The organism is Nocardioides humilatus (assembly GCF_008373755.1).
Classification (GTDB): Bacteria; Actinomycetota; Actinomycetes; order Propionibacteriales; family Nocardioidaceae; genus Nocardioides; species Nocardioides humilatus.
On record NZ_VUJV01000005.1, the window covers coordinates 1 to 181,147 of the forward strand.

176 protein-coding genes and 2 tRNA genes are annotated in these 181,147 nt (G+C 69.6%); 100 read left to right on the plus strand and 78 right to left on the minus strand.

Features of this window, described 5'->3' with window-relative positions; all coding sequences use genetic code 11:
* Window positions 1-122 precede the first annotated feature (122 nt).
* On the plus strand, window positions 123-470 hold the full coding sequence (locus tag F0U44_RS15370; RefSeq protein WP_149729245.1) for a Rieske (2Fe-2S) protein: 348 nt from the start codon (window positions 123-125) through the stop codon (window positions 468-470).
* Between the two features lie 41 nt (window positions 471-511).
* Here the strand turns inward: F0U44_RS15370 and F0U44_RS15375 are convergent, their stop codons facing one another.
* Window positions 512-1,012, minus strand: coding sequence for a hypothetical protein (locus tag F0U44_RS15375; protein WP_149729246.1), 501 nt, complete (start codon window positions 1,010-1,012; stop codon window positions 512-514).
* A gap of 62 nt (window positions 1,013-1,074) precedes the next feature.
* On the opposite strand from F0U44_RS15375, the gene nemA reads away from it, so the two are divergent.
* The 11 genes from nemA to F0U44_RS15430 all read left to right on the plus strand — a co-directional run bounded on the left by nemA (window position 1,075) and on the right by F0U44_RS15430 (window position 13,029).
* Window positions 1,075-2,169 carry an N-ethylmaleimide reductase gene (gene nemA / locus F0U44_RS15380; protein ID WP_149729247.1) on the plus strand — a complete coding sequence of 365 codons (1,095 nt, stop codon included), beginning with the start codon at window positions 1,075-1,077 and terminating at the stop codon, window positions 2,167-2,169.
* Window positions 2,170-2,230: 61 nt separating this feature from the next.
* Window positions 2,231-3,193 (plus strand): chymotrypsin family serine protease, encoded by a 963-nt coding sequence (locus tag F0U44_RS15385; RefSeq protein ID WP_149729248.1) that lies wholly within the window; start codon window positions 2,231-2,233, stop codon window positions 3,191-3,193.
* Between the two features lie 111 nt (window positions 3,194-3,304).
* Window positions 3,305-4,447, plus strand: a complete 1,143-nt coding sequence (locus F0U44_RS15390; RefSeq protein WP_188113507.1) for an FG-GAP repeat domain-containing protein — start codon at window positions 3,305-3,307, stop codon at window positions 4,445-4,447.
* 8 nt (window positions 4,448-4,455) lie between these two features.
* Window positions 4,456-5,115 carry a TetR/AcrR family transcriptional regulator gene (locus F0U44_RS15395; protein ID WP_149729250.1) on the plus strand — a complete coding sequence of 220 codons (660 nt, stop codon included), beginning with the start codon at window positions 4,456-4,458 and terminating at the stop codon, window positions 5,113-5,115.
* Window positions 5,112-6,356, plus strand: a complete 1,245-nt coding sequence (locus tag F0U44_RS15400) for a lipase family protein (RefSeq protein WP_246160519.1) — start codon at window positions 5,112-5,114, stop codon at window positions 6,354-6,356. Before F0U44_RS15395 ends, F0U44_RS15400 begins: the two co-directional genes overlap by 4 nt.
* A 1-nt stretch (window position 6,357) precedes the next feature.
* Window positions 6,358-8,049 (plus strand): right-handed parallel beta-helix repeat-containing protein, encoded by a 1,692-nt coding sequence (locus F0U44_RS15405; protein ID WP_149729251.1) that lies wholly within the window; start codon window positions 6,358-6,360, stop codon window positions 8,047-8,049.
* A 40-nt stretch (window positions 8,050-8,089) separates the two neighbouring features.
* Window positions 8,090-8,959: an SDR family NAD(P)-dependent oxidoreductase gene (locus F0U44_RS15410; protein WP_149729252.1), complete on the plus strand. Its 870-nt coding sequence runs from the start codon at window positions 8,090-8,092 to the stop codon at window positions 8,957-8,959.
* On the plus strand, window positions 8,956-10,224 hold the full coding sequence (locus tag F0U44_RS15415) for an NADH:flavin oxidoreductase/NADH oxidase family protein (protein WP_149729253.1): 1,269 nt from the start codon (window positions 8,956-8,958) through the stop codon (window positions 10,222-10,224). The genes F0U44_RS15410 and F0U44_RS15415 overlap by 4 nt, the downstream gene beginning before the upstream one ends.
* 16 nt (window positions 10,225-10,240) lie before the next feature.
* Entirely contained in the window at window positions 10,241-10,744 is a 504-nt protein-coding gene (locus F0U44_RS15420) for a nitroreductase/quinone reductase family protein (protein WP_149729254.1), read from the plus strand.
* A gap of 22 nt (window positions 10,745-10,766) precedes the next feature.
* Window positions 10,767-11,363 carry a TetR/AcrR family transcriptional regulator gene (locus F0U44_RS15425; protein ID WP_149729255.1) on the plus strand — a complete coding sequence of 199 codons (597 nt, stop codon included), beginning with the start codon at window positions 10,767-10,769 and terminating at the stop codon, window positions 11,361-11,363.
* Between the two features lie 97 nt (window positions 11,364-11,460).
* Entirely contained in the window at window positions 11,461-13,029 is a 1,569-nt protein-coding gene (locus F0U44_RS15430) for a GAF domain-containing sensor histidine kinase (protein WP_149729256.1), read from the plus strand.
* A gap of 16 nt (window positions 13,030-13,045) precedes the next feature.
* On the opposite strand, the gene F0U44_RS15435 is transcribed toward F0U44_RS15430, so the two are convergent.
* From F0U44_RS15435 to F0U44_RS15580, 30 genes are all read right to left on the minus strand, one after another.
* Window positions 13,046-13,423, minus strand: a complete 378-nt coding sequence (locus F0U44_RS15435; protein WP_149729257.1) for a hypothetical protein — start codon at window positions 13,421-13,423, stop codon at window positions 13,046-13,048.
* Window positions 13,420-15,471, minus strand: a complete 2,052-nt coding sequence (gene flhA / locus F0U44_RS15440; RefSeq protein ID WP_149729258.1) for a flagellar biosynthesis protein FlhA — start codon at window positions 15,469-15,471, stop codon at window positions 13,420-13,422. Before flhA ends, F0U44_RS15435 begins: the two co-directional genes overlap by 4 nt.
* 76 nt (window positions 15,472-15,547) lie before the next feature.
* Entirely contained in the window at window positions 15,548-16,726 is a 1,179-nt protein-coding gene (locus F0U44_RS15445; RefSeq protein WP_149729259.1) for an EscU/YscU/HrcU family type III secretion system export apparatus switch protein, read from the minus strand.
* Window positions 16,727-16,730: 4 nt separating this feature from the next.
* Complete coding sequence (locus F0U44_RS15450; RefSeq protein ID WP_149729260.1) at window positions 16,731-17,495, minus strand: flagellar biosynthetic protein FliR; 765 nt, start codon at window positions 17,493-17,495, stop codon at window positions 16,731-16,733.
* A 10-nt stretch (window positions 17,496-17,505) separates the two neighbouring features.
* On the minus strand, window positions 17,506-17,787 hold the full coding sequence (fliQ, locus tag F0U44_RS15455) for a flagellar biosynthesis protein FliQ (RefSeq protein WP_246160521.1): 282 nt from the start codon (window positions 17,785-17,787) through the stop codon (window positions 17,506-17,508).
* Between the two features lie 7 nt (window positions 17,788-17,794).
* Window positions 17,795-18,601: a flagellar type III secretion system pore protein FliP gene (fliP, locus tag F0U44_RS15460; protein ID WP_149729261.1), complete on the minus strand. Its 807-nt coding sequence runs from the start codon at window positions 18,599-18,601 to the stop codon at window positions 17,795-17,797.
* Window positions 18,598-19,107, minus strand: coding sequence for a flagellar biosynthetic protein FliO (locus tag F0U44_RS15465; protein ID WP_188113508.1), 510 nt, complete (start codon window positions 19,105-19,107; stop codon window positions 18,598-18,600). Before F0U44_RS15465 ends, fliP begins: the two co-directional genes overlap by 4 nt.
* A gap of 33 nt (window positions 19,108-19,140) precedes the next feature.
* A complete protein-coding gene (gene fliN, locus F0U44_RS15470; protein ID WP_149729263.1) occupies window positions 19,141-19,920 on the minus strand; it encodes a flagellar motor switch protein FliN in 780 nt (259 codons plus the stop codon).
* Window positions 19,917-20,861, minus strand: coding sequence for a flagellar motor switch protein FliM (locus F0U44_RS15475; RefSeq protein WP_149729264.1), 945 nt, complete (start codon window positions 20,859-20,861; stop codon window positions 19,917-19,919). Before F0U44_RS15475 ends, fliN begins: the two co-directional genes overlap by 4 nt.
* 138 nt (window positions 20,862-20,999) lie before the next feature.
* A complete protein-coding gene (locus F0U44_RS15480; RefSeq protein WP_149729265.1) occupies window positions 21,000-21,461 on the minus strand; it encodes a flagellar basal body-associated FliL family protein in 462 nt (153 codons plus the stop codon).
* Window positions 21,458-22,366 (minus strand): OmpA/MotB family protein, encoded by a 909-nt coding sequence (locus F0U44_RS15485; RefSeq protein ID WP_149729266.1) that lies wholly within the window; start codon window positions 22,364-22,366, stop codon window positions 21,458-21,460. The genes F0U44_RS15480 and F0U44_RS15485 overlap by 4 nt, the downstream gene beginning before the upstream one ends.
* Complete coding sequence (locus tag F0U44_RS15490; RefSeq protein ID WP_149729267.1) at window positions 22,366-23,142, minus strand: motility protein A; 777 nt, start codon at window positions 23,140-23,142, stop codon at window positions 22,366-22,368. The genes F0U44_RS15485 and F0U44_RS15490 overlap by 1 nt, the downstream gene beginning before the upstream one ends.
* On the minus strand, window positions 23,139-23,447 hold the full coding sequence (locus F0U44_RS15495) for a flagellar FlbD family protein (protein ID WP_149729268.1): 309 nt from the start codon (window positions 23,445-23,447) through the stop codon (window positions 23,139-23,141). The genes F0U44_RS15490 and F0U44_RS15495 overlap by 4 nt, the downstream gene beginning before the upstream one ends.
* Before the next feature lie 139 nt (window positions 23,448-23,586).
* A complete protein-coding gene (locus F0U44_RS15500) occupies window positions 23,587-24,441 on the minus strand; it encodes a flagellar hook-basal body complex protein (protein WP_149729269.1) in 855 nt (284 codons plus the stop codon).
* Between the two features lie 46 nt (window positions 24,442-24,487).
* On the minus strand, window positions 24,488-24,961 hold the full coding sequence (locus F0U44_RS15505) for a flagellar hook capping FlgD N-terminal domain-containing protein (protein WP_149729270.1): 474 nt from the start codon (window positions 24,959-24,961) through the stop codon (window positions 24,488-24,490).
* 10 nt (window positions 24,962-24,971) lie between these two features.
* Window positions 24,972-26,717 (minus strand): flagellar hook-length control protein FliK, encoded by a 1,746-nt coding sequence (locus F0U44_RS15510; protein WP_149729271.1) that lies wholly within the window; start codon window positions 26,715-26,717, stop codon window positions 24,972-24,974.
* Window positions 26,714-27,673 (minus strand): transglycosylase SLT domain-containing protein, encoded by a 960-nt coding sequence (locus tag F0U44_RS15515; protein WP_149729272.1) that lies wholly within the window; start codon window positions 27,671-27,673, stop codon window positions 26,714-26,716. Before F0U44_RS15515 ends, F0U44_RS15510 begins: the two co-directional genes overlap by 4 nt.
* The gene (locus F0U44_RS15520) at window positions 27,670-28,122 is read right to left on the minus strand and encodes a hypothetical protein (RefSeq protein WP_149729273.1); all 453 of its coding nucleotides are present in this window, start codon (window positions 28,120-28,122) and stop codon (window positions 27,670-27,672) included. Before F0U44_RS15520 ends, F0U44_RS15515 begins: the two co-directional genes overlap by 4 nt.
* A complete protein-coding gene (locus tag F0U44_RS15525) occupies window positions 28,119-29,423 on the minus strand; it encodes a FliI/YscN family ATPase (RefSeq protein ID WP_149729274.1) in 1,305 nt (434 codons plus the stop codon). The genes F0U44_RS15520 and F0U44_RS15525 overlap by 4 nt, the downstream gene beginning before the upstream one ends.
* Window positions 29,420-30,145 (minus strand): FliH/SctL family protein, encoded by a 726-nt coding sequence (locus tag F0U44_RS15530; RefSeq protein ID WP_149729275.1) that lies wholly within the window; start codon window positions 30,143-30,145, stop codon window positions 29,420-29,422. The genes F0U44_RS15525 and F0U44_RS15530 overlap by 4 nt, the downstream gene beginning before the upstream one ends.
* On the minus strand, window positions 30,126-31,154 hold the full coding sequence (fliG, locus tag F0U44_RS15535; RefSeq protein WP_149729276.1) for a flagellar motor switch protein FliG: 1,029 nt from the start codon (window positions 31,152-31,154) through the stop codon (window positions 30,126-30,128). The genes F0U44_RS15530 and fliG overlap by 20 nt, the downstream gene beginning before the upstream one ends.
* Window positions 31,151-32,743, minus strand: a complete 1,593-nt coding sequence (gene fliF, locus F0U44_RS15540) for a flagellar basal-body MS-ring/collar protein FliF (RefSeq protein ID WP_149729277.1) — start codon at window positions 32,741-32,743, stop codon at window positions 31,151-31,153. Before fliF ends, fliG begins: the two co-directional genes overlap by 4 nt.
* 14 nt (window positions 32,744-32,757) lie before the next feature.
* Window positions 32,758-33,108, minus strand: a complete 351-nt coding sequence (gene fliE, locus F0U44_RS15545) for a flagellar hook-basal body complex protein FliE (protein ID WP_149729278.1) — start codon at window positions 33,106-33,108, stop codon at window positions 32,758-32,760.
* On the minus strand, window positions 33,108-33,500 hold the full coding sequence (locus tag F0U44_RS15550; protein WP_149729279.1) for a flagellar basal body rod protein FlgC: 393 nt from the start codon (window positions 33,498-33,500) through the stop codon (window positions 33,108-33,110). The genes fliE and F0U44_RS15550 overlap by 1 nt, the downstream gene beginning before the upstream one ends.
* On the minus strand, window positions 33,497-33,853 hold the full coding sequence (gene flgB, locus F0U44_RS15555; RefSeq protein ID WP_246160523.1) for a flagellar basal body rod protein FlgB: 357 nt from the start codon (window positions 33,851-33,853) through the stop codon (window positions 33,497-33,499). The genes F0U44_RS15550 and flgB overlap by 4 nt, the downstream gene beginning before the upstream one ends.
* Before the next feature lie 189 nt (window positions 33,854-34,042).
* On the minus strand, window positions 34,043-34,522 hold the full coding sequence (locus tag F0U44_RS15560) for a hypothetical protein (RefSeq protein WP_149729280.1): 480 nt from the start codon (window positions 34,520-34,522) through the stop codon (window positions 34,043-34,045).
* A 12-nt stretch (window positions 34,523-34,534) separates the two neighbouring features.
* A complete protein-coding gene (locus tag F0U44_RS15565; protein ID WP_149729281.1) occupies window positions 34,535-34,894 on the minus strand; it encodes a response regulator in 360 nt (119 codons plus the stop codon).
* The gene (locus tag F0U44_RS15570) at window positions 34,891-35,361 is read right to left on the minus strand and encodes a chemotaxis protein CheX (protein WP_149729282.1); all 471 of its coding nucleotides are present in this window, start codon (window positions 35,359-35,361) and stop codon (window positions 34,891-34,893) included. Before F0U44_RS15570 ends, F0U44_RS15565 begins: the two co-directional genes overlap by 4 nt.
* Complete coding sequence (locus F0U44_RS15575) at window positions 35,358-35,741, minus strand: response regulator (protein ID WP_149729283.1); 384 nt, start codon at window positions 35,739-35,741, stop codon at window positions 35,358-35,360. The genes F0U44_RS15570 and F0U44_RS15575 overlap by 4 nt, the downstream gene beginning before the upstream one ends.
* Window positions 35,742-35,744: 3 nt before the next feature.
* Window positions 35,745-36,614, minus strand: coding sequence for a CheR family methyltransferase (locus tag F0U44_RS15580; protein ID WP_149729284.1), 870 nt, complete (start codon window positions 36,612-36,614; stop codon window positions 35,745-35,747).
* A 67-nt stretch (window positions 36,615-36,681) separates the two neighbouring features.
* On the opposite strand from F0U44_RS15580, the gene F0U44_RS15585 reads away from it, so the two are divergent.
* Entirely contained in the window at window positions 36,682-37,785 is a 1,104-nt protein-coding gene (locus F0U44_RS15585) for a protein-glutamate methylesterase/protein-glutamine glutaminase (protein ID WP_246160525.1), read from the plus strand.
* Here the strand turns inward: F0U44_RS15585 and F0U44_RS15590 are convergent.
* From F0U44_RS15590 to F0U44_RS15610, 5 genes are all read right to left on the minus strand, one after another.
* Window positions 37,775-38,080 (minus strand): hypothetical protein, encoded by a 306-nt coding sequence (locus F0U44_RS15590; protein WP_149729285.1) that lies wholly within the window; start codon window positions 38,078-38,080, stop codon window positions 37,775-37,777. The genes F0U44_RS15585 and F0U44_RS15590 overlap by 11 nt on opposite strands.
* A gap of 2 nt (window positions 38,081-38,082) precedes the next feature.
* Entirely contained in the window at window positions 38,083-38,463 is a 381-nt protein-coding gene (gene fliS, locus F0U44_RS15595; protein WP_188113509.1) for a flagellar export chaperone FliS, read from the minus strand.
* 11 nt (window positions 38,464-38,474) lie between these two features.
* Complete coding sequence (fliD, locus tag F0U44_RS15600) at window positions 38,475-39,821, minus strand: flagellar filament capping protein FliD (RefSeq protein ID WP_149729287.1); 1,347 nt, start codon at window positions 39,819-39,821, stop codon at window positions 38,475-38,477.
* Window positions 39,822-39,944: 123 nt separating this feature from the next.
* A complete protein-coding gene (locus tag F0U44_RS23755) occupies window positions 39,945-41,066 on the minus strand; it encodes a flagellin N-terminal helical domain-containing protein (protein ID WP_149729288.1) in 1,122 nt (373 codons plus the stop codon).
* A 146-nt stretch (window positions 41,067-41,212) separates the two neighbouring features.
* Window positions 41,213-42,070: a sigma-70 family RNA polymerase sigma factor gene (locus F0U44_RS15610; RefSeq protein ID WP_246160526.1), complete on the minus strand. Its 858-nt coding sequence runs from the start codon at window positions 42,068-42,070 to the stop codon at window positions 41,213-41,215.
* A 256-nt stretch (window positions 42,071-42,326) separates the two neighbouring features.
* Between F0U44_RS15610 and flgN the strand changes: the two genes are divergently transcribed.
* From flgN to F0U44_RS15650, 8 genes are all read left to right on the plus strand, one after another.
* Window positions 42,327-42,806, plus strand: coding sequence for a flagellar export chaperone FlgN (gene flgN / locus F0U44_RS15615; RefSeq protein WP_223163713.1), 480 nt, complete (start codon window positions 42,327-42,329; stop codon window positions 42,804-42,806).
* Complete coding sequence (gene flgK, locus F0U44_RS15620; protein ID WP_149729290.1) at window positions 42,806-44,197, plus strand: flagellar hook-associated protein FlgK; 1,392 nt, start codon at window positions 42,806-42,808, stop codon at window positions 44,195-44,197. The genes flgN and flgK overlap by 1 nt, the downstream gene beginning before the upstream one ends.
* An 8-nt stretch (window positions 44,198-44,205) precedes the next feature.
* Window positions 44,206-45,093, plus strand: coding sequence for a flagellar hook-associated protein FlgL (gene flgL / locus F0U44_RS15625; RefSeq protein ID WP_149729291.1), 888 nt, complete (start codon window positions 44,206-44,208; stop codon window positions 45,091-45,093).
* 8 nt (window positions 45,094-45,101) lie between these two features.
* Complete coding sequence (fliW, locus tag F0U44_RS15630; protein ID WP_149729292.1) at window positions 45,102-45,524, plus strand: flagellar assembly protein FliW; 423 nt, start codon at window positions 45,102-45,104, stop codon at window positions 45,522-45,524.
* A gap of 9 nt (window positions 45,525-45,533) precedes the next feature.
* A complete protein-coding gene (gene csrA, locus F0U44_RS15635) occupies window positions 45,534-45,767 on the plus strand; it encodes a carbon storage regulator CsrA (protein WP_149729293.1) in 234 nt (77 codons plus the stop codon).
* Window positions 45,768-45,872: 105 nt separating this feature from the next.
* On the plus strand, window positions 45,873-48,095 hold the full coding sequence (locus F0U44_RS15640; RefSeq protein WP_149729294.1) for a chemotaxis protein CheA: 2,223 nt from the start codon (window positions 45,873-45,875) through the stop codon (window positions 48,093-48,095).
* Window positions 48,092-48,562 carry a chemotaxis protein CheW gene (locus tag F0U44_RS15645; protein ID WP_149729295.1) on the plus strand — a complete coding sequence of 157 codons (471 nt, stop codon included), beginning with the start codon at window positions 48,092-48,094 and terminating at the stop codon, window positions 48,560-48,562. The genes F0U44_RS15640 and F0U44_RS15645 overlap by 4 nt, the downstream gene beginning before the upstream one ends.
* Window positions 48,559-51,000: a GAF domain-containing protein gene (locus F0U44_RS15650; protein ID WP_149729296.1), complete on the plus strand. Its 2,442-nt coding sequence runs from the start codon at window positions 48,559-48,561 to the stop codon at window positions 50,998-51,000. Before F0U44_RS15645 ends, F0U44_RS15650 begins: the two co-directional genes overlap by 4 nt.
* Before the next feature lie 126 nt (window positions 51,001-51,126).
* Here the strand turns inward: F0U44_RS15650 and F0U44_RS15655 are convergent, their stop codons facing one another.
* Both F0U44_RS15655 and F0U44_RS15660 read right to left on the minus strand, forming a co-directional pair.
* The gene (locus F0U44_RS15655; protein WP_246160528.1) at window positions 51,127-51,822 is read right to left on the minus strand and encodes a response regulator; all 696 of its coding nucleotides are present in this window, start codon (window positions 51,820-51,822) and stop codon (window positions 51,127-51,129) included.
* A 165-nt stretch (window positions 51,823-51,987) separates the two neighbouring features.
* The gene (locus F0U44_RS15660) at window positions 51,988-52,350 is read right to left on the minus strand and encodes a hypothetical protein (RefSeq protein WP_149729297.1); all 363 of its coding nucleotides are present in this window, start codon (window positions 52,348-52,350) and stop codon (window positions 51,988-51,990) included.
* 221 nt (window positions 52,351-52,571) lie between these two features.
* Between F0U44_RS15660 and F0U44_RS15665 the strand changes: the two genes are divergently transcribed.
* Both F0U44_RS15665 and F0U44_RS15670 read left to right on the plus strand, forming a co-directional pair.
* Entirely contained in the window at window positions 52,572-54,167 is a 1,596-nt protein-coding gene (locus F0U44_RS15665; RefSeq protein ID WP_149729298.1) for an AMP-binding protein, read from the plus strand.
* 62 nt (window positions 54,168-54,229) lie between these two features.
* Window positions 54,230-56,362, plus strand: a complete 2,133-nt coding sequence (locus F0U44_RS15670; RefSeq protein WP_149729299.1) for a PhoX family protein — start codon at window positions 54,230-54,232, stop codon at window positions 56,360-56,362.
* A gap of 12 nt (window positions 56,363-56,374) precedes the next feature.
* Here F0U44_RS15670 and F0U44_RS15675 read toward each other — a convergent pair whose 3' ends face one another.
* Window positions 56,375-56,794, minus strand: coding sequence for a pyridoxamine 5'-phosphate oxidase family protein (locus F0U44_RS15675; protein ID WP_149729300.1), 420 nt, complete (start codon window positions 56,792-56,794; stop codon window positions 56,375-56,377).
* Window positions 56,795-56,977: 183 nt separating this feature from the next.
* Here F0U44_RS15675 and leuS point away from each other — a divergent pair, with 183 nt between their 5' ends.
* The 3 genes from leuS to F0U44_RS15690 all read left to right on the plus strand — a co-directional run bounded on the left by leuS (window position 56,978) and on the right by F0U44_RS15690 (window position 61,263).
* Window positions 56,978-59,461 carry a leucine--tRNA ligase gene (gene leuS, locus F0U44_RS15680; RefSeq protein WP_149729301.1) on the plus strand — a complete coding sequence of 828 codons (2,484 nt, stop codon included), beginning with the start codon at window positions 56,978-56,980 and terminating at the stop codon, window positions 59,459-59,461.
* A 49-nt stretch (window positions 59,462-59,510) separates the two neighbouring features.
* The gene (locus F0U44_RS15685; protein WP_149729302.1) at window positions 59,511-60,374 is read left to right on the plus strand and encodes a DegV family protein; all 864 of its coding nucleotides are present in this window, start codon (window positions 59,511-59,513) and stop codon (window positions 60,372-60,374) included.
* 100 nt (window positions 60,375-60,474) lie between these two features.
* Entirely contained in the window at window positions 60,475-61,263 is a 789-nt protein-coding gene (locus F0U44_RS15690) for a ComEA family DNA-binding protein (protein WP_149729303.1), read from the plus strand.
* 5 nt (window positions 61,264-61,268) lie between these two features.
* Here F0U44_RS15690 and F0U44_RS15695 read toward each other — a convergent pair whose 3' ends face one another.
* Entirely contained in the window at window positions 61,269-62,312 is a 1,044-nt protein-coding gene (locus F0U44_RS15695) for an HPP family protein (RefSeq protein ID WP_149729304.1), read from the minus strand.
* A gap of 121 nt (window positions 62,313-62,433) precedes the next feature.
* On the opposite strand from F0U44_RS15695, the gene F0U44_RS15700 reads away from it, so the two are divergent.
* Both F0U44_RS15700 and holA read left to right on the plus strand, forming a co-directional pair.
* Window positions 62,434-64,785: a ComEC/Rec2 family competence protein gene (locus F0U44_RS15700; protein WP_246160531.1), complete on the plus strand. Its 2,352-nt coding sequence runs from the start codon at window positions 62,434-62,436 to the stop codon at window positions 64,783-64,785.
* A 10-nt stretch (window positions 64,786-64,795) separates the two neighbouring features.
* Window positions 64,796-65,743 (plus strand): DNA polymerase III subunit delta, encoded by a 948-nt coding sequence (holA, locus tag F0U44_RS15705; protein WP_246160532.1) that lies wholly within the window; start codon window positions 64,796-64,798, stop codon window positions 65,741-65,743.
* 76 nt (window positions 65,744-65,819) lie between these two features.
* Here holA and rpsT read toward each other — a convergent pair whose 3' ends face one another.
* Complete coding sequence (gene rpsT, locus F0U44_RS15710; RefSeq protein WP_149729306.1) at window positions 65,820-66,080, minus strand: 30S ribosomal protein S20; 261 nt, start codon at window positions 66,078-66,080, stop codon at window positions 65,820-65,822.
* Between the two features lie 168 nt (window positions 66,081-66,248).
* Here rpsT and F0U44_RS15715 point away from each other — a divergent pair, with 168 nt between their 5' ends.
* On the plus strand, window positions 66,249-66,704 hold the full coding sequence (locus tag F0U44_RS15715) for a hypothetical protein (RefSeq protein WP_149729307.1): 456 nt from the start codon (window positions 66,249-66,251) through the stop codon (window positions 66,702-66,704).
* On the opposite strand, the gene F0U44_RS15720 is transcribed toward F0U44_RS15715, so the two are convergent.
* Entirely contained in the window at window positions 66,694-67,641 is a 948-nt protein-coding gene (locus F0U44_RS15720) for a phosphotransferase family protein (protein ID WP_149729308.1), read from the minus strand. The two genes, F0U44_RS15715 and F0U44_RS15720, sit on opposite strands and share 11 nt — an antisense overlap.
* Window positions 67,642-67,722: 81 nt before the next feature.
* Between F0U44_RS15720 and lepA the strand changes: the two genes are divergently transcribed.
* Together lepA and F0U44_RS15730 are read left to right on the plus strand one after the other, a co-directional pair.
* The gene (gene lepA, locus F0U44_RS15725) at window positions 67,723-69,603 is read left to right on the plus strand and encodes a translation elongation factor 4 (RefSeq protein WP_149729309.1); all 1,881 of its coding nucleotides are present in this window, start codon (window positions 67,723-67,725) and stop codon (window positions 69,601-69,603) included.
* Window positions 69,600-70,709, plus strand: coding sequence for a PQQ-binding-like beta-propeller repeat protein (locus F0U44_RS15730; RefSeq protein ID WP_149729310.1), 1,110 nt, complete (start codon window positions 69,600-69,602; stop codon window positions 70,707-70,709). Before lepA ends, F0U44_RS15730 begins: the two co-directional genes overlap by 4 nt.
* 14 nt (window positions 70,710-70,723) lie before the next feature.
* Here the strand turns inward: F0U44_RS15730 and F0U44_RS15735 are convergent, their stop codons facing one another.
* Window positions 70,724-71,788, minus strand: a complete 1,065-nt coding sequence (locus F0U44_RS15735) for an NAD-dependent epimerase/dehydratase family protein (RefSeq protein WP_223163714.1) — start codon at window positions 71,786-71,788, stop codon at window positions 70,724-70,726.
* Between the two features lie 20 nt (window positions 71,789-71,808).
* Between F0U44_RS15735 and F0U44_RS15740 the strand changes: the two genes are divergently transcribed.
* The 7 genes from F0U44_RS15740 (at window position 71,809) to F0U44_RS23295 (ending at window position 79,206) form a co-directional block, all read left to right on the plus strand.
* A complete protein-coding gene (locus F0U44_RS15740; protein WP_223163715.1) occupies window positions 71,809-72,681 on the plus strand; it encodes an aminoglycoside phosphotransferase family protein in 873 nt (290 codons plus the stop codon).
* A gap of 34 nt (window positions 72,682-72,715) precedes the next feature.
* Window positions 72,716-73,735 carry a DUF695 domain-containing protein gene (locus tag F0U44_RS15745; RefSeq protein ID WP_149729312.1) on the plus strand — a complete coding sequence of 340 codons (1,020 nt, stop codon included), beginning with the start codon at window positions 72,716-72,718 and terminating at the stop codon, window positions 73,733-73,735.
* Between the two features lie 267 nt (window positions 73,736-74,002).
* Window positions 74,003-74,644, plus strand: coding sequence for an MOSC domain-containing protein (locus F0U44_RS15750; protein WP_149729313.1), 642 nt, complete (start codon window positions 74,003-74,005; stop codon window positions 74,642-74,644).
* 79 nt (window positions 74,645-74,723) lie between these two features.
* Window positions 74,724-76,544, plus strand: coding sequence for an AMP-dependent synthetase/ligase (locus tag F0U44_RS15755; RefSeq protein ID WP_149729314.1), 1,821 nt, complete (start codon window positions 74,724-74,726; stop codon window positions 76,542-76,544).
* Window positions 76,545-76,595: 51 nt separating this feature from the next.
* On the plus strand, window positions 76,596-77,486 hold the full coding sequence (locus F0U44_RS15760; RefSeq protein ID WP_149729315.1) for a dioxygenase family protein: 891 nt from the start codon (window positions 76,596-76,598) through the stop codon (window positions 77,484-77,486).
* A gap of 24 nt (window positions 77,487-77,510) precedes the next feature.
* Window positions 77,511-78,734 (plus strand): radical SAM family heme chaperone HemW, encoded by a 1,224-nt coding sequence (gene hemW / locus F0U44_RS15765; RefSeq protein ID WP_149729316.1) that lies wholly within the window; start codon window positions 77,511-77,513, stop codon window positions 78,732-78,734.
* Between the two features lie 19 nt (window positions 78,735-78,753).
* A complete protein-coding gene (locus F0U44_RS23295) occupies window positions 78,754-79,206 on the plus strand; it encodes a TM2 domain-containing protein (RefSeq protein ID WP_223163716.1) in 453 nt (150 codons plus the stop codon).
* Here F0U44_RS23295 and F0U44_RS15775 read toward each other — a convergent pair.
* Window positions 79,203-80,045 (minus strand): DUF3097 domain-containing protein, encoded by an 843-nt coding sequence (locus F0U44_RS15775; RefSeq protein ID WP_223163717.1) that lies wholly within the window; start codon window positions 80,043-80,045, stop codon window positions 79,203-79,205. The genes F0U44_RS23295 and F0U44_RS15775 overlap by 4 nt on opposite strands.
* A 53-nt stretch (window positions 80,046-80,098) precedes the next feature.
* Here F0U44_RS15775 and F0U44_RS15780 point away from each other — a divergent pair, with 53 nt between their 5' ends.
* A complete protein-coding gene (locus tag F0U44_RS15780; RefSeq protein ID WP_149729318.1) occupies window positions 80,099-81,649 on the plus strand; it encodes an adenylate/guanylate cyclase domain-containing protein in 1,551 nt (516 codons plus the stop codon).
* On the opposite strand, the gene F0U44_RS15785 is transcribed toward F0U44_RS15780, so the two are convergent.
* Complete coding sequence (locus F0U44_RS15785) at window positions 81,623-82,468, minus strand: MBL fold metallo-hydrolase (protein WP_149729319.1); 846 nt, start codon at window positions 82,466-82,468, stop codon at window positions 81,623-81,625. The genes F0U44_RS15780 and F0U44_RS15785 overlap by 27 nt on opposite strands.
* 79 nt (window positions 82,469-82,547) lie before the next feature.
* Between F0U44_RS15785 and hrcA the strand changes: the two genes are divergently transcribed.
* Genes hrcA through F0U44_RS15800 form a run of 3 tightly spaced genes read left to right on the plus strand, consistent with a single transcriptional unit; the run spans window position 82,548 to window position 85,568 of the window.
* Window positions 82,548-83,564: a heat-inducible transcriptional repressor HrcA gene (gene hrcA, locus F0U44_RS15790; RefSeq protein ID WP_149729320.1), complete on the plus strand. Its 1,017-nt coding sequence runs from the start codon at window positions 82,548-82,550 to the stop codon at window positions 83,562-83,564.
* Between the two features lie 58 nt (window positions 83,565-83,622).
* Window positions 83,623-84,792, plus strand: coding sequence for a molecular chaperone DnaJ (dnaJ, locus tag F0U44_RS15795; RefSeq protein WP_149729321.1), 1,170 nt, complete (start codon window positions 83,623-83,625; stop codon window positions 84,790-84,792).
* 32 nt (window positions 84,793-84,824) lie between these two features.
* Window positions 84,825-85,568, plus strand: a complete 744-nt coding sequence (locus tag F0U44_RS15800; RefSeq protein WP_149729322.1) for a 16S rRNA (uracil(1498)-N(3))-methyltransferase — start codon at window positions 84,825-84,827, stop codon at window positions 85,566-85,568.
* On the opposite strand, the gene F0U44_RS15805 is transcribed toward F0U44_RS15800, so the two are convergent.
* Window positions 85,551-86,606, minus strand: coding sequence for a winged helix DNA-binding domain-containing protein (locus tag F0U44_RS15805; protein ID WP_149729323.1), 1,056 nt, complete (start codon window positions 86,604-86,606; stop codon window positions 85,551-85,553). The genes F0U44_RS15800 and F0U44_RS15805 overlap by 18 nt on opposite strands.
* A 57-nt stretch (window positions 86,607-86,663) precedes the next feature.
* On the opposite strand from F0U44_RS15805, the gene F0U44_RS15810 reads away from it, so the two are divergent.
* From F0U44_RS15810 to F0U44_RS15830, 5 genes are all read left to right on the plus strand, one after another.
* Complete coding sequence (locus tag F0U44_RS15810; protein ID WP_149729324.1) at window positions 86,664-87,509, plus strand: 1-acyl-sn-glycerol-3-phosphate acyltransferase; 846 nt, start codon at window positions 86,664-86,666, stop codon at window positions 87,507-87,509.
* The gene (locus F0U44_RS15815; protein WP_149729325.1) at window positions 87,509-87,949 is read left to right on the plus strand and encodes a hypothetical protein; all 441 of its coding nucleotides are present in this window, start codon (window positions 87,509-87,511) and stop codon (window positions 87,947-87,949) included. Before F0U44_RS15810 ends, F0U44_RS15815 begins: the two co-directional genes overlap by 1 nt.
* 38 nt (window positions 87,950-87,987) lie before the next feature.
* Complete coding sequence (locus F0U44_RS15820; protein ID WP_149729326.1) at window positions 87,988-88,977, plus strand: SGNH/GDSL hydrolase family protein; 990 nt, start codon at window positions 87,988-87,990, stop codon at window positions 88,975-88,977.
* Between the two features lie 85 nt (window positions 88,978-89,062).
* Window positions 89,063-90,706 carry an MBG domain-containing protein gene (locus tag F0U44_RS15825; protein WP_149729327.1) on the plus strand — a complete coding sequence of 548 codons (1,644 nt, stop codon included), beginning with the start codon at window positions 89,063-89,065 and terminating at the stop codon, window positions 90,704-90,706.
* A 130-nt stretch (window positions 90,707-90,836) separates the two neighbouring features.
* A complete protein-coding gene (locus tag F0U44_RS15830; RefSeq protein WP_149729328.1) occupies window positions 90,837-93,467 on the plus strand; it encodes an MBG domain-containing protein in 2,631 nt (876 codons plus the stop codon).
* Window positions 93,468-93,484: 17 nt separating this feature from the next.
* On the opposite strand, the gene F0U44_RS15835 is transcribed toward F0U44_RS15830, so the two are convergent.
* From F0U44_RS15835 to F0U44_RS15845, 3 genes are read right to left on the minus strand one after another with little or no spacing between them, the layout of a single operon-like run.
* Window positions 93,485-94,429: a Gmad2 immunoglobulin-like domain-containing protein gene (locus F0U44_RS15835; RefSeq protein WP_149729329.1), complete on the minus strand. Its 945-nt coding sequence runs from the start codon at window positions 94,427-94,429 to the stop codon at window positions 93,485-93,487.
* A gap of 26 nt (window positions 94,430-94,455) precedes the next feature.
* The gene (locus tag F0U44_RS15840; RefSeq protein WP_149729330.1) at window positions 94,456-95,499 is read right to left on the minus strand and encodes a GerMN domain-containing protein; all 1,044 of its coding nucleotides are present in this window, start codon (window positions 95,497-95,499) and stop codon (window positions 94,456-94,458) included.
* The gene (locus tag F0U44_RS15845) at window positions 95,496-96,047 is read right to left on the minus strand and encodes a SigE family RNA polymerase sigma factor (protein WP_246160534.1); all 552 of its coding nucleotides are present in this window, start codon (window positions 96,045-96,047) and stop codon (window positions 95,496-95,498) included. Before F0U44_RS15845 ends, F0U44_RS15840 begins: the two co-directional genes overlap by 4 nt.
* A 124-nt stretch (window positions 96,048-96,171) precedes the next feature.
* Between F0U44_RS15845 and F0U44_RS15850 the strand changes: the two genes are divergently transcribed.
* Window positions 96,172-96,537, plus strand: a complete 366-nt coding sequence (locus F0U44_RS15850; protein WP_149729332.1) for a histidine triad nucleotide-binding protein — start codon at window positions 96,172-96,174, stop codon at window positions 96,535-96,537.
* A gap of 4 nt (window positions 96,538-96,541) precedes the next feature.
* On the opposite strand, the gene F0U44_RS15855 is transcribed toward F0U44_RS15850, so the two are convergent.
* Window positions 96,542-96,805 (minus strand): hypothetical protein, encoded by a 264-nt coding sequence (locus tag F0U44_RS15855; protein WP_149729333.1) that lies wholly within the window; start codon window positions 96,803-96,805, stop codon window positions 96,542-96,544.
* A 137-nt stretch (window positions 96,806-96,942) separates the two neighbouring features.
* Between F0U44_RS15855 and F0U44_RS15860 the strand changes: the two genes are divergently transcribed.
* The 11 genes from F0U44_RS15860 (at window position 96,943) to F0U44_RS15910 (ending at window position 109,463) form a co-directional block, all read left to right on the plus strand.
* Entirely contained in the window at window positions 96,943-97,968 is a 1,026-nt protein-coding gene (locus tag F0U44_RS15860; protein ID WP_149729334.1) for a PhoH family protein, read from the plus strand.
* A 7-nt stretch (window positions 97,969-97,975) separates the two neighbouring features.
* Window positions 97,976-98,434, plus strand: a complete 459-nt coding sequence (ybeY, locus tag F0U44_RS15865; RefSeq protein WP_149729335.1) for an rRNA maturation RNase YbeY — start codon at window positions 97,976-97,978, stop codon at window positions 98,432-98,434.
* Between the two features lie 2 nt (window positions 98,435-98,436).
* Window positions 98,437-99,735 carry a hemolysin family protein gene (locus tag F0U44_RS15870; protein ID WP_149729336.1) on the plus strand — a complete coding sequence of 433 codons (1,299 nt, stop codon included), beginning with the start codon at window positions 98,437-98,439 and terminating at the stop codon, window positions 99,733-99,735.
* A gap of 65 nt (window positions 99,736-99,800) precedes the next feature.
* Window positions 99,801-100,154 carry a cytidine deaminase-like protein gene (locus F0U44_RS15875; protein WP_149729337.1) on the plus strand — a complete coding sequence of 118 codons (354 nt, stop codon included), beginning with the start codon at window positions 99,801-99,803 and terminating at the stop codon, window positions 100,152-100,154.
* Between the two features lie 72 nt (window positions 100,155-100,226).
* Window positions 100,227-101,624 (plus strand): FAD-binding oxidoreductase, encoded by a 1,398-nt coding sequence (locus tag F0U44_RS15880; RefSeq protein WP_149729338.1) that lies wholly within the window; start codon window positions 100,227-100,229, stop codon window positions 101,622-101,624.
* The gene (locus F0U44_RS15885) at window positions 101,624-102,916 is read left to right on the plus strand and encodes an SAM-dependent methyltransferase (RefSeq protein ID WP_149729339.1); all 1,293 of its coding nucleotides are present in this window, start codon (window positions 101,624-101,626) and stop codon (window positions 102,914-102,916) included. Before F0U44_RS15880 ends, F0U44_RS15885 begins: the two co-directional genes overlap by 1 nt.
* A 190-nt stretch (window positions 102,917-103,106) precedes the next feature.
* Window positions 103,107-107,381: a beta strand repeat-containing protein gene (locus F0U44_RS15890; protein WP_149729340.1), complete on the plus strand. Its 4,275-nt coding sequence runs from the start codon at window positions 103,107-103,109 to the stop codon at window positions 107,379-107,381.
* 30 nt (window positions 107,382-107,411) lie between these two features.
* Window positions 107,412-107,915 carry a phage tail protein gene (locus tag F0U44_RS15895; protein ID WP_149729341.1) on the plus strand — a complete coding sequence of 168 codons (504 nt, stop codon included), beginning with the start codon at window positions 107,412-107,414 and terminating at the stop codon, window positions 107,913-107,915.
* A gap of 13 nt (window positions 107,916-107,928) precedes the next feature.
* Window positions 107,929-108,447: a phage tail protein gene (locus tag F0U44_RS15900; protein ID WP_149729342.1), complete on the plus strand. Its 519-nt coding sequence runs from the start codon at window positions 107,929-107,931 to the stop codon at window positions 108,445-108,447.
* A 12-nt stretch (window positions 108,448-108,459) separates the two neighbouring features.
* Window positions 108,460-108,981 (plus strand): phage tail protein, encoded by a 522-nt coding sequence (locus F0U44_RS15905; protein ID WP_149729343.1) that lies wholly within the window; start codon window positions 108,460-108,462, stop codon window positions 108,979-108,981.
* Between the two features lie 8 nt (window positions 108,982-108,989).
* A complete protein-coding gene (locus tag F0U44_RS15910) occupies window positions 108,990-109,463 on the plus strand; it encodes a GNAT family N-acetyltransferase (protein WP_188113512.1) in 474 nt (157 codons plus the stop codon).
* Between the two features lie 17 nt (window positions 109,464-109,480).
* Here the strand turns inward: F0U44_RS15910 and F0U44_RS15915 are convergent, their stop codons facing one another.
* Window positions 109,481-109,801 carry a DUF6916 family protein gene (locus F0U44_RS15915; RefSeq protein WP_149729345.1) on the minus strand — a complete coding sequence of 107 codons (321 nt, stop codon included), beginning with the start codon at window positions 109,799-109,801 and terminating at the stop codon, window positions 109,481-109,483.
* A gap of 35 nt (window positions 109,802-109,836) precedes the next feature.
* Between F0U44_RS15915 and F0U44_RS15920 the strand changes: the two genes are divergently transcribed.
* The 3 genes from F0U44_RS15920 to era are packed head-to-tail and all read left to right on the plus strand — an operon-like array spanning window position 109,837 to window position 112,126.
* On the plus strand, window positions 109,837-110,298 hold the full coding sequence (locus tag F0U44_RS15920) for a DUF6916 family protein (protein WP_149729346.1): 462 nt from the start codon (window positions 109,837-109,839) through the stop codon (window positions 110,296-110,298).
* Between the two features lie 17 nt (window positions 110,299-110,315).
* The gene (locus F0U44_RS15925) at window positions 110,316-111,113 is read left to right on the plus strand and encodes a siderophore-interacting protein (RefSeq protein ID WP_149729347.1); all 798 of its coding nucleotides are present in this window, start codon (window positions 110,316-110,318) and stop codon (window positions 111,111-111,113) included.
* Window positions 111,110-112,126, plus strand: coding sequence for a GTPase Era (gene era / locus F0U44_RS15930; RefSeq protein WP_223163718.1), 1,017 nt, complete (start codon window positions 111,110-111,112; stop codon window positions 112,124-112,126). The genes F0U44_RS15925 and era overlap by 4 nt, the downstream gene beginning before the upstream one ends.
* 6 nt (window positions 112,127-112,132) lie before the next feature.
* Here era and F0U44_RS15935 read toward each other — a convergent pair whose 3' ends face one another.
* Genes F0U44_RS15935 through F0U44_RS15945 form a run of 3 tightly spaced genes read right to left on the minus strand, consistent with a single transcriptional unit; the run spans window position 112,133 to window position 114,333 of the window.
* Window positions 112,133-112,987: a septum formation family protein gene (locus F0U44_RS15935; protein ID WP_246160536.1), complete on the minus strand. Its 855-nt coding sequence runs from the start codon at window positions 112,985-112,987 to the stop codon at window positions 112,133-112,135.
* Entirely contained in the window at window positions 112,980-113,783 is an 804-nt protein-coding gene (locus F0U44_RS15940) for a septum formation family protein (protein WP_149729348.1), read from the minus strand. Before F0U44_RS15940 ends, F0U44_RS15935 begins: the two co-directional genes overlap by 8 nt.
* A gap of 16 nt (window positions 113,784-113,799) precedes the next feature.
* Window positions 113,800-114,333, minus strand: a complete 534-nt coding sequence (locus F0U44_RS15945; RefSeq protein WP_246160538.1) for a flavodoxin family protein — start codon at window positions 114,331-114,333, stop codon at window positions 113,800-113,802.
* Window positions 114,334-114,440: 107 nt separating this feature from the next.
* Here F0U44_RS15945 and leuA point away from each other — a divergent pair, with 107 nt between their 5' ends.
* The 3 genes from leuA to recO are packed head-to-tail and all read left to right on the plus strand — an operon-like array spanning window position 114,441 to window position 117,831.
* Window positions 114,441-116,165 carry a 2-isopropylmalate synthase gene (leuA, locus tag F0U44_RS15950; protein WP_149729349.1) on the plus strand — a complete coding sequence of 575 codons (1,725 nt, stop codon included), beginning with the start codon at window positions 114,441-114,443 and terminating at the stop codon, window positions 116,163-116,165.
* A gap of 28 nt (window positions 116,166-116,193) precedes the next feature.
* Window positions 116,194-117,063 carry an alpha/beta fold hydrolase gene (locus tag F0U44_RS15955; protein WP_246160539.1) on the plus strand — a complete coding sequence of 290 codons (870 nt, stop codon included), beginning with the start codon at window positions 116,194-116,196 and terminating at the stop codon, window positions 117,061-117,063.
* Between the two features lie 30 nt (window positions 117,064-117,093).
* Window positions 117,094-117,831 (plus strand): DNA repair protein RecO, encoded by a 738-nt coding sequence (gene recO, locus F0U44_RS15960; RefSeq protein ID WP_149729350.1) that lies wholly within the window; start codon window positions 117,094-117,096, stop codon window positions 117,829-117,831.
* A 142-nt stretch (window positions 117,832-117,973) separates the two neighbouring features.
* Here recO and F0U44_RS15965 read toward each other — a convergent pair whose 3' ends face one another.
* Window positions 117,974-118,915, minus strand: a complete 942-nt coding sequence (locus F0U44_RS15965; RefSeq protein ID WP_149729351.1) for a type IV toxin-antitoxin system AbiEi family antitoxin domain-containing protein — start codon at window positions 118,913-118,915, stop codon at window positions 117,974-117,976.
* Window positions 118,916-119,155: 240 nt separating this feature from the next.
* Between F0U44_RS15965 and F0U44_RS15970 the strand changes: the two genes are divergently transcribed.
* Window positions 119,156-119,971 carry an isoprenyl transferase gene (locus F0U44_RS15970; RefSeq protein WP_149729352.1) on the plus strand — a complete coding sequence of 272 codons (816 nt, stop codon included), beginning with the start codon at window positions 119,156-119,158 and terminating at the stop codon, window positions 119,969-119,971.
* 51 nt (window positions 119,972-120,022) lie between these two features.
* Window positions 120,023-120,835 (plus strand): neutral zinc metallopeptidase, encoded by an 813-nt coding sequence (locus F0U44_RS15975; RefSeq protein WP_149729353.1) that lies wholly within the window; start codon window positions 120,023-120,025, stop codon window positions 120,833-120,835.
* 31 nt (window positions 120,836-120,866) lie between these two features.
* On the opposite strand, the gene F0U44_RS15980 is transcribed toward F0U44_RS15975, so the two are convergent.
* From F0U44_RS15980 to F0U44_RS15990, 3 genes are read right to left on the minus strand one after another with little or no spacing between them, the layout of a single operon-like run.
* The gene (locus F0U44_RS15980; protein WP_149729354.1) at window positions 120,867-121,133 is read right to left on the minus strand and encodes a hypothetical protein; all 267 of its coding nucleotides are present in this window, start codon (window positions 121,131-121,133) and stop codon (window positions 120,867-120,869) included.
* A gap of 37 nt (window positions 121,134-121,170) precedes the next feature.
* A complete protein-coding gene (locus tag F0U44_RS15985) occupies window positions 121,171-121,860 on the minus strand; it encodes an alpha/beta fold hydrolase (RefSeq protein WP_149729355.1) in 690 nt (229 codons plus the stop codon).
* Between the two features lie 9 nt (window positions 121,861-121,869).
* Window positions 121,870-124,131 (minus strand): molybdopterin-dependent oxidoreductase, encoded by a 2,262-nt coding sequence (locus tag F0U44_RS15990; protein WP_149729356.1) that lies wholly within the window; start codon window positions 124,129-124,131, stop codon window positions 121,870-121,872.
* Between the two features lie 52 nt (window positions 124,132-124,183).
* On the opposite strand from F0U44_RS15990, the gene F0U44_RS15995 reads away from it, so the two are divergent.
* Window positions 124,184-124,501, plus strand: coding sequence for an antibiotic biosynthesis monooxygenase family protein (locus F0U44_RS15995; protein ID WP_149729357.1), 318 nt, complete (start codon window positions 124,184-124,186; stop codon window positions 124,499-124,501).
* Here F0U44_RS15995 and F0U44_RS16000 read toward each other — a convergent pair.
* The 3 genes from F0U44_RS16000 to F0U44_RS23060 are packed head-to-tail and all read right to left on the minus strand — an operon-like array spanning window position 124,444 to window position 127,136.
* Window positions 124,444-125,814 carry an adenylate/guanylate cyclase domain-containing protein gene (locus F0U44_RS16000; protein ID WP_149729358.1) on the minus strand — a complete coding sequence of 457 codons (1,371 nt, stop codon included), beginning with the start codon at window positions 125,812-125,814 and terminating at the stop codon, window positions 124,444-124,446. The genes F0U44_RS15995 and F0U44_RS16000 overlap by 58 nt on opposite strands.
* Window positions 125,815-125,823: 9 nt before the next feature.
* Window positions 125,824-126,297 (minus strand): adenylate/guanylate cyclase domain-containing protein, encoded by a 474-nt coding sequence (locus F0U44_RS16005; RefSeq protein ID WP_188113513.1) that lies wholly within the window; start codon window positions 126,295-126,297, stop codon window positions 125,824-125,826.
* The gene (locus F0U44_RS23060) at window positions 126,201-127,136 is read right to left on the minus strand and encodes a hypothetical protein (protein ID WP_188113514.1); all 936 of its coding nucleotides are present in this window, start codon (window positions 127,134-127,136) and stop codon (window positions 126,201-126,203) included. Before F0U44_RS23060 ends, F0U44_RS16005 begins: the two co-directional genes overlap by 97 nt.
* 127 nt (window positions 127,137-127,263) lie before the next feature.
* On the opposite strand from F0U44_RS23060, the gene F0U44_RS16010 reads away from it, so the two are divergent.
* The 4 genes from F0U44_RS16010 (at window position 127,264) to F0U44_RS16025 (ending at window position 131,607) form a co-directional block, all read left to right on the plus strand.
* Window positions 127,264-128,664, plus strand: a complete 1,401-nt coding sequence (locus F0U44_RS16010; protein ID WP_246160542.1) for a glycine--tRNA ligase — start codon at window positions 127,264-127,266, stop codon at window positions 128,662-128,664.
* 42 nt (window positions 128,665-128,706) lie between these two features.
* Entirely contained in the window at window positions 128,707-129,450 is a 744-nt protein-coding gene (locus F0U44_RS16015; protein WP_149729361.1) for a hypothetical protein, read from the plus strand.
* Window positions 129,451-129,527: 77 nt separating this feature from the next.
* Window positions 129,528-130,598, plus strand: a complete 1,071-nt coding sequence (gene dusB, locus F0U44_RS16020) for a tRNA dihydrouridine synthase DusB (protein WP_149729417.1) — start codon at window positions 129,528-129,530, stop codon at window positions 130,596-130,598.
* 229 nt (window positions 130,599-130,827) lie between these two features.
* Window positions 130,828-131,607 carry a VldE C-terminal domain-containing protein gene (locus F0U44_RS16025; RefSeq protein WP_246160544.1) on the plus strand — a complete coding sequence of 260 codons (780 nt, stop codon included), beginning with the start codon at window positions 130,828-130,830 and terminating at the stop codon, window positions 131,605-131,607.
* A gap of 10 nt (window positions 131,608-131,617) precedes the next feature.
* Here the strand turns inward: F0U44_RS16025 and F0U44_RS16030 are convergent, their stop codons facing one another.
* Window positions 131,618-132,016, minus strand: coding sequence for a DUF5994 family protein (locus F0U44_RS16030; RefSeq protein WP_149729363.1), 399 nt, complete (start codon window positions 132,014-132,016; stop codon window positions 131,618-131,620).
* Between the two features lie 91 nt (window positions 132,017-132,107).
* Window positions 132,108-133,373 carry a deoxyguanosinetriphosphate triphosphohydrolase gene (locus tag F0U44_RS16035; protein ID WP_149729364.1) on the minus strand — a complete coding sequence of 422 codons (1,266 nt, stop codon included), beginning with the start codon at window positions 133,371-133,373 and terminating at the stop codon, window positions 132,108-132,110.
* A 54-nt stretch (window positions 133,374-133,427) separates the two neighbouring features.
* Between F0U44_RS16035 and dnaG the strand changes: the two genes are divergently transcribed.
* From dnaG to F0U44_RS16085, 10 genes are all read left to right on the plus strand, one after another.
* A complete protein-coding gene (dnaG, locus tag F0U44_RS16040; RefSeq protein WP_149729365.1) occupies window positions 133,428-135,308 on the plus strand; it encodes a DNA primase in 1,881 nt (626 codons plus the stop codon).
* Window positions 135,305-135,790 (plus strand): hypothetical protein, encoded by a 486-nt coding sequence (locus F0U44_RS16045; RefSeq protein ID WP_149729366.1) that lies wholly within the window; start codon window positions 135,305-135,307, stop codon window positions 135,788-135,790. The genes dnaG and F0U44_RS16045 overlap by 4 nt, the downstream gene beginning before the upstream one ends.
* Window positions 135,791-135,876: 86 nt before the next feature.
* Window positions 135,877-135,949: transfer RNA gene (locus F0U44_RS16050), tRNA-Asn, on the plus strand.
* A 215-nt stretch (window positions 135,950-136,164) separates the two neighbouring features.
* Window positions 136,165-139,875 carry a nitrate reductase subunit alpha gene (locus tag F0U44_RS16055; RefSeq protein ID WP_149729367.1) on the plus strand — a complete coding sequence of 1,237 codons (3,711 nt, stop codon included), beginning with the start codon at window positions 136,165-136,167 and terminating at the stop codon, window positions 139,873-139,875.
* Window position 139,876: 1 nt separating this feature from the next.
* Window positions 139,877-141,412 (plus strand): nitrate reductase subunit beta, encoded by a 1,536-nt coding sequence (gene narH / locus F0U44_RS16060; protein ID WP_149729368.1) that lies wholly within the window; start codon window positions 139,877-139,879, stop codon window positions 141,410-141,412.
* Complete coding sequence (gene narJ, locus F0U44_RS16065; RefSeq protein WP_149729369.1) at window positions 141,409-142,134, plus strand: nitrate reductase molybdenum cofactor assembly chaperone; 726 nt, start codon at window positions 141,409-141,411, stop codon at window positions 142,132-142,134. Before narH ends, narJ begins: the two co-directional genes overlap by 4 nt.
* Window positions 142,131-142,871, plus strand: a complete 741-nt coding sequence (narI, locus tag F0U44_RS16070) for a respiratory nitrate reductase subunit gamma (protein WP_149729370.1) — start codon at window positions 142,131-142,133, stop codon at window positions 142,869-142,871. Before narJ ends, narI begins: the two co-directional genes overlap by 4 nt.
* Window positions 142,872-143,073: 202 nt before the next feature.
* Window positions 143,074-144,423, plus strand: a complete 1,350-nt coding sequence (locus F0U44_RS16075) for an MFS transporter (RefSeq protein WP_246160546.1) — start codon at window positions 143,074-143,076, stop codon at window positions 144,421-144,423.
* A 140-nt stretch (window positions 144,424-144,563) separates the two neighbouring features.
* Window positions 144,564-145,847 (plus strand): MFS transporter, encoded by a 1,284-nt coding sequence (locus tag F0U44_RS16080; protein ID WP_246160554.1) that lies wholly within the window; start codon window positions 144,564-144,566, stop codon window positions 145,845-145,847.
* Window positions 145,848-145,939: 92 nt separating this feature from the next.
* Window positions 145,940-146,755 (plus strand): YwiC-like family protein, encoded by an 816-nt coding sequence (locus tag F0U44_RS16085; RefSeq protein ID WP_149729373.1) that lies wholly within the window; start codon window positions 145,940-145,942, stop codon window positions 146,753-146,755.
* Window positions 146,756-146,758: 3 nt separating this feature from the next.
* Here the strand turns inward: F0U44_RS16085 and F0U44_RS16090 are convergent, their stop codons facing one another.
* The 5 genes from F0U44_RS16090 to F0U44_RS16110 all read right to left on the minus strand — a co-directional run bounded on the left by F0U44_RS16090 (window position 146,759) and on the right by F0U44_RS16110 (window position 150,092).
* Window positions 146,759-147,205, minus strand: coding sequence for a pyridoxamine 5'-phosphate oxidase family protein (locus tag F0U44_RS16090; protein ID WP_149729374.1), 447 nt, complete (start codon window positions 147,203-147,205; stop codon window positions 146,759-146,761).
* Between the two features lie 251 nt (window positions 147,206-147,456).
* Window positions 147,457-148,041, minus strand: coding sequence for a hypothetical protein (locus F0U44_RS16095; RefSeq protein ID WP_188113515.1), 585 nt, complete (start codon window positions 148,039-148,041; stop codon window positions 147,457-147,459).
* Between the two features lie 58 nt (window positions 148,042-148,099).
* A complete protein-coding gene (locus F0U44_RS16100) occupies window positions 148,100-148,957 on the minus strand; it encodes a universal stress protein (RefSeq protein WP_188113516.1) in 858 nt (285 codons plus the stop codon).
* Window positions 148,958-149,028: 71 nt separating this feature from the next.
* Entirely contained in the window at window positions 149,029-149,889 is an 861-nt protein-coding gene (locus F0U44_RS16105; RefSeq protein ID WP_149729376.1) for a nitroreductase family protein, read from the minus strand.
* The gene (locus tag F0U44_RS16110; protein ID WP_149729377.1) at window positions 149,886-150,092 is read right to left on the minus strand and encodes a hypothetical protein; all 207 of its coding nucleotides are present in this window, start codon (window positions 150,090-150,092) and stop codon (window positions 149,886-149,888) included. The genes F0U44_RS16105 and F0U44_RS16110 overlap by 4 nt, the downstream gene beginning before the upstream one ends.
* Before the next feature lie 136 nt (window positions 150,093-150,228).
* Between F0U44_RS16110 and F0U44_RS16115 the strand changes: the two genes are divergently transcribed.
* Window positions 150,229-150,906: a response regulator gene (locus F0U44_RS16115; RefSeq protein ID WP_149729378.1), complete on the plus strand. Its 678-nt coding sequence runs from the start codon at window positions 150,229-150,231 to the stop codon at window positions 150,904-150,906.
* 10 nt (window positions 150,907-150,916) lie between these two features.
* Complete coding sequence (locus tag F0U44_RS16120; protein ID WP_149729379.1) at window positions 150,917-152,131, plus strand: GAF domain-containing sensor histidine kinase; 1,215 nt, start codon at window positions 150,917-150,919, stop codon at window positions 152,129-152,131.
* 7 nt (window positions 152,132-152,138) lie between these two features.
* Here F0U44_RS16120 and F0U44_RS16125 read toward each other — a convergent pair whose 3' ends face one another.
* A complete protein-coding gene (locus F0U44_RS16125) occupies window positions 152,139-152,549 on the minus strand; it encodes a pyridoxamine 5'-phosphate oxidase family protein (protein ID WP_149729380.1) in 411 nt (136 codons plus the stop codon).
* 123 nt (window positions 152,550-152,672) lie between these two features.
* Between F0U44_RS16125 and F0U44_RS16130 the strand changes: the two genes are divergently transcribed.
* The 3 genes from F0U44_RS16130 to F0U44_RS16140 all read left to right on the plus strand — a co-directional run bounded on the left by F0U44_RS16130 (window position 152,673) and on the right by F0U44_RS16140 (window position 156,169).
* On the plus strand, window positions 152,673-153,665 hold the full coding sequence (locus F0U44_RS16130) for an aminoglycoside phosphotransferase family protein (RefSeq protein ID WP_188113517.1): 993 nt from the start codon (window positions 152,673-152,675) through the stop codon (window positions 153,663-153,665).
* Window positions 153,666-153,737: 72 nt separating this feature from the next.
* A complete protein-coding gene (locus tag F0U44_RS16135) occupies window positions 153,738-155,405 on the plus strand; it encodes an LCP family glycopolymer transferase (protein ID WP_149729382.1) in 1,668 nt (555 codons plus the stop codon).
* A 47-nt stretch (window positions 155,406-155,452) separates the two neighbouring features.
* Window positions 155,453-156,169 (plus strand): lysophospholipid acyltransferase family protein, encoded by a 717-nt coding sequence (locus F0U44_RS16140; protein ID WP_188113518.1) that lies wholly within the window; start codon window positions 155,453-155,455, stop codon window positions 156,167-156,169.
* 79 nt (window positions 156,170-156,248) lie between these two features.
* Here F0U44_RS16140 and F0U44_RS16145 read toward each other — a convergent pair whose 3' ends face one another.
* Entirely contained in the window at window positions 156,249-157,157 is a 909-nt protein-coding gene (locus F0U44_RS16145; protein WP_149729384.1) for a hypothetical protein, read from the minus strand.
* A gap of 288 nt (window positions 157,158-157,445) precedes the next feature.
* Between F0U44_RS16145 and F0U44_RS16150 the strand changes: the two genes are divergently transcribed.
* A complete protein-coding gene (locus F0U44_RS16150) occupies window positions 157,446-161,015 on the plus strand; it encodes an IPT/TIG domain-containing protein (RefSeq protein ID WP_188113519.1) in 3,570 nt (1,189 codons plus the stop codon).
* A gap of 10 nt (window positions 161,016-161,025) precedes the next feature.
* Here F0U44_RS16150 and F0U44_RS16155 read toward each other — a convergent pair whose 3' ends face one another.
* Entirely contained in the window at window positions 161,026-161,784 is a 759-nt protein-coding gene (locus F0U44_RS16155; RefSeq protein ID WP_149729386.1) for a PIG-L deacetylase family protein, read from the minus strand.
* A 70-nt stretch (window positions 161,785-161,854) separates the two neighbouring features.
* Between F0U44_RS16155 and F0U44_RS16160 the strand changes: the two genes are divergently transcribed.
* From F0U44_RS16160 to F0U44_RS16185, 6 genes are all read left to right on the plus strand, one after another.
* Window positions 161,855-161,928, plus strand: a tRNA-Ile gene (locus F0U44_RS16160).
* Window positions 161,929-162,057: 129 nt separating this feature from the next.
* The gene (locus F0U44_RS16165; RefSeq protein WP_149729387.1) at window positions 162,058-163,092 is read left to right on the plus strand and encodes a hypothetical protein; all 1,035 of its coding nucleotides are present in this window, start codon (window positions 162,058-162,060) and stop codon (window positions 163,090-163,092) included.
* A 107-nt stretch (window positions 163,093-163,199) separates the two neighbouring features.
* A complete protein-coding gene (locus F0U44_RS16170) occupies window positions 163,200-163,922 on the plus strand; it encodes a hypothetical protein (protein WP_149729388.1) in 723 nt (240 codons plus the stop codon).
* A 235-nt stretch (window positions 163,923-164,157) separates the two neighbouring features.
* Window positions 164,158-165,207 carry a hypothetical protein gene (locus tag F0U44_RS16175; protein ID WP_149729389.1) on the plus strand — a complete coding sequence of 350 codons (1,050 nt, stop codon included), beginning with the start codon at window positions 164,158-164,160 and terminating at the stop codon, window positions 165,205-165,207.
* Between the two features lie 21 nt (window positions 165,208-165,228).
* Window positions 165,229-169,065: an adenylate/guanylate cyclase domain-containing protein gene (locus tag F0U44_RS16180; RefSeq protein WP_149729390.1), complete on the plus strand. Its 3,837-nt coding sequence runs from the start codon at window positions 165,229-165,231 to the stop codon at window positions 169,063-169,065.
* Window positions 169,066-169,160: 95 nt separating this feature from the next.
* On the plus strand, window positions 169,161-170,096 hold the full coding sequence (locus F0U44_RS16185; protein WP_188113520.1) for a choice-of-anchor D domain-containing protein: 936 nt from the start codon (window positions 169,161-169,163) through the stop codon (window positions 170,094-170,096).
* Between the two features lie 8 nt (window positions 170,097-170,104).
* Here F0U44_RS16185 and F0U44_RS16190 read toward each other — a convergent pair whose 3' ends face one another.
* The 3 genes from F0U44_RS16190 to F0U44_RS16195 are packed head-to-tail and all read right to left on the minus strand — an operon-like array spanning window position 170,105 to window position 171,123.
* On the minus strand, window positions 170,105-170,677 hold the full coding sequence (locus F0U44_RS16190; RefSeq protein ID WP_149729392.1) for a collagen-like protein: 573 nt from the start codon (window positions 170,675-170,677) through the stop codon (window positions 170,105-170,107).
* 49 nt (window positions 170,678-170,726) lie between these two features.
* The gene (locus F0U44_RS23760) at window positions 170,727-170,858 is read right to left on the minus strand and encodes a hypothetical protein (RefSeq protein ID WP_281292643.1); all 132 of its coding nucleotides are present in this window, start codon (window positions 170,856-170,858) and stop codon (window positions 170,727-170,729) included.
* The gene (locus tag F0U44_RS16195) at window positions 170,851-171,123 is read right to left on the minus strand and encodes a hypothetical protein (protein ID WP_149729393.1); all 273 of its coding nucleotides are present in this window, start codon (window positions 171,121-171,123) and stop codon (window positions 170,851-170,853) included. The genes F0U44_RS23760 and F0U44_RS16195 overlap by 8 nt, the downstream gene beginning before the upstream one ends.
* A 227-nt stretch (window positions 171,124-171,350) precedes the next feature.
* Between F0U44_RS16195 and F0U44_RS16200 the strand changes: the two genes are divergently transcribed.
* Window positions 171,351-172,223: a choice-of-anchor D domain-containing protein gene (locus F0U44_RS16200; protein WP_188113521.1), complete on the plus strand. Its 873-nt coding sequence runs from the start codon at window positions 171,351-171,353 to the stop codon at window positions 172,221-172,223.
* A gap of 65 nt (window positions 172,224-172,288) precedes the next feature.
* Here F0U44_RS16200 and F0U44_RS16205 read toward each other — a convergent pair whose 3' ends face one another.
* Window positions 172,289-172,600, minus strand: coding sequence for a response regulator transcription factor (locus F0U44_RS16205; protein WP_149729395.1), 312 nt, complete (start codon window positions 172,598-172,600; stop codon window positions 172,289-172,291).
* A gap of 88 nt (window positions 172,601-172,688) precedes the next feature.
* Here F0U44_RS16205 and F0U44_RS16210 point away from each other — a divergent pair, with 88 nt between their 5' ends.
* Together F0U44_RS16210 and F0U44_RS16215 are read left to right on the plus strand one after the other, a co-directional pair.
* Window positions 172,689-173,651, plus strand: coding sequence for an NAD-dependent epimerase/dehydratase family protein (locus tag F0U44_RS16210; RefSeq protein WP_149729396.1), 963 nt, complete (start codon window positions 172,689-172,691; stop codon window positions 173,649-173,651).
* Window positions 173,652-173,686: 35 nt separating this feature from the next.
* Window positions 173,687-174,760: a DNA adenine methylase gene (locus F0U44_RS16215; RefSeq protein WP_149729397.1), complete on the plus strand. Its 1,074-nt coding sequence runs from the start codon at window positions 173,687-173,689 to the stop codon at window positions 174,758-174,760.
* Window positions 174,761-174,811: 51 nt separating this feature from the next.
* Here F0U44_RS16215 and F0U44_RS16220 read toward each other — a convergent pair whose 3' ends face one another.
* Window positions 174,812-175,150, minus strand: a complete 339-nt coding sequence (locus F0U44_RS16220; RefSeq protein WP_149729398.1) for a PepSY domain-containing protein — start codon at window positions 175,148-175,150, stop codon at window positions 174,812-174,814.
* Between the two features lie 62 nt (window positions 175,151-175,212).
* Window positions 175,213-176,022, minus strand: a complete 810-nt coding sequence (locus F0U44_RS16225) for a hypothetical protein (protein WP_149729399.1) — start codon at window positions 176,020-176,022, stop codon at window positions 175,213-175,215.
* 81 nt (window positions 176,023-176,103) lie between these two features.
* On the opposite strand from F0U44_RS16225, the gene F0U44_RS16230 reads away from it, so the two are divergent.
* Both F0U44_RS16230 and F0U44_RS16235 read left to right on the plus strand, forming a co-directional pair.
* Window positions 176,104-176,787 carry a response regulator transcription factor gene (locus F0U44_RS16230; protein WP_149729400.1) on the plus strand — a complete coding sequence of 228 codons (684 nt, stop codon included), beginning with the start codon at window positions 176,104-176,106 and terminating at the stop codon, window positions 176,785-176,787.
* Window positions 176,780-178,129, plus strand: coding sequence for an ATP-binding protein (locus tag F0U44_RS16235; protein WP_149729401.1), 1,350 nt, complete (start codon window positions 176,780-176,782; stop codon window positions 178,127-178,129). Before F0U44_RS16230 ends, F0U44_RS16235 begins: the two co-directional genes overlap by 8 nt.
* Here the strand turns inward: F0U44_RS16235 and F0U44_RS16240 are convergent.
* Complete coding sequence (locus F0U44_RS16240) at window positions 178,116-179,486, minus strand: serine/threonine-protein kinase (RefSeq protein ID WP_149729402.1); 1,371 nt, start codon at window positions 179,484-179,486, stop codon at window positions 178,116-178,118. The genes F0U44_RS16235 and F0U44_RS16240 overlap by 14 nt on opposite strands.
* A gap of 99 nt (window positions 179,487-179,585) precedes the next feature.
* Here F0U44_RS16240 and tyrS point away from each other — a divergent pair, with 99 nt between their 5' ends.
* On the plus strand, window positions 179,586-180,857 hold the full coding sequence (gene tyrS / locus F0U44_RS16245; protein ID WP_149729403.1) for a tyrosine--tRNA ligase: 1,272 nt from the start codon (window positions 179,586-179,588) through the stop codon (window positions 180,855-180,857).
* Window positions 180,858-181,147: the final 290 nt, after the last annotated feature.

Here is a 181,147-nt window from a genome sequence, read left to right on the forward strand (position 1 = left end):
ATGTCGTGAACCCAGACACCCTCAGCTCCACTTTGTGATGAGTCGCGACACATGTGACAGTCAAAGAGCTCCCGGCCATCGGCCGGGAGCTCTTTGCGCGTTGCGCCAGTAGGGTCGACATCATGACCAGAATCGGACCCGCAAGCGAGCTCGGACCGGGGAGCCTGACCCGCTCCGGAAGGTACGCCGTCGGGAACAACGGCAACCACTTTGCCGTGACACGCAAGTGTCGGCACCTGGGAGGCGACCTCGACGAAGGAAGCATCGACGCCGACGGCTGCCTCGTCTGCCCCTGGCACGCGGCGAAGTACGACGTTCAGACCGGCCGGATGGTCCGCGGCCCCCAGGGCATCTTCGCGAAGATCCCCGGGCTCGGCGCACTGTTCAAGTCGATCACCCGGGTCGTCCCGCTCGGCCGAGCCACCGTCGAAGTCCGCGACGGAGACGTGCACCTCGTCGACGGCGAATAGGAGTTGCGTCCAACGCGATCAGGCCGAGCATGGCAATACCACTAGCCACTGCGGCTGAGTTCGCCGCGCTCCCGCCCATGATCGCGCCGAGCCCGAGCCCCCCCGGCACCGATACAGACCATGACGGTGCCGAGGACGTTGAACAGCGGGGTATGGAACGCCGAAGCGAACGGGAAGAAGTGCAGACCGACGGCGACGACGATGAGGGCCGGGCGGAGTTCAGTGGCACCGACGTGGTCGAGCACGGCAGTCCCGATGCGGATCAGGATGAGCATCCCCACGACGCTGCCCAGGTATCTCGCGGCTGCATGGGGCGCCGGTGACCCCGTGTTGTCGAAAGTGCGGCGCGCGACGAAGACGAACCAGACGTAGATGGCCAGAGCTCCCGCCCATACGAAGAACGCAAGGGTCGGCCAGGGATCGCGCAGCGCGCCACGGTTGGCCAGCACGAACGCGGTGCCACCGGCCGCGCCGACCGTGGTGCCCCAGACCAGCGGGTCCTGCAGGCGGCTGAACCCGCGAGCGCCGTGTTCACGAGTCACCTATCGAGAGTCCCACGGACGCGGGCGCAAGTGGTCTGATCAGGGCACGGCAGACTGGCCCGGTGCACGAGCTCCTCTTCCAGCCCCTGACGGTCGGTGCCCTCGAGGTTCCCCACCGGGTCTTTATGGCTCCGCTGACCCGGATGCGGGCCACGCAGCCGGGCGATGTGCCCAACGACTTGATGCTGGAGTACTACCGCCAGCGGGCGAGTGCCGGCCTCGTGATCGCCGAGGGCAGCCAGGTGTCGCCGCAGGGCAAGGGCTATATGGACACCCCCGGCATCTACTCCGAGGAGCAGGTCGCCGGCTGGCGCCGGATCACCGATGCGGTGCACGAGGCAGGCGGGCTGATCGCGCTCCAGCTCTGGCACGTCGGCCGGGTGTCGCACGAGTCCTTCCACGACGGACAGCTCCCCGTGTCGGCCTCCGCCCTGCCGTTCCGCAACCGCACCACGGTCCGGGGCGAGGACGGCGCCCCGACGCGGATCAACTGCCCGACCCCGCGCGCGCTCGAGCTCGAGGAGATCGCCCAGACGGTCGACGACTTCCGCCGGGCCACCCTCAACGCCCGTGAGGCCGGTTTCGACGCGGTCGAGATCCACGGCGCTCACGGCTACCTGATCCACCAGTTCCTCTCCGAGACGAGCAACGACCGGACCGACGACTACGGCGGCTCGATGGACAACCGGGCCCGCTTCGCGCTGGAGGTCGTCGACGCGGTCGTCGGCGCCTGGGACGCGGGGCACGTCGGCATCCGGATCTCGCCGTTGGGGACCGTCAACGGTCTCGACGACGCCGGCGGGGAGCAGATGGGGCTCCACCTCGCAGCGGCGTTCGCCGAGCGCCGGTTGGCGTTCCTCCACCTGTCCGAGCCGGACTGGGCAGGCGGACCCGAGCACCACGACGACTTCCGCCGCTCGCTCAGGGCGGCCTTCCCGGGCGTGATCGTCGGCGCCGGCGGCTACAGCGTCGAGAAGGCCGAGCGGCTGCTCGGCGCCGGATACATCGACGCCGCGGCTTTCGGGCGCCAGTTCATCTCCAATCCCGACCTGCCGGCGCGACTGGCCGCAGGCGCCGCGCTCAACGCGCCGGACTACGCCACCTTCTACGGCGGGGGAGCCGAGGGCTACACGGACTACCCGGCGCTGGACGACTGAGGAGCGCCGGCGACCGGCGTGGGGTCGACTGCGCACCCCGCGAGGGGGTAATGATCGACCTGTGAGCGCCGAGCGCGAAGGCGACCCGTGGGGGACCGTGCTGGTCCTCCTGACGATCCTGGCGATCGCCAACTGGTGGTTCGCCCCGTTCGAGCGCGACGACCCCGACGCGGAGTTCTCCAGCGCCGAGCGTGAGCCGATGGTCCGCAAGTCACGCGGCTGGACCCCGGCGCCACGCGCCCAGATCACCCCGGGCATCCAGACCATCACCGAGGGTGCCGGCCAGTGCACCACCAACTTCGTCTTCACCGACGCCCGCGACAACGTCTACCTCGGTCAGGCGGCTCACTGCGCGGAGGTCGCCGAGGGCACCAACGACTGCCGCACCCGCACCCGTCCCCTCGGCACGCGCGTGGTCTTCACGACGGGCGCGACGTCCTTCGACCTCGGCGACCCGATCGCCGAGGGTCGGCTCGCCTACAGCAGTTGGCGCACGATGCGCGAGCGCGGGGTGAAGAAGGGCGCGCTGTGCTCCTACAACGACTTCGCGCTGGTCCGGGTGCCCCGCAGCGCGCGCGACCTGGTCAACCCGAGCATCCCCTTCTGGGGCGGCCCGACCGGGCTCACGCGCACTGGCCTGTCGGCGGGGGAGCACGTCTACGGCTTCGGTCGGTCGTCGCTGCGCGAGGAGGGCAGCACATATTCGCGGCAGGCGGCGGTCGCCTTCTCCGACCGCGACACCAGCCGCGGCTGGTCCCACACGATCTCGTCGCGATCCCCGGGGCTGCCCGGTGACAGCGGGAGCGCCTACGTCGACGAGCAGGGCAACGCCGTCGGCACCTTGTCGACGCTGTCGTTCGGCGTCCTCTTCGTCTGGAACGGGCTGGGCGACCTCCCGCGCGAGCTCGCCTACGCCCGCAAGCACTCCGGCATCAAGGGCCTCCGGCTGGAGGTCGGGACGGTGCCCTTCCGGGAGGCGCGCGCCTACGCCTGGTCCTCGGGGAAGCGCGACGCCTCGTCCTGACCCACGTCCTGACCCACGTGCTGACGTGGAGCCGGATGGCCGAGGAATTTTGCTTGACCATCTGAAAAGGCACCTTGTCCAATGTGTGACGTGCTTCATAGCGTGCGGGACATGCGAAAAACCCCCCTTTCACTTTCCGTCCTCGTGGCCGGTGGCGCGCTCGTGGCTGCCGCCGTCCCCGCCCAAGCCGCCGGGGCGTGGTTCGCGCCGTACGTCGGCACGACCATCGACAACGGCATCGGGCCTGGCCCTGCGCCGCGCGGCAGCACCGTCGCCGACTTCAACTCCGACGGCCGGCCCGACATCGTGACGATCACCGACTTCACCCAGGGCGACATCCTGCTGGTCACCGGCGATGGCGACGGCACCTTCACCCCGGCCGGGGAGATCGCGGGCACCGCGGGCACCCAGGGCCTCGACGCCGGTGACATCAACGGGGACGGCAAGGCCGACGTCGTCGCGATGTCGACCAACACCCTCAAGGTCGCGTACGGCGATGGCGCCGGTCACTTCACGGCGGGACCGTCGTATCCGCTGACCCTCGGCGGCCAGGTGGAGCCGCGCCTGCTCGACCTCGACGGCGATGGCGACCTCGATGTGGCGTCGATGACGTTCACCGCGATCAACACGTTGATCAACAACGGCAGCGGCACCTTCGTCGCCGGGCCGACCACCCAGCTCAACGGCACCTGCGCGGTCTCCGCGATCTCGCCGGCCCGTCTCAACAACGACACCAAGGCCGACCTGTTCGCCGTCGACGGCTGCTCCGGCTCCGTCTTCGCGCTCAAGAGCACCGGCGGTGGCGCGTTCAGCGTGACCGGCACCCTCTACCTCAGCGGCTTGGTGCCCGAGGACATCGCGGCGATCGACCTCAACGGCGACGGCTACGACGACATGGCCACCATCGGGTCCTTCAGCTTCACCCTGACCACGGCCTTCACCAACGGCCAGGGCGCCTTCACCTCGACCGTCGGCACCACCCAGTTCGGCGGCGCCGGACCGACGAGCCTGACGGCGGCCGACTTCGACCAGGACGGTCGCAAGGACCTCGCGGTGTCGTGGCTCTTCTCGGGTGCGCCCGGTGTGACCGTGCTGGCCGGTGACGGCACCGTGAAGCTCAAGAAGGTCGCCGACTTCCCGGTCGGGTCCTTCCCGCAGAACCCGATGGTCGCCGACTACGACCTCGACGGGCAGCCGGACATCGTCACGGCCGGCCCCGGGTCCTTGTCCTTCCTCCGCAACACCACCCCGTAAGGAACCAGATGAGCACGTCCGCGCCCGCCCCAGGGAGTCGTCGCGTCTACGCCGGTCAGTCGGCGGAGGAGCGTGACGCCGCCCGGCGGGCGCGGCTGCTCGCGGTCATCCACGACGTGGTCGGCACCCACGGCTACTCGGCGCTCGCGGTCGAACGGGTCTGCACCGCTGCCAACGTGTCGACCCGCAACTTCTACCAGCTCTACGACGGCAAGGAGGCCGCGTTCGCGGACCTCTACGACGACCTGCTCCTCGGGCTGGGGGAGCAGGTCGCCGAGTCGCTCGTGGCGACCGACGGTCAGCCGTTGGCGCAGCGGATACCGGCCGCGCTGCTGGCGTTCTTGAAGCCCACCTTCGACGACCTGCGGACTGCCCGGATCATCTTCGTCGAGGTGGTCGGGCTGAGCGCTCGGATCGAGACCACCCGGCTGCGCAACCGCGAGAAGCTGATCGAGCTGATCGAGGCCGAGAGCCGCGCGGCCGTGGTCCGTGGTGAGGTGGTCGATCGCAACTGGCGGTTCGCCGCGCTCGCGCTGATCGGCGCAGCCACCGCCACCGCCCTCGACTGGATGCTCCAGAAGCACCGCCCGCCGATCGAGCAGCTCGAGCGCGAGCTCGGCGAGCTGGCCGTCACCCTCCTCACCCTCGACCCGAGAGACGCATCGTGAAGCGCACTGCCCTTGTCCTGTTCCTCCTGCTGTCGCTGATGGCGACGCTCTCGGGCGTCGTCGCGACGCCCTCGACCCAGGCTGCCGGCGCGGTTCCGGTGCCCGAGGAGGATCCGTTCTACGCGGTGCCCGCCAACGTCGCGGACTACGACAACGGCGAGGTCATCAGCTTCCGGCCGATCACGCCCAAGGCGTTCGAGATCCCGCTCCCGGCCCAGGGCTGGCAGGTGCTCTACCGCACCGAGGACCGCGTGGGTCGTCCGACCGCGACCGTCACGACGGTGCTGGTGCCGGACCGCGCCTGGAAGGGTGCCGGTCCGCGTCCGCTGTTGTCCTACCAGACCGCCGAGGACGGGGTCGCCGGCAAGTGCGCGCCGTCGTACGCCTTCTCCGCGGGGGTGCGCGGCGGCCTCACCAACGCCTACCCGGAGCTGGGCCTGGTCGCGATGGCGCTGCTGCGCGGCTGGGCCGTGTCGGTGCCGGACTACGAGGGTCCGCAGTCCCAGTTCCTCGTCGCAGGGGTGCAGGCCAAGGGCGTGCTCGACGGCATCCGCGCGGCGCGCAGCTTCGCGCCGGCCGCCATCGACCCGGCCGCGCCGATCGGCCTGTGGGGCTACTCGGGTGGCAGCCTGGCCAGCCTGACCGCGGCGCAGTTCCAGCCGACGTATGCGCCGGAGCTGCGGCTCTCCGCCCTCGCGCTCGGTGGCCTGGTGGCCAACGTCCGCGCCACGATCGACGCCTTCGACGGCTCGGTCTTCGGCGGGGCGATCCCGATGGGCATCAACGGCTTCCTCCGCGGCTACCCGGAGCTCGGTATCGGCGACTACCTCAACGAGTCGGGCCGGGCGCTGGTCGCCAAGGCGGCCGGTGACTGCATCAACGATGCCGTCGCGCGGCGTCCGTTCCTCACGATCGCGCAGATGGAGGCAGTGCCGCACGCGCTCGACCAGGCACCGATCGCGGCGATGCTGCGCGAGAACAGCCCGCTCTTCATGCCCGGCGTGCCCGAAGTGCCGATCTACCACTACCACGCCAAGCTCGACGAGCTCGCTCCGATCGGCCCGGCGCGAGCGGTGCTGCGGCGCTTCTGCGCGGCCGGCGTGGACGTGGAGAGCCACGAGACGGCGCTGGGGGAGCACCTCACCGAGGTGGGCCGCGGCGCTGCCGGTGCGATGCAGTTCCTCGCCCGCCGGTTCGGTGGCAAGGCGCCACGCAACACCTGCGCGAAGATCCCGGGCTGACGTGCGCTTGCTCAGCGCGGCTGTTCTCGCGCTCGCCCTGGGGGCGAGCGGACTGGCTGCCCCGGTCGCTGCGGCAGGGGCTGCCGCGACCGGGGTCTGGTACGTCGATGCCGCCGCCCCCGTGGGCGGCATCGGCTCCCAGGCTCGTCCCTTCGACACGCTCGAGGACGTCGAGGCGGTGGCTGCGCCGGGCGACACGATCAAGGTGCTGCCGTCGGGCCGTCCGCTCGACGGCGGCATCCTCCTCAAGCCGGGCCAGACGCTGGTGGGAGTCGGCCCCGACGTCACGGAGCTCGCGGAGGCGGATCCGGCGCCGACGCTCACCAATACCGGCAGCGGCAACGACGGCGACGCCGTACGGCTCGCGGACGGTGTGACCGTCCGCAACCTGCGGATCCGGGACTCGCAGCGAGGCGGCATCTACGGGGAGGACGTCACCAGCGTCCGGGTGATCGGCAACGACGTGGCGGGTCACAACACCTCCTGCGTGCGGGGATTCCTGATCCCGCCGTTCAACGCTCCGACGAACGTGCCCGGCGTGGGCCTCCCGATCTCGGGCGGGCTCCCGAACGGTTGGGCGGGCATCATGGTCGACGGTGACAGCCGGGTCGACGCCACGGTGCTCGTCGCCGACAACGTCGTCCACGACGCGGACTGCGGTGACGGCATCGACGTCCGCACGTCGGGTACGGCGAGCTATCGGGCCACGATCGCGGGCAACGACGTGCACGGCCTGCGCCAGGGCTCGAAGCTGAAGTCGGTCCTGGCCATCGGGGTGCAGGCCAGGGACACGTCGACCCTCGTCGCCACCATCACCGACAACCGTCAGTCCGCGCTCGGCAACCCCGACGACATCAACCTCGGCCCGGAGGGTGCGGACTCCGAGGGCGTCTTCGTCAACGGGGTCGGACCCTCGTCGATCACCGCGATCGTCGAGCGCAACGTCTACACCAACGACGAGGGGATCGGCGGCTTCTCCGCCAACGGGCTCGAGGCGGTCACGATGGGCGACGGGTCGCGACTCTCGGTGGTCGTCCGCGACAGCTCGTTCTCGGGCTCGCCGGGCGACGTCATCGAAGAGGGTGCGCTCGGGACGAATGCCCGGTTGCGGATGCGGCTCGAGCGGGTCGTCGCCGAGCGCTCGACGGGCATCGGTAACACCTACCTGCTGCCGTTCAACAACGGCGACTGCGTGTTGGCGGGCAGTCTGGGGGCGGGCAACGACGTGGGCCTGGTCGTGCGGGACTCGGTCTTCCGCGACTGTGCGAGCAACGGCCTCGCGATCGGCAGCAACGTCGTCAACGGTCGGGGACCGACGAAGCGCGTGAGCGTTGACGTCGACCGGACGACGATCACCGGCAACGCCGGCAGCAACGTGGGCGTGCGGAACTTCACCCGGCTCAACGAGCTGGTGGTGCGGATCCGGCGCAGCGACCTCGCCGGCAGCGCGGGGCTCGGTGCCTCGCTGGCCGACGTCGGGATCGAGGACCTCGGCCGTACCGACGACGCGCAGATCGACGTGGGCGCCAGCTGCATCGGTCCAGTGCTCGGCATGGACGTCGTCCGCTACGACGTGCGGGCCCGCGGCAACTGGTGGGGTCGCGCCGGCGGGCCCGGGCCGTTGACCACGGCAGTGTTGGGCGGCCGGTTGGACGCCTCGGCCCCGCTCGAGGCTCCACCGGCGTGGTGCTGACTTCCAAGTCAGATGACTTGAGTCTGCTATCGTCGCCTGCATGAAGGACTTCCGCGACAAGGTTTCCGTCGTCACCGGTGCAGGTTCGGGCATCGGCCGCGCGTTGGCGCTCGAACTGACTGCTGCCGGCGCCAAGGTCGCGGTGAGCGACTGGGACGAGGCCGGGCTCCTCGAGACGGTCAGGTTGTGCGCCCGTATCGGGAGCAAGCCGCACTTCCAGGTGCTCGACGTGCGCGACCGGGTGGCCGTGCACGCCTATGCCGATGCGGTGGCCGAGCACTTCGGCGCGGTCAACCTCGTGATCAACAACGCCGGCATCACGATCTTCGGCACCGTCGAGGAGAGCCCGTACGCCGACATCGAGCGGGTCATCGACGTCGACTTCTGGGGCGTCGTCCACGGCACCAAGGCCTTCCTGCCGCACCTCATCGCGTCGGGAGACGGCCACGTCGTCAACATCTCCAGCATCTTCGGCCTGTTCGGTGTGCCCACGCAGAGCTCCTACAACGCGGCGAAGTTCGCTGTCCGGGGGTTCACCGAGGCGCTGCGTCAGGAGATGCTCGTCGCGGGGCACCCGGTCGGCGTCACGTGCGTCCACCCGGGTGGCATCCGCACCAACATCGTCAACAACGCCAGTGCGAGCAACGCCGCCGACACCACGAGCCTGGCCCGCCTCTTCGACAAGCACCTCACCCGCACCTCGGCCGAGGAGGCGTCGCGCACGATCCTGCGCGGCGTGCGCGGCCGTCGGGCCAAGGTCCTGATCGGCGCCGACGCGGTCGCGGTCGACCTCGTCGTGCGCGTGCTCGGGTCCGCCTACCAGCGTCCGTTCGCGGCCGTCTCGAAGCGGCTGCTGGGAGCCCTCCAGTCGCCCCCGGCCCGCGCCAAGGCCCCGGCGGCGACCCGATGAGCGCGACCCAGGTCCCCACGTCGGTGGCCCACCTCAGCTCACCGCTGGCCCTCCGCAACGGCCAGACCCTGCCCAACCGCCTGATGAAGTCCGCGCTCAGCGAGTCGCTCGGTGCGCCCGACTGCGGACCGTCGCCCGAGCTCGAGCGGCTCTACGCCCGCTGGGCGACCGGCGGTTTCGGTCTCGTCGTCACCGGCAACGTGATGGTCGACCGGCGGCACCGCGGTGAGCCCGGCAACGTCGTCATCGAGGACGACCGCCACATCGACGGGCTTCGCGCGTGGGCGCAGACCTTCCGGGGGAGCGGCACCCCGCTCTGGATGCAGGTCAACCACCCGGGTCGCCAGGCCAACGCCCTGGTGACCAAGCTGCGTCCGGTCGCCCCGAGCGCGATCGGGGCACGGGTCCCCGGAGCGGTGCGGCCGCGTGCGCTGGAGGACAGCGAGATCCGCGACATCATCGAGCGCTATGCGACCGCCGCGTCGGTCGCCGAAGCAGCAGGGTTCGACGGCGTCCAACTGCACGGCGCCCACGGCTACCTGATCACGCAATTCCTGTCGCCGCTCAGCAACCAGCGTGACGATGCATGGGGTGGAGACGCCGAGCGTCGCCGCACGTTCGTCATCGAGGTGCTGCGCGCGGTGCGCTCGGCCGTCCGCCCGGACTTCGCCGTCGGCATCAAGCTCAACTCCGCGGACTTCCAGCGTGGCGGCTTCACCGAGGACGAGTCGCGCGACGTCGTACGAGAGCTGGTGGCCGAAGGCATCGACCTCATCGAGATCAGCGGCGGCAGCTACGAGAAGCCCGCCATGCTCGGCGCGGTGCGAGCATCGACGGCAGCGCGCGAGGCCTACTTCCTCGAGTACGCCGCCTCGGTGCGCGAGCTCGCGGGCGCCGTGCCGATCGCGGTCACCGGCGGCTTCCGCACCACGGCCGCGATGGAGGCTGCCGTGGCATCCGCGGAGTGCGACCTGGTCGGGCTGGGGCGGCCGGCGGCCGTCGCGCCCGACGTGCCCCGGCGGGTCCTGGAGCAGGGTGCCGACGCCGTCCGCGCGGGCGACGTGCGCGTCGGCCTCCGGTCGGTCCTCGGCAAGGTCATCGACCTGCGCCAGGTCGACGGTGCCCTGGACCTCTCGTGGCACACCGACCAGCTGCACCGGCTCGGCGCCGGCCGCGAGCCCGACCTCGACCGGTCCTGGGCCCGGGCGTTGGTCGCCATGGGGCTGCACAACGGTCCGGCGGCCTTCCGGTCCAAGCGCGGCTGATGCTTGAATCCATTTCATGACGATCCCTGACTACAGCTGGGGGCGGCGGGGCACTCTCGTCGCCAACGTCGCCCAGAAGTTCGCGTCGACCAAGGCGGGGTCGTGGACGATCCGCAAGCTGATGCCGCTCGACCGCAAGCTGCTGGTCAGGACGCGAGGGCGCAAGACGATCCTCGGCCCCGTCGGCGCGCCGACCCTCGTGCTCGAGACGATCGGCCGCAAGTCGGGCCTGCCCCGGCTCAGCCCGCTGCTCTACACCCGCGACGGCGACGCCGTCATCGTCGTCGGCTCCAACTTCGGGCAGGAGCACCACCCGGCGTGGACCGGCAACCTGATCGCCCACCCCGAGGTCCGGGTCATCTCGGGCGGGGTCGAGGTGCCGGTCGTCGCGGAGCTCCTGACCGGTGACGAGGCCGCCGCGGGGTGGCAGATGATGGTCGACAACATCTCGGTCTACGCGGCCTACAAGTCCCGCACCGACCGCGACATCCGCGTGTTCCGCCTGACGCCCAGCGCCTAGCAGCGTCATCTAGGGTGCGGGCATGCCCCGCTCCGGCGTTCCGACCCGCGTCGCTGTCTTCGCTGCCCTCCGAGAAGTGCTCCTCGAGAAGCCGTGGGCCAAGGTGACGCTGGAGGCGGTCGCCAAGCGCGCGGGTGTCAGCCGGCAGACGATCTACAACGACTTCGGCTCGCGCGCCGGCTTGGCCGAGGCCTACGCGTTCGACCTCGCCGACGCGTTCTGCGACTTCATCGACGCCGATATGCGGTCACATGCCGACCATCCCACTGCAGCGCTGGCCGCCGCGATGCGGACCTTCCTCGACGGCACGTCGGGCGACCCGCTCATCCGCAGGGTCCAGGCGGGTGACGCCCACCCCGACCTGGTCCGGCTGGTCACCACGGACAGCGGGGGATTGCTGGCCCACATCGCAGGCCGGCTGACCACCTCGATCACCGAGGTCTGGCCCAAGGTCGACCCCATGACGGCGCAGGCCCTCAGCCGCATCATCGCGCGGTTCGGCTTCAGCTACGTCGCAATGCCGCCCGAGACCGACGACGACGTCGCTGTGGCTCTTGCTGCGCTTCTCGCGCCCGCGCTGGTGGCGGCGGTGGCAGGGACGCTGGGCAGAGGCGCCTGACGCGGCGATCCTGCCCGTTTCGCCTCACCGAGGCACGCAACGGGGATACCCTGACGGAGGGAGATCTCGGGAACGATCCGTGGGGGAGGATTTCTGGATGGAGCTTGAGCTGCCCGACGAGGCTCGGGCGCTGCTCGACGCCGTGGTCGCGATCGGTTCCGACCTCGACCTCCACGGTGTGCTCCGCCGGATCGTCGAGTCGTCGTGCGCGCTGACCCACGCGCAGTACGGCGTTCTCGCCATCGTCGACGACGAAGGCACGTTCGTAGACCTCGTCGCGCACGGCATGTCCGACGAGGTCATCGAGCGGATCGGTCGCGCGCCGGTCGGACGCGGCCTGCTCGGGTTCGTCCCCCGCGTCCGCAAGCTCGTCCGCGTCGACCATCTCGCCGAGCACCCGAGCTATGAGGGCCTGCCGGCAGGTCACCCGCCCATCGAGCGCTTCCTCGGCGCCCCGGTCCTCGTCGGTGACCGCATCTACGGCCACCTCTACCTGGGCAACGGGCCCGAGGCCGACGCATTCACCGCACGTGACGACGAGCTCGTCCAGGTCTTCGGCCGTGCCGCCGGCGTCATGATCAGCCACGCACGCCAGTTCGAGGAGAGCGAGCGGCACCGGACCTGGATGCAGGGCGTCGCTCGGGTCGCGACCGCGCTGGCGCCGTCGCTCCAGGACGACCACTCGCTCAACGCGATGGCCGACCAGGTGCGCGAGATGGCGGAGGCCCGGTCGGTCGTGCTCGTCGACACGACAACCGAGCGGCTCGAGATCGTTGCATCGGCCTGCGCCGACGACGAGGACCTCACGTTGACCGTCAAGCGCTACGCGGAGCAGGTGCAGCAGGCGACCGCGACCGGAGAGCTCGTCGACATCCGCTCGGTGCCGGGCCAGGCCACGCTCGTGGTTCCCGTGCGCACCGACTTGGCTCCGGCCGCCGCGGTGATCGTCGACGGTTCCGTGGCCTGGCGGGAGCTGGAGTCGGTCGAGCGCGCGGTCATCGCCACTCTGGCCGACCACATCGGCCTCACGCTCGACCGGGCGGAGGCGCTCCGCGAGCGCCACGAGCTGCTCTTGGCCAAGGACCGCGACCGGATCGCCCGCGACCTGCACGACCTGGTGATCCAACGTCTCTTCGCGACCGGCATGCAGCTGCAGGGCGCGCGCAACCTGGCGCCCGAGACGATGCGTGCGCGGGTCGACGAGGCGGTGGTCTACCTCGACACCGCGATCACCGACCTCCGCTCGACGATCTTCGAGCTGGGGCGTGGCGGTGGTCGCGGCTACCACGAGGAGGTGCGTGCTCTCATCAGCGAGTACGCCCCGGTCCTCGGCTTCCTGCCCGCACTGCGCCTCTCGGGGCAGGTCGATCGCTCCCTCACTCCCGACGCGGCCGACGGTCTCCTGCTGACGCTGCGCGAGACGCTCTCCAACATCTCCCGGCACGCCAAGGCGTCCCGCGCGACCATCGAGCTGGCAGCTTCGAGCCGGTGGGTGACGTTGCGCGTGTCCGACGACGGCGAAGGTTTCGACCCCGCCCTCGTCGAGCGGCGCAGCGGCCTCGACAACGCCCGGCACCGCGCCGAGACGTTGGGCGGCTCGTTCTCGATCGAGCAGGCCGAGGGCGGTGGCACCCGCGCGGTGTGGACGGTGCCGGCGCTCGCCTGACCGGCGGCGCCGCGTTCTACTCGCCGCCCTGCTGCGCCTTCCGCAGGGACAGTTCGATGAGCTCCTCGGCCGGCATCTCGCGCTCGATCGCCTGAGCGGTCGTCGGGCCTACGGGCACCGACCCAGGTGCAGGGTCGAGCACCACTCCGGTGATGGCCTCGCTGTCGTCGGTGCCCGCGAGAGCAGGGAGGGGGGCAGGGACCATGCCCGACAACCCGGCACGCACGACACCCCACAGCGCAACGCAGCCCACGGTGATGAGGAGGTAGCGCGTGAGGAGCTCGGTGACGGTCAGCAGACCCTGGGACAGGAGGACCAGCGACGGCGAGGCGAGCAGGCCGGCCAGGAACAGGACGGGTCCGTTCACCAGGCCGGGGAGGTCGTGGCGTTTCATGCCCCGACCACCAGCTCATGGCCGGCGCCGAGCGGGGAGACGACCCCCGCGGATGCGACGGTCCTGGCTGCGTTGAGCTCGGTGTAGCCGAGGACCGGAAGCCGGTCGACCGCGGCGCGGACGAACCGCCGTACCGCTGCGCGGATCTGCGGAGCGCAGACGAGGACGGGCTGCACGTTCTGGTTCTCCGCAGCGCTCGCCAGGTGGGCGAGCGTCAGGAGCACGTGCTGGGCGGTCTCGGGGTCGATCACCACGGTCGCCCCCTGCTCGGTCTGGCGCATCCCCTCGAGCAGTCGCTGCTCGAGGACCGGGTCGAAGGTGATCGCGTGCAGGGTCCCGCCGCTCAGGTAGGGAGCCGCGAGAGCGGGCTCGAGCGCCGCGCGAGCCGACTCGACGAGGCCGTCGAGATCCTTGGAGGTCGACGCTCGGACGGACAACGCCTCGAGGATCCGCACCAGGTCGCGGATCGGGACGCGTTCGTCGAGCAACGCCTTCAGCACCCGCTGCACCTCGCCGAGCGAGAGCTGGGTCGGCGTCAGCTCCTCGACGACGGCCGGATGGCTGCGCTTGACGACGTCAGTGAGCAGGCGCACGTCTTCGCGACCGAGGAGGTGGGCGGCGTTTTGGTGGACGATGTCGGCGAGATGCGTCGTCATCACCGAGGCCCGGTCGACGACGGTGGCGCCGGCTCCTTCGGCCTGGTGGCGCATCTCCGTCGGGATCCACTTGGCCTCGAGCCCGAACACGGGCTCGCGGGTGACCTGGCCAGGCAACGACGAGATCGCCTCACCGATGGCGAGCATGGTGCCGCGCGGTGCCTCGCCGCGCGCCACCTCGACGCCGTACAGCGTGATCGCGTAGGTGCCGGGCGGCAGCTCCAGGCTGTCGCGGGTGCGCACCGGCGGGATGACGATGCCGAGCTCGCCCGCGATCTTGCGCCGCAGCGCCTTGACGCGGTCGAGGAGGTCGCCGCCGGACCGGGCGTCGACGAGGTCGATCAGGTCGGCCGAAAGCTCGAGGCCGAGCGGGTCGACGCGGATCTCCGCGGCGAGCTGCTCGGCGGAGTCGGGGGCCGGCATCGTCTCGGGGTGGGTGTCGAGGGCCTCGATCTCGTCGTTGCCGTCGACGATCCGGCTCGATGCCAGCAGCATCACGCCGCCCGCGATGATGAACGGCAGCTTGGGCAGCCCCGGCACCAGGCAGATGCCGATCGCGCCGAAGCCCGCGATCCGTAGCGGCGTCTTGCGCGCGGTGATCTGGCGCATGAGGTCCGTGCCCATGTCCTCCTCGGCGACGGCCCGGGTCACCACGAGGCCGGTGGCGACCGAGAGCAGGAGGGCCGGGATCTGCGAGACCAGACCGTCGCCCACGGACAGCAGCGAGTAGGTGGCGACGGCGTCGCCGAGCGGCATCCCGTGCTGGGCCACGCCGACGGCCAGGCCGCCGATGAGGTTGACGAGGGTGATCATGATGGCCGCGATCGCGTCGCCCTTGACGAACTTGGACGCGCCGTCCATCGCTCCGTGGAAGTCGGCTTCGGCGTGCACCTCGGCCCGGCGCCGGCGCGCCTCGTCCTCGTCGATCAGCCCGGAGTTGAGGTCGGCGTCGATGGCCATCTGCTTGCCGGGCATCGCGTCGAGAGCGAACCGGGCGCCGACCTCCGCGACGCGACCAGCGCCGTTGGTGATGACGACGAACTGGATGACGAGGAGGATCGCGAAGACGATGAGTCCGACGATGAGCGAGCCACCGACCACGAAGTGACCGAACGTGTCGATGACCTTGCCGGCGAATCCGTCGAGGAGCACCAGTCGCGTCGCGCTGACGTTGAGTGCCAGCCGGAAGAGGGTCATCACCAAGATGACGGACGGGAAGGCCGCGAAGTCGAGCGGGCGGTGGATGAACATCGCGACCATGAGCACGAGGAGCGCGCCGGTGATGTTGAGCGCGATCAACAGGTCCAGCAGCATCGAGGGCAGCGGCACCACGAGCATCACGACGATGAACACGATGGCGACAGGTACGCCCAGCTTGGTCAGCGGGTTCACGAACGGCCTTTCCTCGGGTGGTCGATTGCCGCGCCTTCCCTGGCACGCACCCGGCGCCGTCCTGGCTCCAGTGCGCTCATCGGCTGGGATCCGGCGGACCTGAGGCTTTCGCCGCGCTGATCGCCGAGGGCGTACGGCGGCGGGTGCCGCGAGGCACGGCCGGTACGGCGTCCTGGGTACGGGGCGTGGAGTGCGCGCCGGCCTGCTGTCCACGGGAGCGCAGCCGGATGACGAACGCCAGCACCTGGGCGACGGCCGCCCACAGCTCGGAGGGGATCTCCTGGCCGACCTCGCAGCTGCGGTAGAGCGCACGGGCGAGCGGCACGTCGCGCACCATCGGCACCCGGTTCTCGGTGGCGGTCTGCCGGATTTTGTCCGCGATCGCGCCGGCACCCCGCGCGACGACTCGTGGCGCCCCGCGCTCAGGGCGATAGCTCAGTGCGACGGCGACGTGGGTGGGGTTGACGAGGACGACGTCGGCCTCGGCGACGTCCTTGAGCATCCGGTTGCGCGCGATCTGCAGCTGGCGCGAGCGCATCGCGCTCTTCACCATCGGGTCGCCCTCGGTCTGCTTGTGCTCCTGCTTGAGCTCCTCGCGGCTCATCCGGACCTGCTTGCCGATCCGGCGGCGCACCACGCCGTAGTCGGCGCCCGCCATCACCAGTCCGGCGATCCCGACGCTGAGGAGCAGGCTGCCCACCTTGTCGCTGAGGGCAGTGAGCACGACGTCGATCGGCACCATGCCACCGATCAGCGGCATCATCGCGTGCACCGAGGAGTAGGCCAGCCCGCCGACGACGCTGGTCTTGAGGAGCATCTTGGCGCCCTCCCAGGCCGCCTGCGGGCCGAACATCCGCTTGGCGCCCTGGAGGGGGTTGAGCTTCTTCGGGTTGGGCTTCGCGAGCTTCGGCGACAGGTAGAAGCCGCCCTGGGCCAGGGCCGACAGCACGCCGATCACCATCACGATCGAGCCCAGCACGACCAGGGTGATGAACACGTGGGTCGCGGCATCGCGCAGGACCGCGAAGGCGACCTCAGGGCGCGGCTGCGCGGAGACCCGCAGCGACCGCGTCATCAGGTCGCGGACCGCACCGAACTCGTGGCTGACGAGCGGTCCCATCGCCATGCTCACGATCAGCATCGACAGCCAGCCGCCGATCTCCGGGGTGCGGGGGATCTGGCCGTCCTTCTTGGCCTGCTTGAGTCGCCGTGGGGTCGGCTTCTCGGTCTTCTCCCCGCCACCTCCGCTCGACATGACGTCACGCCCCTGCCATCGCGGCCATGGCCTCGTTGGCCAGGGCGACCAGTCGCTCGGTCGCTCCTGGCAGCACCGGGAAGGAGAGCCCCACGACCAGGAGCGTCAGCCCGATCTTCGCGGGGAACATGACGGTCAACGCCTGGAGCTGGGGGGCCACCTTCGTCATCAGGGCGAGCGTGAGGTCGGCGATGAAGAGGACCGCCACCATCGGGAGGGCGATCTGGACCGCGATGGTGAAGAACATCGAGAACGCCGTCGTCAGCACGTCGGACCAGTTGCCGAGTGGGGGAAGTCCGGTGAGGGGGAGGTAGTCGAAGGTGCTGAGGAGGCCGCCGATCATGATCAGGTGACCGCCGGAGGCGAGCAGCAGGACGATCGCGACCATCTGGTGGAAGCGCCCGAACACGCTGTTGGAGTTGAGGGCGAGCGGGTCCCACGCGGCCGCGAGGGAGAAGCCGCCGAAGAGATCGATGAGGGATCCCGCGGCGGCGAGCGCCGAGATCAACAACATGGTGACGAACCCCAGGCCCAGCCCGACGACGGCTTGCCCCACCACCGCCATCAGCACCTCGGGCGTCGTGCGCGGGAGGCGTTCGCCGGCGAGCCCGGGTGCCACGGTGAAGGACAGGCCGATGGCGATGACCACCTTGGCCATCGCCGGCACGTCGCGCGTCGAGAACGGGGGCACCAAGGCGAGCCACGCGACCACGCGCACCGATGCCAGGAAGAGGGCCAGGACGGGGGCGCCCGCGACGGTGAGGGTCATGTCCCGGTCCTCAGGCGAGCAGGTCCGGCACCATGTCGAAGAGCTCGACGGTGAAGGTGACGAGGGTGTGCAGCATCCAGTTGCCGGTAAAGAGGAGCGCGGCCCCGACCCCGACGACCTTCGGCACGAAGGACAGCGTGAACTCCTGGATCTGGGTCATCGACTGGAAGAGCGAGATCGCGAAGCCGATGACCAGGGCGGTCACCAGGATCGGGGCGGAGAGCTGGAGCGCGACCCACATGGTCTTCGACGCGATCTCGATGATCGAGGTGTCGGTGATGAGCGGTGCCATGGCGGCGTCAACCTGTCCCGTAGGACTCGACGACGGACTTGATCACCAGTCCCCAGCCGTCGACCAGCACGAAGAGCAAGAGCTTGAACGGCAACGACACCATCACGGGCGGCATCATCATCATGCCGAGGCTCATCAGGGCGCCGCTGACCACGATGTCGATGACCAGGAACGGGATGAAGATGATGAAGCCGATGATGAAAGCGTCCTTGAGCTCGGAGAGCACGAAGGCCGGGATCAGCGTCGTTGTCGGGACGTCGTTGCGGTCGTTGGGGAGCTTGCGGTCGGCGACGTTGGTGAGCAGGGACAGCTCGTCGTCGTCGGCGTTGTCGAGCATGAAGCCGCGGAGCGGTTGCAGCCCCGCGTCAAAGGCTTGGGAAGCCGACAGGGTGCCGTCCAGGTAGGGCTGGACGGCGTTGTCGTTCATGTCGCTGAGCACCGGCGACATGATGAAGAGGCTCAGGAAGAGCGCGAGACCGGCGAGCACCTGGTTGTTCGGCGTCTGCTGGAGGCCGAGGGCGTTGCGGGTCAGCCCGAGCACCACGACGACCTTGGTGAAGCTGGTGCAGGTCAGCAAGATGGCCGGCAGCAGGCTGATGAGGGTCAGCGCGATGATCGTGACGAGGCTGTTGCTCGGCTTGTCGGTCAGCCCGGTGAAGTCGACCTGCACGGATCCGCCGGGTCCACCGCCGCCCTTCGGGCCCTTCGGGCCGTTGGGGTCTGCTGCTGCGCTCGCGGGGTTGGCCACGAGCACCGCGCAGGCGATGGCGAGCGGCACCAGAGTGAGGAAGCCGCGCCGTACCCACGCCGTCATGAAGCGGGCCGTCGTCGGACCGGCGTCCGCTGACCGCGGACGCGGGCGACGGCGTGGAAGGCCTGCCGCCAGGTCTGCGGCGAAACGATCGAGCCTGCAAGAGCGCCCTGGGGCTGCGGGTGAGGCCGTGGGTGAGGCTGTCGGGCGCGCGCGAGAAGCTCCCCGAAGTCGGTGACCGTCGCTCCGGTCCCGTTCTCGGGGTCGTCCTCGTCGTGCTCCTCGTCGAGCTCCTCGTCCTGAGAGACGTCCTCGACCGGCTCCGGCGCGGCGACCTCAGCAGGGTCGATCTCGGTGAGCAGCGAGACCTGCTGCTCGGTGGATCCCAGCACCAGCACCCGGCTGCCCACGCGTACGACGACCACGCCGCTCCCACGCGAGATGGCCTGTCGGGCGAGCACCTCGACGGTGGCGCCGGAGCGCGCGCCGAAGCGCCGCGCGCTCACCTTGGCGATGATCAGCAGCAGTCCGACGACCACCGCCAGCGACGCGATCAGCTGGAGCCCCATGCCCACCATGGCTGACGTTTCCTGCGACCGGTCTCAGACCGCTGCCGCGGCGTCGACGATCTCGGTCACGCGGAGGCCGAAGTCCTCGTCGATCACGACCACCTCGCCGCGTGCGATGAGGCGACCGTTGACGAGCAGGTCGGCGGGGCTCCCGGCTGCGCGGTCGAGCTCGAGGACCGCGCCCGGGGCGAGGGCCAGCAGGTCGCGGACGGCCATCCGGGTGCGTCCCAGCTCGACGGTCACCTCCATGTCCACGCCATGGAGCAGCTCCAAGCCGCGCGGCACGGGCACGAAGGTGGGCACGAAGGGCTCGTGCGCCTCGGACTCGACGGCCACGGGCTCGGCGTCCTCGGGGAGCGGTGCACGCGCGCCGGCCAGGGTCGAGGCGGCGACCAGCACGGCGGCGTCGATGCCGATCCCGAGGAGGGGGATGGTGGTGAACTCCTCGCCCACTGCAGCGGTCACGTCGAAGCCCTCGGCGGAGAGGTCCACGACCTCGGCGGCGTGGGCACGCGCGCCAACCTGGCGCGCAGCGGCGTCGAGCGCCGGTTGGCACGCGGCCGCGAGGTCGAGGCCGCCCAGGGGGCTGGCCGCGAGCGCATCCACGAGGTCTTGGCCGACCAGCACGACGATCCGGCCGGGCACCCCGTCGAGGTCGACCCGAGCGCCACCCGCGAAGGCCGAGGCGACGTGGGGCGACCCCGGCTGCGCCGGGCCCGCCGTGAGCTCTGCCGGGCTCGGCAACGCCTCGCCGGCGGCGGTGGCGACGGCCGACGCGACAGCGGCGGGATCGGTGAGGTCGGGGGCGTTCATGGCTTCTCCTTGGGGGTGTCCACGATGAGGGCGGCCAGTCGTTGGCCGCGGGACCCGACGGTGGCGTGGGCGAAGGTGTTGTCGGCGACGGTGACGTCGAGCGGCGCGGCGGCCGGGTGGTCGATCCGGACCACGTCGCCGGGCTTGAGCGCCGCCAGCGTCGCGGGGTCGAGGGTCGTCGAACGGAAGCGCACCGCAACGGCGACGGGCACCTCGGCCAGCTGCTCCTTGAGGAGTCGGGTGGCCTCGGTGCGCTGGTGCCGCTCGCGGTCGGAGATCGCTCCGGAACCGGCGGCGTCGGTCAGGTGGGGGAGCAGCCCCGAGAAGGGCAGGCAGATGGTGACCTGGTCGGCGCGTTCGTTGATCCGCAGGTCGAAGGTCACGACGACCATCACGTCCGACGCCCCGGCCACCTGCGCGAACTGTGGGCTGTACTCCTGGCCGGTGATCACCGGCTCGACCGGCACCACGGGAGCGAGGGAGTAGCGCATCTCGCCGAGGAGGCGCTCGATGAGACCACCGATCACGCCGGCCTCGATCTCGGTCAGCGGCCGGTCGGGCTGCTCCTCCCCACCGGGACCTCCGAGCATGTGGTCGATGCAGGACATGGTCGCGAAGAGCGGGATCTCCAAGACGCCCGTGCCGGGGATGGGGTCGGCCGAGAAGAGGGTCATGTAGGTCGAGGCACCGAGGCTGTCGACGTACTCCGCGTAGGTCCGCTGGTCGATGCTCGCGAGCGACACCGAGCAGACGGTCCGCAGCGAGCTGGTGAACACCGTCGTCGCCTGGCGCGCGAAGCCGTCGAACCCCAGCTGCAAGGTCCGCTGGTGCTCGCGGGAGAGCTGGATCGGTCGCCGGAAGTCGTAGAGCGTCGGCTCCGACCGTCCAGCCCGCCGACGCGGGCCGGATGCCGCGCGCGACGGGGCGAGAGCTTGGGTCACAGTTGCCTGATCGTCGCTGGGTCCTGGGACCTGAGCGTTTCTGGGCGGTCCGGTCGACCGGACCCCGGATGGCCCGATCGGGCCACCCGTCAGTGTCGTTCGTCGGCGCGCCGCGTCGCGGCCGCCCGCTGGCTCACCTCACTCCGTGACGAACTCCGTGAAATAGACGTCCATGACCTCTCCCTCGTAACGCTCCTCCAGCACCTTCACCAGCTCCTTCTTCAGCTTGGCGCGCTGGCCGTCCTTCGCGAGCTCGGCGACGTCACGACCGCTGAAGATCTCAATCGCCGCGTCGAGCGCCTTGCTCCCGTCGAACTCCCCGCCGTGCTCACCGCTCACCGCGTCCGTCAGCTGCAGGGACAGCCCGAGACGGAGGTAGTGACCCTGGGCCAGGTTGATCTGGACGTGGTCGAGCGGGGCGACCGGCCCGGGCTTCGGCGCGGCGTCCCCTCCGCTCCCCGGCTTGAGGACGAAGAAGTAGCCGGCGCCGCCCAGCCCGAGCAGGAGCACGACGGCGATGATGAGCAGCTTCTTCTTGCTCTTCTTCGCGGGCGCGGGCGCGGCCGTCTTCTCGGCAGGCGGTGCGGTCGTGGCGGTCATGATGATGTCCCCTCCTCGGTCCTCATCTCTTCGTAGACGTCGGCGAACCTGGCCCGGGTCGCCGCGGATGCCTGGCTGAGCACCACCAGGTCGACGCGCTTGTTGACGCGCTGGGAGCCGCGCTTGTGGGGGTCGACCAACGGCTTGGTGTGCCCGAAGCCCGTGGCGCGCAGGCGGTTCTCCTGGAGCCCGTCGACCTCCTGCAGTCGGCGGAGCACGTCGACCGCGCGGGCGACGGAGAGGTCCCAGTCGGTCGGGTAGTACTTCGGCTTCACCGGGACCTGGTTGGTGTGGCCGTCGACCTGGATCGGCTCCGGCAGGCGGCGGAGCACCGGTGCGATGGTGTCGACCACGCGCTGGCCACGGACGGTGAGGTCGGCGATGTTGGGTTGGAAGACGACGTGCCGCGACACCAGGCTGACGACGAGGCCCCGCTCGTCGATCGTCGCCCGGACGTCGTCTTGGAGGCCTTCGGCGCGCAACGCCTCGTCGATCTCGCGCCACACCTTGAAGAGGCGGTCGACCTCGCTGCGCGCCTCGGCCTCGGCCTGCTGCTCGCGACGGCGGTCGTGGTCGTGGACCATCTCCTCGACGGCCTTGCGCTCCGAGGCGCTCATCTGGGTCATGATCGCGCTGTAGCTGGGGTCGGAGGGGGACGCTGGGCCGCGGTAGTCCAGGGTCGGGTTCTCGCCGTTGAGGATCGACGTCGATCGGCCGAAGCCCTCGGCCAGTCCGGTCTTGAGCTCCTGGTACTTCTCCTCGTTCACCGTCGACATCGAGAACAAGATGATGAACAGCACCATCAACAGGGTGACCATGTCGGCGTAGGTGACCAGCCAACGCTCGGAGCCTTCCTCGTGCTCCTCCTCGTGGCCGCGACGCCGGCGGCGCGGCGGGGCTGACATCAGGCCGCCTCCGCCTCGCGGTTGTCGGTCTCGGAGAGCAGGGAGCGCAGCTTCTCGGCGATGGTGCGCGGGTTGGCGCCGGACTGGATGGCGACGACGCCCTCCAAGGCGACCTCCATCCGGGCGCACTCGATCTCGCTGAGTCGCTTGATGCGGTTGCCCATGGGGAACCACAAGACGTTGGCGGACATGACGCCCCACAGCGTGGCCACGAAGGCGGAGGCGATCAGGGGTCCGAGGGACTCGGGGTCGGCCAGGCTCTCGAGCACGTGCACGAGGCCCATGACGGTGCCGACGATGCCGATGGTCGGCGCGTAGGCGCCGGCATCCTTGAAGAACTTCGCCGACTGGTTGTCCGTACGGCGCTTGGCATCGATCTCGGCCTCGAGGATGTCGCGGACCTCCTCGGGGTCGGTGCCGTCGATCGCCATCGTCACGCCCTTGACGAGGAACGGCTCCGGTACGTCGGCCAGCCCGTCCTCCAGCGCCAGGAGCCCTTCTCGGCGAGCCTTGTCGGCCAGCCGGACGACGTGGGGCACCAGCTCCCCACCGGGCGCGGCGTCGCCGCCCTTGAACGCCTTGATCAGGGCACGGAAGGCCTGCTTGGTGTCGTTCATCGTGCAGCCGGCGATCGTGACCAGGATCGTGGTGCCGAAGACGAGCAGCATCGGGGGCATCAGGACCAGGCTCATGGGGTTGCCGCCCTCGAGCACGTTGGCCAGGACGATCACCACCAGACCCAGCCCGACTCCGATGACTGCTGCCGGGTCCTTCATGACCGCTCCCCTCCGAGTGCAGGGTCAGCCGTGCCACTGTCCGTCGGTTTCGACGGGACAGCCGAGAGGTGGCCACCGTGCCGCGGCTCGGGGACGGGGTGTCGGGTGTCGTAGCTCGCAACGGTCGCGAGGATCTCGGCGCGGTAGAGCACCACCTCCCGCCGGATCGTGTCCAGCGACTCGCAGACGACGTACTTCTTGCCGTCGACGAGCGTGATCACCGTGTCGGGTGTGGCATCCATCCGCTCGATCAGGTCGACGTTGAGCAGGAACACGGTCCCCGAAAGGCGGGTCAGCGTGATCATCTCCGCACCTCCGTGTGCGTGATCCTGCCGACGCGAGTCGGCAGCGAGACTGACGACGGGCCGTCCTTGGCCCATCCGGTTTCCCTATCGGCACGGTCGGCGCGAGCCTGAGGGGCCCGCGCGATCCCGCGTCGATCGGTCAGCGCTTGATGTTGACGAGCTCGTCGAGGACCTGGTCCGACGTCGTGATCACGCGTGCGTTGGCCTGGAAGCCACGCTGGGCGAGGATCAGGTTGGTGAACTCGGCCGACAGGTCGACGTTGGACATCTCGAGCGCTCCGGCCATCAGCTCGCCTCGCTGGCCCTCACCGGGGACACCGAGCTGAGCGGCGCCCGAGTTGGCGGACTCGCGGAACATGGTGTCGCCCACCTTGTCGAGGCCCATCGGGTTGTCGAAGTCGGCCACGGCGATCTGGCAGATGTCGCGCTGGACGTCGTCGGAGAAGACACCGCGGATCTTGCCGTCGGCACCGATCGAGAACGACGTCAGCTCCACGCCCGGCGGGAGCGGCGGGTTCAGGTTCGCGGTGTCGAGGGAGATGTCGATCAGGCCGCCCGTCGGGTCGCCGTTGGCGTCCAGGGCGTAGCCCTGGACCCGGAGGCCGTTGGGCGCGACCAGGTCGCCGGCCTCGTCGAACGTGAACGACCCGGCCCGGGTGTAGACGCTCTGGGCGCCGTCGCGGAGGACGAAGAAGCCGTCGCCCGAGATCATCAGGTCGGTGCCGCGACCGGTCGTCTGGGCGGCGCCCTGACCGAAGTTGGTGGCGACGGCGGCCAGTTGGACGCCGAGGCCGATCTGGACCGAGTTGGTGCCACCGCGCTCGGCGTTGGCCCCGGAGGCCGCCGTGAGCATCTGGCTGAGGGTGTCGGAGAACACGGTGTTGCTCGACTTGAAGCCGACCGTGTTGGCGTTGGCGATGTTGTTGCCGGTGACGTCGAGCATCGTCTGGTGATTGCGAAGGCCGCTGATGCCGGCGAAGAGTGAGCGCAACATGGGTGTTTCCTCTCGTGGTGGTTGATCGGCCGCGGGTGCGGTCGGGTCAGGCAGCGTTATTTCCCGAGTCGTCCCCGGAGTCGTCTCCGGAGTCGTCACCGGAGTCGGTGACGCCGACGCTGAGGACGGCGTAGAGCGAGACCTGCTCGCCGTCGATGTCGAGGACCGGGCCGGTCGGCATGAACGTCGTGCCGCGGACCGTGCCGGTCACCTCGTTGCCGTCCTCGTCGGTGTAGGTGACGGACTGGCCTATGAGGGAGCTCGCGCCGAAGGCGAGCTGGGTCGACACCAGGATCGAGGTCTGGTCGGCGACCTGCTGGATCTTCTCGAGGGTGGTGAACTGGGCCGTCTGCGCCAGCATCTCGGCGGAGTCGGTCGGGTTGAGCGGGTCCTGGTTCTGCATCTGGGTGACCATCAGCTGCAGGAAGAGGTCCTTGTCGCCGAAGGCTCCGAGCGAGCTCGTCGGCGGCGTCTGGGACCACGGTGACCCACCGCTTCCTTCCACAGGTGTCATCGACATCGTGTCCTCCTCACATCAGGCGGTCGAGGCGACCGGTTGCTTGTTGCGGACCTGTCGATCCGTCGGGTCGGGCTGCGGGCTGGGCGTCGACGGGGACGTCGGGTCGGGCGTCACGAGAAGCGCCCCGGTGGGGGTTCTCCTCCCGTTCGCCGGGACCGCGGCCGGACCCACGCGCTCCGTCCGCATCGCGCGGGTCGAACGTCTCGCGGGCGGCACCGGTGTCCACCGCCGGAGCGTCCGCGCCGGTCGCGGTGGCGTCACGGACGACGATGCGGGCATCACCCATCCCGGTGTGTTCCAGCAGGCGACGCAGCTCGTGCGCGCCGTGGGCGAGGGCGTCGGTCGCGTGCTCGGAGCTGAGGTTGACCCGCACGGAGCCGTCACGCACGACCAAGGTGACCCGGACCTCGCCGAGGTGCTCGGGGCGCAACGTCATCGTGATCCGGTGCGTCCCCTCGCCGGTCTTGGCGAGCCGCACGACCTCCGGGAAGACCTGCTGCACCGGGCTCGCCGCGGCGACCGGCCGGTCCATGGGCCGCGTCAGCACCGCCGCTGGCGCTGCGGAGGCGAGGGCCGCGGGCGGAGCCTGAGCAGGCTCGACCTGCTCCTGCGGCTCGAAGGGCCTCGGGACGCCGACCACGGGTCCGTGCTCCTGACGGGCCACCTGGATCCGCGGGACGGGCACCGTCGGCGCCACGGGTGCTTCGACCCGTGCGACGGGTCGTCCGTCGGGCGCCGTCGTCGGCGAAGCGAGGATGTCGGCGGTCGGCGCCTTGACCGGTCCTGCCACCGGTGCCCCGGCCCGGGCAGCGAGCGACGGTCGGGCGGGGGTGGCCACGGGCGGAGCGATCTGCGGAGCGACAGGCGGTGCGACAGGCGGTGCGGCGGGTGCTGATGCCACGAGGGGCGGGGCGACGGGCGGCACAACGCCCACCCGCGCGGCCGCCTGGCCGAAGGCTGCCACGGGGGGTACCGGCTCAGGGACGGGCCCGGGAGCCGGCGCCACCGCCGGCTCGCCGCTCGCGCTCCGGGCGGGGATGGCTGTCGTCGTGCCGGGCGCGGCGCTGACCGCGCCCGGCACGACGGGGTCGGCAGTGCCGACGGGGACGACCAGCGCAGCGGCACCGGGGACACGAGTTGCTGCTGGTTGCTGATCGTTGATCGAGATCTCAGGGGGAGTGACGTCCATCGGGCGAGCCGTCGGAGCGGTCGCCGGCGGGGCCGACGCGACGGGGGGAGCGATGACGGGGGTTGCGATCGGGGCCACGACAGGGACGGCGATCGGCGTCGGGACCACAACAGGCACGGCGAGCGGGTCGGAGCCGACCACGGGCGGGACATCGGCGGGCTCGACCCCGTCGAGGATCGTCTCCTCGGGCGGCGTCATCGGGTCGAGCTCGAGCACGGGCGGGAGACCGGTGATCACCGGGGGCGCGGAGAGTGTCGGCGCTTCGGGGTCGATCGGGGCAGGAGCGGGGTCGACGGGCAGGACCGACGTGACCGGTACGGCGGGCATGGTCGCGGCGGGCATGGTCACGGGGGGAAGCGGGTGTGCCGGCGCCAGGGGCGCAGCCGGGGAGGAGGGGACCCACGGAAGCGTGTCCTTCTGCTCCGACTCGTCGGCCAGGCACGAGGTGAGCTCGGCCGCGAGCGCCATCATGAAGCCGCCGTCCGCCGGAGGGGCGAAGGGGCCGAGGCCCGCCCCGTCGCCGCTGGGCGGCACCGGGAGACCGGGGAGGAGGGGCGTGAGGCTCACATCTGCTCCATGATCGCGAGGACGTTCCGGACGTAGTTCTGCGTCTCCGGGTAGGGCGGGATGCCGTCGTAGCGCAGGACCGCTCCCGGACCGGCGTTGTAGGCAGCGAGGGCGAGGTCGGTGCGCCCGAAGCGGTCGAGCAGCGAAGCGAGGAGCCGCGCACCGCCGTCGATCGCCTGGGCGGGGTCGAACGGGTTGTCGACGCCGAGACCGTCGGCGGTGCCCGGCATGAGCTGCATGAGGCCCTGGGCCCCGGCGCTGCTGACGGCCTGGGGGTCGAACCCCGACTCCTGCTTCGCGACCGCCGCGATGAGGTCGGCCGGCACGCCCGTCCGCGCTGCGGCGGCATTGATGAGGCCGGCGTACGGCGTCCCTGCGGGTACCGCGGCCATCGACGTCGAGTTGCGCGGCGCCTGCGACGGGTCGACGTTGAGGGCGGGTTCGTCGAGGATGCGGCGGATGTAGTCCGGGTTCGAGGGGACCTCGGTGATGCGGACGTCGAGGCCGGTCCGCGGTGCCTCGATCATCTTGCCGTCGCCCAGGTAGATCGCGATGTGGTCGGCGCCGTTGTTGCGGCTGGAGTTGTCCCACGCGATCAGGTCACCGGGCTGCGCCTCGGCGAGCGACGCCACCGGCGTGCCGGCCCGGGCCTGGTCGGCGGACAGCCGGGGGAGGTCGTAGCCGAAGTGCTTGTAGACGAGCTGGACGAGGCCGGAGCAGTCGACACCCTGCGGCGACGTCCCGCCCCAGACGTAGGGGACCCCGAGGTACTTCCGTGCCTCGGCCACGACGTCGGCGCCGCTGACCCGGTCGCTGGTGCCGGCGGCCTGCTCGAGACCGTCGGCGAAGGTCGCCGCGGTCGTGCTGCCCGTCCGCTGGGTGCTGCTCGTGGTCGCGAACTGCGCGAGCTGGAGCTGGATCTGGCTGATCCGAGCGGTCACGAGGTCGATGCTCATCGCTTCGCCTCGCTGTCCGAGGTGCGGTCGCGGAGCCATCGTTGGGCCGCGATGTCGTCGGCCTCCTTGGCGAGCAGCCGTTCGGCGGCCGTCCGACGCCGCCCGTCTCGCAGCTCGAGGAGCCGCTCCACGGCGGCCAGCCGCGTGCGGGCGGCCTCCCAGCGCAGTCGCGCCTCCTCGTTGACGACGTCCGCGGTCGCAGCCTGGCGCGCTGCCTCCAGCGATGCTTCGCCGATCCGCTGGGCGGCGAGGCGCTGGGCGAGCAGCTCTTCCGGCGTCGCCCACGACGTCACCGGGACGGTGGCCAGCATCTCGTTGAGGTCGTCGACCCTGCGCCGCTTCTCGCCTGCCTCGACGATGGCGAGCCGCAGACCGATCCGGTCGTCCTGCTCTCGCACACTGCGGACCCGCTGCACCGCGTTGAGTCCCGCGTCCTCGCGCGCGCTCACGGGAGCACCAGCTCGTGGAGGAGGCGCCAGCCTTCGTCGGTCGCCGTGACGTCGTCCATCGGCTGGCGCAAGAAGGTCTGGATGCGGGGCAGCCGGGCGATCGCAGCGTCGGCGTCGGCGTCGGCACCGGACACGTAGGCGCCGATCTCGACCAGCTCCCGGACCGAACGGTGCGCGGCGAGCATCCGGCGCAGCTGGATCGCGTCGGCCTGCTGCGCAGGCGTCGTGACCGCTGAGGTCACCCGCGAGACGGACTCGAGCACGTCGATCGCCGGATAGTGACCCGCCGTGGCCAGGTCGCGGGACAGCACCACGTGGCCGTCGAGGATCGACCTGGCCGTGTCTCCGATCGGGTCCTGGAGGTCGTCGCCCTCCACGAGGACGGTGTAGAGGCCGGTGATCGACCCGTGCTCGGAGGTCCCGGCGCGCTCGAGCAGCCGTGGCAGGAGACCGAAGACGCTGGGCGGGTAACCGCGGGTGGCCGGTGGCTCGCCCGCGGAGAGGCCGATCTCGCGCTGGGCCATGGCGACCCGGGTGAGCGAGTCCATCATCAGCAGCACGTGTCGACCGGTGTCGCGGAACCACTCGGCGATGCGCGTCGCGACGAAGGCTGCCCGCAGGCGCTCGACGGGAGCCGCGTCGGAGGTGGCGACGACGATGACGGACCGGCGCAGGCCCTCGTCGCCGAGGTCGCGCTCGATGAACTCGCGGACCTCGCGGCCGCGCTCGCCGACAAGAGCGATGACGTTGACGTCGGCGTCGGTCCCGTGGGCGATCATCGACAGCAGCGACGACTTGCCGACACCGGAGCCGGCCATGATGCCGATGCGTTGGCCACGCCCGCACGGCACCAGCGTGTCGAGAGCACGCACGCCGAGCCCGAGCTGCTGGACGATCCGTGGACGGGACAGCGCCGGCGGTGCGGGGATGTCTACGGGAACCGAGGAGAGGTGGTCGATCGTCTCGCCCCCGTCGACGGGGTGGCCGAGGCCGTCGAGCACGCGGCCGAGCAGCGCGTCGCCGACCCGGACCTGCAGCGGGCCGCCGGTGGACCGCACCAGGTCGCCGACCCGGGCGCCCGTCGTACCTCCGAGCGGGAGGCAGACCATGCCGTCGTGGCGGAGCGCGGCCACCTCGGCGAGCAGCGGACCGCCCGCGGTGTCCACGAGGACCAGGTCACCGACGGCGGCGGGCACGCCGCGCACGACCATGTGGAGGCCGACGAGCTCGCAGACGGTGCCGAGGGTGAGGGCCCGTGCCGCGTCGAGGGCACGCTCGAGGGTGAGGTCGGTGATGGTCATGCCTGCACCTCGGTGGGAGCGAAGAGAGCCGCGTGCACGCGGCCCATGGCCTGGTCGATCCGGAGGTCGACGACCGAGCCGTCGGCCTCGACGAGCGCGTCGGCCCTGCCGAGGTGCGGGTCACCGACGATCTCGACGCCGTGGTCGGTCAGCTCGCGCACGGCGGGGTCGGCGGCCAGCTCGGGGTGGAGCCGGACCCGGACGAGTGGGTGCGTGGGGAGCACGGCGAGCACCCGTCGTACGACGTCGGGGCCGGTCGCGACGGCGACCTCCCGGCCGACCAGGGCCTCGGTGATCCTCCAGGCGACGTCGGTCGCCTGTCGCTCGACGCGGTCCGCGAGCAGCGCGAGCTGGGCGCGCAGGTCATCGGCCGCGCGGCTGAGCGCTTCCACCGCGGCGACGTGCTCACCCTCGCGCCGCGTCTCCTCGGCGGCATGCGCGACCGCTTGCTGACGCCGCTCGTCCGCGGCGATGGCGGCGGCGTCGCGGCGGCCCTGGGCCCACCCGACCGAGTAGCCCTCGGCGGTGGCCGCCGAGCGGACCCGCTCGGCGACGTCGCCGAGGACGCCCTCGGTGACCCGATCGCCGAGCAGCGACGCCTCGCCGAGCCGGGTCCAGTGACCCGTGCGCAGCTCCGGAGTGGCGAGCTCGCCGAGGACCCCGACCTGGTCGGCGGTCAGCACGACGGCACGCTCCCGCCGGTCAGAGGACGTACTCGTCATCGTTGCCCCGGTTGATCATGATCACGCCCTGCTCCTCGAGCTGGCGGATCGTGCGGATGATGGACTGCTGTGCCTCTTCGGCCTGCGCGAGGCGGACCGGGCCGAGCAGGTCGACCTCTTCGAGGAGGTTCTCGGCTGCGCGCTCGGAGAGGTTGCCGGTGATCTTGCGGCGGACCTGGTCGCTGACACCCTTGAGTGCAAGAGCGAGCTCCGCGGTGTCGACCTGGCGGAGCACGGTCTGGACCGAGCGGTCGTCGAGGTTGACGATGTCCTCGAACATGAACATCCGGCTCTTGACCTCGTCGGCCAGCGCTGCGTCGAGTCCTTCCAGGCCCTCGACGATCTGGCGTTCGGTCGGCCGGTCGGACCGGTTGATGATGTTGACGAGCGGGTCGACACCGCCGACGCGCGACACCTCGGAGGGCTGCAGCATGGAGGAGAGCTTGCGCTCGAGGATACCCTCGACCAGGCGGGTGATGTCCGGGCTCGTCCGGTCCATGACGGCGATGCGGTGCGCGACCACCGCCTGCTGCCGGGCCGGCAGCCCGCCGAGGAGCATCGACGCCTTCTCCGCGGACATGTGAGCGAGGATCAGGGCGATCACTTGGGGGTGCTCGTCGGCGATGAAGCTGCGCAGCTGGGCCGGGTCGGCGCGGTGCAGGAACTGGAACGGCATCTGTACGGCGGCTGCGTGGAGCCGCTCCATGATCTCGCTGGCGCGCTCGGGCCCGAGCGACTGCTCGAGGAGTTGCTGGGCGAACCCGAAGCCCCCCTGAGTCACGTGCGCGTGAGCGGTCGCGAGGTCGAGGAACTCCGCGAGGACCGCCTCGGTCTCGGCGGCGGTCACGGTGTCGAGGCGTGCGATCTCTGCGGAGATCGCCTCGACGTCGGCGTCGCGCAGGTGGCCCAGCACCTCGGCCGCCCGGTCCTTGCCGAGCTGGATGAGGAGGATCGCCGCCTTGCGGACGCCGATGGCGTCGACGGCCAGCCCGGTGCCTCGCCCGCTCATCGCGGGTCCACCAGCCAGCCGCGCAGGAGGGCGGCGACGTCCTCAGGCTGCTTCTCCACCAGAGCCTGCAGCTCGTCCTGGAGCGCCGAGGCCTCGTTGTCGGTCGAGGCTTCGAGGACGGCCATCGCCGGGGCCGGCTCGACCGCGACGGCCCGAGCGGCCGCGTCGGCGCGGAGCTGCTCGACGACGTAGGTCGTCGCCTTCTCGCGGCGCTTGGCCCGCCGGTGCGCCTGGAACCAGGCCATCAGGATCAGCAGGGCGATGCCCAGGCTGAGCGCGACGGCCATCAAGATGTTGTTGCGCTCGGTGCGAGCGTCAGCAGCGTCGGCAGCCGCGAGCTCCGCGGCCGCAGCCTCCTCACCGCTGCGGTCGAACGGGATCTTGCTGACGGCGATCTTGTCGCCGCGCTTGGCGTTGATGCCGATCGCGGCCGCGATGAGGTCGCGGACGACGCCCTCCTGGACGGAGGCCGCCTTGGTGGCGTCCAAGGCGACGCCGATGTTGATGTTCTGCACGCTGCCCGGCGCTGACTCACGGTGCTCGACGACCTCGCCGACCGGGTTGTCCCGGGTCACCTGGGAGTTCTCGTAGGACGCGTCCTCGCCCGAGCCGTTGCCCGTCGGGTCCATCTGGCCGTCCGGCCCGACGACGCCGCCGTTGGTGTTGTTGGGGTTGCCCGAGCCGTTGTAGGTCTCGGTGCTGGTCGACTCCGAGATCGGGGGAGTGTTCTTCTCGGGCTTCTGGTAGGTCCGGGTGTCGGTCACAGCGGTGTCGAAGTTCAGGGTCGCGGTGACGCTCAGGGTCGAGTTGCCGGGTCCAACCACACGGTCGAGCACGCTTTGGATCTCGGCCCGCAGGCCCTCCTCGTACTCGCGGACGAGGGCGGCCTGGGTGCTGGCCCCGCCGACGCCGTCCTCGGTGTCCGGGCTGGTCAGGACCGTCCCGGTGGAGTCCGCGACGGTCACGGCCTTGGGGTCGAGACCCTCGATGCTCGAGGCGACCAGGTGGACCACGGCCTGCACCTGCTCCGGGGCGAGCGTGCTGCCCTGCTCGGTGTCGACCAGCACCGAGGCGGTCGGGTCGGCCGCATCGTCGCTGAACACCTGCTTCTCCGGGATCGAGAGGTGGACCACAGCGTTGTCGACGCCGTCGATCGCCTCGATCGTCGAGGCGAGCTCGCCCTCCATCGCGCGCTTGAAGTTGGTCTGCTCCTTGAACTCCGAGGTCGTCAGGTCGGAGTTGTCGAGGATGCTGTAGCCCGAGTCGCCGCCCGCGGGGAGTCCCTGGCCGGAGAGCGCGATCCGCGTGGAGTAGACGTCGGACCGCGGGACCATGACGGTCGATCCGCCGTCGGTGATCTTGTAGGGGACACCCTCGGCCTCGAGCTCGTCGACGACGGCGCTCGCGTCAGCTCCGGACAGGTCCGTGTAGAGCGGCGCGTAGCTGGGGGTCGAGACCCAGCGGACGACGAGGAACCCTCCAACGAGGAGGGCTGCCGTTCCGACGATCACGGCCATCCGCTGGCCGATGGACATCGCGAGGAACATCTGCCGGGCTCGGTCGAGGCTGCGGTTCATGGTGGTGCGCATCGTTGATCGTCGCCTCAGACCTGCATGTGCATGATCTCGGAGAACGCCTCGAGGGCCTTGTTGCGGACCGCGACGGTCAGCTGGGTCGCGACCTGGGCCTCACTCGCTGCGATCGTGTAGTCGTGGATGTTGTCGAGGTCGCCGGTCGCGGCCTGGACGGCGAGGCTGTCGGCGCGGTCGGTCAGACCCTCGAGACGGTCGAGACCGTCGAGGAGGAGCGAGCCGAACTCGTGGCCCGATGCGGCGGACGCTGCGGATCCCGCGGCGGAGGGGTCGACGCCCGTGGGGCCGGTCGGTCCGGCGACGGGGAAGGTCGCGGCGGTGAAGGCAGCCGGGTTGATGGCTCCGATGGGCATCGTGGTCATCACCGGCCGCCGATCTGGAGAGCGGCCGCGTAGGTGTCCTGCGCCGTCTTGGTGACCTGGACCGATGCCTGGAAACCGCGCTGGGCCATGATCAGCTGACTCATCTCGCTCGACATGTCCATCGCAGGTGCTCGCACGAACCCGTCCTCGTCCGCCAGCGGGTTCGCCGGGTCCTGGACCAGGACGCCCTCGGGGTCGGAGCCGGCGAAGCCGGCGACGTCGACGCCGCCGCCCGCCTGGGACTGGAAGATGACGTAGGTGGCCTGGAACGCCTCGTCGTCGGTCGAGGTGATCGTGTTGGCGTTGGCGATGTTGCCGGCGAGCGCGTCCAACCAGGTCTGGTGCGCCCCGAGCGCCGAGTTGGCGATGCTGAGGGCGTCGAAGGCGCTCATCGGGTGCCTGCCGCGGTGCTGACGAGGCCGGCCCGGTCACTGATCGCGCGAGCGACGACCTGGTACTGGTACTGGGTCTGGATCGCCGCGATCGACTCCTTGCGGAGGTCGACGTTGTTGTCGTTGGCCCCGACCGGAGTGGCGGTGGGCTCGACGCCGATCGACGGGGCGGCGGAGGCGTCACCACGTTCGATGGCGGCGCGGAGCGAGCTCTCGAAGTCGACGCTCGACGCGCGGAAGTGCGGGGTGTCGACGTTCGCGATGTTGTCGGCGATGACGTTCTGGCGGGTCGACAGCCCGTTCATGGCTGCGTGCAACGCCAAGCCGACCGGATCGGGTCCGGACAGGATCACGACGAATTACCTCCGTGCAGCTGCCACGCCCGAGGTCACGTGGAAGGGGAGCCAATCCGTCGGCTGGGGTGAGCGATCCTTGCTCGGTGGGCTCATCGGCCCTGCGATCGGGGAGCTGAGCGATGCCGGGGTCCCGGTCGTGAAATCGGGACGATGGTCCCTGCCGGCCTGACCGAACGGAGGAGTCGTCTAGATCAAGACGACGCTGAGGGACCCGGACCCGTAGCCCGCGAGGTCCACCCGGACGTCCTCACGCCTGCCCAGGGTGAGGGTCTGGATCCGGACCATCGGGTCGAGCGGCGGACCAGCAGCGTGCAGCTGGTAGAGCTTGAGATGGTCGGCGCCCTCGACGTTGAACATGGACGCCGCGATGTTGAGCACCTCGTAGAGGTTCTCCGACAGCGCGTCCGTCAGCTTGCCGTCGGCGATCGCGTCCTCGGCGGCGCCGACCGGGATGAGCGCGATGGCCGCGCCGGCGTGGGCCGAGAAGGCGAGGTCGCACGCGATCACGGCACGGATCTGGAGGCTGTCGTCGACGTAGACAGCGACGGATGCTGGTGTGTCCGGCCCGGGCGCGAAGGGCGGCGAGGGGGTCAAGGTGACCTCGCGGCCCAGCAGGTCGGACAGCAGGTCACGCAGCTGCTTGGTCTGGGGCAGGTGGATGTTCATCGCGGGACGACCTCAGAGGACGGCGCGGAGTGCCTCGTCGAAGGCCTCCGGGGTGAACGGCTTGGCAATGAGGAACGCCGCTCCGGCGGCGGCGGCCCGTTGGCGCATGTCGTCGGAACCCTCGGACGTGACGAAACCGAACGGCACCTGGGAGCCCGACGCCCGTAGCGCCGACAGGCAGTCGATGCCGGACATCTCGGGCATGTTCCAGTCCGAGAGCACCAGGTCGGGGGCCTCGGAGGCCACCATCTCCAGTGCCATCCGGCCGTTCTCGGCCTCGACGACGTCGTGGCCCCCGTGACCGGCCTGGCGCAGGGTGCGGATGACGATCTGGCGCATCACGCGGCTGTCGTCGGCGATCAGGATCTTCATCGTGGGCTCCCCGGGCAGTGGACGGTGATCCGGACCGGCTCTCCGGTCCACGTCAGGTCGAGGCGCGCGACCTCGTGGGCATCGGACGGGAAGACCGCCCGCCCCGCAGCGACGGCCGGCAGCGACAACGAGCTCGGACCGGGCATGAGGCTCTTCACGTTGCCGCCGATCATGTTGACCAGCTCGCCGACCGCGTCGGCGACGTCGTCGTCCGCGAGAGTCTCGGCGTCGCCGAGGTCGAGCATCACGCGGCTGATCGCCTGCGCGACGTCGTCGGCGAGCTCGACCGTGACAGCGCCCTGCCATTCACCGGTCACCGAGACAGCGCCGGACCACACGCTCGCGTCGAGGGGCGTGCCGGGCGGCACCTGCCGCGGGCACAGCGGGTGCTCATAGCCCACGAACGTCGACCAGACCTCCTCCACGACGGCTTGGAGGTCGGTCAGCTCCGGGGCGAGGGCGGTCATGCTGGCACCTCGGTGGCACGCAGGCCGAGGAGCTCGAGCTTGTCGGCGATCGCGTCGGGGGTGAACGGCTTGATGACGTATTCGTGGGCGCCGGCCGCGAGCGCGCGCACGATCTGCTTCTGCTCGCTCTCGGTCGTCACCATCATCAGCGTCATCGACCGCCACTCCGGGTTGTCCCGGACCTTGGTGATGAACGTGTAGCCGTCCATCACGGGCATGTTCCAGTCGATGAGGCAGATGTCGGGGTTGAAGCCGCTCTCGAGCACGTCGAGGGCCTGTTGGCCGTCTCCTGCCTCGGCGGACTCGAATCCGAGGCCGTTGACGATGCGGCGCAAGATGCTCCGCATGGCCCGGGAGTCGTCGATGATCAGCGCGCGCATGGTTCAGGCTCCTGTCAGTGACGCGGCGATGGGGGCGGTCGGTCGGTCCGCGAGCGCCGGGGCCACCCGGTGCACCTGGACCCGACCGATCTGCTCACGCTGCCAGGCGGCGGCGAGCGCGGGCGGGGAGTCGAGGGTGGTCTCCGACGAGCCGATGAGGAAGTACCCACCGGGGTTGAGCATCGGCAGCATCCGCCGGAGGATGTCGTGCCGCACGTCCTTCTCGAAGTAGATGAGGACGTTGCGCAGGAGGATCAGGTCGAAGGTGCCGAGGCCGGTGAAGGGCGCGGTCAGGTTCTGGCTGCGCAACGTGACCATGTCGCGCAGGTGCGGAGCGACCTCCCACTCGCTGCCGACGCGGCTGAAGTACTTGACCAGCAGCGTGGCCGGCAGGCCGCGGTTCATCTCGACCTGGCTGTAGCGCCCGGCGCGCACGCGATCGAGCATCGTCGGTGAGTAGTCGGACGCGACGATCTCGCTCGTCCACCCGGGCGGCAGGTGCTGGTCGAGGAGCATCGCGATCGAGTAGGCCTCCTGGCCGCTCGAGCTCGCGGCACTCCAGATGCGCAGGCGACGGGTCGCGGCCCGCGCCTGCAGCAGGTCGGGGAGCATGACGTCGGTGAACGCCTGGTACGGCGCGTTGTCGCGGAACCAGCTCGTCTCGTTGATCGTCAGCGCATCCATCGCCTTGGCGCGCTCGATCGGGTCAGCGAGAATCTTGGTGACGTAGTCGGCGAAGGAGCAACCGGCCTTGGTGGCGAGGGGCTGCAGTCTCGCTTCGACGAGATACTCCTTGCCCTCGTCGTAGATCATGCCGGTCTCCCGCCGCGTCAGGGCGGAGACCGCCGCGAACGCCTCGGATGCGGAAACCATGTCCCTCTCATCGGGACACTCCCGACGATTCTGAGCAAACCTGCAACGGCTCAGAAGCAGGTGCCGAATGCCGATGCTCCGTTACGTGATCCGCGTCCTGGTCGTCGACGACAGTGCTGTGGTGCGCCGCTTGGTCTCCTCGGCGCTGAGCGAGGCGGGTGACATCCTCGTCGCCGGCGTCGCACGAGACGGCATCGAGGCCGTGGAGCAGGTCGCGGCGCTCGAGCCGGACGTCGTCGTCCTCGACATCGAGATGCCACGGATGGACGGACTCGGCGCCGTCGTGGAGATCCGCAAGGACCACCCGCGGCTCCCCATCATCATGTTCTCGACGCTGACCGAACGCGGCGCCACGGCGACGCTCGAGGCGTTGTCCCGCGGCGCCTCCGACTACGTCACCAAGCCCTCGAACTCCGTGGGCGGGGTCGCCGACGGTATCGCGGCCGTCCGCGAGCAGCTGGTCCCGCGCGTCCGTGCTCTCGCCGGTCGTCGCCGGCTCGCCTCGGGTGTGCCCCTCGTCCGACCGGCGCCTGTAGCGGCGCCGCCTCCGCGTCCACGCGTCGCAGCTGCTCCGCCCGAGGTGCTCCTGATCGGGTCGTCCACGGGCGGCCCCGACGCACTGGCCCGGTTGCTCCCCGCTCTTCCGAAGGACCTGCACGTCCCCGTGCTGGTCGTCCAGCACATGCCGCCCGTCTTCACGACGATGCTCGCCCAGCGGCTGGACCGCGAATGTGCGCTGACCGTCCGCGAGGCGGCCGACGGCGACCCGGTCCGCGCGGGGGAGATCCTGATCGCGCCCGGAGACCACCACTTGCGCGTGGTGCGTAGCGCCACCGGGGTGGTGGCCCGCCTCGACCAGGGGCCTCAGGAGAACTTCTGCCGTCCGGCCGTGGACGTGCTGCTGCGCAGCGCCGTCGACGCCTACGGCGGTCGTGCGCTCGTCACGATCCTGACCGGTATGGGCCAGGACGGACTGGAGGGCTGTCGTCTGCTCGCCGCGGCCGGTGCACGCGTGCTCGTCCAGGACGAGGCCAGCTCGGTGGTCTGGGGGATGCCCGGTGCGGTCGCTGGGGCCGGCCTGGCCCACGGGACCCTGCCGCTCGACGACCTGGCCCGGCACATCATGACCGGGCTGAGGGTACCGGCGGCGCAGGCCGCGATCAGGCCGTGAAGTCGACGTAGGCGGGCCGCTCGGGCGCGCCCGTCGCGGAGCGGAAGTTCTGGGTCACTCGTGCCTGCTGACGGTTCTCGATCAGTGTTGCGTTGAGCTGGCCGATCACCGCGTGCTGTCGCATCTGCAGGTCGCGGGCGCGGAGCACCAGGTCAGCGGGCATCGGGCCCAGGTTGCTCGGCGGCTCCCAGTCGCAGGGCTCGGGACGGGGAGCGCCGGCGCGCATCGCCTCGAGGCACGTCACGTCGCTCTCGAGACGGTCGAGGACGTCCTCCCAGGACCCGAGGTCGCTCATCGCTAGACCGCCGCGGCGACGGTGGCAGCCTGCTGCCACATGTCCCGGACGCCTCGGGCGAGGAGCAGCGCCTGAGCGGTCGTCTGCTCGTCCCGGTTGACGTTGGCCGCGACCAGCCGGTTGCGGAGGAACTCGTAGAGCATCGCCAGCTCGTTGCCACCGGAGATGCGGTCGGCCTGCAGGCTCGTGGCCAGCTCGACGACGATCTCCTGGGCGTGCAAGAGCTGGGTGTGGGCCTCTGCCCAGTCGCGGTCCAGCTGCGCCTGGAGCGCGCGCTCGACGTCGAGGGCGAGCCGCTCGACGAGCATGACGAGGAGGCGCGCGGGGCTCGCCGTCGACACGGAGTTGCCGACGTAGGCGGCGCGGGCACTGTCGAAGGACATGACTGCCTCCATCATCCGTTGTTCGAGGAGAGGCTCGAGAGCTGGCTGGACAGCCAGGAGGCCTGGCTCTGGAGCTGTCCGAGGGTCACCTCGAGCGCCGAGTACTGACGCTCGAGGGTGCTGCGCCGCTGGGCGAGTCGCGCGTCCCAGTCGGAGATGTTGTCGTTGAGCCGCGCGATGCCAGCGGTGCTGCTCGTGATCATCGAGGTCAGCGAACCGGTGTACTTGTCGCTGACGAGCTCGGTGACCTTCTGCACCCGTGCGGCGAATCCGTCGTCGCCGGTGATGGCGGCGGTCACGGCGTCCGGATCGGCGGCGTAGGCCGCCGCGAACTTCGACTCGTCGAACGTCAGGTGCCCCGTGCGGTCGACCTCGATGCCGTACGGCGCCAGGGACGTGTCGTCCTCCGGGTAGATCGTCCCGAGCATCTCGGAGGCGACACGGGGGAGCAGCGAGTTGCCGCTGAGCACGCCTGCCTTGGTCGCATCGGCGTCGTGCGCCGTCTGGCCGGCGATCGTCGAGAGGATGCCGTTCATCTGGTCGACGACCTTCTTGACCGCGGCCGACCGTGCCGACGCGTCGCGGGCGACCACGACATCGGCGGTGCCGGTGGCGTTGGCGCCGAGGGTGAGGGTCACGCCGGGGGTCACGTTGGTGAACGTGTTGGTCGTCGATCCGACGGTGATCCCGCCGACCTCGATCTGCGCATCCCTGCCGGTCTGGACGGAGGCCGCGCCGCCGAGGAGGGGGGCGCCGCCCGGGAGGGCGAGGGAGAAGTCCTGGAGCTCGCCGGTCGCGGTGGACTCGACCATGAGTCGGTAGGAACCGGTGCCGACCTGGACGAGGGTCGCACGGAGCCCGGTGTTGTTGGTCGGCTTGTTGATCGCGTCGGCAACCTCCTGGAGGGTGCCCGTGCCCACCGAGAGGGAGACGACCGAGCCGCCGTCTTGGCGGTCGAGCTCGATGGTCGTGGAGCCGCCGGTCACCAGGTCGGTGGTCGCGTGAGCGTCGGTGAAGGAGACGCGGTGGCTGAGGGCGGTGTGCCCGATCGTCACGGTGTAGGACGACGGGGTGGCCGCGGTCGTCGCGGTGGCGGTCACCGCGGAGTTGGTGGAGGTGGCCTTCAGGCTCTCCCACACCGAGCTCGTCGTGCTCGAGGGGTGGGCGAGGTCCTTTGCCGCCGAGGCGAGACCGGCGAGCCGGCTGTTGAGGCTCTGGAGGGCGCCGAGCTTGGCCTGCTCAGACGTGACCTTGCTCTTGAGCTGGGTCTGCGGCTGCGACTCCAGCTGGAGCAGCTGGTTGATGATCGTCGCGGTGTCGAGGCCGCTGGCGAGACCGCCGATGCTGGCAGTAGCCACGATGTGTCTCCCTCCCGGGCTCGATCACGAAGGGCCGGTGGAACGGTGTCGTCCACCGGCCCCTCGTGTTGCCCGCATCTGGGTGGTGGATGCGGTCGATCAGCGGGTGCTGATCAGGCTTGCTCAGCCGCGCAGGAGCTGAAGAACGCTCTGCGGGGCGGAGTTGGCCTGGGCGAGCATCGCCGTACCTGCCTGGGACAGGATCTGCGAGCGGGTGAAGGACATCATCTCCTTCGCCATGTCCGTGTCACGGATGCGCGACTCGGATGCCGACAGGTTCTCGATCGCGACGTTGACGTTGGCGATCGTGTGCTCGAACCGGTTCTGGTAGGCACCCAGGGTGGCTCGAGCGCTCGAGACGGCGCTGATCTGGGTGTCGATCAGGTTGACCGCGGCCTGGGACGACGCGTGCGTCGCGAAGCTCAGACCACCCGCGATGGCGGAGCCGGCAGCGATGCCGGTACCGGGCGCGGTGACCGCGACCGTGCCGCCCACCTTCGAGGTGACGACCAGCTGGTTGTCCTGGTCGACCGAGGCCGCGAAGTTGGCCGCGAAGCCGGTGTCGTTGTTGAGCGCGTCAGCAACGTCGTTCACGGTCTCGTAGGTGCCGGCCGCACCGAGGGTGACGGTGGCGCTGGTCACCGGGCCGGTGGTCGAGAACGTGACCGCACCGGTCACGGCGGTCGGGGTGAGCACGTTGAACTCGACGCCCGCGTTACCGAGGTTGGCAGCGATCGCAACCATGTTGACCGAGGCCAGGTTGACGGCGATGTTGCTGTCGGAGTTACCGTCGGCGCCGACCTGGAAGTTCAGGGTGCCGGCGGTGCCGTCGAGCAGCTTCTGGCCGTTGAAGTTGGTCGCGTTGCCGATCCGGGTCAGCTCCGAGGTCAGCTGCGTCGCTTCCTGGGCGATGTTGGCGCGGGCCGACGCGTTGTTGCTGTCGTTCGACGCCTGGACACCGAGGTCACGCATGCGCTGGAGGATGGACTGCACCTCGGTCAGCGCACCTTCAGCGGTCTGCACGACCGAGATGCCGTCCTGGGCGTTGCGGACCGCGACCTTGAGACCGCCGACCTGCGAACGCAGGCCCTCGGAGATCGCGAGGCCGGCTGCGTCGTCGGCAGCACGGTTGATGCGGTAGCCGCTGGAGAGCTTCTCCATCGACTTGCTCATCTCGCTCTGCGTGACCGACAAGTTGCGGTAGCTGTTCAGAGCGTCGATGTTCTGATTGATTCGAAGACCCATGATGACTTCCCTCCTGGAACTTAAGGTCTGCTACTGGTGATAGGTGCCCGTCCTTGGGCCTCCCGCGGTGTCCATCGGTGGCAAGGCCCCTCCACCTGAGGGAAAGCCACGAAGAATTTGGGGAGCAGAGCTGCGGACGCGAGGCGTCAGCCGGCCGCGTCCACGCGGGTCTCGACCGAGCCGGGACCGCGCCGAAGACCCTGGGCGTGGCGGGCGGCGACGGCAGCGAAGTAGGCCTCACGTCGGCGGTTGGCGCACCCGCCCTGCTTGCCCACTTCGGTGACGAGAGAGGGCTCCAGGGCGTGGTTGAGCGCGTCGCGCAGCAGTCGGAGCGCTTCGGCCCGCATCTGCGAGATCCGCGAGTCGGTGACGCCCAGATCGGCAGCGATGTCGGCCATCGGGCGCTCGGCGAAGAAGTAGTCCTCGACGACCGTGCGCAGGCGGTCGGGGAGCTCGGCGATCGCCTCGGTGAGGTAGGTCAGCTGCTCCTGCTGCTCGATCAGCGCCTCGGGCGACGGCGCCCGCGCCGGCAGCAGCTCGTCGAGCGAGGTGTTGGTGCTCGCCTGCAACGACAGCACCTGGGCTCGGGAGATGTCGTCCTCGTTGGCCTTGGCCTCCTGCTCCGTCAGCCCGGCCGCCTGGGCGACCTCCGCGAGGGTGGGCATCCGGCCGAGCACGGTCGCCAGCCGGTTCCTCGACTCGTCGAGGTCGCGGGCCCGGCGCCGGACCGAGCGCGACGCCCAGTCGATCGAGCGCAGCCCGTCGAGGACGGCGCCGCGGATCCGCGTCGACGCGTAGCGGTCGAACGGGACCCCGCGCGACGCGTCGAAAGCCTGAGAGGCCTGGACGAGTGCGGTCAGTCCGGCCGAGACGAGGTCGTCGCGGCTGACGTGCGACGGGACCCTGCTCATCGTCTCGCGGACGATGTGCCCGACCAGCGGCATGTGGCTGAGGATGCGCCGTTCCGAGTCGGTGCCCTCCGAGTCATCAGGAGTTGGGATCACTCCGGAAGCGTGTGGGCGCGACGACGTCGCGATGAGGGGAACGAGTCGAACCGGGTCCCGCGTCCGGGGTATTCGGGACCGCATCGGGCCCCGGGGCCCGGAGGGCCTGGGACCCGGTCCCGGTCTGAATAGCCCACCACCCCTGACCGTTCGTAGGAGGCGGACCCGACGAGTCCCGGATTTCGGCTCAGGTCTGCTCACCAGCGGGCGATGGGAAACGCAGATTCTGTCGTGGGGACATCCGGGAAGGAACGTCGTGGAAAAGCTGTCGCTGATCCTGTGGCGGGAGCGCGAGCTGATGGAGCTCCTGTCGTACAAGCTCGAGGTCGAGCGGCTGGTGCTTGCCAGCGGTCGCACCCGGTGGCTCATCAACGCCACCCGGGAGATCGAGGACGTGCTCGCCACCATCCGTGAGACCGAGGTGCTGCGCGCGGTCGCGGCCGACGAGGCCGCCGCCGACCTCGGACTCAGCGCCGACTCGTCGTTGGCGACGCTCGCCGCCGCCGCGCCCGACCCCTGGGGCTCCCTGCTGCTGGAGCACCGCGACGCTTTCGTCGCGGCCGCGCGGGAGATCGCCCAGTTGTCGGAGGACAACCACGAGCTCCTCACCGCCGGCTTCCGGTCCGCGCGCGCGACCCTGCTCGGCATCGTCGGCGCCGGTCCCGAGGGCTACACCCAGGACGGCGCGGCCGTGGTGGGAGCGCCTCGCACCGGCCTGGTCGACAGGACCCTGTGATGACCGGGACCTTCAGCAGCGTCAACACTGCGCTGACAGCGCTGCGTTATCAGCGCGTTGCCCTCGACGTGGCCGGCAACAACATCGCCAACGCGGCGACCAAGGGCTACGTCCGGCGAAGCCTGGTCGGCGAGTCGATGGAGGCCTCCCATGTCGCGCTGTGGTCGCGCTACGACGGCTACGGCGACGGGGTCGGCGTGGCGTCGGTCAACCGGATGGTCGACCCGCTGCTCGACCGGCGGGTCCGCCGCGAAGAGGCGGGTCTGAGCTACCTGCAGACGACGTCGACGGCGCTGCAGCACGTCGACAACGGGATCGGCGAGCCGGGCCCCAACGGAGTCGCCGCCGCGTTGTCGGCCTACCGCGGTGCCTGGCACGACCTGACCCTCAACCCGGGCGGTGACGCTGCTCGTCAGCAGGTGCTGAGTCGGGCAGCGACGTTGGCCGATGCGATCCACACCCAGGTGAACAACGTCGCCGGTGAGGAGGCCGACCAGCGGCTCCGCCTGGTCAACGTCGTCGGGGAGATCAACACGGCTGCGGCCGAGCTCGCCGACCTCAACCGGGAGATCCTCGCCGCCGACGTCAACGGCAGCGACACCAGCACCTTGCGGGACCAGCGCGACGCCCTGGCTCTCCAGCTCGCGCAGCAGGCCGGAGCCGTGACGACGGTGCGGTCCGACGGCATGTTCGACGTGACCGTCGGGGGAGTGGACCTGGTCTCGGGCCGGCAGGCGGGCACGCTGGCGATCGCGACCGGGGTGACGCCGACCGGTGACGCAGACGGCAACCCCATCACCTTCCAGATCGACCTCGGTGGTCCGACCGCAGTGCCGACGCCGCTCGGCGGGGAGATCGGCGGCATGCACCACCTGCTGTCCGACACGCTCCCGACCTACCGAGCCGGCCTCGACCAGGTGGTCCGCGACTTCGCCGACACTGTCAACGCGCAGCACGCCGCGGGCTACGACCTCGCCGGCAACGCCGGCGGAGCCTTCTTCGCCTACGACCCGGCCGATCCCGCAGCCACGCTCAGCGTCGCGATCACCGACGGGGACCTGGTCGCTGCGGCGTCCGTCGCCGGCGGCACCCTCGACGGCGGCAACGCCGACCTGCTCGGCACCGCGGGCACGGCCGACGCCGACTACCAGCGGTTGGTCAACAGCTTCGGCTCCCAGGTCGACGCGGTCGATCGGCAACGGGCCAACCAAGCAGCGCTCACCGCTTCGATCCAGGCGTCCTGGGAGCAGCAGGCCGGCGTCAACCTCGACGAGGAGACCGTCAACCTGGTCTCCGCGCAGCACGCCTACGAGGCGGCGGCCCGGCTGATGACGGCCGTGGACGAGATGCTCGACACCCTGATCAACCGCACCGGGATCGTAGGGAGGTGACCGGGACCATGAACGGACGCGTCACGCACCGGATGCTCAGCCAGACCTCGCTCGACTACCTGCAGCTGGGCCTCGGACGGCTCGCCAAGGTGCAGGAACAGCTCTCGACCGGCCGGGTCCTCAACCGGCCCTCGGACGACCCGACCAGTGTCACCGCCGCCATGCGCGTGCGCGCCTCCATGGCGGAGCAGGAGCAGTACTCCCGCAACGCCCAGGACGGCGTCGGCTGGCTCGGCCAGGTGGACACGACGCTCAGCAACGCCACCGACGCCGTACGGCGAGCTCGTGACCTTGCTCTGCAGGGCGCCAACACCGCGGCGGTCGGACAGACCGCGCGGGAAGCCCTCGCGATCGAGGTGGAGGACATCCGCGCCGGTCTCGTCGCCACGGCCAACTCGACCTACCTGGGCCGGCCGGTGTTCGGCGGCATCACCGCCGGCAGTCGAGCCTACGACGACACGGGGACCTACATCGGTGTCCCCGGTGACGTCACTCGTCGGGTGGCCGACGGCGTGACCGTCCAGGTCGACGTCGACGGGCGGGACGTCTTCGGGGACGGCGCGGCCTCGGTGTTCGCCGAGCTCGACGACCTGGCGACAGCGCTTCGTGCCGGTGACGGTGTCACGATCCGGTCCTCGATCAACGACCTCGCCGCCCGGCTCGACACCGTGGTGTCGGCGCGCACCGCCGCAGGCACGCGCTACGCCCGGATCGAGACCGCCGACGCGACTTCGGTCTCCATGCGCCAGTCGCTGGCCGCCACGCTCAGCACCCTCGAGAACACCGATCTCGCCCAGGCGGCGGTCGACCTCCAGCTGCAGGAGGTGGCCTATCAGGCGGCCCTCGCAGCGACCTCGCGCGTCCTGCAGCCCAGCCTGATCGACTTCCTGCGATGATCGCGCTCATGGATGCACAGGACGCCGGCGGCGCGGCAGCGGACGGCGTCGACCTCCCGGTCATCGAGCTGGTGCGGGCGATGCCGGGCTTCCCCGACGACCTGCGGTTCGCGCTGGTGCGCCTCGACGACGCCGGTGTCCTGCACTCCTTCCGGTCGCTCAGCCGCGACGACCTCCAGTTCGTGGTCGTGCCGCCGGCGCCGTTCTACCCGGACTACGCGCCCGAGGTCGACGACAACGTGGTCGAGGAGCTCGGCATCGCGTCGGGCGATGACGTGCTGGTCCTGCTGGTGGTGCGCGCGGGGCAGTCGCTCGCCGACACCACGGTCAACCTCCGGGCGCCGCTCCTGGTCAACCTGGTCACCCGCCGCGCGAGTCAGGTCATCCTCGAGGACCCCGATCTCCCGCTGGCAGCACCTCTGGTGGCGTAGCCTCGCCTCGTGCTGGTCCTCTCACGCCGTATCGGCGAAAGCGTCGTCGTCGGCGACGACATCACGATCACGGTCCTGGACGTGCGCGGCGACGTGGTCCGCGTCGGCATCGACGCGCCGCGCTCGGTCAGCGTCCACCGGGCTGAGCTCCTCGCCGAGCTCGCCGACTCCAACGCCGACTCGGCATCCCCGCCCGCCAAGGTGGTCGCCTCGCTCAGCGAGGCCCTCCGCAAGCGCGGCTGAACCCCCCGCGTCCCGGGACGGCCCGGGACCGCTGACGACTCTGAGCACCTCTCTTGCTCAAGCCCCATCCGGCGCTGCCGATAGGGCCCAGCGAAGGGAGGGCACATGGACGACGAAGCCGAGATCATCGCCGAGTTCCTCGTGGAGTCCCACGAGAACCTCGACCAGCTCGACCGGGACCTCGTGGAGCTGGAGCAGCAGCCGGACTCACGTGAGGTGCTGTCGGGGATCTTCCGCACCATCCACACCATCAAAGGCACGTCGGGATTCCTTGCCCTGGGCCGACTCGAGCGCCTGACGCACGTCGGCGAGACGCTGCTCTCGCGGCTCCGCGACGGCGAGAAGCAGATGACGCCGGAGATCACGAGTTCGCTGCTGCGGATGGTCGACACCGTCCGCGCGCTGCTCGACGTGGTCGAGCGCACCAGCAGCGACGCCGACCCCAGCGTGGACGTCGACCCGGTCGTCGCCGAGATCGAGGCCTTGCTCGTCGCCGATGCGGCACCGGTCGTCGTACCGGACGTCGTGCCGGACGTCGTTGCCGAGGAGGCCGTCGCGGTCGAGTCGACCGAGGAGCCCGTCGTCGAGCCCGTCCTCGAAGAGATCGAGGAGCCGGCGGCCGAGGAGTCGGCCGAGGAGCCGGTGGCCGAGGAGTCGGCCGAGGAGCCGGTGGCCGGGGCCGCCCCGAACGAGTGGGACGGCATCGAACGGCGCACCGTCGTCGACGCGTCGGTGCGGGTCGACGTCGACCTGCTCGACAACCTCGTCCAGCTGGTCGGCGAGCTCGTGCTGACCCGCAACCAGATCCTGCAGCGCTCCGACAGCCACGAGGACGTGGAGCTGGTGCGTGCCAGCCAGCGCCTTGACCTGGTCGCGAGCGAGCTGCAGGAGTCGGTCATGCGGACCCGGATGCAGCCCATCGGCCAGGTCTGGTCGAAGATGCCGCGCGTCGTCCGCGACCTTGCCCACCAGCTCGGTCGTGAGGTCGAGCTCTCGATGGAGGGTCACGACACCGAGCTCGACCGCAGCCTCCTCGAGGCGGTCAAGGACCCGCTGACCCACCTGGTCCGCAACGCGATGGACCACGGCATCGAGCGTCCGGACGACCGCGAGCTGGCGGGGAAGCCGCGCAAGGGCAGCGTGCTGCTCCGCGCCTTCCACGAGTCGGGTCAGGTCGTCGTGGAGATCACCGACGACGGCGCCGGCATGGACCCCGGCAAGATCGCGGAGGTCGCGCTCAAACGGGGCGTGATCACCCGCGACCAGCTGTCCCGCATGGACACCCGTGAGATCTACGGGCTCATCTTCCGTCCGGGGTTCTCCACGGCTCCGGAGGTCACCAACGTCTCCGGGCGCGGCGTCGGGATGGACGTGGTCCGTACCAACATCGAGCGGATCGGCGGCACCGTCGACGTCCAGTCCGAGCCGGGCCGCGGAACCACCTGCCGGGTCCGGATCCCGCTGACGCTGGCGATCATCCCAGCGCTGGTCGTGGCCGAAGGCGGGGAGCGCTACGCGATCCCGCAGGCCAACCTGGTGGAGCTCGTGCGGATCGAGGGCGACGAGCTCGGTCGCGACGTGGAGCACCTCGCCGGCGCGCCGGTGCTGAGGCTCCGCGGCGACCTGCTGCCGCTCGTCCATCTGTCCGAGGCCCTCGGGGGCGTCGTCGAACAGACCGGCGCCGTGACGGTGGTCGTGCTGCAGAGCGACGACACCCGCTTCGGGTTGTGCGTCTCCGAGGTGCACGACACCCAGGAGATCGTCGTGAAGCCGATCGGCCGGCAGCTCAAGAACCTGGGCATGTATGCCGGAGCCACGATCATGGGCGACGGCCGGGTCGCGCTGATCCTCGACGTGGCCGGACTCGCCAAGTCCCAGGGCGTCGGTGCGATCGACCTCGGTCGCAACGACCACCGTGCCGATGCGTCCAGTGACGCCATCGCGCTGCTCGTCCTCGAGGTCGGCGGCGGCCGGCGCGCAGCACTCCCGCTGGCCGAGGTGGCCCGCCTGGAGGAGATCCCCGCCGCACGTATCGAACGCAGCGGCAACGTCGAGGTCGTGCAGTACCGAGGCGGACTGCTTCCCCTGGTCCGGCTCGCACCGCGGATCGACCTCACCGACAGCTCTCTGGACGCGGAGGAGATCGCCGTGGTGGTGCACGAGATGGGCGACCGCTCGGTCGGCATCGTCATCGACCGGGTCCTCGACGTCGTCGAGACCGAGGTGGTCAGGTCGACGGTCGGCGCCCGGTCCGGCGTACTGGGCTCTGCCGTCGTGCAGGGCTTCGTGACCGACCTGGTCGACCTCGAGGCGGTGGTGGCGTCATGACCGGGACCGCGACCGCGACCACTGCCGGCCAGTACTGCACGTTCTGGGTCGACGACCTCTTCTTCGGCATCGCCGTCGACCACGTCCAGGAGGTCCTCCGGCACCAGCCGATGACCTGGGTGCCCCGCGCTCACGAGGCGGTCTCGGGGCTCATCAACCTGCGCGGCCAGATCGTCACGGCGGTCGACCTGCGGGTCCGGCTCGGCCTCCCCAACCGGGAGGACGACCGACTGCCGATGAACGTGATCGTCCGCAGCCGCGGCGAGATCGTCAGCATCCTGGTCGACGACATCGGCGACGTCATCGACGTCGCCGACCTGGAGCTCCAGTCCGTCCCGTCGACCATGCCCAACGTCGTCCGTGACGTCGTCCAGGGCGTCCGCACCCTGCCTCACGCCATCCTGCTCGTCCTCGACGCCGACCGGGCGCTGGACGTGACCCCTGAAACAACCGGAGGGAACCCATGACCGAGCTCGACACCATCCCGCCTGCGGTGAACGGACGCACGTCGTCCCGATCCACGGCCAAGAAGGCCGCATCAGACCAGGACGTGATGTTCCGATCGATGATGGAGAACAGCCCGACGAACATGATGTTCGCCGACCGTGACTTCACCATCACCTACATGAACCCGGCCTCGCTCGAGACGCTGCGCGGGCTCGAGGAGTTCCTCCCGGTCAAGGCCGACGACGTCGTCGGTTCCAGCCTCGATGTCTTCCACAAGGACCCGGGCTACCAGCGCGGCATCCTCGCGGACGAGAACGAACTGCCTCGCCGCGCCAACATCAAGGTCGGCCCCGCGACCCTCGATCTGCTGGTCTCGGCCATTCGCGACGCGGACGGCAACTACATCGGTGCGATGGCGACGTGGGAGGTCGTCACCGAGAAGCTCCGTCTCGAGCGGGAGAACGACGAGTCGGCCGCGGACACCAAGGCCGTCAACCTGATCCTCTCGGCGCTCGCCAACGAGTCGGGCGTCGACGGGGCCGTCCAGGTGGCGCTCGACACGGTGCGACGCGAGTTCGGTTGGGCCTACGGCTCCTACTGGGCCGTCGACAAGTCCGATCACAAGCTGAAGTTCGTCCGGGAGTCCGGCGACGCCGGCCCGGAGTTCCGCAAGGTGACGCTGGAGGCGTCCTTCGCCGAGGGCGTGGGCCTCTCGGGCCGCACGTGGGCGCAGAAGGACCTGTTCTTCACCGCCGACATCGGCGAGATGACCGACTGCGTGCGGGCGCCCGTCGCCCAGAAGGTCGGCGTGAAGTCCGGTGTGTGCTTCCCGATCATGCTCAAGGGCGAGGTCATCGGCACGATGGACTTCTTCGCCACCGAGACCCTCGAGCCCTCGCCCCAGCGCCTCGACGCGCTGCGCAACGTCGGCCGGCTGGTCTCCTCGGCGCTGGAGCGGATCAAGAAGGACACCGACGAGCGCGAGTCCGCAGCGGACACTGCTGCGGTCAACCAGGTCCTCTCCGCGCTGTCGGGCGAGTCCTCGGTGTCGGGTGCGGTCCAGGTGGCCCTGGACACGGTACGACGCGAGTTCGGCTGGGCTTACGGCTCCTACTGGGCCGTCGACGACGCCGACCGCAAGCTCCGTTTCGTGCGGGAGTCCGGCGACGCCGGTCCGGAGTTCCGGAAGGTGACGCTGGAGGCGTCCTTCGCCGAGGGGGTCGGCCTGTCGGGCCGGACGTGGGCGCAGAAGGACCTGTTCTTCACCGCCGACATCGGTGAGATGACCGACTGCGTGCGGGCGCCCGTGGCCCAGCAGGTCGGCGTGAAGTCGGGGGTGTGCTTCCCGATCACGCTGAAGGGCGAGGTCGTGGGCACGATGGACTTCTTCGCCACCGAGACCCTCGACCCGTCGCCGCAGCGCCTCGACGCGCTGCGCAACGTCGGCCGGCTGGTCTCCTCGGCGCTGGAACGGATCCAGAAGGACACCGAGGAGCGGGAGGCCGCCGCGACCCTTCAGGTCAAGGTCGAGCAGATCCTGAGCGTCGTCTCGGCGGCCGCCGAGGGCGACCTCACCCGCGAGATCGACATCGAGGGCACCGACTCCATCGGCCAGGTGGCCACGGGCCTTCGTTCGCTGCTCAACACCATGCGCTCGAGCATGGGTGACATCAGCCGGACGGCGGAGGCGCTCGCGACCTCGGCCGGCCAGTTGACGAGCCTGTCGCAGGGGATGGGGGAGGGCGCCACGCTCACCTCGGACCGTGCCGGCTCGGCGTCCACCGCCTCGGTCCAGGTGTCGGCATCCATCCAGACCGTCGCCACGGCGGCCGAGGAGATGACGGCCAGCATCCGCGAGATCGCCAAGAACGCGACCGAGGCGGCGGCGGTCGCCACCGACGCGGTCAACGTCGCCGGCGGTGCGGAGGCCACGGTGGCCTCGCTGGGCGAGTCGTCGGCCGAGATCGGTCAGGTGATCAAGGTGATCACCTCGATCGCGCAGCAGACCAACCTGCTCGCCCTCAACGCGACGATCGAGGCTGCTCGCGCCGGTGACGCCGGCAAGGGCTTCGCGGTCGTGGCCAACGAGGTCAAGGAGCTCGCGAAGGAGACCGCCAAGGCGACCGAGGACATCGGCCAGAAGATCGAGGCGATCCAGAACGACACGCAGGGTGCGGTCTCGGCCATCAGCCGGATCGCCGAGGTCATCGCCCGGATCAACGACATCCAGACGACGATCGCCTCCGCTGTCGAGGAGCAGACGGCCACGACCAACGAGATCGCCCGGTCGGTGACGGAGGCGGCGGCGGGAGCCAACGGCATCGCCGAGGACGTCACCCAGGTCGCATCGGCTGCCGCCGAGACCCGCCAGGGTGCGCAGGAGACCCTCGAGTCGGCCACGCAGCTGACCGACATCTCCTCGCAGCTCAAGGACCTGGTCGGTCGCTTCGAGGTCTGACCCGACCCCACCACGAAGGCCCCGGGATCAACGATCCCGGGGCCTTCGTGTTGTACGCCGTCGGCCGCCCTGTGGGGAGGACGGCCGCCGACGACGTCTGTGGTGGGTCAGCAGCAGCGCGGCGACTCAGCCGACGCCGCGACGGGTGCCGTTGGCGGCGTTGAGGGTCATTGGGCTCTCGCCGCGCAACCGCTGGGCGAGCAGGGCCGCCTGCGTGCGGTGCGCGACCCCGAGCCGGCTGAGCAGCGCGGTGACGTGGTTCTTCACGGTCTTCTCGGCCAGGAAGAGCCGCTCGGCGATCTCCCGGTTGGTGAGGCCGTCGGCGATGAGGAACAAGATCTTGCTCTGCTGCGGGGTCAGGTCAGAGATGACCTGCAGCGAGCGCTTGTGGAACTCGACCTGCTCCAGGACGCGTGCCGCGACCGAGCGGTCGATGAGCGAGTGTCCGCTCGCGACGAGGCGGATGCCGCTGACCAGCGAGTCGCCCTCGATCTGCTTGAGCACGTAGCCGGCCGCTCCGGCCAGGATCGCGGACGAGATCGCGTCGTCGTCCTGGTAGCTCGTCAGGATCATGGCCTTGATCGCCGGGTCGACCGCGCGCATCTCCCGGCACACGTCCAAGCCGTTGCCGTCGGCCAGGTGTGCGTCGAGCACGGCCACGTCGGGCCTCAGGGCGAGGATCTCCTCGAGGGCCTGGCTCGCGCTTCCGGACTCCCCGACGATCTCGATGTCGGGCTCGGCCTCGAGCAGGCTGGCGAGCCCTCGACGCACGATGAAGTGGTCATCGAGGAGGTAGACGCGGATCGGCGTTTTGTCTGGCACGAGGCAACCATGACGGCCTGGGACGGTCTCTGAGGCCCGATCGGTTCCGATTTGCCCGTGCATCCCGATCTTCTGCTCGCTCGTCCCTGACGGGGTCACCCGATCTGACTAGGGACGGGCTCCGTAAGGACAACACGGAGCGCGTTTTCGCATTACGAAGGCGGGTCAGCGAGCGACGTCGTCCTCGAGGGCCTGGAGGACCCGACGGCTCTGGCGGAGCTCACCGAGGAGCTTCATGAGGTCGTGCACCGTCAGCTCGTCCTCGCCGTGGAGGGGATCGGGTGCGAGCCAGTCCTCCGCCTCCTCGGGCGCGAGGCGGGAGCCGATCTCGATCCGGTAGGTGGTGTCGTCGAGGGAGAAGTCGATGTCAGCGACCATGGCTGCGTAGAAGAGGCCGGAGGTCGGGTCGTTCACCACGACCGGCTCGCCCGGCTCGAGGCCGCGTGACAGCCCGGCGGCGGTGTGGCTCACCCCGACGGAGCGGCTGCGCAGGGTGAACCCGCTCAGCTCAAGCTCGATCTGTTCCACGGTGGCCTCCCTCGATCCCCTCGGTCGAAACGATCAACGAGACGGGCTCCGCGCCTGTTATGGGACTGAAGTCCCGGTTTCTGGTCGAATCGGTCCCGGGAGATGTGTACTCCGGCACAACGCCGCGCACGCTTCCTTGTGCGGCGGCACGGCGCCGGGACCCCTGAGCGACGCTACGGTTCGTCGGAGAGACACCGGAATGCCCGAGAGGACCGATTGCCGTGCCGTTCAAGAGCCCCTTCGCTGACGTCGACATCCCCGACGTGAGCCTTTACGACTTCCTCTTCGCCGGTCTCGCCGACGACGAGCTCGGCCGCCCGGCGGTCTACGACTCGCTGAGCGGGACCGAGACGACCTACGGCGACCTGCGCGCCCGCATCGACGCGTTCGCCGGTGCTCTGGCGGCGCGCGGGGTCCAGCCGGGCGACGTGGTCGCGCTGCACTGCCCCAACACGACCGCCTTCGTGATCGCCTTCCACGGCATCCTGCGCGCGGGGGCGACCGCCACGACGATCAACTCGCTCTACACGGCCCCCGAGATCGCCAACCAGCTCCGCGACTCCGGCGCGATCCGCTACGTCACCGTCTCCCCACTCCTTCCCGGCGCGCTCGCCGGCTGTGCGGAGGTCGGGATCGAGGCCGACAAGGTCACCGTGCTCGACGGCGCCGAGGGACACGAGTCGCTGATGGACCTGCTGTCCGAGGGGCACGCCGCACCGGACGTCACCATCGACCCGGCGACCCACCTCGCGGTGCTGCCCTACTCCTCGGGCACCACCGGCAAGGCCAAGGGCGTCATGCTCACCCACCGCAACCTGGTGGCCAACGTGCTGCAGTCGATGTCGGCGATCGCGGAGCAGCCCGACGACGTCGTACTGGCCGTGCTGCCGTTCTTCCACATCTACGGCATGAACGTGATCATGAGCGTCACCCTGCGCGTGCGGGCCAAGCTCGTCACGATGCCGCGGTTCGACCTCGACGAGTTCCTGCGCCTCATCCACGAGCAGCGGATCAGCTTCCTCTACATCGCGCCGCCGATGGCCGTCGCGCTCGCGAAGCACCCCGCGGTCGACGCGATCGACACCTCGAGCGTCCGCGCGGTCCTGAGCGGCGCCGCCCCGCTCGACGAGGCTCTCGGCGAGGCCGTGAAGGCGCGTCTCGGCTGCGGCATGCTCCAGGGCTACGGCATGACCGAGCTCAGCCCGGTGTCGCACGCGCTGCCCCTCGACCGGGGCGATCTCTCGATCGGGTCGGTCGGCCTCGCCGTCGCCAACGTCGAGTTCAAGGTCATGGACACCGGCACCGGCGAGGAGATCGTGGCCGTCCCCGGTGGCCGCACCGCACCTGGCGAGCTGTGGATCAAGGGCCCAGGCGTGATGGTCGGCTACCTCGGCAACGAGGAGGCGACCAACGAGACCATCGACGCCGACGGCTACCTGCACACCGGTGACATCGTCGAGGTCGGTCCCGAGGGCGAGGTCTACGTCGTCGACCGGCTCAAGGAGCTCATCAAGTACAAGGGCTACCAGGTGCCCCCGGCCGAGCTCGAGGCCGTCCTGCTGACCCACCCGGCGATCGCCGACGCCGCGGTCGTGCCGCACCCCGACGAGGACGCTGGCGAGGTCCCGCACGCGTTCGTCGTGCTGCAACCCGGCGCGAGCCTCACCGCCGAGGAGGTCATGGCGTTCACCGCGGAGAAGGTCGCTCCCCACAAGAAGGTGCGCGTCGTCGACTTCATCCCGGTCATCCCGAAGTCGGCCTCCGGCAAGATCCTGCGCAAGGACCTGAAGGGCAAGACGGCCGCCGACTTCGCCTAGCGGTCACCCGCCCTTCACCACAGCGGCGGCGGTTCGTAAGGGTCGGTGGCTTGGCTCCGGCCATGACTGCCACCCGCCCTGAGAACCGTCCGCTGCTGTCCCTCACCCCGGTGTCGCCGGAGGGCTACCGCCACGGCTCGCGATCCCTGCTGACCTGCCTCTACAAGTGTGGGAACGCCTGCGACCACCCCGAGCCGAACCAGACGGCGACCGGCCACGTGCAGGACGAGATCTCGAAGGCGATCGCTCGCCGGTCCGTGCTTCGCGGCGCCGCGGCCGGCACCGGCGCGCTGATGCTCGGCGGGGTCGCTGCTGCCTCCGCGGCGTCGCCGGCCGCAGCAGCGCCGGGCACGCTCGCGGCCGCAGCGGTCAAGGGTGGTCCGCTCGCGCGCACGAAGTTTCGGTCGGTCGCACCCAACCGTCGCGACGCGGTGGTGCTCCCGGACGGCTTCGACCACAACGTGGTGATCAGCTGGGGCGACCCTGTCGTCGAGGGCGCGCCGGCCTGGTCGCCTTACGACCTCACGCTCGACGCGGTGAAGAAGACCTTCGGCTACAACAACGACTACGTCAGCGTCGTCCCGCTCAGCGGCGACGCGGCGCTGATGACGGTCAATCACGAGTACGACGACCAGACCCTCATGTATCCCACCGGCGCCTACACCGAGGAGCAGATGGCGTGGTTCGGCATCTACTCCCACGGCCTGTCGGTCGTGCAGATCAAGCGGGGTCTCGTGCCCGGCTCGTGGTACCGCGAGAAGAACCTCGCGAAGGCCACCAAGAACCGTCGGATCAACGCTGACACGACCTTCCGGGCCACCGGCCCGGCCGCCGGGCACCCGCTGCTGCAGACGGCCGCCGATCCCTCGGGCACGGCGATCAAGGGCACCCTCAACAACTGCTCGGGCGGCACGACCCCGTGGGGGACCGTGCTGTCGGGCGAGGAGAACTTCAACCAGTACTTCAACACCGAGGGCACGGTGCCGACGGGTGTCACGCTCGACGACGGCTCGACGCTGACCAACGCCTACACCCGCTACGGCATCGCGAAGTCGGGCAGCGACCCGCGCAAGTGGCACAAGTACGACGACCGGTTCGACCTCGAGGCCGAGGCCCACGAGGTCCACCGCTTCGGCTGGATCGTCGAGATCGACCCGATGAAGCCCGAGCAGGCGCCGCGCAAGCACACGATGCTCGGCCGCTTCAAGCACGAGGGTGCGTGTGCGGTCATCTCCGGCGACAAACGTGCTGTCGTCTACATGGGCGACGACGAGCGAGGGGACTACCTCTACAAGTTCGTGTCGGCCGACAAGTACGACGAGCGTGCGAGCGCCGCCGCCCGCCGTCACAACAAGACCCTGCTCACGAAGGGCACGCTGTTCGTCGCCAAGGTGACGGGCAACGACGTGGGCACGCCGACGGCGCCCTACGACGGCACCGGTGAGTGGCTGCCGCTGACCAGCGACACCCAGTCCTTCGTGCCCGGCATGACCGTCGCGGAGGTGCTGGTCTTCACCCGCCAGGCGGCGGACCTGGTCGGCCCCACCAAGATGGACCGCCCCGAGGACGTCGAGGTCAACAAGGTCAACGGCAAGGTCTACGCCGCGCTGACCAACAACTCCAACCGTGGCTCGACCTTCCCTGCCGACGAGGCCAACCCCGTGACGAGCTGCGGCACGCGGACCAGCCCCGGCGCTCCGCTCGTCACCCAGTCGGGCAACCGCAACGGCTACGTCCTCGAGATCACGCCGGGCAGCGACAACCACGCCAGGCGGACCTTCACCTGGGACCTCTTCTTGGTGTGCGGCGACCCGGACTCACCCGAGACCTACTTCGCGGGCTACGACAAGTCGAAGGTCAGCCGCATCAGCTGTCCGGACAACGTCACCTTCGACGCGGCGGGCAACCTCTGGATCGCTACTGACGGTGCCCCGACTCCGCTGGGTCAGAACGACGGCCTCTTCCGCGTGCCCACCGCCGGCGCCGAGCGCGGCCACGTGCAGTGCTTCCTCACGGTGCCCAAGGGTGCGGAGACCTGCGGTCCCTTGATGTACGACGGCGACAAGTCGCTCTTCTTCGCCCCCCAGCACCCCGGCGAGATCAGCGGCGCGGTCTTCGAGTCACCTCTCAGCACCTGGCCCAACACCCACGACTTCCCGCGCCCCTCGGTCTGCGTGGCCTACCAGGCCCGCTGACGGGCGCGGTCCTCAGCCCACGAGCGAGGTCGACATCAGGAACCGGGCGACCTGGATCTTGATCGCGACCCGCTCGGGGTTGGGTTGGGGGACGCGGTAGCGGACGGCGTACTGCTGCACGGCTCGCTCTACGGACTCCGCGTCGGTGAGCACCACGGCGTGGCCTTCGAGCGTGGACCAGCGCCGACCGTCGACCTGGCAGGCGGCGACGGGGAGGCCAGCCGTAGCGGCTGCGATCCGGCGCGCCTTGCTGGATGCGCGGTTGGTGATGACCCAGGCGCACTGCTCCTCGTGGTCGAGCGCGACGCCGACCGGCACGGAGTGCGGCCGCCCGTCCGGGCGCACGCTCGTGAGCGTGCAGAGGTGTCGTTCGGTCCAGAAGTCGAGCAGGGGAGCGGGGAACTCGTCCCAGCCGGGTGTCCACGAGGCCATGCCCCGAATCCTCTCGGATGTGCCAAGCCGGGTGGAGTACCCTGACTCCGTGCGGAAGAACCTGCTTCTTACCTAGCCGCGTCGTCGTAGCAGACGTCCCGACGCGGCCGCCCCTCCCTGTGCGAGGGGCTTCTTCATGTCTGGAGCAGGTCAGCGAACCCCACGAGCACCCGAGAGAGAACCATGAGCGAGCAGCAGCCCGAGTCCTCGTCCTACGACGTCCACGCGGTCGAGGAGAAGTGGCAGCCCGTCTGGGACCAGATCGACCCCTTCCGCGCCGACGACGCCGCCGTCGTCGCTGGCGAGCGGGAGAAGCGCTACGCGCTGACGATGTTCCCCTACCCGAGCGGCGACCTGCACATGGGTCATGCAGAGGTGTTCGCCCTGCACGACGTGCTGTCGCGCTACTGGAAGTTCCGCGGCTACGAGGTCCTCAACCCGATGGGCTGGGACTCCTTCGGCCTGCCCGCGGAAAATGCCGCGATCCGCAACGACGAGCACCCCGCGACCTACACCTACGCCAACATCGAGACGCAGTACGAGTCGATGAAGCGCTACGCCGTGAGCTTCGACTGGTCGCGCCGGCTGCACACGTCCGACCCCGAGTACTACCACTGGACCCAGTGGCTGTTCCTGAAGCTGCGTGAGCAGGGTCTGGCCTACCGCAAGAACAGCCCCGTCAACTGGTGTCCGCAGGACCAGACCGTGCTGGCCAACGAGCAGGTGCTGGCCGACGGTACCTGTGAGCGTTGTGGTGCGGAGGTGACCAAGAAGGAGCTGACGCAGTGGTACTTCAAGACCACGCACTACGCGCAGGAGCTCTACGACTGCCTGGATGACCTGCAGGACAGCTGGATCGGCAAGGTCGTCAACGCCCAGCGCAACTGGATCGGTCGCTCCGAGGGCGCCCACGTCGTCTTCGAGATCGAGGGCCACGGCCCGGTGACGGTCTTCACGACGCGCCCCGACACCCTGTTCGGCGCGACGTTCTTCGTCGTGGCGGCCGACGCCAAGCTGGCGGCGGAGATCTGCACCGACGAGCAGCGCGGCGCGTTCGAGGCCTACGTCGACGACGTGCGCAAGGCCTCCGACATCGACCGGATGTCGACCGAGCGGCCGAAGACCGGCGTCTTCCTGGGCCGCTATGCCGTCAATCCCGTCAACGGCGAGCGGATCCCCGTGTGGGCGGCTGACTACGTGCTGGCCGACTACGGCACCGGCGCGATCATGGCCGTGCCCGGCGGCGACCAGCGCGACTACGACTTCGCGAAGGCCTTCGACCTGCCGATCATCCACACGGTCCAGCCTCCTGCGGACTTCGAGGGCGAGGCCTACTCCGGCTCCGGTCCCGCGATCAACTCGGCCAACGACGAGATCTCGCTCAACGGCATGGACGTGGCCGAGGCCAAGTCCACGATCATCGCCTGGCTGGAGAGCAAGGGCCTGGGCAACGGCACGGTCAACTTCCGGCTGCGCGACTGGCTGCTGTCGCGGCAGCGCTACTGGGGTGCGCCGATCCCGATCATCCACTGTCCCGCGTGCGGCGAGGTCGCCGTACCTGAGGACCAGCTGCCGGTCGAGCTGCCGGAGCTGCGCGGTGCCGACCTGAAGCCCAAGGGCACCTCGCCGCTGGGCGCCGCGACGGAGTGGGTCAACGTCGACTGCCCGGCCTGCGGTGGTCCCGCGACGCGCGACACCGACACGATGGACACGTTCGTCGACTCGTCCTGGTACTTCTTCCGCTACCTGTCGCCGAACGACGACACGCAGGCATTCGACCCGGCGCTGGCCGAGGCATGGGGTCCGGTCGACTTCTACCTGGGTGGCGACGAGCACGCGGTGCTGCACCTGCTCTACGCGCGCTTCTTCACCAAGGCGATGCGCGACATGGGACTGATCACCTGGGACGAGCCGTTCACGGCCTACCTGTCGCAGGGCAAGGTCATCAACAACGGCCGCAAGATGAGCAAGTCGCTGGGCAACGGGATCAACCTGGGTGCGCAGCTGGACGAGTTCGGTGTCGACGCGGTCCGGCTGACCCTGGTCTTCGCGAGCCCGCCCGAGGACAACATCGACTGGGCCGACGTGTCCCCGGCGGGATCACTGCGCTTCCTGCAGCGGGCCTGGCGGCTGTCGGGCGACGTCACCTCGGAGCCGGGCGTCGACGCCGTGACCGGTGACCTGACGTTGCGCAAGCTGACCCACAAGACCGTGCACGACGCCGCACAGCTGCTGGAGTCCTACCGCTTCAACGTGGTGGTCGCCCGGATCATGGAGCTGGTCAACGCGACCCGCAAGGCCATCGACTCCGGTTGCGGTCCTGCTGACCCCGCCGTCCGCGAGGCGACGGAGACCGTCGCCCTGCTGCTGTCGATGGTCGCGCCCTACACCGCCGAGGAGATGTGGGAGCGGCTGGGACACCAGCCGTGCGTGGCTCAGGCCCCGTGGCCCACGGTCGACCCTGCGCTGCTGGTCGAGGACACCGTCACGGCGATCGTGCAGATCCAGGGCAAGGTGCGCGGTCGGCTGGAGGTCGCCCCGGACATCTCGGAGGCCGACCTGGAGGCTGCGGCCCTGGCAGACGCCGACGTGGTCCGCGCGATCGACGGTCGCGAGGTGCGCCGCGTGATCGTGAAGGCGCCCAAGCTCGTCAATATCGTCGTCTGAGTATGCGGACGGTGTTGCCCGCTGGTCGCCGTGCCCTAGCCTCGGTCGCATGACGGTCGCGCTCGTCACCGACTCCGCCGCAGGACTGCCCGCGGAGGTCGTCGACGACCGGGGCATCACGGTCGTGCCGCTCCAGATCATCATCGACGACGAGTCCTACGACGAGGGCGCCGAAGAGGCCTCCCCGGCCTGTGTGGCTGCCGCGCTGCGCGAGAAGCGCTCCGTGAGCACGTCACGTCCGGCGCCAGCGGTGTTCGCCGACCTCTACCGGCGGCTGGCCGAGGAGGGCGCGACCGAGATCCTGTCGGTTCACCTCACCAGCGAGATGAGCGGGACGTTCGAGTCGGCCCAGGTGGCGGCCAGGCACGCCCCGGTGCCGGTCACGTGCGTCGACACGCGACAGGTGGGCGTCGGGGCCGGCTATGCGGTCGAGTCGGCTGCCGCCGTACTCGCCAAGGGCGGCACGCGCGCTGAGGCGGCCGACGCTGCGCGCGAGCGCGCCGCGCGGGTCACGTCGGTCTTCTACGTCGACACGCTGGAGTATCTCCGTCGCGGTGGTCGGATCGGCGGAGCGGCCGCGGTGTTCGGTGGCGCACTCGCGGTCAAGCCGTTGCTGGGGATCGAGAACGGCGTCATCACCACCCTCGAGAAGGTGCGGACGGCCGGTCGGGCGATCAGCCGCCTCGAGGAGCGGGCCGTCATGGCCGCCGGTGACGACCAGGTCGAGGTGACCGTTGCGCACCTCGCGAGCGCCGATCGCGCCGAGGCGCTGGCGGCGAGCCTTGCCGACCGCCTCGAGAAGCAGCTCGACGGGCGCGAGGTGCGCTGCGCCGAGCTCGGCGCGGTGCTCGGTGCGCACGTCGGTCCCGGGATGCTCGCGATCTGCGTCGCACCGTTGCTCCCGGGCATCTGACGGACCACTTTCCGTCCCCAGCCGACGGCGACGCCGGGACTGTCCACAGGACGGCTGCTCGCTGACGTCTGTCGGCGGATGCCGCTCCTAGCCTCCGGGCATGCGGAGCACTCGTGGGACCGATCCAGATCCTGCCGCGCGCCGACTCGCGCTGCTGGCGGCTGACCTCGGGGCGCCGGAGCCACCTGAGGGCAGGGCGACGCCTGCGCCGTTGCCGAGGCCGGGGCGGCACGCCTCGCGGCGGCGCCGGTGGAGCGCGGAACTGCCGGGCCTGCCCGGGCTGGGCGCCTCTCAGCTGACCGTGGTGGCACTGGTCGTCGCTGTCGGAGTCGCGCTGACCGCCTGGTGGGTGGTGCGTGATCAGGCCGAACCGATAACTGCTCCCGTTGCCGCTGGAGCGACGTCGTCCCCGCTCGTGGACGTCTCCGCGCCGGCCAGCGCAGCTGCGACGGAGGGAACCGGTGAGGTGACCGTCGACGTCACCGGCAAAGTACGCCGGCCAGGCATCGTGGTGCTCGCGGCGGGTGCGCGGGTGGTCGACGCCCTCGAGGCTGCCGGAGGGGAGCGCGGCGGGGTGGATCTCAGCACCCTCAACCTCGCGCGCGTGCTCGTCGATGGCGAGCAGATCGTGGTGGGCGCAGCGCAGGCTCCGGCGGTCGTGCCGCCGGGCGGCGTGCCACCACCAGGGGCGCCGCCGAGCCTGGTCAACCTCAACACGGCGACGGCGGTCGAGCTCGAGACGCTCCCCGACGTCGGCCCGGTGACGGCCCAGTCGATCGTGACCTGGCGCGACACCAACGGAGGCTTCACCAGCATCGACGAACTGCTCGAGGTGGACGGCATCGGGGAGGTGACTCTCGACAAGCTCACGCCCTACATCACCGTCTGACCGGCTCAGGCGGTGCTGCGCTCCAGGAGGGCACGGTGCAGGACCGCGATCAGGTCGCCGCGCGTGACGATGCCGACCATCCGGCCCGTGTCGTCGACCACCGGGACGACCTTGAAACCGGTCTGGGTCATGACCGGCACCAGGTCGCCGACGGGGGTGTCCTCGCGGATCGTGGTGACGTCGCGCACCATGATCGACTCGACCGGCTCGAGCTCGACCAGGTCGCGGGTGAAGAGATCGATGATCGAGACGACGCCGACCACGTGTTGTCCTTGGTCGAGCACGGGGAGCGTCTTCACCTGTCGGTCGACGATCAGCTTGCGCGCGCGGTAGATCGACTCGAACGGCTGCACGCTGGCGACGTCGGTGCTCATGATGCGCGCGACCGGCACGCTGCCGAGCCGCCGGTCGAGGGCATGGGCCTCGGCGTCCTGCACCAGGGCGACGACGTCGGCGGGATCGACGTCGAGACGCTGCGACAACCTCGCCATGGCCGACGCGATGTCGGCCGCCCCGATACCGAGCTCGGCGTCGGCCTTGGTGGTCGGCGCTGCCGGCGCGGCCCGGTGGGGATAGCGACGTCCGGTCAGGTTGTTGACCGCGATCGCGACGAGCAGCAGCGCGACGGTGTTGACGGCGACCGGGAGGGCGGCGAAGGCGAGGCCTTGGTCGTCGATGACCGGTGTCGCCGTGGCGGCCAGCAGCGCGCAGGCTCCGCCGGGTGGGTGCAGGCAGCGCAGCAGCATCATCACGCCGATGGCCGAGCCGACGCCGACGGCCGCCGCCGCGAGCACGTCATCGATCAACCAGTGGGCGGCGAGGCCGACCATCGTCGAGATGATGTTGCCGCCGATGACGGGCCAGGGTTGGGCGAGCGGGCTGGCCGGCACGGCGAAGAGCAGTACGGCGGCCGCTCCCATCGGTGCGACGAGGAAGGGCAGCGCCTCGGCCCCTCCAGGCACGACCTTGGCGGTCGCGCCGGCGACGGCGATCCCGATCAACGCGCCGAGGGCGCCGCGGGCGAGCTCGGCGGGGGAGTAGCGCGTCACCCCAGGACCCTAAGCCGAGCGGGCCGATGTCCGTCCACAGACGCCACCCGGACGGAGTGTCGTCCACAGGCCCCACCAACGACCACGCGATCCGTGGGCGTTCGTTCCTACGTTGCCGCGCATGGATGCCCCCGACATCGCAGCCGACGACCGTCGGCCGCGGCACGACTACCGGATGGCGGCGGTGGGAGCTGCCGGATGGCTCGGCGGTCTCGCGGGTGCTCGGTCGGGCGCGGGAGCGCTGGTGGCCGTCGGCCTGGTGGGCGTCCTGCTCGCGGTCAGCATCCGCCTGCTGGGCGATCGGGCCGTCCGGCTCGGCGCCGCGTGCCTGGTGGTGGCGGCCGGAGTCGCGTCGGCGACGCTCCTTCGCGGGGAGGCCGTTGACAGCAGCGTCGTGGCCGACCTGGCGCAGCGGCGTGCGGTGGCCGACGTGACGGGCACCGTGGTGTCCGACCCAGCGGTGATCGAGGGTCCCTGGGGGCGCCAGGTCGTGGTCAGGCTGCGGGTCGACGCCGTGGTCGCCCGGGGCACGACCTACGCGCTGGGCGCTCTCCTCGTCGTCATCGGTGATCCGGCATGGGAGCGTGCCGATCTCGGTTCGCGCGTGCGGACGACCGGGAGGTTGGCGCCGGCGGACGACGCAGAGGTGGCCGCGATGGTGACCGGCGCACGACCGCCCGTCCGCATCCGCGGCCCCGACCTGTGGTGGCGCGGGGCGGCCGCGGTGCGGTCGTCCATCCGGCAGTCGGTCGCCGGCCGACCGGCAGCACAGCGTGCGCTGGTGCCTGCGCTCGTCGACGGCGATGACGCCGAGGTGCCCGCCGACCTCGAGCAGGACTTCCGTGACACTGGGCTCACCCACCTCACCGCGGTGTCGGGCACCAACCTCACTCTGGTCGTGGGCTTCTTGCTGCTCCTCGCGCGGGCAGTGGGGGTGCGACGCCGGTGGCTGACGGTCATCGGCTTGCTCGGCATCGTCGGCTTCGTGCTTCTGGCCAGGACCGAGCCGAGCGTGCTGCGCGCGGCCGCGATGGGCACGGTCGGGCTCTTCGCCCTCGGCAACGACGGTCGCCGACGTGGATTGCGGGCGCTGGGGGTCGCGGTCACCCTCCTGCTCCTGGTCTCGCCGTCCCTGGCGACGTCGGCTGGTTTCGCCCTTTCGGTCCTGGCGACGGCGGGCATCGTCCTGATCGGACCGCCGGTGCAGGCCGCGCTCGCGCGCTGGCTCCCGATGCCGCTGGCCGCGGCCATCGCGGTGCCCTTCGCCGCCCAGCTCGCGTGCACCCCGGTGATCGCGGCGATCTCCGGTGAGGTCAGCCTGGTCGCGGTCCTCGCCAACCTGCTGGTCGAGCCGGTCGTGGGACCGGCGACCGTCCTCGGCCTCGGGGGCGGCCTCGTGGGGCTGGTCGCCGAGCCTCTGGGACGCATTCTCGGCACCCTGGCTGGGCTCTGCGTCGGCTGGATCGTCTGGGTCGCCCAGCGCGGCGCGACGCTGCCGGGCGCGACCCTCTCCTGGGGTGTCACCCCACTCGCCCTCGCGCTCATCGTCGTGCTCTGCCTCGCGACCGCCGCCGCGGCTCCCGTGCTGCTCCGGCACCGCCGGGTCGGAGCCCTCCTGCTCATCGGGTCGGTCCTCGTCGTCCTCGGGGTCCCCGCCCGGATCGCCGCAGGGCCCGCGCGCTGGTTCGGGGGATGGCCTCCTCCGGGCTGGGTGCTCGTCGCTTGCGACGTCGGCCAAGGGGATGCGCTCGCGCTCTCGGTGGGCGCTCACGCGGCGATCGTGGTCGACGCCGGTCCTGACCCCGACCTTGTTGACCGCTGCCTCGACCGACTCGGGGTGACCGAGGTGCCGCTGGTGGTGCTCACGCACTTCCATGCCGATCACGTCGACGGGCTGCCCGGTGTGTTCCGGGGACGCTCGGTCGGGGCGATCGAGGCGACCCCGATGCTCGATCCCGATGTCGGTGTGGCCGCCGTGCGCGACGTCGCGCGCAGCGCCTCGCTCGAGCTCACCGCGGCCACCCCAGGAGTGACCCGGACCTACGGCAGCGTCACCCTCCAGGTCCTCTGGCCGGACCTGCCCGAGCCGGTGGTCGGGCCAGGCGACGGCAGCCTGGCCAACGACAACAGCGAGGTCCTCCTCGTCGAGTCGCACGGCCTGCGGCTGCTCCTCACCGGCGACGTCGAACCGCCCGGCCAGGCGCGACTGGCTGCTGCCCTCCCCGGCCTGGTGATCGACGTGCTCAAGGTCCCGCACCACGGCAGCAGGCATCAGGACCTCGACTGGCTCCGCTCGCTGCAGGCCACGGCAGCGGTGGTGTCCGTCGGGGCCGACAACGACTACGGCCACCCCGACGTCGACCTCCTCAGCGCCCTGACGGCTGACGGCACCGTCGTCGCCCGCACCGACACCGACGGCGACATCGCCGTGCTGGCGGGGGAGGCCGGACCCCATGTCGTCACCGACCACTAGGCTCCGACCCATGCGGGCGGAGGAGGTGCTGGGTCGAGTCATCCTGGTGACCGGCAAGGAGGAATACCTCAGCGCTCGCACCGTCGACGAGGTCCGTCAGACCGTCCGCGCCCACGATCCGGAGGCCGAGATCTCCGAGGCCGGGGCCGCGGAGCTGACCCTGGCCACCCTGGGTGAGCTGTCGGCCCCGTCGCTCTTCTCCGCTGTGCGCTGCGTCGTCGTACGCAATCTGGAGAACCTGCCCGACGAGTCGGTCGACGGCCTCCTCGCCTATGCCGCCGAGCCGGCCGAGGAGGTCGCGCTCGTCCTGGTCCACGGCGGCGGGCCCAAGGGGTCCGGGGTGCTCACCAAGCTGCGCAAGCTCGGCCCGGTCACCGAGGTGAAGTCGCCGGAGATCAAGGCCTGGGAGATGGGTGGTTTCGCGACCAGCGAGGCCAAGCGTCGCGGCGCCAACCTCGACAAGCGCGCGGCCGAGGTGCTCGTCGTGGCCGTCGGCCACGACCTGCGATCGCTCGCCGCGGCCGTCGACCAGCTGGTCAGCGACTTCCCGGGGGAGCGGATCGATGAGGAGAAGGTGGGCCGCTACTTCGGCGGCCGCGCCGAGGTGAAGAACTACGAGATCGCCGACGCCATGCTCGCCGGCAACCGCGCGCTCGCGCTGCAGGAGCTGCGCTGGGCGATCGAGAGCGGCACGTCCGAGGTCTACATCCTCTCCGCGGTGACCGGGCAGCTGCGTTCGCTCGCCAATCACGTCGCCGGCAACCGCGACGGCGGCATGCCCGGTTGGAAGCTGAAGAACCTCAACAACCAGGCCCGTGGCTGGACGCCCCAGGGTCTGGCCCGGGCGATCCGCGCGGTGGCGACGGCCGACGCCGACCTCAAGGGTCAGTCGAGCGACGCGTCCTACACGCTCGAGCGGCTCGTCCTGACGATCGCCTCCTACCGCGAGGCTCACTGACAGACGCACGAAGGCGCCCACCCTCAGGGTGAGCGCCTTCGTCGAAGTGCGGTGCTCCGGACCGGAGCCAGGGGCCTCAGAGAGAGGCGGCCTTCTTCATGATCGCGGACTTGCGGTTCGCGGCCTGGTTCTTGTGGATGACGCCCTTGGAGGCGGCCTTGTCGAGCTTCTTGGTGGCCTCTTGGCCGAGCGCGATGGCCTGGTCCTTGTCGCCGGCCTCGGCGGCCTCGCGGAACTTGCGGACGGCGGTCTTGAGGCCGGTCTTGACGGCCTTGTTGCGCTCGTGACGCTTCTCGTTCTGCTTGTTCCGCTTGATCTGGCTCTTGATGTTCGCCACTGCTACGCCTTTGGTGTCTTGATCCGTCGGATCGATGAAAACTGGTCTGGTCCGGAGCGCGTCGTATGAATCTTGGGGGCAGGCGAAGACCTGCGGTTGACGCGACAGGCAAGGTTAACAGCGGTGCCGGACCACCCCCAAATCGTGCTGGTGTGGCAGATTCCCCCCGTGGCACCCCCCGTGAAGTCTCCCCTCCCGGCGATGTTGGTCGCTGTCGGCTCGATGGGTTTCTGGACCTTGGTCATCATCGCTGCGGTCGAGGAGAGCGACGCCCTGATCGGCGTCGCGCTCGGCCTGGGCGCGGCGATCGCCGTCTTCGCGATCACCGTGGCCGTCAAACGCAGCCGGGCCCGCAGCCGGGAGCGTGCGCGGATCCTCGATCAGGGCACGCTCGCCAAGGCGCGGATCCTCAGCGCCAAGAACAACGGGGCGATGAACAACGACCCCTACGTCGACTTCCTCCTCGAGGTGCAGCCCGAGGGTGGTGACCCCTACGAGGTGAGCTACCGCACGCTGGTGTCGCAGATGGCGATCCCGCGGGTGCAGCCCGAGTCGGTGGTCGACGTCTACGTCGACCCGACCGACCGCTTCGCCGTCGTGATCGACCCGAAGTTCACGAGCTGAGCCGACGCTCCCAGCCGCGCCGCTCGGCGAGCCAGTTGTCGAGCACGTCGCGCTGCCAGGCCTGCGCTTCTCGGATGTACGGCGACGTCGGCGGCACCGGCAGGGCGGCGGACTCGTAGAAGTAGCCGAGGATGAGCGCGATCACCACGTCGATGTCCTCGGGGTCGACCGAGGAGAGCAGCGGGTGGGCGGCGAGATGTGCCTCGACGTCGAGCCCGTCGCCGCGGGGGCCGATGAGCAGGAAGAGCGAGTCGAGCCACGCAGCGCCCACGACCGGCCAGTTCCAGTCACACATCACGACCGTGCCGTCCGGGCGCACCAGCAGGTTGTCGTCGCGGATGTCGGTGTGCGCCACGGTGTCCCCGTCGACGACCTCGGCGAAGCGCGCGGCGAGGGCCCGGCAGTCGGCCGCGCGGGGGTGGTCGACGTCGTCCCACATGCTCGGCCAGTCGGCGAACGCGTCGACCGCGCGTTCGATGCCGGCCGGGGCGGGCGTCAGCAGCGCGGCGACCTCCACCGCCATCCGTGACGCAGCGGCGAGCTCGTCAGGGAGCCAGGGACGCAGGGGAGCGCGCCCGTCGACGTACTCGAAGCCGAGGGCGACCCAGTCGTCGGCGTCGTGGAGCCACTGCAACTGCGGTGCGGGCACGCCGGGCGGCAGCAGACCGAGCTTGCGCGCCTCCTCGCGGTAGGCGTCGGCGAACATCTTCTGGGCCTTGGTGGAGGCGGCTTTGACGAAGTGGCGGCTCCCGTCGGCGCAGACCAGGACCGACGCGAACCCGGGCGTGAACCCGGACGCACGCGACTGCGCCTCCACGACGGACGAGCCGATCCGGTGCTCGATCTCCTTGCGGAGGTGCGGCGGGAGGAAGGTCCACTCGAGCCGGCGCGCGGTCCTACCGTGCGGGATCCGGGTCGGCAGAGGGGAAGACGTCACGCGGGTCATCTTCTCGCGTGCCGGTCCAGAGCCGTCGCCGACTCGGCGGATTGGCGGCTCCCCTGGAAGAATGGGTGGACCATGCCCGTCAATGCCGCATCCGCTCCGAAGCCCGGTCGCACCGACCCCGCGATCATTCGCAACTTCTGCATCATCGCCCACATCGACCACGGCAAGTCGACGCTGGCTGACCGGATGCTCCAGCTCACCGGGGTGGTCGACGAGCGTGCTGCGCGTGCGCAGTACCTCGACCGGATGGACATCGAGCGCGAGCGTGGCATCACGATCAAGAGCCAGGCCGTCCGGCTTCCCTGGACCGTCCCCGAGGGCAACGCTGAGGGCGCTGAGCCCGGCACCTACATCCTCAACATGATCGACACCCCCGGACACGTCGACTTCACCTACGAGGTGTCGCGCAGCCTCCAGGCCTGCGAGGCCGCGATCCTGCTGGTCGACGCGGCCCAGGGCATCGAGGCCCAGACCCTGGCCAACCTCTACCTCGCGATGGGCGCCGACCTCCACATCATCCCGGTGCTCAACAAGATCGACCTGCCCAGCGCCGACCCGGACAAGTACGCCGAGGAGCTGGCCAACATCGTCGGCTGCGACCCCAGCGACGTGCTCCGAGTGAGTGCCAAGACCGGCCTCGGCGTCGACACGGTGCTCAACGAGATCGTGAAGCAGACGCCCCCGCCGGTCGGCGACGCCACCGCGCCGGCCCGCGCGCTGATCTTCGACTCCGTCTACGACACCTACCGCGGCGTGGTCACCTACGTCCGGGTCGTCGACGGCAGCCTCAAGCACCGCGACCGCATCAAGATGATGTCGACCAACGCCGTGCACGAGATGCTCGAGGTCGGCGTGATCAGCCCCGAGCCGGTCAAGGCCGGGGAGATCGGCGTCGGCGAGGTGGGCTACCTCATCACCGGTGTGAAGGACGTCCGCCAGTCGCGGGTCGGTGACACGGTCACCTCCCAGCACCACGGCGCCACCGAGTCGCTCGGCGGCTACCAGCACCCCAACCCGATGGTCTACGCCGGGCTCTACCCGATCGACGGCGACGACTACCCGGTCCTGCGCGACGCGCTGGAGAAGCTCCAGCTCAACGATGCGGCGCTCACCTACGAGCCCGAGACCTCCGGCGCGCTGGGCTTCGGCTTCCGCATCGGCTTCCTCGGGCTGCTCCACATGGAGATCACCCGCGACCGTCTCGAGCGCGAGTTCAACCTCGACCTCATCTCGACCGCGCCCAACGTGGTCTACGAGGTGCACATGGAGGACGGCAAGCAGTTCGAGGTCACCAACCCGAGCGAATACCCCGAGGGCAAGATCGCCGAGGTCCGCGAGCCGGTCGTCAAGGCGACGATCCTGAGCCCGTCCGACTACATCGGCACGATCATGGAGCTGTGCCAGGAGAAGCGCGGCAACCTGCAGGGCATGGACTACCTGTCCGCGGACCGCGTCGAGATGCGCTACACCCTGCCGATGGGCGAGATCGTCTTCGACTTCTTCGACCAGCTCAAGAGCCGCACCAAGGGCTACGCGAGCCTCGACTACGAGCGCTCCGGCGACCAGGCCGCCGACCTGGTGAAGGTCGACATCCTGCTCCAGGGCGAGCCGGTCGACGCGTTCTCCGCGATCATCCACAAGGACGCGGCCTACTCCTACGGCGTGATGATGGCCGGCAAGCTCAAGGACCTCATCCCGCGTCAGCAGTTCGAGGTGCCGATCCAAGCCGCCATCGGCGCGCGCGTGATCGCCCGCGAGAACATCCGTGCGATCCGCAAGGACGTGCTTGCCAAGTGCTACGGCGGTGACATCACCCGGAAGCGCAAGCTGCTCGAGAAGCAGAAGGAAGGCAAGAAGCGGATGAAGATGGTCGGTCGCGTCGAGGTGCCGCAGGAGGCGTTCGTCGCCGCGCTCTCGACCACCGGCCCGGCAGGCGACAAGCCGAAGAAGTGAAGCGGGAGCTGCTGGCTCCGCTCGCCGCGCTGGCGCTTCTCGCGGCGGGCTGCTCGGGCGACGACAAGGAGCCGGGGCGGCCGGAGCCGTCGTACGACGCCCTGACCGACCTGCACTGGAACGTCGCTGCCGTCGCGGACGGTGCTCTCGACACCTGCGGCTCGATCGCCGTCATGTCGGCGCCCGGGGAGGGCGCCCAGGTCGCGCTCGTGAGCAAGGACCGCGTGGTGGCGCCGGAGGTGACGGCGCCCTACGGATCTGCGGTCGTGGTCGACCGCCACTGGCGTACGAGCGGTGGCTGCGTCCCGACCGCCGACGGGCCGGTCGTGGTGATCGAGGCCCAGCAGGCCAACGCCAACCTCAGCGAGGGGCTGACCAAGGTCGTCGCCGGCTTCACCCCTGAGGGCGAGCAGCTCTGGTCGGTCGAGGAGGCTCCCACGCTGTTCGCGAGCTATCGCGGCCGTGGCTCGGTGCTGCTCGACGGGCTGGTCGACGATGACTGGGTGGTGCTCGACGCGCGCACCGGCGCCCAGGTCGCCTCGCAGGACACGGTGCAGGCCAACCCGGTCACGACCCTCTCGCCGACCCTGGTCGACGACATCGACGGCGACCTGGTCGACCTGGCCGACGGCAGCATTCTCGGCCGGACCGGCGATGCCACCGCCCAGGTCGACGACGACCGGATGCTGCTGCAGACCGTCGAGGGGCTCGAGCTGGTCGGTCTTCCTGACCTGGAGCCGATCTGGACCGCTGACGAGGACCTCCGCCTGACGGGCATCTGGACCCGGGCCGCCGACCTGTCGACGTCGACGATCGTGGCCTTCGACAGCGGCGGCGCGATCGTCGGCCTCGACCTGAAGACCGGCAAGCGCACCTGGACCTCCGATGCGGCGCGCAGCGACGTCGATGGGCTCCGCGTCCAGATCGGGTCCGGGGTCATCGTCTTCGGGGCCGCGAGCAACGACCCGACCGCTCAGGTGGTGCTCGACTCAACGACGGGGGAGGAGCTCACCGGCGCGGACGGCTACGTCATCGCCGATCAGGGGCTGCTGCTCGAGATCGTCGGCGACACGGTGCGCTCGATCACCGTCGACAACCTGCGCTGAGCCGCTCCGGCCACTCAGCCGACCGGATCGGGTGCGGGCTCGCCCCACTTCGCGCGCACCTTGCCCCAGAGGTCCGCGTAGGTCCCCGGAGCGCCTCGGTACGGCGAGCGCCGCGCAAGCGCGACCCGCACGACGGGGGTGAGCACGCGCAGGAGCGGACGCTTCCACCCGGCGCGCTCGCGGATCTCGGCGAGCATGCCGTCCCAGGTGTGGTGCTGGAAGTCCAGAGCGGCCTGCGCGGACGCGGTGTCCATCCAGTCCGTGGCGAACCACGAGGTGTCGTCGTCCGGGTTGCCCGGTCGCCCGACCGGCAGCGCGCCGGCCAGGCCCATTGCCTCGATGATGTCCGACCCGATCTCGCCCTGGACGCGGCGGTGACTGTCATCCCCGCCGATGAGGAACGTCTCGCCGACGACCGGCGCGGCCGATGCCGCAGCGAAGGCGGTCGCCACGTCGCGGACGTCGACGGTCTGGATGCGGCCGTCTGCTGGCAGCATCGCGCCGAACTCCAGGGCCTCGTTGCCTGCAGTCCCCGCCTCGACGGTCAGGACGCCGCCGAGCCGAAGCACCACGAACTCCAGGCTCGACGCCCGCAGGATCGCCTCGGCCTCGGTCTTGTGCTGGCCGTAGCTGTCCGCGGGGTCCGGAGGGGTGTCGACCGTCAGCAGGCCGAGGTCGCGGTGCGGGTTGCGGGCGCCGTACACGGCGACGCTCGACGCCATCACGAGCCGGGGTGGCCGGGCGAGGCGCTCGGCGGCAGCGACGAGGATCTCCACAGCACCCACGTTGACGGCGCGCGCCACGCGGGGCGCGGCGTAGCAGGTGGGCGGGATGACCGCCGCGAGGTGCACGACGACGTCGGGCTGCGCCTCCTTCAGGAGTACGGCGACCTCGGAACTGTTCGTCAGGTCGCCCCACCGATACGTGGGACTCCCCGGTCCCCGGCGCCGGGCGACCGCCTTCCGGTTGGCGGGGATGTCGAGGTCGGTCGCGGTGACCTGCCACCCGTCGGCCGCCATCCGATCGACGACCGCCGTGCCCACGAGACCGCAGGCGCCCGTAACTAGAACGTGTTTCACAATGGCAGGCTAGCGGTGTGGTGACCATCCCGTCCGCTCGTGTCGAGGCCGTCCTCGCGGAGTGGGACCTGCGCCTCGATGGCGCCGCGATGCACGGGGCGTGCTCGATGGTTCTCCCGGTGCGGACGCCCGCCGGGATCCCCGCCGCGCTCAAGCTCGTCACGCTCGATGACGTGGAGTCGGAGCACGAGCACCTCGCGCTCCAGCGCTGGCGTGGCAGGGGAGCGGTGCGGATGATCCGGGCGGATCCCGCGCGCCGCGCGCTGCTGCTCGAGCGGCTCGAGGCCACCAACCTCTCCGACCACTGGGACCAGGAGGCGTGCGAGATCGTCGCCGGGCTCTACGCCCGCCTCCACGTCCCCCCGATGCCGCAGCTGCGCGACCAGGCAGCCTTCGTCGGCCGCTGGACCGCAGCCCTGCAGGACGACGCGCACGCCGTACCGCTCCCGCGACGCCTCGTCGAGCAGGCGGTGTCCCTGGCCACGGACCTTTGCGCGGAGCCCGCGACGGCGGTGATCCACGGCGACCTCCACTACGAGAACGTCCTCCTCGGCCTGCGCGGAGGCGAGCCGACCTGGCTCGCCATCGACCCCAAGCCGACCAACGGTGATCCGCACTACGAGCTCGCGCCGATGCTGCGCAATCGCTTCGAGGAGTACGGCGCTGCCGGTGGGGTCGGCTCCGTCCGCGACGGCATCCGCCGCCGCTTCCACACGCTCGTGGACACCGCCGGTTTCGACGAGGCCCGCGCCCGCGACTGGGTGATCGTGCGCAGCGTGCTCAACGCCCACTGGGCCTTCGCCGACGCGGTCCGCGCCGGGCGAGACCTGTCGCCCGACGAGCGCGACGTCATCACGACGTCGATCACGATCGCCAAGGCTGTGCAGGACTGAAACGTCTCCGTCGCGAGCCTGGAAGAGTGGCCCCATGGGTCTCTTTCGTCGGAGTCAGCCGAGCTCCGAACGCGTCAGCCACCCCGTCAGCGCGTTCTGGAGCTGGTGGGAGGCGCGTGGCCACCGAGTCGATCCGCATCGGATCTCGCCACTGACCGACGAGCTCGCAGAGCTTGTGGCGTCGATTCACCCCGAGCTCGTGTGGGAGTTCGGGAAGGGCGTGGACTCTGAGCACCGCCTGACGGTCTCTGCCGGAGGCGTCGCGGCAGTGCGCCCCGCGGCCGAGCGCTGGTTGCGGGCCGCGCCCGCGCCCACCGAGACGTGGGAGTTCCGGAGCAGCAAGGAGGCGGATCCCGCGGGCGCTGGTCAGACGCTCGAGATCGCCGGGGCCAGGATCAACCTCGCCGAGACGACCTTCCGCGTGGAGTCCTCGCCCGAAGAGTTGCGTGTTCACATCGGGGTGTTCCACCCACGCTTTCCGGATCTGTCCGACCAGGTCCGCGGTCAGGTCAGCTACCTGCTCCTCGACTGGTTGCTCGGTGAGGATGACGTCGAGCGGTGGCTCGGGCACATCGAGCCCCTCGTGGTGCCCCCTGGCCTCGGCGGTACCGCTCAGGACGTCGTCTCCGCGGTTGATCAGATCCGGTCGCAGCGGGACATCAACGAGTGGACCCTCGCGCGTTTCGCGGACGAGAAGGGGCGGCCGGGCATGGCGCTGTTCCGCCGGGGACTCCGCTGGCTGGACCACCCCACACTCGATCGGCACCAGCTCGTCACCGCCCGCTACCGCGCCCAACCCGACGGGCTGCCGGCCGACGACGCCGCCTTCGAGGAACTGCAGGCGATGGAGGAGGAGCTCGAGTCCGTGGCGGGCACACGCGGCGTCCTTGTCGGCCACGAGTCGCACTGCGGATCTCGGCGGTTCCACGTCTACACCGATGGCGAGGACCAGAACGTCGACGCCGACCTTCGCAGGTGGGCCCAGCAGCGGAGGGTCTCCCTTCAGGCGACCGCCGATCCAGCCTGGTCCCATGTCCGCCACATGACTGGCTGAGCACCGAAGTGGAGGGATCTCCGTGAACCTAGTTCACGAAATCCCCTCCGATCGCGCACGGCGTACGCGGAGCCGAATCGCTGGAGTCCTCCGCTGGGTGAGCAGATCGATGCTGCTCCCGGCGCGCCTATCGGTTGTCAGGAACGCGCACCGCGGTGGAGCGACCCGCCGGGGCCCGGCCAGGTCATCATCGTGGGCAAGCGTCCCTGCATCCGGTAGCGAGGAAATCGCGCGACGCTGACACCGACCGGCTGGGAGGATGGCGCCATGCCTCGCCTCTGCTCCGTCAGTGCTGGACTCCCGAAGGACGCCGACTGGGCGGGCATCGGCTTCACCTCGATCGACAAGCAGGCGCTCGAGGGTGCGGTCCAGGTGACCCGGCTCGGCATCGCGGGCGACCAGGTCTCCGACACGGCCCACCACGGCGGTCCGGACCAGGCGGTCTACGCCTACGCCCGCGAAGACCTCGCGTTCTGGGAGGCCGAGCTCGGCCTCGCGATCCGCGACGGTCAGTTCGGGGAGAACCTCACGACCGAGGGCATCGACCTCAACCGCGCGCAGGTGGGCACCCGGCTGCGGATCGGCGAGGTGATGCTCGAGATCGCCGGAGTCCGCACGCCGTGCAACGACTTCAAGGGGTGGATGGGGCTCAGCGGGTTCGACAACTCCGCGTGGGTGAAGCGGTTCACCGCAGCGCTCCGACCAGGCCCCTACCTGCGTGTGCTGGAGACCGGCACCCTGACCGCGGGCGACGCCATCGAGGTCGTCCACGAGCCGGCACACGGCGTGTCCGTGCAGGACCTGTTCGTCGCGCTCAACCTCGATCGGACCCGCCTTCCCGAGCTCCTCGCGATCGACGGATTGGCCGATCGGGTGCGTCGGAAGGTCGACGAATATCTCAACCCGTAGGGGGTTCGCTACCGGGAGCGGTGCGCGTGATCTAGGTTTACGAAAGATCCTGTCGTTCTCGGCTCGCATGAGGAGTGTCATGCCCATCAATTTCGACACGAGTTTCCTCGACCACATGCCGCAGAACGTGGCCACCCAGTTCCTGGACCGGGTGGCGGCGTCGGGCAAGCGTGAGGCCTTCCGCTTCCCGCGCGGTGAGGCGTGGGAGTCGGTGACCTGGGCCCAGGCGGGCGATTCCGTACGCCGACTGGCCGCTGGTCTTCTCTCGCTCGGCCTCGAGCCGGAGCAGCGTGTGGGCATCGCGTCCTCGACGCGCTACGAGTGGATCCAGGCCGACCTCGCGGTCATGTGCGCCGCAGGCGCCACAACGACGGTCTACCCGTCGACCGGCGCGGAGGACACCGCCTACATCCTGGGCGACTCCTCCTGCCGCTTCGTCTTCGTCGAGGACGGTTCGCAACTGGAGAAGCTGCAGGCCCACCGTGCCGAGCTGGCCGGCCTCGAGAAGGTCATCTCGTTCGACGACTCCATCGCCGACGGCGACTGGGTGATCACGATGGGCGCGCTCGGCGAGCTCGGCGACGCCTACCTCAAGGAGCACCCCGACGCGATCGAGACGGTCGCCAAGGAGATCCGTCCCGACCAGCTGTCGACGCTGATCTACACCTCCGGAACGACCGGCAAGCCCAAGGGCGTGCGCACGCTGCACAAGGCGTGGGTCTTCGAGGGCGAGGCGATCAAGGCGCAGGGCATCCTCGACGAGACCGACCTGCAGTTCCTCTGGCTGCCGATGGCCCACTCGTTCGGCAAGGTCCTCCTGTCGACCCAGCTCGCCTGTGGCTTCGCCACCGCGATCGACGGCCGCGTCGACAAGATCGTCGACAACCTGGGCATCGTGAAGCCGACCTTCATGGGTGCCGCCCCGCGCATCTTCGAGAAGGCGCACGCTCGGATCGTCACGATGACGGCCTCCGAGGGCGGTGCCAAGGAGAAGATCTTCAAGAAGGCGTTCGAGGTCGGCACCAAGGTCGACGAGCTCACGATGGCCGGCAAGTCCGTGCCGCTGCCGCTCAAGCTCCAGCACGCCCTCTTCGACAAGCTGGTCTTCAGCAAGGTGCGCGACCGTTTCGGCGGCCGGGTGAAGTTCTTCATCTCCGGGTCCGCCGCGCTCAACGCGGAGATCGCCTCCTGGTTCCACGCCGCTGGCATCCTCATCCTCGAGGGCTACGGCATGACGGAAAACGCCGCGGGCGCGACGGTCAACCACCCGGACCAGTACAAGATCGGCACCGTGGGCATGCCCTTCCCCGGCACCGAGGTCCGCATCGCCGAGGACGGCGAGGTGCAGCTCAAGGGCCCGCACATCATGGCCGGCTACCACAACCGCGACGAGGCCACGGCCGAGGCGATGACGGCCGACGGCTGGCTCCGCACCGGTGACAAGGGTGAGCTCGACAAGGACGGCTACCTGCGGATCACGGGACGCATCAAGGAGCTCTTCAAGACGTCGGGCGGCAAATACATCGCCCCGCCGGCCATCGAGGCCAAGTTCAAGGCGCTGTGCCCCTTCGTCAGCCAGTTCATGGTCTTCGGCGCCGAGCGCAACTTCGTCAGCGCGCTCGTGACGCTCGACCCCGACGCGATCGCGGGCTGGGCCAAGGAGAACGGCGTGTCCGGCGCCTACGAGGAGCTGGTCAAGTCTCCGAAGATCGTCGAGATGATCGGCGACTACGTCGAGCAGCTCAACGGCCAGCTCAACCGCTGGGAGACCATCAAGAAGTGGGAGATCCTCGACCACGACCTGACCATCGAGTCCGGTGAGCTCACCCCGTCGCTCAAGGTGAAGCGCGCCGTCGTCGAGGCCAACAACAAGGACCTCATCGCCTCGTTCTACAGCTGAGGACAGACGCCGCACAGCGATCGCACAGGCGCGCCGACTTCACTGGCGTGCATGACGATCTCTGACGACCACCACGACGACGAGCACGACCTCGGACTCCAGCACGACCTCGGCACCTGGGGACGTCGAGGGATCCTCGGCCTGTTCGGCGGGCTCGGCGTCGCGGCCCTTGCGGGCTGCGGCGACGACGGCAGTACGTCGGCCAGCGAGTCGACCTCGAGCACCGTTGCCGCAGCACCGCCTGCCGGTGGTCCGGGCGGCGCGCCGCCGAGCGGCGGTGGGATGGGTGGCGACTCGAGCGTCGAGGTCGCCGACGGGGAGATCCCCGAGGAGACCGCCGGCCCCTATCCCGGCGACGGCAGCAACGGACCCAACGTGCTGACCGAGTCGGGCATCGTGCGCAGCGACATCACCTCCAGCTTCGGCACCGCCTCGGGCGTCGCCGACGGGGTGCCGACGAAGGTCCGCCTCCGCGTCTACGACCTGTCGGGTGACGACATCACCCCGATGGCCGGCGCCGCGATCTACCTGTGGCACTGCGATGCCGAGGGCCGCTACTCGATGTACTCCGAGGGCGTCACCGAGGAGAACTACCTCCGCGGCGTCCAAGAGGCCGACGACGACGGCTGGCTGGAGTTCACGACGATCTTTCCCGCCTGCTACTCCGGTCGCTGGCCGCACATGCACTTCGAGGTCTACGAGAGCCTGGAGAAGGCGACCAGTGCCGACAACAAGCTCCGCACCTCGCAGCTCGCGATCCCGAAGGACATCTGCGACGAGGTCTACGACAACGTCGACGTCTACGCGGCGAGCGTGACCAACCTGGCGCAGGTCAGCCTCGACAGCGACGGGATCTTCTCCGACGGCTACTCCCTGCAGCTCCCGAAGGTGACCGGGTCGGTCGACGAGGGCTACACGATGACGCTCAACGTGCCGGTCTGATCCCCCGTAGGGGAGAATCAACGGGTGCCGTCCGCGTTGCCCGAAGGGGACCCCGTCCCGACCGACGGCGCACTCCCGGAGTCGGCCCTCGCCGACCTCGGGCAGCGTCGTTTCGGGTTCTACGTGCACGTGCCCTTCTGCACCGTGCGCTGCGGCTACTGCGACTTCAACACCTACACGGCCGAGGAGCTCGGCGGCGGCGTCTCCCGTGGGACCTACGTCGACCATGCGATCGCCGAGGTGCGCCTGGCCCGCCGTGTGCTGGGCGAGCGGGACCTGCCGGTCGCGACGGTGTTCCTGGGCGGCGGCACCCCCACGCTGCTCCCGGCCGCCGACCTCGGGCGGCTCCTCACGGCGATCGACGACGAGTTCGGTCTCGCTCCCGGCGCCGAGGTGACGACGGAGGCCAACCCCGACTCCGTCGACCGCGCCTACCTCGACGAGCTGCGCGCAGCCGGCTACAACCGGATCTCCTTCGGCATGCAGTCGGCCGTGCCGCACGTGCTCGCCACCCTCGACCGCACCCACGACCCGGCTCGCGTCCCCGTGGTCGTCGAGGCGGCGCGCGCGGCGGGTTTCGAGCAGATCAGCCTCGACCTCATCTACGGCACGCCGGGGGAGAGCGCGGCCGACTGGCGGACATCCGTCGAGGCGGCGCTCGCCTGCGCGCCCGACCACGTGTCGGCGTACTCCCTCATCGTCGAGGACGGCACTGCACTGGCCCGCCGCGTCAAGCGCGGCGAGCTCCCGATGCCCGACGACGACGACCTCGCCGACAAATACGTCGCTGCCGACGACCTTCTCGAGGCCGCCGGCCTGTCCTGGTACGAGGTCTCCAACTGGGCGCGCGACGACGCCGCTCGCTGCCGCCACAACCTCGCCTACTGGCGCGGCGACGACTGGTGGGGCGTTGGCCCCGGTGCCCACTCCCACGTCGGCGGCGTGCGGTGGTGGAGCGTCAAGCACCCCGCCGCGTACGGCGACCGGCTGGCCGCAGGTGCGAGCCCGGCCCACGCTCGGGAAGTCCTCGACGACGAGACGCAGCGGGTGGAGCGGGTCCTGCTCGAGGTCCGGATCCGCGAGGGTCTCGACGCCGCCGCCCTCGACGAGGCCGCGGTCGCCGAGCTGCCCGCCTTGATCGGGCAGGGCCTGGTGGAGCCCGCGCCGTGGGCGCAGGACCGCCGGGTGGTCCTCACTCGGCAGGGTCGGCTTCTCGCGGATCTCGTCGTGCGCGACCTGCTGCCCTGACGGCCGTAGGATCGCGGTCGTGGGACAGCAGCCGCCGGAGTATCAGCCCTACCAGCAGCCCGGACAGCAGCCGGGACAGCCTTATGGCGAGCAGCCGTACGGCCAGCAGCCCTCCGGGCAGCTGCCGCCGCCCCCGCCGCAGCCCTACGGCCAGCCGTATGGCCAGCCCTACGGACAGGCCTACGGCCAGCCGGTGCCCTCCGCGTTCAACCCGAACGCGCCCTATGGCATCGACCCGATGACGGGGATGCCCTTCTCCGACAAGACCAAGCTGGTCGCCGGTCTCCTGCAGATCCTGCTGCCCTTCGGCATCGGGCGCTTCTACATGGGGCAGACGGGTCTGGGCGTCGCCCAGCTGCTGGTCGCGATCTTCACGTGCGGCGTCGGCACGCTGTGGTCGCTGATCGACGGCATCATCATCCTGACGGGCAACCCGCGCGACAGCCTGGGCCGCCCGATGAAGATGAGCTAGTCGGTCGTCACGAAGTCGATGAGCTCCTCGACCCGGCCCAGCAGCTCGGGCTCGAGGTCGGCGTAGGAGCTCACCTTCGAGAGGATGTGCTTCCAGGCGCGCGCGATGTCGGCCTGGTCGCGGTGCGGCCAGCCGAGGTGCTGGCAGACGCCCTTCTTCCACTCGATGTTGCGCGGGATCGTGGGCCACGCCTTGAGGCCGATCCGCTCGGGCTTCACGGCCTGCCAGATGTCGATGTAGGGGTGGCCGACGATCCGCACGTGCGGGCCGTTGGGACCGCGCACGATCGCGTCGGCGATGCGTGACTCCTTCGAACCCCGCACGAGGTGGTCGACGAGCACGCCGACCCTGCGTTGGGGGCCGGGCTTGAAGGAGACCAGGTGCTCGGAAAGGTCGTCGACGCCGCCGAGGTATTCGACGACGACGCCCTCGATCCGCAGGTCGTCGCCCCAGACCTTCTCGACCAGCTCGGCGTCGTGGCGGCCCTCGACGAAGATCCGGCTGGCCCGGGCCACCCGCGCCTTCGCGTCGTGGACCGCGACCGATCCGCTCGCGGTCCGCGTGGGCTTCGCCGGAGCGGCCCTGCGCACCGGCGCGGTGAGGATCACGGGCTTGCCCTCGAGCAGGAATCCGGGCCCCAGCGGGAAGGTACGGCGCTTGCCGCGCCGGTCCTCCAGCGTCAGCGTGTGGAGGTCGCGGTCGACGGCCACGATCTCGCCGCACCAGTCAGCGGTGACCTCCTCGACCACCGCTCCGAGCTCGGCCGGAGCCTCGACGGCACGCCCGTTCTTCGGCTTCTTCCAGTCCCCGGAAAGCACGTCGGTGCCATAGCGATCCACGACAGACAACCGTAGTCGTGGACGGTGTCGGTTCTTCGCGGGACACTCGGGGCGTGCTGGATCGCATCACCGGATGGCTCTACGCGCGGCTGGGGCCGCGCTACTGGGTCGTGCTCGCGGTCGGGCAGGCAGCGGTGTCGATCTTCGTCGCCCTGATCACGGTCGCGATCCTCGCGTCCTACTACGACGCCGACCTCGACCGCGTCGTGCGACTTGCGGCCTTCGGCTCCCTCCTGACCGCCATCGCGATCCTGCTCGCCTCGTTGCGCACGCGCTCGGCGTTCTGCGCGGTGGCGACGTGGCACGACACCCCCGATCCGACGCCGGAGGAGACGGTCAGCGCGTGGGAGACCGCGACGACGCTGACCTACCGGCAGTTCCGCCGCAACAGCTGGTGGATCAACCCCTTCGTGGTGCTGCCGACCAGCGTGTTCGGCGTCGCGCTCTTCGACCTCCGCCCGGTGGACTTCTTCGCGCTCGTCCTGGCGTGCATCGTGCCGGCCGTCTACGCCACGATCCTGAGCTACTCCGCGGGGGAGATGCTGTCGCGGCCGATGGTCAGTGACATCGCCAAGGTCCTGCCCGACGACTTCGTCTTCCTGCGCCTGGGTCTCCCGGTCCGCAAGCGGATCCTCCTCGGTCCGTCGACCTACACGATCACCACCGCGCTCCTCGTCGCGACGCTGCTCGGCGACCGCGGCGGCTCCGACGACCTGGTCCTCGCGGTCGTCGCCTCGGTGGGCGTCGGCCTGGCTCTCTCGCAGGAGCTGTCCGTGCTGCTCGCGGAGGCGATCACGACCCCGGTCGAGCGCGTGCGGCGGGCGATGGCGCGGGTCGCCGACGGCGACCTGACCGCGCGGGTGCTGGTGACGACCAGCGACGAGCTCGGCGAGCTCGCTCACGACTTCAACATGATGGCGCGCGGCCTCGAGGAGCGTGAGCAGATGCGCGCCGCCTTCGGCACCTACGTCGACAAGGAGGTGGCCGCGCTCATCCTGTCGGGGCAGTTCCCCGACGAGGGCGTCGAGGTCGACGTCTCGATCATGTTCTGCGACGTCCGAGGATTCACCTCCTACGCCGAGCGCGCGCCCGCGCCCGAGGTGGTGGCCACCCTCAACACGCTGTTCTCGACGATGGTTCCGGTCATCGACGAGCACGGCGGTCACGTCGACAAGTTCATCGGTGACGGGCTCCTGGCGGTATTCGGCGCTCCCGAGCCCTACCTCGACCACGCCGACCGTGCCGTGGCCGCGGCGCTCGCGATCGTGGAGGCGACCGAGCGGGCGGGCACCGGGCTCTCCGTGGCGGTCGGCGTCAACAGCGGACGCGTGGTCGCGGGATCCATCGGCGGGGCGGGTCGGCTCAACTTCAGCGTGATCGGCGACGCCGTCAACGTCGCGGCTCGGGTCGAGGCGGCGACCCGGGAGACCGGCGACGACGTGCTGATCACGGGCGCCACCGTGGCAATGCTGCAGCGTGAGGTGCCGCTCGTGTCACGGGGCAGCATGCCGTTGAAGGGGAAGTCGGAGCCGCTCGAGGTCTTCGCGCCGCTCCCGGTCAGCGCGACCGACGACTTGTCAGAGGAGCGGCAGTCGCTTCTGTGAGCGCGGCAGCTGCTCATAGCCGAGCCGTACGGCGTCACCCAGCGCCTCGCGCGGGAAGGGCCACTCCGCCTCGGCCAAGGCGTCGGCCACCGGCACGCCGCGCCCTGCGAGGTCGCGGATGGTCTCGGCGACCACCCCGATGTCAGCGCGTTGATCGAAGACGAACTCGCGATCGACGACCGCCCCGTGGCCCGGGACCACGACCGTCGCAGGTGTCATCAGCTGGATGACCAGGTCGAGGGTCAGTGGCCAGTCCATGGGGAAGCAGTCGGTGCCGTAGGCCGGGGGACCGGACTGCTCGATGAGATCACCGGCGAGCAGGACGTCCGCATCGGGCACGCGGACGACCAGGTCGCCCGCCGTGTGACCCCGGCCGGGGTGCACCAGCTCGATCGCGCGGTCGCCGAGATCGACCACCGCAGCCGAGGAGAACGTGTGGTCGGCCGGCACGATCGCGGTCGCGCGGATGTCGGGCATGTGGGGATCGTCGTACTTCTCGGACTTGGCCTTCCACGCCTCGCCGCTGGGGATGGTGCGAGCGGCGGCTTCCTCGGTCGCGTGGATGGGGAGGTCGCCGTACTCCTGGCGGAACGTGCCGTTGCCGAAGGTGTGGTCGAAGTGCTCGTGGGTGTTGACGACCGCCACGACCTCGCCGGCGCCCAGGGCACGGATGTCGTCGATGACGTCGCGCGCGAGCTGGCCCGACGCGTAGGTGTCGACGACCGCAAGGCCGCGCGAGCCGCCGACGAGGCCGATGTTGAGGTCGATGAAGTCGTAGTGGGCGACCCAGACCCGGTCGGCGATCTCGGTGAACGGCATGACCGAGACCGTAGTCGCCAGGCGGTAGGCTTGGCACTCCGGTTACCCGAGTGCCAACACGATCGAGCAAGGAGGCGAGATGCAGGAGGACCGCAGGCTCGCCGTGCTGCGCGCGATCGTGGAGGACTACGTCGCGACCGAGGAACCGGTCGGTTCCAAGGCGCTCGTCGAGCGCCACGGGCTCAACGTCTCCCCGGCGACGATCCGTAACGACATGGCGGCGCTCGAGGAGGAGGGCTACCTCACCCAGCCGCACACGAGTGCGGGTCGGGTGCCTACCGACAAGGGCTACCGGCTGTTCGTCGACCGGCTGACCACGGTCAAGCCGATGAGCCAGGCCGAGCGGCGTGCCGTCACGACCTTCCTCGACGGCGCCGTCGACCTCGACGACGTCGTCCACCGCTCGGTGCGGGTGTTGGCGCAGCTGACCCGCCAGGTCGCGGTCGTCCAATACCCGACCCTCTCCCGCTCGACGGTCCGCCACGTCGAGCTGGTCGCGCTGACCGCGAGCCGGCTGCTCGTCGTACTCATCCTCAGCACCGGTCGCGTCGAGCAGCGTCTCGTCGAGCTCGACCGCGAGCTCGCCGACGACGAGCTCGGCACTCTGCGGTCGCGGGTCAACCTCGCCGCGACGGGGGAGCAGATCTCCGACGCCGTGATCGCACTCAACGCGCTCGTCGCCGGGGACCACCCCGCCTCGCCGGTGATGTCGTTGGTCGTCGAGACCCTGGTCGAGGCGATGAGCGACCACCGCTCCGACGAGCGGATCGCGGTCGGCGGCACTGCCAACCTGGCGCGCTTCGGCGACAGCTTCGACTCCGCCGTGCGTCCGCTCCTCGAAGCGCTCGAGGAGCAGGTCGTCCTCCTCAAGCTGCTCGGCGAAGCCAACAGCGGCGGCGCCGTGACGGTCCGCATCGGGGCCGAGGGCCCCTACGAGGAGCTGTCCTCGACCAGCGTCGTCGCGACCGGCTACGGGCCGGGTGACGCGCTCGCGTCCCTGGGCATCGTCGGGCCCACGCGTATGGATTACCCGAGCACGATGGCGGCCGTCCGTGCCGTTGCGAAATACGTGTCCCGGGTCCTCGACGAGGGCTGACCGACCCGCCCGACCAGATCAAAAGTCCCCAGCAGTCTTAAAAGAAGCAAGGAAGCACGTGAGTCAGGACCTGTACGACCTCCTCGGTGTCGCCCGCGACGCGGATGCCGACGCCATCAAGAAGGCCTACCGGCGCCTCGCCCGCCAGCTGCACCCCGACGTCAACCCCGACCCGGAGGCGCAGGAGCAGTTCAAGATGGTGACGGCCGCCTACGAGGTGTTGTCGGACCCGCAGAAGCGGTCGTCCTACGACCGCGGCGGCGACCCGTTCAGCGGCGGCTTCGGCGGCCAGGGAGCCGGCTTCTCCTTCACCGACATCATGGACGCGTTCTTCGGTGGCAACGCCGGGGGCGCGACCCGCGGGCCGCGCCCGCGCACCCGCCGCGGCCAGGACGCGCTGATCCGTCTCGAGGTCGATCTCGCCGAAGCTGCGTTCGGCGTCTCGCGCGAGCTCAAGGTCGACACCGCGATCCGCTGCACGACCTGCTCCGGTGATGGCGCCGCACCCGGCAGCCACCCGGTGCCCTGCGAGACCTGCCACGGACAGGGCGAGGTCGCCCACGTCCAGCGCTCGTTCCTCGGCGAGATCCGCACCCTGCGCCCGTGCCCGGCCTGCCGCGGCTTCGGCACCGTGATCCCCGACCCCTGCCGCGAGTGCGCGGGGGAGGGGCGTGTGCGGTCGCGCCGCACCCTCACCGTCAAGATCCCGGCCGGCGTCGACACCGGCACCCGCGTGCAGCTCAGCGAGCAGGGCGAGGTCGGTCCGGGCGGCGGTCCGGCCGGTGACCTCTACGTCGAGATCCTCGTCGCTCCGCACCCGACCTTCACCCGTCACGGCAACGACCTGCACTGCGTCGTCGGGGTCCCGATGACCGCCGCTGCACTGGGCACCACGCTCACGCTGCCCACGCTCGAGGCCGACCTGGCCGGCGCCGAGGGCGCGGCCGACTCGGGCCTGCAGACCTCCTTCGAGCTCGGCGTGCAGCCCGGCACCCAGTCCGGCCACGAGACGGTCGTCCGCGGTCAGGGTGTCCCCGGACTGCGCGGTGGTCGCGGCGACTTGATCGTCGCGATCGCTGTGGAGACGCCGACCAGGCTCGACGAGCGCCAGGAGGCGCTGCTGCGTGAGCTCGCCGAGGCCCGGGGCGAGGAGCAGCCCACCGGCCACGTGAAGGCGGCCCAGAAGTCGATGTTCGGTCGACTCCGCGACGCGTTCAACACCCACTGACCGACCGCGGTGGCGCGCCCTAGGCTGGCCCGGTGACCCTCCCGCAGCACCTCGTGCCGACCCTCGCCGGGGTCGCCGAAGGTCACACGGTCACGGTCGACGGTGACGAGGCCCACCACGCCGTCGTCGTACGGCGTCTGCGCGTCGGTGAGGCCGTCATGCTCGCCGACGGGGTCGGTCTCGTCGCGACCGGCGAGGTCAGCGCGACGACCAAGCGGTCCTTCGACGTGCGGGTGACCACGGTCGAATCCTTCCCGGCGCCCACCCCGGCGATCACGATCGTCCAGGCGCTGCCCAAGGGCGAGCGCGGCGAGCTCGCGGTCGAGGTGCTCACCGAGATCGGTGCCGCCCGGATCGTGCCGTGGGCCGCCGCGCGCAGCGTGGCGGTCTGGAAGGGCGAGCGGGCGGCCAAGTCGCACGCGAAGTGGCAGAGCACGGCCCGCGAGGCCGCCAAGCAGTCTCGTCGGTCGTGGCATCCCGAGGTCCCGACGCTGGCGACCACCGCCGACGTCGCTGCGCTCGTGCAGCAGGCCGACCTGGCGGTCGTGCTCCACGAGGACGCGACCGAGCCCCTCGGCGCCATCGCCGTCCCCGACCTCGGCGAGATCGTCGTCGTCGTGGGACCCGAAGGTGGGTTGACCGACGACGAGGTCGCCCTGCTCGTCGGGGCCGGCGCCGTCGCCTGCCGGCTCGGGTCCGAGGTGCTCCGCACGTCGACCGCCGGGGTCGCTGCTGTTGCCGCCTTGCTGGCGCGGACGTCACGCTGGGGTGGCTAGTAGCCCTTCGACCCGCTCGATCTCCTCGGCGAGCCCGTCGCGCTCGGTGGGAGTGAGCTCTCGCTGGAGCCGGTCGACGACGACCTTGTCGTCAACCACCCGCCAGATGCCGGTCAACCAGCCGTCGACGAAGACGGTGTTGCCGACGCCGCCGTTGGTGCCCATCCAGGACTTCCGCGCCTCGGGGTCGGTGACCCGGTCACGTCGCGCATGGGAGAGCCAGACATTGTCGTAGGTGCCGAGCAGCCGGACAGGAGCGGGCGTGTCGTCGTCGGCGATGGGCGCGTCGGCGAGGTCGAAGAGGACCTTGCCGTCCTCGTCCTCGTGGCGCACCAGGTCGTCCATCGCCTTGAGCACCGGCGCGAGCCCGGTGACGGCCGACCACGCGGTGACATCGGCGGCGGTCGCGGGACCGAAGGCGCGCAGGTAGCGGCGGACGAGTGCGGGCACGTCGGGCTCGCGCATCGGTACGCCGGTCCAGCGGTCGACGTAGTCGTAGACGACCCCGCCCGAGGCCTTCCAGCAACCACGAGGCGGCAGCTGGGCGAGGGGTGCGGCGCAGCGGGCGAGCTGACCGAGCTGGGTGGCGGGATAGGGGAAGCGCTCGGCGAGCTGCAGGCCGATGTCCTTCTGCGGGAGCGGCCCGCTCGCCAGCACCTCTTCCAATGCGGCCTCGACCGACGGCCGGTCGATCTCGCGGGCGGTGTCGATGGCCTGGCTCACCCGCACCTCCTGCTCGATCCGCGGCGTCACCCAGGTGCGCAGCACGGCCGCGTCGTCAGGCGTGAGCAGGTGGATGGTGCCGCGCATGGTCAGCAACCGGACCAGAGCCCGAGCCTCGATCTGCTTGCTCACCTCGCGCGGGTCGAAATCGGTGAGGCGGGCCGCGAGGGACAGGTAGGGAGGGAGGTTCTCCTGCGCCTGGAGCCCGATGAGGTGCTCCACCATCTCCTCGGGCGGCATCGCTGCCCGGGCAAGCAGGTGCTGACGGAGCAGCAGCGTGCGGTTCAGGGCCAGCCGAGTCAGACGCAGGGGCACGCGAAAGACACTAGTCTTCGCCTCGGACAGTGGGGGATCGAAGGAGGTGGCGGCGAAATGGCGCTGGTGCGACTGCCGGCCGTGCGACTGCCGGCCCTGGGGCAGCGGGTCCCAGACGGGATCGAGGGCCGCGACCCCGAATACATCCGGCGCATCCTGCCGCGCCTGTGGCTCGCGTTCGAGCTCTACTTCCGCGCGGAGGTCGACGGGTTCGAGAACGTGCCCGACGAGCCGGTGCTCTTCGTCGGCAACCACAGCGGCGGGGCGAGCGTGCCCGACACCTGGCTGTTCCTGCTCGCCTACAACACCTACTTCACCGTCGAGGGCCGACCGCTGATCGGCCTCGCCCACCGGATCATCACCGACACCCCGCTGATCGGTGACCTGGCGCGCAAGTTCGGGATGGTCAAGGCGGGTCCGCACCGCGCGCGCGAGGTGCTCGACCAGGGTGCCAATGTCCTGGTCTACCCCGGCGGTGACGTCGAGGCGCTGCGGCCTACGCGCGACCGCAACCGCATCATGTTCGACGGCCGCAAGGGCTTCCTCAAGCTGGCCCACGACGCGGGCGTGAAGATCGTCCCGGTCGTCGCGACCGGGGGCCAGGAGACCGTCTACATCTTCAATGACGGTCGCAAGACCGCGCAGGCGCTCGGCTTCGACAAGTACCTCCGCATCAAGTCGGTACCGATCACCCTCAGCTTCCCGTGGGGCTTCCTCCCCGGCGGTCTCCCGCACGTGCCGTTCCCGGCCAAGATCCGCATGCAGGTGCTGCCGCCGATCGACCTTCAGGAGAAGTTCGGCTCCGACCCCGACTGGGACGAGGCCTACGACTACGTCACCTCCACCATGCAGGTCGCCCTCTCGTCCCTGGCCGCGCGCACGATCCTTCCGGTGCTGGGCTGATGGCCACCACGGCGCGGGAGACGGTCGTCGTACGGCGTCCCTACGACGTCGTCGCGAAGGTGGCCACCGATCCCGGGGTGATGCTGCCGCTGGTCGCGGGCCTCGGTCGGTTCCAGTTCATCCGCGACGCGGGCGACGGCACCGAGGAGTGGGACATGTTCCTCGACATCGGCGCGATCCACGTCGGCGGCCGGGTGCAGGTCGTCAGCGAGTCTTCGACGATGCGCTGGCACTCGCTGCGCGGCACCCGCCACTCGATGCTCGTCGAGGTGAGCGACCACCCCGCCGGCGCCGAGGTGTCGATGGCCATGACGGTCCAGCTCGGGGGACTGGTGATGGGTCGGCTCGCCGAGCGGCTGGCCCGCAGCATCGCCGGGCGGCACCTCATCGCCGGTCTCGAGCAGCTCCGTCACCACCTGGAGTACGGCCCCACCGAGTAGGTCACGTGACCTGCTGACGTCTTTGTCGTTGGAGGTCCGTGCGCACTCGTCTCGCCGCGGCCGCCGTCCTCGCCGCCAGCGTCGCCCTCGTCAACCTCCCGTCGTCGCAGGCGCAGGCCGGCGCCAGCGGTCCGTCGTCCGCGCCGCGCTACCAGGAGTACGTCGCCCTGGGTGACTCCTGGTCGGCGGACGTGGTCTTCCTCAACGGGGACGGCCTGCCTGACACGACCTACGCGCCGATCGACTGCGCGCAGTCGCACACCAACTACCCCAAGCTGGTCGCGGCGCAGATCGGTGTGCCGACGTTCCGCGACGCCACCTGCGGGTCCGCGACGACCGACCACTTCGCGCACCCGCAGTCGCTCCCGCTCGGGGGGACCAACCCGCCGCAGTACGACCGGCTCACGCCGACTACCGACCTCGTCACCGTGGGCATCGGTGGCAACGATGCCGGCTTCGCCGGCGCGGCACTGGCGTGCATCAGCCTGCTGCCCATCGCGACGATCCCGATGGACCTGCTCCCGCTGCCCGACCTGCCGTTGCCCCTGATCTCGACCTCGACCCTCCCGGTCGGCGGCTGCAAGGAGTACTTCACCAGCGGCGGCGTGGATCGCCTCGCGCTGGCGATCGAGCAGTCCGAGGACAAGCTGGTCACGGCCTTCCAGGAGATCCACCGCCTCTCGCCCGAGGCTCGGATCCTCGCCGTCAACTACCTCGCGGCGATCCCGCGCAAGGGTTGCTGGCCGCTGGTCCCGATCACCAACAGCGACATGCGCTACCTCTACGACACCTTCGCCCAGCTCAACGCGATGGTCGCGCGGGCCGCGCGTCGCGGGGGTGCCGAGCTCGTCGACACCTACAGCCCGACCGTGGGTCACGACATCTGCAAGGGACCGCGGGTCCGCTACGCCGAGGCACTCGGCCCCTCGATCAACGACCCGGCGATCGGCGTCCCTGCCCACCCCAACGCGGCGGGTGCGCGGGCTCAGGCGCAGGCGGTCACCCGCTACTTGCGCAGGCACCCGTGACCTGGGGGCGACCGCATAGTTCAACTGGTACCGGGCGGTTCGGGCTCGTGCCGGCACTGACCACGAGATCCACCCTGGGGGGACGATGAACATCCGTCAGCTGATCGCACCTGTCGCGACGGCGCTCGCCTTCGGCGGCCTGGCCGCAGTGCCGGCGCCTGCGCACGCGACGACACCCGTGACCGTTCGGGTCATCGGTGTGCAGACCTACGGCGGATCGGCGACGTTCACCGGCAGCACCGGGAAGTCCGGGGTGACGGTCAGCGGCATCACCTGCACCGGCCTCGCCAGCGGCGATGCGATCGACCCGACGCTGCCGGCCCTGGGCGCCTACACGATCGACGGCGCCACCTGCAGCGGTGGCGTCCTCAGCGACCCCGAATACGTCATCGCCCGGTATGTCGGTGGTCGTCACCTCGTCAGCCGGGCCACCCTCACCGTGACGGCCGACAACAAGACGCGTGAGTTCCGCGACCCCAACCCGCCGCTGACCTACACCGTGACCGGCTTCCAGAACGGCGAGGACTCCTCGATCCTGACCGGCGCTCCCGCGCTGGCGACGACGGCCAAGCCCGAGTCGCAGGTGAGCAACCGCTACAACATCACCATCGCCAAGGACACGCTCTCCGCGGGCAACAACTACCTCCTGCGGCCCTTCGTCCCCGGCAAGCTGACGGTGACGCCCAAGTCGGTGATCGTCGCGGTGACCGGTGCCCAGGTCTACGGCGACGCGGCGCCGAAGTTCACCGGCGACTCCGGCTTCGACGGCATCTACGTCGGTGGCGTGACGTGCACGAAGCTGGCCGACGGTCGCGACATCGCGCCGACCCTGCCGGTGGCCAGCCGGCTCGACATCGACACCGACACGTGCTCGGGCGCGCAGCTGAGCGGGCGCAACTACGCCGTCGTGGGCTACTCCTCGGTCAAGTTCAACGTCCTCAAGGCACCGCTGACCCTCGCCGCCGAGCCGAAGTCGCGCTCCTACGGTGACGCCAACCCGGCGCTGACCTACACCGTCTCCGGCTACAAGAACGGCGACGACGCCTCGGCGCTGACCGGCACCGCATCCCTCACGACGACCGCCGACGCGATGAGCAACGTCGGGAGCTACCCGATCGACCTCGAGGCCGGCACGCTCGACGCCGACAACTACTACTTCACGTTCAACGACAGCACCCTCACGGTCAACAAGGCCCTGCTGACGGTGTCCGCCAACGCTGCGACGCGGGAGTACAGCGCACCGGACCCGACCTTCACGGCGAGCTACTCGGGCTTCAAGAACGGGGAGACCGCGGCGGTCCTGACCGGTGCTCCTGGCTTCAGCACGCCGGCGACGGTGTCGTCCAACCCGGGCAACTACCCGCTATTCATCAACGCCGGCACGCTGGCGTCGTCGAACTACGCGTTCGGCGGGTTCGCCGGAAACGTCCTCACGATCACCCAGACCAACGGCTACATCGAGACCAAGAAGATGACCAGCGACTACGTCCTGGAAGGCACCTTGACCTCGGGCCCGTCCCGCCGTCCGGTCGTCGGAGCGACGATCACCTTCCTCACCGGCACGGGCACCTCGGTGGCCTGCACGGCGACGACCGACTCCACGGGCAAGGCAACCTGCACGGTGAGCAACTTCAGCTACCGGAGCCAGATCGGCCTCGGAGGCTATCTCGCCCGCTTCGTCGGCAACGCCGGGGTCCGAGCGGTCGAGCAGCGCCAGCTCGCGCTGTAGTCGTCCCCCCAGGTTGTCATCAGCCACGTGCATCTACACCCGTGACTTGAGGGCGACCTAACCGTTGATTGCATGCCGGGCTTTTCGGGCAGTTGCCGGTGCTGAGCACGAAATTGCACCTGGGGGAGCGTTGAACATCCGTCACCTGATCGCACCGATCACCGGCGTCCTGGCACTCGGAGGCGTGGCCGCCCTGCCGGCGCCCGCGCACGCGACGACGGCCGTGGCCGTCCGCGTCAACGGCGTGCAGACCTACGGCGGCTCCGCCACCTTCGCCGGCACCGTCACCAAGTCCTCCGTGACGGTCAGCGGTGTCACCTGCACCGGCCTCACCGGCGGGGTGCCGATCGACGCGACCCTGGCGGCCGGCAACTACACGGTGGACGCGTCGACCTGCAGCGGCGGTGTCCTCAGCGACCCGGACTACGCCATCGGCAGGTACGACGGCATGCGCTTCATCGTCAACCCGGCTCCGCTGACGGTGACCGCCGACGACAAGACGCGCGAGTTCCGCGACCCCAACCCGCCGCTGACCTACACGGTGACGGGTTTCCGGAACGGCGACGACGCCTCGGTCCTGTCCGGTGCTCCGAGGATCACGACGAACGCGAAGGCCAAGTCCCAGGTCCGCTACACCTACAAGATCAACATCGCCGCCGGGTCTCTCTCGGCAGGCGGCAACTACCTGCTGCGGCCCTTCGTCTCCGGGATCATGACGATCACCCCCAAGCCGGTGATCGTCGCGGTGACGGGTGCCCAGGTCTACGGCGGTGCTCCCAAGTACACCGGCACCACCGGTTGGGACGGCATCTACGCCGGCGGCATGACGTGCACCAAGCTGGCTGACGGTCGCGACATCGCACCGACCCTGCCGGTGGCCAGCCGGCTCGACATCGACACGGACACGTGCTCGGGCGGCGAGGTAACGGGCGGCAACTACGAGGTCGTCGGCTACTCGTCGGTGAAGTTCAACGTGCTGAAGGCGCCGCTGACCCTGACCGCCGACCGCCAGTCGCGGACATATGGTGACGCCAACCCGCCGCTGACCTACACGGTGACCGGCTTCCAGAATGGTGAGGATGACTCCGTCCTCACCGGGGCCCCGTCCATCACGACGACCGCCGATGCGACGAGCACCGTCGGGAACTACCCGATCGACCTCGAGGCCGGCACCGTCGGTGCGCACAACTACTCCTTCACGTTCAAGGACAACACCTTGGTCGTGAGGAAGGCGCCGCTGGTGCTGTCCGCCGACGCCAAGTCGCGGACCTATGGCGACGCCAACCCGGCGCTGACCTACACCGCGACAGGTTTCCGCAACGGAGAGGACACCTCGGTCCTCACCGGGGCCCCGTCCCTGACGACCACCGCCGATGCGACGAGCAACGTCGGGACCTACCCGATCGACCTCGAGGCCGGCACGGTCGCTTCGGACAACTACTCCTTCAAGTTCAACGACAGCACCCTGACCGTCAGGAAGGCGCTGCTGGGGCTGACCGCCGACGCCAAGTCCCGGACCTACGGCGACGCCAACCCGGCGCTGACCTACACCGTCGCAGGATTCCGTAGCGGCGACGACGCCTCGGTCCTCACCGGTGCCCCGTCCCTGACGACGACCGCCGCTACGACGAGCAACGTCGGGACCTACCTGATCGACCTCGAGGCAGGAAGCCTCGCTGCGCAGAACTACTCGTTCGCTTTCACCGACAACGCGCTCACGGTCAGGAAGGCGCCGCTGGTGCTGACCGCCGACGCCAAGTCGCGGTCCTACGGTGCCGCCAACCCTGCGCTGACCTACACGGTCGCTGGGTTCCGCAACGGTGACGACGCGTCGATCCTCATCGGGGCGCCCTCGGTGACGACGACCGCGGCGCCGGCGAGCAACGTCGGGTCCTACCCGATCGACCTCGAGCTCGGCTCCCTCGCTGCCTACAACTACTCCTTCACGTTCAACGACAACACGCTCACCGTCACCAAGGCGACGTTGGCACTGACCGCCGACCCGAAGTCGCGGACCTATGGCGACGCCAACCCGGCGCTGACCTACACGGTGGCGGGGTTCCGCAACGGCGACGACGCGTCCGTCCTCACGGGGACCCCGTCCCTCACGACGACCGCTGGTGCGACGAGCAACGCGGGGAGCTACCCGATCGACCTCGAGGCCGGCACGCTCGCTGCGCAGAACTATGCGTTCTCGTTCACCGACAGCGCGCTCACGGTCAACAAGGCCCTGCTGACGGTCGCCGCCAACCTGGCGACGCGGGAGTACAGCGCACCGGACCCGGCCTACACCGTCACCTACTCGGGCTTCCGCAACGGCGACACCGCCGCGGTGGTGACCGGTGCTCCTGGCTTCACCACGCCGGCGACGGTGTCGTCCTACCCGGGCAACTACCCGTTGTTCGTCAACGCCGGCACTTTGTCGTCGACGAACTACGCCTTCGGCGGCTTCGCCGGGAGCATCCTCACGATCACCCAGACCTCCGGCTTCCTCGAGACCAAGAAGATGACCAGCGCCGGAGTCCTCGAGGCGACCCTCACCTCGGGCCCGTCGAGGCGCCCGGTCGAGGGAGCGACGATCACGTTCTACTCCGGCAACTCCAACTCGATCGCCTGTACGGCGGTGACCGACGCGACCGGCAAGGCGACGTGCACCGTCACCAACGCCGGCCACCTCAACCAGATCGAGCGGGACGGCTACCTTGCCCGCTACGTCGGCAACGCAGGCGTCAACGCGATCGAGAAGCGGCAGGCGGCCTAGACCGCTTCGACCGAGGGCTACTCGACGACGATCGTCTTGGAGTCCTCGGTCGGTCCGCCACCTTCGCCCCCCGACGGGTCGTCGGTGAGTGCGACGAACGTGTAGGTGCCGGGGTCGAGGTCGCTGACGTCGACGTCGGTCTGCCACGGGTAGAGGTGCTCGGCCCAGCCCTCCGCGGTGGAGAAGCCCTGCTTCACGACCGCGCCCGACTCGTCCTCGATCTGCCACGGCACCGTGGCCTCGAACGAACTGGCCTCGCCGCTCGCGGTGAACGAGCCGCTGACCGTCGCACCCTCCGCGGGGGCAAGGACGTTGACGAGCGCACGGACGTCGAGCGAGGGGGCCGGGCTCGCCGTACCCTCGACACCGAGGAAGGTGGTGTGCTCGCCGTCGAGGTAGAAGTCGACGCCGCCGGTCGCGCCCTCGATGTCGCCGTCGTCGGCCTGCGAGAGCAGCGTGTAGGCGAGCTGCTGCACGGCGAGCTCCGCATCGGCCTTGGACATGCCCGCCGGGCGCTCGACCCACTGCGCGTCGGTGAGGCTGAGTGCGTAGTAGCCGTCCTCCCCGGTGCCGTCGAAGCCGATGTCGGTCTCGAGGCTGTCTGCGGGGACGAGGGTGCGGTAGTCCTGGTCGGCAACGTCGCCGGCCATCAGGAGCGCCAGCGACTCGCCCGGAGGGTTGTCGGCCTCGACCGCGCGCTCCTCGGCGTAGAGGCGGGGTCCCTGCGGGGTGTCGCCGACGAAGAAGACCGCCACGTCGGTCGTGGTCGTGGAGGTCTCCGTGGTCTCCGTCGTGACCGGGTCGGTCGGCGTCGCAGCGGTGGACTCGCTGGGCGAGTCGGACTGCGCGGCCGGGCTGGTGGCCGGGTCGTCGGCCTTGGTCGGCTCGTCGTCGCCGCACGCCGAGAGCACGAGAGCCGAGAGCGCCGCGGTGACGGCGAGGGGGAAGGTGTGGCGCTTCATGGTTCGATCCTCCGGGTCGTAGTGCTTCAGCGGACGGTGATCGTCCGCGTGTCCTCGAAAACGTCGGGATAGTCGTCGCTGGTCTGGCCGACCTCGGAGACCGACACGACGAAGGTGTAGGTGCCGGGCTCGAGGCCGGCGAGGTCGATGACGCCGGTCTCCCACCCGGGCGCGCCGAGCGTGGCGCGTGCGTCGGGGCCGGTGATGTCGATGGGCGTCGCGCGGCCCTGGCGTACGACGACCTCGTCCGGGGCGTTGCTGTAGAGGATCCAGCTCACGCGGGCCACGTCGTCGGCCATCGTGCCGTTGGCCTCGAGAACGCCGGTCACGGCGAGGTGCTCGCTCGGGTCGGTGATGTTCACCGGCGCGGCGATGTCGTGGTTGCGGTCGCGGTCGACGAGCGCCGCCACCTTCACGCCGAGCACGGTGCGCGCCGGCGCGCCGTCCCAGACGAACGCCACGGGGAGGGTGGCCCCGAGGGCGGCTTCGGCGGTGTAGACGGCCTGCTGGACGCCGTACCGTCCGAGCGCGGTGGTCTCGGTGCTGGTGAGCGCAGCGGGCGTGCCGAGGGCGACCACGACGCGGTCGTCGGTGACCTCCACGCCGGCGAAGGATCCCTTCGGCCACAGCGTGTCGTAGTCGGGGTCGCGCGGACCGGTGTCGACGGTCAGCCGCTGCAGCGCGTTGAGGACCTTCTCGCTCGGGTCGGAGGTGCGGCCGACGGCCTGGAACTCGCGGTAGAGCCGCGGGCCGGCGGTCGTGCTGCCGAGGTAGTAGATGCCTGCGGCGGCCGTGGTGGGTCCGTCGCCGGGGCCGCTGCTGGCGACGGGGGTGTCCTCGGGAGACTGCTCGTCCCCGAGCGTGTTGACGACGATGCCCGCGGTGACGACCGTGGCCGCGACGGCACCGGCGCCGACGAGGAGCGGTGCCCACCGACGTGAGCGGGTGGGGCGAGTGCGCGTACGGCGGCGTACCTCTCCCAGCCGGTCGGCGGGCTCGACGTCGGACACGGCGTCGTGGAGCAGCGCGCGCAGCTCGTCGTCCCTGCGGTCAGGGCTCAGGTCGCTCATTGATCGGTCCTCAGGTCCGGTCCGAGATCTTCGAGTATCGGTCGCAGCGCGGCCGCACCGCGGGAGGCGTGGCTCTTCACCGCGCCGCGGCTGATGCCGAGGGTCTCGGCGATCTCCGCCTCGGAGAGGTCCAGGTAGTAGCGCAGCGCGAGCACCTCGCGCTGGCGTCGGGGGAGCTGTTGAAGCGCGTCCAGGACCATGCGCCGACGGCTGTCGACGATCACGGGTCGATCGGCGCCGGGCATCGTGTCGGGCGCGCTCTGCCTGGCCAGGTAGCGGCTGACGACGCCGCGGTGGCGCAGCGCGGAGCGCGAGCGGTTGACCACAGCTTGGCGCAGGTAGGCCAGCGCCTTCTGCTGGTCGGTGAGCCGGTCCCACTTCTGGTGCACTGCCACCAGGGCGTCCTGCACGATCTCCTCGGCCATGCCCTGGTCGTGCACCAGCAGCACGGAGAGGCGGACCAGCGGGGCCCAGTGCGCCAGGTAGAGAGCCTCGACGCCCGCGTCGGCGTCGGTGTCGACGCCGCTCTCCGGGCGCGCGTCGGTCACGCCCAGCCCCCACGAGGGGTGGGCTGCGATCCCGACAGTCGCCGCATAGGTGGTCACGCTAGTTGCACGCGCCAGCAGGCCGTCCGGTTGACGTCGGCGTGCCTTGATTTGGGAGAGTGGCGACGTGACCTCTCCCACAGACCCCGACTGCCTGTTCTGCAAGATCGCAGCGGGCGACATCCCGGCGACGATCGTCCACGAGTCGGAGACGACGGTCGCGTTCCGCGACCTCAATCCGCAGGCGCCGACCCACGTGCTGGTCATCCCGCGCAGCCACTACCCCAACGCCGCCACCCTCGCCCAGGGCGAGCCGGCCACTGCCGCCCACCTCTTCGACGCGGCTCGGGAGATCGCCGCGCTGGAGGGGATCGACGGACCCGACGGCGGCTACCGGATGGTGTTCAACACCGGCGCAGCGGCGCACCAGACCGTCTTCCACGCCCACCTGCACGTGTTGGGCGGGCGGCTGATGACCTGGCCGCCGGGCTGACCAGTCAGACGTTGAAGGCGACCCTGAGCACGGCGAAGAGCACGGGGAGCGCGAAGACGAGGAGCAGGAGCCACGCCGCGATCCGGTGGTAGGGCTTGGCGCCGTCGAGCGAGCCGGCGAAGTCGAGCAGCGCTCCGTCGGGCACGTGGTGGGTGAGCCCCATCAGCCGAGCTTCCTCCGGCAGGTGCTGACCGGGGAACCAGTCGGGGTCGGCCGCGTCGTCGGCGAGCTCGACCGGCTCGTCGTCGTGGTCGTCGCGCGGCGTCATGTGCTCACGGTACGCGGGCGCCGGGCACAACTCGGCGAGGTGCGGTGTGGATTAACTCGGTCTGCTCCGATGTTGTCTCGGCGTAGCATGGACAGGCACCATCACCGCACCAGAGAGGCCGCCCGACCAGGGCAAGGATGACCACCACACCCACGCACCAGACGCGACACACCGTTGTGGTGCCCACCAGCATCAACATGGTCAGCCTGCTCGGCCCCGGTGACGAACACCTCGCCATGATCGAGCGCGGTTTCGGCTGCGAGATCCACGTGCGCGGCAATCGCATCACGCTCCACGGCGACCCGGGCGAGGTCGCGCTGGCCGAGCGGCTCCTCGACGAGCTGGTCGCCATCATCCGCACCGGCCAGGGCGTCACGACCGAGACCGTCGAGCGGGTCGCGAGCATGCTCCGCGCGGAGACCACCGAGCGCCCGGCCGACGTGTTGTCGCTTAACATCTTGAGCAACCGAGGTCGCTCGATCCGACCGAAGACGGTCAACCAGAAGCGCTACGTCGAGGCGATCGACAAGCACACGATCACCTTCGGGATCGGCCCGGCGGGCACCGGCAAGACCTACCTCGCGATGGCCAAGGCCGTACAGGCGCTGCAGTCCAAGTCGGTCAACCGGATCATCTTGTCGCGGCCGGCGGTGGAGGCGGGGGAGAAGCTCGGCTTCCTGCCCGGCACGCTGAGCGAGAAGATCGACCCCTACCTGCGGCCGCTCTACGACGCTCTCCACGACATGATCGACCCCGAGACGATCCCCAAGCTGCTGGCCGCCGGCACGATCGAGGTCGCGCCGCTGGCCTACCTCCGGGGCCGCTCGCTCAACGACTCCTTCATCGTGCTCGACGAGGCGCAGAACACCACGCCCGAGCAGATGAAGATGTTCCTCACCCGGCTCGGGTTCGGGTCGAAGATCGTCGTCACCGGTGACGTGACCCAGGTCGACCTCCCGTCCGGCACCCAGTCGGGGCTGCGGATCGTCGAGGAGATCCTCGACGGTGTCGAGGACCTCACGTTCCAGCGGTTGACCGCCCAAGACGTCGTCCGCCACAAGCTGGTCGGGCGGATCGTCGAGGCCTACGACCAATACGACGCCGCTCGCGAGGACGGTCGGCAGGTCGCCCCGGTGGCGCGGCCCCAGCGTCCCCGTGGATGATTCCCTCGTGACGATTGAGGTCCTCGACGAGTCCGGCTCCGGCATCGACGTGAAGCACCTGGCGCGGTTGAGCCGTTTCGTGATGGACCAGATGCGCGTCCACCCCGAGGCCGAGCTCTGCATCAAGGCGGTCGACGAAGCCACCATCGCCCAGCTCAACGAGCAGTGGATGGAGAAGGAGGGGCCGACCGACGTGCTCGCCTTCCCGATGGACGAGCTGCGCCCGGGCCTGGTCACCGAGGAGCCCGAGGAGGGAGTCCTCGGCGACCTCGTCCTGTGCCCGACGATTGCCGAGCGCCAGGGGGAGGCGGCCGGTCACGGCACTCTCGCCGAGCTCGAGCTGCTCACGGTCCACGGGATCCTCCACCTCCTCGGCTACGACCACGCCGAGCCCGAGGAGCACCAGGAGATGTTCGGTCTGCAGGACCAGCTCCTCGCCGAGTGGCGCTCCGCCGCGACGGCCTGACGATGTCCACAGGCGACGTCTGGTTGCTCGCCGCCGCCGGCGTGCTGGTCGTGCTGGCGGGTCTCTTCGCTGCGGCCGATGCCGCGCTCGGTGGCTTCTCCCGCGCCCGCGCGGGCGAGCTGGAGAGCGAGCCACGGCCGGGCGCGAAGCGGCTGGTCGTCGTCCTCGACGATGCGCCGCCCTACCTCAACACGGCGCTCTTCCTCCGCACGCTGTGCGAGATCGCGGCGATCGTCATCGTCACGGTGCTGGTCACCGAGCTCGTCGACGCGTCCTTCTGGGGTCGGGTCGGCATCGCCACGGGCGCGATGCTCGTCGTGTCCTTCGTGGTCGTGGGAGTGGCGCCGCGGACCCTCGGCAAGCAGCACGCCGATGTGGTGGCGCTGTGGTCGGCCTGGCCGCTGTGGGCGCTCACCAAGCTGCTCGGGCCGTTCCCCCAGCTGCTCATCCTGATCGGCAACGCGATCACCCCGGGACGCGGGTTCCGCGAGGGACCGTTCTCGACGGAGACCGAGCTGCGCGAGCTCGTCGACATCGCCGAGGCCTCGGCGGTGATCGAGTCCGAGGAGCGCAAGATGATCCACTCGGTCTTCGAGCTGGGCGACACGACCGTGCGCGAGGTGATGGTGCCGCGCGGTGACGTCGTCTACATCGAGACCTACAAGAACCTGCGCCAGACCATGTCGCTCTTCCTCCGGTCCGGCTACTCCCGCGTGCCGGTCATCGGCGAGAACCTCGACGACATCCGCGGCTTCGCCTACCTCAAGGACGTCGTCCGCCGCGACTTCGAGGCGCCCGACGTCGAGCTGACCCAGCGGGTCGAGGAGATCATGCGCCCCACGGTGTGGGTGCCCGACTCCAAGCCGGTCGACGACCTGCTGCGCGAGATGCAGGCGCGCCGGCAGCACGTCGCCGTCGTCGTCGATGAATACGGCGGCACCGCCGGCCTGATCACGATCGAGGACCTCCTCGAGGAGATCGTCGGCGAGATCACCGACGAGTACGACGCCGAGCAGGTCGAGGTCGAGCAGCTCGGCGACGGGGAGGTGCGGGTGTCCTCGCGCTACCCGATCGACGACCTCGACGAGATCTTCGGCTTCGACGTCGAGGAGGAGGACATCGACTCGATCGGCGGCCTGATGGCCAAGCACCTCGGCAAGGTGCCGATCCCCGGATCGGTCGTCGAGTGCCACGGTCTGCGCTTCGAGGCCGAAGAGGCCGCAGGCCGCCGCAACAAGGTCGGCACCGTGCGGATCCGGCTCCTCGGCCTCGCCGACGAGGTCGACGGCGCCGCTGGTTGAGGTGCGACGAGCGCCAGCGAGGAGCCCCGAAACCAAGGCGCGATCCCCGCTGGGATAATCGGCGCATGCCCGATCTCTCGACCGAGGACTCCAAGCTCGTCACCCTCGCCCGCGCGACCCGCGCCCGCATCGGCGCGGCCGAAGGCGCGGCCGTGCGCGACACCGACGGACGCACCTACGCCGCGGCCACGGTGGACCTGCCCTCGCTGCAGCTCTCAGCCGTCCAGGCGTGCGTGGCGATGGCGGTCGCGTCCGGATCTGCAGGGGTCGACGCGTGCGTGCTCCTCGGCGACGCCGGGTCGGTGAGTGACTCCGATCGCGCGGTCCTCGGCGACTTCGGCGGAACTGCTGGCGTCCTGCTGCACGTGGGGGACCCTCGCGGCACCATCGCAGAGTCGGTCACGATCGCTCGCGTGTGACGGGACAGGGTGTACCGCGATCTCGGGAAAATCGGTAACCGGTTCGTCCCTTTTGCGAGGTAACTTCTGGGCATGCCGGACCGCGCTTGGGAGGGTCATGCCGGGGCTGTCGCACGCCTCGCGGAGTCCTACGCGGCCATCGCACCCGGCGAGCCGGTTCGCCTCGCCAAGCAGACCACCAACCTGTTCCGGGCCCGAGCAGCCAGCACTGCTCCGGGTCTTGACGTCAGCGGGCTGACCGGGGTCATCGAGGTCGTCCCGCGACCTGCCAGCGGTGCTCCGGTCGCCGAGGTGCAGGGCATGTGCACCTACGAGGATCTCGTCGACGCGACCCTGGCGCACGGGCTGATCCCGAAGGTCGTCCCGCAGCTGCGCACGATCACCTTGGGCGGCGCGGTCACCGGGCTCGGCATCGAGTCGACCAGCTTCCGCAACGGGCTTCCCCACGAGTCGGTGCTCGAGATGGACGTCTTCACCGGCGCCGGCGAGGTGGTCACGGTGCGGCCCGGAGACGACTTGTTCGACGCGTTCCCCAACTCCTACGGGAGCCTCGGCTACGCGACCCGGCTGCAGATCGAGCTCGAGCGGGTGCCGTCCTACGTGGCTTTGCGGCACCTCCGCTTCGACGACGCCGGACTGCTGGCGAAGACGATCGAGGAGATCACCCACACGAGGACCTATGACGGCCAGCCGGTCGATGGGCTCGACGGGGTGGCCTTCGCGCCGGGGGAGTACTACCTGACGCTGGCTCGCTGGACCGACGACGTTGGTTCCGAGGCTCGTCAGCTCGCACCTCAACCAGCGCCGTCGGACTACACCGGCCAGCGGGTCTACTTCCGGTCGCTCCAGGACCGCTCGACCGACCTGCTGACGACCTACGACTACCTGTGGCGTTGGGACACCGACTGGTTCTGGTGCTCGGGGGCTTTCTACGCCCAGCACCCGGTCGTGCGCCGGGTGTGGCCGGCCACCAAGCGTCGCTCCGACGTCTACATGCGGCTCCTCAAGCTCGACCGCAGGTTCGCGATCGCCGACCGTCTCGACCGACGTGCCGGTCGGCCGCTGCGGGAACGGGTGGTGCAGGACATCGAGGTGCCCGTCGAGCGATTGCCAGAGTTCCTCGACTGGTTCGACGCCGAGGTCGGCATGCGGCCGGTGTGGCTCTGCCCGCTCGTCGCCCAGCGCTCCTGGACCGCCTACCCGCTCCAGCCGGGCAGCACCTACGTCAACGTCGGCTTCTGGGGCACCGTCCACGTCGGTCCCGAGGCCGTGCACTCGCCGCGCAACCGCGCGATCGAGGCGAAGGTCCACGAGCTCGGCGGACACAAGAGCCTCTACTCCGACGCGTTCTACGACCCCGAGACCTTCGACCGGCTCTACAACGGGCCGGCCCTAGCGGCGGTGAAACGTCGCTACGACCCTGATGACCGACTGACCTCGCTCTACGACAAGGCCGTGAGGAGCCGCTGATGACCCAGAGCACGATGACCCGCAAGCTCACCATCGCCGAGGCATTCGACAGCCTCATGCGCGAGCCACTGCCGTTGCGCATCACCGCCTACGACGGCAGCGGGGCCGGCCCCGAGGACGCGCCCTACCGCTTCCACGTCGCCACCGAGCGGGGCCTGAACTACCTGATGAGCTCCCCGGACCCCGATCTCGGCATGGGACGGGCCTATGTCTCGGGCGACCTCCAGCTCTTCGGCACCCACCCGGGGGACCCCTACGAGGCGCTGCGGGTACTCAAGGCCGGCGTCAAGTTCCGCCGCCCGAGTCCCGCGGAGCTACTGCACATCGTGCGCTCGCTCGGCATCAGCCACCTGCTCCCCCCGACGCCGCCCGCCGAGGAGGCCCCCTCCAAGGTGCGCCGCCTCCTCGAGGGCGTGCGCCACAGCCTCACGCGCGACGCCGAGGCGATCCATCACCACTACGACGTCTCCAACCGTTTCTACGAGCTGGTCCTCGGCCCGTCGATGACCTACACGTGCGCGGTCTTCCCCCACGAGGCGGCGACGCTGGAGGAGGCGCAGGCCGCCAAGTACGACCTCGTCGCCCGCAAGCTCGACCTCCGGTCGGGCCAGCGGCTGCTCGACCTCGGGTGCGGGTGGGGCGGCATGGTGCGCCACGCCGCCAAGGAGTACGGCGTGAAGGCGCTCGGCGTCACGCTGTCCGAGCAGCAGGCCGTGTGGGCGCAGGAGGAGATCAAGCGCCAGGGGCTCGACCACCTGGCTGAGGTCCGCCACCTCGACTACCGGCTCATCGAGGAGGGCGACTTCGACGCGGTGAGCTCGATCGGACTCACCGAGCACATCGGCGTGCGCAACTACCCGTCCTACTTCGGCTTCGTCAAGGACAAGCTCAAGCCCGAGGGGCGGCTGCTCAACCACTGCATCACCCGGGCCAACAACCATCAAGACACCAAGCCCGGGGAGTTCATCGACCGCTACGTCTTCCCCGACGGGGAGCTCGCCGCGCCGGGGCTCTTGGTCAGTGCCGTGCACGACGCCGGCTTCGAGGTGCACGACGTCGAGAACATCCGCGTGCACTACGCGCGCACGCTCGCCGGCTGGTGCGCCAACCTCGCCGAGCACTGGGACGAGTGCGTGGCCGAGGTGGGGGAGAACGCCGCACGTGTGTGGGGTCTCTACATGGCGGGCTCCCGGTTGGCCTTCGAGCTCAATGAGATCCAGCTCCACCACATCTTGGCCGCGAAGGTGGGTGACGAGGGCTCCAACGGGTTCCCTCTACGTCCGACCTGGTGACCTGCACGAAAATTCCTGGGACCTTCTACCCGGTTTTCCGGACGGCGGACCACTCGCGGTGGAAGAGTCCGAACGTCCTGGGGGAAATGGTCAGCCGTGTCGTCCGTCGGCGCGGTCCGAATGTTTCGGGAGCTGTGTGATGAGCGTTGCTCGCACATCAAAGTCGGCGTCATTTCTTCTGGCTGGAGCCATGGCGGCGTTCTTCGTGCCCGCCGCGCCCTGGCAGGCGGCAGCCACACCGCCACCGCTCGGCAGCACCTGCACGATCGAGGGCACAACCGGCCCTGACACCCTCGACGGCACTGCGGCCGCCGACGTCATCTGCGGCTACGGCGGTGACGACACGATCGACGGCTTGGGTGGCGACGACCTGATCATCGGAGGTGCCGGCGACGACAACCTCCTCGGCGGCGACGGCATCGACGACATCCGCGGCAACGGCGGCACGGACACCCTCACCGGCAACGCCGGCAACGACCTCCTCTACGGCGACGGCGGCAACGACAGCGTCGACGGCAGCGAGGACGACGACACCGTCACCGGCGGGCCGGGCGACGACACCCTCACGGGCGGCCTGGGCGCCGACACGCTCTGGGGCCAGGCCGGGATCGACACCGGCAATGGCGGTGACGGCGCCGACAAGATCGACGGCGGCGGCGACGCCGACGTGCTCCACGGCAACGTGGGTGCCGACCAGGTCACGGGCGGCACCGGCGACGACGACCTCTACGGCGACGAGGACGACGACGTCCTGCGCGGCGGCACCGGCAACGACGACCACTTCGGCGGCGTCGGCAACGACACCGTCTACGACCAGGACGGGGTCGGTTTCGTCGACACCGTGTCGTGCGGCGACAGCGCCAGTGACATCGCGTACGTCGACACCTTCGACTCGGTCAACGTCGACTGCGAGACCAAGAAGGCCATCGACAGGGACGACCCGGTGGCGGTCAACGACACCAAGACGGTGATCGAGGACGCGGGCCCGCGCATCATCGAGGTGCTCGCCAACGACACCGACACCGACGGCGGGGCGATCCGGATCACCGCGGTGTCCAACGCGACCCACGGCACGGTGAGCCTCCCCGCGAGCAAGAAGCGCGTCACCTACGAGCCGGACCCCGACTACTGCAACACGCCTCCGGGCACGGCGCCCGACACCTTCACCTACACGCTCTCGCCGGGCGGCTCGATCGGGACCGTCTCGGTCAAGGTCGCCTGCCGCGCTGACAACCCGACGGCCAGCGACGACACCGACACGGTGCTCGAGGACGACCCGGCCACGACAATTGACGTGCTGGCCAACGACAGCGACCCGGATGGCGTCGGCCTCGTCATCGACACCGTCACTCAGCCGACCAACGGCACCGTGGTGAAGACGAACGGCGGGGCGGACCTCACCTACGAGCCGAACGCCGACTACTGCAACGACGGTCTGACGACCGACGACTTCGACTACACCCTCACCAACGGTGGCGACACCGGCACGGTGCAGGTGACCGTCACCTGTGTGCAGGACGACCCGGTGGCGAGCAACGACACCAAGACCGTGCTCGAGGACGCCTCGGCCACCACGATCGACGTACTGGCCAATGACTCGGACGCCGACGGCGACGCCTTCTCGATCACCTCGACGACCGACCCTGCCAACGGCACAGTGGCGGTCACCAACGCTGGGGCCGACCTGACCTACACGCCCGACGCGGACTACTGCAACGACCCGCCGGGCAACACGCCCGACACCTTCGACTACACCCTCACCCCGGGCGGTGCCACGGGGACGGTCGAGGTCACGGTCACCTGCGTCAACGACGACCCGGTCGCCGACGACGAGTCGTTCGCGACCGCGATCGGCAACACCGTCTTCGTGGTCGACGACCCGACCGACGCGGCGCCGTCGGAGAGTGGCCCGCACAAGACCATCACCGGCGACATCCTCGACGGCGACACCGACATCGACAGCGCCGGCCCGCTGACCATCACGGCGGAGACGGTCGCGAGCGCCGATGGCGGCAGCGCCGTCATCGAGGCCGACGGCGACTTCGTCTTCACCCCGAAAGCGGGCACCAGCTGCACCGACCACACCGACTCGTTCGACTACGAGGTCAACGACGGTGACGGCGGCACGGGCGCCGGCACGGTGACGATCACGATCGCCAACTGCGTCTGGTACGTGAAGAACAACGCTGCCGCCGGCGGCACCGGTGTCTCGAGTGGCCCGTTCGACACGATCACCGAGGCCGAGACGGCATCGCTCGCCGGCGAGACGATCTTCGTCTACAACGGCGACAGCACGAGCAACGGCTACGGCGGCGACGGGCTGGTGCTGAAGAACAACCAGCAGCTCATCGGCGAGTACGTCGGCCTGACGGTCGGCGGCGACACGCTGGTCGCCCCCAGCGCGTTCTTCCCGCCGATCCTCACCGCGACCAACGCCGACGTGATCACCCTGGCGTCCGGGAACACCCTCGCCGGGCTCCTCCTCGACCCCAACGGCACCGGCGGCGGCATCGCCGGCGGCGTCGGCGACAACGGCGGCACCGTCACGAAGGTCAAAGTGTCCGATGAGGGCACCGCGGGCACGCAGCCGATGGTCGAGCTCGACGGCGTGTCCGGCACGTGGAACCTCAGCGGCATCAGCGGCGACAACCACTTCGCGACCGGGCTGACGTCCGGATCGGTCGGCCTCCGCCTCAACAACACCACCGGCAGCATCTCTATCATCGACGTCGACCTCACCCCCGACCCGTTCGAGAACAACTCGTTCATCACGGGGGGCGCGAAGGTGGTTGACGCGACGAACGCACAGGCCGTCTCCGGCAAGATGTTCGCCCGAGCCGAGAGCTCCACCACGGGCGGCGTCACGTGGTCGAACGTCTCGGCCAATGCGGGCACGGGCATGAACTTCACGGGCGTCCAGGTCACGACGGCGGGCGGCACCGGCTTCTCGGCAACTTCCTCGGGGCCGATCACCATCGGTAGCAACAGCTCCATCGTCAACACCAACGGTCGCGCCCTCGTCGTGCAGAACACGACGATTGCCGCGGGCAACATCGCGTTCCAGAAGGTCTCCTCGACCGGCGGCGACGTCGGCATCTTGCTCGACAACACCGGCAACCTGGGCCGCCTGACGGTGGCCGGCACCGGCGGCACCTGCACCAACGCCGACACTTCGGGTTGCTCGGGCGGCACCATCACGGGCCAGACGGGTGCGGACAGCTCGTCGGCGACGCCGGGCGGCACGGGCATCGTGCTGAACAACACGTTGAACCCTTCCTTCGTCAGGATGTGGATCCACGGCGTCTCCAACTACGGCATCCGCGGCACCAACGTCGCCGGGTTCACGCTCAACAACTCGGTGATCAACGGGCTCAACGGCGACTCGCTTGTCAACGACGACGCCAGCGCTCGATTCACCAACCTCACGGGCACCGTCAACGTGCTCTCGAGCTTCTTCAGCGGCGGCTACACCGACAACCTGGCGATCGAGACCACATCGGGGAGCGCCACCGTGACGATGAGTGTCGTCACCTTCGGGACGAGCGCCGCCGACACGTCTGCCCCGCGCAACGACGCGCTGCGGGTGGAGACCACTCCGGCGGCCAGCGCGCTGTCGCTCGCCGTCACCAACTCCGCGTTCCAGAACGCGGCCGGCGACCTGCTCAGCTTCGACCACAACGGCACGGGCACAGGTTCAGTGACGCTGGGTGGGAACACGTTCAGCGACAGTAACCCGGCGATCTCGACCGGCGGTGGCGGGGTGTCGCTCTTCCAGGGCGGCGGCACCGGGGCCACGACCATGACGATCAACAACAACACCTTCCGCGACGCGGTCGGCTATGGCGTGCTGATCTCCAAGTCGACGCCGGGTGCCTCGACGATGTCCGGCACTTTCCAGAACAACACCATCGGGGTCAGCGGCACCGCCAACTCCGGGTCGAGGGAAGGCTCCGCGCTCAAGATCCAGAACATCGGCGGTGGCTCCGTCTCGTGGACGATCAACAGCAGCAACCAGATCTACGGCTACAACAACTACGGGATCGAGGTTCAGGCCGGCGGTGGCGCGTCGGCGCAGTCCGGTCAGATCAACGCGACGATCAGCGGCAACACGATCGCCGAGGCCGGCAACACGGCCGGGACGATCGGTATCCCGAAGAACGGCGTCCACGCCAACATCGGGACGGTCTCGGGCGACACCTTCCAGGCCTGCCTCGACGTAAAGACCAACACGCTCGACCAGAGCGGCGCCGACGCCGTGCCTCCGACCATCGGGTCGAAGGACGTCCGTTACCGGCAGCGCCAGAGCACCACGATCCTCGTGCCCGGCTACGCCGGCGCTCCTAACGACAACATCGCCCTCCAGACCTACGTCGACTCGCTGAACTCCGGCACGGTCGACGTACTGGCGAGCAACACGCACCCGACCGGCGGCGGATTCCAGACGGCTGCCGCGTGCCCGACGTGATGACGACCATCAACAGAGAGAGGGGGAGGGATGGCTGAGCCGTTCCTGTCCGAGATCAAGCTGGTCTCGTTCAACTTCCCGCCGAAGGGCTGGGCGTTGTGCAACGGGCAGTTCCTGCCGATCAACCAGAACCAGGGGTTGTTCGCCCTGCTGGGCACGACCTACGGGGGCAACGGGCAGACGACCTTCGCGCTGCCCAACCTGCGTGGCCGGGTCCCGCTCCACATGGGCAACGGGCACACGCGGGGCGAGGCCGCGGGTTCGACGTCGGTCACGATCAACGTGCAGCAGCTGCCGACCCACACCCACAACGTCCGCGGATCGTTGACGGCCACAGGCGGCACGGCGACCCCCAACGGCAACTTCCTGGGAGGTGCCAACAACGCCTACCGCAACGGCCCGCCCACGACCACCCTCAGCCCGACGATGATCAGCAGCGTCGGGGGCAGCCAGCCGCACAACAACATGGCGCCCTACCTGGTGCTTAACTTCATCATCGCCCTGCAGGGCATCTACCCGAGCCAGAACTTCTGAGGGGCGCGCCGACATGACTGCCTATGTAGGCGAGATCCGGATGTTCGCCGGCAACTTCCCCCCGAACGGATGGGAGTTCTGCGAGGGCCAGACCCTGCCGATCGCGGAGAACGAGGTGCTCTTCCAGTTGATCGGCACCACCTATGGCGGTGACGGTGAGGAGACGTTCAACCTGCCGAACCTCCAGAGCAGGTTCCCGATGCACATGGGCACCGGGCCCGACGGGACGACGTACCAGCTGGGTGAGATGGCGGGCACCGAGCAGGAAACGCTGACGACCCAGCAGATCCCCAACCACACCCACGCGTTCGGCGCGGTCGACGCGCAGCCGGGCAACCAGGTGGCGCCGACCAACAACGTGCCGGCGCTCTCGCTCAACGTGGTGCCGTTCATCAACGACGCCACGAGCGGCAACTTCAATGCCCAGATGATCCAGCCCGCCGGTGGCAGCCAACCGCACGAGAACATGCAGCCCTTCCTCTGCATCAACTTCATCATCTCGCTGTTCGGCATCTACCCGAGTCAGACCTGAGGTAGGAGCGACATGTCCGACCAGTTCCTTGCGGAGATCCGCATCTTCCCCTTCAACTTCCCCCCGACCGGGTGGGCCTTCTGCGACGGGCAATTGATGCCGCTCTCGCAGAACACCGCACTCTTCTCGTTGCTCGGCACCACCTACGGCGGCGACGGCAAGTCCACCTTCGCGCTGCCGGACCTTCAAGGCTGCGTACCCATGCACCCGGGACAGGGGCAGGGCCTGAGCCTGCGCGACCTCGGAGAGACCAGTGGCGTCGAGGCGGTGACCTTGTTGCAGTCCGAGATGCCCTTCCACAACCACGCGGCGGCGGCCGACGTGATCGACCTCGCCGACACGAGCACGCCCAACCCGGGGGCGGTCTACGCGCTGTCGGCGGGCGGCACGCTCTACCAGACGACCGGCAACACCGACCTCAACAACGAGACGCTCACGCTGGCGGGCGGCAGCCTGCCGCACAACAACATGCAGCCCTACCTGACGCTCAACTTCTGCATCGCCCTCCAGGGCATCTTCCCGCAGCGGCACTGAGCATGACGATGTCGACCGCACCCGTCCGGGTGACGCTGCGAGCCGCCACGGAGGAGGACCGGGCCTTCCTGGTGGCGCTCTACGCGACCACTCGCGACGACCTCGCGCTGCTCCCGCCCGAGCAGCGGTCGATGATCATGGACCTGCAATACCGCGCCCAGGACCACCAGTATCGGCAGGCCAACCCCGGCGCCGACTTCGACGTCGTCGAGATCGACGGCCGACCCGTCGGCCGGTTGTACGTCGATCGTGGGACTGACGACATCCGGATCGTCGACATCAGCCTGCTGCCCGACTGCCGCGGCGCCGGCACCGGTGCGGCACTGATCCGCGCGATCCTTGACGAGGCAGCGGCATCCGGGCGAATCGTGAGCCTGCACGTCGCCTTCGACAACCCGGCGGCGCACCTCTACGAGCGCCTCGGCTTCCGCCTCGTCGCCGAGCACGGGGCGCACCGGTTGCTCGAGTGGACCGCGCCGTGAGCACGCACCAGATGTGGTTAGGCGAACGCCGCCTCGTAGCGCGGACCCTCCGCGTCGGGCCCGAGCGGCACCAGGAAGAGCGCGAGCTCGCCCATCGTCGCGTGCTCGAGCAGCCACAGGCCCTGGCTGAGCTGGGCCTCGGCCGGACCGCGGAAGAGCAACGAGAACTGCTGGCGGGTCGATCCGTCCGGACCGGTGCCACCGGCAACGCCTTGGACCGTCGCCTCGGCCAAAGTCAGTGCGACACTGGTGTCGTCGCCCTCGGGAGCGCGCGCCACGAACTCATCACCCGTGCGATCGGCGAAGTCGTCGTACGTGAACCATCCGGTCTCTGCCACGGGCCGATGCTATCCAGCCCCATCAGGAGGACACGATGACCCGCAGGACCGACGTCTCCCGACGCAGCGTGATCGGCGCCGGCGCGGCCGGCATCGCTGCCACCGCCGTGGGCATCGAGATCCCGCAGGCATCCGCCGCGCCGACGACCGCGAAGGCATCCGCCGCGCCGACGACCGCGAAGGCGGCCGCCGCCCCGTCGTTCACCTCGAGCGCGGCGCTCTACGGTCGCTCGCGCTACGCGCCCCTGCGGCGCAAGGGCTTCAGCCTCGTGCGTGGCGGCAAGGGCACGCCCGTCGTGCTCCGGGAGATCGCCGACATCGACGGTGCCGCGGCCGGGGCTGAGGAGGCCTTCCGGCTCACCTTCACCGCGAAGGGTGCGCCGCCCGCCCAGGGCACCTACTCGCTGCGGCGCTCCGGCTTCACGCCCACCTCGCTCTTCATCGCACCCGACCCCGAGCGTGGCGGCGTCACGGCGATCATCAACTCCTCGCGATAACTCGATAGCCTTCGGGTGTGAGCACCCGCGCCGAGCAGTACGTCGCCGACGTGCTCCGGCGCGAGCAGGTGACACCCCACCTGGTGCGCCTGACGCTCAGTGGCCCTGGTCTCGAGCACTTCTTGTCGACCGGGATCGCCGACGAGTGGGTCGGCCTCATCGTGCCCGGGCAGTTCCAGAGCCGCTACTACACGGTCCGTTCGTGGGACGGTGTCGAGCTGTCGCTCGACGTCGTCGTCCACGACGTGGGGCTGGTGACCGAGTGGGCCAAGGGCGAGTGCGTGGGTGACCAGGTGACCATCACCGACCCCAAGGGATCCTTCGCGATGCCCGAGGATGCCGCGTGGCTGCTCCTCGTCGGTGACCTCACGGCGATGCCGGCGATGGCACGGATCGCGGCGACGCACAGCGCGTCGGTGCCGACCCGGATCTGGGCCGAGGTCCCCGACCAGCCCGACGAGCTCGACGGCTACCTCCCCGAGGGCGTCGACATCACCTGGCTGTCGCTGGCGGAGGAGAACAGCAGCAAGCTCGCAGCGGTCGTCGAAAGGATCGACTGGCCCGAGGGTGACGGCTACTTCTGGATGGCGGGGGAGTCCGGCCAGATGCGCGCGATCCGCAAGCACCTGATGCGCGAGCGCAAGCTGCCCTCGACCGCCTACGACGTCATGGGCTACTGGCGATCCGTCGCCGCCCGCCAACCCCGAGCCGTCGACCCCGGCCCGATCTGGCGTGCCGGCAAGGCGGCCGGCAAGTCCGACGAAGAGATCTGGGCCGACTACGACCAGGCACGGGAACAGGTGGAGTCACCATGAGTCGCGAGTTCGATCACGAGTCCGACGACTTCGACGACGAGTTCGACGAGGACTTTGCCGGGATGCCCGCCCCAGCGCCGGCGGTCTTCGCCGACGCCGAGGGCTTCCGCAGCGGCTTCGCCTGCTTCGTCGGTCGCCCCAACGCCGGCAAGTCGACACTGACCAACGCGATCGTCGGACAGAAGATCGTCATCACCTCCGACAAGCCGCAGACCACGCGCACGGTCGTGCGCGGCATCGTCCACCGCGCGGACGGCCAGCTGATCCTGGTCGACACCCCGGGTCTCCACAAGCCGCGCACGCTGCTCGGTGAGCGGCTCAACGACCTGGTCAAGGCCACGTGGTCGGAGGTCGACGTGGTCGCGGTGTGCTTCCCGAGCGACGAGAAGATCGGCCCGGGCGACAAGTTCATCGTCAACGAGCTGGGCAAGATCCGCCGTACGACGAAGATCGCGGTCGCCACCAAGACCGACCTCGCCGACCCCGAGCGGATCGCCGAGCACCTCCTCGACATCGCCGAGCTCGGTCGCGAGACCGGCACGGAGTGGGCCGAGATCGTGCCCGTCTCCTCGGTCGCGGGCGATCAGATCGACCTGCTCGCCCAGCTCCTCGTCGGCCTGATGCCCGAGGGGCAGGCGCTCTACCCCGACGGTGACCTCACCGACGCCCCGGAGGAGATCCTCGCGGCCGAGCTGATCCGCGAGGCGGCTCTGGATGGCGTACGGGACGAGCTCCCGCACTCGATCGCGGTCGTGGTCGAGGAGATGGGCCTGCGCGAGGGTCGCGACGAGAACAAGCCGCTGCTCGACATCTACGCCAACCTCTACGTCGAGCGCGACTCCCAGAAGGGCATCATGATCGGCCACAAGGGAGCGCGGCTTCGCCAGGTCGGCACCGTCGCGCGCAAGCAGATCGAGTCGCTGCTCGGCACCCCGGTCTACCTCGACCTCAAGGTGAAGGTCGCCAAGGACTGGCAGCGCGACCCGCGCCAGCTGCGCAAGCTCGGGTTCTGAGCAGGGTCAGTCGGGCGCCCAGCACAGGCCCCAGGTCTGGCCCATCGCCCACTGCTCCTTGGTGGGGTATTCGTAGCCCCACTTGTAGTCGAGCGGGTCGGCTGCGGCGTCGAGCCCCGCGTCCTCGCACGGTGACTCGAGACGGTCACGCAGCGCGGTGACGCCGGGGTAGGTCTTCGCGTCGACGGGGATGACCTCGATCGCCCGCCACTTGTGTTCTGCCGAGCAGATGACGCGCTCGAAGTCCTCGCTGTCGGGTGCCGCAGTGCCGCACATGGCAAAGCGGTCGCGGAGCTCGGGCTTGGCGAGCGCACCCTTCAGGGTGGTGCCCGGCTTGGCCAGCTCCTTGTCGCCCGCAACCGCGACGACGTCGCAGCGATACCAGTTGGCGCCCTTGTCGGACTGCGCGACGGTCGGGGTGAACCACAGCGGTCGGAACATGCTGAGCCGTAGCGCAGCGGGGTCGCCGCCCAGGAAGTCGAGTAGCGCCGCTGGGCACGCGGTCGCCACCTGGTCCTGGACGCGGTCGGAGTCGACCGCGAGGAGATGGCCGTCGACCACCGTGTCCAGCGTGCCGATCGCGTAGGTCTCCGAGGTGTGCGAGCCGTCGCACTTGCTCGGAGGCGTCGCGCTCGTCGGCGCGAGAACCTCGCGGTAGGTGAGCCGGTAGCAGGCGCCCTTCGTCGGAGCCTTCGGCGGGGGTGCGGCGGTCGGAGGGGGAGTCGGGGCGATCGACGTCGCGGTCGACGTGGGGGTCGGCTCCGGTTCCTCGTCACCCGATGAGCAGCCCGCAAGGGCGGACGTCAGGGCGGACGTCACGGCGAGGGAGACCAGCGCAGTCCGGAGGACGTGGCTACTCACTGGTCTTCGCCCAGCACACCGACCGGCGGTTGCCCGCCTCCCACTCGGCGCGGTGGAAGCTGGTGTAGGCGTACTCGAACTGGGCGGGGTAGTTGAGCCACGCCTTGATCGAGGTGGCGCAGAAGGCCTTCGTGCGGCTCACGACGACCTCGTCGCCCGGATACTTGTCGTCGGGCTCGCCGAGCTTGATCGTGGTCGCCGCGCGCCACTCGTGCGCCTGTGAGCACGGGACCTTCTCGCCCTCGGTGACGGTGCTGCCGGACGCACAGACCAACCAGCGGTCGTCGGGACGACCGAGCAGCATGCCGTTGGCCGTCGGTGGGAGCGGTCGGTACTCGGTGCTCGCGTCGCTGCCGCCGACGACATCGCAGCGGTACCACCGAGCCCCGTCGTCCCAGGCCTTCTCCGACGGGCGGAACCACGCCCAGGTGACGATCGTGCGGAGCACCACGCTGTCATCGGCGCCGATGAACTCGGCGAACTTCTTGGTGCAGGTCTTGTAGGCGAACTCGCCCACGGAATCGGCGTTGTAGTCCACGTCGTCGAACTCGCCGGGCAGCTTGCCGGTCGCGAACGTCTCGGCCGTGTGGCGCTCCTTGCAGCTCACGGTGCGCGTCGCGTTGGCAGGTTGAGCGACGTCCTCGGGGGTCAGCACCCGGCAGGTGCCGACGTCGGGGACCTCGGTCGAGTCGACGAGATCCGGGTCGACGTTGTCGCCCTGGGGCTCCGATCCGCAGCCGGACAGGACGAGCAGCGCGGCGACGAGTGCCGCGACCGCGACGCGGGCATGCGTCATCGCCGTCCCCCTCGGATCAGTTGCTCAACAGTGCCGCGATCGTAGCGCCCAGCTCGTAGGCGTTGGACCGTTCCTCGTCGCCGACCTCCCCGAGCACGGCGAGCACGTCGTAGGCCTGCTTCCAGCCGAGCGCGCCCACGATCGACTGCACCGCCCGGACGCCGCCGGTGAGGTCGTAGCGGCCGTGCATCCACAGGCCGTAGGGCCGCCCTTTCGTCACGCCCTCGCTGTCGCCCGCGGAGCCGGTCGGGTCGAGAGCGCCGCCCACGGCCAGGAACGTCGTGTCGAAGAAGTGCTTGAGCGCACCGCTCATGTAGCCGAAGTTGACCGGCGATCCGAGCACGTAGCCATCAGCCGCGACCACGTCGTCGGCCGTCGCCTCCAGCGCCGGTCGTACGACGACCTCGACCCCCTCGATCGCGTCGTCCTGCGTCCCACTGATCGCCGCCTCGAGCAGGGCCTGCGTCGAGCGGGTCGGGGAGTGATGGACGACGAGCAGGCGGGCCATGAGTGCAGGCTCGCACAGCAGCCGGTAGAGTGAACGCATCATGATGCGCGCCCTGCTTCTTAGCGGCCGCAGCGAGGTCTGAAAGCCGGACCCCCTCGCTGCGGAGTGAGTCGCGCGCCCGGCCCTTCCACTTCCAGCCGAGGTAAGTCATGACCACCATCCCGAAGCAACAGCCGAGCAGTATGCCGTTCGAGCGCTACAAAGCGTTCCAGCCCGTCACGGTGCCGGACCGCACCTGGCCCGACCAGTTGATCACGCAGGCGCCGCGGTGGCTCTCCACCGACCTGCGCGACGGCAACCAGGCGCTCATCGACCCGATGAGCCCCTCGCGCAAGATGAAGATGTTCGACCTCCTCGTGAAGATGGGCTACAAGGAGATCGAGATCGGGTTCCCGGCTGCGAGCCAGACCGACTTCGACTTCGTGCGGCAGCTGGTCGAGGGCGACAAGATCCCCGACGACGTACGCGTGTCGGTGCTGACCCAGGCCCGCGAGGACCTGATCGCCCGCACCGTCGAGTCGCTGGTCGGCGCCGACAAGGCGACGGTCCACCTCTACAACGCGACGGCGCCGCTCTTCCAGCGCGTCGTCTTCAACGTGACCGAGGCCGAGTGCATCGCGATCGCGACGCGCGGCACCGAATGGGTGATGAAGTACGCCGAGAGCCTGCTGGCCGGCACCGACTTCGGCTACCAGTACAGCCCGGAGATCTTCACTCAGACGCCCACTGACTTCGCCCTCGAGGTCTGCGAGCGGGTCTCCGACGTGTGGCAGCCCGAGCTGGGCCGCGAGATCATCCTCAACCTGCCGGCGACCGTCGAGATGTCGACGCCCAACACCTACGCCGACCAGATCGAGTACTTCGGGCGCAGCCTGACCCGCCGCGATGTCACCGCGATCAGCCTGCACCCGCACAACGACCGCGGCACCGCGGTCGCGGCCACCGAGCTCGCGCTGATGGCCGGTGCCGATCGCGTCGAAGGCTGCCTGTTCGGCCACGGCGAGCGCACCGGCAACGTCGACCTGGTCACGCTGGCCATGAACCTCTTCAGCCAGGGCATCGACCCCCAGGTCAACCTCTCCGACATCGACGAGATCCGTCGCACGGTCGAGTACTGCACCCAGCTGCCGGTCCACCCGCGCCACCCCTACGCGGGCGACCTGGTCTACACCGCCTTCTCCGGCTCCCACCAGGACGCCATCAAGAAGGGCCTGGAGGACCTCGACCGCATCGCGGCCGAGCAGGGCACGTCCGTGCGCGAGGTCCCGTGGGAGGCGCCGTACCTGCCGATCGACCCCAAGGACGTCGGCCGCACCTACGAAGCCGTGATCCGCGTCAACAGCCAGTCCGGCAAGGGCGGCGTGGCCTACGTGTTGAAGGCGGAGCACAGCCTCGACCTGCCGCGGCGGGCCCAGATCGAGTTCAGCCGGGTCATCCAGCAGCACACCGACAGCGCGGGCGGCGAGGTGACGCCGGAGGAGATCTGGTCGATCTTCCGTGCCGAGTACCTCGACCGCGACCAGCCCTACTCGCTGATCAGCTTCTCCTCGACCACCGACGAGGAGGGTGACGACCGCCAGGAGGTCCGGCTGGGCGTCCGGGGCCAGCAGCAGACCTTCACCGGCATGGGCAACGGTCCGGTCGCGGCGTTCGTCGACGGCATGCGCCAGGCCGGCGCCGACATCCGGGTCCTCGACTACGCCGAGCACGCGTTGTCGTCGGGCGGCGACGCGCTCGCTGCGGCCTACGTCGAGTGCGAGATCGCCGGCGAGATCGTGTGGGGCATCGGCATCCACCACAACATCGTCACGGCCTCGCTCCGTGCCGTCGTGTGCGCCGCCAACCGCGCGCAGGCGATCACCATCCCGCAGTAGCGGCTGGTCGAGGTGTAAGGATGACCGCGTGAGCGAACGCACCCTGACTTCTGAGCGGATCGGTCAGTTCTTCGTCGAGACCGACGGCGGACGCGACCGTTTGGAATACACGGAGTACGGCACCGGCGACGCCTGGGTCGTGCTGCTCCCGGGCCTGTTGATCCCGCGGCGCATGCACGACAACCTCGCGCGGACGCTGGCGTCCGCCGGGGCTCACGTGGTCACCCTCGACTTCCTCGGCCACGGCCGTTCGGACCAGCCCGACGACCCGATGGCCTACTCGGTCACCCAGTTCGCTGAGCAGGTCGTCGCGCTCCTCGACCACCTCGGTGCAGCCCAGGCGATCATCGGCGGTACGTCGCTGGGCGCCAATGTGTCGCTCGAGGTGGCCGTGATCGCGCCTGATCGGGTCAAGGGCCTGCTGGTGGAGATGCCGGTCCTCGACAACGCGCTCGAGGTCGCGATCGTGTCGTTCGCGCCGATGCTGCTGGCTGCCCGGATCTTCCCGATCGGGATCTCCGCGATGCGGTTCATCACCAGCCGTGTGCCGCGCGGCATCGTGCCGTGGTGGGTCGGGATCGGCCTCGACACGGTCGAGCACCGGCCCGGTGCCTTGGCTGCCTATGTCCACGGGCTGTTCTTCGGTCGGGTCGCTCCGCCGGCCGCCGAGCGTCGCCGGATCCAGGCGCCTGCACTGGTCGTCGGCCACCCGCGCGACCCGCTCCACCCGGCATCGGACGCCGAGATGCTCGCGTCCGAGCTGCCCAACGCGACCTTCGAGAAGGCGACGTCGATGCTGGAGTGGCGCCGCTCGCCCGAGCGGCTCGACCTGCTGGCGACGAAGTTCGTGCTCGACTGCTGGCGGCCGACCCGGCGCCCGCGGCGCGCCGCGAACTGAACTGTCGGCGGGGCCGCGCAGAATAGGCAGGTGCTCTACCGCGACGAGGCGATCGTCCTCCGCACCCACAAGCTGGGGGAGGCCGACCGCATCATCACGCTGCTGACCCGCCAGCACGGGTTGGTGCGCGCGGTCGGCAAGGGTGTTCGTCGTACGACCTCGCGGTTCGGTTCGCGGCTCGAGCCCTTCACCCACGTCGATCTGCAGCTCGCGATGGGCCGCAACCTCGACACGGTCACCCAGGTCGAGACGAAGGGCTCCTACTCGGCTGCCCTCGGCGCCGACTACGAGCGCTACACGGCCGGCACCGCGATGCTCGAGACCGCCGAGCGGCTGGTGGTCGAGGAGCGCGAGCCCGCCGTCCAGCAGTTCACGCTGCTGCTCGGCGCGCTGCACGCCATGGCGGCGGGAGAGAAGCGGCCCGGCCACGTCCTCGACTCCTACCTGCTCCGCTCGCTCGCCGTCGCCGGCTACGCCCCGTCGTGCGTCGACTGCGCCCACTGCGGGCGTCGCCCCGGGGAGTCGGGTCACCACCGGTGGTTCAACCCTGCGATGGGCGGCGTGCTCTGCTCGACCTGCCGGATCCCCGGCTCGGCCTCGCCGGCCCCCGAGACGTTGCGGCTGCTGGGCGCCCTGCTCGCCGGCGACTGGCCCGTCGTCGAGGCCACCGATCCGCGCCACGTCCGGGAAGCCAGCGGCCTTGTCGCCGCCTTCGTCCAGTGGCAGATCGAGCGCGGCCTGAGGTCGCTGGCCTACGTCGAGCGGTAGGGGGTGTCCGTTTCCCAAGGGATGTAGCCGAACAGGTGCTTCCCAGTCTGAATTGGCACTGGGAAGCGATCACTCGTCTACATCCCGTGGGAAATGGACTTCGTCCCCGCTGAACCGGGCGGCGGCGATCTGACCGAGCACGTCAGCCGACTCGCCTGAGGGCCCGATCGAGACGGCTTCGGCAGCCACCGAGATCCGCATAGTCGGACCATACGAACCGGATCATTCCGTACCCGCTGAGCTCTCGGAGGAGGTCCTCGCGTCGCTTCTCCTCGAACACGGCGTCGCCAGGGTCTTGTCCGGGCTTGAGCAGTCGCCCGTACTTGATGCGGCCGTCGAACTCCCCGAGCAGTCGGTGGTCCGGCCAGGCCCAGTCGCTGATGCCTGCGAGCTCGCCGTTCGGGTGGAGGATCTCGAACTGGCTGTGGGGCCGCGGAACTCCGAGCGTCCAGAACATCCAGTTTCCGCGTGACTCGCCGACCGAGCCTGCCCGGGGATCAGCCATGCGAACCGGCACCTGCAGGTGCCGCATGAACGGCCAGGACTGCATCTGCTCGAAGCGCCGGCTCAATGCGTCGCCGTCGTATTGTCGACTGCGCAACCCGGACTCCATCAAGCAGAGGGCCGCTTCGTTCGTCGATCGAGAGCCAGCCTCGAGCACGCATCGGTCCGGGGCGAGGACCTGATGGTCCCCAAGGCGCATCAGATCGTGGCTGAGGGTGAGGCCTTCGTGATGTACCACGTCGCCTTCGATACGGCCCGGCCCGCCGTCGAGCCGAGTGACGTGCACTCGGTCGAGCGGAATCCCCCAGACGTCGATCCCGTGTCGGATGCAACCTGATACGTGGCTCAGTGCAACGGCGTCGCCCAGCGACCGCATGACGGCATTCGTGCGCACTTGATGCCGCCCCACCAGTGACAGTGGCCGCCATTCGTCTGCAAAGGCGTAGGCGCCGCGACGAAATCGGATCCATGTGCCGGTCCTGACGTTCCTGGCAATGTCGTAACCCGCATGTCCGGCGGAGAGCGCCTCTTGGCGCGTGAAGAATCCGCTGTCGGCGGTCAGCAGCCTCAGTGGGTCCATGAGCAGAGAATCGGTGAACGAGATCCGGTCCGTCGGCTCTCGTCGACCCGGCGGTGGAAAATCAAGGGATGCCGGGGATCTGTGGACGCCAACTGGGTCGGCGGGGTCGGTCGCGAAGGATGTCTGTTTCCCAAGGGATGTAGCCAAGTGATCGGTTCCCAGCGCCAATTCGCACGGGGGAGTGATCGTTCGGCTACATCCCTTGGGAAACGAACCGCCCACCCGCCGTACCCTTCACCCGTGCGCCGCTCCAAGAGATCCACGACGACTACGCCGGCCAGCCCGTCGCGCGAGCTTCGACTCCCCACGCCGCACCCGTCGGGGGCGCGGCCGCCGAGCATCCCGGCGGAGCTGGTGCCGCACCACGTCGCGATCGTGATGGACGGCAACGGGCGGTGGGCCCAGCAGCAGGGGTTGCCGCGCACGCGGGGGCACGAGCAGGGCGAGCACTCGCTCTTCGACGTGGTCGAGGGCGCGATCGAGATCGGCGTGAAGGCGATCTCGGCCTACGCGTTCTCGACCGAGAACTGGTCGCGCAGCCCGGAGGAGGTCACGTTCCTCATGGGCTTCAACCGCGACGTGATCCGCCGGCGGCGCGACGAGATGCACGAGCTGGGAGTCCGGGTCCGGTGGGCGGGCCGCGCACCGCGCCTCTGGAAGTCGGTCATCAAGGAGCTCCAGGTCGCCGAGGAGATGACGAAGGACAACGACGTCCTGACCCTCACGATGTGCGTCAACTACGGCGGTCGCTCGGAGCTCGGTGACGCGGCGCGCGCACTCGCTCAGGACGTCGCCGCCGGCAAGCTCAACCCGGACAAGGTCGACGAGCGCACCCTCGGCCGCTACCTCTATGTGCCCGAGCTCCCCGACGCCGACCTGATCTGGCGCACGTCGGGGGAGGAGCGGCTCTCCAACTTCATGCTCTACCAGGCCGCCTACGCGGAGTTCGTCTTCTCCGACGTGCTCTGGCCCGACGTCGACCGCCGCCACCTGTGGGACGCGGTCGAGACCTACGCCAAGCGTGACCGGAGGTACGGCGGCGCCGACCCGGCCTGAGTCTTCGGATCTGCTGCCGCGGACCCGCCAGCGGTTCTACGCTTCCAGGTCATGAGGTCCCCCCGCACCGCCGCGATCGCCGTTGCGATCGCCGCTGCCTTCTCCCTGGCCGCCTGCGGCGACAACGGCGACAAGACCGCCGACGACGTCGAGACCGTGGTCGTCACCGAGACCCCCGGCGCCAGTGACACCGCGTCGCCCACCGAGCCCACGACCAGCGCGACCGTCACCGACACCGCGTCGACGGAGCCGACCGAGTCGATGACGATCCAGCCGACGGGGCAGATCGACGAGGTGGAGCTCGCCGAGGACATCCAGTCCGCTCAGGACGTCACGAACGCCTGGTGGAAGGCGCACTGGAAGGACTACTTCACGGGTCGCTACACGCCACCGAACGTCTACGGCCTCTACGACGGCTACGACGAGGCCAACTCGCCGGTCTGCTTCGGCGACGCACTGCCGCCGGGCAACGCCTTCTACTGCCCCGACGGCGACTACGTCGCGTGGGACAAGACCCTGCTTGAGCTGGGCTACGAGATCGGCGATTCCTGGCCTTACCTGATCATCGCCCACGAGTGGGGCCACGCGATCCAGGCCGACCTCGACGTCAGCCTGCAGTCGGAGCAGTACGAGCTCCAGGCCGACTGCCTCGCAGCCGCAGCGCTCTACGGCGCGAGCGCCGACAAGATCCTCAAGTTCGAGCCGGGCGACGAGAAGGAGATCGTCGACGGTCTCAACTACATCGCCGACGAGGTGCCGTGGGGCATGACCGGCGACCACGGCGACTCGTTCCAGCGGATCGAGAGCTTCGGCACCGGTCGCACCGGGGGAGTGCCCGCCTGCCTGCCGGGCATGACCGGCTGAGGCAGACGGGCGACGAGGACGCCTGAGGGGATCAGGCGTTCTCGCAGGCTGCCGTGATGGCCGCGTCCTTGTTGTGGATGTGGCCATCGTGGTGCACGTGGTCGTCGTGGTGCACGACGCCGTGCTCCTGGTCGAGCATCTCGTGCTGGGCGTGCAGCTTGCGGTCCATGTAGCCCTTGACGAAGGGCCAGATGAGGCCGAGGAACAGCACGTCGACCAGCAGCATGAGGGTGACCTCGACCGCCAGGTGTGCAGGGTCGGTCAGGATCTCGGTGTAGTGATGAAGGAAGTCGTCCACCTGTCAAACTGTAATGAGAACCGTTCTCATTCGCAAGTCATGCCAGCAAACCGAGGGCGTCGGCGAGTCGACCGGGGTCGGCGAGGAACGGCGAGTGGTGCCCCGGCATTTCGACCGGGGTGACGCCGAACCGCGACCGCAGGGTGGCGCGCTGGTAGTCGGCGTAGATCGCGAGATCGTCGACGCACGCGATCGCAGAGATCGGTGCGTCGGGCCAGGACTCCAGCGGGTAGGGCCGGTCCCACAGCGACGCGTTGCGCATCGGCCTGAGGTGCGCGAAGGCCCAGGCCGCGTCGGCGGGGTCGCAGTCGGCGTAGAAGATCGCGGTGGCTGCCTCGAGCGAGTCGAAGCGGACCGCGCCGTCGTCATCGGTGACGTAGCCGTAGTCGTCCTGGCCCATCGGGGGCGCGTCCTCCCAAGGCTGGCCGTCGAGGTTGGGTACGACGCCGCACAGCGGCACCAGTCGAGCGACCTCGCGGCGGGCTGCGACGAGCGGCAGCACCATCGCGCCGAGCGAGTGACCGACGACCACGGCGTCAGCCCCGACGCCGGCGTCGTCCATCGCCTCGAGCACCACGTCGGCGTACGTCGTGAACGTCGCCGACGCGTCGTCGTTGGGCAGGTCCATGGTGACGCTGCGATGGCCGCGCGCCGCGAGCTCGGGCACCAGCCGCTCCCAGCACCAGGCTCCGTGCCAGGCGCCGTGGATCAGCACGAACGTCGTCACGCGACGACGTTAGACCCGTTCGAGCCGCGCCGGCACGTACTTGTGCCACGGCGTGCCCGCCAGCCAGTCGCGGTGGCGGAGCGAGGTCAGCTCGTTGGGCGCGACGCCCGGCGTCCCGTCGGCGTGCTGGACGCCCATGCCGTTGGGGAGGGAGACGTGGCCGGGCTGGAGCGTGTCGGTCACCTCGACGGTCGCCTGAGCGGCACCACGCTCGGTGACGACGCGCAGCGCGTCGCCGGTCCCTACGCCCAAGGCGGCGGCGTCGGTCGGGTTGATCCGCAGCGCGCCGTCGGCGTCGCGGCGCCGCCATGACGGGTCACGGATGATCGTGTTGGCCGTGAACGCTCGGCGCTCGCCGGCAGAAAGGACGAACGGGAAGTCCTCGGTCGTCCACGAGCTCGGCTCGTCGGCCAGGGCCCGCATCCGCTCGATCAGCTCGGGAACCTCGAGGGTGAAGCGACGGTCGGGCCGACGTACGTAGTTCCAGGCGTGCTCGTAGTCGTCACGGGTGAAGACCACGCCTTCGCCCTCGAGCGTCTTGAGGAACAGCTGGTTGCCCGGCTCGAAGCCGGGCCCGGTGAAGCCGGCCCGAGCGACCGACTCCGGCTGTCCCATCGCGCACAGCTGCGCGAGTCCCCAGATCGCGGCGGTGCCCCGGGCGTCGCCGAGTGTGGGCCCGAGCGTTTCGTAGAGCACGTGGGCCGCGAGACCCATCAGGTCGGGATTGCTGGAGACGGCGGCGAAGAACGCATCGGCGTACGCCGGCAACCCCTGCTCCGCTGCGGCGCTCAAGGTCGCGAGGGTCTCGGGGTCGACGACGTCGAGCTCGCGCACCAGCCGGGCGTAGATCTCCGGCTCGGGCAGAGTGCCGGACAACGGCTCCATCAGCGGTGCGCGGAGGTGGAAGACGTTCTGCGGGAAGTCGACGTTGAAGAACGTGCACTCCCACTTCTCGAACTGGCTCGCCGCAGGCAGCACGTAGTCGGCCAGCTGGGCCGTCTCGGTCATGGCGATGTCGACGACGACGCTCAGCTCCAGCTTGGCCATGGCCTTGCGGAAGGAGTCGGAGTCGGCGAGCGAGTGGGCAGGGTTGACGCTGTCGATCCACATCGCGCGGAAGCGGTCGGGGTGGTCGGTGTCGATCTCTTCAGCGATCGAGTTGCACGGCACCAGGCCGGCGATGATCCGCGCGCCGGTGACAGGAGTACGACGAGAGCCGCTCCCGCCGCCGGACCCGGTCCCCGCGATCGCGGCGAACGTCGAGTGCACGAACATCCCGCCCCGCTTGGCGAAGTTGCCCGTGAGGATCCACAGCATCTTGTTGAGGTAGGAGCTCAGCGTGCTGTGCGGCGCCTGCTGGATGCCGAGGTCCTCGTAGGTGCACGCGCTCTCGGCGGAGGCGATCCGGCGCGCGGTCGTCCGCAGCAGCTCCTCGGACACCCCGCATCGGGTGGCGTAGTCGGCGACGTCGACGGCCCGGTAGGCCTCCAGGACCGGCTCCGCGCCGGAGGTGTGGTCGGCGATGAACGCGTGGTCGACCAAGTCCTCCTGGACCATGACGGCACCCAGGGCCGCCAGGCACCACGCGTCGGTGCCCGGCTTCACCTGCAGGTGGATGTCGGCCATCGCGGCGGTCTCGCTGCGGCGCGGGTCGATGACCACCATGCAGCGATCAGGATCGGCGGCCATCTCCTTGAGCACGGGGCGGGCGCGCGGGAAGGAGTGCGACTGCCACGGGTTCTTGCCGACGAACACCACGACCTCGGCGTGCTCGAAGTCGCCCTTGGTGTGGCCGCCGTAGAGGCGCCCGTCGACATACATCTCGCCGGTCTTCTCCTGAGCGAGCGCGTTGGAGCGGTACTTCGCGCCGACCGCCGCCTGCAGCGACTGGCCGTATCCGGCCCCGAGGTGGTTGCCCTGGCCGCCGCCTCCGTAGAAGAAGATCTTGTCGCCGCCGAGCTCGTCGCGGACCTGGCGCAGGCGGGCTGCGATCTCGGTGATCGCGGTGTCCCAGTCGATCTCCTCGAAGCTGCCGTCAGCGCGGCGGCGCAGCGGGCTGGTCAGTCGTTGGGTGCCGTTCTGGTAGCGGTCCAGGCGCAGCGGCTTCTCGCAGGTGTAGCCCTCGGAGGCGGGGTGCGACTTGTCGCCGCGGATCCGGACCAGTCGCCGGTCCTCGACCTGCACCTCGATCCCGCAGTTGCACTCGCAGAGGATGCACGCGCCCTTCTGCCAGCCGTCCTGCTGGGTCGCTGCTGCGGTCTCCGTGGTCATGTCGCTCCATCCACCGGGTTATGACAACTGTCATAGACAGTAGGGTCGGCCCGTGCTGGTCGTCAACAGGTTCCGCGTCTCCGCGTCGCAGGAAGCGGCGTTCCGGGCCGACCTGACCGTTGCCCACGACGTCCTCGCGGCCCGACCCGGCTACGTCGGCGGCGAGATCGGCCGCAACCTCGACGACCCCGACCTCTGGGTGCTGACCACCCGGTGGGAGAGCGTGGGCGCCTACCGGCGGGCGCTGTCGTCGTACGACGTGAAGCTGAGCGCCGTCCCGATCCTCAGCCGTGCTCTGGACGAGCCCAGCGCCTACGAGGTCGTCGAGCCCGACTCGGTGCTCAACGTCGCGGAGTCCCGCGCCACCTGACCGGGTTCGGGCGCGAGCGTGAAGACGACCTGCTCGCCCGTCAGACCCCTGACGGCCATCGCGCCCCGCTCGACCACCTGTGCGCTGCTGAGCCGCGCGGCATCCTCGTCCACAAGGACCTCCCCGGCGGCCGCCTCGGCGCACAGCCGCGCCGCCAGGTTCACGGCCGTGCCGATCGCCGTGTATTCCATCCGCTCGCTGGTCTCGATGGTCCCGACCGTGACGGTCCCGCTCGCCACACCGATCCCCAGGCCGAGCGGATGGATCTTGGTCGCCCAACGTTGCAGCACCGGGCTCATCGCAGCGTGGAGGTCACGCGCGAGGGCGAGGGCGACGTCGGCGTGGTCGTCGCGGGGGAGAGGCGCTCCGACGAGCACCAGGATGCCGTCGCCCGCGTAGTCGGTCACCGTCCCGCCGTGCCGGCCGACGACCTCGCCCGCCACGTCGTAGTACTCGGTCAGGAGGTCCACCACCGCCTGCGACGGCACCCCCTCGGCGTAGGCGGTGAAGTTGCGCAGGTCGGCCGCCACGACGGTGAGCTCTGCCTGGTGCGGCTGCATAACCGAGGACAGGCCCTTGGCGTCGACGAGCTCGGTCACTCGTGGGGACAGGAAGCGACTCAGGAAGACGCCGCGGCGGGCGCGTGCTGCGGTGTGGCGGAACTGACCCCACGTGACGCAGAGGAGCGCGACGCTGCCGAAGACGCCGGCGATCACCGGCGATGATCCGATCGACAGCACCAGCAGCGCGGAGGCGATCGCCAGAGATGCTGCCCGGTCCCGTTCGGACGGGTCGACCCGGTGCCGCGCCAGGGTCGCCCAGCCGACGAGGAATGCTGCAGCGACGACCAACCAGTACGCCTCGAACACCCAGAACCCGGTCCGCCCGAGGGCGCCGGGTTCAAACGCGGCGAGCTCGTAGTCGGTGAGCCGGGTCTCGGCGAGGACGATCGACGCGACGGCGTGCCAAGCGGCGAGGGCGAGGGCGATCCGGATCACGACCCGCACCCTCCGGGCGCTCCGCTCGTCGACGTCGGAGGTGTCGAGGACGGTCCGCATGTAGAGCGCTGAGATCGCCGGCACCGCGGCCTCGAAGAGTCCCTGGAGCCGGGTCAGCATCCCGAACGTCCCGTCGGCGGCGTCGTCCATCGCCGGCACGGTGCTCGCGTAGGCCCACCCGGTCAGCAGGTAGATGAGGGCCACCAACACGTTGGACCGGGTGCGTTCCTGCGACGTCAGCAGGACCAGGCCGATGCCGGCGCAGATGCCGCCGATGGCGAACCCGGCGAGCAGGTACTCGTTCGCGTCGTCCATGCCGAAACCTCAGACGGCTCCGAGCTCGAAGACGGTCTGCAGGCCGATCAGCCCCTTGACCGGCATCGCCTCGCGGCGCTTCACCCGGCTGTTCGCCGCGAGCTGCGCCGTCCGTTCGTCCATCAACACCTCGCCCGCCCGGGCGGCCGAACACAGTCGGGCCGCGAGGTTCACCGGAGTGCCCACCGCTGTGTAGTCGAGGCGGTTGGTCGAGCCGATCGTGCCGACCGTCACCGTGCCGCTCGCGACCCCGACCCCGAGCCCGAGCGGGTGCACCTTGGTGGCCCATCGCTCGAGCACAGGGTTGATCGAGTCGATCAGATCCTGGGCGAGGGCCAGCGCCGCGGCTGCGTGGTCGGGTCGGGGGAGCGGTGCGCCGACGAGCATCAGCACCCCGTCGCCGGCGTAGCAGGTGATCGTGCCGCCGTGCCGTGCGACAGCCTCACCGACGGCGTCGTAGTACTCCGCCAGCAGGTCGACCACTGCCTGCGACGGCACACCTCGGAGTACGGCGTGAAGTCCCGCAGGTCGCACTCGATGACCGTCAGCTCGGCCTGGTGGGGACGCATGACGGTCGAGATCCCTTTGGTCTCGATCATCTCCGAGACCTGCGGGGACAAGAATTGGCCCAGGAAGGTGGCGCGCCGCGCATGGGCAGCCCCGTAGTGCAGGTGGCCCCACGTCACCAGCGACATCACCAAGACGGCGAGGACGCCGGATGCCTCCCAGGGCACCGCCGTCGAGAGTGCGAGCAGTCCCGAGGCGACCGAGGTGGCAGCCGCGCGGGCCTTCTCAGCAGGATCGATCTGCTGGGTCGCGAGTAGCGCCCAGCCGAAGCTGTAGGTCACCCCGAGAGCGATGATCGTGATCGCGAACAGCCAGAACCCCGACTCGTCGTGAGCTGACCGTTCGAACGCCGAGAGCTCGTAGTCGTTGAGGCGCTGGGCGGGGAACAGCAGCACGGCCGCTGCGAACCAGGCGATCTCGACCCAGCCGACGCGGATCACCCAGCGCGCAGCGGTACGCGAACGCGGGGTCATCTGCGCGGTGCGGAACAGGTTGGCCATGTAGATGGTGGAGAAGACACCCACGCCCACCTCCGAGAGGCCCTGGAGCCGGGGGAGCAGGCCGGGTGCGCTCGCGCTCACCTGGTCGAGGAAGAAGAGCGGAGTCGCGAACGCGATGCCGACGCACACGCCCGAGGCAGCGTTGGCCAGGTTGGCGCGGTTGGGCTCGAGGCTGAGCGCGAAGACCAGCGAGAGGCCGCAGAAGGACGCGCCGAGAGCAACTGCTGCGAGCTGGTAGGACTCGAAGTCGCCCATGGAGCCTCCTGGGTCGTCTGATCACGCTAGTCGTCAGGCCCGGCCACGTCATCCGCCGACCGGCTGGTTCGTTACGCTGACGCCTCACAGACCGGCAGCCAGCCGGCCGACCCCAGGAGTGCACCACGTGGCCAAGCCCCCGCCGTCCGCCGTCGACAACGTCGTCTCGCTCGCGAAGCGGCGAGGGTTCGTCTACCCGTGCGGTGAGATCTACGGCGGCACCCGCTCCGCCTGGGACTACGGCCCGCTCGGCGTCGAGCTCAAGGACAACATCAAGCGCCAGTGGTGGAAGTCCATGGTGCAGGGCCGTGAGGACGTCGTCGGTCTCGACTCCTCGATCATCCTGCCGCGCGAGACCTGGGTGGCCTCAGGCCATGTCGGCACCTTCACCGACCCGCTGACGGAGTGCCAGTCCTGTCACAAGCGCTTCCGCGAGGACCACCTGCAGGAGGACTACGCGGCGAAGAAGGGCATCGACAACCCCGACGACGTCAACATCAACGAGGTCATCGCGTGCCCGAACTGTGGCGCTCGCGGCTCGTGGACCGAGTCGCGTGACTTCCAGATGATGCTCAAGACCTACCTCGGTGTCATCGAGGACGAGTCGGGCCTCCACTACCTGCGCCCCGAAACCGCGCAGGGCATCTTCCTCAACTTCGCCAACGTGCTCACGTCGAGCCGGATGAAGCCGCCGTTCGGTATCGCGCAGATCGGCAAGTCGTTCCGCAACGAGATCACGCCCGGCAACTTCATCTTCCGCACCCGCGAGTTCGAGCAGATGGAGATGGAGTTCTTCGTCCCGCCGGGTGAGGACGAGGACTGGCACCAGTACTGGATCGACGAGCGCACGGCCTGGTATGTCGGCCTCGGTATCGACCCCGACAACCTGCGCCACTTCGAGCACCCCCAGGAGAAGCTCTCCCACTACTCGAAGCGCACCGTTGACATCGAGTACCGCTTCCGGTTCGCCGGTTCGGAGTGGGGCGAGCTCGAGGGCATCGCCAACCGCACCGACTTCGACCTCGGCACCCACAGCAAGCACTCGGGCAAGGACCTGTCCTACTTCGACCAGGCCAACAACGAGCGCTACACGCCCTACGTCATCGAACCGGCAGCGGGCCTCTCGCGCAGCCTGATGACCTTCCTCGTCGACGCCTACCACGAGGACGAGGCCCCCAACACCAAGGGCGGCGTCGACAAGCGAGTCGTGCTCCGGCTCGATCCGCGCCTGGCGCCGGTCAAGGTTGCGGTGCTGCCGCTGTCGCGCAACGCCGACCTGTCACCGAAGGCGAAGGCGCTGGCCGCTGAGCTCCGCCAGAACTGGAACGTCGACTTCGACGACGCCGGCGCGATCGGCAAGCGCTACCGCCGCCAGGACGAGATCGGTACGCCGTACTGCGTCACCGTCGACTTCGAGACCCTCGAGGACCACGCGGTCACGGTGCGCGAGCGCGACACGATGAGCCAGGAGCGGGTGAGCCTCGACCGGCTCACGGGCTACTTCGCCGAGCGCTTCGTCGGCTGCTGACCTTCCGCATCGCCCGCAGTGGTTCCTGACACAATGAGTCGCGTGACCCCTGTCTCTTCCTTGGTGAGGCGCACCGGCGCTGCGGCGCTCGGCGGCGTGCTCGTGGTCGGCCTGCTGGCCGGCTGCGGTGGCTCTGACGACTCCAAGAAGAAGTCGGAGGAGCCGAGCGCGTCGGCCTCGGTCACCGAGAGCACGGACGCGACCGAGCCCACCGAGCCGGCCTCGACCGGCTACCTGCCGGTGCCGACCGGGGTCACGCTGACCGAGCCGGGTGCCGCCCTCCAGTTCGGCGACACCGCGACCGTCGCCTGGCGTCCGCGGCAGGACCGCGTCGTGGCGCTCGACCTGACCGTCGAGCGGATCGACAAGACGTCCTTCAAGGAGTCCTTCGAGGGCTGGGTCGTCACCGACCAGATGAAGGGTCAGATTCCCTTCTTCGTGCGGGTGAAGGCCAAGAACGTCAGCGACGCCGACGTGGGCGGGCTGCTGGTGCCGCTCTACGCCTTCGCCGGCGTCTCGAGCATGTACGAGCCGCTGTCCTTCCGCGACGAGGAGTTCGAGCCCTGCCCGGGCGGCGTCCTCCCCGACAAGCTGATGCCGGGCGAGTCGGCTGACCTCTGCTTCGTCTACCTCCTGCCCGAGGGCGTCGTGCTGCGCTCCGCGGCCTTCGACCTCGTCGGCGAGCTCGAGCCCGTCACGTGGAGCGGCAAGGTCACCGCGATCGAGAAGCCGAAGAAGGACAAGGACAAGAAGAAGCCCAAGAAGGACGACGAGCAGACCGGGTGACCGTCAGCTCAGCCTCGCCGCACCCGGGCCTCCAGCTCGGGTCGCTGCACGTCCCGACGCCGGTCGTCCTTGCGCCGATGGCCGGCATCACCAACGCGGCCTACCGACGGCTCTGCGCCGAGTACGGCGCCGGGCTCTACGTCTGCGAGATGATCACCAGCCGCGGGCTGGTCGAGGGCGACGAGACGACCAAGCGGATGCTCGTCTTCGACGAGGCCGAGCAGGTGCGCTCGGTGCAGCTCTACGGCACCGACCCGGTCTACGTCGGCAAGGCCGCGGAGATCCTGTGCGCCGACTACGGCGTCGGCCACATCGACCTCAACTTCGGCTGCCCGGTGCCCAAGGTGACCCGCAAGGGCGGAGGGGGAGCGCTGCCCTGGAAGCGCGGGCTGCTGGCGCGCATCCTCGAGCACACGGTCGCGGCCGCCGCGCCCTACGGCGTCCCGGTCACGATGAAGACCCGCAAGGGCCTCGACGACGATCACCTGACCTACCTCGACGCGGGCCGGATCGCCCAGGAGACCGGCTGCGCGTCGATCGCCCTGCACGGGCGGACCGTCGCCCAGGCCTACTCCGGGCAGGCCGACTGGGAGGCCATCGGCGCCCTCGTCGACCATGTCAGCATCCCGGTGCTGGGCAACGGCGACATCTGGGAGGCGGCGGACGCCGTACGCATGGTGGAGCAGACGGGGGCGGCCGGTGTCGTCGTCGGCCGCGGCTGCCTCGGGCGGCCCTGGATCTTCCGCGACCTCGCCGCAGCCTTCGAAGGTGGCGACGTCACGACGCTGCCCAACCTCGGGGAGGTGGCCGCGATGATGCGTCGCCACGCCGAGCTGCTCGTCGAGCACATGGGGGAGGAGCGGGGCTGCAAGGAGTTCCGCAAGCACGTCAGCTGGTATCTCAAGGGCTTCGGCGCCGGGGGTCAGCGACGGCGTGATCTCGGCCTCGTGAGCACGCTCGCGGACCTCGATCTGTTGCTGGCCGAGCTCGACCCGAACGAGCCGTTCCCGGTCGCCGAGCTCGGTGCGCCGCGCGGTCGGCAGGGCTCGCCGCGGTCGCGTGTGGTGCTCCCGGAGGGGTGGCTCGACGACGCCGACGGCAGCGACTGCCACCTCCAGGAATCGGTCGACGAGACCACCGGAGGGTGACCCAGCCCACGGTAAAGACACGCCGCGAGGATTCGGCAGGTCAAAAGTCGTGTGCTCTAGTAGAACTTCGTGCCCGGACCACGACCGTGGAAAAGGCACGAACTTCTGACAGCGAAAGCAAAGGAATCAGCGCGTGGCCACCAACAGCCACAAGCGGGAAACCGCGCGACGCCGGCCTCGGGCAGCGCTGGTAGCGGGCCCCTTGGCAGTACTAGCAACCGGTGCGGCAGTGGCCGTCGGAGTCGCGGGATCCTCCGCGACGACGGACGACCTGCCGCCCGCCTCCAACTTCGCCGCGGGCGTGGCCGGCGGCACCGGCGACCGCGATGCCGTGGTCTCTCGTGAACTCGGCGGCGAGCGCGGTGGCGCTGAGGCCAAGGACCTGAGCCAGCTCGAGGAGCTGCTCAGCGACAAGGCGACTGCCCAGGCCATCAAGAAGGCCGACAAGCGGCTCTGGACCACCTCGGAGCTGAACCTCTGGACGCGTCCTGACGACAAGGCCAAGAAGGTCGGCGAGATCAAGGCCGGCAAAAAGGTCCTCGTCACGGGCCGCAAGCTCAAGGACCGCGTCGAGATCGTCGTCGAGGGCGACGCTCGCTGGGTCACCCAGGGCTACCTCAGCGCCGACAAGCCGGTCGGCGTCGGCGCTGGGCTCTCGATGGATCCGTGCCCGGACCCGTCGGTCGAGAACGGCCTGACCGACAAGGCTGTCTACGTCTACCGCTCGGTCTGCAACGCCTTCCCGCAGGTCACGTCCTACGGCGGCTGGGACGCGCACGGCGAGCACTCGTCGGGTCGCGCGATCGACATCATGACCAGCGACGTCACGCTCGGCACTGCGATCGCGGAGTTCCTCCGTGCGCACGCTTCCGAGCTCGGCCTCTACGACGTGATCTGGCGCCAGCACATCTGGACGCCCGAGCGCGCCGGTGAGGGCTGGCGGGCGATGGAGAACCGCGGTTCAGCCACCGCCAACCACTACGACCACGTGCACGTGTCGGTCTACTGACGCACGTCTGTCAACGAGCCGGCGCGTCACTGTTGTAGACGCGCAGCAGTGCGGTGGGGGCGATCCAGTCGACGCGCACGCGGACGATGCCAACCCCGACGAGGCGCAGCAGTACCAAGCCCGCGGGGTGATCGTCGGGGAGCAGGCCGATCTTGACCTTGCCCCGCCGGGTGTAGACCTCCGTGACGCCGGCATCCCAGTCGTCACGGACATAGGCGATCCGGTCGATCCGACCGCGGTCGATGGGGAAGTCGTCGACCAGGTGTGCCGCCTCCCTAGCGAGGTCACGTCCGTAGGGCCGCCACCTGCCGTCGACAGCGGCGTGACCGAAGGTGGGCGCCAGGTCGAGCCGCAGAGCGCCCAGTGGTGCGGGCGCTCGGAACGGATAGACGGAACTCGGGGCACCCATGGCGCCACCTCTCCTGGGGGTCGGCGGCCCGGCGCAGGATGTGCCGGTACTCCTCGACCTGCATCGAGTCTACGTCCGAGGGGTCGACGGGTCAGCGAGTCGCGGCGAGCCGCGCGTGCCACGCGACGGCAGAGGCGTCCGTGAGTGAGGCGACCTGGTCGATGACCACCCGGAACCGGGCAGAGTCGTCCGTCGCGTCCTGCCAGTCGGCGAGGAACGCCTCGTCGAGCTCGTCGGGCGCACGGTCGAGCAGCACGGTCACGAGCTCGGCGAGCAGCTCGCGCTGACGCGCCTGTACGGCGACCCGCTCGTCGGCCTGCATGACGTAATGCGCTGCGACGCCCTTGAGGACGGTGATCTCGGTCCACGTGTCTGCCGGGATGACCAGGTCGGCGCGGTAGCGGACGAACGGACCCGCGCTCGCGGCGAACGTGGCCTGCTGCACAGCGCCGCAGAAGCGACCGATGAGGTCGCTCGTCAGGTTCTTCAGCGCGGCCAGGCTGCCTCGGGTGCCGTCGTAGGCCGCGGTCGGCCAGCTGCCGATCTGCTGGAGGCGGGCCAGGACCGCGTCGAGGTCGGCGTCGCTCAGGTCCGGGGCGTACCAGGAGCGGACCGTCTCCCACACCGCCGCGCGGTCGAGGCGGGTGAGGTCGATCGTGCCCGCGACCGTGCCGTCCTCGACGTCGTGGACCGAGTAGGCGACGTCATCGGCGAGGTCCATCACCTGGGCCTCGACGCAGCGCCGCCTGCTGTCAGTGACCCCCTGGCGGAGCCAGTCGAAGGCCGGCAGGTCGTCGTCGTACACACCGAACTTGGCGCCCTCGCGCGTCATCCCGTCGGCGTGGACACCCCCGGGGACAGGTGCCCCGGCGAGCGGCCAGGGGTACTTCGTGCAGGCGTCGAGCGTCGCTCGGGTCAGGTTGAGGCCCGCGCCCGGCGTCTTGGCCTCCAACCTAGTGAGCAGGCGCAGGGTCTGCGCGTTGCCCTCGAAGCCTCCGTGGTCGGCGGCGAGCCGGTTGAGGGCGCGCTCGCCGTTGTGGCCGAACGGCGGGTGACCGAGGTCGTGCGCGAGTGCGGCGGTCTCGGCGATGTCGGGGTGCGTGCCGAGGGCGCGGGAGAGGTCGCGCGCGATCTGGGCGACCTCGAGGCTGTGGGTCAGCCGGTTGCGCACGAAGTCGTCGCTCTGTGGGCCGACCACCTGTGTCTTGGCGGCGAGCCGCCGGAACGACGCTGCGTGGACGACGCGCGCCCGGTCACGCTCGAACGGCTTCCGCTCGGGCGCGTCGACCCGCTTCGGCGGCTCGGGCACGATCCGCTCGCGGTCGGCCGCGTCGTAGCGCTTCTCGACCTCATCCACCGGCCGGACACTACCGGCAGGCGACGTGTGGGGACCTACGCCTAGGATCCGAGCATGGCCGGCCGTTTCCGCGACGAAGACATCGCCGCGGTGCGCGAGAAGGCCCACATCGACGAGGTCGTCTCCTCCTACGTCACCCTCCGCAATGCCGGCGGCGGATCCCAGAAGGGCCTGTGCCCCTTCCACGACGAGAAGTCGCCGTCGTTCCACGTGACGCCCAGCCGCGGATATTTCCACTGTTTCGGCTGTCAGGAAGGTGGCGACGTCATCGCCTTCTTGATGAAGATCGACGGGCTGTCGTTCGTCGAGTCGGTCGAACGCCTCGCCGACAAGTACGGCGTGCAGGTGGTCCGCGAGGAGGGCAACGACGACCGCCCCAAGGGACCGCAGCGACGCCGGCTGATCGAGGCGCACGCGGTCGCGCAGGAGTACTACGCCGACCAGCTCGGTCTGCCCGACGCACTGACCGCCCGGCAGTTCCTCGCCGAGCGCGGCTTCGACCAGGCGGCGGCCGAGAAGTTCGGCGTCGGGTTCGCGCCGCGGGACGGCGAGGCGTTGTGGCGTCATCTCCGCGAGCGGAAGTTCACGCTCGACGAGGTCGTGACGGCGGGCCTGGTGGCCGTCGGTCGCAGTCCCTACGACCGGTTCCGTGGTCGGCTCCTCTGGCCGATCCGGGAGACCTCGGGCGAGACGATCGGCTTCGGTGCGCGGCGGATCTTCGACGACGACAAGATCGAGGCGAAGTACCTCAACACCTCCGAGACTCCGATCTACAAGAAGAGCAACGTCCTCTACGGGGTCGATCTCGCGCGCCGCGAGATGGCGCGGTCCTCGCAGGCCGTCATCGTCGAGGGCTACACCGACGTGATGGCCTGTCATCTGGCTGGCGTCACCACGGCCGTCGCGACCTGCGGCACGGCCTTCGGTGACGAGCACGCGAAGGTGCTCCGGCGGTTGCTGGCTGACCACGAGGAGTTCCGGGGTGAGGTGATCTTCACCTTCGACGGTGACTCCGCCGGGCAGAAGGCAGCGTTGAAGGTCTTCCACGGCGACCACCAATACGTCGCGCAGACCTACGTCGCGGTCGCCCCCGACGGCATGGACCCCTGCGACCTGCGGATCAAGCAGGGTGACGCTGCGGTGCGCGAGCTGATCGCGACCCGCCAACCGCTCTACCGGTTCGTCCTCGCCAACACAGTCAGCCGGTACGACCTCGACCGTGCCGACAGCAGGGTCGACGCACTGCGTGAGGCGGCCCGCCTGGTCGCAAGCGTGCGGGACAAGTCGAAGGTCGACGCGTTCGCCCGAGAGCTCGCCGGCCTGGTCGGGGTCGACCCTGAAGAGGCCCGCACCGAGGTGCGTCGTGCCGCCGCCCGTGGCGCCAAGGCCGACGACCGAGCCGCCGCTCAGCAGCATCAGGAGCAGATCGACGCCCGGCCGGCGCGGCGCGAGCTGCCCGACCTGCGTGACCCGCGCTTCGGCATGGAACGCGAGACCCTCAAGCTTGTGCTCCAGCACCCGATCGCGATCGGCCGCACCACGGCCGACATCGGCACCAACGACTTCACCCACCCGACCTACCAGGCGGTGTGGTCGCTCATCGAGGCCGCAGGCGGCCCGGCCGCGGGCGACGGCGACCCGGGCTGGGTGAGCAAGATCAGCGATGCAGCGAACGATCCCGAGGTCGTCTCGGCCGTGAGCGCCCTCGCTGTCGAGCCGATCCTGGCGGCGCGCGAGCCGGATTCGTCGTACGTCGCCCACCACGTCTTCCGGCTGCTCGAGCTGACCACGCTGCGTCGGATCGCGGAGGTGAAGTCCCGCCTCCAGCGGACCAACCCGATCGATCAGGCCGACGACTACAACAAGATGTTCGGCGAGCTCGCCGCCCTCGAGCAGCACCGACGCACACTCCGTGACCGGATCGTCGGGTCGTGAGGCGCCGTCCTCGGACGCCGTCGCTCCAGCGCGGCGAGCGGTTGCTGGCCTGGGCCGAGACGGCTGACGGGACCCTCGTCGGCGGTAGCCGCGACGCCTTCCACCTGCCCGGTCGCGATCCGTCGCGGTTGCCGTGGCAAGAGATCGCCAAGGCCGACTGGGACATCGACGAGCGTGAGCTCCACGTGGTCGAGGTCGGCACCTTCGGCGAGGCGCAGGTCGAGCACCGCCTCGTGCTGACCGACCCCGACCGGCTCCTCTCGCTGGTCCGGGAGCGCGTCACGGCCAGCATCGTGGTCCAGCGGCACGTGACGGTGCGGGACCGACTGGGCGCGCGGGTGCTCGGTCGTCGCGCGCCGGCCGGCGCCGGTCCGATCGCCTGGTTCGTCGACTACGACGCCGGGCTCGATCCCGCCGATCCGATGGTCGTCGAGGTCGTCGACGCGGCGTTGGCAGCTGCTCGCGCCGACGTGGGGGAGTAGCCGACCCGAAGATGCGGGTCCGATTTCATCGCCGCGGACCGACCTTGCTAATCTGTGTTCGCTGTCCGGCTGAGTCCGGGCGCCGGTCCCCTGTAGCTCAACTGGCAGAGCATTCGGCTGTTAACCGGAGGGTTGTTGGTTCGAGTCCAACCGGGGGAGCAAAGTAGGAAACGGCCCGTGGCTGCGGAGACGCAGCCACGGGCCGTTTCTCATGGGCGCCGGGGACGAAGGTCCCGCTGATCAGGGTCCGGCGGCAGATCCCGTGGGTGGTCCCTTCGTCGGATGGTGGTGATGCACCCGACTGGTGACCCCATGCCGACAGGCAGAGGCGGCCGGTCGACATCGAGCCGGACCCTCGAAGGAGCGACCCCGTCGTGCCTCACCCACCGCACCCGAACCCGCCGGGAAACGACCATCTGCCTGGCCACACCGCGCTCCTCGGCGTACGCCGTTTCTTCACCAAGGAGACGGTGGCCGACCACGGGCGGACCCTGCACCAGATCGACTCCGGCAATTGGGAGTCCTTCTACCGCGACCGCTGGAGCTACGACCGCGTGGTGCGCTCGACGCACGGCGTGAACTGCACCGGGTCGTGCTCGTGGAACGTCTTCGTCAAGGACGACCTGATCACCTGGGAGCACCAGGCGACCGACTATCCGACGACGGGACCGGACAGCCCCGACTACGAGCCGCGCGGCTGCCCGCGCGGCGCATCGTTCTCCTGGTACGAGTACTCACCGTCCCGAGTCCGTCACCCCTACGTGCGGGGGTCGCTGATGACGATGTTCCGCGCCGGTCTCAAGCGGTACGGCGACCCGGTGGCGGCCTGGGCCGACATCGTGGAGGACCCCCGCAAGGCGTCGGCCTACAAGAGCCAGCGCGGCCGGGGCGGTTTCGTGCGTGCGACGTGGGATGAAGCCATCACGATGGTGGCCGCGGCCCACGTCTACACGACCAAGACCTTCGGGCCGGATCGGGTCGTCGGGTTCTCGCCGATCCCAGCGATGTCGATGGCGTCCTTCGCCGCCGGCACCCGCTACCACGCACTGTTGGGGGGCACCCTGCTGAGCTTCTACGACTGGTACGCCGACCTTCCGATCGCCTCGCCCCAGGTCTGGGGCGACCAGACCGACGTCCCCGAAGCGGGGGACTGGTGGAACGCGACCTATCTGATGATGTGGGGCTCGAACATCCCGGTGACCCGCACGCCTGACGCGCACTTCCTCGCCGAGGCTCGCTACCGCGGCACGAAGGTGGTCGCGGTGAGCCCCGACTATGCCGACAACGTCAAGTTCGCCGACGACTGGCTGGCGCCCCACCCCGGCACCGATGGGGCGCTTGCGATGGCGATGGGCCACGTCATCCTCACCGAATTCTTCCGCGACCGCGAAGTGCCCTACTTCACCGACTACGTCCGCTCCTTCACCGACCTCCCGTTCCTGGTGACCCTTCGTGAGCGGGAGCCGGGGGTTTACGCGGCTGACCGGTTCCTGACCGCGCGCGACCTCGGTGACGACAGCCAGGGGGCCGACCACAAGACGGTGCTGCTCGACAACGTCAGCGGAGCACCGGTGGTGCCGGGCGGCTCCCTCGGCTTCCGGTACGGACCCGAGGGGGAGGGGCACTGGAACCTCGACCTCGACGGAGTCGTGCCGGCCCTAGGCGTCATCGACCACGCCACCGGTGCGGTCGAGGTCGACCTGGCGCGCTTCGACATCGGCGAGACGGAGGGCGGCTCGACGATGCGCCGGGGTGTCCCGGTCGCGAGCGTCGGGGGCCGTCTGGTCACTGGCGTCTTCGACCTCCTGATGGCGCAGTACGGCGTGCGGCGGGGTGACCTTCCCGGCGAGTGGCCGACGTCGTACGACGACGCTGAATCGCCCCACACCCCCGCGTGGCAGGAGCGGCTCACGGGTGTTCCCGCCCAGCTCGCCGAACGGATCGCTCGGGAGTTCGCACGCAATGCCGAGCGCAGTCGCGGCCGTTCACTCATCGCCCTCGGTGCCGGGGCCAACCAGTGGTTCCACTCCGACATGACCTACCGCGCGTTCATCGCACTCGTGACCCTGACCGGGTGTCAGGGCGTCAACGGCGGGGGTTGGGCCCATTACGTCGGTCAGGAGAAGGCGCGTCCGATCACCGGGCAGCAGCACATGAGCTTCGCCTTCGACTGGCAGCGGCCAATGCGCCACCAGGCGAGCACGCCGTTCTGGTACCTCCACACCGACCAGTGGCGCTACGAGAAGGTGCCGGCCGATGAGCTCGCCTCCCCGCTGGGGACCGGGCGCCTCGCCGGCATGACCTTCGCCGACACGGTCGCCGCAGCGCAGCGGATGGGATGGTCGCCGGGCCACCCGTCGTTCAACCGCAACCCGCTCGACCTCACCGACGAAGCGGCGGCGCTGGGGATCGCCACCGCGGAGCACGTCGTCAACGAGCTCAAGGACGGTCGCCTCCGCGCGGTCGCCGACGACCCGGATGACCCCGCCAACTTCCCCCGCTGCCTCACCCTGTGGCGGGCGAACCTGCTCGGCTCCTCGGGCAAGGGCAACGAGTTCTTCATGCGCCACCTACTCGGGGTGGACTCGCTGGCGTCCGCCGATGAGTGCGAGCCCGCCGAACGGCCGCGCGACGTGACCTGGCGCCCGGAGGCGCCGACCGGAAAGCTCGACCTGCTCACCGCGATCGACTTCCGGATGACCAACACCGGGCTCCACGCCGACGTGGTCCTGCCGGCAGCGACCTGGTACGAGAAGCACGACATCTCCACCACCGACATGCACCCGTTCGTGCACGCGTTCTCGCCGGCGGTCCCGCCTCCGGGTGACGTGCACACCGACTACGACGCGTTCCTCGCGCTGGCCGACAAGGTGAGCGAGCTGGCGGTGACCCACCTCGGTGTCCGGCGCGACGTCCTGGCCGCGCCGATGCAGCACGACACCCCTGACGAGCTCGTCACGCCGTCGGGGCGCGTGCGCGACTGGCGGCTGGGGGAGTGTGAGCCGATCCCCGGCATCACGATGCCCAAGCTGATCGAGATCGAGCGCGACTACACGCTCATCGGCGCGAAGATGCGCGCTGTCGGACCGCTGCTCGACACGCTCGGTACGACGACCAAGGCGATCACGGTCGACGTGACCGCCGAGATCGACTACCTGCGTCACCAGAACGGCGTGATCGCTGACGGGCCGTTCGCGGGACGACCCTCGGTGGAGACCGCCGACCGGATGTGTGAGGCGATCCTTGCACTTTCGGGCACGACCAACGGTCGGGTCGCCCATGAAGGTTTCACGAAGCTGGAGGCACGGACCGGCCGACGCTTCACGGACCTGGTCGAGGGCCACGAGCGCGACCACGTTACGTATGCCGCCACCCAGGAGGCGCCCCAGCCGGTCTTCACCAGCCCTGAGTGGTCGGGATCGGAGAAGGATGGCCGGCGCTACTCGCCGTTCACCATCAACGTCGAGCGTCGCAAGCCGTGGCACACGCTCACCGGACGGCAGCACTTCTTCGTCGAGCACGACTGGGTCGCCGAGCTGGGGGAGCACCTGCCCGGCTATCGACCGCCGCTCAACATGGCGCGTCACTTCGGACGGCCCGGCGAGCTCGCCGACGGCGGCGTCACCGTGCGGTTCCTGACGCCCCATGCCAAGTGGTCGATCCACTCGATGTACCACGACAACGAGCTGATGCTCGCGTTGTCGCGCGGTGGCCCGGTGCTGTGGATGAGCGTCGAGGACGCCGCGAAGATCGGCGTCGCCGACAACGACTGGGTCGAGGCGGTCAACCGCAACGGGGTGATCGTCGCGCGAGCGGTGGTCAGCCACCGGATGCCCGAGGGCACCGCCTTCCAGTACCACTCACCCGAGCGCACCGTGAACGTGCCCAAGACCGAGCCGGACGGGCGCGGCAACGGGCGGCGCGGTGGCTACCACAACTCCCTCACGCGACTGCTGATCAAGCCGACGCACCTCGCGGGCGGGCACGCGCAGATGACCTACGCCTTCAACTACTACGGCCCGATCGGCAGCCAACGCGACGAGATCACCGTCGTACGTCGGCGCACCCAGGAAGTGGAGTACTAACATGCGCCTTCGCGCCCAGGTCGCCATGGTGATGAACCTCGACAAGTGCATCGGCTGTCACACCTGTTCGGTCACGTGCAAGCAGACGTGGACCAACAGGGAAGGGACCGAGTACGTCTGGTTCAACAATGTCGAGACCAAGCCTGGCATCGGCTACCCGAAGCACTACGAGGATCAGGAGCGATGGAAGGGCGGGTGGCGACTGGACGCCAAGGGTCGTCTGGTCCTCCGGTCCGGTGGGCGGGCGCGGCGGCTCTCCCGGATCTTCGCCAACCCTGATCTGCCGACCCTCGAGGACTACTACGAGCCCGCGACCTTCGACAAGGACGTGCTCGTCAACGCCCCCGGCGGACTCGCGGACACCCCGGTCAAGCAGCCCCGTTCGGCGCTGACCGGCGAGCCGATCAGCCTGGAGTGGGGAGCGAACTGGGAGGACAGCCTCGGCGGCGCTCACGAGCGCGCCGGGACCGACCCCAACATCGTGTCGATGCCGGCCGAGGCTGCCGCTCGGGTGAAGTTCGAGTTCGAGAAGACCTTCATGTTCCACCTGCCGCGGATCTGTGAGCACTGCCTGAACCCGGCCTGCGTCTCGGCCTGCCCGTCCGGCGCGATGTACAAGCGCGAGGAGGACGGGATCGTCCTCGTGGACCAGAACCGGTGTCGCGGGTGGCGCATGTGCGTCACGGCGTGCCCTTACAAGAAGGTCTACGTCAACCACGCCACCGGCAAGGCCGAGAAGTGCACGTTTTGCTTCCCGCGGATCGAGGCAGGCCAGCCGACGATCTGCTCGGAGACGTGCGTCGGTCGGCTGCGCTACCTGGGCATCGTCTTGTACGACGAGGACGCGGTCCTGGCGGCTGCCTCCGTCCAGGACGACCGAGAGCTGCTTGCCGCCCAGCGGGCGACCTTCCTCGACCCGCACGACCCCGAGACGATGCGGCTCGCCCACGAAGCCGGGCTTCCGGAGGAGTGGGTCCTCGCCGCTCAGCAGTCGCCCGTGTGGCGCCTCATCAGCGACTACCAGATCGCGCTGCCACTCCACCCGGAGTACCGCACGCTCCCGATGGTCTGGTATGTCCCGCCGCTCTCGCCCGTCCTCGACGCGGTCGGAGCGGCCGGTCGGGACGATACCGACGCGGACGATGTCTTCCACACGATCCGCGACTTGCGGATCCCCGTGGAGTACCTGGCCGAGCTGTTCACGGCCGGCGACGCCGACGCCGTCGCCGGGGTGCTGATGAAGCTGGCCGCGATGCGCTCCTACATGCGGGCCCGCACCCTCGACGGGACGGTCGCCGAGGAGCTGTGCGAAGCGATCGGCATGACCGGCCAGGAGGTCGAGGCGATGTACCGCCTGCTCGCGATCGCCAAGTACGACGAGCGCTACGTGATCCCCGCGGCCTACAGCAGGGACGCCGCATCGCTGGAGGAGCAAGCGGACTCCGCGCTCTGCTCGTTGGACGGGCCCGGCGGCCCCGGGATGGGCGGGGGCGGTCCGGTCGACCTCGCCCTCGGGCCGGTGGGGGGCGAACGATGAGCGCGCGCGCACTCGCGGCCAACCCCGTCGCCGGACCGGATCGGACTCGACTCTTCGACCTCGCCTCTTTGCTTCTGATCTACCCCGACGAGCGGACCCGAGCGGGGATCTCCGAGATGCGGGCGGCCGTCGACGAGATCGGTGACAGCGAGTGTCGCGACCTGCTCACTCGGTTCCTCGACTGGTTTGCCGCGAGCGATCCGCAGGAGGTGGAGCAGCACTACGTGCGGACATTCGACCTCCGCCGGCGCTCGGGGCTCTACTTGACCTACTACCTCCACGGCGACACCCGCAAGCGCGGGCTCGCGCTCCTCACCCTCAAGCAGCGCTACCGAGCCCAGGGGCTCCGGCTCCGCGACGGAGAGCTGCCGGACCTGCTGCCCTTGGTCCTGGAGTTTGCCGCGGTAGCCGGGCCCGGCGACGGTGAAGCGCCCTTGCGCCAGCACCGACGGGGCCTGGAGGTGCTCCGTGCCGCGCTCGAGGAGGCCGGCTCGCCGTACCGGTATCTGCTCGACGCCGTGATCGGCGCGCTCCCGCCGCTCACTGAGGCCGACCGGACGGCGATCCACGCGCTTGCCCAGGACGGACCCCCGGTCGAGTCGGTCGGTCTCGCGCCGTACGGCGCCGACGTCGACGCGATCGGCCTCGGGCCAGGGTTCGAGGAGCACGTCGATGCCGCCTGCAGCCACGCGGCCCACTTCCGGACGGAGCAGCCCGCATGAGCATCGTGATCTGGATCGTCCTTCCCTACCTCTGCCTCACCGTGTTCGTGATCGGCCACGTGTGGCGCTGGCGCCACGACCAGTTCGGCTGGACCACCCACACCAGCCAGCTGCTCGAGAGCCGCATCCTGAGGCTCGCGTCACCGCTGTTCCACCTCGGCGCGTTCGGCGTCATCGGCGGCCACGCGATCGGCCTCTTGATCCCAGCCGGGTGGACCGAGGCCGTCGGGGTCAGCGAGCACGCCTACCACGTCGTCGCCGTCTGGGGCGGAGCGTTCACCGGCGCGATGATGTGCGCCGGTCTGGCTCTCCTCATCGCCCGCCGCCGGCTGACGCCACGGGTGTTCCGCGGGACCACCGTCGCGGACAAGGCGCTCTTCGCAACCCTCGGCACGATGGCTCTGCTCGGGATGACGGCCACCGTGGGCGTGAATCTCATCGGGCCAGGGTTCGACTACCGGGAATCGCTCGCCGTGTGGTTCCGCGGCGTCTTCTGGCTGCACCCCGAGCCGCACCTGATGGTCGAAGCGCCGTTGGTCTACCAGGCGCACGCACTCGGCGGATTCCTGCTCCTCGCGCTGTGGCCCTTCACGCGGCTCGTCCATGTCTGGTCGGCACCGCTGGCCTACCTGTGGCGCCCCTACGTGATCTATCGGTCCCGCGTCGGCGCTCCACCGGTGCCGATGCCGCCCCCGGCGGTGGTCCGTCGCGCGTCCGCCCACGGGACCAACCGATGACCGAGGACCTCCACCGACCGCTGTCAGGACCTTCGACCCTGAGCTCCGGGGTGGTCCGCGGCCGATCGTGGTGGAGCAGCGCCGTACCGGGCTGCGACGACCAAATCGACCGGAGCTGATGATGGCCCTTCTCGACGCACCTGCGCCGCCGACCGAAAGTGACGAAGGTCGACCCGATCCTGCACCGCCCGGAGCCAACCGAGTGCTCGCATTGTCGACCTTCGCGTTCACCCTGCTGTTCGCCGCTTGGCTGATGTTCGGAGTCCTCGGGGTCCCGATCCGCGATGAGCTCGGACTCTCGGACGTCCAGCTGTCGTGGCTCTCGGCGGTGGCCATCCTCAACGGCTCGATCTGGCGGCTCCCTGCTGGCATTGCCGCCGACCGTTGGGGAGGTCGAGTGGTCTTCACGTTCTTCCTGCTCACCACTGCGGTGTTCTCCTACCTTGTCGCGCAGGTCCACAGCTACGGCACCTTGCTGGTCCTCGCTTTCCTCGTCGGCCTCGCTGGCAACGCGTTCACCGCGGGCGTCGCCTGGAACTCAGCCTGGTTCCCGCGCGAGCGACAGGGCTTCGCCCTCGGGCTCTTCGGCGCGGGCAACGTCGGGGCGTCCGTGACGAAGTTCCTCGGGCCTGCGGTCATCGGCGCCACGGCCGGCGGCACCTACCTCGGCTTCGTCGACGGAGGTTGGCGGTTGGTCCCCGTGATCTACGCGGTGCTCCTTGCCGTGACCGCCGTCGCTCTGTGGCTCCTGGTACCGCGCCACGACCGTTCCCCGGGGCGCGGTCGGTCGATCCGAGAGCAGCTCGTCCCGCTGCGGGAGGTGCGCGTGTGGCGCTTCAGCAGCTACTACGTCGCGGTGTTCGGGGCGTACGTCGCCTTGGCGGCCTGGTTGCCGAAGTACTACGTCGACACCTTCGGCGTCTCACTGACGACCGGCGCACTTCTCACGGCGACCTTCATCTTTCCCGCCAGCCTGCTCCGCCCGGTCGGCGGAGCACTTTCGGACCGGATCGGCGCCCGGCGGGTCATGTACTGGACGTTCGGCGTCATGCTCGCTGCCACTGCCCTGCTGATGATGCCCAATGGCCACATCGTGGTGGAGGTCAGCGGCAACAACGGCACCGCAGACGTGCTCCCCTTCGCGATGAGCCTCGAGCTCTTCGTCGTCACGGTGTTCGTCCTGGGCTGTGCGATGGGCATCGGCAAGGCGGCCGTCTACAAGCACATTCCCGAGTACTTCCCGCGCGATGTGGGTGCGGTGGGCGGGCTCGTCGGCATGTTGGGGGGCCTGGGGGGCTTCCTGCTGCCGCCGTTGTTCGCCTACGCGACGAGCTGGACGGGCCTGCCGTCCGCCACGTTCTTCGTCCTCTTCGTCCTCACCGCGGTGTGCTTCGCCTGGATGCACCGCACGGTGCTCGCGCTACTTCAGCACGAGTCGCCGGAGCTCTCCGACCACTTCGAGCACCCCCATCTCCCCGGCCGGCGGCTCGGCCGTCGGGCCCACTTCGACCCTGCCGGCGCCGCTGGCACGACCATGGAGGCCAACCGATGACCAGCACGATCGACAGCCCGTCCCGCCATGGCGGGAGAAGCCCTTCCACCGGAGAGTGGCTGCACGACTGGGATCCCGAGAACGAGGAGACCTGGGATCGACGCCTCGCGTGGCAGACCCTCGCTGTCTCGACGGGCACGCTGACCCTGGCCTTCGCCTCCTGGTTCATCGCCAGCGCGATCGCACCCAAGTTGAACGACATCGGGTTCGTGCTCAGCAAGGACCAGCTCTACTGGCTCGTCGCGATTCCCGGGCTCTCGGCCGGCGTGCTCCGTCTCGTTTGGATGGTGCTGCCGCCGATCCTCGGCACCCGTCGACTGGTCACTCTCACGACCCTGCTGCTCGCGATCCCGCTGGTCGGCTGGGGGATCGCTGTGCAGAACCCAGACACCTCGTACGCGTGGCTCCTCACGCTCGCCGCGCTGTCCGGCATCGGCGGGGGAGCATTCTCGGGCTTCATGCCGTCGACGTCGTACTTCTTCCCCCGACGGCTCCAGGGAACTGCCCTCGGCTTGCAGGCGGGCCTCGGCAACTTCGGTGTCTCGCTCGTCCAGTTCGTGACCCCGTGGATCATCGGTTTCTCGATGGTGGGGTTCCTCGGCGCCGCCCAGACCGCGAGTGCCCCGGGCAAGCCCACGCACGACGTCTGGTACCAGAACGCGGCGTTCGTCTACGTGCCGTTCGTGATCGTCGGTGCCGTGCTCGCCTGGACCCTGTTGAAGTCGGTGCCGGTGCGCGCCAACATCCGCGAGCAGTTCGACATCTTCAGCAACCCGGACACCTGGTGCATGACCCTGCTCTACGTCATGACCTTCGGGACGTTCGCCGGCTTGGCGGGACAGTTCGGACTCCTGCTGAAGAACCTCTACGGCGCCGGCAACGCCGAGATCGTCGCCACCCTTCCCGACGGTTCCACGCAGCTCCTGGTCGCCGGGTACGACGTACCGGATCCGGTGAAGCTCGTGTTCCTCGGCCCGCTCGTGGGCGCCGCGGCGCGCGTGCTGTTCGCACCCCTCACCGACCGCTTCGGGGGAGCACGCTGGACGCTGGTGAGCGGGATCGGCATCCTCGCCTCGATCCTTTACACGATGACCACGCTCACCCCGGATCCCGCAGCTGGAGCCGCAGCGCTGGACGCCGACTTCCACCACTTCCTCTACGGCATGATGGCGATCTTCCTGTTCGCTGGCATCGGCAACGCGGCGACGTTCAAGCAGATGCCGATGATCTTCGAACGCCGCCAGGCAGGTGGGGTCATCGGCTGGACGGGTGGGATCGCGGCCTTCGGCCCGTTCTTCTTCGGCGTGGGCCTCACCATGATGTCGCCGGCCGCGTTCTACGCGATCGGGGCCGCCTTCGCGGTGCTCTGCATCGTGATCACGTGGGTCCGCTATGCGCGGCCCGGCGCACCCATGCCGTCCTGACCGGACAGGTCCGACCGGACAGGACGAGGCCCTCTCGCGAGCCGCGGCTCGCGGGAGGGCCACACCCTTGGCCCATCGGGAGGAGACCCGAGATGACCACCTCGACCCCGCCAGCGACCGTCCCGACGGCGTCAACGAGAAGGCGGCAGCCGATCGTGCCTCCGTACCACGGGGCGTGGGGATTTCTGGGGCTGCCGGTCGTCATGGGCATCGCCGCGGCCGGCTGGTCGCCCTGGCTACCGCTCCTGGTCGTGACCTGGGTCGCGGCCTATCCGATGAGCTGGGCCCTCACGGGTACGCTGACAGCGCGGCGGCGTGGGCGGTTCCGCCGCGCCCTGCTGATCTGGGGCCCCCTGTGCGTGCTCGGCGGGGCTCCACTCCTGCTCGTCCACCCGTGGTTGCTCTGGAGCCTTGCCGCCTACGGGTTGCTGTTCGCTGTGAATGTGCAGCAGGCGGGTACGCGTCGCGAACGGTCGTTGGTCAACGACCTCGTCCTGATCGTTGAGTGCGCGCTGCTCGTGCCGTTGCTCGCCGGTGTCGTCGCCGATCGGAACGGCTTCGCGCTTCCGGTCGGGGCGATGACGACCGGCCCGGTCGTCGCGGCGACCGTCGCCGTGGGGCTGACGCTCGTCGGATCGACCTTGCACGTGAAGTCGTTGATCCGCGAGCGCACCAACCCCACGTTCGCCCGAGTGTCGAGGTGCTTCTCGCTCCTCGCCCCCGCACCGATGCTGGGCGTCTGCCTCGCCACGGGTGCTTCTGGCTGGTTGGCGGCTGCGTTCCTGTTCGCGGCCGCGCGCTCGATCTGGGCCCACGACCCCACGTGGCGCCCCGCACGCATCGGCATGGTCGAGCTGGTCTGCCTGATGGCCGTGGCCCTGACCGGCCTGATGGTGCTTCCGAGCTGAGGTCTAGACGGCGGATGCTCGCCGTACAGGGAGCTCTTCCAACGGGTGCCATCCCTGCCCCAGCCGACGGCCAGTCAGGGTGACCCAGGGGAGCCGCAGCCACGACGCATCGTCGCGGTTCACCCACCGGGGCGGTTGCGGAGCCGTGCGCTCTTCCTCGTGCAGCTCGTGGGGCGGCACGCGGCACCCGATGCCGCGGGCAACCACGGACCAGCCGTGGCGGCGGGTGTAGTCGACGTGGTCGACCTCGAAGACGAGCGGTACCCCGTCGGCGTACCGGTCGAGCAGGGTGTCGGGCGCGGTCCGCACGAGTACGGCGTCCCCGACGACCATGTAGTTGACCGGCACGACCTCGGGGCCGGTCGGCCGGTTGAAGACGACCCGGCCGAACACGCCGGCGCGAAGGAGCTCGTCGCACTCGTCGTAGGACAGCTCGTGGAGGGAAGCCATGGGTGTGCTCCAGTCTTCAGACGGGGTTGGGTCGCCAAGCCGAAGGGCCTGGCGGTAGCGCCAGGCCCTTCGGCTCCCGGCGCCGCTCCGATGGGGAACCTGACGGCGTCGAGGGTGTCGGCGGGCGAAGGGGACAGGTTCGCGAGCCTTTGTTTCAGTGTCGGTTCGCCGGTGGCGCCGAGGCAGGGTCCGCGGGCCTTTCGGCCGAAGGACCAAAGTCCTTTTTCGACGGAGAATGCCTGCGGCGGCCGTCAGCGTAGGACGGGAATCCTCGTCACGATCGCGGTCTTCGCCCACGCCTTGCCGAAGCCCCAGGTGTCGCCGGCGAGGGTGAGCGCCAGGACCGTCAGGGCAACGAGGCCGATGAGGTGGTCGTCGATGAACGGGTGGTTGTCCAGCGGCATCGACGCGAGCCACATGAGTCCGTAGAGGACGCTGCCGGTGACCGCTGCGAGCCGCATGCCGATGCCCAGGGTCAGTGCGACGCCGATGCCGGCCAGGCCGAGCATGAACATCCAGTCGGCCCAGGTGTCACCCGCCATGCTGGTGAAGAAGTCGTGCATCGGGTTGTCGGCCGGCACCCCGAAGCTCAAGAACCCGAAGGTCGGGCTGCCTCCGTGGATCCACGCAGCGTCACCGAAGCGGTCGACCGCGCCTGTCTGGTCGTTGACGCCGGTGTGGAAGCCCAGGGCGAGAAGCTTGTCGGCGAAGGCCCACAGGAAGGTCAGGCCGAAGCCGATCCTCAGTGCCGCGAGCCCTCGACGTGCGTTGACGTGGGTGACGATGTCCTGCTCGACCATCACGGCGAGCTGCGGATCGTGCTGTACGGCGGTCATGTCGTTTCCGTTCCGGGGCTATCAGACCCCGTTGGTGGTGGTGCTCTGATGGGTGCGCTCAGCGTGCGAGTGCGGTCGCGGCCTCGGGGACGATCGCGATGGTCGTGTGGGCCCGTTCGAGGACTGCGGTGGAGATCGCGCCCACGATGTGGCGGGCGACGGAGTCGATGGGATGCCGACCGATGACGACGAGGTCGTGGCGGTCGGCGATCGCCGACAGCGCAGCTGCGGCGAAACCCTGGGTGGTGTGTGCGGCGACCGCGACCTCGGGATAGTGCTCCCGGAATCCCGCGATCGATTCGGCGACGGCGATGCGGCTCGCGTGCTCGTATGTCTCGTCGAGATAGGTGTGCAGGATGGTGAGCGGTTGGGATCGCAGGGACGCCTGGCGGAAGGCGAAGTCGATGATCGGCAGCGATTCGGCGGTGGCATCCGCGCCCACGATCACGCCTCGCTTGACCCGCAGCTCAGTGCCGGGCCGGCACACGACCACCGGACAGGCGGCCCGCTTCATGACCGTGGCCCCGACCGATCCCAGCAGCTTGCTGGTGATCGGTCCGTGTCCGCGCGACCCGAGCACGACGAGGTGAGCCGACTCGGCGGCCTCGATGAGGGCGATCCGAGGGTCGGTCATGACGGCGAGGGTCTCGACGGGCAACCCCGACCGGTGGTGGATGGCGAGCTCGGCAGCAGCCGATGCGGTGCTCTGCGCTGCGACGAACAGGTCGTCGGTGGAACAGGCGTAGGCCGCGCCCATGCTGGCGGCCACCAGGGCCGGGGCTTCGACACAGGCACTCAGGACGACGAGCGGACGCCGCTCGAAGGCGGCCTGCTCGGCCGCCCACTGGACCGCTCGGTCCGCCTCAGGCGAACCGTCGGCACCGACCACGATGCTTCCCGGCTGGATCTTCGTCATGGCTTGAGCCTGCTCTCCTGGCTGCGGTCGCGGTACGGGCAGAGTCCCCCAGGGCGGGGGACCTTCGGCCCCTAACGCGCTAGGACCTCGGCCAGCGGCCGGCGTGGCGTCCGCGGGAGCTGGCTGCGCCCGATCGCCTGCCATCCGATCCGCACCAGCACGTGCGGCACGACCGCCCCGTGGGTCTCGTCGTGGCGAAGGGTGGTGCGTACGGCGTCGACGTCGGCCGGCAGGCTGAGCGGTACGACGGACAACCCTTCCCGGGTCGCGCGCAGCCACATCGAGCTCAACGCCTCACCGCTCTGCAACCAGGCCGCTGGCTCGTCGACCTCGGCGCCGATCACGATCGCGCCGTCGCTGCTCTCGACCACCGCGCGGGTCTCGGCGACGGTCGGGATGTCGGGCCGGGGGAACGCCGGGACGGCGCTGACGAGGTGTCCTTGCTTGGTCAGGAGCTCGAGACGGATCCGGGTGCCGACATCGGTGACCGGCAGCGCCACAGCGCCGCGGGCACGCGCCTCTTCCGCGAGCCCTTCGAGGGCCGCGGCCGGCACCGGCCACGAGGTGAAACGGCGGCGGTCGGTGCAGCGGGCCCGCAGAGCGGCGATGTCCTCGGCAGCGCTGGGGGAGGGCTCCGACCGGAGCAGCGAGATCTCGGCCAGCAGGTCGCTCCGGGGACCTTCCGGCAGGCGGGTCACTTCAGTGTCGAGCGACAGCGCTCGCGCCGCGTAGCGGAAGTGGTCGAGCGCCGCGCCGCAGCTCATCACCAGATTGCGCCCGCGCAGGTCGTCGTCGGGTAGTAGGCGGGTCCGGTCGGCGTACAGCCGGACCCGCCCCCTCCCGGTGTGCCACATCCACGGCTGGGTGTTGTGCACGCTCGGCGCCAGGCAAGCGAGCTCCACCAGCCTTTCGAGAACCGGCTGTCCGATCACGACACCCGCACCTCCACCACGCCGGGGACCGAACGGGCGAGGAGTGCGGCGATGCTGCGCTGGCCAGAGCCAGGGGGCGCGGTGAGCTCGACGATCCCCTCCCGGACGTCGACCAGCCAGTCACGCAGCCCGGTCGACACCAAGATCACCTGGATGTCGTGCTCCAGGTGGTCGTCGGACTTCGTGAGCTCGCGCTCCAGCATGTGAGGGACTCCGTTTCCTTGTGGGGGCACGGCAAGCGTGTCGCTGCGGGACGCGGCGCCAGCAGGGCCGAAAGTCCCGGGCCTCGGAGTCCTTGGAACCGCTGTGGACGGGCCTTCCCGCGGCTAGCGTGGAGACATGAGCGACGCCCCGACCTCGTCCGACGCACGTGCGCCGATCAGGATCTTCTTGCTGGACGATCACGAGGTCGTGCGGCGCGGCATGCGCGAGTTGCTCGAGAGCGAGCCCGACTTCGAAGTGATCGGCGAGTCGGGCTCGGCCGAGGAGGCGACGCGCCGGATCCCGGCCCTCCGTCCCGACGTCGCGATCCTCGATGGCCGCCTGCCCGACGGCTCAGGCATCGACGTGTGTCGCGACATCCGCTCACAGGATCCCGGCATCGCGGCGCTGATCCTCACGTCCTACGACGACGACGACGCGCTCTTCGCCGCCATCATGGCCGGGGCGGCCGGCTACGTGCTCAAGCAGGTGCGGGGGAGTGACCTCATCGACATGGTGCGACGGGTCGCGGCCGGCCAGTCGACGCTCGACCCGTCGGTGACCCTGCAGGTGCTGGAGCGGGTCCGCAACGGTCCGCCGGTCGACCGGGAGCTGGAGGCACTGACCGAGCAGGAGCAGCGGATCTTGGACCTCATCGGCCAGGGGATGACCAACCGGCAGATCGCAGGTGAGCTGTTTCTCGCCGAGAAGACCGTGAAGAACTACGTGTCGTCGCTGCTCGCGAAGCTCGGGCTCTCCAGCCGCACCCAGGCGGCGATCTTCGCGGTCAAGCACACGCGGCCGACCGGCGAGTGACGGCCGACCGATGACGGAGCCGGACCGCGCGGGGCTCCAGGGCGCCGACTTCGAGGAGCTGGTCCGCGAGGTCGAGGCTCGGATGCAGGGTGCCCTCGACCAGCAGGCGAGGTTGCGGCTCCTGCTCGACGCGGTCGTGACGATGGCCGCCGATCTCACGCTCGATGGCGTCCTGTCGCGCATCGTGGCCATCGCCAGTCGCCTCGCCGATGCCCGCTATGCCGCGCTGGGGGTTCTCGGTGACGCCGACGAGCAACCGCTCCGCACCTTCATTCACCACGGGATCTCCGCGGACGTCGCTGTTGAGATCGGCGACCTCCCGCGCGGCCACGGACTGCTCGGCCTCATCATCGACCGGCCCGAGCCCCTTCGCCTGCACGACATCGCCGAGCACCCCGAGTCCTACGGCTTCCCGCCCAACCACCCGCCGATGCACTCCTTCCTCGGAGTTCCGGTCAGGATCCGCGACCGCGTCTTCGGCAACCTCTACCTGACGGAGAAGCGCGACGGTACCGACTTCACGGCAGAGGATGAGGAGATCGTCATCGCGCTGGCGGCGGCAGCCGGTGTGACGATCGAGAACGCCCGGCTCTACGAGGAAGCACAGCAGGCGCGCGAGGACCGCGAACGCCTTCTGGTTCTCGAGGACCGCGACCGGATCGGCCGCGACCTGCATGACCTGATCATCCAGCGGCTGTTCGCGGTCGGCCTCGGGTTGCAGAGCAGCAGTCGACTGGTCGCCCAGCCGGAGGTGTCGAAGCGGCTCGAGCAGGCGGTCGACGACATCGACGCCACGATCAAGGACATCCGCCGCACGATCTTCGCGCTCGGCGCGCCCGACTTGTCCGACGACGTGCAGGCCGAGGTCACCCGACTGGTCGACCGCGCGGCCGCGACCCTCAAGTTTCGACCCGAGCTGTCGTTCATCGGGCCGGTGCGCACGCTGATCAATGAAGATCTGGTCCCCGACCTTCTCGCCGTCCTCGGCGAAGCGCTCTCCAACGCCGCGCGGCACGCGTTCGCGTCGTCGGGGGCGGTGGTCGTCTCCGCCGGTGACGAGATCGTCCTGACGGTCATCGACGACGGCCGGGCGATGCCTCCCGACATCGTCGAAAGCGGACTCGCCAACATCCGCCGCCGAGCCGAGCAGCGCGGCGGCACGTTCTCGGTCGAGTCGAGCCCCGGGGAGGGCACCACCTTGCGGTGGGCCGTCCCCCGGGTCTGACTCCGCCTCAGGCCGGGATCAGGCGCCGCCCCCGGACGACGTCCGCCACGATCCTCAGGTGGTAGCTCCGCGTCCCGTCGGCCCACGGGTGCGGGTGCTCGCCCGACGGCGGGATCAACGGCGACTCGTGGGTCGCGCGGCCGCGCACGACGACCGACCAGCCCGACTCGGTGTAGTCGTCGAGAGAATCCACCTCGAAAGCCACCCGGCTGTTGGTCGCGGCGCGAGCCACGACGCCGTACGCCGACGTGGAGATGAGGATGTCCTCGCCGTCCATCGCGTAATTGATGGGAAGGACGTCGGGCCCCGAGTCGTCCTCGAAGGCGATCCGGCCGACCTGCTGCGACTGCAACAGGTGGATGCACTCCGGATGCGGGATGTCGCGCAGCTTGCTGCTGTACCAGTGGTCGGTGCTCATGACTCGACGATGCCTCGGCTCCGCTGCGGGCGCACCGGCCGTTGGTCGGCGACTGGGGGGACCTTCGACCCCTCCTGCGTAAAGCCGTTGGCGCGCCGACCTGCGCTCCGTCACTCTTGCGGCGTGACGTGGTCCAGCGCTGTGTGGGGGACGGGGGAGTTCGCTAGCGAGCTCCTCACGTTCGTCACCGACGCCGTGGGCGAGCCCACGGTGTTCGAGCCGCTGAAGATCCGGCCGTGGTCGACGGTCTGGCGGGTGGAGGTCGGTGGCGAGAAGTACTGGGCCAAGCAGAACTGCCCGGGGCAGGCGCACGAGGCGGCGCTCCTGAGCGCGCTCCAGCCGATCGCGCCGGACTACGTCGTACCGGTGGTCGCGGCCGATCCCGGTCGCGACCTGCTACTGACCCCGCACCTCGGTGTGACCCTGCACGAGCGGGGCGGCGACCACGACGTCGACCTCTGGTGCCGGATCGTCCGTGATGCCGCGCTGCTGCAGCGAGCCGCAGCGCCGCACATCGATGACCTGCCGCTGACGGCGCTCGCTCCCGAGTGCGCGACCACCTACGTGGCCGACGCTGTCGGCCGCCTCAACGCGTTGGCGCCGGACGATCCGCGGCGGCTCCCCGACGACGTGGCTCGTCGGCTCGAGGCCCTGCTGCCGCGGCTCGAGAGCTGGTCGGACCAGGTGGGCGAGCTCGACCTCCCGTTGACGATCAACCACAACGACCTCCATGCCAACAATGTCGTCGCTGGCGCCGACGACCGACCGCTGCGGTTCTTCGACTTCGGCGACGCGATGGCGACCGAGCCGCTCGGTGCCCTGCTGATCGCGCTCAACATCAGCGCCGACGAGCTCGACGCCGGTCCTGACGACCTCCGACTCCGCCGGATCGCCGATGCGGCGCTCGAGGTTTGGTCCGACCATGCCCCGATGCGCTCACTCCGCGCGGCGCTGCCGGCAGCCCTCCAATTGGCCCGACTGGCCAAGATCGAGTCCTGGCGCCGCTGCATCACGACGATGACTCCTGAAGAGCGCGGCGAGTACGGCTCAGCACCCGCGGACTGGCTAGGTACGCTGCTCGAGGAACCACCGGTGGGATACCTCCCGCCAATGTGACGCTACGGGCTCGGCGTGGCGATACTGGATGCGCTGCGCGGGTGCCGACCCGCGACTTACTGAGAGGTACGGATGGCGGGTACGGCGAGCCCCGGGCGACCGGGCGGCGCTCGGCGCGCATCGCGGTCCGTCCGTGTCTCTCGGCGCGAGCGTAGGCAGCTCCGCGCCGCCGCGTCCGAGTCGTACGTCGGCAAGCGCGCGCGTCGGCCAGGCGATCCCGTCCTCGAGACCTCCGCCAGCCCCGCAGGAGCGCGGCCGCGCGGCGGCCGGCGGGCGCTGCGGCCCCGCGAGCGCCGTACGCGCGGACTGCCGGGCACCCTGGGCCTGACCTTCATCTCGGCGATGATCCCCGGCACGGGCTACCTCTTCGCGAAGCGCAAGCTCGCCGGCTGGATCGTGCTCGTCGGCTGGGCCCTCGTGTTCGGCGCGGTGGTCTGGTACTTCTTCCACGACCACGACCTCGCCGCCTCGCGCAGCCGGGTGGTCGAGCTGGTCTTCAACCCGCGCGCCCTGCGGATCATCACCCTGGTCATCGCGGTGCTGTTGACGGTGTGGCTCTTCGTCGTCTGGACCTCCTACCGGCTCATCCGGCCGCGTGAGCGGCCCCAGTGGCACACCGTGGTCGGCAACCTGGCCGTGATCGTGTTCTGCCTGATCTTCGCCGCACCGGTGGTGCGCGGCGCCCAGTACGCCGTCGCGACTGCCGACTTCGTCGACAAGGTCTTCACGCACAACGAGGTCGCGACGACGCCCAAGGACCGCACCGCCAAGGACCCCTGGGCGGGCACCGACCGGGTCAACGTGCTGCTGCTGGGCGGCGATGGCGGCGAGGGACGCGAGGGCGTCCGCACCGACAGCATGATCCTGCTGAGCATGGACACCCAGACGGGCAAGGCAGTCACGTTCAGCCTGCCGCGCAACATGGCCAACGCGCAGTTCCCCGAGGACAGCCCGCTCCACGACGCCTATCCCTACGGCTTCCAGAACGGCGACCCGGCCAACGGCGAATACATGCTCAACGCGGTCTACCGCAACGTGCCCGCCGTCCACCCCGGCATTCTCGGCAAGAGCACCAACGAGGGCGCCGACGCGATCAAGCAGGCGGTGGAGGGCACCCTCGGCATCCCGGTCGAGTACTACGTGCTCGTCAACCTCGAGGGCTTCAAGGAAGTCGTCGACGCGATGGGCGGAGTGACCGTCAACATCAACGAGCCGATCGCCATCGGTGGCAGCACCGATGCCGGCGATCCCCCCGACGACTACCTCGCACCCGGTCCCGACCAGCACCTCAACGGCTTCCAGGCGCTGTGGTTCGCGCGCGGACGGTGGGGCTCTGACGACTACGAGCGCATGGACCGCCAGCGCTGCATGGTCGACGCGATCGTGCAGTCCGCCGATCCGGGCAGCCTGCTGCTGCGCTACCTCGACCTGCTGAAGGCCGGCAAGGAGATCGTCTACACCGACATCCCGCGGGAGCTCGCCTCGGCGTTCGTCGAGCTGGCCCTGCGCGTCAAGGACGCCAAGGTGAAGTCGGTGGTCTTCAAGTCGTCGGCCGAGTTCAGTTCCGCCGACCCCGACTTCGACTGGATGCGCGACATCGTCCAGCGCGCGATCGATCCGCCGGCGAAGAAGCACCACGGGGAGAAGAAGGACCCGGCCGACGACCCCGACGACGCCTGCGCCTACAACCCGACGGGCGAGACGGTCGAGGACGCCGAGGCCCACGACGCCGCCTACTGACGGCGAGTCCTAGCGGTCTCTGGTCGCCAAGCGCCAAGATGTCCGGCGTGACGACCAACGAGGAAGCCCACCGGATCGCACGGGAGAAGGGCGTCAGCGGCCCGCTCTACCTGGTGGTGAAATACACCGCGGCGCTGCTCTTCCGGATCATCTGCGGGTTCACCGCGACGGGCAAGGAGAACGTGCCCAAGAAGGGCCCGGTCGTCATCGTGCCCAATCACAAGAGCTTTTGGGATCCGTTCTTCGTCGCCATCGTCCTGCGCCGCCCCGTCCACTTCATGGGTAAGGCCGAGCACTTCGAGGGCCCGATGGCCGGCTTCTTCCTGCGCCTGGGCGCGTTCCCCGTACGTCGCGGGGAGTCCGACGCCGAGGCGCTCGCCACCGCCCGGGCGATCCTCGCCCGCGGCGACGCGCTCGCGCTCTTCCCCGAGGGCACCCGGGTGCGCGACGAAGGGCTGGGCGCACCCAAGCGCGGCGCCGCCCGCCTCGCCATCGAGGCCGGGGCTCCCATCGTGCCGGCGACCATCACCGGCACCGAGAAGCGCCGCTGGCCGCTCCCGCGCAAGGTGCGGATGGTGTTCGGCACGCCGGTCTCCGTCGAAGGGCTGGAGGCGACGCCTGAGGACGCCGCCGAAGCCATCGGCCAGGCCTGGCCCCAGGTCGAGGAGGAGTACGCCAACTGGCAGAACCGGGCCGGGATCATCGCTGCCGGCGCTGCGGCCGTCGGCCTCGGTGCCTGGGTCATCAAGAAGCGTCGCGGCTAGTCCACCGCTGGTTTGAGGTGCGAGCGCCCGACCAGCCGCTGGTTGAGGTGCGAGCGCAGCGAGCCTCGAAACCGACGCATCAGTCGTCGTCGACGGGACCCGTCCCGGGCCCGTAGAGCTCGATCTCCTCGAGGGTCGGCGGCGTCGAGTCGATGTCGTCATCGACGTCGATCTCCTTGACCACCGCTCCTGCGACAAGGTCATCGACCGAACCGTCCCGGTGCTTCCCGCTCGCCCGGTCGTCCTCGGGCTCCTCGACGGAGATCTCGGTGTCCTCGCCGACGAGGAAGGTCAGTCCGTCGGCGCCGGACCGGGCGATGACGAGCGTGCCGGAGACCTCGTCGAAGCTCTCGATCGTCCCGAGCAGGTCGTCGTCGTCCTCGCCGCCGTCGCGTCCGCACCGATCCTCGAGGGAGTCGTCGTCGTCCTCGTTGGACTCGCCGTCGTCGTCGGAGTCGGAGTCGCCGTCGTCGGTGCCGTCGTCGTCGGAGTCCGCGTCGTCCTCATCAAGGCCGAGCTCGTTCTCGTCCTCGTCGTCGACGTGGTCGTCGTCGCTGTCGTCGTCATCCCCACGGCACGTCTCGTCGCTGTCGTCCTCGTCCTCGTTGTCGGTGCCGTCGTGGTCCGAGTCCTCGTCGCCGTCAGGAGTACCGTCGTCGTCGGTGTCGGAGTCGTCGACGTCCGTGTTGCGACGGTCGTCGTGGACCTCGTCGCCATCGTCGTGGCCGTCGCCGTCGGAGTCCTCGTCCGCGGGTTCGGATCGGTGCCGATACTCGCCCAGGTTGCGCAAGCCATCGCGATCCAGGTCTCGCCGTGCATCGTCGACCGTGGGGTCGAGACCATGCCGCCGTTCCCAGCGGTCGGGCATGCCGTCATGGTCGCCGTCGGCGGCGTTGGCCGGCGCGGCCAGTGCCCAGGGGCCAGCCAGAGCGAATGCGGTGCCGGTGACGGCCGCGAGGACGCGGCGTCGTCGGTTGTACGGGTTCATCAGTTCCTCCCTCTCCCGAGGAAGGGTCTACCGGTCTGACCGCGCGTGCGACAGCCGAACGCGTGAGAAGGGGACGTTGGTCCCCTGGTCCGATGACCTTCGGTCACCCGCGTGGAGTCGGTCGGACTGGTGTGTTGCACGGCTCATTGACACCCCGTCCACGCCAAGGTGAAATCGCGGTTCACAGGACGGTCCGGGTCCGGCTTCGCTCTACAGGTGATGGGGACCAACAAAGTGGGCATCGGACGAACAACTGCAACCGCTGCGCGGGGCCGTCTCGTCACCGGGGTGTCGGCGGCCGTCCTGGCGGGCGCCCTGGCCATCCTCCCTGCTGGGCCCGCCGCGGCCGTCGGACCGACGATCTCGTCGGTCTCGCCGACTTCTGGGGCCACCGGAACGCCGGTGACGATCGTCGGCTCAGAACTGGTCAACGGCTGTGGGCCGATCACTGAGGACGGGACCAGTCGGGTCCCGACGGTCACGTTCGCCGGCGTACCGGCCACTGTCACCTCATCGGGCCCGACGAGCATCAGCGTCACCGCCCCTTCGAATCCTCCGGGGACGGTTGCCGACATACGGGTGACCGATTGCAACGGCGCGGAGTCGCCTGTCGTGGCCGCGGCCCGCTTCACCTACCTGCGGCCGACAGTCACTGGAGTTTCGCCGGCGACCGGCAATCCGGGGACGTTCGTCACCCTTTCGGGGACCAACTTCACCGTCGGATGTACGGCGGGTGCGCGTCCTACGGTCCGCTTCGGCAGCGCGGAGGCGGAGATCCCTGGCTCGCTCAGTGCGTCGTCGATCGTGGTCAAGGCACCCGCAGGCGTGCATCCCGGTGTCTACGACGTGACGGTCGTCAGCTGCGCCGGCGACACGTCGGCCGTTACGAGCGCTACCCGTTTCACCTACACCGGTCCGGTCGTGGCGGGTGTTTCGCCCGCAGAGGGCAAGGCATCGACGCAGGTAAACATCACCGGCTACGGACTGGGCTCCGGTTGCACGGCGACCGTCCACCCAGTCGTCAGATTCGGGACCGAGGTCGCCGACCCCGGCGGCGGCTCCTACAGTCCTGCCAGCATCACCGTGCGTGCGCCTGCTCACGCTGACGGTGCGGTCGACATCACGGTCACCGATTGTCAGGGGGACAGCTCGGCGATCACCAGTGCCGACCGGTTCACCTACACACGGACACCTTCGGTGACTGCAGTGACCCCGAGTGAGGGTGTGATCGGCGCGGAGCTGACGGTCACCGGGGCGAGGTTCACGGCCGGCTGCACGTCCTCGGCCCTGCCGCGGGTGAGCATCGGCGGGACCGACGTGACGCCGACCGATGTGAGCGCGACGTCGCTGAAGGTCCTCGCCCCACCGCACTCGGCGGGTCCGGTGGCTGTCACAGTGACTGACTGTGATGGTGACGCTTCCGCGGGCGCCACGACTTACAGCTACCTGGCACCGACGGTCACCCGAGTCTCGCCCAACGCTGGCAACCCGGGCTCGCAGGTGACTGTCAACGGGACCAGCTTCACCTCTGGCTGCGTGACGGGCCTCGGCGTGGCCATCATCGACGATGTGGAGGTGCCGTTGTCCGACGGTGTCGGCCCGTCGGACGTCGCGCTCCAGTTCACCGTTCCGAAGATCGGCGGCGGTACCTACGACGTTCAGATCCGGAACTGTCAGGGTGATGTGTCTCCCGTGGTTGCGGCCGACCGTTTCACGGTCACGGCGCCGCCGCTTCCGAAGGTGAAGCGAGTGGCGCCCAACAAGGGCTACACCGGCACGCAGATCGAGATCTCGGGTTCCGGTTTCCTGGGTGGGTGTGGTGAGCCGTTCCCGTACCCGAAGGCGGTGTTCATCGGGGACAGGGAGATCACCACGGAGCCTGTTGACCCGAACCGGGATCGGATCGTGTCGTTCACCGACACCAAGGTGGTGGTGCGGGTCCCGCTGCACTCGGCAGGCACCGTCGACGTGCGGGTGCGGAACTGCAGCTTCGACACGAGCCCGATAGCAACGGCGGCCAGGTTCACCTACCTGGCGCCGAAGGTATCCAAGGTGGCGCCGAGCAAGGGCTACACCGGCACGCAGATCGAGATCACCGGGACCGGTTTCCTCAGTGGCTGTGGTGAGCCGTTCCCGTTCCCGAAGTCGGTGTTCATCGGGGATACGGAGATCACCACGGAGCCTGTTGACCCGAACCGGGATCGGATCGTGTCGTTCACCGACACCAAGGTCGTGGTGAGGGTTCCGCGGCGTTCTGCGGGCACCGTCGATGTGCGGGTGCGGAACTGCAGCTTCGACACGAGCCCGATAGCAACGGCGGCTAAGTTCACCTACCTGGCTCCGAAGGTGACCAAGGTGTCGCCGGACAAGGGCTACACGGGTACGCAGATCGAGATCACCGGGACCGGTTTCCTCAGTGGCTGTGGTGAGCCGTTCCCGTTCCCGAAGGCCGTATCGATCGGCGACACGGAGATCACCCTGGAGCCGTTCGACCCGAACCGGGATCGGATCGTGTCGTTCACCGACACCAAAGTGGTGGTCAAGGCTCCGCCGAAGTCGGCGGGCAGCACGGTCGATGTGCGGGTGCGGAACTGCAGCTTCGACACGAGCCCGATAGCAACGGCGGCCAAGTTCACCTACCTGGCTCCGAAGGTGACCAAGGTGTCGCCGGACAAGGGCTACACCGGCACGCAGATCGAGATCTCGGGGTCCGGTTTCCTGGGTGGGTGTGGGGAGCAGTTCCCGTTCCCGAAGTCGGTGTTCATCGGGGATACGGAGATCACCACGGAGTCTGTTGACCCGAACCGGGATCGGATCGTGTCGTTCACCGACACCAAGGTCGTGGTCAAGGTTCCACTGCGCTCGGCGGGCACCGTCGATGTGCGGGTGCGGAACTGCAACTTCGACACGACGCCCGTGGTGTCGGCCGATCAGTTCACCTACCTGGCTCCGAAGGTGACGAACGTGTCGCCGGACAAGGGCTACACGGGTACTCAGATCGAGATCACCGGGACGGGTTTCCTCAGTGGGTGTGGGGAGCAGTTCCCGTTCCCGAAGTCGGTGTTCATCGGGGATACGGAGATCACCACGGAGCCTGTTGACCCGAACCGGGATCGGATCGTGTCGTTCACCGACACCAAGGTCGTGGTGAGGGTTCCGCTGCGTTCTGTGGGCGCCGTCGATGTGCGGGTGCGGAACTGCAGCTTCGACACGAGCCCGATAGCAACGGCGGCCAAGTTCACCTACCTGGCTCCGAAGGTGACCAAGGTGTCGCCGGACAAGGGCTACACCGGCACGCAGATCGAGATCACCGGGACCGGTTTCCTGGGTGGGTGTGGGGAGCAGTACCCGTTCCCGAAGTCGGTGTTCATCGGGGACACGGAGATCACCACGGAGCCTGTTGACCCGAACCGGGATCGGATCGTGTCGTTCACCGACACCAAGGTCGTGGTGAGGGTTCCGCTGCGCTCGGCGGGCACCGTCGATGTGCGGGTGCGGAACTGCAACTTCGACACGACCCCCGTGGTGGCGGCCAAGTTCACCTACCTGGCTCCGAAGGTGACCAAGGTGTCGCCGGACAAGGGCTACACCGGCACGCAGATCGAGATCACCGGGACCGGTTTCCTGGGTGGGTGTGGTGAGCCGTTCCCGTTCCCGAAGTCGGTGTTCATCGGGGATACGGAGATCACCACGGAGCCTGTTGATCCAAACCGGGATCGGATCGTGTCGTTCACCGACACCAAGGTCGTGGTCAAGGCGCCGCCACATGCCCCCGGGACCTACAACCTGAGGGTTCGGAACTGCAGTTTCGACACTTCGGCCGCGGCATCTGCCAGTACGTTCAAGTACCTCGGCTAGGTCTGACGCGTCAGTCCTCGTCTCCACCGCCCCAGGTGAGCGAGTAGACCTCGAACATCGCGGCGAAGGTGGTGCCGAGTCGCGACCCGGACTGTCTGCTGTTGCCCTCCAGGAACTCTCGCGCGCTCCAGCCCTCCCAGCCCAGGCCCTCGATGTAGGCGGCGTGCGCTTCGAGGGACGCGACGCCCGCGTCGAAGGTCTCGGTCGTGTCGGCCGCGTGGCGCGCCTCCGGCGAACCGGCCGCCCACACCGCGCGGCAGCCGCCCCAGGGCTCCAGCCCGTCGATCAGCTGCTCGGGGAAGATCCAGCGGTTGCCCGCGTCACGGACACCGTCGAGCACGGCGCGGCCCGTCGCGATGTGGTCGGCCTGGTTGAGAGCCCCGGGCCCGAACGTGTCGCGGAAGTTGCCGGTGATGACGATGTCGGGCCGGTGCTGGCGGACCAAGCGGGCGATCGCTGCACGCATCTCGAGGCCGTAGACGAGCACCCCGTCGGGGAAGCCGAGGAAGTCGACCGTGTCGACGCCCACGATCCGGGCCGACTCGATCTCCTCTGCCTCGCGGACGGCTCGGCATTCGTCGGGGTGGAGACCGTCGATGCCGGCTTCGCCGCTGGTCACCATGACGTAGCCGATGGTCTTGCCCTGCCCGGTCCAGCGCGCGATCGCCGCCGCGGCGCCGTACTCGACGTCGTCGGGGTGCGCCACGATCACCAGGGCGCGCTCCCAGTCCTCGGGCAGGTGCTTGAGCGGTGGGGGCTTGATGTCCATGCGTCCGAGCATCGCACTGCTGGGCGTCGTTCCGGGGACATGAACGACGATCGATAGGCTCCCTCTCCGAGGGGCGGTAGCTCAGTCGGTTAGAGCAGAGGACTCATAATCCTTGGGTCGTGGGTTCGAGCCCCACCCGCCCTACCCACACGAGTGCCGTGCAGCACAGCAGATACGTGTTAGCACGGTTCTTGGCGAGATCGTGCCGGATCAGAATGGTGGTCGTTGACCACGACGTCGGCGCTCGGGCCTTGCTCTTTCGAAGGGGAACCCGTGTTGAGGAAACAACCCACGCGCGCTGCCGCGCTGGCCACGATCATGCTGCTTCCCGGTCTGTTGGCTGGCGTTCCGTTGCTCGGCGACGCTGCTGCCGCGCCCACGCCGAAATACTCCCGCTACACCACGGTCGGGCCGAGCGGGTTGATCGAGGTCGACACGTCGCAGGTCATCGAGGTGACGATCACCAACGTCTCCACCAAGGCCACCCGCCTCGGCTCCGCGCGATTCACGCTGCCTGAGTCGTTCCTGGATGCGAGCGTCCCGCCCATCATCTACAGCTCCAAGGGCAAGAAGTGGACGGCGTCGATCTCCGAGTCGGTGGTGAGCGTCGCGGCGAAGGGTGGCGGCACCCTGGGCAAGCTGCAATCCATCACGGTCCCGCTCACGGCCACGCCCGACGAGGTCGGTGGGTTCCAGCTGGCGATCACCGCGTGGAGGAACCCGAAGTTCAGGGATACCGACCCGATGATGGAGCACTACGGCTACGACGCCGCGGTCGCCGTCGGCGAGGAGATCCCCGGCGACGCAGTCGTCGTCTCGTGCGGGCTCGACCCTTGTGACACTGAGGACTCCGATCCGCTGACCGGCGTGGACTCGGCGCCGATGCCGCAGAGCGACGTCTACCAGGTTTACGCCGAGGACGGCGACGAGCCCTCGGTGATCACGGCGTACGTCGACTACACGCCGCTCGGGGACCCGCTCCGGATGAGCTGCCAGAACGTCGATCAGGTGTTGGTGTTCGACGTGACCGGCAACCGGGCCAAGGTCGTGACCGACGAACGGACGGACTGGGCCAACCTCGACTTCTGCCTCGGGGCGCCGTACCCCTGGCAGGACGGCTCGGGCGACTACCAGACCTACAACCCGGCCACTGGCCTCTTCGAGGGCCAGGTGTCGGGATGCACGGAGAATCCCTACGGCTACCTGGAAGGTGGCAACTCGCCGTGCATCGAAGCCTTCTTCGTCGACGTGGACACGGTCCTCTACGAGCTCTATGCACCCCCCGGAGATCCGCGCATCACAAACTAGGCCAGATCCCTTCTGGCGCGAGTAGGATCCGAATCCAGCGCAAGGTTTTCGCAAGGTCCGGGTCCGACGATTACCACCACAGGCCATCTCTCACTCCCGGAGCCATCATGCGTATCACCGCAGCCCGCATCCTCTCGGCCCTCGCTCTGACGGCCGCAGCGGTCACCATCCCTGCAGGCGTCTCTGCCGACGCAGCACCTCCGCCCGACGAGACCCACGTCACGTTCTCGCCGGGCCAGGTCAACTTCAGCAAGGTCAAGGTCGGCGAGACGAAGTCCAGGAAGGTGACCCTCCACGCCAAGGACGGCTGGTACCTGCTCGGCGGGTCCGACGACGGAGTGTTCTCCTGGGGGGACAGCACCTGCGTCGGCCAGCCCAAGTGCACGGTCGTGGCTACCTTCGCCCCGATCCAGGTCGGACCGAAGGCCGGGACACTCGGATTCACGATGTGCCCCCCTGCTGAACCCAACATGCCGCCGTGCGTCGACGTACCGCTGGAGACGACCGGGACCGGCGTCGCGCCGGTGAAGTTCGCGCCGGCGAAGGTGAACTTCGGCAACGTCGAGGTCGGGACCTCCAAGGACAAGAAGGTCGGGCTGAAGATCGACGACGGCTGGTACCTGAACTCGGGAGGCGGCGACGGGCCGTTCTACTGGAGCGACAGCACCTGCGTGGGCCAGCCGCGGTGCTATGTGAAGGCCACCTTCGACTCGGTCATCGTCGGCCCGACGTCTGGCCAGCTCCTCTTCGTCATCTGCCGCTCCGGTGGACCGAACCCGCCGCCCAACTGCGTCGACGTCTATGTACCGGTGACCGGCAACGGCACCTGAGAGCCGCATCAGTCGGCGGCCTACGTGGTAGCACGGAACTTGTGCCCCAGAGCCGGTGACGTGGGCCACGAACGGTTGTCGCGCGCTGCGCCGCCGCCCTTGACTGATAACCGACCACGACCGTGGTCGTTTGACGAGAACGACGATGTTCAGGTGTGCAGCCGCTGGCGATCGGGCGCGGGATCACCGGCTTCACGGGTCAACCAGACCTAGGTTCCCTGAAGGAGAACCCGTGATGAAGAACCGCTCCCTCCGTGCCCGCAGGGCGACTGGCGCCGCGTCGACCGTGGTCGCGCTGCTTGCTAGCCTCCTGGCGGCTGCGCCTCTGGTCAGCCCTCCCGCCGCTGAAGCAGCCACGAAGTTCGCCTACTACTCCACCTTCGGCCCGAGCAACCTCGTGCCGGTCGACACCTTGCAGGTCGTCAGCGTGACGATCCAGAACACCTCGACCAACTCGGCTCGCATCGGCTCCGCGAGGATCACGCTGCCGGAGGAGTTCTCAGATCCCAGCGTCCCGGAGATCATCTACAGCTCGAAGGGCAAGAAGTGGACGGCCTCGATCGTCGACTCGGTCGTCAGCGTTGCGGTGAAGGGCGGCGGCCTGCTTCCCAAGAACGCCTTCATCACGGTTCCGATCACCACCACCCCGACCGAGCTCGGTGGCTACCAGCTGCCGATCAGCGCGTGGAAGAACAAGAAGTTCCGCGACACCAACCCGATGGTGCAGCACCTCGGCGACGACGCTTCGGTGGCGGTCAGCAGGGAGCTCCCGGGAGGCGCGGTCGTCGTCGACTGCGGGTTCGGCACCTGCGACACCGAGGACTCCGACGAGCTCTACGGCGAGGACTCGGAACCGATGCCGCAGAGCGACATCTACAACGTCTACGCAGGCCCGGGGGAGGAGCCCTCGGTGATCACGGCCTACGTCGAATACACGCCCGACGGCGACCCGCTCCGGATGAGCTGCCAGAGCGTCGACCAGGTGCTGGTCTTCGACGTGACCGGTGACCGGCCGAAGGAGATCACCGACTATCGGATCGACATGGAGAACACCGACGTCTGCTACGGACAACCGACTCCCTGGGAGGACTACGAGGGGCTGACCAAGTACTACAACCCCGACACCGGCCTCTACGAGGGGTTCCTCGACGGATGCACCGAGAACCCCTACGCCTACGGCTGGGGCGGGACGTCGCCCTGCATCTCCAGCATCGACTTCGTCGATTCGGAAACGTGGCGCTTCCACATCATGGCGGCACCCGGTGACCCGCGCATCACGAACTGAACACGGGGGGCAGTTCATCTGGTGACCACGACAGGCGGGGGACTCACAGGCACGGCGCCACCGGCGTCGCGCCTGCAGTCCTATCTGCCCAACGTCGTCATCGAGTGGCTGCGGGACAGCCCCGAGGTCGAGCACCGTCAGGTGGACGGGACGCTTCTCTTTGCCGACATCTCCGGCTTCACCGCGCTGACGGAGAAGCTCGCCGCTCGGGGCAAGGCCGGCGCCGAGAAGATGGGCGACGTCCTTAACATCACCTTCGAGCACCTCCTGGCCGACGCTGGCTCCTATGGAGCTGCGCTCGTCAAGTGGGGCGGCGACGCGGTGCTGCTGTCGTTCACGGGGCCGGGCCACGTCGAGCGGGCCTGCCGCGCTGGTCAGGACATGCAGGAGACGCTCGCCCGGGTCGGCACTGTCGACACGTCACCGGGCACGGTCGAGCTCGGCATGGCGATCGGGATCCACACCGGCACGATCGACCTCGTCCTCGCCCGCACGCCGATCCGCGAGCTGGTGGTCACGGGTCCGGCCGCCACCGGCGTCACCACGATGGAGAAGCATGCCGAGCGGGGGCAGGTGGTGGTCAGCGCCACGACCGCACAGCACCTGCGTGAACGGCACGGGATCGTGCTGGCCGAACGGAGTGTCCCCGGCCTGCTCCTCGACGTACCGGTGCCGGCCGTTGCCGAGGGGCCGATCGTTCGCGCCACCGCCACCGACGAGGTCCTGGCTGCCGCGGTCGATCCGTCCCTCCGCGAGCACCTGACCTCGGACGACGTGGCCTACGAGCACCGACACGTCGCCGTGGGCTTCGTCCTCTTCTCCGGTGTCGACGCCCTCCTGGCCGACCAGGGCCCCGAGGCGATGGTCGACGCACTGCGGTCGTTGCTCGCGCGCACGCAGAACGCGGTCGCTGCTCAGCGGATCACGCTGCTGTCCACCGACGTCAACGCCGACGGGGGGAAGCTGATCATTGTCTCCGGGGCGCCGCGGGCGACTGGGGACGACGAGGCACGCGTGCTGGCGGCGATTCGCGACATCATCGAGCTGGACGGCCCCCTCACGCTGCGCGGCGGTGTCAACAACGGACGGGTGTTCGCGGGCGACTACGGACCTCGCTACCGGAGGGTCTACTCGCTGGCCGGCGATTGCGTGAACACCGCAGCCCGTCTGATGGCGGCGGCCGACCCCGGAGAGGTGCGCACGCTCGCCGCGGTCCTCGACGCCTCCCGGACCCGGTTCTCCCGGACCGCGCTGCCGCCGTTCGTCGCCAAGGGCAAGGCCGAGCCGCTCCACTCCTTCGCTGTCGGCCCTCCGGAGAGCTCCCGGAGCGAGGAAATCCAGGGACGCCCACCGCTGGTGGGCCGCGACGCCGAGCTCGCTGAGCTGCAAACCTTGCTGGCCGCGGCGGTCTCCGGGGCCGGCAGGCGGGTCGACCTCTCGGGCGAACGCGGCATGGGGAAGTCGCGGCTGATCGCCGAGCTGTGCGCGGACGCGTCAGGACGCGCGCACGTCTTCCGGGCGACGGGGGAGCCCTATGCGTCTGCGACGCCCTACGTGCCGTGGCACCAGCTCATGAGGTCCATCCTCGGGGTGGCCCCGGGCGCGACCAAGGAGGAGGTCGCCGTCGCCTTGCACCGCAAGGTCGGCTCCAGCGCCGAGCTGAGCCCCTGGCTGCCGCTGCTGGGCATCGTTGCCGGGCTCGACCTGGGAGAGACCCCCGAGGTCACCGCGCTGGATGCCCAGTTCCGCAAGGCGCGCCTGGAGTCGGTCGCGAAGACGTTCCTCCGCGAGGTCATCGACGGCCCGGCTCTGTGGTGCTTCGAGGATCCGCACCTGATGGACGCGGCGTCTGTCGACCTGCTGAGAGCCGTCTCCGAGGGCCTCGGGTCGGTCCCCTGGCTGGTCGTGGCCGCCTGCCCTCTCGGACAAGCGAGCCCCTGGGATGAGCGAGCTGACGTCCAGCGGATCGTGCTGGGTTCGCTCACCGACCAGGCCGCCCGCGAGCTGCTTCAGCACGCGACCGTTGAACGGCCGCTCGCACCCCACCGCTTGGACGCGATCCTGCGTCGTGCCGACGGGAACCCGCTCTACTTGAGGGAGATCGTCGCGGCCGTGGCTGCGGGGGCCGACGTCGACGCCGTCCCGGTCAGTGTCGAGCAGCTTGCTGCCGCTCACGTCGACCGACTCGTGCCCTCCGATCGCAGGCTGCTCCGGACCGCGTCCGTGCTCGGCACCGAGTTCGCGGTCGTCGAACTGCTCGAGCTACTCGAGGGCGACGTGGAGTCGGTCGCGCCCGACTTCGCCCGGCTCGGCGAGTTCCTCTCCCAGCCGAGCCGCGGCCGTTATGCGTTCGGGCACGAGATGCTGCGCGAGGCGGCCTACGAGGGCCTGCCCTTCAGCCGCAGGATCGTCCTGCACGCCCGAGCTGCCAAGGCGCTCGAACGGCGACTCGGTGCCAGGGCAGCCGAGGAGGGCGGCCGGCTGTCGGCCCACTTCCTTGCTGCCGAGCTCTTCGAGGCGGCCTGGAGGTATGCGGTCGTCGCCGCCGAGCGGGCCCGCGAGCAGTACGCCCTCGACGATGCGTCGACCTTGTACCGCCGCGCTCTCGTGGCGGTCGCCCACGTGGAGGACGTGCCAGCAGCCGCGATGGTGGACTGCTGGGAGTCGCTCGGCGACGTCTCCTACACCCTGGGTGAGTTCGCCGTTGCCGAGGACGCGTTCCATCAGGCGCAGCGTTCGTTACGCGACGACGACCCGATCCGGGAGGCCGGCCTGCACCTGCGGACGGCGCGTGTGGTCGAACGTCGCGGCGAGCTCACCGAGGCGTTGGGCTGGCTGGACCAGGCCCTGGTGAGGCTCGCTCCGCTTGGCGGGCAGGAAGCCGACCAGATGACGGCACGAGTCGTCGCGCGCCAGGGCTACGTGCACTGGATGCAGGGTGACCTCGAGGCGGCGATCGGCTTGGTCGAATCGGCCGAGACGCTCGCCGCGAGCTCGGGGGAGCTGCAGACGCTGGCCTTCGCGCTGCGACTCCTGGACCTCTTCGACCTCGACCGCGGGACGTTCGACACGGTTCCGCGGTCCCTGGAAGCGCTCAAGCTCCTCGACCAGCTCTCCGATCGCGTCGAGATCGGTCATACCCACGGTGGTCTCGGCGCCCGCGCGTTCTATCAGGGGCGATGGACCGAGGCCGTGGCGGAGTACCGGTGGGCGCACGCTTCGTTCTCGGTCGCCGGCGACACCTGGAACGCCGCAACGATGAACGCGAACCTTGCCGAGGTGCTCATCGACCAGGGGGATCTGCCGGGAGCGGAGTCCTTGCTCGAGCAGACGATGCCCGTGTGGAGAGCCAGCGGGCAGCCGTCCGAGATCGCCTTCGGTGAGGCGCTGCTCGGTCGGGTCGCTGCGCGGAAGGGTGACGCCGAGTGGGCGCGCACCCATCTCGTGCGCGCTCGCCAGAACTTCGTCGCTGCTGGCGAAGCCGGGTCCGTCCGCTGGGTCGACGCATTGGCAGCGGAGGCGTCGCTCTACCTCGGCGAGCCGGAGCAGGCGCTGGCCAGCGCGGAGGCAGCGCTCGGCGAGGCCCCCGACAACGACCCGTGGGTGCCGTTGCTCCACCGCGTCCGCGGGGAGTCGTACGCGCTCCTCGGCCGACCCGAGGACGCCGTCGTTGCGCTGCGCACGAGCATCGACGCAGCCCGCGGCCGGTTCGCCGACCACGAGATCGGATTCGGGTTGGACGCGTTGCTGCGGCACGACCTCGCAGCCGAAGACGCGGACGACGTGCGCAGTGAGCGCGACAGGATCTTCGGTCAGCTCGGGATCGAGGTGGCGGGGATCACCCGGCCTATTTCGTGATTGCAAGGACTTCGCAAGCGCGACACACCAATCTAGGGGCCGGTGGCATCGTGCGGTGCAGTTCCCGGGGCCGTTACTCCATGGGGAGTCTTTCCATGCGCTTTCGTAGCGTCCCGCGTCTGATCGCTCTGCTGACGACGGCTGCCGTTGTCACCGTCCCGGCCCTCGTGGCGCCGACCGTCGAGGCCGCGCCCGGTGCCAAATTCACGGTCTCGCCGGGCGCCGGCAACTTCGGCAAGGTCACCCTGACCGCCTCCGAGACCAAGACGTTCACCGTCAAGAACACCTCCCAGATGCAGCTGGTGTTCCAGGTCGACCAGGTCGACGGCGCCATCAACTTCGGACAGAACCTCCCCACCACGGGCGACGGTCACTGCATGGTCGACACGGGCGGCGACCCCCACTTCTGGGGCGTGGCTCCGGGCGGCACCTGCGACTTCGAGATCGAGTACGCGCCTCACCAGGGACCCGACTGGCAGGTCACCTATGCCCACAAGGGGAGCTTCACGATCACTGCCTTCGAAGCCGCACTCACGGACGTCTATGTCCACGGGCCGGCGAGCGGTGCACTGGTCGCCAAGACCCTCAAGGTGAGCGGCAAGGGTGTGACGCCGAAGGTCAAGATCAACCCGGCGACCGTGAACTTCGGAACCGTTCACACCAACGGAGCAGCGGTGTACGGGACGATGGTGACCAACAAGTCCGACATCCCGCTGGAGGTACGGCCCACGAACTACGCGGGCCACGAACCGTTCGAGTTCATCTTCCCGAACGGCGAGCTCTATGACGGTCTCTGCCGGGCGACCGACGGCGGCACTGGCGAGCTCTACATGACCATCCTGCCGGGGGAGTCGTGCGAGGTGCGGGTACTGGCGCAGGGGCCAACGGGTGGCAACCACACCGACCAGCTGCAGCTCCTCGTCGGTCGCTCAGACCTCGACGACAGTGGCTACCACTCCGGGTGGAGCGGGCACGTGCAGAGCCTGGTCTACGTCAAGGTCAAGGTGCACGGGTCAGGCCATCCGGGCTGAGCCCCTGGTCAGCTGACGAAGACGCAGAGGGCCTTCACGTACAGGTAGTGGGTGTTGCCCGTGTCGTTGTAGCCGTAGACCTCGAAGGCATTGCCGTTCTCGGTGATGTTCTCCTGGAACGTTGTGCCTCCGTAGGTGAAACTCCAGTTGACGGCGCCCCAGATGACCTTTTTGCCGGCGGGGCAGCGGAGCGTGTAGCTCCCGTACTCGCCGCCGCCGTAGTCGCCGCTGGACCCGGTGATGATCTGATACCCGGACATGCCCGGTGCGCCGGGTGCTCCGGGCGCACCGGTGTCGCCGGTGTAGCCCTGGAGACCTTGGATCCCCTGCAGACCTCGCGGCCCACGCGGTCCGACCTCGCCCTGGGGCCCGGTCTGGCCGCGGAGCGACTCGCGCGCGGCGACGCTGAGGTCGCCCGCGGCGAGGCTGCCATTGCGGACGTCGACGCTGCGGACGGTGTCGTCCTGGATATCGGCGCTGGTGATCAGAGCGCCGGCGACGGCGCCGGTGGCGGCGCTCGTGATGATGAGGGCACCGGCGATGGCGCCCCCGATAACGGTGGTCTGGAGGGAGATCTTCATCCGGGGATCGTAGGTCGCCCCCACGATGTTCGTCCGCGAATTTTTCGGATCAGCTCTCCTGTGCGCGGGCCTGCCGAGTGTCGGCGAGCAGGTCGGACCAGCGTCGGCGCGGGCGCGGCTCGGTGAGGCGGAGCGCCTCGACCAGCCGCAACAGCTCCTCCGGGCGACGCCACTCAGGCACCACGTCGCACCTTCGCGTCGACCGTGCGGCCCTCGAGCCGGCTCATCCGCAGCAGCATGTTCTCGATGAGGTCCTGCTGCACGAGCACGACCTCGACCAGCTCGTCGACGGCGGTCGCGAGCTCCTCCCACTGCGCGTCATCCGTCGGTACGGCGACGGCGGGCTCAGGCGCCGATGTGCCGTCGATCTCGGGCGCGATGTAGCGGCGGACACCCGCGAGCAGCTCGGCAACGGGGTTCGCGCCGGGAAGGGGGGCGTCAGACATGGGATCCATGGTGACCGAACCGCACGCTGCGCGCTGTAACGGGCGCCTCATCAGGCCCCGTTCCGTGGCCGGGATCACGCCCGCAGGATCATCCGGATGGACGAAGACTTGGTTGGTAAAACGGAGGAGGCTGCGTGTGGCGACGCCGCGCGGCGTTGCTCTCGGGGCCCTGGCTCCCTGGGGGACATATGCCTTTCTCCACATTTTCCGCGCGGGCGATCGCACTGTTGACCGCAGCGTCCTTCGCCGCCCTCCCGGCGGCGATCACACCGAGCGCCTCCGCGGCCGAGCCGTCGTTCCGGGTGTCTCCCGGCACCGGCAACTTCGGCAAGGTCACCTACAGCAACTCGCCGAAGAAGGTCTTCACCGTGAAGAACACGTCGAAGGTCGACCTGATGTTCGAGATCACCTCCGTCACCCCGGAAACCCAGTACTCGCTCGCCCTCCGCACGTCCGGGAGCGAGCACTGCATGGTCGACGCGGGGTCCGAGACCCACTACTGGGGCGTGGAACCGGGCGGCACGTGCGACTTCGAGATCGAGTTCATCCCCGTCGATGAGGACGACTACCCGCCGGGCAAGTCGGTCAAGGGCAGCCTGCTGGTATCGGCCTACAGCGCCGCGATCGGCGGCGACTACGTGCACGGCCCGTCGAGCGGTGTCCTCAACACCAAGACGGTCAAGCTCAGCGGCAAGGGCGTCGAGCCGAAGGTCAAGGTCACTCCCGGGACCGTCAACTTCGGAAGAGTGGACTCCGAGGGGACGGCCGAGCGGACCGTGACCTTGACCAACAAGTCCGACGTCCCGCTGGCAATGCTCGTCGACAGCCAGCTGTTCAACGCCCCCTTCAAGTTCGTCTACATCAACTCCCAGGACGGCGACGGGGAGTGCCGGACGAGCGACGGCTACTACTGGACCGTGCTGCCTGGTGAGTCCTGTACCGCGCGCGTGCAGGTCAACGAACCGGGCGACAGCGTCGAAACCGATTTCCTGAGCGTCGAGCTGGCACGCGGTGTGGGCCCGTACTACCAGGGTCCCCCGTCAGGCGACGTCATCGGGTACTTCGAGATCCAGGTGAAGGTGACGGGTCAGGAAAACTGACGCGCAACGCGAAACGACCGGGTCCGGCTGGTGCCGGGCCCGGTCGTTCTCTGTAGTCGAAAGTGTTACTCGACGACGACGAAACCGCTCCGATAGGCGGCGATGACCAGCTGGAGCCGGTCACGGACCTCGACCTTGGCGATGAGCCGTGCGATGTGGCTCTTCACGGTCGCGGTGGAGATGAAGAGGGTCTGGGCGATCTCGTTGGTCGAGAGTCCGGCGGCGATGCAGTGCAGCACCTCGATCTCGCGGTCGGAGAGTCGGTCCACCCACAGCGGCAGGGGGCGAAGGCGGCGCGGATCGCTACCGTGCACGACCTGCAGATGGCGTCGCGGGACGGTGTAGGTCGCCAGCGGGGTGCGCATGGACTCGGTCATGGGAGCTGCTCCTCGAGACGGGGGGGTAAATGAAACCTACGAAGGTTCGCCGCCTCGCGAATCAGGGATAACCCCCTACTTTGAGGGCATGCGACTTCTGATCCTCGGCGGCACCGTCTTCCTCTCCCGCGCGGTCGCGTTGGAGGCGGTCAGGCGTGGTCACGACGTGATCTGCGCCTGCAGAGGCGCGTCTGGCCGCGTGCCGGAAGGCGCCACGCTGGTGCCTTGGGACCGGTCAGAGGAGCCCCCCGAGCTGCCCGCCGGCATCGAGGCTGTGATCGACGTCTCACGCCGTCCTTCGCACGTACGACGAGCGGTCGCCGCCGTTCCGGATGCTCACTGGGTCTTCGTCTCCACCGTCAACGTCTATGCCGACGAGTCGGTCCCCGGAGGGCCGGGCACGCTGCCGCTGCACGAGCCGATCACCGACGACGTCGACCTCGCGGACAACCCCAAGGCCTATGGCCCGATGAAGGTCGCCTGCGAGCAGGCGGTGCGCGCAGGAGCGGCATCGGCCAGCGTCGTTCGGCCGGGTCTGATCGTCGGGCCGGGGGACCCGAGCGGCCGGTTCTCCTACTGGCCGCAGCGGCTCGCCGAGGGTGGCGAGGTCCTCGCACCCGGCACATCGGCCGACCTGGTCCAGGTCATCGACGTGCGCGACCTCGCCTCGTGGATCGTCACGCTCGCCGAGCAGCGCACGGACGGCGACTTCGATGCGGTCGGCCTGCCGACGCCCCTGGGTGAGGTCCTGCGTGCGGGCGCTCCCGACGCCAAGCTCACCTGGCTCAACCAGGAGTTCCTCGAGGCTCAAGGCGTCGCGCCGTGGATGGGCCCGGACTCTCTGCCGCTGTGGCTCCCGCGGCCCGAGTACGACGGGATGATGCAGCACCTCGTCGAGCCCTCCCTGGCTGCCGGGCTCACTCTTCGGCCGGTCGCCGAGACCGCGGCCGCGACGCTGGCCTGGCTGCGCGACCACCCGGACGCTCCCGTGACCGGCATCGACCGCGAGCGCGAGCGGGAGCTGCTGGCCGCCTGGCGCGCACGCGCCTGACGAGTTGGACCGGCCCGCCGCCGTACGCTGCCGGTGTGATCAAGTACCTCGGCTCCAAGCGCACCCTGGTGCCGGTGCTGGGGGATCTCGCTGTTGCGACCGGAGCGCGCACCGCGCTCGACCTCTTCACGGGCACGACCCGGGTCGCGCAGGAGCTGAAGAGTCGCGGGATCAACGTCATCGCCAACGACCTGGCGACCTACTCGGCGGTGCTCAGCGACTGCTACATCGCCACTGACGCGTCCGCCGTCGACACCGCGGAGCTCGACGCCGCGCTGGCTCGCCTCGACGCGCTGCCGGGGGAGCCCGGCTACTTCACGGAGACCTTCTGTGAGAGCGCCCGCTTCTTCCAGCCGCGCAACGGGGCGCGCGTCGACGCGATCCGCGACGCGATCGAGATCGACCACCCGGTGGGCGATCCGCTGCGCCCGGTCCTGCTGACGGCACTGATGCTCGCGGCTGACCGCGTGGACTCCACGACCGGCGTGCAGATGGCCTACCTGAAGGAGTGGGCGCCGCGCGCCCATCGCGAGCTGCGGCTCGAGCGACCCCACCTGCTGCCCGGCCCCGGGCGCACGATCCACGGCGATGCGAGCGAGGTCGTCGACGCCGTACCGGGGGTCGACCTCGCCTACGTCGACCCGCCCTACAACCAGCACCGCTACTTCACCAACTACCACATCTGGGAGACCCTGATCCGCTGGGACGCCCCCGAGCACTACGGGGTCGCGTGCAAGCGCGTCGACAGCCGCGACGACCAGACGCGGAGCGTCTTCAACAGCCGCCGCACGATGCCGGCCGCGATGGCCGACCTGATCGGCCGGGTCCGGGCCGAGGTCGTCGTCGTCTCCTACAACGACGAGTCGTGGATCACCGCCGACCAGATGACGCAGATGCTCCGCGCCGCCGGCCACGAGGAGGTCCGGCTCCTCGGCTTCGATCGCAAGAGGTACGTCGGCGCCCTGATCGGCATCCACAACCCCGCCGGGCAACGGGTCGGTGAGGTGGGTCGCCGCCGCAACGTCGAGTACGTCTTCTTGGCTGGCCCGCGTGATCGCGTCGATGCCGCCATGGCAACAGCCGCGGAGCGTGCGACGCTCCACGGCTGATGCGGTGGTCGAGCTGGTCGAGGACGTCGCGTGAGCGACCGTCACGAGACCTCAGTCGTCGTCGTGGCCCGGACCCTCGGACTTCGTGCCCACGACATTGAAGTTCTCATCGAGCTGCACGTCGATCTGGGTGCCGTCGTCCATCGTCACCTCGACCTCGTACTTGCTCTCCTCGTCGTTGACCTCGGTCTCGGTCACGGTGCCGCCGCCGGTCTCAGCGAGAGCCGCGTCGGAGGCCTGCTCGAGGTCGGCCGCCGGGATGGGACGGTCGGTCTCGTCGTCGTCGCCACCGCCGGCGAAGGCGGTTCCGGCGATGCCACCGGCCAGCAGGACCGCGGCACCGGCGGCGACGCCGATCTTGGTCTTCTTGTTGAGCGATCGAAGGTTCATGTCATCAACCTAGGTCGGGTTTCGGGATCCGGAACCGAACTCTCATCCGTCCTTCATCCTCCTCAGTACGCCGTGCCCAGGGGCGCCGTCGCTGCGCGGCGGGCCTCGCTGTCAGACACCGCCGTGACGGACAGGAGCGCCTCGCGACCGCCGTTCGCGACGTCGATGGTGAGCACCGGCCCGATGCCCCGCGCGTAGAACTTGTTCTCCAGCGCATCGGGCTCCAGCGCGTTGGTGTCGGCGGTCTGCACGAGCCCGTCGTAGGTGCCGGCGGGGACCTTCGCGTGGGCGTCGAGCGCCAGGACCTCGCCGTTGTCCTCGGCGACTCCGACGGCGTACTCCTGCCGATAGGTGTCCCCAATCGAGGGTTCGGCGGGCATCGCGATGCCCGCTTGTGCTCCGTCGACGCCGGCCTCGAACGAGCCTTCCCGTGACGAGATCGCGCCGTCCTCGAACTCGGCGGTGTCCTCGCCGAGGTACCAAACGGTGCCGTCGGCGTCCTGGGCGTACCAGTCGAAGGTGTCCTCGACGACCTCGCCGTCGAGGCTGACGGTGTCGCGCACGATGCGCGCCTCGACGCCGTTGGCGATCATCCGCGTCTGGTTCGTCGCCGTGACGACGACAGTGAGGGCCTCGCCATCCTCGTCCACCTCGCGGTAGGTCCAGCGGGTTCCTGGCTCGAGCGGGAACCACGGGTTGGTCACCTCGGGGCCGGTCCCGACCGGGTCCAGCTCGGAGGGCAGGTCCGACGGCGGAGCGTCGGAAGCGGCAGCGGGAGCGTCCTTCGACTGCCCGCCGTCATCGGAACCACAACCGGCCAGCAGGGCCGGCACCAGGACGGCGGCCAGGGCCGCGGATGTGTGCCTGTTCATGCTCACCAACGTAGGCAGCCAAGATGAGGGGCCGGTGAGGCCCTCATCCCCACCTCATCGAGTTCTCCCTAGAGTGGCCACGTGCGTGTACTGCTGGTCGAGGACGAGGCGAAGCTCGCCCGGTTGGTGGCGCGCGGTCTGACCGAACGTGGCGACCTCGTGACGATCGCCGGCACCGGGCGTGAGGCGCTCGACGCAGCGGCGGACGACGAGGGCTACGACGTGATCCTCCTCGACGTGCGTCTGCCCGACATGGAGGGTTTCGAGGTCTGTAGCCGACTGCGTCGATCGGGTGTCTGGACGCCGGTCCTCATGCTCACCGCGCGGACCGCAGTCGCCGACCGGATCACCGGCCTCGACAGCGGAGCCGACGACTACCTGGGGAAGCCCTTCGCCTTCGACGAGCTGCTCGCCCGGATGCGCGCGCTCGCTCGCCGGGGGCCCGTCGCACGACCGACCGTGCTGGAGGTCGGCGACCTGCGGCTCGACCCCGCCGCGCACCGGGTGTGGCGCGGAGAGGTGGAGATCGAGCTGTCCGCCCGCGAGATGGCGCTGCTGGAGACCCTGATGCGCCGGCCTGAGCAGGTGCTCAGCCGCGACCAGCTGCTCGCCAACGCCTGGGGCGTCACGCACGACACCTCGTCCAACGTCGTCGACGTCTACGTGCGCTACCTGCGCGAGAAGATCGATCGTCCGTTCGGCGTGGAGTCGCTGCGGACCGTCCGCGGCGTCGGCTACCGGCTGACGGAGGCCGCCCGTGGCTAGGCAGGCGTGGTCGTTGCGCCTGCGCGTCGCCACGGCCTTCCTCGCGACGACCGCGATCGCGTTGGTCGCCCTCGGCGCCTTCCTCCAGTGGCGCGTGCACGCCGCGCTCGACCACGGTCTGCACGAACAGCTCGAGTCGGAGAGCGAGCGCCTCGTGCTCGTGTCGCCGGAGGAGCGGGCCGAGCTCGTGGGACAGATGAGCGCGGAGATCCACGGTCAGCTGCTCGCCGACGACGGATCGGTGATCGCCTCGTCCGCTGCTGTACCGGGCCGGCTGGTCGACCCTGTTGCGCAGGGCATCGGGTGGTCGGACGCGACCGTCGACGTCTACGACGACCTCTACGAGGACGATGAGGACCTCGGCAACCCCGAGGTCGAGAGCGAGCGGGTCAAGGTGCTGATCCGGAAGATCGACGGCCAGTACCTGGTCGTCGCGATCAACCGGGAGGACGTCGACGACGCCGTCGACGCCGTACGCCGGCAGCTCCTGATCAGCGGGCCGCTGGCGCTGGCGCTGGCCGGAGCTTTCGGCTATCTCGTGGCCGGAGTCGGACTGCGCCCGGTCGAGCGGATGCGGGCTCGTGCCGCAACGATCTCCTCCCGCAGCGCAGGGGAGCGCTTGCCCGTGCCACCCGCCCAGGAGCTGCGCCGGTTGGCGCTGACCCTCAACGCGATGCTGGAGAGGCTCGACGACGGCCTCGAGCGTGAGCGTCGGTTCGTCGCGGACGCGAGCCACGAGCTGCGGACTCCGTTGGCGCTGCTGCTGACCGAGGTCGAGCTCGCACTATCCGGCGACCGTTCTCCCGGCGAGCTGCGCGAGGCGCTGCGCTCGGTGGAGGAGGAGGTACGTCGCCTCATCACGCTCAGCGAAGACCTCCTCGCCCTCGCGAGCGCGGAAGCCGGCAACCTCGAGCTCGCCGCGACCGAGGTCGACCTCGCCGACCTCGCCGACGACGTCCTCCGACGTTTCCAGGCGACCGCTGAGGCCGCCGGCAGGGCGGTCACCCTCGAGGTCGCCGGCCCCGCGCCGGTCGTGGCCGACGCCGACCAGCTCGGGCGGGTCATCTCCAACCTGGTGGACAACGCCCTGCGCCACGGCGCCGGCGCGGTGCGGGTCGCCGTGTCGACCGAGGGAGCCGAGGCCCTGATCGCGGTGAGCGACGAGGGCACCGGGTTCGTCGAGTCGCGACCGCTCGAGCGCTTCGCCGGCAGCAACGGATCGTCGGGCCTCGGACTGGCGATCGTCGACGAGATCGTCCGCGCGCACGGCGGCCGCATCGACCTCGGGCGCGAGGGGGACCGCACCGTCGTACGGGTGCGACTGCCCGTCAGCCGCTACTGACCGCGTCGTCGATGAGCAGGCCGCCGGCGTCCTGCACCAGGTGCAGCGTGACCGTCTCCTCGCTCTTGCCTTCGTGCTTGCGCTCGTAGCGGTAGGTATAGGTGACCGTCAGATCGGCCGGGTCGGCTGAGATGTCGAGGATCTCGACCTTCTTCACCGACCCCCAGAACTCCGTGTAGCCCGGGCTTCGCGCCTGGTAGGACGACGTCAGCATCGCGTAGCCCGCTTCTGCATCCTCCGATGCGGTCGCGACGTAGGTGGTCGCGAAGCTCTCGAGCTCGGCGACGGTCGGCAGCGGTTCGGTCGAACCACTGTCGCTGCCGTCGCTCGAGGTCGAGCTCCCGTTGCGCGGTGTGGCCGACGGGTCGTCGTCGTTGCCGAGGAGGAACGCGCCGACCACCGCGATCAGCAGCAGTACGACGACCGCCCCTGCCGCCGCGGCGGTGCGGGCACTGATCTGCGGGCCTGCCGATCGCGGAGCGGTCGGCGGACGCGGCGGCGCGGGCACGGTCGGCAGCACCTGCGTCTCCAGGTCGGGCAGCGCTTGCGCCTGCGGGCCGGCCCGCAGGTAGTCGACGACGTGCGCCATGGTGGGTCGCCCGGACGGGTCCGGGGTCATCGTCGCGTCGAGGAGCGGGCCGAGCCAGCCCGGGTCCTCGACCCTTGGCGGCGGCTCGTGGGCGATCCGGTAGAGGACAGCCAGGACGCCGCCACCTTCCCCGTTGGCCTCGTAGGGCGGCCGCCCGGTCAGCGTGTGGAAGATCGTCGTGCCGAACGACCACACGTCGCTCGCGGGTGTCGCCGACGCTCCGGTCGCGACCTCCGGGGCGAGATAGGCGGGGGAGCCGGTCACGAGCCCGGTCTGGGTCAGCGAGGCGTCGGCGATGCCGCGGGCGATCCCGAAGTCCGACAGCTTCACCGTGCCATCGGCGCCGATGAGGATGTTGGACGGCTTCACGTCGCGGTGGACGACGCCGCCGCGGTGCGCGGCGGCGAGCGCCTCCGCCGTCTGCAGCAGGACGGGGCCGGCCTCTGCCGGGGACAGTCGCCCGCGCTGGCTGACGAGCTGCGCGAGGGTGGTGCCCTCGACGTACTCCGTCACGAGCCAGTGGACGTCACCCTCGTGGACGAAGTCGAAGACCGCGATCACGTTGGGGTGGTGGATCCGGGCGGCGAGGCGGGCCTCACGTTCGGCGCGCCCGAGCTCGGATGCCGAGGCTCCTGGCGGCAGCCCGATGCGCTTGAGGGCCACGTGACGGCCCAGGACCTCGTCACGGGCCAACCACACGGCGCCCGATCCGCCGCGACCGATCTCGCGGTCGAGCAGGTATCGGTCGGCCACCCGGATGCTGGACATTGCGCTGCCAGACTACCTATCCCGTTGGGCAGACCCGTCCCCGATGGGGCAGGCTTGGGACGCAGAACCACCACGCATACGTACGACGAAAGGACCATCGTGTCCGTCGATCCGACCCTCCTCGACGACCTGGAGTGGCGCGGCCTGCTCGCCCACACCACGGATCGCGACGCCCTGCGCGCCGCTCTGGCCGAGGGCAGCGTGCGGTTCTACGTCGGCTTCGACCCCACCGCCCCGAGCCTCCACATGGGCAACCTGGTCCAGCTCGTCACGGCGCGACGGCTGCAGGATGCCGGGCACACGCCCTTCGCACTCGTCGGCGGTGCCACCGGCATGATCGGCGACCCGAAGGACTCGGGGGAGCGGACGCTCAACTCCCTGGAGACGGTGAAGGACTGGACCGAGCGCGTCCGCGCCCAGGTGGAGCCGTTCCTCTCGTTCGAGGGGGACAACGCAGCGACGATGGTCAACAACTTCGACTGGACATCGACGCTGTCGACGATCGACTTCCTGCGCGACATCGGGAAGCACTTCCCGGTCAACCGGATGCTGGCGCGCGAGGTCGTGAAGACGCGGCTCGAGGCCGGCATCAGCTACACCGAGTTCAGCTACGTCCTGCTGCAGTCGATGGACTTCCTGCAGCTCCATCGTCAGTACGGCGTCACGCTGCAGTTCGGCGGCAGCGACCAGTGGGGCAACCTCACCGGTGGCGTCGAGTTGATCCGCCGCGCCGACGGGGGCAAGGCCCACGCGTTCGCGACCCCGTTGATCACCAAGGCCGACGGCACCAAGTACGGGAAGACCGAGGGTGGGGCGCTGTGGCTCGACCCGGAGATGTTGTCGCCCTACGCGTTCCACCAGTTCTGGCTCAACGCCGAGGACGAGAAGGTCGGCGAGCTGCTCCGCACCTTCACCTTCCTGTCGCGCGATGACATCGAGGCGCTGGAGGCGAGGCACACAGAGAGGCCCTTCCTCCGTGAGGCGCAGAAGGTGCTGGCCGACGAGGTCACGACGATCGTCCACGGGGCCGAGGAGACGACGCAGGCGAAAGCCGCGGCAGACGCGCTCTTCGGAGGAGGCGACATCACCACGTTGTCGACGGCGACCCTGGCAGCGGCCCTCTCCGAGGCGGGCGCGGTCGACGTCGACGGCGCTGACGGCATCCCGGGCGTGATCGACCTGTTGACGCTGACAGGGCTCGCGGCCAGCAAGGGGGAGGCCCGGCGCACGGTCGCCGAGGGTGGCGTCTACATCAACAACGTGCGTGTCGACGACGCCGACCACGTGCCCGCCGGCAGTGACCTGATCGGTGGCTCCTGGCTGGTCCTGCGGCGCGGGAAGAAGCGCTTCGCAGGCGTGCGGATGCGCTGAAACAGGAGGTCCCGAGGCCGTGTGGCGCGGGACACACCACCCCGATTTGTGGGGCGCGTGGGAGGTGTGTAATCTTCTCCAAGTCGCCAGGGAGCGGCGGGGAGCAAGACTCAGAAGAGTCGGGCTTCCGGCCCCGAGGCGGACGCCCCATTCTCACCAGTTCGGTGACAACGGACATGCCAACGGCAGGTTCGAACTTCACCGAGATCTGGCTGCGTGCGGGGTGATCACCAAGCGCAGGCACGGATCCGCGAGGAAACGGCCTGGTGCGTGTGATGTTTGAGAACTCA

Excerpts from the sequence above, each read along its gene's own strand:
- F0U44_RS15430 (WP_149729256.1), top strand. The coding sequence starts at position 11,461 with ATGGAGCTTGAGCTGCCCGACGAGGCTCGGGCGCTGCTCGACGCCGTG.
- F0U44_RS15370 (WP_149729245.1), top strand. The coding sequence starts at position 123 with ATGACCAGAATCGGACCCGCAAGCGAGCTCGGACCGGGGAGCCTGACC.
- F0U44_RS15500 (WP_149729269.1), bottom strand. The coding sequence starts at position 24,441 with ATGTTGCGCTCACTCTTCGCCGGCATCAGCGGCCTTCGCAATCACCAG.
- F0U44_RS15910 (WP_188113512.1), top strand. The coding sequence starts at position 108,990 with ATGTCGACCGCACCCGTCCGGGTGACGCTGCGAGCCGCCACGGAGGAG.
- F0U44_RS15420 (WP_149729254.1), top strand. The coding sequence starts at position 10,241 with ATGACGATCCCTGACTACAGCTGGGGGCGGCGGGGCACTCTCGTCGCC.
- F0U44_RS23060 (WP_188113514.1), bottom strand. The coding sequence starts at position 127,136 with ATGGGCGACTTCGAGTCCTACCAGCTCGCAGCAGTTGCTCTCGGCGCG.
- F0U44_RS16155 (WP_149729386.1), bottom strand. The coding sequence starts at position 161,784 with ATGGACATCAAGCCCCCACCGCTCAAGCACCTGCCCGAGGACTGGGAG.
- F0U44_RS15870 (WP_149729336.1), top strand. The coding sequence starts at position 98,437 with ATGTCCACAGGCGACGTCTGGTTGCTCGCCGCCGCCGGCGTGCTGGTC.
- F0U44_RS16110 (WP_149729377.1), bottom strand. The coding sequence starts at position 150,092 with ATGCTGGAGCGCGAGCTCACGAAGTCCGACGACCACCTGGAGCACGAC.
- F0U44_RS23755 (WP_149729288.1), bottom strand. The coding sequence starts at position 41,066 with ATGGGTCTTCGAATCAATCAGAACATCGACGCTCTGAACAGCTACCGC.
- F0U44_RS15495 (WP_149729268.1), bottom strand. The coding sequence starts at position 23,447 with ATGATCACGCTGACCCGCCTTTCGGGGACCGTGTTCCTGCTCAACGTC.
- F0U44_RS15745 (WP_149729312.1), top strand. The coding sequence starts at position 72,716 with ATGGGTCTCTTTCGTCGGAGTCAGCCGAGCTCCGAACGCGTCAGCCAC.
- F0U44_RS16120 (WP_149729379.1), top strand. The coding sequence starts at position 150,917 with ATGACGGAGCCGGACCGCGCGGGGCTCCAGGGCGCCGACTTCGAGGAG.
- F0U44_RS15425 (WP_149729255.1), top strand. The coding sequence starts at position 10,767 with ATGCCCCGCTCCGGCGTTCCGACCCGCGTCGCTGTCTTCGCTGCCCTC.
- F0U44_RS16030 (WP_149729363.1), bottom strand. The coding sequence starts at position 132,016 with ATGGGTGCCCCGAGTTCCGTCTATCCGTTCCGAGCGCCCGCACCACTG.
- F0U44_RS15580 (WP_149729284.1), bottom strand. The coding sequence starts at position 36,614 with ATGGTTTCCGCATCCGAGGCGTTCGCGGCGGTCTCCGCCCTGACGCGG.
- F0U44_RS16135 (WP_149729382.1), top strand. The coding sequence starts at position 153,738 with ATGGCGGGTACGGCGAGCCCCGGGCGACCGGGCGGCGCTCGGCGCGCA.
- F0U44_RS15975 (WP_149729353.1), top strand. The coding sequence starts at position 120,023 with ATGAGGTCCCCCCGCACCGCCGCGATCGCCGTTGCGATCGCCGCTGCC.
- F0U44_RS15570 (WP_149729282.1), bottom strand. The coding sequence starts at position 35,361 with ATGACCGCCCTCGCCCCGGAGCTGACCGACCTCCAAGCCGTCGTGGAG.
- fliN (WP_149729263.1), bottom strand. The coding sequence starts at position 19,920 with ATGAACGCCCCCGACCTCACCGATCCCGCCGCTGTCGCGTCGGCCGTC.
- F0U44_RS15575 (WP_149729283.1), bottom strand. The coding sequence starts at position 35,741 with ATGCGCGCGCTGATCATCGACGACTCCCGGGCCATGCGGAGCATCTTG.
- fliS (WP_188113509.1), bottom strand. The coding sequence starts at position 38,463 with ATGTCCTTCGACAGTGCCCGCGCCGCCTACGTCGGCAACTCCGTGTCG.
- dusB (WP_149729417.1), top strand. The coding sequence starts at position 129,528 with ATGGCCGGCATCACCAACGCGGCCTACCGACGGCTCTGCGCCGAGTAC.
- F0U44_RS15855 (WP_149729333.1), bottom strand. The coding sequence starts at position 96,805 with ATGACGCCGCGCGACGACCACGACGACGAGCCGGTCGAGCTCGCCGAC.
- F0U44_RS16125 (WP_149729380.1), bottom strand. The coding sequence starts at position 152,549 with ATGAGCACCGACCACTGGTACAGCAGCAAGCTGCGCGACATCCCGCAT.
- F0U44_RS15645 (WP_149729295.1), top strand. The coding sequence starts at position 48,092 with ATGACCGGGACCGCGACCGCGACCACTGCCGGCCAGTACTGCACGTTC.
- F0U44_RS16185 (WP_188113520.1), top strand. The coding sequence starts at position 169,161 with ATGCGCTTTCGTAGCGTCCCGCGTCTGATCGCTCTGCTGACGACGGCT.
- F0U44_RS15945 (WP_246160538.1), bottom strand. The coding sequence starts at position 114,333 with ATGATGCGTTCACTCTACCGGCTGCTGTGCGAGCCTGCACTCATGGCC.
- F0U44_RS15550 (WP_149729279.1), bottom strand. The coding sequence starts at position 33,500 with ATGAGCGCCTTCGACGCCCTCAGCATCGCCAACTCGGCGCTCGGGGCG.
- leuS (WP_149729301.1), top strand. The coding sequence starts at position 56,978 with ATGAGCGAGCAGCAGCCCGAGTCCTCGTCCTACGACGTCCACGCGGTC.
- F0U44_RS16225 (WP_149729399.1), bottom strand. The coding sequence starts at position 176,022 with ATGAACAGGCACACATCCGCGGCCCTGGCCGCCGTCCTGGTGCCGGCC.
- F0U44_RS15690 (WP_149729303.1), top strand. The coding sequence starts at position 60,475 with ATGCGGAGCACTCGTGGGACCGATCCAGATCCTGCCGCGCGCCGACTC.
- fliQ (WP_246160521.1), bottom strand. The coding sequence starts at position 17,787 with ATGGCACCGCTCATCACCGACACCTCGATCATCGAGATCGCGTCGAAG.
- narI (WP_149729370.1), top strand. The coding sequence starts at position 142,131 with ATGAGCATCGTGATCTGGATCGTCCTTCCCTACCTCTGCCTCACCGTG.
- F0U44_RS16175 (WP_149729389.1), top strand. The coding sequence starts at position 164,158 with ATGAAGAACCGCTCCCTCCGTGCCCGCAGGGCGACTGGCGCCGCGTCG.
- F0U44_RS15700 (WP_246160531.1), top strand. The coding sequence starts at position 62,434 with ATGGATGCCCCCGACATCGCAGCCGACGACCGTCGGCCGCGGCACGAC.
- F0U44_RS15860 (WP_149729334.1), top strand. The coding sequence starts at position 96,943 with ATGACCACCACACCCACGCACCAGACGCGACACACCGTTGTGGTGCCC.
- F0U44_RS16145 (WP_149729384.1), bottom strand. The coding sequence starts at position 157,157 with ATGAACCCGTACAACCGACGACGCCGCGTCCTCGCGGCCGTCACCGGC.
- F0U44_RS15895 (WP_149729341.1), top strand. The coding sequence starts at position 107,412 with ATGGCTGAGCCGTTCCTGTCCGAGATCAAGCTGGTCTCGTTCAACTTC.
- F0U44_RS15875 (WP_149729337.1), top strand. The coding sequence starts at position 99,801 with ATGCCCGATCTCTCGACCGAGGACTCCAAGCTCGTCACCCTCGCCCGC.
- fliG (WP_149729276.1), bottom strand. The coding sequence starts at position 31,154 with ATGAGCGGGCGAGGCACCGGGCTGGCCGTCGACGCCATCGGCGTCCGC.
- F0U44_RS15810 (WP_149729324.1), top strand. The coding sequence starts at position 86,664 with ATGGCGCTGGTGCGACTGCCGGCCGTGCGACTGCCGGCCCTGGGGCAG.
- hrcA (WP_149729320.1), top strand. The coding sequence starts at position 82,548 with ATGCAGGAGGACCGCAGGCTCGCCGTGCTGCGCGCGATCGTGGAGGAC.
- F0U44_RS15890 (WP_149729340.1), top strand. The coding sequence starts at position 103,107 with ATGGCGGCGTTCTTCGTGCCCGCCGCGCCCTGGCAGGCGGCAGCCACA.
- F0U44_RS15565 (WP_149729281.1), bottom strand. The coding sequence starts at position 34,894 with ATGAAGATCCTGATCGCCGACGACAGCCGCGTGATGCGCCAGATCGTC.
- F0U44_RS16095 (WP_188113515.1), bottom strand. The coding sequence starts at position 148,041 with ATGACCGCCGTACAGCACGATCCGCAGCTCGCCGTGATGGTCGAGCAG.
- F0U44_RS15590 (WP_149729285.1), bottom strand. The coding sequence starts at position 38,080 with ATGAGCGACCTCGGGTCCTGGGAGGACGTCCTCGACCGTCTCGAGAGC.
- flgK (WP_149729290.1), top strand. The coding sequence starts at position 42,806 with ATGACCGGGACCTTCAGCAGCGTCAACACTGCGCTGACAGCGCTGCGT.
- F0U44_RS15650 (WP_149729296.1), top strand. The coding sequence starts at position 48,559 with ATGACCGAGCTCGACACCATCCCGCCTGCGGTGAACGGACGCACGTCG.
- F0U44_RS15900 (WP_149729342.1), top strand. The coding sequence starts at position 107,929 with ATGACTGCCTATGTAGGCGAGATCCGGATGTTCGCCGGCAACTTCCCC.
- F0U44_RS15390 (WP_188113507.1), top strand. The coding sequence starts at position 3,305 with ATGCGAAAAACCCCCCTTTCACTTTCCGTCCTCGTGGCCGGTGGCGCG.
- F0U44_RS16205 (WP_149729395.1), bottom strand. The coding sequence starts at position 172,600 with ATGACCGAGTCCATGCGCACCCCGCTGGCGACCTACACCGTCCCGCGA.
- F0U44_RS15990 (WP_149729356.1), bottom strand. The coding sequence starts at position 124,131 with ATGACCACGGAGACCGCAGCAGCGACCCAGCAGGACGGCTGGCAGAAG.
- F0U44_RS15415 (WP_149729253.1), top strand. The coding sequence starts at position 8,956 with ATGAGCGCGACCCAGGTCCCCACGTCGGTGGCCCACCTCAGCTCACCG.
- dnaG (WP_149729365.1), top strand. The coding sequence starts at position 133,428 with ATGGCCGGCCGTTTCCGCGACGAAGACATCGCCGCGGTGCGCGAGAAG.
- F0U44_RS16090 (WP_149729374.1), bottom strand. The coding sequence starts at position 147,205 with ATGGCTTCCCTCCACGAGCTGTCCTACGACGAGTGCGACGAGCTCCTT.
- F0U44_RS15465 (WP_188113508.1), bottom strand. The coding sequence starts at position 19,107 with ATGGGGCTCCAGCTGATCGCGTCGCTGGCGGTGGTCGTCGGACTGCTG.
- F0U44_RS15840 (WP_149729330.1), bottom strand. The coding sequence starts at position 95,499 with ATGAGCGACCTGAGCCCTGACCGCAGGGACGACGAGCTGCGCGCGCTG.
- fliF (WP_149729277.1), bottom strand. The coding sequence starts at position 32,743 with ATGCGCACCACCATGAACCGCAGCCTCGACCGAGCCCGGCAGATGTTC.
- F0U44_RS15670 (WP_149729299.1), top strand. The coding sequence starts at position 54,230 with ATGACTGCCACCCGCCCTGAGAACCGTCCGCTGCTGTCCCTCACCCCG.
- F0U44_RS15480 (WP_149729265.1), bottom strand. The coding sequence starts at position 21,461 with ATGACCGCCACGACCGCACCGCCTGCCGAGAAGACGGCCGCGCCCGCG.
- F0U44_RS15395 (WP_149729250.1), top strand. The coding sequence starts at position 4,456 with ATGAGCACGTCCGCGCCCGCCCCAGGGAGTCGTCGCGTCTACGCCGGT.
- F0U44_RS16210 (WP_149729396.1), top strand. The coding sequence starts at position 172,689 with ATGCGACTTCTGATCCTCGGCGGCACCGTCTTCCTCTCCCGCGCGGTC.
- F0U44_RS16085 (WP_149729373.1), top strand. The coding sequence starts at position 145,940 with ATGACCACCTCGACCCCGCCAGCGACCGTCCCGACGGCGTCAACGAGA.
- F0U44_RS15435 (WP_149729257.1), bottom strand. The coding sequence starts at position 13,423 with ATGAAACGCCACGACCTCCCCGGCCTGGTGAACGGACCCGTCCTGTTC.
- F0U44_RS15880 (WP_149729338.1), top strand. The coding sequence starts at position 100,227 with ATGCCGGACCGCGCTTGGGAGGGTCATGCCGGGGCTGTCGCACGCCTC.
- fliW (WP_149729292.1), top strand. The coding sequence starts at position 45,102 with ATGGATGCACAGGACGCCGGCGGCGCGGCAGCGGACGGCGTCGACCTC.
- narH (WP_149729368.1), top strand. The coding sequence starts at position 139,877 with ATGCGCCTTCGCGCCCAGGTCGCCATGGTGATGAACCTCGACAAGTGC.
- F0U44_RS15675 (WP_149729300.1), bottom strand. The coding sequence starts at position 56,794 with ATGGCCTCGTGGACACCCGGCTGGGACGAGTTCCCCGCTCCCCTGCTC.
- F0U44_RS15750 (WP_149729313.1), top strand. The coding sequence starts at position 74,003 with ATGCCTCGCCTCTGCTCCGTCAGTGCTGGACTCCCGAAGGACGCCGAC.
- F0U44_RS15585 (WP_246160525.1), top strand. The coding sequence starts at position 36,682 with ATGCCGATGCTCCGTTACGTGATCCGCGTCCTGGTCGTCGACGACAGT.
- F0U44_RS16195 (WP_149729393.1), bottom strand. The coding sequence starts at position 171,123 with ATGTCTGACGCCCCCCTTCCCGGCGCGAACCCCGTTGCCGAGCTGCTC.
- flgL (WP_149729291.1), top strand. The coding sequence starts at position 44,206 with ATGAACGGACGCGTCACGCACCGGATGCTCAGCCAGACCTCGCTCGAC.
- F0U44_RS15885 (WP_149729339.1), top strand. The coding sequence starts at position 101,624 with ATGACCCAGAGCACGATGACCCGCAAGCTCACCATCGCCGAGGCATTC.
- F0U44_RS15815 (WP_149729325.1), top strand. The coding sequence starts at position 87,509 with ATGGCCACCACGGCGCGGGAGACGGTCGTCGTACGGCGTCCCTACGAC.
- F0U44_RS15505 (WP_149729270.1), bottom strand. The coding sequence starts at position 24,961 with ATGTCGATGACACCTGTGGAAGGAAGCGGTGGGTCACCGTGGTCCCAG.
- F0U44_RS15490 (WP_149729267.1), bottom strand. The coding sequence starts at position 23,142 with ATGAAGGACCCGGCAGCAGTCATCGGAGTCGGGCTGGGTCTGGTGGTG.
- fliE (WP_149729278.1), bottom strand. The coding sequence starts at position 33,108 with ATGACCACGATGCCCATCGGAGCCATCAACCCGGCTGCCTTCACCGCC.
- holA (WP_246160532.1), top strand. The coding sequence starts at position 64,796 with ATGCGGGCGGAGGAGGTGCTGGGTCGAGTCATCCTGGTGACCGGCAAG.
- F0U44_RS16220 (WP_149729398.1), bottom strand. The coding sequence starts at position 175,150 with ATGAACCTTCGATCGCTCAACAAGAAGACCAAGATCGGCGTCGCCGCC.
- F0U44_RS15450 (WP_149729260.1), bottom strand. The coding sequence starts at position 17,495 with ATGACCCTCACCGTCGCGGGCGCCCCCGTCCTGGCCCTCTTCCTGGCA.
- F0U44_RS16240 (WP_149729402.1), bottom strand. The coding sequence starts at position 179,486 with ATGTCCAGCATCCGGGTGGCCGACCGATACCTGCTCGACCGCGAGATC.
- F0U44_RS16190 (WP_149729392.1), bottom strand. The coding sequence starts at position 170,677 with ATGAAGATCTCCCTCCAGACCACCGTTATCGGGGGCGCCATCGCCGGT.
- F0U44_RS15825 (WP_149729327.1), top strand. The coding sequence starts at position 89,063 with ATGAACATCCGTCAGCTGATCGCACCTGTCGCGACGGCGCTCGCCTTC.
- F0U44_RS15525 (WP_149729274.1), bottom strand. The coding sequence starts at position 29,423 with ATGACCATCACCGACCTCACCCTCGAGCGTGCCCTCGACGCGGCACGG.
- F0U44_RS15685 (WP_149729302.1), top strand. The coding sequence starts at position 59,511 with ATGACGGTCGCGCTCGTCACCGACTCCGCCGCAGGACTGCCCGCGGAG.
- lepA (WP_149729309.1), top strand. The coding sequence starts at position 67,723 with ATGCCCGTCAATGCCGCATCCGCTCCGAAGCCCGGTCGCACCGACCCC.
- F0U44_RS15410 (WP_149729252.1), top strand. The coding sequence starts at position 8,090 with ATGAAGGACTTCCGCGACAAGGTTTCCGTCGTCACCGGTGCAGGTTCG.
- narJ (WP_149729369.1), top strand. The coding sequence starts at position 141,409 with ATGAGCGCGCGCGCACTCGCGGCCAACCCCGTCGCCGGACCGGATCGG.
- F0U44_RS16000 (WP_149729358.1), bottom strand. The coding sequence starts at position 125,814 with ATGGACGACGCGAACGAGTACCTGCTCGCCGGGTTCGCCATCGGCGGC.
- F0U44_RS15530 (WP_149729275.1), bottom strand. The coding sequence starts at position 30,145 with ATGACGAGTACGTCCTCTGACCGGCGGGAGCGTGCCGTCGTGCTGACC.
- F0U44_RS15785 (WP_149729319.1), bottom strand. The coding sequence starts at position 82,468 with ATGCCGTTCACCGAGATCGCCGACCGGGTCTGGGTCGCCCACTACGAC.
- fliP (WP_149729261.1), bottom strand. The coding sequence starts at position 18,601 with ATGACGGCGTGGGTACGGCGCGGCTTCCTCACTCTGGTGCCGCTCGCC.
- F0U44_RS15755 (WP_149729314.1), top strand. The coding sequence starts at position 74,724 with ATGCCCATCAATTTCGACACGAGTTTCCTCGACCACATGCCGCAGAAC.
- F0U44_RS15445 (WP_149729259.1), bottom strand. The coding sequence starts at position 16,726 with ATGTCGAGCGGAGGTGGCGGGGAGAAGACCGAGAAGCCGACCCCACGG.
- F0U44_RS15560 (WP_149729280.1), bottom strand. The coding sequence starts at position 34,522 with ATGAACATCCACCTGCCCCAGACCAAGCAGCTGCGTGACCTGCTGTCC.
- F0U44_RS15905 (WP_149729343.1), top strand. The coding sequence starts at position 108,460 with ATGTCCGACCAGTTCCTTGCGGAGATCCGCATCTTCCCCTTCAACTTC.
- F0U44_RS15485 (WP_149729266.1), bottom strand. The coding sequence starts at position 22,366 with ATGTCAGCCCCGCCGCGCCGCCGGCGTCGCGGCCACGAGGAGGAGCAC.
- F0U44_RS15965 (WP_149729351.1), bottom strand. The coding sequence starts at position 118,915 with ATGGACCCACTGAGGCTGCTGACCGCCGACAGCGGATTCTTCACGCGC.
- F0U44_RS16115 (WP_149729378.1), top strand. The coding sequence starts at position 150,229 with ATGAGCGACGCCCCGACCTCGTCCGACGCACGTGCGCCGATCAGGATC.
- F0U44_RS15835 (WP_149729329.1), bottom strand. The coding sequence starts at position 94,429 with ATGAAGCGCCACACCTTCCCCCTCGCCGTCACCGCGGCGCTCTCGGCT.
- F0U44_RS16100 (WP_188113516.1), bottom strand. The coding sequence starts at position 148,957 with ATGACGAAGATCCAGCCGGGAAGCATCGTGGTCGGTGCCGACGGTTCG.
- F0U44_RS15640 (WP_149729294.1), top strand. The coding sequence starts at position 45,873 with ATGGACGACGAAGCCGAGATCATCGCCGAGTTCCTCGTGGAGTCCCAC.
- F0U44_RS16170 (WP_149729388.1), top strand. The coding sequence starts at position 163,200 with ATGCGTATCACCGCAGCCCGCATCCTCTCGGCCCTCGCTCTGACGGCC.
- F0U44_RS15920 (WP_149729346.1), top strand. The coding sequence starts at position 109,837 with ATGACCCGCAGGACCGACGTCTCCCGACGCAGCGTGATCGGCGCCGGC.
- leuA (WP_149729349.1), top strand. The coding sequence starts at position 114,441 with ATGACCACCATCCCGAAGCAACAGCCGAGCAGTATGCCGTTCGAGCGC.
- F0U44_RS15515 (WP_149729272.1), bottom strand. The coding sequence starts at position 27,673 with ATGAGCATCGACCTCGTGACCGCTCGGATCAGCCAGATCCAGCTCCAG.
- era (WP_223163718.1), top strand. The coding sequence starts at position 111,110 with ATGAGTCGCGAGTTCGATCACGAGTCCGACGACTTCGACGACGAGTTC.
- F0U44_RS15940 (WP_149729348.1), bottom strand. The coding sequence starts at position 113,783 with ATGACGCATGCCCGCGTCGCGGTCGCGGCACTCGTCGCCGCGCTGCTC.
- F0U44_RS15760 (WP_149729315.1), top strand. The coding sequence starts at position 76,596 with ATGACGATCTCTGACGACCACCACGACGACGAGCACGACCTCGGACTC.